We start from the raw sequence: 224,306 nt of genomic DNA, 5'->3' as shown, positions 1-224,306 counted from the left end.
GGGGGCGGCGACAATCGCGGCAGAAGGGGCGGACAGGGAACCCATGGGCAGACATCTCCAGCAACAAACTTGCGACTGGAGCCAGTCTAAGAAGGTCGAATGCTGACGAAAACTGACTTCTCGGCAGGTTTAAGTTGCGCCAGGCGCAATCCGCTCAAGGGTCGACGCTGCAGCAGGCCTTCAAGGTCTGCCGCAGCCAGCGGTGCGCCGGGTCGTTGTGAAAGCGCGGGTGCCACGCCTGCAGCACGGTCACCCGCTCCAGCGGCACCGGGATCTCGAACGAACGCAAAGGCAGCCCGAGCTTGTACACGCTGTTGAGGATATTGGCCGGCATGGGCAGGATCAGGTCCGAATCCGGTAGCGAGAACAATGCCGAATGGAAACTCGGGGTAATCAGCGCCACCCGCCGCTGCACCTTGAAGTTGGCCAGTTCGACATCGATCGGCCCGTTGGCCCGGCCACGGCGGGACACGCTGATCTGTGGATAACTGGCGAAGCTGGTCGGAGTGATCGGTTGGTCGAAGATCGGATGGTCACGTCGGGCAAGGCCTACATAGTAAGTCTGAAACAAGCTCTGCACCTTGATCTCCGGGCCCAGGTCGACGGTCGAGCTGATGATCAGGTCGGTGCGTCCATCGCGCAGCACACTGTCATCATCGCCACCGGGGCTTTCTGGCACGAAGCGCAGCACCGTGCGCGGCGCCTGCTCATGCATGCGGTGCAGCAGCTGGGCGCCATACAAGGCGATAAACAGGTCATTGGTGCGAATGTTGAAGGCGCGATCGAGCCTCGGCAGGTCGACTTCATCGGCGCTGCGAAACACCTCGCCGGCTTGCTCCACCAAAGCCGCCACCTGCTCGCGCAGGGCCAGCGCCCGCGGCGTCGGCACCAGGCCACGGCCGGCGCGCACCAGGATCGGGTCGCCCAGGGCATCGCGGATACGCCCAAGCGTGCGGCTCATCGCCGCCGGGCTCAGGTTCATGCGCTGCGCGGCGCCGACCACGCTGCCTTCATCGAGCAGGGCATCGAGGGCGACGAGCAGGTTCATGTCCGGGAGTTGCATGGCCGTTTTCCGTGACAGCTGTGGGGAAAGGCGATGGTAGCAGGTTGGTGGATTGCACCAGACGCAATGCGCTCGTGCGTGGTGGGGCATTTATTCACTGGCCGTGTTCGGCCATAAATGAAGGATAGGCAGGTTCGGCCCTTTCGCGGGGCAAGCCCGCTCCTACAGGAATCCCACAATGCTCACGTGATGTGCAGTAACTGTGGGAGCGGGCCTGCCCCGCGAAAGGGCCGAGCCTGCAAGCACATCAGCCAGCCTCAACTTAGGATTCCGCATGCCCAGCCCCGTCCTGATCGCCATCGATGCCTCACCTGCCTCCACAGCCCTGCTCACCCTCGCCCGCCGCTACTGCCGCCCCGGCGAGCACGAACTGCACGTACTGCTGGCCATCGACTCAACCTTCGCCGTGCACGACAAACTCGCGCCCTACACCGCCGAGGAACTGGAGGAATACCCTGCCGCCTGCGAGGAGCAACGCCTGGGTGATCGCGCCGTGGGTGAAGCCGTTCAGTTACTGCAACAGGCCGGCTTCAGCAGCCAAGGCTGCATGGTCGCCGGGCAGCCGGTCGAGGCGATTGTCACCAAGGCGCAGGCACTGAATTGCGAGCTGATCATCATGGGCCACCGCCACCTGTCGCGGTTGGGGCGGCTGCTGGACCCGTCGATCAGCGCGAAGGTGATTGACCGGGTTGAGGTGCCGGTGTTGGTGGGGGCCGCTTGCTAGCAGTCTGTGACGGCGCAGCTAACCCAGTTTGACCATGCTTCGGGAAATCCATCATAGCGGGTAAGCCAGGGTTTCAATTCAGGGCTTACCCAGCTGATAACCTCCAGGCAGAGCAAATGCCGTTGGCGAATATCGGGGGCCAACCAGAGCAAGGCATCATGGTGAGCGGCTCTGTTACGTAGATCCCGAATCAGATTCAGTACCTTGGAAATTTCATTTCGTTGTCGCCTTTTCTTCGGGCAACGTGGAAAGGCAAGGCGTAATTCCTTGCAGAACGCCTGCTCATGGCGAGTATTAAGCAGTGAGACCCAAAATCCGAAGCTCAAATCGGAAATGATCTTGTCAGGTGTTGCTGTATGACGCTTCACCTTGATTGATGATCTGGCTTTCTCGATTTCCGACCGATCAAGGGGCGTAAGCGAGTCCGCAACCTCCCACCAGTCGCCTCGCCCGTACTTGTGCTTCAAGGCCTGATGCATGGCATTGCGCAGACTGACTTCCAGCACATGCAGGCATGGGTAGATGGCTTGCCCCAACAACATATTGTGAGCGTAAGCTGTAGCGGCAGCGGCTTTTCGAGGGTTGATCGCGTATCGGGCAAGGCGTGGCTTGGAAAAAGACTGCTCGAGGGATTGGCTCCAGTCCTGGTTTGTCAAACTCGTCCATCCTGTATTAGCATTCGCGGTGCAGCCCTAAGTTGCCCTCTCCCAGAAGACCTGATGGTCATGCTGGTGATGACGCTAGGTACGTATCAATGGCCCCGCATTGCGGGGCCATTCCTTTTCCGGATCGCCATAGCCGGCAACGCGAAAACGGCATTGTGCAACGCGAGCTACATTCAGCTCATGCCATCCACTTCCTACCCTCTTGTAGTCCTTTTCCCAAAGATATAGATACGGCCAACATATACTTTGGCTATTCCTCGCCCGGCTTCACCACCACCGTACAAGTCGTCCCCGCCGCCAGCAGGAAACCGTCCGGCACTTCATCGATGTGAATCCGCACCGGCACCCGCTGCGCCAGGCGCACCCAGTTGAAGGTCGGGTTCACATCGGCGATCAGCTCGCGGCTCTGTGGGTTGTCGCGGTCGTAGATACCGCGGGCGATGCTCTCCACATGCCCCTTGATACGCTCACCGCTCATCATCTGCAGCTCGGCCTGGTCGCCGACCTTCACATGCGGCAACTTAGTTTCCTCGAAGAAGCCGTAGACCCAGAACGAGTTCTCGTCGACCACCGCCATCACCGCTTCGCCGGTACGCGCATAGTCGCCCTTGTGGATGTTCAGGTTGGTCACGTAGCCGTCTACCGTGGCGACGATATGGGTGCGCTTGAGGTTCAGCTCGGCCGCCGCCAGTTCAGCCTGGGCCTGTTGGTAGTCGGCCAGGGCGGAGTTGGCGATGTTGCTGGCGTCGTCGCGGTTTTCCTTGGAGATCACCAGGTTGTCCATGTCGGCACGGCGCTTGGCGTTGACCTTGCGCATTTCCCAGGTGGCCTTGCGCGAGGCGACAAGGGCCTTGGCCTGGTCGACCGCCAACTGGTAGTGCTCAGGGTCGATCTGGATCAGCAGGTCGCCCTTCTTCACCCGCTGGTTGTCCTTGACGGGGACGTCCACCACATAGCCCGGCACATCGGCGGCGACGTTGATGATGTCGGCGCGCACGCGGCCGTCGCGGGTCCATGGCGTGGTCATGTAGTGCAACCACAACTGGCGACCGATCACCACGGCAGCGGTCAGCACCAGCAGGGTGGCGATCAGGCTGAAAAACTTTTTCATCGAAGGATTCTCACCAGTAGAGCGACAGCGCCAGGGCGCCGAACAGGCAGACGAACAGGCTCAGGCGCAGCAGCGCCGGGTGCCAGAAGAAGCGGTAACCATCATGGCTGGCGATGAACCGGTCCAGGCCCCAGGCCAGGCCGAGAGCGAACAGGAACATCAGGGTCATGGTGGGCAGGTACACGCCATGGAAGGCGATCTCGCGGGGCATGATTTCACGGAGCACGGTGCAGTCCTTTCGCCGGTGCCAGCGGCGACTGTGGGTCCAGCAGGGATGAACGGATGAAGTGCAGGTAGCTCTGCGCACGGCGCAGCACCGAAGTGTCGAAGTGCCGGGCGAAGGGTTCGTCGGTGGCCTGCACGCGAGCGATGGCGTGGTCCACCGCGACCAGGGCACGTTCGTGGTTGCTGGCGCTGGGCTGCAGGAACAGGCGGGCCAGGGCGCGCCCCATCACACGAATGGCCTGGCGCCACGGCTGCGACTCGGCGTAGGCCGGGTGGATCGGCGCACGGGCCTGCTCCTTGCGCAGTTCGATGATCGCGTGGCCGATTTCCAGCACGGTGAACATCCAGCCCATCAGCTGGCTCTGCACCTGCGGCTTGCCGGCAGCCAGGCCATAGGCCTGGTGCAACAGGTCGCGGGTGCGGCTTTCGAAGGCCGAGCCAAGGCCGCGCAGGCGCCCGCTGATGGCGAACAGCACCTGCCCGCGCAGCTCCTGCTCCAGGCGGCTCCACAGCCAGCGGCTGTTCGGCGGCAGGATGATCGCCCCCGCTGCGGCGCAGACGAACATGCCGATGACCATGCCGATGTAGTCGTTGATGAAGCTGTACGGGTCGTAGACGGTCAGGTTGTTCGGCACCGAACCGATGGCGAAGAACACCAGCAGGCCGATGCCGTAACCGGCGTATGCTGGCCGCGACGACAGAAACGCACCGAGCACGAACACCGGCGCCAGGACCATGCACAGCAGCGGGAAGCCATCGATCCAGGGGAACACGAAGAAGGTTTCGAAGAAGCCGATGAAGGCACCGATCGCCGTGCCGCAGGCCATCTGGAACGACATGCGTTTGGGGTTCGGCGAAGCGGCCGAGAGGCCCACGGTGACGGTGGCGATCAGGGTCATCATGGCGCCGCTGGGCCAGTCGCTCATCAGCCAGTAGCTGCCCAGCAGCAACAGCACTGCCGAGGCACGCACACCGGCGGCCAACGACACCAGCCAGCTGGTCTGCGCCACGTAGGGCTCATCCCACTGCTCGCGCTCGTGCTTGTGCGCAGCCAGCGAGGCGTGGGTTTCGGCGTAGCTGTACATCTCGTCGACGAAGCGGTAGAGCAGCTCGAATGCGGTATGGAAGTCGAGCAGGTCGGATTCGCTGGGCTGGGTTGCCACATAGTCGGCGCGCAGGCCACGCACCTGCGCCTGCAGGCCTTCCTTGTAGGCCGCCAGCTCCAGGGTCAGGCGCAGCGCATCGGCGTCAGTCAGCGCCCGGCCGACATAAGGCTGCAGCAGCTCCACCAAGGTGTTCAGGCCCGGCTCGATGGCGCCGACAATCTGCAGCGGGCCGCGGGCGCGCAGGCGCTCCAGCAGGCGGTGCAGGGCGTTGAAGCGCGTGGTGATGGCCATGAACTCGCTGTTCATGCGCACCAGCCGGCCAGAGCGGCGGCGCATGTGCGGGTCCTCGAAGGCGGTGACGTTGCGCAGGCTCTCCAGCCCCACCGCCTCGGCGACGAAGCGCACGTTGCTGGTTTCGAAGCGGTCGCGCTGGCTATCGCCGCGCAAGGCTTCCACCACCACCCCGGCAAATACGCCAAAGCGCTGGTACAGGGCGTTGCGCATGGCGGCACTGGCCGACTGCGGCAGGATCGCGGCGCTGACGAAGGTCGACACCAGGATGCCCAGGGCGATTTCCAGTACCCGCCACACGGCCGCCATGAACGCCTGGTCCGGGTGCTGCAGCACGGGCAGGCCGATCATCGCCGCCGTGTAGCCGGCGAGCACGAAGCCATAGGCGCGGAAGGTGCGGTAGCGCATGGCGCCGGCCGAGCACAGGCCAACCCACACCGCCAGGCTGGGCAGGAACAGTTCGGTGTTCTGCGGGAAGATGGCAATAAGCGCGACCATCATCGCCGAGCCGGCCAGGGTGCCGAGCACCCGGTAGAAGCTCTTGGCGAACACATGGCCGCTCTGCGGCTGCATGACGATGAACACGGTGATCATCGCCGTGCGCGGTTGCGGCAATTCCAGGCGCATGGCCAGCCACAGCGTGATGAACGCGGCCGCCAGCACCTTGAAGATGTACACCCAGGTCACCCCGTCGGTGCGCGCCCAGGCAAAGAAGCCCCGGCGCCATTCCAGGCTCTGCAGCCAGCGCACGGGCAAACTGGAAGTGCTCATTCGGCGTTATCCGGCTTCTTGTCGAAAATGGCCAGGGTGGCCGGGGTTTTCGGCGCGGCCTGGTGTTCTTCCTTCGGCACGTCCTGGCCAGCCTGCAGGCCGCCGCCCAGGGCGGTGACCAGCTCGGCATGGGCAATCAGGCGTGCAGCCTGCACCTGCTGCTGCACCTGCTGTTGGCGGAACAGCAGGGTCTGCGCATTGAGCACGTTGAGGTAGTCGGTCAGGCCGCGCTGGAAGGCCACCGTGGCGATGTCGTAGGTCTTCTGCGCAGCGGCCACCGACTCGGCGGCGAAGTGCGACTGTTCCTTCATCGATTCACGGCGGATCAACTGGTCGGAAATGTTTTTCAGCGCACCGACCACGGTCTGGTTGTAGCGCGCCACGGCCACGTCATAACCCGCCGAGGCCACGCCCAGCTGCGAGCGCAGGCGGCCGCCGTCGAAGATCGGCAGGCTGATCGCCGGGCCGACGTTGTAGTTGAACTTGCGCCCGGTCAGGAACTCCAGCGGGCCGCCGCCAGTGGCCATGAAGCCGAGGCTGCCGACCAGGTCGACGTTGGGGAAGAAACCACCATGGGCGACATCGATGCCGCGAGCCTGGGCGGCGACCTGCCAACGGCTGGCGACCACGTCCGGGCGCTGGCCGACCAGTTCGGCAGGCAGGTTCGACGGCAGTTTCAGAGGTGCGGCGAGGGCCAGGGTCGGCCGTTGCAACTGCGCGCCCTCCCCTGGGCCTTTGCCGGCCAACGCCGCCAGCTGGTTGCGGGTCAGGGCGATTTCCTCGTCGAGGCTGTCTAGCTGGCGATGGGTTTCGGGCAGCGGCGCCTCGGCCTGGCTGACCTCGAAATGGGTGCCGATGCCGCCGTCCAGGCGGCGCTTGGCCAGGGCCAGGATCTGTTCCTGCTGTTCGAGCTCGGCCTTGACGATGTCGCGCTGGGCGAAATGCAGGCTCAGCTGGATGTAGGCACGCACCACGTTGTTCTGCAGTTCCAGCTGGGCCTGGCGGGCCTCGGCCACGCTCATGTGCGCCTGGTCCACGGCCTGCTCGCTGGCGTTGCGTTCGCGGCCCCACAGGTCCAGCGCGTAGCTGAAACCGAAGGCGGCGTTGTTGTCCCAGGTGTTGGCGCCCGACAACGCGCCTGGGCCGTAGAACTGATCCTCGGGCCAGTTGTGCCGCTTGAGCGTGGCGTCACCATTGACCTGGAGCTTTTCCGCCGACTCGACCACACCGGCCATGGCCTTGGCTTCACGCACTCGCGCCGCCGCCATGGCCAGGCTCGGGCTACCGGCCACGGCCAGGTCGATCCAGCGGTCGAGTTGTGGGTCGCCATAAGCCTGCCACCAGCGCTGGTCAGGCCAGTGCGCGTCGCTGGCCGCTTCGCGAATGGCCGCGTCGGTGGTCAAGGTATTGGCTTGCAGGGTCTTGCTTTGCGGGGCGATACCCCAGGTTCCGATACAGCCGCTCAAGGTGAGACTAAGGGCACAGGCACTGAACACTTGAAGCGTTCTGATGATGCGACGCGGCACAGCTGCGATTTCCCGAGGAAGAGGTGGAGGGGCCGGGCAATTCTAGGGGGCCGCCGCACTGGCGATAAGCGCATATTCCTGCGAATCTTTGTTACCGAAACAGCGATAATCCGGCTTTGGTCGAACGCACATTCGCGTTACTTCGTGACACAATTTCGTCCTCTACCTTGAGAGTGACCCATGGACACCCTGCAAAACATGCGTGCTTTCAGTTGCGTAGCCCAGCTAGGCAGCTTTACTGCTGCCGCGGCGCAACTGGATACGACCACCGCGAACGTGTCGCGGGCGGTCTCCAACCTGGAAGCCCATCTGCAAACCCGGCTGCTCAACCGCACCACCCGGCGCATCGCCCTGACCGAGGCAGGCAAGCGTTACCTGATGCGCTGTGAACAGATCCTCACCTACGTCGAAGAAGCCGAAGCCGAAGCCAGCGATGCCCATGCCCGGCCTGCCGGCCAGCTGAAGGTGCATTCGATGACCGGGGTCGGTCAGCACTTCGTGGTCGATGCCATCGCCCGCTACCGCGAGTCGCACCCGGACGTGACCTTCGACCTGACCATGGCCAACCGCGTGCCCGACCTGCTCGACGAGGGCTACGACGTGTCCATCGTGCTGGCCACAGAGCTGCCGGATTCCGGTTTCGTCTCGCAGCGCCTGGGCATCACCTACAGCATTGTCTGCGCCTCGCCCGAGTACGTGGCCAAGCACGGTTTTGCGCATAAGCCGGTCGACCTGCTCAAGCACTCTTGTCTGCGCATGGTCAGCCCGGTGATTCCGCTGGAAAAATGGCTGTTCGACGGCCCGGAAGGCCAGGAGCTGGTGAACATCACCAGCTCGCCGTTCCAGGTCAACTCGGCGGATGCGATGAAAACCGCAATCCGCAGTGGCATGGGCATGGGTGTGTTGCCGATCTATTCGGTCATCGATGGCTTGCGTGACGGCAGCCTGGTCCGGGTGATGCCGGAGTACCGGTTGCAGGAGCTGAACCTGTATGCCATCTACCCTTCACGCCAGTACCTGGATGCCAAGATCAAGACCTGGGTCGAGTACCTGCGCAACTCGCTGCCGGAGATTCTGGCGGCCCATGAAGCCGACCTGAAAACCCATGAAATGCTGATCGCCAACTGAAAAAGCTGCTGCACGGCGGCGGTGGACAATGGTAGGTTGCTAACCAATCAACCCCAGCCACCGCCCTGAGAAGTTGCCCGATGAAAAAGACCGTCCTGGCCTTCAGCCGTATCACCCCGGCCATGGCCGAGCGCCTGCAGCAAGACTTCAACGTGATCGTGCCGAACCCCAAGCTCGGCGACATCAGTGCCCAGTTCAACGAAGCCCTGCCCGAGGCCCACGGCCTGATCGGCGCTGGCCGCAAGCTCGGCCGCGCGCAGCTCGAAGGCGCGGGCAAGCTCGAAGTGGTGTCGAGCGTTTCGGTAGGCTTCGACAACTACGACGTCGACTATTTCAACGAGCGCGGCATTGCCCTGACCAACACCCCGGACGTGCTCACCGAAAGCACCGCCGACCTAGGTTTTTCGCTGATCATGGGCTGTGCCCGCCGCACCGCCGAGCTGGACGCGTGGACTAAGGCCGGCCACTGGCAGGCCACGGTCGCCCCATCGCACTTCGGTAGCGACGTGCATGGCAAGACGCTGGGCATTGTCGGCCTGGGCAATATCGGCGCCGCGATCGCCCGCCGTGGCCGCTTCGGCTTCAACATGTCGATCCTGTATGCCGGCAACAGCCGCAAGACTACACTGGAGCAGGAACTGGGCGCCCAGTACCGCAGCCTCGAGCAACTGCTGGCCGAGGCCGACTTCGTCTGCCTGGTGGTGCCGCTGTCCGACGCCACGCGCAAGCTGATCGGCGCCCGTGAACTGAAGCTGATGAAACCGAGCGCGTTCCTGATCAACATCGCCCGGGGCCCGGTGGTCGACGAGGCGGCGCTGATCGAAGCGCTGCACAATGGCACTATTCGCGGCGCCGGCCTGGATGTGTATGAGAAGGAGCCGCTGAGCGAGTCGCCGCTGTTCCAGCTGCCCAATGCGCTGACCTTGCCGCACATCGGCTCGGCCACCGCCGAGACCCGCGAGGCCATGGCCAACCGGGCGATGGAGAACCTGCGGGCAGCGTTGCTCGGTGAGCGGCCGCGGGACCTGGTGAATCCACAGGTGTGGAAAGGCTGATAATTCTCTAGCGCCTGTACCGGCCTGTTCGCGGCTGAAGCCGCTCCGAACCTGTAGGAGCGGCTTCAGCCGCGGAGGCCGGTACAGGCACCTTATTTCATCTAGGCTGACGCCGACGTCCCAACACCTTGCGCACCACATACCGCGGCCGATGCTTGGTCTCCTGGTAAACCCGCCCGACGTACTCCCCCAATATCCCGATGCCAATCAGCTGCACCCCACCCAGGAACAGGATCGCCGTCATCATCGAGGGATAGCCTGGCACATCATTGCCGTGCAGCATCTTGTCGATCAGCATGTACACCGCAAAGGCAAAGGCGAACAACGAAACCCCTGCGCCCACGTAGCTCCACAGCCGCAGCGGCACGGTGCTGAACGAGGTGATGCCATCCAGTGCCAGGTTCCACAAACGCCAGAAGCTGAACTTGCTGTTGCCCGCCGCGCGCTCCGGCCGGTCGTATTCGACGATCGCGGTACGAAAACCCACCCACGACAGCACCCCCTTCATGAACAGCTGCTGCTCCGGCAACTGGCGGATCGCAGCCACCACCTTGCGGTCGAGCAGGCGGAAGTCGCCAACGTTCTCTTCGATATGGGTTGAGGCAATACGATTGTGCAGGCGGTAGTAAAAGCGCGCACTCCAGCGTTTGAGGGGCGTATCGGCGGCTCGGCTACGACGCTTGGCCAGTACCACGTCGGCGCCATCGCGCCACAGCGCGATCATCTGCGCGATGACGTCGACCGGATCTTGCAGATCGACATCGATCGGCACCACGGCATCGCCTTCGGCATATTCGAGGCCGGCGAACAGCGCCGACTCCTTGCCAAAATTGCGCGAAAAGTTGACCACCGTGACCCACTCGTCCCGCGCCGCCAACTCGGCGCAGATGTCTTCGCTGGCGTCGCTGCTGCCATCGTTGACGAACAGGATCTCCACCGTCACGTCCTTTAGCGTCGGTTCGCCGCGCACCGCGTCATAGAAGCGCTCCAGGGTGTCCTGCTCGTTAAACACCGGCACGATCAGAGTAATGTTCATCAGCCCCTCCGTTTGAACACTACGGTGTGCGAAAAGCAGTAGCCCGCGACCAGGCTGGTTGCCGAGAAGGTCAGCAAGGTCAGCCAGGGCGACAGGCCCGCCAGGTCGGAAAGCGCTCCCAGCGCCAGGCTGAGGCAGCCCATGCCAAGCAGGAACAGCAGGTAGCGCTTGCCGGTTGGCCTGACCGCGAAGGTGTAGCGGGCGTTGAGCTGATAGGACACGGTCGCGGCCACGGCAAAGGCCAGCAGATTACTCGGTGCCTGCTTCAGGCCTAGGGCCAGGTGCAGGCCGAAGAACACCAGCCAGTGCACCAGCGTGTTGCCGATGCCGACCAGGCCGTAGCGGGCAAAATGGTGCCAGGTCACTGGCCATATCCTTCTGGCGGCTTGACCAGTACGTAGGCGTCGTCGCCGACCCGGTGGATGTCATAGAAGCGGTTCGACACCTGCGGCGTCGGGCTGGCCGCCAGCACCTGCTGCCGGCCCAGCGGTGGTGGCTGGTAGAACGTGTGCAGCTCGTCGATACCCACGCGGGGCAGCATCTCGGGTAGCACCAGGTAGTTGTAGGCGTGGACCTTCGCCATGGCCGGCATGGCCTGCAAAGTACCCGCCGCCGCTGGAATCCAGGGGCGCTTCAACCAGTAGCCGAGCACGTAGTAATGCTCTGCCTTGCCAAACGACAGCAGATCATGGGCCAGCATCTGCGCGATGGACTGATGCAACGCTTTCTGCAAGACCAGCACTCGGCCATAGGCAAACGAGAACGAGAGCATGAACAGCAAAGGCGTGACCTGCGCCAGCAAACGCAAGCGTGGCCAACTGGCCAGTGCTCGGTGAACCAGGGCATACAACAGCATCAGCAGGACACCCAGCCCCATCAACACCCGCACCGACTGCTCGAACTCCGCCAGCAACAGGATGAAACCAGGGACAAACAGGACAACCAGCACAATCGCCATCAGCAAGGCCGCCATCAGGCCCAGCCGCTCACCCGCAGTGGCCGGGCGTTGCCACAGGCGCTGCAACTCACGCAGCAACGCCAACGCGGTGCAGAGCAGCAGGAGCGCGAACAGCCAGGCATTACCGGGGGTGATCAGCAAGCTGACGACCTCGGCCGTGGTTCTCAGTCGTGCCATTACCTCAGCCAGCCATCGCCCATCCAGTGGCAACAACCCGCCGCGCGTCGAGGTCACCAGCCAGGCGCTGCTGGCGTAGTACAGCAAAACGCCCAGCAAAAGCTGCCCCGCACGTGCCACAGCCAGCCGGCAGACCACAGCACCCCGATCCCCCTCGATCACTCGGCGCATCACCTCCAGCGCACAGAGCCCGGCAAACACGTTGACACTAGGTTGATAGAGCGCAGCGCCGGCAGCTACCAGCAGGCCCCCGCACAACCCGCCACGCCAGCGCTGTGTGCCCAGTGTGATGGCCCAGACTGCCGCCGCCATGGACAACGCCATGCTGGCGCCGTCGTACTGGTAGGAAAGGTTCTGCAGGAAATACGGTTGGAACCACAAGGGCAACACCAACAGCACGCTGCTCAGGCTCGGTGTCTCGAACCAATAGCGCAGCAAACGCACCAGCGCATACCCGGTTACCAGCACCGCCAGCAGCAGCGGCAACGGATAGAGGTTCACGGCAGCGGGGGCGAAACTGAGTGCGGCGTACAAGGCGACCATCAACGGCCGCCCTACGTCCATCCAGTCATTACGCGCCAGATGTTCACGGGCGTAGTCGTCGAGAAACGGCATGTCGGCCATCAGCAACGGCAGGACATGCAGCAGCAACGCCGCGCAGCAGAGCAGCCACAGTTGTACAGGTATAAGTGGCTTGTCCCATGACGGCGGTGGCGGCATCTCCCTTCCCCGGATAAAGACTTCCGCAGAAGAGTCTAGCCAGCCACCAACGCCCTACCCGGCATTTTTTGGCAGCCTCAAGCCATGGCGGCAGCCGGCTTGGGCCGTAGCTTGCGAAACACAAGCACATTGCCCGCCATCACTGCCACCAAGCCTAACAGCGCCGGTGTCGTCCACTGGTAGCCTTCGGCAACCGCCGACACGTTCAGCGCTACCAGCGGAAACAGCACGGTGCAGTAGGCCGCCCGCTCCGGCCCCATGCGCCCGACCAGGGTCAGGTAGGCGGTGAAACCGATCACCGAGCCAGGGATGACCAGGTACAACAGCGAGCCGATGTAGCGGGTGTTCCATTCCATGGCGAAGGGGATGCCGCTGACCAGGCAATACACGGCCAGCATCGACGCGCCATAGACCATGCCCCAGGCATTGGTGGTCATCGGTTTGAGCCCGGCCTTCTGCTGCATGCTGGAGAGCATGTTGCCGGCCGAGAAGCACAGCGTACCGAGCAGGGCCAGGCCCAGGCCGTAGAGGGTTTCGCGGCTGGCCGTGTGGTGCGAAAGCTCGGGCCAGAACAGCAGGCCCAGGCCGAGCAAGCCCAACGCACCGCCACCGAGGACATTGCTGGCGATCTTCTGGCCGAAGAAGATCCGGGCGTTGAGCGCATTCCACAAGGTGGCAGTGGAGAACACCACGGCGATCAGACCGCTGGCGATCCACTGGCTGGCCGTGAGGAAGCACATGAAGTTGACGCAGAACAGGCAGAAACCCTGCGCCAGGCAGATCAGGTGGCCGCGCCGGTTCATCGGCTGCAGGCGGCGGGTGAGCAGGAGAATGGCAAACAGGATCAGGCCGGCCAGGGCGAAGCGGTAGACGATCGACACCGGAATGGCGACTACGCCCAGTTGCAGTTTCAGGGCGATCCAGGTGGTGCCCCAGATCAGGACGGTGAGCAGGTACAAAGAGAGGTTCATGGCGGCGGTTCCTTGGGCCTTTCAAATTCAACGCCATCAGTGTTCTCCCTGCTCACCACCCTGCGCTTGCACAAACTTGCGCTTTTTGCCCACTGGTGGCTGTCAGCGAAACGCTGGCGCAGTACGATGAGCGCCAGAGGACCCGCCCATGACGCCACTCACCCAGCTGCAAGTGTTCAACGCCATGCACGCCTCGCCCAACGCCCGGCTGGAGCTGAGCGCGCACCTGGGCGACGGGCTGGCGGCGGCGTTATGGAGCAACCGCGACGACGCTCGCGACTATCAGGCGCCAAGCCATCACACGCTGTCGTGCTACATCGCCGATGGCACCGGTACCTTCCGTCGCCAGCGCCCGGCCGACAAGGGTGCGCCAAACAAGCTGTGCATCATGCCGGCGGGGCACGAGTCGAACTGGGTGGTGAACGGTGCGATTCGCCTGGCCCACCTGTACATCAGCGAAGGGCAGTTCGCCCTGGGTTGCGTGCGCTTGCTCGACCGCGAGCCACGCGAGCTGCAATTGCAGGAGGCGACCTTCCTCGATGACCCGCAGCAATCCGTGCGCTTTCGCCAACTGATCACCCTCGACTGGGATGAACCCGCCGAGCGTTTGCTGGCCAGCAGCCTGGCCCACGAAATCGTCGACCATACCGTGCTCAGCCAGGTTGGCCTGCGTCAGGGGTTGCGCCTGAAAGGCGGGTTGGCGCCAAGCCTGCGCCGGCAACTGGTGGAATACATCGAGGCGCACCTCGACCAGCCGATTACCCTGGGTGAACTGGCATTGCGCTGCAATCTGTCCGAATACCACTTCGCGCGGATGTTCCGCACCAGTTTCGGCTTGCCGCCGCATCAGTATCTGCTGGCGCGGCGCCTGCATCGCGCCCGCCAGCTACTGCGCCTGGGCGAGCTGCCCCTGGGCCAGGTAGCGCTGCTGTGCGGCTTTGCCAGCGCTAGCCATTTCAGCAACCGCTTCCGCCAGGCAATCGGTGCAACCCCTGGCGAGTACCGCTCGGCCGTGAGCTCGTGAAACCGGGGCTGCGAAGCAGCCCCGATTGCCTCAGAACTCGAAGGTGCTGGACAGGCTCACCTGCCGCGCATCGCCAATCGCCACGAAATACTGGTTCACCGCCGAGCTGTAGTAGACCTTGTCGAACAGGTTCTTCACGTTCAATTGCAAGCGCACATTGTGCTCGTCGAGCTTGGTCTCGTAGGTGGCGAACGCATCGGCCACGGTGTAGCTCGGCAGGTCGAAGGTATTGGTCGAGTTCCCCGGCCGCTCGCCTACGTAGCGCGCCCCGGCGCCGAAACGCAGGCGATCGCCGCCGAACAGGCTGCCGAAGTCATACACCGCCGACAGCGAACCGGTGTGTCGGGCCACGTTCTGCAGGCGGTTGCCCTCAAGGTCGGGATCCTTGGTCACCTTGGCATCGGTATAGGCGTAGCTGCCGATCAGGCTCCAGCGCTCGCTGAGCTGCCCGGTCAGGTCGAGTTCGACACCCCGCGAGCTGACTTCCCCTGCGTTGCTGTAGACCGTCTCGCCAGTGCCAGTGTCGAAGTTCGCGACCAGTACGTTGCGCTTGGTGATATCGAACAGCGCCAGGGTACCGGTGAGGCTGCCCGGCATGTCGAGCTTGGCCCCCAGCTCCCAGGACTTACCCTCCTCCGGCGCCACCGACGAGTCCAGCACCACGCCACCGGTCAGCGGGGCGATGCTGGAGTTGGGCTTGAACGACTCGCTGTAGCTGCCATACAGCGACAGCTGGTCATCGACCTTGTAGACGATGCCCGCATGGGGCACCCAGGCTTGGCCGTTACTGTCGGTATTGGCCTTGAACGGGCGACCGCGGCCGGCGTATTGGTCGTATTGCTGGTAACGCGCGCCAGCGACCAGGATCCAGTGCTCATCCAGGTGCAGTGCGTCCTGTACGAACAAGGCGTCAGTGCGCAGCTTGTCGGTCTGGTCGCTGTCGCTGGCGCGCACCGTGGTGCCCTCCACTTCCTGGCCGTAGACCGGGTTCAGGTAGCTGAAGGTGGATTGCGAGGTCTGACGGATCAGATCGCCGCGAAAGATCTTGCGGTCTTCGTGGTCGATGCCGAACAGCAGGTCGTTCTGCATGCCGGCCAGTTCGACATTGCCATTGAGGCTCAAGGTGGCGAACTGGTCGCGGCTCATGGCGTTGTGGGTGCCATCGATGCTGCGCGTCAGCGTGCCCTTGGCCTCGTTCACGCCGGTCACGCGAACCTGGCTGGCATCGTAGGTCTCGCGGTTGAAGCTGTAGCCGAAGTGCAGCTTCCAGTCATCGGCCAACTGGTGGTCGACCTCCAGGCGGTACAGGTCGGAGCGCCCTTCCATGTCGTTGAACGGCTCGTCCAGGCGGCGGGTGGCCGGAATGTCCAGCGGGTGGCCGTTGCTGCCAAATGCCGTGCCGCGGGCGAACGGGTAGAGGAATTCGCGGTGCTCATAGGCCAGCACCACCTGGGTGTCCTCGCCGAGCCAGGCCAGCGACGGCGCCACCAGAGACTCGCGGTGCACGCCGAAGTCGCGCCAATAGTCCTCGTCCTCGTGGTCAACGATCAGGCGGTAGGCGAAGTTGCTGTCGCCCAGCGCGCCGGTGCTGTCGAAACCACCGCCGCTGCCATTCTTGCCGCTGCCATAGGTGGAGCCGCGCACGGTCAGGGCGTTGTACTGCTGCAGTTGCGGGCGCTTGCTGACCACGTTGATCACCCCGCCCGGGTCCTGGATGCCGTACAGCAACGAGGCCGGGCCCTTGAGTACTTCGACCCGCTCGGTGCTGGCATTGAGGCTGCGGCCCTGCACCAGCGGCATGCCGTCGCGCATGATCGAGCCGTCGCGGTTGTCACCGAAGCCACGTTTCATCACCGTGTCGGAAGTGCCACCGAAGTTGTTGCCCTGGGTGATGCCGCTGACGTTGGCCAAGGCGTCGTCGAGGTTGCGCGGGGCTTGGTCGCGGATGACCTGGGCCGGCACCACGTTGATCGCTTGGGGGATGTCCTGGGACGGGCCCTGGCCGCGCATGATCGAGGCACTGGCGGGTGGCTGATAGCTGTAGCTGTCCATTTGCGAGGTCACCGTGGTGGCCTGCAGGTTGAGGGCGCCCGAGGTATCCACAGGTTCGAGCGTCAGGGTGCGTGCGTCGAGGCGGCGCCAAGTCAGGCCACTGTTGCCCAGCAGCTGTTGCAGGGCCTCTTCGGCGCTGAACGAGCCGTTGACGGCCGGGGCCTGCACGCTGGGCAGTTCGAGGGTGTAGACCACGCTCTGGCCAGTGGCACGGCTGAACGCGTTGAGGGCTTGAGCCAGCGGCTGGCTCGCCTGGGCGAACGTGTGCAGCTGGCGTTGCTCGGCGGCCATGAGGCCAGGGGCAGCGGTGATGGCCGAGCACGCTGCAAGGCCGAGCCAGAGGGGAACGCAACGCGGGGTGAACTTCATGGACGCTGACCTGTGAGAGGGTTATTACTGCGAATGAATCGCACTTCCACTCATTACACGGATGCCAACTCCTGTTACCTCATCCGTTTTTGAAATTTTTTGTCAGCGGATTACGGTCAGCCGCCCCAACAAGGTTTGCCGCGAAAAACCCAGCACCTTGCCCAGCGAGTCCAGTGCTGCCAAAGGCTCATCTGACGGGAAGCTGCCGCTGACCTTGCGCCGCCCCAACTCGCCGTCGAGCAACACGATGCGGCCGGGGTAGTAACGGCCCAGGTCTGCCACCACCTGCGCCAGCGGCACCTGGTAATAATTCAGCCAGCCTTGGCGCCAGGCCAGGCGGCTGTCGCTGTCCACGCTCGCCAGCTCACCTGCTTGCCCATCGGCATAGGCCAGCTGCTGGTTTGCCGTCAGTACCTGGCCGCCCTGCCCTGTCGCCGGGATAACCGCCACACGCCCGCTGCGCACGGTGACCTGCGCGCCCTGCCCCTGGTCACGCACCTCGAACTGCGTACCCAGCACCCTTACTTCGCCGCCAGCGGCTTCCACCACGAATGGTTGCCCCGTATGGGTAACCTGGAAAAACGCTGCGCCATGCAACAGGCGCACGCGACGCTCGCCTTGCTGGAAATCGACGGCGATGGCGCTGCCCGCATCCAGGGTCACCTGTGACTGGTCCGCCAGGGTCACTAGGCGAATCGCATCACTGCTGCTGAAATCGGCCTGCAGATTGAGCAACCAGTCACTCGGCCGCCAGCCGCCCGCCATGCTGACAGCCAGTACCAGGCAGGCCGCGGCCAATGCCATGCCGGCGCGCCGCCAATGCCCTCTGGCAGGCGGCTTGGTGATGGCCTCCAAGTAGCGCTGCAAATCTGCCTGTTCTTCCTCGGCCAGGCGCACTGCCGGTGCTTCGCTGAGCTGCCACAGCAGCTGAGCCTCGGCGTAGGCTTCGCGATGCTTCGGGTCTTCCAGCAACCAGCGCTTGAACTCCGCGCTGCTGGCCGCTGCCGGCTGTTCGATGATGCGGATCAGCCATTGCAAGGCAGCCTCGGACTGGGCGGCGGTGATCAGGTCTGGATGGCTCATCGGCGGGTGCTCCCAAGCCTGCGAGTGAAGGTCGCGGGCTCGGCAACACTGGCCTTGCACGCTTCGAGGGCGCGCATCATATGCTTTTCCACGCTGCTCTGGGAAAGCTGCATGGCCTTGGCGATTTCGCCGTACGTGCAGCCATGAACGCGATTGAGCAGGAAGATGTGCCGCGTGCGCTCGGGCAGGGCTCGCAGGGCGGCTTCCACACGCTGCAGGTCATGATCGACCTCCACAGCCTGCTCCGGTGCCTGAGCCAGGCCGGCTTCATCCAGCGGCACGGATGCTTCAGCGACGCGTTCGCGGCTGCCTTCACTGCGCAGGTGGTCGATGGCCAGGTTACCGGCGCAGCGCAACAGGTAGGTGTCGAGCGCTTCGACCTTGACCTCGGGGCGCCGCCAAAAGCGCAGGAACAGCTCCTGTACCAGGTCGGACGCTGTGGCACGGCAGCCCACCCGGCGACTGACCAGCGCCTCCATGCGCGCACGCTGGGCCAGGAACACCTCGACGAAGCGCGTGCGGGTGCCGTCGCTGTCGGTTTCGCTCAAGGCATCACCCGGCAAACATGGCCAGCAGCGGGCCCAGCACCAGGCTGACAGCAGCCAGGCCCAGCAGCACACGTGGCAGATAGGGCAAGCCGAACACCCACAAGGTGGCACCAGCCATCAACAGCGCGACCCACTCCACCAGACCGTGAGCCCAGCCACGCCAGTGAACGCAGAGGAACAGCGACAAAGTCAGCAACAGCCAGCCCGCAACGCGCAGTGCACGCAACTGACCAGGGCCGGGCTTGCGCTTGAGCAGCTCGCTGAAGTGTTTGTCCATCGCCAGGCACAATGCGGCGAAGCCGGCGTATTCGATCAGGGCAATACTCAGCATCACAGCACCTCGACCCTTTCGGTCGCTACCTTGGTCGCCCGTAACGCACGCTTGGCGACAGGCTTCGGGGCCCGCAGCATCTTGCTCGCGGCCCAGGCCAGGAAAAGCCCGCAAACAAGGGCGGTAAGGTCGAACCCAGCCATGGCCCAGTCACCCGCAGGCACAGAGACGTTCAACCCTTGGCCAGTGCTCAGGGCATTGAGCACCGGCAGCAGGGCAAAGGCCAGTGCGCCCAGTGCCAGCTGCTCGCCCCAGGCCTTGCGCCCCGGGCGCAGCACGGCATGCAGCAACGACGCCAGCCAGACCAGGAAGAACGTGTTCACTTCCCAGTCGGCGCGCCCTGGCAATGCCACCGGCAGCAGCCGGTTGGCCCAGAAGAAGCCGGCCACGGCCAGGATCAGGCCGCTCATGCTGGCGATGTTGAGCACTTCGACCAGGCGCAGTTCGCCCGGCAGGCGTTCGCTCTTGGCATGCTTGAGCTGGCGCTTGCCCAGCCACATCACCAGGCCGGTACCGATCACCGCCGTGCCGGCAAGCCCGAAGGCAAAGTACAGCCAGCGCAGCCAAGGCCCGGCGTAGTTGCCCATGTGCAGGCCGGCAAAACTGAAAGAGGTCATCATCGTGGTGCTTTCCGGTGCACCCTGTTTCAGCAGTTCGCCGGTGGCACCATCGAAGGTCCAGCTAGCACTGCGCTTGTAGGGGACATTATCCGCCGATGATTGGGTGAAGGTGACACGGGCATTTCGATCACCTGCGTTCTGCACCTGGATGAAGCCCATGCGCGCGCCGGGCACCTGCGCCTGGACCTTGGCATGGAGGCTCGCCAGCGGCACCAGTGGCGCCGCGACATTGGCTACCTTAGGTGCCTCGTCGCGACCGAACAGGTCATTGAAGTAATCGCCGGTATTGCCATAGCTGGCCATGATGCTGGCCGGCATGACCATGTACATGAACAGCACCAGGCTGCTGTAGCTGATCATCAGGTGGAACGGCAGCACCAGCACGCCGATGGCGTTGTGGCCATCCAGCCACGAGCGCTGGCCCTTGCCAGGGCGGAAGGTGAAGAACTCCTTGAAGATCTTCTTGTGGGTGATGATCCCGGTGACCAGCCCCAACAGCATGATGAAGGCGCATAACGTCGACAGCCAGCGGCCCCATGGATACGGCATCTGCAACTCGAAATGGAAGCGATAGAAGAACTGGCCGCCACGGCTGTCTCGCACCTCGACCGGCTGCCCGCTCTGTGCGTCCAGATCCTTCCTGACAAAGCCCCGACGCCCACCCTCGGGGTCGCGCCAGCCGACGTTCAAGGCAGCCTCGCGCTCGCTGGGCAGGCGGATCATCCAACTGCCCGAATGCGCGGCGTTGCTCTCCAGATAGCGCTGGGCCAGCCCCAGGCTGGCTACCGGGTCGAGTGCATGACGGCGCACTTCCGGCTGCGCCCAGTGGCTGACTTCATCCTTGAAGTACGACAGGGTGCCAGTAAGGAAGATGGCGAACAGCAGCCAGCCAAAGATCAGGCCGGTCCAGGTATGCAGCCAGGCCATGGCCTGGCGGAAGCTTTCCTTCATGGGTTTTTCATCCAGTAGGCGAACCCGCCGAGCAGCCCCAGCACCAGGCTCGGCAGCAGCACGCCGAGCCAGGCACGCCAGGCGCTGCGGCAGGCGAAGCACCAGATGAAGGCCAGCAGATAGAACACGAACGAGAGCATCAGGCCGGTCAGCGTTGCGTCGACCTGGGGCAACGGCAGCAACAGGGCCAGACAGACACTGCCCAGCGACGCCAGCAGATAGCCGCCCAGCAATGCCGCCAGGCTGCGTGAAGCCACGGCCAAGCGATAGTTGAGAGGAAGTCCGGGGGCGGAGCGCTTCATGGCGTAAGTCCGGGAAACGGGAGTGCAATAGTAATGATTTCAATTCTCATAAGCAAAGATCGCGCGCCGTTCACCCCTTCCGATCGCAGGTGGTCAAGCCGGATTTGCAACAGGAAATTTATTTTCAGAAAGGGGTTGTAATCGCTTCGCCGTTGCCTGACCTTAGAGTCAAGAGGCGCAGAAATACCAAGGCCCTCAATGGCCTAGGCACGCCTCCATGCGAGCAAGCTGAATAAGGATTGGAATCATGCAAATCCAGGTCAACAGCAGCAACCATATCGAAGGCAACATCCGTCTCAACGAGTGGGTCCGCAGTACGCTGGAAGCCACCCTCGAACGCTATGACGACGACCTCACCCGCATCGAGGTGCATCTGCGTGACGAGAACGGCGCCAAGCCCGGCCCGCATGACAAACGCTGCCAGTTGGAGGCTCGCCCGAAAGGCCATCAGCCAATTTCCGTGACCCACACCGCCGCGTCACTGGACCAGGCAGTCGATGGCGCCGCCAGCAAGCTGAACAATGCGCTGGAACACTTCTACGGCAAGCTGCGCAGCAAGCGCGGTGCACTGGAACTGAGTGACCCCGAGGCCTGATCATCTGCAAGCACAATAACGCCCGGCCTGTGCCGGGCGTTTTCGTTTGCCCCGATCGATGGGGCTGAACCAACCTGCGGTTTACCCGGTCAACTTCTGCAGTCATTCATTGCAGACCCCGACCATGAACAACCCCTTCGAACAGATCAGCGCCGCCTTCGCCCCCGAATACCGGGTCAACCTGAGTATCGAGCGGCTGGACGGCAGCATCATGCTGACCCTTTCCGACGACGCCGGCGTGGTCGCCAAGCGCCTGATCAGCCAGGCCCAACGCAACGACCCGGTGCGCCTGCAGCGAATCATCGACAGCATCCGCCTGGGCCTGGCCATCGAACTGGGGCAGAACCCGTTGCAGGTCCTCGCCGCCCTGACCCGCGACAGCTGCCGCGAGCCACGTCACCAGGCAGCCGTCGGCGTGGCCAACTGAGGGCTATTTGCCCTCCTCCACTTCCTTGCCGCTGGCGTCCAATACCTTGGTCGAGGGGTAGCGGTACGAGGCGTAGCGCACCACCAGGATCGAGAACGCCAGCAGCAGGATGCCGCCACACACGTACAGCAGCCCCTCATCCGGCGCCTTGTGGTGCGACACATCGCCAATCAGCAGGCGCGTCAGCGCGGTGATCGCCACATACAGCAGGAAGCGGATCGGCATATGGTTGGTCTTGAAGTAGATACCGACCATCGCCCCGAGCTCCAGGTAGATGAACAGCAGCAGGATGTCATCGACGCTGATCCCACCCTTGCCGAGCATGTCCAGGAAGGTCACCACCGCCGCGTAGGCGGTAATCGCGCCGATGCCGAACAGCGCCAGGTAGTGGAACGCTTCCACGCACAGGTTGCCCAGCGCGTCGGCCGAGCCGTGCAGGCCCTTGCGCAGTTTTTCAGCCCATTTGATATCCACGATGTGCGATTCCCCGATACGACATGAAGGATGATGCGTCACGCCTGTGACGCTTGTGCCATGCAGTTAAAGGGCCAGGCCCCTGCCTTGGAAGGCGACCGATTGCCGCAAGGCACGGGCGGCATGCGAATTCAGCACAGCTACAATTTCTGGTTGCGAAACGACCGCATTGCCATTACTGTACATCGATACAGTATTCGGTAACGGCAATCTGCCCGACTGCCTGGATAGCAACTGAACCGCAAAGCAGAAGGCGCACGACCGCCCCCTGCTACCACTGACCGAGAGGCCTCGTATGGCTGTTGAGATTCTTTACCGCAGCACGCGCGATTTGGAGACCACGTTCTTGGACCGCAAACTCGCAGACGCCCATGACCAGATGCTGGAACTGGCCGAGGTGCTTACTCAGGTTCTGGTAAAGCATGTGCCTGGGCTTGATGAAAACATTGCCGAAGAGGCAAGCATCTTCATGGCCAAGAACCGGGCGGTGTTTGCAGCGGCGTTCAAGAACAATGCGGCAGCATTGGCTGATCTGGATGCGGCGGAAAATGGCAGCGAGTAAGCGGCTTGAAGGTGCTGCGGCGTCCGACTTCAACCATAAAGCAAACGCTCGGCCAGCATTTGCGCCACCCGGGCCGGCGAACGTTTTTCCGCCTGGGCATGGCCGAACACTTCGGTCAGCCGCGTAGGTATCCGCGCCAGGTGCGCGGTGATTGTACCCAGGTCGCCCCCGCGATGCTTCAGCGCCACGTAGATCAGGCCACCAGCATTGATCACATAGTCGGGGGCATACAGGATGCCGCGCGACTCCAGCTGGTCAGCCACCTGCAGCGTGGTCAGCTGATTGTTCGCTGCCCCCGCCACCGCCGCGCAACGCAACTGCATCACGGTCTGACCATTGAGCACCGGCCCTACGCCACAGGGCGCGAAAATATCGCAAGGGGTGCTGATCAGGGCGTCATTGGTCACCGGGTGAGCATTGAACTGCTCCACCGCCAAGCGCACCCGCCCGGGGTCCAGGTCGCTTACAAGCAACTCCGCGCCCGCCGCATGCAACTGCTCGGCCAAGGCATAACCGACATTGCCCAACCCTTGCACGGCGACACGCAGGCCTTCGAGGTTGCTGCTGCCCAGGCGTGCCTGCGAGGTGGCGCGGATGCCGGCGAACACGCCCATGGCGGCATGCGGTGACGGGTCACCGGAAGCTGTGGTACTGGTGACATGCAGTGTGCTCTGGGCAATGCAGTCCATGTCCAGGGTCGAGGTCCCGCTGTCCACGGCAATGATGAAACGCCCTTGCAAGGTATCGATGAAGCGGCCGAACGCCTCGAACAGCGCCGCACGGTTTTCCACATGCGGGTTGCGCATGATCACCGCCTTGCCGCCACCCAAGGGCAACCCTGCCAGCGCCGCCTTGTAGCTCATGCCTTGGGCCAGGCGAATGGCGTCGGTCATGGCACTCTCGTCATCGGCATAGGGCAGGTAGCGGCAACCGCCCACCGCCGGGCCCAGTTTCTCGCTGTGAATCGCCACGACGGCCTTGAGGCCGGTGGGCGGGTCAATGAACAGGTGCAGCGACTGGGTACGGGTGCTTTGCATCAGCGCGAACATCGACTGGCTCCCCAACGAGGTGCTCCTACCAGTATAGGCACGCGCCACAGACCGGCGCGGCGGGCGGACCACTGGACGAATCCACGTCCCCCAGCTAATACTCAAACGTGTGTGGAGAGCCCCATGAAACCACGTCAAGCCTGCCTGGCATGCCTGGAGCGCGAGCCGGTCGCCCTGCTGGAAGCTGCGTTGTGGATCGCCGTCGAGCATGATCGCAAGGTCGAGCCTGCGGCCAGCCTTGCCACACTGCAAAACCTGCAAGGGCAGATCAGTGCCTGCCTGCCCATGCTGCCGTTATCCGAACTGGCCCAGCCGCTGCTGCGTCAGCTCAATGCACTGGGCTTCCAGCAGGACGAATACCACCCGCTGCGCCCGCAAGCGGCGCTGTTGGACAAGGTACTGCAGCGCCGACGCGGCCAGCCCCTGGCACTGGCGATCGTCACCCTGGAACTGGCCCGGCGCCTGTCCATACCGCTGGAAGGCGTGGCATTCCCTGGACACTTCCTGCTGCGCGTGCCCGGTGCCGATCACCTGCTCGACCCTTGCGGGGGGCGCCGTCTGTACCCCAATGATTGCCGCGAGCTGCTGGCGCGCCAGTTCGGCCCGCATGTGCCGCTGACTGCCGAACACCTGCACAGCGCCAGCGCCACGCAGATGCTGCAGCGCCTTTCGCGCAACCTGCGCCAGTTGCATATCAGCAACGACAACCACCTGGCTGCGCTGATAGATGCCGAACGGGTCATGCAACTGGGCCCGGCGCAGGTCAGTGACTACATGACCCGCGCCACGCTGTATCAACAGCTGGACTGCCCCCAGGCCGAACGTTTCGACCTGGAGCATGCCCTGCTGCTGACCGACGACCCGGTCCAGCGCCTGAAACTCTCCGAACGTATCGGCAAGCTACCGACGGTGAACCGTTCGATTCACTGAGCCGGCGTGTCCGCCTGGCAGGACGGATGCGCCTTGGCGAACGCCGAATGCCCCTTGGCCAGTGCAGCGACCCGGGCGATGCGTGGGTAGCCGCTGAGGTCGATGTTGAAGCGCTCGGCCGCATACAACTGCGGAATCAGGTAGATATCCGCCAGCCCCGGCTCATCGCCAAAGCAATAACCGTGGTCGCCAATCAACTGCTCCACGGCGGCCAGCCCTTGACCGACCCAGTGGGCGATCCACTGATTTACCTGCGCCTCATCGTGACCCAGCTGGCGCAGTTGATTGAGCACGCTGACATTGTGCAGAGGGTGCACATCGCAACCGATGATTGCCGCCACGCCGCGCACCTTGGCCCGCAGGGCCGCGCCAGCCGGCAGCAATGCGGGCTGTGGATAAACCTCTTCCAGGTACTCGATGATCGCTGGCGACTGCACCAGCAATTCACCGCCGTCGGTGCGCAAGGCCGGCACCCGGCCTTGCGGGTTCACCGCGACGTAGGCATCACCGCGCTGGTCACCCTCGAGCAGATTGACCGGCAAGGCCTGGTAATCCAGGCCCTTCAGCGCCAGGGCAATGCGCACCCGATAGGAAGAGGTGGAACGGTAATAGGTATACAGCTCCATGGCCTGCTCCCTCAGTTGGCTGCGATGATCTTGCCGCGGCATTCGCCGAAGCCGATGCTGGCCACGCCCTCACGCTTGCAGCGGGCGCGCAGGATGATTTCGTCACCGTCTTCGAGGAACTTGCGGATCTCGCCACTGGCCAGTTCCACCGGCTGCTTGCCGCCCACGGTGGTTTCCAACAGGCTGCCGTAGGCGTCTGGCGTGGCACCGGACAGGGTACCGGAACCGAACAGGTCGCCGGGCTGCAGTTGGCAGCCATTGACGCTGTGATGGGCGATCAGCTGGGCCACGGTCCAGTACATGTTCAAGGTGTTGCTCAAGGCCAGACGTTGCGCCGGCAAGCCCTGCTCGCGCATGCGCTCGGTGAGCAGCAGCACTTCCAGTTCGATATCGAAGGCGCCATTGGCCTGGTCACGCTGATCGAGCAGGTATGGCAGCGGCTGCGGATCGCCTTCCGGGCGGGCCGGCTGGGCGCAGCGGAAGGGCTCCAGGGCTTCGGCGGTGACTACCCACGGCGAAATCGTGGTGATGAAACTCTTTGACAGGAACGGGCCCAGTGGCTGGTATTCCCAGGCCTGGATATCCCGCGCCGACCAGTCGTTGAGCAAGCACAGACCGGCAAGGTGCTGCTCGGCCTCGGCAATCGGAATGGCCTGGCCCATATCGTTGCCCTGGCCGATCCAGATGCCCAGCTCCAGTTCGTAGTCCAGCCGCGCGCAGGGGCCGAAAGTCGGCTCGGTGTGGCCGGCAGGCAAGGTCTGGCCTTGCGGGCGACGGACCTCGGTACCCGATGGACGCAAGGTTGAGGCGCGGCCGTGGTAGCCGATCGGGACGTACTTGTAGTTGGGCAGCAGCGGGTTGTCGGGGCGGAACAGCTTGCCGACGTTGGTGGCGTGCTGGATACCGACGTAGAAGTCGGTGTAGTCGCCGACCTTGGCCGGCAGGTGCAACTGGCACTCACTGGCCGGATACAGCGCAGACTTGAGCACAGCTTGGTGTTCGCTGTGCTCGCCCAACAGCTCCAGCAGACGCTCACGCAGCGCCACCCGGGCATCACGCCCCAGCGCGAAGAAGCCGTTCAGCGCACCGCCACGGGTGGCTTCCACCGCTACCTTGGCCTGGCCAGCGAACAGGCCCAAGGCCAGCGCGGCTTCCAGATCAAGGATGGCATCGCCGATGGCGACGCCACAGCGCAGTGCTTCACCCGGGCGGCTGAAGACGCCCAGCGGCAGGTTCTGCAGCGGGAAGTCGCTGTGCCCGTTGGCGTGCTCGACCCAGCTACGGGCGATGGCGGTCTGGTTCATGGGTTATCTCCGGTTCGGGTTGAAGGTGCTCGGCAAGGTGGCCCAGCAACTATCGTAGTCGGCCTGCAATTGCGGGCTGTCGAGTGCCTGCAGGCTCGGGCGCAGCACCTGGCTGGTCTCGAACATGAAGGCCATGGTGTTGTCGATCTTGTGCGGCGCCAGTTCGGCGGCGATGGCCTTCTCGCAGGTCTCGGCATCCGGCCCGTGGGCACTCATCACCCCGTGCAACGAGGCACCACCCGGCAGGAAGCCTTCGGCCTTGGCGTCGTAGGCTCCGTTGATCAGGCCCATGAATTCGTTCATCAGGTTGCGGTGGAACCAAGGTGGACGGAAGGTGTTCTCGGCCACCATCCAGCGCGGCGGGAAGATCACGAAGTCCATGTTGGCCATGCCGTGCACGCTGGTCGGCGAAGTCAGCACGGTGAAGATCGACGGGTCCGGATGGTCGAAGCTGACCGTGCCGATGGTGTTGAAACGGCGCAGGTCATACTTGTAGGGCACGTTGCTGCCATGCCAAGCGACCACGTCCAGCGGCGAGTGCTGCAGCTCGCAAGCCCAATGCTCGCCGAGGAACTTCTGCACCAGCTGCACCGGGCCATCAACTTCTTCGTAATGCGCCACCGGGGTGAGGAAATCACGAGGGTTGGCCAGGCCATTGCTGCCGATCGGCCCCAGGTCAGGCAGGCGCAGCGGCGCGCCGTGGTTTTCTGCGATATAGCCGCGGGCCTGGCCATCGGGCAACTCGACACGGAACTTCATGCCGCGCGGGATCACGGCGATTTCCTGTGGTTCGACGTCCATCACGCCCAGTTCGCTGGCGATGCGCAGGCGGCCTTGCTCCGGCACCAGCAGCAGTTCGCCGTCAGCGTTGAAGAACACCCGGTCCATGGTGCGGTTGGCGCAGTAGATGTAGATGCTGACCCCGGCCGGTTTTTCGGCTGCCGAGTTGGCCACCATCGGCACCCAGCCTTCGATGAAATCGGTTGGCTCGCTGGGCATGGGCTGTGGGTTCCAGCGCAGGCGGTTGGGCGTGACCGCACCCAACGGGCCGCTCAAGGGCTGGCGCTGCAGGCGCTCGAAACGCGGGTGCAGGGCCGATGGCCGGATGCGATACAGCCAGGTGCGACGCAGTTCGCTGCGGGCCATGGTGAACGCCGTGCCCGACAGCAGCTCGGCATACAGGCCATAGGGGGCTTTCTGTGGCGAGTTCTGCCCGACCGGCAGGGCACCGGGCAATGCTTCGCTGGCGAATTCGTTTCCGAAGCCGCTCAGGTACTGAAGGTCGGGGGACGTGTCGTGGTGCATCGAAACCTCCGGATTTTGTTTTTATCGTAATCTGATTACGAATAACGTAATTTGCTCCCCGCCAGGCGTCAAGCTATAAAGGCGCGACGCGAAAAATCCGGAAGCTTCCTACCCATGGCCAAAGCCAGCTCCCCCGCCGACAACGGCAAGCAGAAAGTCCGCTCGGCGGAAGTCGGCACCGACATCCTCAAGGCCCTTGCCGAGCTTTCCCCCTCTACCTCGCTGTCGCGCCTGGCCGAGCATGTGCAGATGCCGGCGAGCAAGGTGCACCGCTACCTGCAGGCGCTGATCGCCAGTGGTTTCGCCGAGCAGGATGCCGCCACCAACCACTATGGATTGGGGCGCGAAGCATTGCGTGTGGGGCTTGCAGCGCTGGGCAGCATCGATGTACTGAAAGTGGCGGCACTGCCACTGTCGCAACTGCGCGATGAGCTGAACGAGAGTTGCTTCCTCGCCGTATGGGGCAACCAGGGCGCCACCGTGGTCAGCATCGAGCCCGCCGTACGGGCGGTCACGGTGGTGACCCAGATCGGTTCGGTGCTGCCGCTGCTCAGCTCTTCCACCGGCCTGGTGTTTGCCGCCCATCTGCCTGAGCGAGAGACGGTGGAGCTGCGTGACCGCGAGCTGGCCGCACTGCAGCAGAACGCCAGCGACTACGAAGGCTTGCTGGCGGGGATCCGCGAACAGGGCTTGCACCATGTGCACGGTCTGTTGATGCCGGGTGTGGATGCGTTGTCTGCACCAGTGTTCAACGCCATGGGGCAGATCGCGGCGGTGATGACCGTGGTCGGCCCGACCTCGATCTTCCATGCCGATGAGCACGGCCCGGCAGCCCGGCGTCTGTTGGCTGCAGCGCGAGACACCAGCTGGCGCATGGGCTACTCGCCAGCGGCCTGAAAAATCCGCCTGGCACTGTTGCCCGAAACGTAAAGGTGAATGTCACAAGCGGCTATTTTTCCCACAGGATCAAGCGCTTATTCTTACCTCACTGGCCGGCATGAAGGGCTCTACCCCCCGCCTTTCAGGCCCGCGAGGTTCACCGACGTTGATTTTGAAGCTCCTTGATCTAACGTCTCGATTGGCCGCTGCGTTTTGCAGCGGCCTTTTTTTTGGGCATGTGCATGGCTTGATAGATGTGATGCCTGGGGGAGGCATGCCTTGAGAGGTGTAGTACCTGTAAAATCGAGCGCCGCGCGGGCGGCGCTCGAGCTCATAAGCGCTGCAAATCTGTCGACAGCCACCTGCAGCCTCGCCCCATCCCCCGACAAAAAAAACGCCAGGCGATGATCGCCGGCTCAGGAGCAGGCAACACTCTGCGGCAGGTAGCTCAACAGCTGTTCGCGAAAGGCCAGGTAATGGCGCAGCACCTGCACGGGCGCTTCGGTGTGTGGGTAATGGCCGATGCCTTGCAGTTGCACGATATCCGGGTTAGGCACCAGCTGCCGATAGCGCTCGACCATATCCGCGCCGGACAAAGGGTCGGCGATGCCGTTTATGAACCGCAGCGGTATGCCACCGCGCTGCAATGCCCCAACCCAGCGCTCACGATGCTGCCTGCGCTCACGCTGGTAACCCACCAGCTTGTGCAGGACGCGCGTACCGTAGTTGGCGGTGATCAGGCTCCAGCAATCATCCAGCGCGCTTTCACTGGGGTGGGTGCACGGGCCGTAGATTTGGGTCACGTTGCGCACCAGATCGTCGCGCCCGAACGAACGCCCCACCAGCCAGCCCAGGCGGCTAAGGAGCAGCTTCTGGACCAGCGGGATCTGACAGCTTTCCGGGAACAGCCCACTGTTGAGGAACACGCAGCTGGCGATGTCGCCACGCTGTTCGTGGTGCCGCGACAGCAGTTCCTGAGCCACGCTGCCACCGTAGTCGTGTGCCAGCAGATGCACCGGCTGCTCAACCTCCAGGTGCGCCAGCAGCGCCTGTTGCAGGTCCGCCTGCTCCATCAGGCTGTAGCGGTGGTTGAGCGGCTTGGCGGAATCGCCGAAGCCGAGCATGTCGCAGGCAATCACCCGGAAGCGTTGACTCAGCGGCGCCCACAGGTAGTGCCAGTCCCAGCTTGCCGTGGGAAACCCATGCAACAGTAACAAGGGCTCTCCTTGCCCTGCGGTCCAGTAGCGGATGCTCTGGCCCCGGAATGAAAAACACTGCCCCCGGGTACGCCAGACGCGCAATGGAATCTCGGCGATAGGCATCAGGATTGTCCCGGTGGAGTGGTGTCGACGGAATAGGGCAAGGCTGCGGTCATTGCATGTCACCTCGGCACTTACATGTGCTCTCTATGTCGAGGTCGAGTGTAAGCAGCAGCCCGTGATGTGAAAATTGCGTTACCAGCCAGCTTGATGACCGAGCGAGTCAGTGGCACGTAAGGTCACAGCAGCATCGCCAGCAACGGCGCGGCGAACAGGTTGAGCAGGCCGGTGAGGACCATGACCAGGCCGGCCACCGAGCCCTCTTCGCGGCCCACTTCCTGGGCCCGGCTGACCCCGGCGCCATGCGCGCCCACACCAAACAGCGCGCCCCGCGCCAGCGGTGTACGCAAGGGCAGCCAGCGCAGCAGCACGCCGCCGAACATGGCACCCAGCACCCCGGTGAACATCACGAACACCGCAGTCAGTTCCGGTACGCCACCCAGGTCATGGGCCAGCGGCATGGCGAATGGCGTGGTGATCGAACGCGGCACCAGCGACAGGCTGATCGCATCATCCAGCGCCAACAGGTGCGCCAGGCTCCAGGAACTGGCGATCGACGCCGCGCTGCCCGCTACCATGCCCAGCAACAGCGCCGGCCAATGCCGCGCCAGCATCGCCCGCTGTTGCCAGATCGGCACGGCGAAGGCCACGGTCACCGGGCCCAGCACGCTCATCAGCCAATGGGTGTTGCGCGAATATTCAGCGTAAGCCGTGTGCAGCGGCACGGCCACCGCCAGCAGCAATGCCGGGACCAGAATCAATGGCGACATCAGGTAGCGCCCGGTGCGTCGATATAGCCAGCGGCTGGCCAGGTAGGCCGCCAGGGTCAGTGCCAGCCAGAACAGTGGCATGGGTTCAAGGCTCATGGCGCAACCTCCAGCGGCAGACCAGTTCCACGGTCACGGCGGTCACCACCATGACCATCAGGGTACTCACGGCGATGACCAGCAGGATGCGCCAACCTTCGCTGCGCATCAGGCTGCCGTAATCGAGCAGGCTCATCAGCGCCGGGATGAAGAACAGGAGCATTTCCGCCATCAGCCAGCCAGCGCCCAGTTGCAAGGTGGCCGGCTTGAGCACACCGAAGGCGAATAGCAGCAACAGCAGGCCCAGGCCCATCACCCCGCCAGGAATCGGCCAGCCCAGCCAGGCGGCCAGTTGGCCACCGAACAGGAACAAGGCCAGCAGGACCGCCAGCTCGACGAGCAGGCGCAGGGGCTTTTTCAGTAATGCGGGTTTCATGGGCAGGGGTTCCTCGACAGGCCCTCATTTTAAGATTCGGCTGCCTAGGCCAAAAGCGAATTGTTAGACTTGCAGCCATTCCACAATGGAATCTCGACCATGGAATTCAAACAGCTGCGCAGCTTCATCGAAGTCGTCCATCGCGGTGGCTTTACCCAAGCCGCACAAACGTTGCATATCAGCCAGTCCGCCGTGAGCAAGCAGGTCGCTCAATTGGAGCAAGATGTGGGCCAGCCACTGCTTGAGCGTCAGGCCTCACAGCTGCATCTGACGGCGGCCGGACGCATCGTGCTGGCACGTGGCGAAGCGCTGCTGCGCGAGCGTCAGGCGCTGCTCAGCGAGCTCGACGACCTCAGCCAGATGGCTCGCGGCGAGCTGCGCCTGGGTTTGCCGATGCTAGGCAGCGATACCTTGTTCGCCGGGCTGTTCGCCGAATACCGCAGGCGTCATCCGAACATCGCCATTCAACTGCTTGAAGGCGGCAGCCGTAGCGTCGAACAGGCAGTGAGGAATGGCGAGCTGGAGCTGGGCGGCAGCCTCACTCCGAGCGACCCGGCATTCGATTACCAACCGTTCTGCAATGAACCGCTGGATGCCCTGCTGCCGGCCGGGCATGCGCTGGCCGCGCTGGACCAGGTGAGTCTGAAGCAGCTGGCGGATACACCGTTCCTGCTGTACCAACGCAGCTTCGTGCTCAATGATCGCTTGCTCAAGGCTTGCCAGCAGCAGGGCTTCACCCCGAAGGAAGGTGGCCGCAGTGGCCAGGCGGACTTCCTGGTGGCGCTGGTCGCGGCCGGCCAGGGCGTGGTGCTGCTGCCCCGTGTGGTGGCAAAAGCGCTGGAGCGCCCCGGAGTAGTGCGCTTGCCGCTGAAGGCCCCGACGGATCTACGCTGGGATATCGCCTTCATCTGGCGGCGTGGGGCCTACCTGTCGCGTGCGGCGCAGGCCTGGCTCGAATTGCTGCAGGAGCAAACGCCTCAGCCTTTCAGTGCTTGAGCAAGCTCTGCCAGCCAAGGCTCGGCATCAGCCTCTGGGGTCACGGTCTCGCTGGCATCGAGCTTCAGCATCGGCAGCACTTCCCGTACCCCCAGCTCGGCGAACAGTTCGCGCATCTGCTCGCCGCCGCCGCAATAGGTATCGCCATAGCTGGAGTCACCCAGGGCAATCACCGCGCCCGGCAGCCCACGCCAGGCCGCTGGCAGGGTGTCGCGAATGCTGCTGAACAGTGGCATCAGATTATCCGGCAGCTCACCCATGCCAGTGGTCGACGTCACCGCGAGCAACGCTTCAGGGGCAAAACCCTCGAGATCTTGCTGGGTAGCACGGGCAGCATGCCAGGCTTCAAAGCCTGCAGCCTTGAGCAACGAAGCGGCATGGCGGGCGACTTCTTCGGCGGTGCCGTACACCGAGCCGGAAATAATGGCGACTTTCATCAGGAAGAGGATTCCGAAACTGAGTGAAAACGTAGGATACTAGCATTCGACGCTGGCAAAAGGCCGCCTCTACCGCCACCTCTACCGCCACCTCTACGAAAGTCCCCTTCATTGCCCAATGGTCCAGACATGATCAACGCGCAGCTGCTGCAATCGATGGTCGACGCTTCAAACGACGGGATCGTGGTCGCCGAACAGGAAGGCGACGACACCATCCTGATCTACGTGAATGCGGCCTTCGAACGCCTGACCGGCTACAGCCGAGACGAAATCCTCTATCAGGATTGCCGTTTCCTGCAGGCCGATGATCGCGATCAGCTGGGCCGGGCGCGCATTCGCAAAGCCTTGGCCGAAGGCCGTCCGTGCCGGGAAATACTGCGCAACTACCGCAAGGATGGCAGCGCATTCTGGAATGAACTGTCGATCACCCCGGTGAGGCACGATGCCGATCAACGCACTTATTTCATCGGTATCCAGAAAGACGTCAGCCGCCAGGTCGAACTTGAGCGTGAACTGGCCGAAATGCACGCTCGTCGGAATTCCGACGAACGAGGCTGAACCAAGCGCCCTGAGCACGGTCAATTTCCGTTGAAGAAATCGTCATCACCGAGTTCGATCATGCAAGCAGACGCGCTCCTGACTCAGGACGAACTGGATTTCATCCAGGACATGCAGCACTCCCCGCAATTGAACCTGGCCGACCCCATGTCGAGCCTGCTGGTCAATGGCGACCGCCGTATCCAGTCCCTGCTTGCCCGCCTGGTGGCCAACGAGCAGGTGACCCTGCAGGCTCAGTTCAACAACCAGCAAATCAGCTTCCCGCTGCAGTTGGTGGAAGACGAGTTCCATGCCGTGCACCTGCAGATCGGCTCACCGGAAATCTACGAAGACGACGGCCCCATGCTGCGCCCTTGGCGCCTGTCGATGGAACAGCCCAGCGCGCTGCGGGATGCCCAAGGCAAGGCCAGTGGCCTGCTGGTCCGGGACATTTCATTCAAGGGTGCGCTGCTCGAGGTGCGTGGCCAGGCGAAAGCTCCATCACGTTTCGATCTGTTTTTCGCCCCCGAGGGCATCAGCCCGATCGGCCTGCATGGCAGGCTGCGTCGGCGCATCGGCCCAGACCTGGCCGCCTACGACCTCAGCCGCAGCCCCGCCGACGAAATCGACCGACTGCGTGAGTACATCCTCCAGGCCCATCGTCAGGCCCATCCGGAACTGCACGATCAGGTATCGAGCTGACCGGCCAGATACTGCCGCAAGCGGCGATGCATCAGCTCGCCTTCCGCACCAAGGCACGCAACCGGGCTGCCCGCAAGGCTGTCCTGGGCGCTCTCGGCCGCCTCACCGGCCAACAGCAATGGGCATTCCAGGCTTACTGCCAGACGCCTGAGGCGCTTGTTCAATTCGACTGTCGGCGAATGGTTGGCAAACAGCACCAGCGCATCCGGCCGCAGGCGCTCACACACCAGCGGCAACTCTTCCAGCGACTGGCCGGGCATGAGCAGACTCACGCCAATGTCATCGCCGCCCAGAAGCAGGCCGGTCACCAGCAGTTCCAGCTCGTGGCACAGCCCGGGAAGCGGAGCCAGCAGTACATGGCGCGCGCGCGGCTGACGCGAAAGCTGCAAACGGGAGAACACCCGGCCCCGCAAGAACTGATCAAGGAATAACCACTCGCTGGCCTGGCCGAACGCCCCCTGCCCCGCCGCCAGATCATGCCAGACGGGCAAGAACACATCGCCGAACACCTGGTCCAGGGCGATTGTCGCGAACACTTGGTCGAACAGCCGGTCCAGGCTCGGCGCGTCGAAGCGATTCACAGCCTTGCGCACCTGAGCCTGCCAGTGCGTTCTGTCATCAGCTGAAATCACGCCCTGGGCGACTGCCTGGCCGCGGGCGAGAATACCCCCGACCTTGCTGACCGCAACGCCTCGCTCAAGCCAACCCAGGATGCTGCGGACCTGTTCGATATCCGCCTGGGAGTACAACCGGTGACCGCTATCGGTGCGGGTCGGCTGGATCAGCCCGTAGCGGCGTTCCCATGCACGCAGGGTCACGGCGTTGACCCCGGTCAGGCGCGAAACCTCACGGATGGGGAACAGGTCCTGGTGTTGCAGGCCTGTCTCGATCTCCGAGCTACGTCCCTGTTTGTTCATCTGCACTGAGTAACCTGTGTGCGGAAGTTGAACGGTCATTCTACTACGACAGCTTAGGCCGCAAGCCAGCAACCGTTTGCGAACAATTGTTAACACTGCATGCGCCCGATTCTTGCATGCCTGTTGCCGTTGCCCACCACCCCGGGCCACGCAGCCAAGAGGCCGGCTACCCGCCAGCCCGTCGCCAGGAGATACACAATGTCTACCCCACCCGTCACCTTGATGGTGTCGCGCCGCGCCGCCCATGGCCGCTACCAGGACCTGCTGGCCTGGCTGCACGAAGGCGAGCAGCTGGCCACCGACTTCCCCGGCTACCTTGGTTCGGGCATCCTCGCTCCGCCCCACGACAATGACGAATTCCAGATCATTTTCCGCTTCAGCGACGAGCCTACCCTGCACGCCTGGGAGCACTCCGCCTCGCGCCGAGCCTGGCTGGCTCGCGGTAATGGCCTGTTTGAACGCCCCAAAGAGAGGCGCGTCAGCGGCATTGACGACTGGTTTGGCACCAATACGGTGCAAAAGCCGCCACGCTGGAAGCAGGCCGTGGCTATCTGGCTGGCCTTTTTCCCGGTCTCGCTGCTGTTCAACGTGCTGTTCGGGCATTGGCTCGCGATGCTCGAGCTGGTGCCGCGGGTCTTGCTCAGCACGCTGGCCCTGACACCGGTCATGGTCTATCTCTTCATCCCGCTGTCCACCCGCCTGCTGGCCAACTGGCTGCACGCCACGCCAGCCGCCAGCCCGGCGCTGCGCAGCCGCTGAGGCAAGGTCATACAAGCGGGAACAGTTCGGGTATGCTGGGTGGCAACGACAGGACAGACAAGTTGACCGCCCGCACATGAACAGCCCTATTCTCGTCACCGGCGCCAGCCAGCGCGTCGGGCTGGCCCTGGCCTTCGAACTGGCTCAGGCCGGCCATACGGTGATCAGTGCCAGCCGCAGCCTGCAGCCGCAGTCCGCGCACCCGAACATCGTGCAGTTCCAGGCCGACCTCTGCGTCAGAGCCGACCGTGAAGCGTTGATCGACCACCTGCAGCGCAACTACGACGGCCTGCGTGCAATCATTCACAACGCCTCGCTGTGGCTGGACGACGACCTAGACAACCTCGAGACCATGTTCCGCCTGCACGTCGAAGCGCCGTACCACCTCAACCTGGCGCTCGGCGAGATGCTGAACAAGGTCGACAAGGCCGACATCATCCACATCTGCGACGAAACCTCCTCGCGTGGCAGCAAAGGCCACATCGGCTACGCCGCGACCAAGGCCGCGCTGCAGAACATGGTGCTGTCGTTCGCCGAAAAATACGCGCCCAAGGTGCGCGTCAACGGTATCCTGCCGGGCCTGCTGATCCTCAAGGAAGGCGGTGACGAGGCCTATCGCCAGCAGACCCTGAAAAAGGCCCTGCTGGAATTCGAACCCGGCGCCGGGCCACTGATCGAGACAGTGAAATACCTGCTCGCCAGCCAGTACAGCACCGGCAGCCAGGTGGTCATCAACGGTGGCCGCCACCTGAAGAACCGCATGATTTGAGAGACTGCCATGACTGAGCAACAACAGCTCGAACTCGAAGCCGCCGCGTTCCGGCGCCTGGTCGAACATCTGCAGAAACGCACCGACGTGCAGAACATCGACCTGATGAACCTCTCCGGCTTTTGCCGCAACTGCCTGTCCAAGTGGTACAAGGCCGCCGCCGACGAGCGCCAGGTCGACATCAGCCTGGATGACGCCCGCGAAGCGGTGTACGGCATGCCCTACACCGAGTGGAAAGCCCAATACCAGAAAGAAGCCAGCGCCGAGCAGCAAGCGGCGTTTGAACAAGGAAAACCTCGTGACTGATCTGAACACCCTGCGCACCAGCCTGGCCAGCGGCCAACACGTTTTTGCCGACACCCTGGCCTTCATCGCCGGCAACTACAGCTACCAGCCCCAGGCCTTCAACAACGGTGGCGTGGAAAATGCCGCCGGGCAGAACGAAGGCTCGTGCAAGACCCTCGGCCTGGCCCTGCTGGAAGGCTTGAGCGACCAGGAAGCGCTGCTGGCCTTCGGCGAGCACTACCGTGACGTGCTGGCCACTCCAGAGGGCAGTGACCATGGCAATATCCGTGCGCTGATCAAGCATGGGCTGGCCGGCGTGAAGTTCGCCGAGCTGCCGCTTTCGCGCAAAGCTTGAGATGGCTAGGGCCGCTTTGCGGCCCAGCATTTCAACTGATATTCGTCCCCGGCACTCCATCTGCCAGCCCGCCCTCCTGCAACCACTGCAAAGCAATCGGCCACAGGTTTTCGCGAAACCGGTCATGGAAGAATGCGAAATGCCCAATCTCATCGACCGAGATATCCACAGGCGCAATCCGCAAATGCCGCCGCTGCGCCGCAGGCAGATATCCCAATAACCGCTCGGTCGCCGCCACGGTGCCAAACGGGTCATCCGTCAGGCTGATGGCCAGGGTCGCGGCCTTTACTTGAGCGAAGGGCAACACTGCCAGGCCGCGCCCGCTCGGGCGCTGTTCGTAGCGCGGTGTGCGAGTGGCCCAGTCATGCACCACACCGGCGGGCGTATCCTCAAGCCAGCCAAGGCGCTTGCCGGGGAAGTAGCCAAAGGCGCGGGTCAGCAACGGCATCACCACATGCCATTTGCCGAACAGCCGCCAGCGCTGGTCGGCGGCATAGTCGCGCCAGTAGGCAAACTGCGCACCGACCATCACCACCCGCCGTACCTGCCCGGCCGACGGCGCCAGGCCCACGGCGCAACCTCCGAAACTGTGGCCCACTACGTCCACTGGCTGACCGGGAAAATGCGCGGCGGCGTGCGCCAGCATGGCTTCGAAATCCAGCCGGCCCCAATCGCTCCACGAAGCCTGGAAGCCGCGCAGCGAGTGCGGGCGTGATTCGCCAATCCCGCGATAGTCATAGGTCAGCACATCGCAGCCTTGGGCGAACAGGTAATCGGCAAAACGCGAGTAGTAGCGGCAGCGTACCGAAGTGGCCGCATTGATGATCACCAGCGGACGCTGGGAATCTGCCTGGGCGTGACGCCAGCAGAAGCCACCGAGGCTATAGCCGTCGGCCGTGGCCTGGCGAAAGGCGGTGGCGGGTTGGGTGAGGCTGCTCATGGCGCACTTCCTGTTGTTGTGCGCCAAAACTAGCAAAAAAAATGGGGGCCTGTATCGGCCCCCATCTTTTATATCGATTTACAGTTCGATGCAGTCGAACTTCACATCGGTCGCCACGTCTTCGTCGTAGTTGACGTCAGCGCGCTCGAAGCCGAACAGGTTGAGGAACTGCTTCTTGTAGCCGGCGTAGTCGGTCAGCTCGAACAGGTTCTCGGTGGTTACTTGTGGCCACATGGCCTTGCACGCGTCCTGTACGTCGTCGCGCAGCTCCCAGTCGTCCAGGCGCAGGCGGGCTTTCTCGTCCACTTCGGCCGGGGCGCCATCGGCACGGTACAGGCGATCACGGAACATGCGGTCGAGCTGGTCCTGAGTGCCTTCGTGCACACCCTTTTCCTGCATGATCTTGAAGACCATCGACAGGTACAGTGGCATCACCGGGATGGCCGAGCTGGCCTGGGTGACCACCGACTTGAGCACCGCCACATTGGCGCCGCCCTTCACTTCACCGGCCAGTTTCTTGTCCAGGCGCAGTGCGGTTTCGTCCAGGTCCTGCTTGGCCTGGCCCAGGGCGCCGTGCCAGTAGATCGGCCAGGTGATCTCGGTGCCGATGTAGCTGAAGGCCACGGTACGTGCGCCTTCGGCCAACACGTCAGCGCCCGCCAGGGCGTCGATCCACAGCTGCCAGTCCTGGCCACCCATGACGGTGACGGTGTCGGCGATTTCCTGCTCGGTGGCCGGCTCGATGCTGGCCTCGATGATGGTGTCCTTGTTGGTGTCGATGGCGGTCGACTTGTATGGCTGACCGATCGGCTTCAGCGCGGAACGGATCAGCTCACCGGTCTGCGGCAGCTTGCGCACAGGCGAAGCCAGCGAGTAGATGACCAGGTCGACCTTGCCACCCATTTCGTTCTTGATCAGCTCGATGACCTTGGCGCGGGCTTCATCGGAGAAGGCGTCACCATTGATCGACTTGCTGTACAGGCCCTCGGCCTTGGCGAACTTGTCGAAGGCAGCGGCGTTGTACCAGCCGGCGGTACCGGCCTTGGTCTCGGTACCTGGCTTTTCGAAGAACACGCCCAGGGTGTCGGCCTTGAAGCCGAAGGCCGCGGTGATTCGGGCTGCCAGGCCGTAGCCGCTGGAAGCGCCGATGACCAGGACCTTCTTCGGGCCATCCTCGCGCACGCCCAGCTTGCGGGTGGCTTCGATCTGGTCACGGACGTTGAGCTCGCAGCCCTTCGGGTGAGTCGTGGTGCAGATGAAACCGCGAACCTTAGGATGAATGATGGCCAATGTCTGTACCTCGTCAGGTTTATGCCGGGGGAACCGCCGCATGGGCGATTCCGATTGATCAGAGGGTGAGACTACCCCCGCTGGTTATCCGACACATATTACGGGGTGTTTGAAGCGATTCAAACGCCGGTCATACCTGCAACTCACCGCGCAGCCAACCCAGAAACTGCCGTGCCAGCGGATCATCCTGGCTGTCCCGATGCACCAGGCAGGCCCACGCCGGACCGCGCACCCGCTGCGCAGACAGTGCCTGCAGGCGCCCCTCGCCCACCGCCCGCTGCGCCAGCAACTGGCTGACCAAGGCAACGCCCAGCCCTTCGCTCGCGGCATCCAGCAGCAGCCCAGGATCGGAGAAGTTCAGCCCCTTGCCCTGCTGCCCCACATCCTCGCCACCTTCCAGTTGCCAATGGCTCCAGTCCATTTCGCGCTCGCCATGCAAGGTGGTGCGCTGCTGCGCAGGCGTTTGCAGCAACGAGGGGTGGCAGGCGGGATACAGCTGGTCGTGATGCAGCACGGTAAAGCTGCACTCAGCCTGGGCACTTAGATCGTCGCGAATGGCCAGGTCGATGGTTTCGCTGGCCATGTCCGGCACCTCGAAGCTGGTGAACAACCACAAGTCGACCTGTGGGCAGCGCTGATGGAAATCGGCCAGACGCGGCAGCAGCCAGTGCCGGGCGAAGGCCGGGCTGGTATTGACCACAAGTTGATTCGGCTTGCGATATTGCTCCAGGCGGCGGATGCCCACGGCCAGGTGCTGCAGCATGGACTGGGTGGTGCTGAGCAGATCATGCCCGGCATCGGTCAGGCTGACGCTGCGACCGCTGCGGTAGAACAGTGGCTGCTCCAGGTAGGTTTCCAGGCTGCGGATCTGCTGGCTGATAGCCGACTGAGTGAGGTTCAGGGCTTCGGCGGCCTTGTGGAAGCTGCCAAGCCGGGCTGCGGCTTCGAAGCCCCTGAGGGCATTGAGCGGTGGCCAGTGTTTGAGCATGATCGATAAGCCCTGCTAATCAGATGTCGGCTAAATCTATCGTTTGTCGCCACCACTTGATAGCCATAGCATGGGCACCAACACCCGCGACGGCGGGCTTCGTTGATAAAAATCCTTAATAGATCGGAGTTCACTATGCACCTGTCCCTCGACAGCGGCTGGCGTATGCCCGCCGAATGGGCCCGCCACGCGGCGACCTGGATGGTCTGGCCACACAATCAGGCGCTGTGGGAAAGCGGTTGGCGCGTCAGCCTGGCCGATGTGCAGCGGGACTATGCCCGTGTAGCGCAAGCCATTGCCCGCTTCGAGCCGGTGAAGATGGTCGTCGACCCTTCTGCCCTGCAAAGCGCCCGCGCCCTGTGCGGCGCCAACATCGAACTGATCGAACTGGCCGTGGACGACAGCTGGTGCCGTGACAGCGGTCCAAGCTTCGTTTGCCACCCGCAGCATGGCCTGGCCGGGCTGAGCTGGCGCTTCAATGCCTGGGGCGGTAAATCGCAACACAGCCAGGACCGCAGCCTCGGCCGCCGTATCCTCGACCAGCTGGGCCTGGACGGCTTCAGCACCTTCCTGTGCAACGAAGGCGGCGCGATTCATGTCGACGGTGAAGGTACGCTTATCACCACCGAATCGGTGCTGCTCAACCCCAACCGCAACCCCGGTATCGACAAGGCTGATTTCGAAGCCTGTTTCGCCCGCTACCTGGGCATCAGCAAGACCATCTGGCTGCCTGGCGACCCGCAGTACGTCACCGGCGACATGACCGACGGCCATGTCGATGGCGTCTGCGCCTTCGCCCGCCCAGGCGTACTGCTGGTCGATGCCACCCACGATCACGGCTCGGTCTACGCCGAAGTGGTCCGCGAAAACCGTCGCGCCCTGGAACTCGCCAGCGATGCTCAGGGCCGTCATTTCGAACTGCTCGACCTCTATGAAGCCAGCGCCGCAGTCGATCAGGACGCTGAAGTGTTCTGCGCTTCCTACACCAACTTCTACATCGCCAACGGCGCGATCATCATGCCGGCCTACGGCATCGCCGCCGACCAGGACGCCGCCGAGCAACTCGCCCACGCCTTCCCTGGCCGCGAAATCGTGCCGGTGCGTATCGATGCCATCGCCCACGGCGGCGGCGGCATCCATTGCATCACCCAGCAGCAGCCGCAGGTGCAGCCATGAGCCTGCTGCGCATCGCCACCACCCAGATGCCTTGCAGCTGGAACCTGCCCGACAACCTGGACCGCGCCGAGCAGCTGGTACGCCAGGCCGCCGCCGATGGCGCGCAGGTGATCCTGCTGCAAGAGCTGTTTGCCACGCCCTACTTCTGCATCGAGCAGGACCACAAGCACCAGGCACTGGCCGAACCCTACCCGAGCAGCCCGATCCTGCAACGTTTCGCGGCCCTGGCCGGCGAGCTGGGCGTGGTACTGCCACTGAGCTGGTACGAGCGCGCCGGCAATGCATTCTTCAACTCGCTGACCGTAGCCGATGCCGATGGCCAGTTGCTAGGCGTCTACCGCAAGACCCACATCCCCAACGCCATCGGCTACCAGGAGAAGGAGTACTTCAGCCCCGGCGACACCGGTTTCAAAGTCTGGGACACCGCCTTTGGCTGCCTCGGCATCGGCATCTGCTGGGACCAGTGGTTCCCGGAAACTGCCCGCTGCCTGGCCCTGCTGGGCGCCGAGGTGCTGCTGTTCCCCACCGCCATCGGCTCCGAGCCCGGCTGCGCCGAGCTGGACTCGCGTGATCATTGGCAGGTCGCCATGCGCGGTCATGCCGCCGCCAACCTGGTGCCCGTGGTGGCCGCCAACCGCGTCGGCGTGGAAGTGGCCGATAGCGATGAATCACTGAGCATGCGCTTCTACGGCTCGTCGTTCATCTGCGACCACAAGGGCGCGATGCTCGCCGAAGCCGACCGCAACAGCAGCGGTATCTGGCTGCACGACCTGGACCTGGCACGCATGCGCGAAGACCGTCTGAGCTGGGGCATCTACCGCGACCGCCGCCCGGAAATGTACGCGCCGCTACTGACCCAGGACGGCAAGCACCCACACAGCCTGAGGGCCTGAGCATGAAACGCCACGTTATCGCCGCACTGGGCCTGGCCCTCTGCGCCAGCCAGGCCCAGGCCGACCAGCCCACCCTGCGCCTGTACAACTGGGCCGATTACTTCGCCGAAGACACCCTCAAGCAATTCACCGCCGAAACCGGTATCCAGGTGATCTACGACGTGATGGACGGCAGCGAGGTACTCGAAGCCAAGTTGATGTCCGGGCGCAGTGGCTACGACCTGGTGTTCCCCGGCGATACCGTGGCGGAACGCCTGATGCGTGCCGGCAGCCTGCAGCCACTGGACCACAGCCGCCTGGAAGCCCTCGACGATATCGAGCCCGGCCTGCGCAAGCTGCATGCGCAATACCCCAAGGCCAGCCAGGCGACCGTGCCCTACACCTGGGGCACCATCGGCCTGACCGCGAATGCCGAGAAAGTCCGCCAGCGCATGCCCGATGCCCCGCTGGACAACCTCGACCTGCTGTTCAAGCCGGAGCTTGCGGCCAAGTTCGCCGATTGCGGCATCTCGATCATTGACTCGCCCGATGAAGTGCTGGCCGTAGTGCTCCATTATCTGGGCCGCGAACCGCGTAGCGCCAAGCGTGAGGACCTGGCGGCCGCCAGCGAACTGCTCAAGGCGGTGCGCCCGTACATACGCAAGTTCCAGTCGCAACCGGTGACCGAGTTGGTCAACGAGAACCTGTGCCTGTCGCTGGGCTACAGCGGCGACGTGATCCAGGCCCAGCGCGCCGCCGACGCTGCCGACAAGCACCTCGACTTCCAGTACCGCGTACCGCGCCAGGGCACCACGGTGTGGATGGACACCATGGCCATCCCGGCAGATGCCCAGCACCCGGAATACGCCTATCGTTTCATCAACTTCGTCATGCGCCCGGCGAACATGGCTGCCATCAGCAACTTCACCGGCTACCCCACGGCCAGCGCCAAGGCGCGCCAGGCAGTTGACCCGCGCATGCGCGACAACCCCGACATCTACCTCGACGAAGCCACCTACGCCCGGCTGATTCCGGGCCGGGACATTCCACAGGCCGACATGCGAGCGCGCATGCGCGTGTGGACCCGTTTCAAGACTGCACAGGACTGACCCATGCACAGCCGTAGAACCATCCTGCAACTGTCACTGGTCACAGGCGTCGGTGCCGGACTTGGACTGCCGCTGGGCCTGGCCCGCGCTGAGGAACCCGGGCGCTGGTTCATGCCCGACGAAGGTGAACCACAGCAGCGCGCGTTCATCGCCTTCGGTGCCCAAAAGGCCATCTGGGAGGACTTCACCGCCGATGTGCAAGCCGCCTTGGGCCGTATCGCCCAGGCTATCGCCCGCTACCAGCCAGTGACTGTGTTCTGTCGCCCCGGTGAACGCGAACTGGCCGAGCGGCACTGCGCCAGCCACAACACCCGCTTTGTCGAATGCAACCTGGACGACATCTGGATGCGCGACATCGGCGCCAACTTCGTCGTCGACGACGATGGCGCCCTCGCTGCGGTGGATTTCAACTTCAACGGCTGGGGCAACAAGCAACGCCACCAGAACGACGCGCAGCTGGCCAAGCGTATGGCCCCGCTGGCCGGCGCGCGTTACCAGCGCAGCGAACTGGTGGGCGAAGGCGGCGCCATCGAAGTGGACGGCCACGGCACCGGCATCATGACCCAGAGCAGCTGGATCAATGCCAACCGCAACCCGGACTGGAGCCAGGCCGACGTCGAGGCCGAGCTCAAGGCACGCCTGGGTTTGAGCAAGGTCATCTGGCTGCCGGGCATCGCTGGCGAAGACATCACCGACGGGCATGTGGACTTCTATGCCCGCTTCGTCCGCCCTGGGGTAGTGATCGCCAACCTGGACAATGACCCGGACTCCTATGACCACGCGGTGACCCGCAAGCACCTGGAGATACTCAAGAAAGCCACTGATGCCGAGGGCAGGCGCCTGCAGGTGCATGTGGTATCGCCGCCCCTGCGCGGGCGGCGCAACAGGTTCAGCCAAGGCAATGACGACTTTGCGGCGGGGTACATCAACTACTTCGTGATCAACGGCGCGATCATCGCACCGCAGTTCGGTGATGCGCAGGCCGATGAAAAAGCCCGGGCACTGCTGGCCGTGTTGTACCCAGGGCGGGATATCGTGCAGCTGGATATCGATGCGATTGCGGCGGGTGGCGGGGGGATTCATTGTGTGACACATCAGTGCCCGCAGGTCTAAGCATGACGACAGATGTTTAGCGCCTTCGAGATCGAGCGCCGCGCGGGCGGCGCTCGATTTCACAGGCGCCTGAACCCTTGAGGCGAACACCCTGGCTCACAACTGATTGATTGGCTTTTCACATCAATCACAAAGAAAAACAAACTTAACAAATCAACCGAACCCGCCGATGCTGGCAGCACTACGCCCATTGCCCGGAGAACAACAACATGAACGACGTGGTCATCGTCGCCGCAACCCGCACCGCCATCGGCAGCTTCCAGGGTGCCCTGGCCAATGTGCCAGCCGTCGACCTTGGTGCAGCGGTGATCAAGCAGCTGCTGGAGCAGACCCGGCTGGACCCGGCCCAGGTCGATGAAGTGATCCTCGGCCAGGTGCTCACAGCCGGTGCCGGGCAGAACCCGGCGCGCCAGGCCGCGATCAAGGCCGGCCTGCCCTACAGTGTGCCGGCACTGACCCTGAACAAGGTCTGCGGTTCGGGCCTGAAGGCCCTGCACCTGGCGGCGCAGGCGATCCGTTGCGGTGACGCCGAGGTGGTGATCGCCGGCGGCCAGGAGAACATGAGCCTGGCCCCCTATGTGATGCCATCTGCCCGCACCGGCCAGCGCATGGGCCATGGCCAACTGATTGACAGCATGATCAGCGACGGCCTGTGGGATGCCTTCAACGACTACCACATGGGCATCACCGCCGAGAACCTGGTGGAAAAATACGGCCTGAGCCGTGAGCAGCAGGACGCCTTTGCCGCCGAGTCGCAGCGCAAGGCCGTGGCGGCGATCGAAGCGGGCCGCTTCAAGGACGAGATCACCCCGATCGTGATGCCGCAGAAAAAAGGTGAGCCGAAAGTCTTCGACCGTGATGAACAACCCCGCCCGGACACCACCGCCGAGTCGCTGGCCAAGCTGCGCCCTGCCTTCAAGAAGGACGGCAGCGTCACCGCCGGCAATGCCTCCAGCCTCAACGACGGCGCCGCCGCGGTGCTGCTGATGAGCGCCAGCAAAGCCAAGGCCCTGGGGCTGCCGGTGCTGGCGAAGATTGCCGGTTATGCCAGTGCCGGCGTGGACCCGGCGATCATGGGTATCGGCCCGGTGTCGGCGACCCAGCGTTGCCTGGACAAGGCGGGCTGGCAGCTGGCTGACCTTGACCTGATCGAAGCCAACGAGGCCTTTGCCGCGCAGGCACTGGCGGTGGGCAAGGCGCTGGAGTGGGATGCCAGCAAGGTCAACGTCAATGGCGGCGCGATTGCCCTGGGGCATCCGATCGGTGCTTCCGGGTGCCGCGTGCTGGTGACCTTGCTGCACGAAATGATCAAGCGTGATGCCAAGAAGGGGCTGGCCACCTTGTGCATTGGTGGTGGCCAGGGTGTCGCACTGGCGATCGAGCGTTGATCAGGCAGTCGCGCGCAACTCGCGGGCAGCCGCTTCGTTGACGGCCCTGGCCAGCAGCGCGGCTTCCTGGCACTTGTGCACGGCCTGCTCCACCGGGCTGTGCAGTAACGGGCAGGCTGTGGCCACCCACAGCCGATCGCCCAGACGGTCGTGGGCGTCGAGCAGCAGGTCCAGGGTATTTTCCAGGTTGCATGGCGAGGCGTTGCGGCCGTCGACCAGGCCGAGCGACAGCACCTTGTAGGCCGGTAGCCGGTCGAGGATGGTCTGGTACTGCTCGGGGGCCTGCACCAGGTCGACGTGCAAGCCATCGACCGGCAGGCTGACGGCCAGGCCGAGGTTGCCTTCCAGGCCACCCAAGTAGGTGGCGATCAGCTTCTTCAGCGGTGCACGCTGAAGGATGTTGTAGACACGTTCGAAAGCGTTTTTCCAATCCTGCGGCAGTTCCTGGGCCAGGATCGGCTCATCGATCTGCACCCATTCGGCCCCCAGGGCAGCCAGGCGGTTCAGGCCCAGGTCATACAGCGACAGCAGGTGTTCCAGCTCATCGAGGTCGGCGTTGCCATTGCTGGCCTGCCACAGATAGGTCAAAGGGCCGATCACCACCGGTTTGACTGCATGGCCCAAAGCCTTGGCTTCGGTCACTTCGTCGAACAGTTGCTCCCAGCATTGGGCAAACGGCTGGTCGGACCAGGCGAAATCGCCAACTGGCAGCAGCTCGATGCCGGCGTCTTTCTGCACTTGCCAATGGCGGGCACGCAGCTCGCGATCACTGCCAAAGCGTGGAAAGCCCAGGTTGTGTGCCAGTGCCATGTCTTGTCCCTCAGAGTTCTGAAAATGAGTACCGAAATGAATGAGGGAATTTTCCGGCCGGCGAGCCCCTGAGACAAACTCATTAAATTTGAGATGAACTCAAGAATTGCTCATGATGCCCACGAACCTGAATGTCTTGTTCAGAGCAGCAGCCTACGTATTCAGACATGAGCCCAACCGATCAACTGCCGCACAATGCAAACCTGAATACGCCAGGTGCCCTCGAGCCATGAGCCTGCTGAAAGCCGCGCTGCGCGAAAAACACTTCGTCTGCGTCATGGAATTCGTTCCCAAGCCCTCGGCGGAACGCTTCGCCGCGATGGAGGCGATCATGGCCCGCGGGCAGCTGTGCGGCTGGCCCATGACCGTCGCCATCGGCGACCGCGTGGGCAGCCCGCTGGACATGTCGCCACTGGACGCCCTCGCCTCGTTCAGCACCCCGCTCCCCGCCCTGCCGCACTTCTCCGGCAAGGACCGCGAGCGCCATCATCTCTTGGCTCAGCTGCAGCGCATGGACGCCGCCGGCCTCGATCAGTTGCTGCTGCTCACCGGCGATCGCCTGCCCGGCCACCAACCCGGAGAACGCCCGGTGCGCTACCTGGAGTCGGTCGCAGCCTTGCTGATTGCCCGCCAGGCCTGCCCGCACTGGTTGCTCGGCGCGGCACTGAACCCGTTCAAGTACCACGAAGAAGAAGGCGGAGCGCAATACTTCAAAGCCGAGAAAAAGCTCGCCGCTGGCGCAGACTTCCTTACCTTGCAACTGGGCTTCGATGCCAGCAAGCACCAGGAAGCCATCCACTGGATGCAGCGCCAGGCCGCACCGAAACCGATGCTGGCCTGCCTGATGAGCCTGACCCACGGCCGCGCGACGATGCTCGAACATGTGGCGGGCGTGACCGTCACCCCTTCGATGCACGAGCTGCTCGAAGCCGAAAGCAAGGTGTCCAAGGCCTTCGCCCAAGCGCGCAGCGTCGATCGCCTGGCCTTGCAGATCATCGGTGTGAAGCTGATGGGGTATGCAGGCGTGCACCTGTCGGGGATTCACGAACTCAAGCAGCTGCTGGCACTGGAAGAGCGCCTGGAACACTGGCAGGCGCGGATCCATTCGCTGGAGCACTGGGCGCCCGCCTGGGCCGACTGCTGGCAGATGCGTGGCCTGCCCATCGTGGCGTTCCATCCGCCACAGGGCAACTGGCGCAAAGGTGAATCGACCGTCAGCGCCTCAGGCAAGGAGAAAGTCCGTTATCACCTGCTGCACGGCGCCCATTCGCTGCTGTTCAGCCGCACCAACTGGCTCAGCAAAGCGTTCGGTTGGGCCGTGCGCCAGCCACTGTGGGCAACCAAGCGTGGGGCCCGGGTGCTCCACGGGCTGGAACGGGCGGTCAAACGCCCGTTGATTGGCTGCGACACCTGCGGCCGCTGCCGCCTGGAAGACACCCTCTACACCTGCCCGGAAACCTGCCCCAAGGGGCTGGCCAACGGCCCTTGTGGTGGCACGGCGCTGAACCGCTGCGAGTTTGGCGACCGCGAGTGCATCCACAGCGTCAAGTACCGCACCGCCAAGGCCGTGCGGCAAACCGCCGTGCTCGCTGAGCGACTGATCCCGTGCGTCGAGGTCGAGACACGCCACCGCAGCTCCTGGCCGCAGTGGTTCGAGGCTCAGCCTCCGCGCCAGCTCAGCCCGCAGCCAGCGCCTCGAACCCAGCCCGAATCTTAGCCTCGGGCAGCTCATCGGCGATGAACACCATCACGCTCTCGCGGTTCTCGTCTGCTGCCCATTCGGCATCCCAGTCGAAGCCGTAGAGCTTGAGCACACCCTGAAACACCAGGCGACGGTCTTCGCCGGCGATGTTCAACACGCCCTTGTAGCGCAGCAACTGCTTGCCGTGCTCTTCCAGCAGTTCATTCATGAAATCGCTGAGGCGGTCGATGTCCAGTGCCGTCTCGGTGCGTAGCACCAAGGTGGAAATCCGGTCCGGTGTAGCCGGCTTGAGCACCGGGCGCAGGCTTGGCTTGAGGTTGGCACCCAGGTCCGGGTTCAGGTTGAAACCGCGCACATCGAGCAGCTCTGCGAGGTCGATGCGGCCATGCTCGACCACACGGATGGCTGCGCGGCCATTGATCCGCGCCAAGCGCTCGCGCAGGGCCTCCACCGCAGCGGGTTCGACCAGGTCGGTCTTGCTCAGCAGCAGGCGATCGGCAAAACCGACCTGGGCCTGGGCGATGGTCTGGGTCAGGTGCACCTCGGCGTGGGCAGCATCGACGAGGGTGATGATGCCGTCGAGGATGTAGCGATCACGTAGTTCCTCATCGATGAAAAAGGTCTGCGCCACTGGTGCCGGGTCGGCCAGGCCGGTGCATTCGATCACCAGGCGGTCGAAGGTGATCTCGCCAGCGTCCAGGCGTTCGAGCAGCAGGTACAGGGCGCGGGTCAGGTCGCCATGGATGCTGCAGCACACGCAGCCGTTGGCCAGGGTCATGACCTGTACCGGCTCGTCGCCAAGCAGCTGGCTGTCGATGCCGGCCTCGCTGAACTCGTTCTCGATCACGGCGATCTTCAGGCCGTGTTCGGCCTTGAGCATGTGCTTGAGCAGGGTGGTCTTGCCGGCACCGAGGAAACCGGTGAGGACCGTAACGGGAATGGGCGTCTGCACGCAAAAATCTCCTGAAGCTGAAAATGATTGTGGGAGGCCGGTTGCCCGGCCTCCCACAGGTTCACGCACGTTGCAGGTTCAACAGCACTTGGGCCCGGACTTGCCACCGTAACGTGCTTCCTGACGTTCGCGGAAGAACGCCTCGTACGTCATCACCGGCTGGTCCGGGTGCTTGTTGCGCATGTGCTCGACGTAGTTGTCGTAGTCGGGCATGCCGACCATCAGGCGGGCTGCCTGCCCCAGGTATTTACCCAGTCGACCCAGGTCGTTGAACATCACTGCAGTCCTCTCAAGCGTCAGGCAGGGCCTGGAACGGGGTTTCCTTGTCGGTGCGTTCTTTGCGGCCGAGGGCGGCGTAGCCGACCTTGAGGGCGAAGAACAGCACACTGAACACCACCAGCAGGAACAGAATGGTCAGGCCGGCGTTGGTGTAGGCGTTGAAGATCACGTGCTGCATCTGGTTGATGTCCTTGGCCGGGGCCAAGACCTGACCGGCATCCAGCGCGGTGCTGTACTTCTTGGCCAGGGCCAGGAAGCCGACGGCCGGGTTCGGGTCGAACAGCTTGATCAAGCCCGCCGCAGTGGTGCAGATCAGCAGCCAGGCAGCCGGCAGCAGGGTGACCCAGATGTAGCGCTCGCGCTTCATCTTGATCAGTACCACGGTGCCGAGCATCAGGGCGATACCGGCCAGCATCTGGTTGGAGATACCGAACAGCGGCCACAGAGTGTTGATGCCACCCAGTGGGTCGATCACGCCCTGGTATAGCAGGTAGCCCCACAGCGCAACGCAACCGGCGGTGCCGATCAGGTTGGCAGTCCACGACTCGGTGCGCTTGAGCGCCGGCACGAAGCTGCCCAGCAGGTCTTGCAGCATGAAGCGGCCGGCACGGGTACCGGCGTCCACCGCGGTGAGGATGAACAGCGCCTCGAACAGGATCGCGAAGTGGTACCAGAAGGCCATGGTGTTTTCACCCGGCAGCACTTGGTGCAGGATCTGCGCGATACCCACGGCCAGGGTCGGTGCACCACCGGCACGGGCGAGAACGGTGTGCTCGCCGATGTCACGGGCCACCGCTTCGAGCTGCTCAGGGGTGATCATGAAGCCCCAGCTGCTGACCGTTTGCGCCACCGAAGCCACGTCGGCGCCAACCACGGCGGCCGGGCTGTTCATGGCGAAGTACACGCCCGGCTCGATCACCGAGGCGGCAACCATGGCCATGATGGCGACGAACGACTCCATCAGCATGCCGCCGTAGCCGATGTAACGGGCGTTGGCTTCGTTGTCCAGCAGCTTCGGCGTGGTCCCCGAGGAAATCAGCGCATGGAAGCCGGATACCGCGCCGCAGGCGATGGTGATGAACAGGAACGGGAACAGTGTGCCCTTCCACACCGGGCCGGTGCCGTCGGTGAACTGGGTCAGCGCTGGCATTTTCAGCTCGGGCATGGTCACCAGGATGCCGATGGCCAGGGCGATGATGGTACCGATCTTGAGGAAGGTCGACAGGTAGTCACGCGGCGCCAGTACCAGCCAGACCGGCAACACGGCAGCGACGAAGCCGTAGCCGACCAGCATCCAGGTGATCTGCACGCCAGTGAAGGTGAACGCCGGGCCCCAGACCGGATCGGCTGCAATCTGGCCCCCCAGCCAGATCGACGCCAGCAGCAGTACCACGCCGACCACCGAGATCTCGCCAATGCGGCCCGGGCGGATGTAGCGCATGTAGATGCCCATGAACATCGCGATCGGGATGGTCGCCATTACCGTGAACATGCCCCATGGGCTCTCGGCCAGGGCCTTGACCACGATCAGCGCCAGCACCGCGAGGATGATGATCATGATCAGGAAGCAGCCGAACAGGGCGATGGTCCCCGGGATGCGGCCCATCTCCTCGCGCACCATGTCGCCCAGCGAGCGGCCGTTGCGACGGGTGGAGAGGAACAGGACCATGAAGTCCTGCACCGCACCGGCCAGCACCACGCCGGCAATCAGCCACAGCGTGCCGGGCAGGTAGCCCATTTGCGCGGCGAGTACCGGGCCGACCAGGGGGCCGGCGCCAGCAATGGCGGCGAAGTGGTGACCGAAGAGAATGTGTTTGTTGGTCGGAACGTAGTCCAGACCGTCGTTGTTGAGCACCGCCGGGGTGGCTCGGCGAGGGTCGAGTTGCATCACCTTGGTGGCGATGAACAGGCTGTAGTAACGGTAGGCGACCAGGTAGATGGCCACCGCAGCGACCACGATCCACAAGGCATTGATCGCCTCGCCGCGACGCAGGGCGACGACACCCAGCGCGCAGGCTCCTATGACTGCCAGCGCCAGCCACGGAATGTGGCGTAGCAGGCTATTATTGTTGTTCATGGTTTGCTTCCAGCTGGTGGATTGGAAAAGACCGCCCATCGAGTCTAGGGCGTGTCATCGCGCATTGCCACACTTGCTTTGGTCTAGAGCCTCTGCGGCCAGATTGCGGTACCTGATGCACATATCCAACTAACTATAGTCAGGATGTCACCCGAGGACCTACCCCATGAGCGATCACGACGAACGCCGCCGCTTCCAGCGCATCGATTTCGATGCCCCCACCGAGCTGCGTCAGGGCGACCGCCGCTGGCCGGTAAAACTGCTGGATGTGTCGCTTAAGGGCATGCTGGTCAAATGCCCCGAACCCTGGGACGCCGACCTGACCCAGGACTTCGATGCGGTCATCCACCTGAACTCCGAGGTGCGGGTACAAATGCAGGTGGAACTGCGCCATGAGGAGCCCACCCGCCTGGGCTTCGTCTGCCTGTACATCGACGTCGACTCAATGAGCCATTTGCACCGTCTTGTGGAATTGAACCTGGCCGATGGCACCGAAATGATGCGCGAGCTGCGCGAACTCATCGAAGAATAGAATCTGTTAGTTGGCTAACAGCCTTCCCACCTTCTGTTTCTTGGCTACCCAGACAGCTTTCTGCCTGGGTAGCGCCGCTTTGTACACACCCCTCTAACACCGCATTCAATAACTTGGTACGCGTTCTGCATTGAGGTCTTGCACATATCGCAAGGCCTGCTGTACGCGTTCCGATCAAAAACTTGTATACAATTTATGTAGCAATCATTTGTAGGAAATGTCTACAGTAGTGCCACAACAATAAACAGAGAGCCTGCTCCATGACTACGTCCCCTAGCACGTCTCCCGCCCAGCGCCCCGAGGACGAAAACCTCGGGCTGGGTGCCAACCTGGCCTATGGTCTACAGCATGTGCTGACCATGTATGGCGGGATCGTCGCGGTACCCCTGATCCTGGGTCAGGCAGCCGGCCTCAACGGTGCCGAAATCGGCATGCTGATTGCCGCGTCGCTGTTTGCCGGTGGCCTGGCGACCTTGCTGCAGACGCTGGGCATCCCGTTCTTCGGTTGCCAGTTGCCGCTGGTGCAGGGCGTATCGTTCGCCGGCGTGGCGACCATGGGCGCCATCCTCAGCAGTGAGGGCGGGGGCGGCCTGCCGGGCGTGCTCGGCGCGGTCATGGCAGCGTCGGTGATCGGCTTCCTGATCACCCCGGTGTTCTCGCGCATTACCAAGTTCTTCCCGCCGCTGGTGACCGGCATCGTCATCACCACCATCGGCCTGACCCTGATGCCAGTCGCCGCGCGCTGGGTGATGGGCGGCAACAGCGCTTCGCCGGAGTTCGGCAGCGTGGCCAATATCGGCCTGGCTGCACTGACCTTCGCCATCGTCCTGGTGCTGAGCAAACTCGGTAGCGCAACCATTTCGCGGTTGTCGATCCTGCTGGCCATGGTGATCGGCACGCTGATCGCCTGGGCGCTGGGCATGACCGACTTCAGCAAGGTCAGCCAAGGCCCGATGTTCGCCTTCCCCGCCCCGTTCCACTTCGGCATGCCGGAGTTCCACATCGCCGCGATCCTGTCGATGTGCATCGTGATCATGGTGACCCTGGTGGAAACCTCGGCCGACATCCTCGCCGTGGGTGAGATCATCGACACCAAGGTCGACTCCAAACGCCTGGGCAACGGCCTGCGTGCCGACATGGCGTCGAGCATCCTGGCGCCGATCTTCGGCTCGTTCACCCAGAGCGCCTTCGCCCAGAACGTCGGCCTGGTGGCCGTGACCGGGGTCAAGAGCCGCTACGTGGTGGCCACCGGTGGCGTGATCCTGGTGGTGCTCGGCTTGCTGCCGGTGATGGGCCGGGTAATTGCCGCAGTACCGACCCCGGTACTGGGTGGCGCGGGCATCGTGCTGTTCGGCACCGTGGCCGCCAGCGGTATCCGTACCCTGTCGAAGGTCAACTACAAGAACAACGTCAACCTGATCATCGTCGCTGCTTCGCTGGGCTTCGGCATGATTCCGATCGCCGCGCCGACCTTCTACCACAACTTCCCGAACTGGTTCGAGACCATCTTCCACTCGGGCATCAGCTCGGCGGCAATCATGGCCATCCTGCTGAACCTGCTGTTCAACCACTTCAAGACGGGCAACTCGGAGAACCAGTCGGTGTTCGCCGCAGCCTACGAACGCACCATCCAGTACTCGGACATCTCGTGCCTGCGTGATGGCGACTTCTTCAAGGATGGCAAGCTGTTCGATGCCGAGGGCAACGAAGTGCCGGTGATGGAGCTGGACGAGCATGGCAACCAGGCGCCCAGGCGCAGTGCGGTGGCCGAACATTGACCGCTGACTGAGCGGTGACGTGGGGGGAGCCGATGCGCATCGTCGGCTCCCCCTTTTTCGTTTATTCGAACAAGGCATCCAGCGCCTGTTCAAGCCGGGTCACGGCAATCACCTGCAACCCCGCAGGCGGCTCCTTCGGCGCATTGCCCTTGGGCACAATGGCGCGTTTGAAGCCATGCTTGGCCGCCTCTTTCAGGCGCTCCTGGCCGCTGGGCACTGGCCGCACCTCGCCCGACAAGCCAATTTCGCCAAACACCAGCAACCCATGGGCCAACGGCCGGTTGCGCAGGCTGGACATCACCGCTGCCAGCAACGCCAGGTCCGAAGCCGTCTCCAATACCTTCACCCCGCCGACCACGTTGAGGAACACGTCCTGGTCATGGGTGGGAATGCCACCATGTCGGTGCAGTACCGCCAGCAACATGGCCAGGCGGTTCTGATCCAGGCCCAGGGTGACCCGTCGCGGGTTGGCCAGGTGGCTGTCATCGACCAGCGCCTGCACCTCGACCAGCATGGGCCGGGTGCCTTCCCAAGTGGCCATGACCACACTGCCAGGCACTTCTTCCTGGGTGCGGTTGAGGAAGATTGCCGAGGGGTTGGACACCTCTTTCAGGCCACGGTCGGTCATGCCGAACACGCCCAGTTCGTTGACCGCGCCGAACCGGTTCTTCACCGCCCGCAGCAAGCGCAGGCGGCCGTCGGACTCGCCCTCGAAGTACAGCACGGTGTCGACCATGTGCTCCAGCACCCGCGGCCCGGCCAGCGAGCCTTCCTTGGTGACGTGGCCGACCAGGAAGATCGCCGTACCACTCTGCTTGGCATAACGCACCAGCAGCGCGGTGCTCTCGCGCACCTGGGCCACGCCACCAGGGGCGGACTGCAACTGCTCGGTGAAGATGGTCTGGATCGAGTCGATCACCATGACCCGGGGTTTTTCCACCCGCGCGGTGGCAATGATGGTTTCGATGCAAGTCTCGGTCATCACCTTGAGCTGGTCCTGGGGCAGGCCCAGGCGCCGCGAGCGCATGGCCACCTGCTGCTGCGACTCTTCACCGGTGACGTACAACGCGGGCAAGCCCACCGCGATGTTGCACAGGGTCTGCAGCAGGATGGTCGACTTGCCGATCCCTGGGTCACCACCGATCAGCACCACCGAGCCATCGACCAGGCCACCGCCGAGCACGCGGTCGAGTTCGGTGCTGCTGGTGGTGAAGCGCGGAATTTCTTCGACGCTGACTTCGGCCAGGGTCTTGATCTGCGCCTGCTGCCCGGTCCAGCCGGCGCGGCCGCTTGGGGCCGCCGCCCCGCCGCTTTCGATCATGGTCTCGACCAGGGTGTTCCAGGCCCCACAGTCGGCACATTGGCCAGCCCACTTGGGGAAGGTCGCGCCGCACTCGGTGCAGCCATATAAACGCTTGGCCTTGGCCATGGGCAGGGTCTCCTGGAAAAAACCGCCATGATAGCCGAGGCCGATGTGTCTCGAACGCGTCGGGACGCGACAAAACTATTCGTTCTAACCGCAGTCACTACCCCTGAAGCCAACGCATGAAGCGTTTTAGTGGCTTACACTGCGTTAACCTCACCATTTGTTACAAGGAACCAAACATGGGCATGATCAGTGAGTTCAAGGCCTTCGCGGTCAAAGGCAATGTCGTCGACATGGCGGTCGGTATCATCATCGGCGCAGCCTTCGGCAAGATCGTCTCGTCCTTCGTCGGTGACGTGGTCATGCCACCACTGGGTCTGCTGATCGGCGGTGTCGACTTCAGCGACCTGGCAATCACCCTGAAGGCTGCCGAGGGTGATGTGCCCGCAGTGGTGCTGGCCTACGGCAAGTTCATACAGACCGTGATCGACTTCGTCATCGTCGCCTTCGCCATCTTCATGGGCGTGAAGGCAATCAACCGCCTCAAGCGCGAAGAAGCCGTGGCACCGACTGCTCCGCCAGTCCCCACTCCGCAGGAAACCCTGCTCACCGAGATCCGCGACCTGCTCAAGGCGCAGAACCAGAATCGGTTGCCCTGAAATGGCTGGGGCCGCATCGTGGCCCCTTTGCATTACCAGTAGTTTTCCACCGCCACCTGCCCCGGCCGCTTGCTAAGGCTCAGTTGCAGGTCACGCGCCTTGAGCACCTTGCGTGTCTCGTCGATCATCTCGGGGTTGCCGCAGAGCATGATCCGCGAATGCTCGGGCGACAACTCCAGCCCCGCCGCCTTTTCCAGCTCGCCATTCTCGATCAGCGTGGTGATACGCGCATTCAATGCCCCTGGGTGCTGCTCACGAGTGACGACCGGAATGAACTGCAGCTTGCCAGCGAACTCGGCCAGGTAATCCCGCTGCTCCAGCCCGGCGATGTCGTCTACATACGCCAGCTCTTTCGCCTCGCGAACCGAGTACACCAGCTTGATGTTGTCGAACCGCTCCCAGGCCTCGAAGTCCTGCAGGATCGACATGAAAGGCGCAATGCCAGTACCGGTTGCCAGCAACCACAGGTCGCGGCCGCCGATGAAGCGGTCGAGGGTCAGGTAGCCGAACGCCTGACGGTCGATCAACAGGCTATCGCCCTCGCCCAGGCGGCTGAGCTCGCTGGTGAATTCGCCCCCCGGAACCACGATTGAAAAGAAGTCGAGGTATTCATCATGGGGAGCGCTGACCATCGAATAGGCACGCCAGACCACACTGCCATCGGCCTTGGTCACGCCCAGCCGGGCAAACTGGCCGGCCCGGAAGCGAAACCCTGGATCACGCGTAACCCGCAGGCTGAACAGGTTCGGCGTCAGCGGCTGGACGTCGAGCAGGGTCTGGCGGGTAAACTTGTCGGCACTGGCGGTCATGACGGGCTCCGTGTATGGCGTGCGCCCAGTGTCGCGCAAAGCGGCCTGGATAAAAACCGCCGGAAAGTAAGGGCACAACCCGGCGGCGGTGTCGGGCTACATGAAAAATGCGGCCTCTATAACAAAAAATCCCAACATGAATGCCGGTCTTTTCCTACAATCTTTCCGGTATGCAAACGGATTGGAATCCACCACATCCCAGGGAGTGTGACCAGATGCTTCAGTGGAATCATGAGCATCTCCATCAGCTGATAAGCGAAAGCACGCCGCAAAAGGTTTTTGATCTGGCCGTGCACCTGGCGCAAGACCTCGACATGGTGTTCCTGGGGCTGAAAGTCCGCATTCAACTGGCAGCCCAATCGCCACGGCAGTTCCTATACAGCAACTATCCTGTCGCGTGGATCGAGCGCTACCAGCGCGACGACTTCTACAAACGGGACGCAGCGGCGACTCGCAGCCATACCTCGACCTTGCCGGTATTGTGGACCGATGACCTGTACCGCGAAGTACCCGACTTCCGCGAGCAGGCTTGCGCACACGGGCTTCGCCATGGCTGGACGCAGTCCTTGCATGACCTTCAGCATAATGAGAGCCAAGTCAGCATTTGCAGGCCAAGCAAAGATGTGAGCATCGCCGAGCTTTACGACAAATCCTGCAAGGTGCAATGGCTGTGCCACACCCTGCACGCGATCATCAGCGAATATCATCTGGACAAGCTCAGCACACCGTTGAAAATGAGCGAGCGCGAAATCGAAGTGCTCAAGTGGTCGGCCGCCGGCAAGACCGCCGCCGACGTTGCCTGCATCCTGACGCTGTCGCAAAGCACGGTGAACTTCCACATTCGCAGTGTGATCACCAAGACCAACGCCGCCAACAAGGCTGGTGCCATCGCCATCGCCATGATGCGCGGCCTGATCGAACAGTAGCCTGCGGCCTCGGGCAAAGCCCTGTAGAATCGCGTACCAAAGCTCGCGGCGAACCGCCACGGGCAGATTCGTACCCGAGCCAGACGCCATGCCCCTGTTGACCACCCCCTACGCCGAACTCGACCTGATCCGCCAGCCGGACCAGGCCAACGACCCGCTGCAAGCCTTCGATGCCGCCGATGAATACCTGCTCGAACAGCTGCATGGGCACGGCCTTGACGCCGGCAGCCGGGTACTGGTGCTCAACGACAGCTTCGGCGCCCTGGCAGCCAGCCTCGCCGATCATCTGCAGGTAGTCAGCAGCGGCGACTCGCACCTGGCGCACATGGCGCTGGAGAAAAACCTGGCGCGTAATGGCAAGGCGTTCGACAGCGTGCCCTTCGTGCCGGCCAGCGAGCACTGGCAGGGCCCGTTTGACCGCGTGCTGGTGCGCGTGCCGAAGACCCTGGCGCTGCTCGAAGAACAACTGATCCGCCTGCAAGGCCACCTGGCACCCGGCGCCCAGGTGATTGCAGGTGCCATGATCAAGCACCTGCCGCGCGCGGCCGGTGACCTGATGGAAAAGTACATCGGCCCGGTGCAAGCTTCGCTGGCACAGAAAAAGGCCCGTTTGCTGACCGCCACGGTTGCCGACCGCCCTGCCGCCCGATCGCCCTACCCGACCCGCTACCAGCTCGACACGCCGGTGCTGGACTTGGTCAACCATGCCAATGTGTTCTGCCGCGAGGGCCTGGATATCGGCACTCGTGCCTTCCTGCCCCACTTGCCCCGCAACCTGGGCAACGCCCGAGTAGCCGACCTGGGCTGCGGTAACGGCGTGCTGGCCATTGCCAGCGCGCTGGCCAACCCGGACGCGCACTTCACCCTGGTCGATGAATCGTACATGGCGGTGCAGTCGGCGCAGGAGAACTGGCAAGCGGCTCTGGGTGAGCGGCCGGTAACAGTCTTGCCGGGAGACGGCCTGGCCGGGGTGGAAAAGCAGTCGCTGGATGTGGTGCTGTGCAATCCACCGTTCCACCAGCAGCAGGTGGTGGGTGACTTCCTCGCCTGGCGCATGTTCCAGCAGGCGCGCGAGGCGCTGGTAGTGGGCGGAGCGCTCTACATCGTCGGCAACCGTCATCTGGGCTATCACAGCAAGCTGGCGCGGTTGTTCCGTGGCGTAGAGCAGGTAGCTGCAACCCCGAAATTTGTGATCCTCAAGGCTCGTAAATAAAGGCAGGGGGCGCCAGGCGCCCCCTTTCACTCAATGGGTGGTCAGGCCAGCGGCCCCCATGAACAGGCGCATCACCCAGGCCGCCATGCCCAGGGCCGCCACGCTCATCGCCCAGATCAGCACCAGCCAACCCAGCCGCTGCCACAGCGGTTTCTTCTCTTCCAGGCCATGTTTACCGGTCATCATGTGGCCCTCCTAGTGATAGCCGTCTTCATGGGTCACCTTGCCGCGGAACACGTAGTAGCTCCAGAAGGTGTACATGAGGATGAACGGCAGGATGAACAACGTGCCCACCAGCATGAAGCCCTGGCTCTGCGGCGGCGCTGCGGCATCCCAGATCGAGATCGACGGCGGGATGATGTTCGGCCACAGGCTGATGCCCAGCCCGCTGTAGCCCAGGAATATCAACACCAGGGTGAGCAGGAACGGCGTGTAGTGGGCATTGCGCGCCACCGCCTTGAGCAAGCCGTAGAAGGTCACCAGTACCAGCAGCGGCACCGGCATGAACCAGAACAGGTTGGGCATGCTGAACCAGCGATCGGCAATCTGCGGGTAGGCGATCGGGGTCCACAGGCTGACGATGCCGATCACCGCCAGCAGCACCAGCGCCAGCGGTCGGGCGAGGTCGTGCATCTTCAATTGCAGGTCGCCCTCGGTCTTCATGATCAGCCAGGTACAGCCCAGCAGGGTGTAGGCGACGATCAGCCCAAGGCCGCAGAACAGGCTGAACGGCGTCAACCAGTCGAGGGTGCCACCGGCGAAGTGCCGGTCGACCACCTTGAAGCCTTCAAGGAAGGCGCCCAGCGCCACGCCCTGGAAGAAGGTGGCAACCAGCGAACCGCCGATGAACGCCTTGTCCCACACATGACGCTTGTCGGCCTTGGCCTTGAAGCGGAACTCGAAGGCCACGCCACGGAAGATCAGGCCGATCAGCATCAGGATCAGCGGCAGGTACAGCGCTTCGAGCACCACCGCGTAGGCCATCGGGAACGCCCCGAACAGCCCGGCACCGCCCAGCACCAACCAGGTTTCGTTGCCGTCCCAGACGGGCGCAACGGTATTCATCATCACATCGCGGTCACGCTCGCCCTTGACGAAGGGGAAGAGCATGCCGATGCCCAAGTCGAAACCATCCATCACCACGTACATCATGACGCCGAAGATGATGATCACGGCCCAGATCAGCGGAAGGTCGATACCCATGGCTCAGTTCCCCTTGCTCAGGCTGGCAGACTCGGCCTCATGGCCATCATCGGCGGCGGACAGCGGCCGCGCCGGCGTGCGTTGGGTGCCAGGGCCACCGGGGTTGTGTTCATCACCCTCGCCGGTCTGCGGGCCTTTGCGCACCAGGCGCATCATGTAGCCAAGGCCGGTACCGAACAGGGCGAAGTACACCACCACGAATGCCACCAGGGTGAAGCCGAGCTGTGCATAACTGTGGTTGGACACGCCATCGGCGGTGCGCATCAGGCCATACACCACCCACGGCTGGCGGCCGATTTCGGTGGTGAACCACCCGGCGAGCAGCGCGATCAGCCCGGACGGGCCCATCCACAGGGCCAGGTACAGGAACGGCCGCGAGGTGTAGAGGGTGCCGCGCTTGCGCAGCCACAGGCTCCACAGGCCGACGAAGATCATCAGGAAGCCGAGCCCGACCATGATTCGGAATGACCAGAACACGATGGTCGAGTTGGGCCGATCCTCAGGCGGGAACTCCTTCATCGCCGGCACCTGCTTGTCCAGGCTGTGGGTCAGGATCAGGCTGCCGAGCGCCGGGATTTCGACCTTGAACCGGGTGGTTTCGGCCTTCATGTCGGGGATGCCGAACAGGATCAGCGGGGTCGGCTCACCGGGCACGTTCTCCCAGTGGCCTTCGATCGCGGCGATCTTCACCGGCTGATGCTTGAGCGTGTTGAGGCCATGGAAATCACCGATTACCGCCTGGATCGGGGCAACGACCAGAGCCATCCACATGGCCATCGACAGCATCTTGCGCACCGCCGGGTTGTCACGCCCACGCAGCAGGTGCCAGGCGGCCGACGCACCGACGAAGAACGCCGTGGACACGAACGCAGCAGTGGCCATGTGCATCAGGCGATAGGGGAACGACGGGTTGAACACCACCGCGAACCAGTCCACCGGCACCACCCGGCCATCGATGATCTCGTGGCCCTGAGGGGTCTGCATCCAGCTGTTGGAGGCGAGAATCCAGAAGGTCGAGACCAGGGTGCCGAGCGCGACCATCACCGTGGAAAAGAAGTGCAGGCCACGGCCAACGCGGTTCCAGCCAAACAGCATGACGCCCAGGAAACCCGCCTCAAGGAAGAAGGCGGTGAGCACTTCATAGGTCAGCAACGGGCCGGTAATGGCGCCGGCAAAGTCGGAGAAGCGGCTCCAGTTGGTGCCGAACTGGTAAGCCATGACCAGGCCGGAGACCACGCCCATGCCGAAGTTGACGGCGAAGATCTTCGACCAGAAGTGGTAGAGGTCACGGTAAACCTGGTTGTGGGTCCGCAGCCAGAGGCCTTCGAGGACTGCCAGGTAGCTCGCCAGGCCAATGGTGATGGCCGGGAACAGGATGTGGAACGACACGGTAAAGGCAAACTGCATTCGGGCGAGTTCTAAGGCCTCTATTCCGAACATGGTGCTTCCTCTTCAGATAATCCGGCGTCCGGGCTTGTGGCCCCGTCGCCCACTGCCCCCACGGTAGTCGAGTGCGGCACATTGGAATTGTTCTGTTCGATCGCAGGGATTCCGGCCCAAGGGCCAATTCGTTAGATCTGGAACAATTGATCCAGATCAACGACTGTTAGGAAGCATAGTCCCGAATGGCCCGCCGGGCCGTGTGGTTGATTGCCGCGTGACCCGTTGCCCCACCCTCTTTCACGCCACGTGAAAAAGTGCCGACCATGGCAAACAGTAACTGTTTGTTACAAACAGATGATACGCTGCGGGCCCCTCTACTGCGCCGAGGCCAACAGGTTTCCGATGTCCGAATCCGCACCGCAGTTGTTGCGTCATCACCGCCCTTTCATCGCCTTCTGGCTGGCCCGGGTGTTCACCGCCAGCGGCTTCCAGATGCTCACCGTGGCCATTGGCTGGCACCTCTACCAGCTGACCGGCAATGTGCTCGACCTGGGCCTGGTGGGCCTGGTCGAATTCGCCCCCCGGGTACTGTTCATGTTGCACACCGGGCACGTCGCCGACCGCTATGACCGGCGCAAGGTCGCGGCGCTGTGCCAGAGCTTGCAGGGGCTGATCGCCCTGGCGCTGGCCGTGGGCAGCGCCACCGACAACGTCAGCCGCGAGCTGATCTTCGTCCTGGCTTTCCTGCTCGGCGCCACCCGCTCGTTCGAAATGCCAGCGACTCAGGCACTGCTGCCCAATGTGGTGCCGCCGGGGCTGTTCCCGCGGGCGGTGGCGGCCTCGGCTTCGGCGACCCAGGCGGCCACCATCGTCGCCCCGGCCGTGGGCGGCTTCCTGTACGCCTTCGGCAGCACCTGGGTGTACGGCCCGACCGTCGCCCTGTACGCCATCGCCTGCCTGTTGATGCTCAGCCTCGACTCGCGCCAGCAGGTGCCTCAGCGTGGCCGCGCCAGTCTCGAATCGCTGATGGCCGGAATCCGCTTCATCCGCAGCCGGCCCGACATCCTCGGGGCCATCTCGCTGGACTTGTTTGCCGTGCTGCTGGGTGGCGCCACCGCCCTGCTGCCGGTGTTCGCCAAGGACATCCTGCTTACCGGCCCATGGGGCCTGGGCCTGCTGCGCTCGGCGCCGGCGGTCGGGGCATTGCTGATGTCGCTGTGGCTGGCGCGTTTCCCGGTCGAGCGCAAGGTCGGCCGCACCATGTTCACCGCCGTCGGCCTGTTTGGCGTGGCAACCATCGCCTTCGGCCTGTCGACCTCGTTCTGGTTCTCGATGGCGGTGCTGGTGGTGCTCGGCGCGGCGGACATGATCAGCATGGTGATCCGCGGTGCCTTCGTGCAGTTGGAGACGCCGGACGAGATGCGTGGGCGGGTAAGCGCGGTGAACGGGTTGTTCATCGGTGCCTCGAACCAGTTGGGCGAGTTCGAGTCCGGGGTAACGGCGCACTGGTTTGGCACGGTGCCGGCGGTGGTGCTGGGCGGCGTGGGCACGCTGGTGGTGACCGGGGTGTGGATAAAGTTGTTCCCTACACTGGCCAAGCGGGACCGCTTGCACAACGGCTGATTGCTCGCCTGCCTCGCGAAAAGGCCGGCACAGACTACCCATTCCCCAACGGCGATAGGCCCCCGCCGAGCATGCTGGTATGATGCGCGGCTTTTTTCCGCCCCACACAAAAGCACGGCATCCGCTACGGTCTGTGCTTTGCTGATGGGGTCGATACATTCACGGCGCGAGGGCGCCCTGGGGAGCGGGCATGCTGGAAAGGCTGTTTCAACTAAAAGCACACAACACCAACGTGCGCACCGAGATTCTTGCGGGCGTCACCACCTTCCTGGCCATGGCCTACATCCTGTTCGTCAACCCGAGCATCCTCGGCGAGACCGGCATGGACAAAGGTGCGATTTTCGTCGCCACCTGCCTGGCCGCCGCCATCGGCTCGACCACCATGGGCCTGATTGCCAACTACCCGATCGCTCTGGCGCCGGGCATGGGCCTGAACGCGTTCTTCACCTACACGGTAGTCCTGCACATGGGCCACACCTGGCAGGTGGCCCTGGGCGCGGTGTTCCTCTCCGCAGTGATGTTCTTCCTGCTGTCGATCTTCCGCATCCGCGAATGGATCGTGAACAGCATCCCGCTGCCGCTGCGTTCGGCGATTGCTGCAGGTATCGGCCTGTTCCTGGCACTCATCGCTCTGCATAACGCCGGCATCGTCGTCGATAACCCGGCGACCCTGGTGGGCCTTGGTGACCTCAAGCAGCCGGCGCCGATCCTCGCCACCCTAGGCTTCTTCCTGATCGTTGGCCTTGAGTCGCTCAAAGTTCGTGGCGCAGTGCTGATCGGCATTCTGGCCGTGACCATCGCCTCGATCCTGATGGGCGTGACACCGTTCGGCGGTGTGGTCTCGATGCCGCCGTCGCTGGCGCCGACCTTCCTCCAGCTGGACATCAAGAGCGCCCTCGACGTCGGCCTGGTCAGCGTGATCTTCGCCTTCCTGTTCGTCGACCTGTTCGACAACTCCGGCACCCTGATCGGCGTGGCCAAGCGCGCCGGCCTGATGGGCAAGGACGGCCACATGCCGAAGATGGGCCGTGCCCTGATCGCCGACAGCACCGCCGCCATGGCCGGTTCGCTGCTGGGCACCTCGACCACCACCAGCTACATCGAATCCGCTGCTGGCGTAAGCGCCGGTGGCCGTACTGGTTTGACCGCCATCGTGGTCGCCATCCTGTTCCTGCTGGCGCTGTTCTTCGCCCCACTGGCCGGTAGCGTGCCGGCCTTTGCCACCGCCCCGGCACTGCTGTTCGTCGCCGTGCTGATGGCCTCGGGCCTGGCGGAAATCAACTGGGACGACGTCACCGAGGCCGCACCGGTGGTGGTGACCGCCCTGGCCATGCCGCTGACTTACTCGATCGCCAATGGCATCGCCTTCGGCTTCATCTCCTGGACCGCCGTCAAGCTGATCTCTGGCCGCCACCGCGACCTGAACCCGGCTCTGGTGATCCTTTCCATCCTGTTCGTCATCAAGCTGGGCTGGTTCAACGCATGAGTGCTGTCTTCGATCCTTCCGCCTACGACACCCAGCTCGAGGGCAAAGTCGCCCGCTTGCGCGAGCTGCTGGCGCCCTTCGGCGCGCCCGAACCGGCCGTTTTCGACTCGCCGCGCGAGCACTACCGCCTGCGCGCCGAGTTCCGCCTGTGGCGCGAGGATGGCCAGCGCCACTACGCGATGTTCGCCCCGGGCGACAAGCACAAAGCGATACTGATCGACGACTTCCCCATCGCCAGCCAGCGCATCAATGAGCTGATGCCGCGCTTGAGGGCCGCTTGGCAGGCCAGCGAGGAACTGGGCAATCGCCTGTTCCAGGTGGAGTTCCTCACCACCCTCGCCGGCGATGCCATGGTCACGATGTGCTACCACCGCCCGCTGGACGAGGCCTGGGAAGTGGCTGCGCGCCAGCTCGCCACCGATCTTGGCGTGAGCGTGATCGGCCGCTCGAAGGGCAAGCGCCTGGTGATCGGCCGCGACTATGCGGTGGAAAAGCTCGATGTCGCCGGTCGGGTCTTCAGCTACCGCCAGCCGGAAGGCGCGTTCACCCAGCCCAACGGCGCGGTGAACCAGAAGATGCTGAGCTGGGCGTTCGAGGCCATTGGCGAACGTGAGGACGACCTGCTGGAGCTGTATTGCGGCAACGGCAACTTCACCCTGCCGCTGGCCACCCGCGTGCGCCAGGTGCTGGCCACCGAAATCAGCAAGACCTCGGTCAATGCCGCGCTGAGCAACCTCGACGAGAACGCTGTGGATAACGTGCGGCTGGTGCGCCTGTCGGCGGAAGAGCTGACCCAGGCGCTGAACGAGGTGCGGCCGTTCCGCCGGCTGGAAGGGATCGACCTGAAGAGCTATGACTTCGGCACCGTGTTTGTCGACCCTCCGCGTGCGGGGATGGACCCGGATACTTGCGAGCTGACCCGGCGCTTCGAGCGGATCCTGTACATCTCGTGCAACCCGGAGACGCTGGCGGCGAACATTGCCCAGTTGCAGGACACGCACCGCATCGAGCGTTGTGCGTTGTTCGACCAGTTCCCCTATACCCACCACATGGAAAGCGGCGTGCTGCTGGTTCGCCGTTGAAGCATTCGCGGGACAAGCCCTCTCCTACAGGTATTGCACGGTCTCTGTAGGAGCGGGCTTGCCCCGCGAATGGGCCGCAAAGCGGCCCCAGGCTTCACTCAGAAGTCGAAGAAGACCGTCTCCCCTTCCCCCTGAATACGGATATCGAAACGATATGCCGTCTTCCCATCTACCTCGCAACGCTTGGCAATCAAGGTCTCGCGACGCTGCGGCTGCTCGATCAGGTTGAGCACCGGGCACTTGGCATTGGCCTGGGCCTCGTCATCGAAGTACAGGCGCGTATGCAGGTGGATGTTGATCCCCCTGGCAAACAGGCTGATGTTGATATGCGGCGCCATCGGCACGCCTGCGGCATTGTTCACCACACCCGGCTTGACCGTGTGCGCGGTCCACTCGCCGGCATCGAAGGTGGTGGCGGTGCGGCCGAAGCTGTTGAAGGCGTTTTCCAGGTTGTAGGCGTCCTGGTACTGGCCATTGGCGTCGGCCTGCCACAGCTCAAGGAACGAGTCACGCACCAGGTGGCCGTTGCCGTCATATACGTGGCCGATCAGCAGGATGTGCTCACCCGCAGCCTCGGGCTTGGCCAGGCGGTTCCAGATTTCCTGGTCGCGGGTCGGGTTGCCGGCCGCTTCCAGGGCCAGGCCGATGTGCACGTAGGGGCCGGCGGTCTGCGAGGGGGTTTCCGGCAGCAGTTCGATTGGCATGGCGGGGTCCTCAGCAGTTTTCGAAGTGGGTCTTGCGCTGGCCGCGCAGCACGATGTCGAAGCGGTACGCCAGGCAGTCCATCGGGTTGGCGTTGCTCATGTCGAGCTTGGCGATCAACTGTTGTACGGCTTCGGGGTTGGCGATCGACTTGACGATCGGGCACATCGGAATCAGTGGGTCACCTTCGAAATACAGCTGGGTGATCAACTTGGTGGCGATCGACGGGCCGCTGATGCCGAAGTGGATGTGCGCCGGGCGCCAGTCATTCGGGCCGTTGCGCCATGGGTACGGGCCCGGCTTGATGGTGCGGAAGCTGTAGTAGCCGTCGCGGTCGGTCAGACAGCGGCCGACGCCACCGAAATTCGGGTCCAGCGGCGCCAGGTAACGGTCGTTCTTGTGGCGATAGCGGCCGCCGGCGTTGGCTTGCCACATTTCCACCAGGGTGTTCGGCACAGGCTTGCCGTACTGGTCGACGATGCGGCCGGCAACGATGATGCGCTCGCCGATCGGCAGGCCACCGTTGTTGAAGTTCAGCAGCAGGTCATGGTCGTGGGCACCAAAGCCCAGGTGGGAAAAGTCCGGGCCGGTGGTTTCGCTGATCGACTGTGGGATGCTGACCAGTGCCTGGCGCGGCGAGCGGGCAATGGAAGTCTTGTAGTCGGGCGTCAGGGCCTTGGGGTGCCAGTTGCGATCACGGATCACGAAGCGGCTGTTGTCCTGGGCGGGCATGCCGGATTCCTCTCTTGGAATTATGAAAACGCCTGTACACGGCAGGCGGACTTGCAGTTTCAGATAGGTCGCGCGGGATGAATATTGAAATCAGCCGTCCATTGCATAACCAAACGGTTATGTATTAGTCGCTTTGGCTGGGGTGATCTAATCTTTATCCCCATGTTTCACGCTCTGGAGAGCACTTCATGGAATGGCGAAAAGGCCGGCGCAGCGACAACGTGGTCGATGCGCGCGGCGAAGGTGGTGGCGGCGGCATGCGCTTTGGCGGCGGCAAGGGGCTGGGGCTTGGCGCGGTGCTGCTGATTGTCGGCATCGGCTGGCTGACCGGCCAGGACCCATTGCAGATCCTTGGCCAGCTCGCCGGGCAGATGGACCAACAGCAACAGCAGGCAGCGCCAAATGGTGCCGGCGGCAAGGCACCGCCGGCCAATGACGAACAGGCGCAGTTCGTCGCCTCGATCCTGGGTGACACGGAAGACACCTGGAAAGCCTTGTTCGCCCAGGCTGGCAAGCAATACCGCGACCCCAAGCTGGTGCTGTTCAGCGGCCAGGTGAATTCGGCCTGCGGTTTCGCTTCCGCAGCGGTCGGGCCGTTCTACTGCCCGGCGGATCAGCGGGTCTACCTGGACATGTCGTTCTTTCGCGAAATGGAAACCCGCTTCGCTGCGGCCGGCGATTTCGCCCAGGCCTACGTGATCGCCCACGAGATCGGCCACCACGTGCAGACCTTGCTGGGGGTGTCGGCCAAGGTCGATGCCGCGCGGCGCAGCGGCCAGCGCATGGAAGGCGACAATGGACTGCTGGTACGCCAGGAACTGCAGGCTGACTGCCTGGCCGGGGTGTGGGCGTATCAGGCGCAGAAGCGGCTGAACTGGCTGGAGCCCGGCGATGTCGAGGAGGCCCTGAACGCGGCCAATGCCATTGGTGATGACCGGCTGCAACAGCGGGGCCAGGGGCGCGTAGTGCCCGACTCGTTCACCCATGGCACCTCGGCGCAGCGGGTGCGCTGGTTCAAGGCTGGATTTGCCCAGGGTAATGTGAACAGCTGCGATACCTTCAGCGCGCGTAGCCTTTGAAATTGCACGGGGCCGCAGAGCGGCCCCTTCGATCTACAAAAAGCAAACGTTTTCACATAGTTACAAATCAGCTGAAAAAGCGATTCAGCTTTCCAATCGTCGTGCCGATAACACCTGCACGAATCAGCGGGCCCCCAGAACAACAACACCCTGCGATCGATGATCAAGTGAGCGAATGAATTTTCTGGAGAGCGTGCATGAACAGCTGGTTCGCCAATATCAGCGTCAACCTCAAACTCGGCCTGGGCTTCGGCCTGGTGCTGTTTCTAACCGGCCTGCTGGCCCTGACTGGCTGGACCAGCCTGGGCAGCCTGATCGACCGCAGCAACTGGATGGGCGACATCGGCCAGCTCAACAAAGACCTGACCGACCTGCGCATCTCGCGCCTGCAGTACATGATCGCCAACGGCGATGACACCGCCGCTGCCAATACCCAGGCCAAGCTCGACGCTTTCAGCAAGCAGCAGCAATACCTGGTCACCACCTTCACCAGCCCGGCCAACGTCGCGCTGCTCAAGGAGCTGGGACAGACCATCAGCGAGTACAAGGTGTCGCTGAACAAGATGCGCGCCGGCTACAAGAGCTCGCTGGCCGCCCGTGATGCGATGAACGTGTCGGCGGCCAAGGCCGATGAGGCCATGGAGTCGCTCAGCCAGGACGTCATGTCCCGCCCCGAGGCCGACAGCGTGCGCCTGGCCCAGTACCAGCTGATCAGCAAGGCGCGCCAGCAGCTGCTGCAGGTGCGCATCGATGTGCGCGGCTACATTGCCGACAACACCGCCGCCAACGAACAGGCCGCCCTGCGCCATCTGGACGGTACGTTGGCCGACATCGGCAACCTCAAACGCCAGCTGCCCGCTGAAGCCACCCGCGTGCAGCAGTTCGAACAGTCGGTGCAAGCCTATCGCGATGCCGTGCGCCAATTCCGCGATGCGGTCGCCGACATCACCGTTGCCCGCGCGGAAATGACCGTGCAGGGTGCCGACATCGTCAAGCGCAGCGACGCGCTGTACAAGATCCAGCTGGAACGCCGTGACGCCGAAAGTGCTCAGGCGCGCAGCCTGCAGACCATCGCCACGCTGCTGGCGCTGCTGGCTGGCGTCATCGCCGCCGTAGTCATCACCCGCCAGATCACCCGCCCGCTGCGCGATACCTTGCAAGCCGTGGAACGCATCGCCGGTGGCGACCTGACCCACGACCTGCGCGTCACCCGCCGCGACGAAATCGGCGTGCTGCAGCAAGGCATCGCGCGCATGGGCACCACCCTGCGCGAGCTGATCAGCGGTATCCGTGACGGCGTTACCCAGATCGCCAGCGCCGCTGAAGAGCTGTCGGCGGTGACCGAGCAGACCAGCGCCGGCGCCAACAGCCAGAAGGTCGAGACTGACCAAGTGGCCACCGCCATGCACGAAATGGCCGCCACCGTTCAGGAAGTGGCGCGCAACGCCGAACAGGCCTCGCACGCGGCCACAGGTGCCGACGACGAGGCCCGTGCCGGAGATCGCGTGGTGGGCGAGGCAATCAGCCAGATCGAACGCCTGGCCGAAGAAGTGCACCGCTCCACCGAGGCCATGAACCTGCTGCAGCAGGAAAGCCAGAAGATCGGCAGCGTGATGGACGTGATCAAGTCGGTGGCCGAGCAGACCAATCTGTTGGCGCTCAACGCTGCGATCGAAGCGGCCCGTGCCGGTGAAGCCGGCCGTGGTTTCGCCGTGGTCGCCGATGAAGTGCGTGGCCTGGCACAGCGCACGCAGAAGTCCACCGAAGAGATCGAAGAGCTGGTGGCCAGCCTGCAGCACGGTACCCAGCAGGTGGCCAATGCCATGCAGGGCAGCCGCACATTGACCGACAGCAGTGTCGAGCTGGCGCGCAAGGCCGGTGCCTCGCTGGAGAACATCACCGGCACGGTTTCGAGTATTCAGTCGATGAACCAGCAGATCGCGGCGGCGGCCGAGCAGCAGAGCGCGGTGGCTGAAGAGATCAGCCGCAGCATCCTGAATGTGCGGGATGTGTCCGAGCAGACTGCAGCGGCCAGTGATGAAACGGCAGCGTCCAGCGTCGAGCTGGCGCGCCTGGGTGGTCACTTGCAGATGCTGGTCAGCCAGTTCCGCGTCTGACCTCAATATTACTTTCGCGGGACAAGCCCACTCCTACAGGTACACGCCAGACCTGTAGGAGCGGGCTTGCCCCGCGAATGCGTCAGCACTGCCTATGCAGAGCTACTTGACGATCATCCCCACCCCACGCCCACGCGGATCCGAAGCGGTCTCAAGCTGCGCCCCGTTCACGCGGATCGCCTGGATATCGCCCATCTCCCAGCCCTGATCCTCCAGCACATAACCCATCTTCTTCAGCTCTTCAGCCACCGGCCCGGTCAGCGGCGCGTAGCTGTCGAAATAGATGGTGTCCTTGGGCAGCAACTGATGGTGCACTCGCTGCGCCGCCACGGCCTTCTCCAGCGGCATGCCATAGTCGTACAGGTTGTTCATCACCTGGAAGATCGAGGTAAAGATCCGCGAGCCACCCGGGGTACCGATCACTAGTTCGACCTTGCCATCACGGGTCATCAGGCTCGGGCTCATCGACGACAGCATGCGCTTGCCCGGCTCGATGGCGTTAGCGTCACCGCCGACCACACCAAAGGCATTGGCGGCGCCAGGCTTGGCGCTGAAGTCGTCCATCTCGTCGTTGAGCAGGAAGCCCGCGCCCTTGACCACTACGCCGCTGCCGTAATCGAGGTTGAGGGTGTAGGTGTTGCTGACGGCGTTGCCCTGCTTGTCGACGATCGAGAAGTGCGTGGTCTGGTGCGGTTCCAGGCCCGGCTTGACCTTGTCGGTCTCGGAGATGGCTTTCGGGTTGACCTGCGCGGCACGCTTGGCCAGGTAGTCCTTGGCCACCAGCTGGTCGACCGGCACCTTGGTGAACGCCGGGTCGCCAAGGTAATCGGCACGGTCGGCGAACACGCGTTTTTCAATCTCCGAAAGCAGGTGGATGTACTGCGCCGAGTTGTGCGCCACACCCTTGAAGTCGGCCGCGCGGTCTTCCTTGATGCCCAGCAACTGGGCCAGGGCCACGCCACCGGAGCTTGGGGGTGGCGCGGTGTAGACCACATTGCCGCGCCAGCTGATGGCGATCGGTTCGCGCCACACGGCCTTGTAGTCCTTCAGGTCTTCCTTGGTGACCAAGCCCTTGTCGGCCTGCATCTGCGCCACCAGCAGGTCGGCGGTCTTGCCTTGGTAGAACTCGCTCACCCCCTTGTCGGCAATGCGTTCGAGTGTCTGGGCCATTTCCGGCTGTTTGAACAGCTCACCGACTTTCATGTTGCCGAAGTAATCGTTGAAGTTGGTCGCGGTCTTGAACATGCCCTGGGCATCATTGCGGTACTGGTACTGCTTCTCGGCGACCTTGAAGCCGTTTTTCGCATAACCGATGGCCGGGGTCAGCAACTCGCTCCAGGGCAGCTTGCCGAACTTCTGGTGGGCTTCCCACAGCCCCATCACCGTGCCAGGCACGCCTGCGGCGCGCACGCCGACCAGGCTCAGGTTCTCGATAACCTCGCCCTTGTCATCCAGGTACATGTTGCGCGTGGCGGCCTTGGGCGCCACTTCGCGGTAGTCGAGGAAGTACGGCTTGCCGTCGACGAACAGGGTCATGAAGCCACCGCCGCCGATGTTGCCCGCCTCGGGGTAGGTCACCGCCAGGGTGAAGGCAGTGGCCACCGCCGCATCCACCGCGTTGCCGCCCTTCTTGAGAATGTCGGCGGCTACCTGTGCACCATATTGATCGGGCGCGGCGACAGCGCCGCCTTCCAACGTGGCGGCGAAAGTCGAGGAACAGCTCAGGAGCGCGGCTGTCAGAGCCAGGCACTGGAACGGGACAATACGCATGACACTTCCTTGGTGTTGTTTTTGTTGAGCAGTCAGTAAGGCCGAAGCGCTCTGACTGTGCAATCAACCGTAGGAAGTTTCGCCGCCTGTGGACAGGATCTGTCGCGTTCAGGCAACTCAGCAGGCGTACATCGCCAGTTTGCGCTGGATGAAATCGAGGAAGCACTGGATACGCAGGGCCAGCTGCGTGTTGCGGTAGTACACCGCGTGGATCGGCTGGCGGTAGCCGTTATTGGCGTCGCTCAGCAGCACTTTGAGGCGACCGGCGCGGATGTCTTCGTGGGTCATGAAGTGCGACAGGGCGACGATGCCCTCCCCGGCCAGCGCCAGCTGGCGCAGGGTCTCGCCGCTGGAGGCGATCAGCGCCGGGCGAATGCTCCAACGGTCACCCTGGGCGTGGCGCAACGGCCACTGGTTGAGCGACTCGGGCTGGCTGAAGCCGAGCAGAGCGTGGCTGTTCAGGTCTTCGACCTTTTCCGGCGTGCCGTGTTGTTCCAGGTACTCCGGGCTCGCCAGTACCTGAACCGGGCTGCAGCCGAGCGAACGGGCATGCAGGCTGGAGTCGGCGAGGTCACCGATGCGGATGGCCACATCGGTGCTCTGTTCCAGCAGATCGATGATCAGGTCGTCGGTGTTCAGTTCCAGCTCGATGGCCGGGTATTGGCGACGGAATTCGCCGATCCACGGCAGGATGGCATGCAGCATGAACGGTGCGGCGGCATTGATGCGCAGGCGCCCGGAGGGCGTCTGGCGGTTCATCGACAGATGCTCCTCCATCTCGTCCATCTGTTCCAGCACCCGGCGCGCGCGTTCAAGAAAGAAGCGGCCCTCTTCGGTCAGGTCCATGCGCCGGGTAGTGCGATTGACCAGGGTGGTGCCGAGCTTGGTCTCCAGGCGTGACAGCGTGCGGCTGACGGCCGACGGGGTCTGGCCCATCTGCTCGGCGGCGGCGGAGATCGAGCCGCAGTCGATGACGGCGACGAATACCTGGAGTTCTTCGGATCGGGTTTTCACTTGAGCGCCTGTGCTGGGTCCGTGCGGGAATTAGATAGCCTTGCCGAACACCTTGTCCAGATGAGCCTCATAGGCCGCCAGGGCTGTCGGCACATCCGGGCGCTTCATCACATCCACCGCGAGGAAGGTCGGCAGACCGGTCATGCCAAGGAACTGGTTGGCCTTGTGGAACGGGAAGTACACCGCATCCACGCCCTTGCCCTCGAAGAAATCGCTCGGGTCATCGAACGCTTGCTGTGGCGCATTCCAGGTCAATGACAGCATGTACTGCTTGCCGTGCACCAGGCCACCGCTGCCGTACTTCTGCGAATGGTCGGAACGGGTGCGGCCATCGTTGGCATAGAGGCTGCCGTGGCCGGCGGTGAAGACATCGTCGATGTATTTCTTCACGGTCCACGGTGCGCCCATCCACCAGCCTGGCATCTGGTAGATGATCACATCGGCCCAGAGGAATTTCTCGACCTCGGCCTGGGCGTCGTAACCACCGTCGATGAAAGTCTGCTGTACATCGAAACCGGCACGGTCCAGATGGACCAGGGCGGCGTCGTGCAGGGTCTGGTTGAGACGGCCGTCGGAGTGAGCGAACTGTTTGCCGCCATTGAGCAGAAGGATCTTTTTCATGCTGGGCCTCGGGGTCATAAATGGATGACCGGCACAGTAATGGCTCGTGGGCGTGGGATACAGCAGGTACAGGGCAAAATACAATTGACCTGAAGTCACGAATACAGACTTAATTATTGCCGTAAAATCGATTCACCCTTCTTCAGTGAGTACGATCAATGAGCCAGCAGCACGCATTCATCCTCAAGGCCAAGACCCGTCCGGAAATGGCCGAAGCCTTCGAAACCCTGTTCCGCGCCTACGTCGAACCCAGCCGCCAGGAACCGGGCTGCATCGAATACCACATGCTGCGCGACCAGCAGGACCCGAGCCTGTTCGTGTTCTATGAGGTGTGGGCCGACAAGGCTGCGCTGGACGTGCACTCGGCACTGCCGCACATGGTCGAGTTCTTCGAAAAACGCATGGACTACCTGGAGCGCGATTTCGACATCCAGCCGATCGTCATGCTCAGCGCCTCGTCCGCTAACCGTTGATCAGCAGATGGCCGCCCAACGCGGCCAGGCCTATGAAGAAGCAGCGCTTGAACAGCGCTGCGCTGATGCGCTGGCGCAGCCACTGCCCCGCGAGCATGCCCAGCAACGCCGGCGCCAGCATCAGCAACGAAGCACCCAGCGCTTGCCCACCCAGGGCATCCTGCCCCGCCAGGCCAAAGGCCAGCGCCAGGGTCGAGACCGTGAACGACAGGCCCAGTGCCTGGATCATCTCGTCGCGGCTCAGGCCCAGGCTCTGCAGGTAAGGCACCGCAGGCATTACGAACACTCCAGTGGCCGAAGTGACCACACCGGTCACCAGCCCACAGACCGGCCCCAGCCAGCCTTCCTGCTTCGGCGCTACCCGCAACGCCGGGCCTGCCAACCCGTACAGCGCGTAGATCACCAGCGCCGCCCCCAACGCATGCACCGCCCAGGGCCCGCTGTTGATACCCAACCAGGCACTGCCCAGCAAGGTACCGACGAAGATCATCGCCAGCATCGGCCCAAGCCTGCGCAGCAGCGCCGGCAGATGCCCTCCGGCTGCGAGTTGCCAGAGGTTGGTCAGCGTCGACGGAACGATCAGAAGCGCCGCAGCCTGCGCCGGTGGCATAGCCAGCCCCAGCAAGCCCATGGCGATGGTCGGCAGGCCGAGGCCGATCACACCTTTGACAGCACCGGCCAGCAGGAAGGTGATGACCACCAGCAGCGTCAATGCCGGGCCTATGTTCTGGTAGAAAGCGATCAAGGTATCCATGGCCGCCATGATGGCGCGCAGCGATTGGACTGAAAATCTGCCATATACTCAGCCAGACTCTCGCCAGGACAGAGGCAGATGCATTTCGACCTGATCGACCTCCGGCTTTTCCAGCACACCGCCGAATGCGGCAACATCACCGCCGGCGCCCGCCGCAGCCATCTTTCGCTGCCAGCGGCCAGTGCACGTATCCGCGCCATGGAGGCCTCGCTGGGAACGCCGTTGCTTGAGCGCAACCGCCGTGGCGTGCAGCCGACGCCCGCCGGGCAAGCACTGCTGCAACATGCACGGCTGATCGGCCAGCAGGTCGAGCGCCTGCAGTTCGACCTGGCCCACTATGCACGCGGCCAGCAAGGCCAGGTGCGGCTGCTGTGCAACACGGCGGCGCTGACCGAGTACCTGCCGGAGCTGCTGGCCAGCTACCTTGCCGACAACCCTGGGATCAGCATCGATGTGCAGGAGCTGCCGAGCCTGCGTATTGTGCAGTCGATCACTCAGGGCATGGCTGACCTGGGCATCATTTCCACCGCCGCGCCCAGCGCGCATCTGCAGACCCTGCCCTTTCGCGATGACCCGCTGGTGCTGGTAACACCACTGGATCATCCCCTCGCCGCAGAGCCCGCCCCGAGCTTTTGCGACTGCCTTGCCCATGGCCATGTCGGGCTGGGGGTGAACAGTGCCTTGGCGTTGTATCTGGAGGAACAGGCCCTGCGCGAAGGCCATCGCATGCAGGTCCGGGTGCGGGCCGAAGGGTTTGACGGGGTGATACGCATGGTTGCCCGTGGCGCTGGTATCGGCGTGGTGCCGCTGGCATCGTTGCAGCGCTGGAAGGGCGTGTTGCCGATGCATTGGGTGGCACTGCGGGAAGACTGGGCCAACCGGCGGTTGCTGTTGTGTGCGCGGGATTTTGCCGGGTTACCGGGCTATGCGGCGGGGTTGGTCGAGCGATTGATGCAAGCGTGAATGTCCAACGCCACCTGAGCTGACGTATTTGCGGCGGTTCGGCGCCCCGATTCACGCACTTCCACAATTGATGGATTCCAAAATCGACTCGTTGTTCAGTGCGCGAGCGCCAGCTCTCGCAGTGCAGCCGAGGCGAGAAATCCGGAACGGGAGGCATACCGATGATCACGCTTCACTTTTTCGTCGATCCGCTGCAGCAGGTTTTCCGGCAGTGTTGCATTGAACCGCACGGCCTTGCCCAGATACGGCGTGACATCAAAATCAACGACAGCCCAGACCCCACCTGCATAATCGGGATTCGCCACATGGACGTCGACTTCCTGCGCTTGCGGAAGCGCTTCGTTATCAGCAACCAAGCCTTCGAAATGAAGCGCCAGCGCCTCCTGAACGTTTTCCAGCGCTTGAGCGACATTCGCACCGGCAGAGAAGCAACCTGGCACATCGGGAACGGTCACTCCGTAGTCCGAATCGGCGTCCTTGTGCAATACCACCGGAAATTTCATTGCGCGTCTCCACTGATGTTCGAGCTGCCGAAGCCACTGGACTGCTTCAAGCCAGCTTGTTTCAAGATGCTGTGTACGGTGCCTTTAGGCAGATCGCTCTTGGGATGAGGAACTGTCACCCTTCCCTTCTTGAACGGATGCCTGAACTGGTGATGGCTGCCCTTCACCTCGACTTCATACCACCCATCCGCCTCAATGAGCAGGATCACTTCACGACTGCGCATTCACTCTTCCTTCGGCAGTCGATGTGTATGATACACACCGAATTGACCAAAACGAAGCGCAGTACACACTATGCACACTTCCGGCGACCAGCGGATGGTTCATATCACCCTGTAGGCTTCAACTTATAGCTCTGTAGGAAACCTACATTCCTACCGTATACCCCCAGGGGGTATCACTTCAGATAAGACCGCAACAACGCCGCCACCTTGTCCGCCTCTTCCTGCCGTTCCTCTGTACTCAGCCCTTCCGCCACCAGGTGTTCGCGGATGTGCCCTTCCATCACCTCGGTCATCAGCCCGTTCACCGCGCCGCGCACGGCGGCGATCTGCTGGAGGATCGCCAGGCAGTCCTTGTCTTGCTCCAGCGCGGTCTCCAGAGCAGCGGCCTGGCCTTTGATCTTGCGCACGCGGGTCAGCAGCTGCTTCTTGCTCTTGATCGTATGTGCCATTCGCTTTCACACCATGCTAGGTATACTGGGGTATAGTATATTTCTCGACATTCCGGGAGCATGATAAACCATGGCGACACAAACCTCAGGCCGCTGGCAGCACAGCCACCAGTTCCATACCAGCAACCTTGGCGCCGAGCGCAAGACACGCCTGGCCGTGTGGCTGACGGCGATCATGATGGTGGCGGAAATCGCCGGGGGTTGGTTCTTCAACTCCATGGCCCTGCTCGCCGACGGCTGGCACATGAGCTCGCACGCCCTGGCCCTCGGACTGTCGCTGCTGGCCTACGCTGCCGCGCGTCGTTATGCCAAGGACCAACGCTTCGCTTTTGGCACCTGGAAGATCGAGATCCTCGGCGGCTACTCCAGCGCCCTGCTGCTGCTCGGTGTGGCCGGGCTGATGGCCTTCCAGTCGGCCGAGCGCCTGCTGACGCCAGGGCCGATCCACTATGACGAGGCGATCTTCATCGCGGTGATCGGCCTGGCCGTGAACCTGATCTGCGCCTGGCTGCTGCGCGACGACCACGATCATCACCACCATGACCATGGCCATGACCATCACCACCACGGCCATCATCACCACGACCTGAACCTGCGCTCGGCCTACCTGCACGTGATCGCCGACGCCGCCACGTCGGTGCTGGCGATCGTCGCCCTGCTGGCCGGCAAGTTCTGGGGCGCCAGTTGGCTCGACCCGGTGATGGGCCTGGTCGGTGCCGTGCTGGTGGCGCTCTGGGCCCGTGGCCTGCTGCGCGATACCGGCCGCGTCTTGCTGGATGCCGAGATGGATGCGCCGGTGGTCGAGGAGATTCGCGAGGTGGTCGCCGAACTGCCGGTGCCCGCCACCATCACCGACCTGCACGTGTGGCGCGTGGGTAAGGACCAGTACGCCTGCATCCTCAGCTTGGCCACCCAGGCCGCACTGAGCGCCGACAGCGTGCGACAGGCACTGGGCGTGCACCAGGAACTGGCCCATATCACCGTCGAGGTCAACGCCCTGGCATAGCGCGGGCAGGCAGCTGGACGTCGAGCCCAGGCAACTGCGGCTCGGCGGATGGCCCTATGGTGACGAGTCATTCAGCCAGTCACCAGGAGTTGTGCCATGTCCGATTTCATCACCGTCCTGCGCGAAACCTGCCCGACGCCGGTCGTGGACGCCACCAAGTGGAAGCGCATCGGCGGCGATCCGCACACCGTCAACCTCAACGCCTACCTGTCGGCCGACGGCAGCAAGATCATGGGCACCTGGATCTGCACCCCGGGCAAGTTCGAGGTCAACTACGAGAAGTGGGAGTTCTGTCACTTCCTCGATGGCTACTGCATCATCACCCCGGAAGGCGAAGAGCCGAAGCACCTGAAAGCGGGTGATGTGTTCGTGATCGAACCGGGGATGAAAGGTACCTGGGAAGTGGTCGAGACCGTGCGCAAGTATTTCGTCTTCGCCTGATAAAAAACATCGCAGGAAGGGTGCCCTTCCCTCTGGTGCGCAGTTACAGAGGGAAGGCCGCCCGGCCCGCGATAAAGTCCTCGCTCGTCAATCCTTCTTGCGGTAACCCTCGACGATCGCCGAGAAATCCTTGCCGCCTTCACCGCGCAGGCTCATCGCCTGATACAGCTGCTGGGCCACGGCACCCAAAATGACCGGCTGGTGCGCCTGACGCGCAGCCTCGGTGGCCAGCCCCAGGTCCTTGAGCATCAGTTCGGCACCAAAGCCACCGGTATACCCACGCGACGCGGGGGCGGTCTCGATGATGCCCGGCCACGGGTTGTAGGTATCGGAGCTCCAGCAACGCCCGGTCGAACTGTTGATGATCCCCGCCAGCACCTTGGTGTCGATACCCAGCGCATTGCCCAAGGCCATGGCCTCGGACACGCCGATCATCGAGATACCCAACAGCAGGTTGTTGCAGATCTTGGCGATCTGCCCGGTACCCACTTCACCGCAGTGCACGATGTTGCGGCCCATCTGCTCCAGCACCGGCTTGAACGTGGCGAACAGCTCATTGCTGGCGCCGACCATGAAGGTCAGCGTACCTGCTGCCGCCCCGCCGGTCCCCCCGGACACCGGCGCATCGCCCATGTCCACACCTTTGGCCGCAGCGGCCTTGGACACATCACGCGCGGTCTGCGGGTCGATGGTGCTGCAGTCCAGCGTCGGCGTGCCCGAGCGAATGCCCGCCAGCACACCGTCGTCTTCGTTGAGGTATACGGCGCGCACATGGGCTGCCGCCGGCAGCATGGTGATCACCAGCTCGCTGCTGGCCGCCGCGTCCTTCGGCGAGGCGCTGACCTGCCCGCCCAGCTCAGCGAGCTCGGCCAGCACGGTCTTGTTCAGGTCAAACAGGTTCAGCTGGTGCCCGGCCTTGATCAGGTTGCGGGCCATGGGCGCGCCCATGTTGCCCAGGCCGATGAATGCGATACGCATGACAAGCTCCTTAGCGCAGGCTGATGGTGGTGTTCACACCGTCGTTGACGCTGTCGTCATCGAACCAACGGGCGGTGACGGTCTTGGTCTGAGTGTAGAACTGCACCACTTGCTTGCCGTACGGGCCCAGGTCGCCGAGCTTGGAACCCCGCGAGCCGGTGAAGCTGAAGAACGGTACCGGTACCGGAATCGGGATGTTGATACCGACCTGGCCGATGTCGATCTCGCTTTGGAACTTGCGCGCCGCCGCGCCGCTCTGGGTAAACAGGCCAGTGCCGTTGCCGAACGGGTTGGCGTTGACCAGGGCAATGGCTTCGTCAAGGGTGTCGACTTCCAGGGTCACCAGCACTGGGCCGAAGATTTCCTGGGTGTACACCTGCATGTCGGTTTTCACCCCCGAGAACAGGGTCGGGCCGACGAAGTTGCCTTGCTCGTAGCCTGGCACCTTCACGCCACGGCCATCGAGTTCGAGCTTGGCGCCTTCCTGAATGCCGCTTTCGATCAGGCCCAGCACCCGCTCCTTGGCGCGCTTGGAAACCACCGGGCCGACATCGGTGCCAGGCTCGCAACCGGCGTTGACCTTGAGCTTGCTCGCCGCGTCCTTGATGTCCGGCAACCATTCACGCGCCTTGCCCACCAGCACCGCCACCGAGGTGGCCATGCAGCGCTGGCCTGCTGCGCCGAAGGCGGCACCGACCAGGGCGTTGACGGTTTGCGTGCGGTTGGCGTCGGGCAGCACCACGGCGTGGTTCTTCGCGCCCATCATCGACTGCACGCGTTTGCCGTGCTGGCTGGCCAGGTTGTACACGTGGGTGCCGACTTCGGTGGAGCCGACGAAGGAAATCGCCTTGATGTCCTGGTGAGTGCAGATCGCATCCACCACTTGCTTGCCGCCGTGCACCACGTTCAGCACACCGGCAGGCACACCGGCTTCCAGCGCCAGCTCGACCAGCAGCATGGTCGACAGTGGATCCTGCTCGGAGGGTTTGAGGACGAAGGTGTTGCCGCAGACGATGGCCATCGGGAACATCCACAGCGGGATCATCGCCGGGAAGTTGAACGGGGTGATGCCAGCGCACACACCGATCGGCTGGCGCAGGGTGTAGGTGTCCACGCCACCGGCAACGTTCTCGGCGAACTCGCCCATCTGCAGGGTGCCGATGGAGGCCGCATGCTCGACCACTTCCAGGCCGCGGAAGATGTCGCCTTCGGCGTCGGCAAGGGTCTTGCCTTGCTCGGCGCTGAGGACCTGGGCAATGCGCTTGGTGTGTTCACGAATCAGCGCCTGCAGCTTGAGCATGATGCGCATGCGTGCCCCGATCGGGGTGTCGCGCCAGGTCTTGAAGGCGCGCTGGCCAGCAGCCACGGCGGCATCCACTTCTTCGACGGTGGCGAACGGTACCCGCGCCAGCACCTCTTGGGTGGCCGGGTTGACGATATCGCGCCATTCGCTGGTTTTCGACTCGACCCACTGGCCGTCGATCAGCAACTTGACCTGCTCGACCTTGGTCTTGTCAGGGGATTGTGGTGCGTTCATCTGCGTTCTCCTTGGAATTATTGTCAGGACGAGATCGCCAGCGCCGGGCAAACACGAGGTGGCGCCTTGGGGCTTTTTTCGAGTATAGATGTGCAAACATCCAACAAGAACGCACAAAAAAACCGGATCAACATGCAAAAAGACCTGACCTCCCTCAGTGCGCTGAACTGGGACGACCTGAAGTTCTTCCTCGAAGTGGCGCGCACGCGCAAGGCCAGCAGCGCCGCCAAACGTCTGGCCGTCGACTACACCACGGTGTCGCGGCGCATCAGCTCGCTGGAGGGGGCGTTGGGCACGCTGCTGTTCGAAAAGTCACGCACCAATGGCTTCGTCCTCACCGCAGAGGGGCAGCGCCTGCTGGGCTACGCGGAGTCGATCGAGAGCACCTTGCACATGGCCTGCGAGCAGGTCTCCGGCTCCGGCGTGGCGCTGTCGGGGCATGTGCGCATGGGCTGCACCGAGGGCTTTGGCAGCTTTTTCGTCACCCCGCAATTAAGCCATTTCGTCGATGCCTACCCGGCGATCTCGGTGGATATCCTGCCGCTGCCGCACTTCATCAGCCTGTCCAAACGAGAGGCAGACATCGTCATTGCCCTGGAACGGCCGGAGCATGGGCCTTATGTGTGCTGCAAGCTGTGTGACTATCGGTTGCGGCTTTATGCGACCCAGGACTACCTCGACAGCCATGCACCGATCCGCCAGGTCAGCGACCTGGTCAGCCACCCGTTCATCAGTTATGTGGACGACCTGGCGTTCAGTTCGGAGTTGCTGTACCTGGCCAACATGATTCCCAATGCCAATGCGCATTTGCGCAGCACCAGTGTCATAGCCCAGTACACGGCAGCGCTGCAGGGGCGTGGGTTGGCGATTTTGCCGTGCTTCCTCGCGGCGCAGGATGCGCGGCTGGTGACGGTGTTGCCGGAGGAGATCGAAGTGACGCGGCAATTCTGGATGTATTGCCGGGAAGATTTGCGCAAGCTGAAGCGGATTACCCTGCTGTGGGATTACATCCGCGGGGTGACCGAGGCGAATGCGCCATTGTTGATGGGCGAGACGCGCGAGATGCGCTTTGCTCAGGATTGATGGGGCCGGCGCTCGATCTCATAAACGCTGAAAATCTGAAGGCGATCCCCTCTGATTCAAAACCTCAGATTTTTCCCGTTGTTTGTAGTCCATTTCTGAATTAGCTTCCTACCGCCCTTGGGCCATTGCGGTGGTGTTCTCGGCGGAATAGTGTGGCCCGGTCGTTGCCAAAGCAGCGACCGGGCCTGCAAGCCCGTCCAGAGCAAAAATGTCGATCACCGATAGCCAATGGCATGCCATTGCGCGCGCTTGATGGTGGCTGCGTACGGGAGGTTTTCGAACCTGCCGGATTTTTGCTCTCTGCCGGTCTTGCAGACCCGTACGTGGCCGCCACCCATCACACTGCAAGTCATGAGTGGCGGCTCTAGCCAACCCATAGAGAGTGCCACCATGCTAAAGATTGTTCCCGATCCACCCCACGATTTTCATTCCCTTGAAGACACCCTGATCCAGGCCACCGACTAAGCGCTGTGCGCGACGACAGTGGTGCATCAGGCGTTGCTGCTGCAGCCCAAGTCACCGGCGTAGATCCTGATGATGGTGGAAATTTCAAGGAGATGAACAATGCCCACAGACGACACCCAATGCACCGTCGGCAAGACCACCTTCTTCCAAGGTGAAAACCAGACCCACCCGCTGTTCCGCATCGAACCCGGTATCCCTTGCCGCGACGCCCGCGAGCAGGCCTCGGAATTGATGGGCTATGTGCGCGAGCTGACCATCCTCGGCTTGATGGAAGAGAAACCGATGATGATCTGGGCTTCGCACTACCTGAGCGCGATGGCCAAGGCGCTGATGGATGATGCGGAGATGGGTATGAGGCGTTGATGGGCCTGGCCTGATAGCGCATCACGGCCACCAGGTGTTCGCCGACAGATGTGCAGCGCCTATCAGATCGAGCGCCGCCCGCGCGGCGCATCGCGATCTGCGCTCGCTCCTACGTTTGTTTCGGGCCAAATACTCCTGCGGGATTTGCGCGCGAACGCCTTAGTGCATGGCGCGACACCGCGTCGTACCTACAAGGCGGTCGCGCGCGCCTGTCCCAGGTGTTACTGGCCCGAAACAAACGTAGGAGCGAGCGCAGCTCGCGATGCGCCGCGCGGGCGGCGCTCGGTCTCATAGGCGCCGAAAGCCACAAGGCAGGCACCTGTCAGCTACACCTCGCTGCATTCTTTGCAGCTATGTCAATAAGACGCCACCACAATCGACACCCGGCGGTTCTCGGTCCGCCCGGCGCTGGTGCGGTTGTCCGCCACCGGCTGCGTGCTGCCCAGCCCACGGGTACGGATGTTCTGCGCCAGCATGCCAACGTCGATCAACGCGTTGGCCACACTCTGCGCCCGTCGCTCGGACAGCTGCTGGTTGTACGCCGCTTTGCCCGAGGCATCGGCATGGCCATCAACCCGCAAACGCTGAATACCCACGCCCAGCAAGGCCTTGCCGATCCGCTCGACGATCGCCTGGCTCGGGCCATTGAGCCTGTCCAGGTCGCTGCCGAACAGCACCTTGCCCGACAGGTCGAACGCCCAGCCCTCGTCGGTGGGGGCAAAGCCTTCACGCTTGAGCACGGCAATCTGCTCGGCGGTCAGCCCTTTTGGGGGCGTGCTCTGGCACCCAGTCAACGCCAGCATAGCCAGCAACATCAGGACGAACGAAAAACGCAAACGCTGTATCACGGTTCAACTCCTGTTCCTGAAATCGGCGGCGGACCGTTCCGTCTGCGCCGCTTGCCACTGGCCACGACGCTTGCGCTTGGCCTGGTACATCGCCGCATCGGCGGCATTGAGGAGGCTGGCAGGGTCGCTGCCATCATCCGGGTAATAGGCGATGCCGACACTGAGCGACGTGGTGAGGCTTTCGCCGCCCTCGAGCAGCATCGGCAACTGCATGCTGGCGATGATCTTCTCGGCGATGCGTTCGGCGTCCTCGCGAGCGTGCAGCGGGGTCAACAATACAGCGAACTCGTCACCGCCCAGGCGGGCCACCAGGTCGTGCTCGCGCAGCTGCGCACGCACGCGGTCGGCGATGTTGATCAGCACTTCGTCGCCCACGGCATGGCCGAGGCTGTCGTTGATCTGCTTGAAGTGGTCACTGTCGAGGAACAGCAACGCCAAATGGTCTTGCTGCCGTGCGGCGTTGCGTAGGCTGCGGCTGAGACGGCCCTCGAAGAAGGCGCGGTTGGGCAGGCCGGTGAGGCTGTCGTGGCTGGCCTGGTGAGCCAGGGTCGCGTTCTCGTTCTGCAGGTGGCTGTGCCAGACCTCCAGCTCATCGAGCAACGCGTTGAAGTCGTTGCCCAACTCGTTGAGCTCGGCAATGGGCGCCTCTGGCACCCGGCGGTCGAAACTGCGTTCGCGACGGGCGGCATGGGCCACGCTGGCCAGGCCGCGCAGGGGCCGAACGATGTCACCGAGCAAGCGCCGCGACAGGTACAAGGCGACGAAGGCACTGAGGATCGTGCAGAACAGGATGCCGCCCAGTCCGCTGAGCAGGAACAGCAGCAGGCTGCGGCCCTGGCCGATCAGCTCGATATGCCCGACCTTTTGTTGCTGGTGCAGGATTGGCAGGTTGATCGGCTCATCCAGCAAGGTCGTCGCCACTTGCGCCTCAAGGCGCCCGAGCACCCCTTCATCGCCGCGCTGCCAATGTGCCAACTGCTCCCCGTCGTTGTTGAAGACCTTGGCGTCCGCCACTTCTTCGGTCTTGGCGATCAGTTCCAGTGCCTCATTGGCCGCAGCGCTGTCGTCGAACACCACGGCAGCTTCGACGGTGTAGTTGATCGAACGGGCAATCAGGTGGAGGTTGTGGTTGGCGTATACACGCAGAGCCAACACGCCGAGCAGCGTCAGCGAGATACCGGCCAGGCCCACCGCCATCACGGCCACGCTGAGGTGGCCACGGCCGAGCACCGAGCGCAAGGTCGGGCGCACGCCGCGCTTCTTGTCGGCCTTGCTGGCTGAGCTGTTCATGGCCGGGCTTTTCATGGCATAGCTCCGCGACGCCGTGACAGCTGCAGCACACTGGGGTGGATACGCACGCCGGAACGCGCCACGGAATCGAGGTTTACCTCGAAAGCCACCTGCTGATCGCCGACGCGCAGGCAGAACAGGCTACCGACCGTGCACGGGTCGTCGGCTTCGCTGATGCTCAGTACCGGCTGGCCAGTGATGGCCTGAAACAGACGATCACGCTGGGCATCGTCGAGCTTGCCGATGTACACGGCGTCGCAGGCTTGGGCGACCTGTCGGTCGTCGGCCAGCAGGCGGCGTACCTGCAAGGGTTGGCCGGAGTTCTGCAGACTGCCCTTGATCAGGTCGTCGGCGTATTCGGTAGGGCCGACCAGGCACAGGCGCAAGGGTACTGGCTCGGTCGGCCAGCGCGCATAGCTGAGGATACCCAGGACCACCTGGGTCACCGCCCTGGCACGCTGCTGGGCCTGTGCGGAGGTGACCGAACCATCCGCCTGGGCAGGGCTGGCCAATAGCGACAGGGCAACTAGCAGCAGCGAAAGCGCACAGCCTGTCAACCGCTCCCTGGCGCCTGTCATGTGAGAATTCTCTCAAAAAAAACCTGTCTGAAGTCGGCGCAACGATAGCACAACGCTGGCTATCTGTAGGAACGGGATTGCCCGCTCCCATAGGGTCAGTCACAAGCCCCCGGTCAGACTTGCTCAAGCATCAGGCCGGAAATACGCCGTACCTTGCGCAGCACCGCTTCCTCGAAAATGCCCTGGCGCGGCTCGATCAGACTGAAGCAATGCTTGGCCCGGGTGATGCCGGTGTACACCAGTTCCTTGGTCAGCACCGGGTTGAGTGCATCCGGCAGCACCAGCGCGGTGTGGCTGAACTCTGAGCCCTGGGACTTGTGAACGGTCATGGCGTAAACGGTTTCCACCTCGTTGAGGCGGCTGGGCAGGACGAAGCGCACCCCACCACTGCCGTCGTTGCGCGGGAAGGCCACCCGCAGCAACGCTTCACCTTGCTCGTCTGGCAGGCGCAGGGCGATGCCGATGTCACCGTTCATCAAGCCCAAGCCATAGTCGTTGCGCGTGACCAGCACCGGGCGGCCCTCATACCACGGCTGCTGGCTGTCGATCAGCCCGGCATTGTGCAGCACGCGCGCCACCCGCTCGTTGAGGCCTTCGACCCCCCAGGCCCCTTTGCGCACAGCGCACAGCAGCTGGAAGTCTTCGAAACTGTGCAGCACCCTGCCGGCCCACTGCTCCCAGCGCGGATCGTCGAATGCAGTACCCGGTGCCGGGCGATAGCGGCCAATGGCACGCAGATAGCTGCGATAGCCCTGAGGCCCTTCATTACCGCGGTTGAGGCCGTCGAGAATCAGGCGATCAAAGGCCCGATCCTGCTCGCCGCGCAGCGCCAGGCCGAACACGTCTGCTGGCGGCATGCTCAGCAGGTCCCGCGCCGCCTGGGCCTCCTGGCGATTGACCAGGCGCGCCAGCTGGCCGATGCCACTGCCTTCACCAAAGCGCCTCGAGAAGCGCAGCATCACCACCTGCTGGGCCAACGGATTGCGTTGGGCATCGCCAACTTTCAGGCCACTGGCGGCCAGCGATTGGCCACCGAGCTGTTCCAGCCAGGCCTGGGTCGCGGGCGAATAGCACCCCTCCTCGGCATCCCGGCACAGGTCACCGAGCACAGCGCCAGCCTCTACCGAGGCCAGCTGGTCCTTGTCCCCCAGCAGAATCAGCCGCGCCTTGGGCGGCATAGCCTGAAGCAGGTTGGCCATCATCTCCAGGTCGATCATTGACGCTTCGTCGACCACCAACACATCCAGCGGCAGCGGGTTGCCGGCATGGTGACGGAAGTGCCGCGAGCCGGGGCGGCTGCCGAGCAGGCGGTGAACGGTGCTGACGTCGGTGGGAATCTGCCCGCGCACATCGGCACTCACTTGCAACCGTTCAACCTGCTGGCCGATGGATTCGGTCAGGCGTGCTGCAGCCTTGCCGGTCGGCGCGGCCAGGCGAATGCGCAGCGGCCTGCCCTGCTCTACCGCAGGCGCCTGCAGCAGCGCCAGCAAGCGCACCACCGTGGTGGTCTTGCCGGTACCGGGGCCGCCAGTGATGATGCTGAAGCCTGCGCGGGTGGCCAAGGCGCAGGCGAGTTTCTGCCAGTCCACCTGACCTGCCAGGGCACTTTCGTCGAACAGCTGCGCCAGGCGCGCGGGCAGGTCGGCCGAGGCCGCTTCGTCCTGATTCAGGCGTTGGCGCAGGGTCTGGTCGATCTGCCGCTCGTAGCTCCAGTAGCGACGCAAGTACAGGCGCTGGCCGCTGAGTACCAGCGGGCGCGCGTGCTGGCCCGGCGTATCGCCGGCAGCCACCAGCGGGCTGGCAGCTATACGCTGCAGCCAGGTGGGCAAGCCTAGGTTGGCCAGCAGCTGCGAGGGCAACAGCAACGGGCCGGTCAAGGCATCGCCTTCCGGCGGCAGTGACAGCGCGAAATCAGGCTCGGCGAGGGTCTGCTGCAGGTCGAGGCAGACATGCCCGTGGCCCAGCTGATGGCTGGCCAGGGCTGCCGCCAGCAACAGCAACGGGTCACTGCCTGGGGCTCGCTCTTCAAGAAAACTGACGAACGCCCGGTCGAGCGCACGCAGCCAGCCCCGCTCGACCCAGCGATCGAGCAACTGCACGAGGTCCGCACTGTTGTGCTGGGGGGCCAGGGCCAGCAGGTGCTCAGCGTGCAGTGGCGTAGGCAAGAGATCGTCGAGGGTTCGGCTCATGTCACGGCTCCGGCAAACAGGTCCTGCTGCTCGGGCGCGTGCACGCCACGGAACAGCGCATCGAGGGCCTCGATCAGCGCGCGTGGCGGCTTGGCGAAGTACACACCGTGGCCACTGCTGCTGGCGCCGCGCAGGAAGATGAACAGGGCACCGCCGATATGGTGGTCGTAATCGTAATCCGGCAGCCGTGCGCGCAACTGGCGATGCAAGGCCAGCAAGTAGAGCACGTACTGCAGGTCGTAGCGGTGTTCGAGGATGGCTTTTTCCATGGCCTGGGTGTCGTAGGCCTGGATATCCGGGCCGAGCCAGTTGGACTTGTAGTCCGCCACGTAATAGCGCCCGTCGAGCTCGTAGGCCAGGTCGATGAAACCTTTGAACATGCCGTTGAGCAGGGTCGGCTGCGCAGCCGGGCGTACTGTACCGGGGTGGGTATGCCGGGCCACCAGGCGGTCGAGCTGCTCGGCGTCGACGTTGTGGCTGGCGAACCAGAACTCCATCTCGATCTGGTAATGCTGCAATTGCCCAAGCGTCAGCTGCGAAGCACCGGCCGGCATGGGCTCGTTGAGCAGGCGCTGCAGCCATTGGCTGAGTGTCGGTATCCAGCCGGCCCAGTCGCGGCGGTTGCAACGCTGGCCAACGGTACGCTCGATGAGCTTGGGGTTGCCGGCGACTTCGGCAAAGCCTTCACGGCCGGCCCACTCCAGCAGCCCGTGGAGGAAGGTGCCCGGGTTGGGGCCGCGGGGGAAGCGATGGATGTCGCCCCCGTCGGCAGGCACTTCGCGGATCAGCTGGGTATCGGCCACTTCATCATCGAGCAGTTGCTGGGCCTGAGAGCTGTCGGCCCCGAGGGTCTGTTCGCCAACGCGCAAGGCACTGTAAGACGCGATCCACCAGTGCTCGGCGGCAGCCCGGCGTGGCTTGCGAGCGGGTAACAGCTCATGCTCGGCCTGGGATGCGCGGTAGTGCTCATCGCAGGCTTGCGGCAGGGCCGGGCAGGCAATATTCGCGCAGCCTGCCCGCAAGCTCTGCAGCCACGCCTTGAGGTGCTCCGAGCCAGGCAGGGCCAGGCCGCCACCGAGCAGGTAGCCAAGCGCCGAGCGGTGCAGCTGCGAGCTCTTCTGGTTGCCACGCTTGAGGTCGGCAACACCCAGCCAGCAGGCGTGCTGGGCACGCGTCAGGGCCACATAGAGCAGGCGCAGGTCTTCAGCCAGGCGCTCCTCGTCGGCCAGGGCGATCTGCGCGGCATCGGGGCTCAGCGTCAGTTGTGCATTGCCTTGGCTGTCGTGCCAGGTCAATGGCAGGCGGCTGCCGTCCACCGGCTTGCTGGTGCAGATGAACGGCAGGTAGACCAAGGGGTATTCCAGGCCCTTGGACTTGTGGATAGTCACCACCTTGACCAGCTGCTCGTCACTTTCAAGGCGCAGGATCTGCTCTTCGCCCACTTGGCCGGCGTTGGCCAGGTGCTCGGCCAGGTGACGGATCAACGCCTGCTCACCGTCCAGCTCGCCGGCTGCCTGCTGCAGCAATTCTGCGAGGTGCAGCAGGTTGGTCAGCACGCGTTCGCCATCCGTGCGGCCGATCAGCATGCGCGGCAGCTCGAAGTCGTGCAGCAAGTGCCGCAGCATGGGCAGCACACCCTGGCGCTGCCAGATTTCGCGGTAGCGACGGAAGCGCATGACCCAGCCCTCCCACACCCGCTCGTCCTGGTTCAGCTGGTCCAGTTCAGCCAGCGATAGCTCCAGGGTCAGGCTGGCCAGTGCGGCCTTGAGCAGGCGCTCGGAATCCGGTTCGGCGCAGGCCTTGAGCCAGGCCAGCAAGTCATGGGCCTCTTGGGCGGCAAACACCGAATCCTTGTCGGAAAGATACACGCTGCGCACATCACGGGCGGCAAGCTCGCTACGCACCAGTTGCGCTTCATGGCCATCACGCACCAGGATGGCGATGTCCGAAGGCTGGCACGGGCGCAGCTCGCCTTGGTCATCGCTGAAGCCGGTCACCCCACGCTGGCCGCCATTCAACACGGCAACGATGTGGCTCGCGCAGCTGGCGGCCAGCTGCTGCCGGTAGAGCGTGCTGGATACCGGCTCTTCGCTTTCCAGCTGCCAGCATTGCAACGCTGCACACGCCTCGCCATCGATCAGCAGGCGCTCGCTGCGGCCCTTGGCACGGACCTCGACGAAGGGCAACGGGTTGTCGTCGGCTTCGCGGAACAGGAAGGCCCCCTTGCCCTGCGCGCGGGCTTCGGCCTGCAGGAACACCTGGTTGACCGCCGCGACCATTGCCTGGCTGGAGCGGTAGTTGGTGTCCAGGCTGTGCAGGCGGCCGGCAGTGGCACGCCGGGCCGACAGGTAGGTGTAGATATCGGCGCCACGGAAGGCGTAGATCGCCTGTTTGGGGTCGCCGATCATGAACAGGCCAGTTTCCGGGTGATTCTCGCTGATGCGATAGATGCTTTCGAAGATGCCGTACTGGACTGGGTCGGTGTCCTGGAACTCATCGATCAACGCCACAGGGAATTGCTCACGAATCAGCGCCGCCAGGCGCTCACCCGATTCCGTGCCCAAGGCATGTTGCAGACGCAGCAACATATCGTCGAAGCCCATTTCGGCACGCCGGCGTTTTTCCACCTCGAAGCGCGCCGCAACCCAGGCCGCTGCGTGTTCGAGCATGCGCGCTTCCGGGCTGACCAGGGCCTGCAGCTGTTGCTGCAGGTTCTGCATGGCATGAAAGGCCGGATGGTCGGGCGGATCACCGGCTTTCCAGGCTTCAGCCATCCCCGCTGGGGTCAGCCGGGTAAAGCCGGTGCCCAGGTCGAGCTCCACCTCTTGTTCATCACCGGCCCAGGTTCGCAGTTTCTCGAACCAGGGCTCAAAGTAGCGCGCCTGCAGTTTGCGGCCATCGGCCTGTTTCGCGGCCACGGCGTCGCGGCAGATCTGCTGCAGCTCGTCCGCCCATCGCACCCACGGTGCCTTGAGTTGGCGCAACTGCTCGACCCGCTGTTGCAGCGCGGTATCGATCAGCGCTTGCGGCTCCGCTTCGTCCTGCTGTGCACGCACACAACCGAACAACGTGCGGATGCGCGGCAGCAGGGCATCGGGGCTGACCCAATGGCTGCGCACCCAGTTCAGCGCTTCGCCGTGCATGCCATAGCAGAAGCGCCGCCAGTAATCGCGCATGACCTGGCCGAGCAGGTCGCTGTGGTCGGTTTCCAGGCTCTGGGTAAACAGGCTTCCACTGTCGAAGGCATGCTCACGAAGCATGCGCTGGCACCAGCCATGGATGGTCGACACTGCCGCTTCATCCATCCACTGCACAGCGACTTCCAGGCGATTGGCGCAACGTAGCCAGTGCTCTTCGGCATAGTCGTCACGCAGCTGATGCAGTAGCGGGTCGGCACCTTCCAGCTCGCCGCGGAAGAAGCGCGCTGCCTCGGCAAGGCGGGCGCGAATACGCTCGCGCAGCTCCTTGGTGGCGGCATCGGTGAAGGTCACCACCAGAATCTGCGGTGGCAGCAGTTCGCGGCCAAAGCCTTGCTCACCGCCGTGGCCGAGGATCAGGCGCAGGTACAGCGCGGAAATGGTGAACGTCTTGCCCGTGCCGGCACTGGCTTCAATCAGCTGGCTGCCATGCAGGGGAAAACTCAGTGCCAGGGGGCGGGCCTGGGTCATGCTTCACTCTCCGGATTGCCCTGGGCTTGCCAGGCAGCGCTGAACAGGGGGCGATACAAGGCTTCACACCAGCCTTCGAAGGTTTCGTCGGCGCTGAGCGCGGCGTAATCGCGGAACTGCCGGGCCAGGGCAACACTTTCGCTGCGCTCGCCGAAACTGGTACGGCCATCTCCCTCATAGGCACGGGTGGCGGCTGCCAGGGCCTTGTCCGGATCCTCCTGAGCCAGCCAGGCAAAGGCGGTCTTGGCAGCGACAGGCAGCGGCGCATTCATTGCGGCCTGGCGCGCTACCAGCAGGTGCCCCAGTTGTTCGGCAGCCTGAGCCTGTGGCAACGGGCCGAGCAGCAGGGTGATGTCACTGGCCAGCAATGCGCTGTGCAGGGGATAACCGGCGGCGCAGGCGGCCAGGTGCATCACCCAGCTGGCGATCAGGCGGTGCCACTTGAGGTTGTTGCGCCCGGCGCTGATGGTGTTGGGCACCGTAGTGATGCTCAACAGGCTTTGATCGTCGGCTTGGTAGACCCGGCCCAGCCAGCCTTCAAGACGGTGGTTGGCATGCTCGAAATGGATCGGCAGCGCGCCGTCGACCACTGTTGGCCAGCGCTGCAACAGTTGGCGATGACGTTGCAGTAGATCGGGCAGAGGCTGAATCAGCTCGGCTTGCAGCAGTTCGCCGAAACCCGCCAGGGGTAGCATGCCGCAGGCTTGCAGGCGGCGGGCCTGGGCTTGCAGCGCCCGTTCGGCATTGTCAGGGTCGCTCAGGGCTGCGCTCAACAGGCTTTCGCTGGCGCTATAGCGCTGCAAGGCATCGAGGACGAATGGCTCTTCGTCTGGCGTGGGCGCTTCCAGGGCTTCGAAGAACACTTTCAGGCGCTGGCTGAAGAAGTGCCGGACGGGGTGACGCAAGAAGTCCTGCAGCTGGGTCAGCGTCAGCGCTTCATCGCTGACGTAAGGTGGCAGGCCGAGATCGGGTTGCTCGTCATCGGTGGTTTGCTGGTGCAACAATTGCCACTCATGGGCATAGCTGAACAGCGCACTGCCTTTCTGGAAATAACGCGCGCTGAAAGGCTGTAGCGGGTGCTCCTGGGTCAAGGCGGGCAGCAGTTGCTCGCCGCCAGCATGGCCCTTCAGGCGCCAACCAGCAGCCAGGTGGTCGCGCAATTGACCGATCAGCACCGAGGCCGGCCGCTCACTGTTATCACGGATGCTGCGGCCCACCCAGCTGATGTAGAGCTGGTCACGTGCCGACAGCAGCGCTTCGAGCAGCAGGTAACGGTCGTCCTCGCGGCGCGAACGATCACCGGGGCGGTAGTCGCTGGCCATCAGGTCGAAGTCCAGCGGCGGCTGGGCACGCGGGTAATCGCCATCGTTCATGCCCAGCAGGCAGACGACGCGGAAAGGAATTGCCCGCATCGGCATCAAGGTGCAGAAATTCACCGAACCGGCGAGAAAACGCTGGGACAGCTTGCCTTCGTCGAGGCCCGACAGCCAGGCCTCACGGATCACCGTGAGTGGCAGCTGGTCTTGCAGGCCTACGGTTTCACAGACTTCAAGCCAGCTATCGCGCAATTCCTGCAGTTGCATCAAAAGGTATTCGTCGTGCTGCTCCTCGGCGAGGAAGAACACCTGTAACAGAGCGTTGAGGCGTTCGCCCCACTCGCTGGCCGTGGCGGGCTGGGACAATGCCTCGTTGGCCACTTCCAGGGCATCGAGCAGCGCGACCAAGGGGCCGATCAAAGCGGCGTCCAGGCCGCCGATTTCATCGTAGGGTTCGATACCGTCGCAGCCCTCTCCCATGCCCACGGCGTAACCCAGAAGCATACGCCGCAGACCGAAGCGCCAACTGTTCTGCTCCAGCCCCTGGGGCAACCCAAGGGTGGCACGCTGGTCGGCGTTCAACCCCCAGCGAATGCCTGCGCCTTCGATCCAGCGGTGCAGGGTAGGCAGGTCGCTTTCGCGGATGCCGAAACGCGCACGGACCGCCGGAACGTCGAGCAGGTCGAGCACTTCACTGACCGCGAAGCGGCTGTCCGGGAGCTTGAGCAGGTGCTCAAGGGCAATCAGCAGGGGGTCGCGCCCACGCTGGCCCTGGTCGGTCAGGGTGAACGGAATGTAGCGCGGGTCGTTGCGCAGCAGTTGGCCAAACACCGCACGGATATGCGGCGCGTAGGTGTCGATTGCCGGGAGCATGACGATGACGTCTCGCGGGCGCAACGTGGGGTCGGCGCTGAAGCGGGCCAGTAACTGGTCGTGCAGGATTTCCACTTCGCGCTGTGGGCTATGTGCCACGTGAAAGCGCACGGAACGGTCCTTGGTCAGGTCGACCTCAGGCCAACGTTCGCGGGTTTCTGCGAGCGGACGCAGTTCGAGAATATCGTCCTGCAGCTGATTCAGCAGCGTGGTGGGCTGGCCTTCACTGAACAGATCGATGCGCCCGTCGCTGAACACGCCTTGATAGCTGCCGGGGTCGTCGTAGCTGTCCAGCAGGTTGATGTAATCGCGGCCTTGCTTGCCCCAGGCGGCCAGCAGTGGGTGGGCGTGTTGATGCAGCGACTCGTCGTCCATTTGCAGGGGCATACCTTGCTTGCGCTGCTGCCGCTTGTACTGGTGGCGTAGCAGGTCCTTGTCGGCAACGATGTCGGCCCAATGGTGACGGCAAGGGTTATGAACGCAGAGCAATACCTGGCTGAAACGGGACAGGCCGGCAAGTGCCTCCAATGCCTGGGCAGGCAACGAAGAAATACCAAACACGATGACCCGCGAAGGGAGCCCGTGGGGTGCGGTTTCCAGGCTGTTGATGCGTTCGATGAAGCGCTGATGCACCCCTGCCCGGCTCTGCGCCATGCCCTGTTCACCGACATCCTCGAGCAACGCTCGCCACAGTTCGGCCTGCCAGCGGTTACCTGGAGCGAGTGGTTTGCGCTCACCGCGAGCGGTATTGATGATGTGCTCGCCGGATGCCCAGTCCTTAAGCCAGTCGGCGCGGTAGACCTGGTATTGGTCGAACAGGTCGGCCAGGCGCTCGGCCAGCTGATAGCGCTTGCGCAGGTCATTGTCATCGGTGAGGAAGCGGCGGAGTGGTTCGAAATGTGGGCGCTCGATCAATGCGGGCAGCAGGCGCATCAGGCGCCAGGTCAGCGGTGCCTTGTCGAGCAGCGACACTTCAGGGATTTCGTCGCGCCCGAGCACCTTGCGATACAACTGCCACATGAAGCTACCGGGCAGTTGCACATCGATGGCAGCTGCAATACCGCAGCCACCCATGTCATCTTCCTGAGGGTCTTCGGCAAGGGCCAGCTTGAGCCATTGGGCAATGCCATTGCTCTGTACCAGGGCGATTTCGTTTTCCAACGGTGCCAGCGGATAACGGCGCATCCAACTCACTACCAGGCTGCGCAGGTCGTCCAGGCGGTTGCCGTGGACGATCATGAAACCGGGCTGCAGCGAGGTGGTGTTGGGCATGGAGAAATCCCTGGGAAGAGAATGGGGAACGATATCACGGCTGGCTGCCGATGCTGCCCCGAGTAAAAGCCAGAAAAGACAAAACCCCTACCTGCGTGCGCAGATAGGGGTTTTGCGAAATGAATCTTGACGATGACCTACTCTCACATGGGGAAACCCCACACTACCATCTTAAAGAGCGTTTGGTTAAGAGCTTTTCGTCTCAACCGAGGCGCGCATTCTACGCTTTCCTCATTTCGTGTCAAGCGTTTATTTTGAAGTTTTTTCCGAGAAATTCGTTTAGCTTCAAACACTTGACTCACTGCGATCACTCGCTAGCGGGAGGCGAATAATACAGCGTTTAAAACCGCTGTCAACCTTCATCTCAACCGCTATCGACCTTTCGATCGAAGCCCCTCTAGCACCATCTTAACCACCTAACTCATTGAATCTCAAGGAGTTTGTCGTTCCGATGTCGCTGGAAGTGGGGCGCATTATAAGTGGATTCGAAAGCGCGTCAACTCTTTTTTCAAAAGCATTTCAAATCGCCCTCCCCTGCCTACCGGCAATCCTCGGCAGCACCCGTGAAACCACTGGGACCCGCATCAACATGAGCACAGCACCAATGGATGCATAAATAGCCCACTCTCTGAGATCCGAGCGAACGATCCACAGGAAGTGAAGCAACCCCAGGCCAAGCACCCCGTACACCAACTTGTGCAGCTTCTTCCACCGCGCCCCCAGTCGCCGCTGGCTATAGCGATTCGAGGTAACCGCCAGCACCAGCAGCCCGAGAAAGCCGAGCGCACCGACAATAATGTAAGGCCGCTTGCGCAGCTCGACCGCCAACTGCCCCCAATCCAACCCAAGGATAAAGAACAGATAAGACAGGATGTGCAGCACGATGTAGGCAAACACCCACAGTCCTAGCTGCCGCCGCACGATGATCCAACCTGACCACCCCGTGAGTTTCTGCAGCGGCGTCATGCTCAATGTAACCAGCAGGAAGGTCAGCGCGCCAAGCCCAAGGCGATCCATCATGATCTTTCCAGGGTCTGGCCCCAGCAGGCTCATCGCAGCCTCATACAACCACCACACGGGGAACAGGCAGCCCACGACAAAGATGCCCAGTCGCAACCAGGGATAGCGCATCAATAGTTCTTCCGCAGATCGAGCCCGGAATACAGCGACGCCACTTCATCGGCGTAGCCATTGAACATCTGTGTCTGTCGTACATTGGGGCTGAACAGCCCGCTGGGCAAGCGCCGCTCGCGTGCCTGAGTCCAACGCGGATGGTCAACGGTCGGATTCACGTTGGCATAGAAACCATACTCATCCGGTGCCAGCCCCTGCCAGGTTGTCCCCGGTTGCTCGGCCACCAGACTGATTCGCACGATCGACTTGATGCTTTTGAAGCCGTACTTCCAGGGCACCACCAGACGTAACGGTGCACCATTCTGGTTGGGCAGCTCCCGGCCATACATCCCTACGGCCAGAATCGCCAGTGGATGCATCGCCTCATCCAGGCGCAAGCCTTCTCTATATGGCCAGTCGATCAGGGCAAAGCCCGAGCGCTGCCCAGGCATATGCTGCGGATCTTTTAGCGTCTCGAACCGTACATACCTCGCTTTCGAAGTCGGCTCGACCTGCTTGAGCACCTGCGCCAACGGAAAACCCAGCCAGGGAATGACCATCGACCACGCCTCGACACAACGCAGCCGGTAGATGCGCTCTTCAAGCTGATAAGGTTTGATGAAGTCTTCCAGCGCATAGCGCCCCGGCTTGCCCACCTCGCCGTCCACCACCACCGACCAGGGCTCGGTCTTCAGGCTATCGCCATTGGCGGCCGGGTCGCCCTTGTCGGGCCCGAACTCATAGAAGTTGTTGTAGTGAGTGGCATCCTTGAACGGCGTGATCGTCTCATCCTTGACCGTCACCGCCTGCCAGCGTGCGGCAGCGAGCTTGTCGGTGAACCAGCCTGGCGCTGCGCCGGGCGCCACATCGGCATAGCGCGACACATCAGCCGCACTCGCCCCACCCGGCAGCGCGCCCAGGGCCAGGCCGGCCAGAGAGCTACCGAGCAGAGTACGACGGGAAAGGTAGATGCCTTCGGGGGTGATCTCCGCTGTTTTGCAGTCGGAAGACCTGGGAAGCTTGATGAGCATGTTCGGCTCCACAGCACTGGATAACGGATGTACCAGTAAGACTATGGAGCCGGAGGGTTATTCCAGCATTAAATAATTATCACGCCTTGCGCCGACGCCCGCGCAGCAGGAACTGGATCGGCCCCGAAGCCGCATAGGCGAGGAAGATCAGCAGCAGGATGCGCGGCGGGTCGCTGAACACCACGGCAAACACCAGCACCACCGCGAGGATTGCCACGAACGGCACGCGCCCCTTGAGGTCCAGCTCCTTGAAGCTGTTGTACTTGATGTTGCTGACCATCAGCATGCCGGCAGCGGCAACCAGCAGCGCCACCAGGAACGACAGCTTGGAGCCCTGGATGCCGTAGTCGCTGAAGGCCCAGACGGTACCGGCGACCACCCCGGCGGCGGCCGGGCTGGCCAGGCCGATGAAGTAGCGTTTGTCGGCAGTGCCGACCTGGGTATTGAACCGCGCCAGACGCAACGCAGCACCGGCAACATAGATGAAGGCGACCATCCAGCCGACCTTGCCCATGTCACCCAGCGCCCAGCCAAAGGCCAGCAAGGCCGGGGCCACGCCGAAAGCGACCATATCCGACAGCGAGTCGTACTCGGCACCGAAGGCGCTCTGGGTATTGGTCATGCGCGCCACACGGCCATCCAGGCCGTCGAGCACCATGGCCACGAAGATCGCAATGGCAGCAAAGGCGAAATACTTGCTCGCCTCGCGTGGGTCACCAGCGCTCTGCGCACTCATCGAGCTGATGATGGAATAGAAGCCGGCAAACAGGTTGGCGGTAGTGAACAGGTTGGGCAGCAGATAGATGCCGCGATGGCGCACCTTGCGCCCTTCGGCGTCATGCCCTTCTTCAACGTGCTCATCGACAGGTAGCAGGCTTTCGGCGTCGGAGGGCTTGTTCGGCTCTTCGGGACGTTCGCTCATGGAGGGTACCTTGCAACAGGATGGAAAATGTTCGACACGGGCCCGCGAAACAGGTTCTGACGGCGAGCCACTGGTCTGCTTTATACCAGAAGCTGACTGCCAGAACGAAAAAACGCGGCCGAAGCCGCGTTTTTCATCTTTCGATAAGACTTAGTTCTTGGTCTTGTCGACGATTTTGTTAGCCGAGATCCACGGCATCATCGAACGCAGTTGCTCGCCGATGATTTCGATGCCGTGAGCGGCGTTGTTACGGCGCTTGGCGGTCATCGATGGGTAGTTGGTAGCACCTTCGGAGATGAACATCTTCGCGTACTCGCCGTCCTGGATGCGCTTCAGAGCGTTGCGCATAGCCTTGCGGGATTCTTCGTTGATGACTTCCGGACCGGTGACGTACTCACCGTACTCGGCGTTGTTGGAGATCGAGTAGTTCATGTTGGCGATGCCGCCTTCGTACATGAGGTCAACGATCAGCTTCAGCTCGTGGAGGCACTCGAAGTAGGCCATTTCTGGCGCGTAGCCAGCTTCAACCAGGGTTTCGAAACCGGCCTTGACCAGCTCGACGGTACCACCGCACAGAACAGCCTGCTCACCGAACAGGTCGGTTTCAGTCTCGTCCTTGAAGGTGGTTTCGATGATGCCGGTACGGCCACCACCGACGCCAGCGGCGTAGGACAGGGCGACGTTCTTGGCGTTGCCCGAAGCGTCCTGGTAGATAGCGATCAGGTCAGGGATGCCGCCGCCTTTGACGAACTCGGAGCGAACGGTGTGGCCCGGGGCTTTCGGCGCGATCATGATCACGTCGAGGTCGGCACGCGGAACAACCTGGTTGTAGTGAATCGAGAAACCGTGCGAGAAGGCCAGGGTAGCGCCCTTCTTGATGTTCGGCTCGATCTCGTTCTTGTACAGCTGGCCCTGGAACTCGTCCGGGGTCAGGATCATGACCAGGTCGGCAGCAGCGACGGCGGTAGCCACGTCGGCAACTTTCAGGCCGTGGGCTTCGGCCTTGGCAACGGTAGCCGAACCTTTACGCAGACCGACGGTAACGTCTACACCGGAGTCCTTCAGGTTGCACGCCTGAGCGTGGCCTTGCGAACCGTAACCGATGATGGCGACTTTCTTACCCTGGATGATGGAAAGGTCGCAGTCTTTATCGTAGAAAACTTTCATGAAAATACCCCTGGTTATATCTCGGCCCCTGCGGAGCCATCGCTAATTTTTGAATTTAGATGCTGAGCACTTTGTCGCCACGGGCAATGCCGGTAACGCCGCTGCGCACGGTTTCGAGAATCGATGCGGTGCCGATCGCCTGGATGAAGCTGTCCAGTTTGTCGCTGGTGCCGCTGAGCTGCACGGTGTACACGCTGGCGGTCACATCGACGATCTGGCCACGGAAGATATCCGTGGTGCGCTTGATCTCGGCGCGCTGGGCACCGGTGGCCTTGACCTTGACCAACATCAGTTCACGCTCGATGTGAGCGCTTTCCGACAGGTCGACGAGTTTCACCACTTCGACCAGCTTGTTCAGGTTCTTGGTGATCTGTTCGATCACTTCGTCATGGCCAACGGTGGTCAGCGTCAGACGCGACAGGGTCGGGTCTTCGGTCGGCGCCACGGTCAGGCTTTCAATGTTGTAGTTGCGCTGGGAGAACAGGCCGACCACACGGGACAGAGCACCGGGTTCGTTTTCCAGCAGCAGGGAAATGATGTGCCGCATATCAGGTACGCTCCGTCTTGCTCAGCCACATGTCACGCATCGAGCCATCCTTGATCTGCATCGGATAGACGTGCTCGCTGCGGTCAATCGCGATGTCGATGAACACCAGGCGGTCTTTCATCGCAAACGCTTCTTCCAGCTTCGGCTTGAGGTCCTTCAGGCTGGTGATGCGGATACCTACATGGCCATAGGCCTCGGCCAGCTTGATGAAGTCAGGCAGCGACTCGACGTAAGAGTGCGAGTGACGACCGTTGTAGGCCATGTCCTGCCATTGGCGGACCATGCCCAGCACACCGTTGTTCAGGTTGACGATCTTCACCGGCAGGCCGTACTGCATGCAGGTGGACAGCTCCTGGATGTTCATCTGGATGCTGCCTTCGCCAGTCACGCAGGCCACGTCCTGGTCCGGGAAGTTGAGCTTGACGCCCATTGCCGCCGGGAAGCCGAAGCCCATGGTGCCCAGGCCACCGGAGTTGATCCAGCGGTTCGGCTTGTTGAAGCGGTAGTACTGCGCCGCGAACATCTGGTGCTGGCCAACGTCGGAGGTGACGAAGGCATCGCCATGGGTCACTTCGCACAGCGTCTCGATGACCTTCTGCGGCTTGATGACGTTGCCGTCGCCCTTGTCGTAAGGGAACAGTTCGCCATTGCCACGCCATTCGTCAATCTGCTTCCACCAGGCATCCAGCGCCACCTTGTCAGGCTGCTCGCCGATTTCCTTGAGGATGCCGAGCATCTCGCTGAGCACGCTGTCGACCGGGCCGACGATCGGCACGTCGGCCTTGATCATCTTGGAGATCGACGCAGGGTCGATGTCGACATGGATGATCTTGGCGTTCGGGCAGAACTTGGCCGGGCCGTTGACCACGCGATCATCGAAACGCGCACCGACAGCGAAGATCACGTCGGCATTGTGCATGGCCATGTTGGCGGTGAAGCTGCCGTGCATGCCGAGCATGCCGAGGAACTGGCGGTCAGTGCCCGGGAAGCCACCCAGCCCCATCAGGGTGTTGGTGACGGGCAGGTTCAGTGACTTGGCGATTTCGGTCAGCGCTTCGGAGCCACCGCCGAGAATCACACCACCACCGGCGTAGACGATCGGACGCTTGGCAGCCAGGAGCATCTCGGCAGCCTTGCGGATCTGGCCGGAGTGACCACGTACAGCCGGGCTGTACGAGCGCAGCTTGACCTTCTTCGGATAGACGTACTCGAACTTCTCGGCCGGGTTGGTCATATCTTTTGGAATGTCGACCACGACCGGGCCTGGACGACCGGATTGCGCCAGGTAGAAGGCTTTCTTGAGTACTTCAGGGATCTCGGTCGGGCTCTTGATCATGAAGCTGTGCTTCACGATCGGCCGCGAGATACCGATCATGTCGGTTTCCTGGAAGGCATCGGTGCCAACCATGGTGCTAGGCACCTGGCCGGACAGAATGACCATCGGAATCGAATCCATGTAGGCGGTGGCAATACCGGTAATGGCATTGGTCGCGCCCGGGCCGGAGGTTACCAGCACCACACCGGCCTTGCCGGTGGCGCGGGCGTAGCCGTCCGCCATATGGGTTGCCGCTTGCTCGTGACGAACCAGGATGTGTTCCACTTCCGGCTCTTTGAACAGCGCGTCGTAAACATGCAGGAGAGCACCACCAGGGTACCCGTAGATGTGCTTAACGCCTTCGTCACGCAAGAAGCGGACGACCATTTCAGCGCCAGATAAAAGCTCCACGTTGTTCACCTCTAAAACGCCAGAATACCGTCCCTAGTGGACGGGTCTTAATAGGTTTACTGCCAAGCAGAGCATGAGCGAACGTCAGCACTGACTGAGCAAGTATTGGGAGCTCCCCAGAGTGTTGCGGGGGGTTCCCACCCAGCGCGAGGTAACGCGTTGCGGGGTGTAACAGGCGGCGCGGGTATGCGCCTCATGATCTGCTTAGCGGGTCTGCTTCTGGCAGTCCCTCTACAGCGGAATCTGGATTCTTGTGATTTGGCGCCTACAAGTCAAGAAAAATTATTGCTAATTTTTCCCCAAGATGAATTCCTGCCACCACTAAAAACCGAGTCAGAAGCAGAAAAAATAAGATTTCCATAAAAAAGGGCCACAATCTGCGGCCCTTGAAGGAAAAACTGAAGAAATCAGGCGGAAGGAGCAATCAATTGATCGAATGCTGCCAACAGCCGGCGTAGCTCGCGACTTTCTTCCGGACGACTGGTGAACACGGTCTCCGCCATCACCAGGATGCTTGAGGCATTGGGCAGCGGGTGGCCGAGCTCGATGATGATCTTCATGCGCGGCAGGAAGATCCACTGCAACCACTGCTCGAAACTGAGCGTGTCGACCGCGAACGGTACGGTACTGGCCAGCGCTTCGTCGCTGGGCGGCTCGTCATCCCACCAGCCCTGGACCTGCAACTCACGCTCGATGAGCAGCAGGTGGTCGGCGATATCGAGAATGCGTTGCTCGACCATCACGAATTGACCCGCGCTTTCTGCCGTGCCAGCGCGGCACCGGCGCTGTCACCCTGCTTCTCGCGGGCCAGGGCGATGGTGTTCCACAGCTCGGCCTGCAGGTCGGGGCGACCGTTGGCGTAGGTCAGCGCACGGCGGGCCAGTTGCTCGGCCTGGGGCGCGTCGCCTTGCGACAGGCGCACCTGGGCCAGGCGGAACAGCACCTGCGGCTCGCGCGGGGCGATACGCTGGGCACGCTCCAGGCTCGAGGCGGCACCATTGTAGTCACCGCTACCCTGCTGCGACTGGGCGGTGGTCAGCAGCGCCAGCACCGGGCCGTCGAGCTGTTCATCGGCCGACAGCCCACCGGAAGCCGCGTTGCTGCGCGGAATGCCGGTCGGTGCATTGGAAGCTGCCGGCGCGCTGCTCATCGAAGCGATATCGAACGGTTCGTCGGCGATCGGGTTGGGGTTGGTGGTCATCGGTGCCGAAGTGACAGGGCCGGGCGTGATCGGGCCGGTACTGATCGGCGCCGCGCCATTGCCTGCCGGGAAGGTCTGGATGCCAGCGGCACCGGCGCCTTGCGGAATCATCACGGTCACGCCCGAGTCCTCGGGCAGCGACTGTGCCTGCGCGGTGCCGTTGCTCATGCCCGCAGCCGAACGGTGGGCCTGGACACGCTCACTATTGGACACCCGGGTGCTCGAGTCCACCACCGGAATGTTGCCACGCTGCACGCTGGAGCAACCTTGGAGCACTACCAGCGCCGTCACGGCAGGAAACAGCCACTTGTTCAATTCACACCTCATCAATGCTGCTAAGGGCTCAGTTCATCCAGCCCTTGACCCAGTCCATGACCGACTCTACGGGATTCTGCTCGCCGCCGCAGGTCGCACCGGCGGGCGGTTCACTGCCGCGAATATACGGCATCTGCACGGCTCCCGGACAGCTTCTGTCAGAGCCGTGGCCGCTGTACGGATCGATCCACGCCTGCACCACGTTATCTGGCTGCGGCATGTCCAACGGCAACGGATCGGCCTTCTTCATGAAGCTGGTCCAGACCTGCAAGGCGCCGGTGGCACCGGTAAATGGCGTTTTGCCGTTATCGTCACGGCCCATCCACACCACAGCCAGCAGGTCCTGGCTGAAGCCGGAGAACCAGCTATCGCGCGAGTCGTTACTGGTACCGGTCTTGCCCGCAAGGGTCAGCGAGCTTGGCAGCACGTTGTAGACCGAGCGGCCGGTACCCTCACGCATCACCCGCTGCATGGCGTTCTGCACCAGGTAGATGGCACCTGGGTCGAAGGTCTGCTGGATCTGGAACGGGTAGCGCTTGAGCGGCTCGCCTTCGGCGGTGAGCACGCTGCGAATGCCACGCATCGGCGTGTTGAAGCCACCGTTGGCGATGGTCTGATACATGGTCGCGACCTGCATTGGCGACATGCCGCCAGCGCCCAGCAGCATCGCAGGGAAGGCTGGCCAGTCGACGTTGACGCCGAGGCGGCCGATGGTCTTGATCACGTTCGGCACACCCACTTCCAGGCCGAGTTTCGCGGTCGACAGGTTCAGCGAGTTGGCCAGCCCCTGGTACAGGTAGATCGTACCGTGCGAGCGGCGGTCATAGTTTTGCGGGCGCCACACCTGGCCGTCCGCCCCTTTGACCGAGAACGCCTCATCCTGCACCCAGGTGGTCAGGGTGTACTTGCTAGGCTGTTCCAGTGCGGTCAGGTAGACCGCCGGCTTGACCAGCGAGCCGATCGGTCGCACGGCATCTATGGCACGGTTGAAACCGGCAAAGCCGGACTGGCGGCTGCCGATCAGTGCCTGCACTTCGCCGGTTTCCGGGTTGGTCACCACCATCGCCGATTCCACTTCGTCGGCACCTTTGCGCCCGGACAAGCGCTTGAAGGTTTCGGCCATGGAGGTTTCGGCCTTCATCTGCAGGATCGGGTCGAAGCTGGTGAAGATGCGCAGGCCTTCTTCGGTCAAGTCTTCGTCGCGGTAGTCCTGGCGCAGCTGACGTTTGACCAAATCCAGGAAGGCCGGGAACGAGCTGTCGGCGAGGCTGCCGCGCTTGGTCACGCCCAGCGGCATCTTCTTCGCCGCATCGACTTCCGCCTGGCTGGCCACGCCCTGCTCGGCCACCAGGTCGAGCACCAGGTTGCGCCGCGCCAGCGCGCGATCAGGGTAGCGCCGCGGGTTGTAATAGGACGGCCCTTTGACCATGCCTACCAGCAAGGCGATCTGGTGCAGCTTCAGCTCCGACAGCGGCTGGCTGAAGAAGAACTGGCTGGCCAGGCCGAAGCCGTGCACGGCGCGCTGGCCATCCTGGCCGACGAACACTTCGTTCAGGTAGGCCTCGAGGATCTCGCGCTTGTCGTAGTGCATCTCCAGGAGCACGGCCATCATCGCTTCGGTCAGCTTGCGGCTGAGGCTGCGCTCGCTGGTCAGGTAGAAGTTCTTCACCAGCTGCTGGGTCAGGGTACTGCCGCCCTGGCGCATGGAACCTGCCGAGGTGTTGACCCACATGGCACGGGCGATGGACTTGGGTGACACACCGAAGTGACTGTAGAAGTCCCGGTCTTCGGTGGCGACCAGGGTCTCGAGCAGGTACGGCGGCACCTGGTCGATCTTGATCAGGATGCGGTCTTCGAGGTTCTTCGGGTAGATACCGCCGATCATCAGCGGTTCGAGGCGTACCACATCGAGTTTCTTGCCGTTGGCGCCGGCGAGATCTGCCACGTAGTCGCCAGAGAAGCGTACACGCACGAACTGCGCAGGCTCCATGCCCTCGTAGAACTGGAAACCACGGGTGTTGAGGTCGACGGTATTGCCGTTGACCGCTGCCGCACCCGGGCCGTTGGCCGCGCTTTCACGCCGGTAACCCAGGGCATCGAGTTCGGTGAGGAAGTCGCTCTTGCTCAGTTTCTGGCCACTGAACAGCTCCAGCGGCCGGGCATACACCTTGGCCGGGATGGTCCAACGCTTGCCGGAGAACTTCTCCTGAACGACAGCATCGAGGTAAACCGCGAAGCCAGCGACGATCACCAGGCCGACCAGGCTGAGCTTCAAGGCCCAGCCCAGCCAGGCGCGCGAGCGGCCGGTCGGGCGTTTCTGAGGGGTACGAGGATTTCGGGTTCGAGTCATGGCGGCGGATTATACGCACTTTACAAAGGGGAGGCAGGCGCCCTCTGGCGGTAGGCAGGGACGGCACCATTGACCATAATGGCGCTTTCGAATTCCCTGCCCCCGGAAGGATTTCTAGTGAGCCAAGCCTTGATCAACGCGTTGCAGAACCCAGCCCTGTACTCTCACCCCGTGGACGGGTTCCAGCTCATCGAGACGCACATCTCCTGGGTCCTGCTCACCGGCGTGTACGCCTACAAGATCAAGAAACCGATGAACTTCGGTTTCCTCGACTTCACCAGCCTGGACCAGCGCCAGCATTTCTGTAACGAAGAGTTGCGCCTGAACCAGCGCCTGACCAAGGGCCTGTACCTTGAAGTCCTGCCGATCACCGGCAGTGCCGAAGCGCCACAGATCGGTGGTGAAGGCGAAGCGATCGAATATGCACTTAAGATGTGCCAGTTCCCCCAGGGCCAGATGCTCAGCACCCTGCAGGCCAACGGCGAACTGAATACTAGCCACATCGACCAGATGGCCCGACAGATTGCCGAATTCCACCTGCTGGCACCGAAAGTGTCGCCGGAGCATCCGCTGGGTACCCCGGAAAGCGTGATGGCGCCGGTCGAGCAGAACTTCGAGCAGATCCGCCCGTTCCTCAGCGAAAAAGCCGACCTGCTGCAGCTGGACAACCTCCAGGCCTGGTCACGCAGCAGCTTCGAGCGCCTGCATGGCCTGCTGCAGGCGCGCAAGGCCAATGGCTTCATCCGTGAATGCCACGGTGACATTCACCTGGGCAACGCCACCCTGATCGACGGCAAGGTGGTGATCTTCGACTGCATCGAGTTCAACGAGCCGTTCCGCCTGACCGACGTCTATGCCGACGTCGGCTTCCTGGCCATGGACCTGGAAGACCGTGGCCTCAAGTGCCTGGCCCGTCGCTTCATCAGCCAGTACCTGGAGCTGACCGGCGACTACGCCGGCCTGGAGCTGCTGAACTTCTACAAGGCCTACCGTGCACTGGTGCGAGCCAAGGTTGCCCTGTTCAGCCTGTCGGCCGATGCCGACGCCGTGCAGCGCGCCACCACCCTGCGCACCTACCGCAACTACGCCAACCTGGCAGAAAGCTACAGCGCCATCCCTTCCCGCCTGCTGGCAATCACCCATGGCGTATCGGCAGTAGGCAAGAGCCACGTGGCCATGCGCCTGGTCGAAGCGCTGGGCGCGGTTCGCGTGCGTTCGGATGTGGAACGCAAGCGCCTGTTCGGTGAACAGCAGGCACCAAACGCCGGTCAACTGGCGGCCGGCATCTATGACCAGGACGCCAGCGTGGCAACCTACGAGCGCCTGCACGAGCTGGCGGCGACGATCTTGCGTGCCGGTTTCCCGGTGGTGCTCGATGCCACTTACCTCAAGGCTGAACAGCGCCAGGCCGCCGCAGCCGTGGCCAACGCCACTGGCGTGCCATTCCTGATCCTCGACTGCCATGCCCCGGAAGCGGTGATCGCCAGCTGGCTGGAGCAGCGCCAGGCCGAGAACAGCGACCCGTCGGATGCCACGCTGGAGGTGGTCAAGGCCCAGCAGGCCAGCCGTGAGCCACTGGATGCCCAGGAACTGGCACTCAGCACCCGCATCGATACCCAGGAAGCCAGCGGCATGGACCAGGTGATCGACCAGATTCGCCAGCGTCTGCCAGGCCTGTAAGTTCGCTTTACACCTGTTCCGGCCTGTTGCCGGAACAGGTTCCGCCCCGGCCAGGACAGCTCGTCGTACCCGATGGCAAAAGGCCGCGCATTTCCCAAGCCCCGCTACACTCCTCTCAGACCTGCTCGCGATTTATCCCCCTAGACCCGTTCAGCCATCGCAAGGAGGCTCGATGAACGATGAATTGCAGCACCTGAAGAATCTTGGCAAGACCTCTGCGCAGTGGTTGCATGCAGCCGGTATCCACAGTGCATCGGACTTGCGCAGGTTGGGCGCGGTGGGTGCCTACCAGGCCGTGAAAACCCGAGGTTTCCGGGCGTCGAAGGTGCTGTTGTACGCCATTGAAGGTGCATTGCTGGACATGCACTGGAACGATTTGCCAGCCGAACGCAAGGAAGCGCTCAACCAACAACTCGATGCGAAATGCCCAATCCCAAAAAAAATCTGAAATAAACACACGAAGGGGATTGACGCTGAAATGAGAATCGTTATGATTACCACAACTGGTCGCGAGACTGGTTGGATAAGCTAAGAGCCCCTGGTTCGGACTCTCAGATTATCTCCTCATCAGGCTAATCACGGTTATTGACCCGGCATTTTGCCGGGTCTTTTTTTACCCGCAGTTTTTCCCCGCCCAGGCGAGTAACCGTTATTGGCGCAATTGGGCGCAGTAGTCCTGATCAGGCATCGCCGCCGTATACCAGACATAGTCGGCCATCCCAGGCTCTACCTGTTCGCCCACCTCGGCCAGCAGCACAACCTTGCTCTCGCCTGCCGCACCCAGGTCGGCGAGGTGCAAAGGCACCCCCAGGTCCTTGCGCGCATGGTAAGCACCTGCCAACAGCAATGCCGGCTGCGGCGCTGCCATCAGCCGCTCGGCAATACGCCGATCCCGCTGCTGTTGCACGGCCAGCATCGCTGGCAGCTGGTTTTCCGGCAGCAGGCCACAATGCCCCTGCTTCACCTGTTCGAGCAGTGCTGCCCTCACCGCTGGCGCATTTGACCGGGTTCCCGACAGCGCCGCCGGGTGCCGATAGGCCTGGCGCATTTCGCTGGGTGACAGGTTGGCCGCCAGTAGCGGCACGTGATGTTGCAAAGCCTCACGTACGATAGGGCCGTAAAGCTGCCAGTCCCAACCGTCTTCCCAGGCCAGGGCCTTGGGCAGGTCCTGCGGCAACTGCGCCTGCCCCGCGAGCGCATCGACACGGGCCTGCTGCTCGGGTTGCAGCATTTCCAGCAGCAGGCTGCCCTGCGCCCGGCGTTGCTGCAGCCCACGCATCAACCACAGCTGCAAGGCGTGATGATCCGGGTTGTCATGCTTCTCGCCGACTAACACCCGCGGCGCACCGGCCAGGCCCTCGATCAACTGTTCAGGGCTGATCACCCGCCCGCTGGCCAGATCGTGGATCTGTCCCAGTTCGACGTTGTCCCGCCCTTCGCTGCTCTGCCAGGCAGGCAACGGCGGCAGGCTGGCCTGACAGCCACCCAACGCCAGCGCCAGACCGAGTAATGAACCACACAGCAAAGGATGCCCCATGGGCAGTACCTCCTAGCGGGTAATGATCAGCGGGTGCCCCCGTTCCGGGTGCGCCTGCACCAGCACGTCGATACCGAACACGGCCTTCAGGGATGCAGGCGTCAGTACCTCCGGTGGCGTGGCCAAGGCATGGCAGCGCCCGCTTTCGAGGAGCAGGATGCGATCACAGTAGCGCGCGGCCAGGTTCAGGTCATGCAGGATCACCAGCACAGCGGCACCGCAGTCGGCAAAACGACGCACAGCTTCCAGGGTCGTATGCTGATGCAGTGGGTCGAGCATCGAGGTCGGTTCATCGAGCAGCAGCGTGGTGCCCTTCTCTCCCGGCCAGAGCTGAGCCAGCACGCGGGCCAGATGCACCCTTTGCCGCTCGCCACCCGACAAGGCCAGGTAACTGCGCCCTACCAGGTGCGACGCATCCGCCGCCTTCAGCGCCTCTTCGACGATCTCGGCATCACGCCGTTGCCCGGTGTCGTGGGGCATACGCCCCATGGCCACCACCTCCTCGACCTTGAACGAGAACCCCAGGCTGGACACCTGTGGCAGCACCGCCAGGCGCCTGGCGCGCTCCTGCCCTGCCCAGTCCGCCAGCGGCTGGCCTTGCAGCGTTACCTGCCCGCGATCCGGCGCCAACTCGCCACACAAGACTCCAAGCAGGCTGCTCTTGCCCGCGCCATTAGGGCCAAGTACCCCCACGACCTGACCAGGGCTCAGATGAAGATCAATACCGTGCAATACGTCATTGCTGCCCCGCCTCAGGTGCAGCCCCTCGACTTGCAACATCAACTGCGCCCTCGTATTAACAGCACCAGAAAGAACGGAGCGCCTATAAAGGCTGTGACGATACCGATCGGCAACTCGGCAGGCGCCAGCAGCAGCCGTGCCGCAAGATCGGCAAACAGCATCAGCACGCCCCCGGCCAGCAGCGAGGCGGGCAGTACCACGCGGTGATCTGGCCCTGCCAGCAGACGCACCAGATGGGGTACCACCAGGCCAATGAAGCCGATCAGCCCGGCAGCCGCCACCGCTGCGCCTACGCCCAGTGCCGTGCAGAACACCAGTTCGCGCTTGAGCCGCTCCACGTCGACACCCAGGTGCCGTGCTTCCGACTCCCCCAGCAACAAGGCGTTCAACGCCTTTGCCCGGCGTGGCAACCACATCGCCACACCGCCCGCGATCAGCAGCAAAGGCCAAAGGCGCTCGTAACTGGCTCCATTGAGGCTCCCCAGGTTCCAGAAGGTCAGCGTACGCAGGGTGGCATCATCGGCCAGGTAGGAGAACAAGCCTACGGCAGCACCGCCCAGCGCCGTCATGGCCACACCGGCCAACAACATCGTGGCGACGTTGGTCTGACCGTCGCGACGCCCCAGGCGATACACCAGGGCTGTCACGCCCAGCCCGCCGATGAAGGCACACAGCGACAAGAGATAGGGGGCAAGCGCATCCGGCATGCCACCCAGCCAGCTACCGCCAACGATGGCCACCGCCGCGCCCATCGCTGCTCCTGCGGCAACGCCCACCAGACCAGGGTCGGCCAACGGGTTGCGGAACAACCCCTGCATGGCCACTCCCGACAATGCCAGTACCGCGCCCACGGCCAACCCCAGCAGGGTACGCGGCAGGCGGATCTGCCCCAGGATCATCTCGGCCTGCTGCAGACCGTCTGCAGCAATCGGCAGGCCCAACAGACGCAGGCCTGCGCGCAGGGTATCGATCAGCGGCAGGCTGACCGGCCCCAACGCCAGCGACAGCCACACCGCCAGCAGGCACAGCAATGTCAGGCAAACAAAAAGCGTTCGCGGCTCGATTCGTTGCTTCATTTGGCAGTGCTTGCCGGGTAGAACGCAGTCGCCAGTGCCTGCAAGGCGCTGGGCAGGCGCGGGCCAAGGCCACCCACCAACAATGTCGGGTCGAGCGGCACCAGGCGCTTGTCGCGCACGGCACGGGAAGCAGCCAGCGCCGGGTTTTCCTTGAGCAACGCCTGCAAGGCCTGCTCGCCGCTCAGCGCACGATCAGAGAACACCACAACATCCGGGTCGAGCGCCGCCAGCGCCTCGTTGGAGAAGTTCTTGTAGCCTTGGTGCTCGGCCAGGTTGCGAGCCCCCGCCTGGCGCAGCACCCAGTCACCGGCGGTGCCCTGCCCGGCAATCAGCGGCTTGGCGCCGGCATGCCCGACCAGCAGCAACACACCCGGGGCCTTATGGTTTTGCTGAGCCTGCTTGACCTTCAACTGCAGCGCTTCGAGTTGCTGGCGATAGCCCGCCGCCAACTGTGCGGCTTTTTCCTCAGCCCCCAGCAAGGTACCCAAGTGCTTGAGGTTCTGGTCCACGGCAGCCAGCTCGGCCTGGCTGGAGAACAATTCCACCCGCACACCCGCCTTGCGCACCTGCGCCAATACGGGCGGCGGCCCCATCTCTTCGGTGCCCACCAGCACATCCGGGCGCAGGCTGAGAATGCCTTCGGCCGACAACTGCCGCTGGTAACCGATACTCGGCAAGGCCTTCAGCGAGTCAGGGTGCTGGCTGGTGGTATCGACGCCCACCAGGCGTGGCTCGCCGCCCAGCTCAGTGATCCACTCGCTCAACGCCCCGCCAGCGCTGACCCAGCGCTGCGGCAATTCGGCGGCCAGGGCCTGGGTGGAAGCAACGAAAGCTGCGCACAGGGCGAGCAAGGCAGCGGGACGGCGCATCATCGGATTCCTTCTGAAGGCGGGCCGCACGCCTTGTGGCGAGCGGCGGAACTGCGCACCATAGGCGGCCGGCGCGGCAAATGCGGACAATTTGATAATTATTCGCATTGACGCGTCAAGCCATCACTTTGTTTCACGAGCCTTCCCTGCAATGCATTTTCTCTGTCCTTCCGCGGCCCTGGACGAGGGCCATAGCCGCGCCTTCAGCGTAGACGGCATCGATCTGTTCGGTGTGCGCCGACAGGGCCGGGTGTACCTGTACCGTAACCGCTGCCCTCACCGCGGCATCCCGCTGAACTGGGCGCAGGACGCCTTTCTCGACGACAGCGCCAGCCTGATCCACTGCGCCCATCATGGAGCGCTGTTTCTCATAGACAGTGGTGAATGCGTGGCCGGCCCCTGCGAAGGCGAAATGCTGCAGGCCCTGGACTGCCATGAGGACAGCCAGGGCATCTGGATCAAGGAGTGAGCAATACCGGCAGCGGGCGATCGATGACGATTTGCTGGTCATCCAGGCGCACGCCGTAGGCCAGCACCTCGACCCCGTCCGCCACCGCCGCGCGCAGGGCGTTGGCATAGGCGAGGTCGATCTCGTCGGCAGGGCGTACCGCCTCGATGCCGGTAAGGTTCACGCAGTACAGCTGCACCGCACGGATGCCTTGGCGGGCCAAGGCCGCCAGCTCGCGCAGGTGCTTGGCGCCACGCTGGGTCACTGCGTCCGGGAACGCCGCCACGGCAGTCTCCGGATAACCCAGGGTCACGCTCTTGACCTCGACATAAGCCGGCCCGTCAGCGTACTCCAGGCGAAAATCCACCCGGCTGCGCTCTTCGCCGTAAGCCACTTCACGCTTCAGTGCGGTAAAACCGGCCAGTTCGTGGATCACCCCGGCGTGAAGCGCCTCTTCAACCAGTGCATTGGCGCGCCCGGTATTGATGCAGGCCAGGCGGCCCTGGGGCGTTTCGCTGATTTCCCAGGTACCTGGCAGCTTGCGCTTGGGGTCGTTGGAGCGGCTGAACCACACCTGCTCACCCTCGCGCATGCAATTGAGCATGGAGCCGGTATTCGGGCAGTGGATGGTCAGTTGCTCGCCATTGGCCAGTTCGATGTCGGCCAGGAAGCGCTTGTAGCGGCGCAGCAGGCGCCCTTGCTCTAATGGAGGAAAAAACACCCTTTACCCCTGCCAGCTTTTCAGGCCACGAGCGATGCGCTCGACCGCCTGTTCCAGGCGCGGCAGGCTCTGGGTATAGGCAAAACGCACGTGGTGACCCGCCAAATGGCGGCCGAAGTCCAGGCCCGGAGTAAAGGCCAGGTGCTCGGTTTCGAGGAAATGCCGGCAGAAGGCAAAGGCATCGCCACCGAACGCGCTGATGTCGGCATACAGGTAGAACGCCCCCTGCGGCTCGACGGCGATGCGGAAGCCCAGTTCACGCAGGGCCGGCAGCAGATAATCGCGGCGACGGGCGAATTCGGCACGGCGCTCTTCGAAAATCGCCAGGGTTTCCGGCTGGAAACAGGCCAGCGCCGCATGCTGGGCCATGCTCGGCGCACTGATGTAGAGGTTCTGCGCCAACTTCTCCAGGTCGGCCACGGCATTGGGCGGCGCCACCAGCCAGCCGAGCCGCCACCCGGTCATGCCGAAATACTTGGAAAAACTATTCAGAACGAACGCCGAGTCGTCCACTTCCAGCACACTCGGTGCGTCCATGCCGTAGGTCAGGCCGTGGTAGATCTCGTCCACGACCAGGTGGCCATGGCGCTCACGGGTGGCCTTGGACAGGCTGGCCAGCTCGTCGCGGTCCAGCACGGTGCCCGTCGGGTTGGCTGGCGAAGCGACCAGGGCGCCGACGCTGTCCTTGTCCCAGTAACGCTCGACCAGGTCGGCAGTCAGCTGGTAGTTGACCTCCGGCCCCACCGGCACCAGCTGCGCGCCACCCTCGACCAAGCGCAGGAAGTGGCGGTTGCACGGGTAACCCGGGTCGGCCAGCAGCCAGTGCTTGCCAGGGTCGACCAACAAGCTGCTGGCCAACAGCAACGCCCCGGAGCCGCCCGGAGTGACGAGAATCCGCTCAGGGTCGATCTGCAGGCCATAACGCTGGCCATAGAAACCGGCGATCGCCTCGCGCAGCGCTGGCAGTCCGCGGGCGGCTGTGTAGCGGGTATGACCGGCGGCCAGTGCGGCCTGGCCGGCAGCGACGATCGGTGCGGCGGTGGTGAAGTCTGGCTCGCCGATTTCCAGGTGGATCACGTCATGGCCGGCCGCTTGCAGCTCGTTGGCCCGCGCCAGCAACGCCATGACGTGGAAGGGTTCGATGGCGCGGCTGCGCGCACTGTAGGGGTGGGCCATGACCTTCTCTCAATTGGGTCTAAACTGTTGATTCTACCCTTGCACAGCACCGAACATACGCCGCGCGCTGCGGTCAACACCTAGGATCGGGCGGGGTAGCGCACCCCCGATCTATCTGGTAAGTTCGGCGGCTCGCAGTCGCAGGGCCGGCGGGTGCCGGAGATGGAGCATCCTGCGCATTGGATCAGATGAGTGAGAGGCGGTCTATTCATGTCCACCGTAGAAAAGCAAAAAACCGGTCAGACCATGTACGGTGTCGAGCCCTATAAAGAGACCAAGGGCGAAGAGTACATGGGCGAGCCCATGCGCAAGCACTTCACCAAACTCCTCAATGCCTGGAAAGGTGAGCTGATGGTCAGTGTGGACCGTACCGTGGACCACATGAAGGACGAAGCAGCCAACTTCCCCGACCCGGCCGACCGTGCCAGCCAGGAAGAAGAATTTGCATTGGAGCTGCGCAACCGCGACCGCGAGCGCAAGCTGATCAAGAAGATCGACAAGACCCTGCAGAAGATCCAGGACCAGGATTACGGCTGGTGCGATTCCTGCGGTATCGAGATCGGTCTGCGCCGTCTGGAAGCCCGCCCGACCGCCGACCTGTGCTTCGACTGCAAGGAAATCTCGGAGAAAAAGGAAAAGACCGTCGGCAAAGGCTGACACTTCTTCCATCCGAACGGGGCGCATCATGCGCCCCGTTTCATTTATATGCCCGGCAATGCCATGAAAGACTCCCGCTACATCGGACGCTTCGCCCCCACACCGAGCGGTTTCCTGCACTTCGGCTCGCTGGTTGCCGCTCTCGCCTCCTGGCTCGACGCCCGCGCGGTAGACGGCCGCTGGCTGTTGCGCATGGAAGACACCGACCCGCCCCGGGAGATGCCAGGGGCCCGCGACGCGATCCTGCAGACCCTTGAGCGTTACGGCCTGGAATGGGATGGCGAGGTGGTTTTTCAGAGCCAGCGCCACGAAGCCTATGCCGCCGTGGTCGACCGCCTGTTCAACATGGGCCTGGCCTACGCCTGTACTTGCTCGCGCAAGCAGCTGGAGGCGCACAACGGCATCTACCCAGGCTTTTGCCGTAATGCGGGTCATGCCCGTGAGGGCGCGGCGATCCGGTTGCGGGTGCCAGAACTGATCTACCGCTTTACCGACCGGGTGCAGGGCGAGTTCCAGCAGCACCTGGGGTGTGAGGTGGGCGATTTCGTCATCCAGCGCCGGGATGGGCTGTATGCCTATCAACTGGCGGTGGTGCTGGACGATGCCTGGCAGGGCGTCACCGACATCGTGCGTGGCGCCGACCTGCTCGACAACACCCCACGCCAGCTCTACCTGCAGGAGTTGCTGGGTTTTTCGCAGCCGCGTTACCTGCATATTCCGCTGATCGTGCAGCCGGATGGGCACAAGTTGGGCAAGTCGTACCGCTCGCCGCCATTGCAAGCGGAGCATGCGACGCCGCTGTTGTTGCGGGCGTTGCGGGCGCTTGGCCAGGAAGCAGACCCAGAATTGCTGCTGGCGCCCCCGGCTGAAGTGCTGGCGATTGCCCGCAAGCAATGGCGGCCGGAGGCGATTGCCCGGCAGGCTACTGTCCCAGAGGCTGATTTGCACTAAAGCAGGCCAGTACAGGCGAAATACCTGTCGAAATCAAAAGCCCAGCAAATTCAAAACCTTGGCGAACCCTATGGATTCCCGCTAGCATCCCCTCGGCCATTTGCGCCAATAATAAGTCCAAGCCCGCAGCGCCCAACCATCGAGGCCAGCATGTACATCTATCGTTTGGTCCTGCTTCTGGTCGTGGGGATCTACCTGTTCTCCCCGGCCATCATGGACTGGTGGATCGAACCGACCGGTGCCTGGTACCGCCCCTACCTGCTCTGGCTGATCCTGATCGTCGTCACCTTCATCCTGCAGAGCCAACGAGATGCCGATGAGCTTTAGCCTGACCCAGATGATCCTGATCAGCGCCGCGTACCTTATGGTGCTGTTCGGCGTGGCCTGGATCAGCGAGCGTGGGCTGATCCCGCGCTCCATCATTCGCCACCCGCTGACCTACACCCTGTCGCTGGGCGTCTACGCCAGCGCCTGGGCCTTCTATGGCTCGGTGGGCCTGGCCTACCAGTACGGCTACGGTTTCCTCGCCTGTTACCTGGGGGTGTCCGGTGCATTCCTGCTGGCACCGGTGCTGCTGTATCCGATCCTCAAGATCACCCGCACCTACCAGTTGTCGTCGCTGGCCGACCTGCTGGCGTTCCGCTTTCGCAGCACCTGGGCCGGCGCGCTGACCACGATCATCATGCTGATCGGCGTGCTGCCCTTGCTGGCACTGCAGATCCAGGCGGTGGCCGACTCGATCAGCATCCTCACCGGCGAGCCGGTCAAGGCCCGGGTGGCCTTTGCCTTCTGTACGCTGATCATCCTGTTCACCATCTTCTTCGGCTCGCGCCACATCGCCACGCGTGAGAAACACGAGGGCCTGGTGTTCGCCATCGCCTTCGAATCGGTGATCAAGCTGGTGGCCCTGGGCGGCATCGGCCTGTATGCGCTGTATGGCGTGTTCGGTGGCCCGCATGAGCTGGAAGTATGGCTGCTGCAGAACCAGACCGCCCTGGCGGCGCTGCATACGCCGCTGCAGGAAGGCCCTTGGCGCACCCTGTTGCTGGTGTTCTTCGCCTCGGCCATCGTCATGCCGCACATGTACCACATGGCCTTCACCGAAAACCTCAACCCGCGCGCGCTGGTAAGCGCCAGCTGGGGCCTGCCGCTGTTCCTGCTGCTGATGAGCCTGGCGGTGCCGCTGGTACTGTGGGCCGGCCTGCGCCTGGGCGCGAGTACCAACCCTGAGTACTTCACCCTGGGCTTGGGGCTCGCCGCCAACAACCAGGCATTGACGTTGCTCGCCTACGTTGGCGGTCTGGCATCCGCCAGCGGGCTGATCATCGTCACTACGCTTGCCTTGTCGGGCATGGCCCTCAACCACTTGGTGCTGCCACTGTACCAGCCACCGGCCGAGGGCAATATCTACCGCTGGCTGAAATGGACACGCCGCGCGCTGATCGTCGCCATCATCACTGCCGGGTTTGTCTTCTACCTGACCCAGAACAACCACCAGAGCCTGGCCAACCTGGGTATCGTCGCCTTCGTCGCCACTCTGCAGTTCTTGCCTGGCGTGCTGTCGGTGCTGTACTGGCCGACCGCCAACCGCCGCGGCTTCATAGCCGGGCTGCTGGCCGGGACCCTGGTGTGGATGGTGACCATGCTGCTGCCGCTGCTGGGCAACCTGCAGGGCTTCTATATCCCGTTGCTGGACATGATCTATGTGCTCGACGACACCAGTTGGCACATGGCGGCCATTGCCTCGCTGGCGGCCAACGTACTGCTGTTCACGCTGATTTCGCTGTTCACCAACGCCAGCAGCGAAGAAGTCAGCGCCGCCGAAGCCTGCGCCGTGGACAACGTGCGCCGGCCGCAGCGCCGTGAACTGCATGCCGCCTCGCCGCAGGAATTCGCTACCCAGCTGGCCAAACCGCTGGGCGCCAAGGCGGCGCAGAAGGAGGTCGAGCAGGCCCTGCGCGACCTCTACCTGCCGTTCGACGAGCGCCGCCCCTATGCCCTGCGCCGCCTGCGTGACCGTATCGAGGCCAACCTCTCCGGGCTGATGGGGCCGAGTGTGGCCCAGGACATGGTCGAGACCTTCCTGCCGTACAAGTCCGGTAACGAGAACTACGTCACCGAGGACATCCACTTCATCGAAAGCCGCCTGGAAGACTACCACTCGCGCCTTACCGGCCTTGCCGCCGAACTCGACGCGCTGCGCCGCTACCACCGCCAGACCCTGCAAGAGCTGCCCATGGGCGTCTGCTCGCTGGCCAAGGACCAGGAAATCCTGATGTGGAACAAGGCCATGGAAGAGCTGACCGGCATTGCCGCCAAGCACGTGGTCGGCTCGCGCCTGGTGACCATCAGCGAACCCTGGCGCGGCCTGCTGCAGGGTTTCATCAACGTGCCCGACGAACACCTGCACAAACAGCGCCTGGCGCTGGACGGCCAGCCGCGCTGGCTGAACCTGCACAAGGCGGCCATCGACGAGCCCCTGGCGCCGGGTAACAGCGGCCTTGTGCTGCTGGTGGAGGACCTTACCGAAACCCAGGCACTGGAAGACAAGCTGGTGCACTCCGAGCGCCTGGCCAGCATCGGCCGCCTGGCTGCCGGTGTGGCCCACGAAATCGGCAACCCGATCACCGGCATCGCCTGCCTGGCGCAAAACCTGCGCGAGGAGCGCGAAGACGATGGCGAAATCATCGAGCTGTCCAGCCAGATCCTCGAACAGACCAAGCGCGTGTCGCGCATCGTCCAGTCACTGATGAGCTTCGCCCACGCCGGTGGTAGCCATCAGAACAGCGAAGAGCCGGTGTGCCTGGCCGAAGTGGCGCAAGACGCCATCGGTCTGCTGGCATTGAACCGGCGCAACTTCGAAGTACAGTTCTTCAACCTCTGCGACCCGGACCATTGGGCCGAGGGGGATCCGCAGCGCCTCGCCCAGGTGCTGATCAACCTGCTCTCCAACGCCCGCGATGCCTCCCCGCCCGGCAGTGCCGTGCGGGTGCGCAGTGAAGTCAGCGAGCACACCGTCGACCTGATCGTCGAGGACGAAGGCAGCGGGATACCGAAGAACATCATGGACCGCCTGTTCGAGCCATTCTTCACCACCAAAGACCCGGGCGAAGGAACCGGACTGGGGCTCGCTCTGGTCTATTCCATCGTGGAAGAGCATTATGGGCAAATCACCATCGACAGCCCGGCCGACATCGAACGGCAACGTGGCACCCGGATCCGCGTGACCCTGCCCCGGCATGTCGTAGCGACGTCCCCTGAAATTCGAGACCGTCGAGAGAATTGAATCAATGCCGCACATTCTGATCGTCGAAGACGAAACCATCATCCGCTCGGCCCTGCGTCGGCTGCTCGAACGGAACCAGTACCAGGTCAGCGAAGCCGGCTCGGTGCAGGAAGCCCAGGAACGCTTCAGCATTGCCACCTTCGACCTGATCGTCAGCGACCTGCGCCTGCCGGGCGCCCCGGGTACCGAGCTGATCAAGCTTGGCCAGGGCACACCCGTGCTGATCATGACCAGCTACGCCAGCCTGCGCTCGGCGGTGGACTCGATGAAGATGGGCGCGGTGGACTACATCGCCAAGCCCTTCGACCACGATGAAATGCTCCAGGCCGTAGCGCGCATCCTGCGTGATCGCCAGAATGCCCCTGCTGCCGCGCCAGCCCCGGCCGCCGAGCCGCGGGCCAACGGCAAGGCCGCGCCTGCCGAGAAGGCTGCCAGTGCCGCCAATGGCGAGATCGGCATCATCGGTTCGTGCCCGCCGATGCAGGACATGTACAGCAAGATCCGCAAAGTCGCGCCCACCGACTCCAACGTGCTGATCCAGGGTGAGTCGGGCACTGGTAAAGAGCTGGTTGCCCGCGCGCTGCACAACCTGTCGCGACGTGCCAAGGCGCCGATGATTTCGGTGAACTGCGCGGCGATTCCGGAAACCCTGATCGAATCGGAACTGTTCGGCCACGAAAAGGGCGCATTCACCGGCGCCAGCGCCGGCCGTGCCGGCCTGGTGGAAGCCGCCGACGGTGGCACCCTGTTCCTCGACGAGATCGGTGAACTGCCGCTCGAAGCCCAGGCGCGCCTTCTGCGCGTGCTGCAGGAAGGCGAGATTCGCCGGGTCGGCTCGGTACAGTCGCAGAAAGTCGACGTGCGTCTGATCGCCGCGACCCACCGCGACCTGAAGAACCTGGCCAAGGCCGGGCAGTTCCGCGAAGACCTTTATTACCGCCTGCACGTGATCGCCCTGAAGTTGCCGGCCCTGCGCGAGCGCGGCAGTGACGTCAATGAGATCGCCAATGCCTTCCTCGCCCGCCAGAGCGCGCGCATCGGCCGTGACGACCTGCACTTCTCGGCCGAGGCCGAGCAAGCCATTCGTCATTACAGCTGGCCGGGTAACGTGCGCGAACTGGAAAACGCCGTAGAGCGCGCGGTGATCCTCAGCGAGAGCGCGGAAATTTCCGCCGACATGCTGGGCATCGACATCGAGCTGAGCGACCTTGAAGAGGATGACATCCTCGACAATGCCTTGGTCGTGGCCAGCGCGAGCAGTGCCAGCCATGAGCCGACCGAGGATCTGTCGCTGGAGGACTACTTCCAGCACTTCGTGCTCGAGCACCAGGACCACATGACCGAGACCGAGCTCGCACGCAAGCTCGGTGTCAGCCGCAAGTGCCTGTGGGAACGGCGCCAGCGCCTGGGCATCCCGCGGCGCAAGAGCAACGCGACCAGCGACAACTGATTCGGATCTCCGTTGGCCCTACTGGCCTCTTCGCGGGCAACCCCGCGAAGAGGGTGGCAAAGCCACACCCTCTGCCCCAGGTAACACCTCAGTTCCCGCACAAATCTGTTACCCAACCTTTCCGGCGTAACAGTTCCCGAGGCGTACGGTAACGAAAAATCTACATTTTCGACCTGCAGAAATCTGCCAAACCGCCTCAACCCCTTGATTTTACTGGATTTCGAAAAGTTGGCACGGCACCTGCTATATGTCTGGTACAAGAACAATAACAAGCACAGCAACTCAGAATAAGAACAAGACGAAACGGCTCACGCACAATAAAAACAAGACGGCGGAGGCGCAGCTAACTGATTCTTTTGGAGAGGATGCGTGTTTGGGGCTTGCCCCACGACCAGGCAGAGAACAACAAAAACTGCACTTAAAAGCAGCGCCTGAACTGGTTGGATCGAAGGATCAACGTGACATCAGCGGCCAAAGCAATCCGTTTGCTCTTTACCCCTGGATTGGGGGTCGTCCACAAGCTTCGAGATTTGTGGACAGGGCACTCAACAAAAACAAGAAGCCCAGTAAAAAAACAATAAGAGCACGCAACGACTTCTTGGGGAGCTTAGGCTCCCCTTGTCGTTTCTCCCCTTCGGCAGGCTCTCCTGCTACCGCCTACACCATTCCCCGAGTAAATGCTAGAATCCCCGCCCATCATGCGGCCATTCTCCTATTCTTGGCCGAACATTCCTTCAAACAGTGCATCCCATGCTGAAGAAGCTGTTCCAGTCGTTCCGCCCTCCCGTACCGGGCCAGCACCACAGGCGCACCACGCCTGAGGTGATCAACAAGAGCCAACACTCGCTGCAGCGCCACCAGTTCAGCCGCCACGCGGTGAACATCGTCGAGCGCCTGCAGAGTGCGGGCTACCAGGCATATCTGGTCGGTGGCTGCGTCCGCGACCTGATGCTGGGCATCACGCCCAAGGACTTCGACGTCGCCACCAGCGCCACGCCCGAACAGGTCCGTGCCGAATTCCGCAACGCGCGCATCATCGGTCGGCGCTTCAAGCTGGTCCACGTGCATTTCGGCCGTGAGATCATCGAAGTCGCCACTTTCCGCGCGCCCCACTCGGAAGACGACCAGGGCGACAGCCACCGTTCGTCGCACAACGCCAGTGGTCGTATCCTGCGTGACAACGTGTACGGCACCTTGGAAGAAGACGCGCAACGCCGCGACTTCACCATCAACGCCCTGTACTACGATCCGGTCAGCGAGCGCATCCTCGACTACGCCAACGGCGTGCACGACATCCGCAACCGTCTGTTGCGCCTGATCGGCGACCCGACCCACCGCTACCAGGAAGACCCGGTGCGCATGCTGCGTGCCGTGCGTTTCGCTGCCAAGCTCGACTTCGGCATCGAAAAGCACACCTTCCAGCCGATTCGCAAACTGGCCCCGCTGCTGCGCGAGATCCCGCCAGCACGCCTTTTCGAGGAATGCCTCAAGCTGTTCCTCTCCGGCCAGGGTGCCATCGCCTTCGAAATGCTGGTCGACCTGGAGCTGTTCGAGCCGCTGTTCCCGGCCAGTGCCCATGCCCTGGACGAGCGCCCGACCTATACCCATACCCTGATCAGCCAAGCGCTGAACAATACCGACCTGCGCGTCAAGCAAGGCAAGCCGGTCACCCCGGCCTTCCTGTTCGCCGCCCTGCTCTGGCCTGCCCTGCCAGGCCGCGTGCTGCACCTGCAGAACCAAGGCGTGCCGCCAATCCCTGCCATGAACGGTGCGGCCCACGACCTGATCGCCGAACAGTGCGCGCGCATCGCTATCCCGAAGCGCTTCACCCTGCCGATCCGCGAGATCTGGGACATGCAGGAACGCCTGCCGCGTCGCAGTGGCAAGCGTGCCGACCTGCTGCTCGACAACCCACGCTTCCGTGCCGGTTACGACTTCCTGCTGCTGCGCGAAAGCGCCGGCGAGGAAACCGACGACCTCGGCCAGTGGTGGACCGACTACCAGGATGCCAACGACAGCGAGCGCCGCGAGATGATCCGCGAGCTTGGCAGCCGTGACGAAGGCACCGGTGCCGGCCCGCGCAAACGCAAGCGCAGTGGCAGCAAGCGCAAGCGCAGCGGCGGCGACGAGGCGTTCGAGTGACCACGCGCGCCTTCATCGGCCTCGGCAGCAATCTGGACGCGCCCGCAGAACAACTGCGCAGCGCCCTGCAGGCGCTCGACCAGATTGCCGACAGCCGCCTGGCGGGCGCATCAGCGCTGTACACCAGCGACTCGCTGCTGCCTGGCCAGCCGCGTTACACCAACGCGGTAGCAGCCCTCGATACCACCCTGGCGCCGCTGGACCTGCTCGACGCGCTGCAGGCCATCGAGAACGACCAGGGCCGTGTACGCCAGGAACGCTGGGGCCCGCGCACCCTCGACCTGGATATCCTGCTGTTCGGTGACCAGGTGATCGACGTCCCACGCCTGCAGGTGCCGCACTACCACATGCATGCGCGCCCCTTCGTGCTGTACCCGTTGGCCGAACTGGTGGCGGATGACTTCTGCCTGGCCGATGGCCGTGCCCTCACCCAGTTGCTCGAAGCGTGCCCGTTCGTCGGTCTGGAACGCCTGTAAACCGGGCGTTTGAGACATTATTCAGAACACGGTAACGCCAGTAACACCCTGTTAGTAACATTGCGGTAACAGGGTGATTGACTTCCCCCACCTCGCTCACGACTATAGGCGTCCCGTGTGGCAGCAAAGTGCCGCACACCCGTATTTAGGCCCGGACGGACCTGTGCCCGAACATCACGCGCGATGATGTGCCGCTCCGGAAGATGACTACACGCGTTGAATGCAGTCGTTTTTCACAGCGCCTGAACGAGGATTTTCCTACATGCCTGAAGTAACCCTGACCACCCTGCATGGCCTCAAGGCCAAGGGTGAAAAGATCACCATGCTGACCTGCTACGATGCGACCTTCGCCAAGGCCTGCAGCCAGGCCGGCGTCGACGTGTTGCTGGTGGGCGACTCCCTGGGCATGGTCCTGCAGGGCCATGACAGCACGCTGCCCGTCACCACTGCCGAGATGGCCTACCACACCGCCTGCGTCAAACGCGGCAACGACGGTGCGCTGATCCTCGCTGACCTGCCGTTCATGGCCCACGCCACACCCGAGCAGGCTTTTGCCAACTGCGCCACGCTGATGCAGGCCGGCGCCCACATGATCAAGCTCGAAGGCGCTGCCTGGCTGGCCGAAACCATCCGCCTGCTGGCCGAACGCGGTGTGCCGGTGTGTGCGCACATGGGCCTGACCCCGCAGACCGTCAACGTGCTGGGCGGTTACAAGGTCCAGGGCCGCCAGGAAGCGCAAGCGCGGCAGATGCGCGCCGACGCCATTGCCCTGGAGCAAGCCGGCGCGGCGATGCTGCTGCTCGAATGCGTACCAAGCGAACTGGCTGCGGAAATCACCCAGGCGGTGAGCATTCCAGTGATCGGCATCGGTGCCGGTAGTGCCACCGATGGCCAGGTACTGGTCCTGCACGACATGCTCGGCCTGTCACTGAGCGGCCGGGTACCGAAGTTCGTGAAGAACTTCATGGCAGGCCAATCCGACATCCAGAGCGCCCTCACCGCCTACGTCAAGGCCGTCAAGGACGTTACCTTCCCCGCTGCCGAACACGGATTCAGCGCATGAACACAGTCAAGACCGTCCGCGAACTGCGTGCAGCCGTCGCCCGTGCACGCGGCGAAGGCAAGCGCATCGGCTTCGTGCCGACCATGGGCAACCTGCACAGCGGCCACGCCGCGCTGGTGACCAAGGCCGCCCAACGTGCCGACTTCGTGGTCGCCAGCATCTTCGTCAACCCACTGCAGTTCGGTGCCAACGAAGACCTGGACAAATACCCGCGTACCCTCGCCGCCGATCAGGAGCGCCTGCTTCAGGCAGGTTGCAACCTGCTGTTCGCGCCCACCGTGGAAGAGATGTACCCCGACGGCATGAGCGTGCAAACCCGCGTCAGCGTGCCCAACCTGTCCGAAGGCCTGTGCGGTGCCAGCCGCCCTGGGCATTTCGAGGGCGTTGCGACCGTGGTCAGCAAGCTGTTCAACATGGTTCAGCCGGATCTGGCCGTGTTTGGCGAAAAGGATTACCAGCAGCTGGCGGTGATCCGCGCCATGGTGCACGACCTGAACATGCCCATCCAGATCATCGGTGAGCCGACCGTGCGGGCCGAAGATGGCTTGGCGCTGTCGTCGCGCAATGGTTACCTGACAACTGAGCAACGGGCCACGGCGCCGGTGGTATATCGCACCTTGCAGCAGATCGGCGAGGCGCTGGGTCGCGGCCAGGTGGATTTCGCGGCACTGATCGAGCAAGGCAAGGCGCAGCTGAGCGCTGCCGGCCTGCGTCCGGATTATCTGGAAGTGCGCCATGCACTGAATCTGCGCCCGGCGACCTTTGGCGACCGGGACCTGGTGATCCTGGTTGCGGCGTATCTGGGTAACACCCGTTTGATCGACAACCTGTATCTGCACCTGGACGAAAAGACCGCATAACTCGCCTGGGGCCGCTTGGCGGCCCCAAAATCCTCCCTTCATACCCATTCCCTGCGCGCGGCCTTTGCCTATAATGATGGCCAGCCTGAACCCGGCAATGACTGCCCTGTCCAAGGCACACCTCGCATCAAGGAATTCCGCGCAATGGCGTATTACCGCACCCCCCACGATGTTACGGCCCTGCCTGCCTGGCAGGCCCTGCAACAACACCGCGACGCCATGCAAGGCTTCAGCATGCGCGAAGCCTTTGCCGCCGACGCCAAGCGCTTCGACCAGTTCTCCCTGAGTAGCTGCGGGCTGTTCCTCGACTATTCGAAAAACCTGATCACCGATGAAACCCGAGATCTTCTGGTGAACCTGGCCGAACAAGTCGGCCTGCAGGACGCGATCAAGTCGATGTTCAGCGGCGAGATCATCAATGCCTCGGAAGGTCGCCCGGTGCTGCACACCGCGCTGCGCCGCCCGGTAGGCGACAAGCTCAGCGTCAACGGCGTCAACGTGATGCCGGAAGTACACAAGGTACTCAACCAGATCACCGAGCTGGTCGGCCGTATTCATGACGGCCTGTGGCGTGGCTACAGCGAAAAGCCGATCACCGATGTGGTCAACATCGGCATTGGTGGTTCGTTCCTCGGCCCCGAGCTGGTCTCCGAAGCCCTCCTGCCTTATGCCCAGCGCGGGGTGCGGTGCCACTACCTGGCCAATATCGACGGTAGCGAGTTCCATGAACTGTCGGCGAACCTGCGCGCCGAAACCACGCTGTTCATCGTCTCGTCGAAGTCGTTCAACACCCTCGAGACCCTGAAGAACGCCATGGCCGCGCGCACCTGGTACCTGGCCCAGGGCGGCTCGGAAGCCGAGCTGTACCGCCACTTCATCGCGGTTTCCAGCAACAAGGCCGCCGCCGTGGCCTTCGGTATTCGCGAAGAGAACATCTTCCCGATGTGGGACTGGGTAGGCGGGCGCTATTCGCTGTGGTCGGCCATCGGCCTGCCGATCGCCCTGGCCATCGGCACCGCCAACTTCAAAGAGCTGCTGTCGGGTGCCTACACCATGGACCAGCACTTCCAGACCGCACCGTTCGACAAGAACATGCCGGTGTTGCTGGCGCTGCTGGGTGTCTGGTATGGCAACTTCTGGGGCGCCAGCAGCCACGCGATCCTGCCGTACGACCATTACCTGCGCAACATCACCAAGCACCTGCAACAGCTGGACATGGAGTCCAATGGCAAGAGTGTGCTGCAGGATGGCACCCCGGTGAAGACCGATACCGGCCCGGTGATCTGGGGCGGCGTCGGCTGCAACGGTCAACATGCCTACCACCAGTTGCTGCACCAGGGCACCCAGCTGATCCCGGCCGACTTCATCGTGCCAGTGGTCAGCTTCAACCCGGTGGCCGACCACCATCAGTGGCTGTACGCCAACTGCCTGTCGCAGAGCCAGGCGCTGATGCTCGGCAAGACCCGTGAAGAAGCCGAGGCCGAACTGCGCCAGAAGGGCCTGAACGAAGCGGACATCGAAAAGCTCGCGCCGCACAAGGTGATCCCGGGCAACCGCCCGAGCAACACCCTGGTGGTCGAGCGCATCAGCCCGCGTCGCCTGGGCGCTCTGGTGGCGATGTACGAACACAAGGTGTTCGTGCAGAGCGTGATCTGGGGCATCAACGCCTTCGACCAGTGGGGCGTGGAGCTGGGCAAGGAGCTGGGCAAGGGTGTTTACCAGCGCCTGGTCGGCAGCCTGGAAGACAGTGCCGAAGATGGTTCCACTCAAGGTCTGATCAACTACTTCCGCGGCCGTCACCGCGGTTGACCGCCAACCTGTGCCGACCTTGGGGTCGGCACAGGTTGAACGCTCCCTCCAGCTACACTGTCCATCGAATAGCCGCTGCTGTCCCTCGCCCCTCACAAGAGCAGGACCACCCGCCATGTTCGATATCAAGCAGTATCCCCAGGCCCTGGCCGTCAGCCAGTCCGCCAGACTCTCCCCCGACGACTACCAGCGCCTCTACCGCCAGTCGGTCGATGACCCCGACACCTTCTGGGCCGAACAGGCCAAACGCCTGGACTGGATCAAGCCTTGGTCGAGCGTGCAGCAATGCGACCTGAAGACTGGCAAGGCCCGCTGGTTCGACGGCGCCCAACTGAACGTCAGCTACAACTGCATCGATCGTCACCTGGCCCAGCGCGGCGAGCAGACCGCCCTACTGTGGGAAGGAGACGACCCCAAGGACTCCAAGGCCATCAGCTACCGCGAGCTGCACCGCCAGGTCTGCCGGCTGGCCAATGCCCTGAAGGCACGCGGCGTGCACAAAGGTGACCGGGTATGCATCTACATGCCGATGATTCCCGAAGCCGCCTACGCCATGCTCGCCTGCACGCGCATCGGTGCCATCCACTCAGTGGTGTTCGGCGGTTTCTCCCCGGATGCCCTGCGGGACCGCATTCTCGATGCCGACTGCCGCACCGTGATCACCGCCGATGAAAGCGTGCGCGGCGGCAAGCGCATCCCGCTCAAGCACAACGTCGACAAAGCCCTGAGCAGCTGCCCCGCGGTCAGCAACGTGTTCGTGGTGCGCCGAACCGGCGGCGATGTCGCGTGGAACGAGGGCCGCGACCTCTGGTATCACGAAGTGACCGAAAAGGCCGGCGACGAATGCCCGCCCGAACCGATGGACGCCGAAGCCCCACTGTTCATCCTGTATACCTCCGGCAGTACCGGTAAGCCCAAGGGTGTACTGCACACCACCGCGGGCTACTTGCTGCAGGCGACAATGACCTTCAAGGTGGTGTTCGACTACCGCGACGGCGAGGTGTTCTGGTGCACCGCCGACGTCGGCTGGGTCACGGGCCACAGTTACATCGTCTACGGGCCCTTGGCCAACGGCGCGATTTCACTGATGTTCGAAGGCGTACCTAATTACCCGGACACCTCGCGCTTCTGGCAGGTGGTGGACAAACACCAAGTGAACATCTTCTACACCGCGCCCACTGCGCTGCGTGCGTTGATGCGTGAAGGTTCGGCACCGCTGCAGGGCTCCTCGCGCAAGAGCCTGCGCCTGCTCGGTAGCGTGGGCGAGCCGATCAACCCGGAAGCCTGGGAATGGTATTTCGAAGCCGTCGGCCAGCAGCGTTGCCCCATCGTCGATACCTGGTGGCAGACCGAAACCGGCGGCATCATGCTCACGCCACTGCCAGGGGCGCAAAAGCTCAAGCCCGGTTGCGCTACCCAGCCGATGTTCGGCGTGCAACCGGCGCTGCTGGACGAAAAGGGCCAGCTGATCGAAGGCCCCGGCGCCGGCCTGCTGGTGATCAAGGCCAGCTGGCCCGGGCAGATCCGTAGCGTCTACGGCGACCACCAGCGTATGGTCGATACCTACTTCAAACCCATGCCCGGTTACTACTTCACCGGTGATGGCGCCCGCCGCGATGCCGACGGCGACTACTGGATCACCGGGCGCATCGATGACGTGATCAACGTCTCCGGCCACCGCATCGGCACCGCCGAGGTGGAAAGCGCGCTGGTGCTGCACGACAGCGTCGCCGAGGCTGCCGTGGTCGGCTACCCGCACGACCTCAAGGGCCAGGGCGTGTATGCCTTCATTACCCCCATGAATGGCATCACCCCGGACGACACGCTCAAGGCCGAGTTGCTGGCGCTGGTCAGCAAAGAGATCGGCAGCTTCGCCAAGCCAGAGTTGATTCAGTGGGCACCGGCCTTGCCCAAGACCCGCTCGGGCAAGATCATGCGGCGTATACTGCGCAAGATCGCCTGCAACGAACTGGATAACCTCGGCGACACTTCGACCCTGGCCGACCCGAGCGTGGTTCAGGGCCTGATCGACAAACGCCTCAATCAATAGTGGGCGGCCACGCTCCATGGCCGCCCTGAAGCACAGGACGCCATGGAAGCCCTACGCCGACGCATCGAAACCCAGGTCATGAGCCTCACCGGGCTGGCCCTCGGCCAGCTCGACCTCGAATCCCCCAAGGGCGACCCCGGCCTGTTCGGCCCGCACAGCATCAGCTGGCGGGTGCATGGCGACTTCCCGAGCATGTTGGTCGGCGGCATCAGTGCCCTGATGCTGCAGCTGCTGCACCCGCTGGCCCTGGCCGGGGTGTGGGACCACTCCAATTTCCGCGAGGACTTGCTCGGGCGCCTGCGTCGCACCAGTCAGTTCATCTCCGGCACCACGTTCGGCTCCACCCGTGATGCCGAATGGTTAATCGACAAGGTGCGCACCATCCACTTGCAGGTAACCGGTACAGCTCCGGACGGCCGCCCCTATGCCGCCAGCGACCCGGACCTGCTGACCTGGGTGCATGTGGCCGAAGTCAGCAGTTTTCTCGCTGCCCATTTGCGCTACCGCGACCCTCAACTGTCACGTGCCGATCAGGACACCTATTACGCCGAGATCGCCCTGGTTGCCGAACGCCTCGGTGCCCGTGGTGTGCCACGCTCCTGCCAGCAGGTCGAGGATTATCTGCAGCAGATGCGTCCACAACTGCAATGCAGCGCGCATAGCCTGGAAGTGGTCAGGATCCTGCTCGAAGCCCCAGCCCCGAGCCGCCTTGCCGAGCCGGTCGGCAAGCTGATGCTGCATGCCGGCATCGATCTGCTTCCAGACTGGGCCCAGACCATGCTCGGCCTGCAGCAAGGGCCGCTGCAACAGCGCATGATCCGCCTTGGCCTGCGCCGCACAGCACCGATCCTGCGCTGGGCCATGCGTGACGGCTCGGCGCACCGGGCCAGGCGACGCATGGGTATCGATTGACGGGAAATGGTCGCCTCAGCGGAACCGATTTAACGTGCCATACTCCAAGCACTCCTGCTTAGACAGATGAAGCGACACATGTACAAAGGATTGACTCGCGCCCTCGGCGCCCTGTTGGCTCTCGTGGCCCTCTACAGCCTGCTCGGCTTCCTCATTCTCCCTGGTGTCGCCTTGCGTATCGCCAACCAGCAGCTGGCGCAATACGCCACCGTGCCGGCGCACCTGCAACGCATCGAACTCAACCCCTTCAGCCTCGAGCTGACAGTGTGGGGCCTGCAGCTCGGCGAGCCCGGCAAGGAGCAGATCGGTTTCGAACGGCTGTACGCCAACCTGGCGCTCGACAGCCTGTGGAAACGTGCCCTCCACCTGCAGGCGATCGAGCTCGACAAGCCACGCAACGAAGTGCTGTTCGCCAAGGACGGCACGCTCAACCTGACCCAACTGTTCAAGTTGCCTGCCAGCGAACCCAAGCCGGACGAGCCGCCCAGCGACCCGTTCCCAATGCGTATCGACAGTATCAAACTCAGCGGCGGCTACCTGCATTTTCAGGATCAGCGCCCGAGCGAGCCGATCGAGTTCGTCTACGACGACATGAACCTGGAGCTGAAGAACCTCAGCACCCTGCCGGATGACAACGCCGACATGACCCTGGTGGCGATTGGCCCCAACGGTGGACGTGTCGACTGGAGCGGTACCCTCAGCCTGGCGCCGATTGCCTCGGAAGGCACGCTGAAGGTCACCGACGGCAACATGAAGCTGTTCTGGCCCTATGTGCGTGATGCCGTGCCCCTTGTGCTCGAGGACGGCGTATTCAGCATGGACACCCACTACAAGCTGAACCTGTCCAAGCAAACCGAGCTGTTGCTGGACAACACCGCGCTCAAGATCGCGCCGTTCGCCATCAAGGCCCCGGATGGCCGGTCGTTGGCACGCCTGGCCAGCCTGGAAGTGAACGAGACATCCATCGACCTGGCCAAGCAGCTGGTCACCGTCGGCAAGGTGCGCAGCGAAAAACTGGAAACCTGGGCAGCCCTGGAAAAGGACGGCCAACTCGACTGGCAGAAGCTGTTCGCCAGCCAGCCGGTCAAGGCCACACCGAAGGAAAAGGCCGAGCCAGCTGCTGCCGAACCGAGCGCAGAAGAAAAAGCCGCGAAAGCGCCGAGCAAGCCCTGGCAGGTACTGCTCAAGGACGTGCAACTGCGCAACTATCAGGTCCACCTTGCCGACCGCAGCCAGAACGAACCGGTGGCACTGGATGTTGGCCCGCTGAATCTCGACATGCAGGGTTTCGACAGCCTCAACCAGTCGCCTTTCACGCTCAAGCTCGACACCGGCATTGGCAAGCAAGGCAAGCTGCAGGCGGCCGGTGAAGTGAACCTGGCGCCGATCACGGCCAAGCTCGATGTCAGCACCCGAGACATCGACCTGCGTGTTGCGCAGGCCTACATCAGCCCGTTCATTCGCCTCGAACTGCGCAGCGGCATGCTCGCCAGCGACCTCAAGGTCGACCTCAAGAGCACCGAGCCACTGGCCTTCAACGTCGCTGGCAAGGCACAGGTCAACCAGCTGCACACCCTGGACACCATCAAGGGCCGAGATTTCGTCAAATGGCAGCAAGTCAACGTCGATGGCCTGTCGTATGTGCACGGTGATGCCCTGTCGATCGACAAGGTGACCCTGCTGCAGCCCTACGCGCGCTTCATCATCAACGAAGACCGCACCACCAGTGTCGACGACCTGCTCATCCCGCAACCGGCCGGCGCATCGGCCCGCAGTCCGGCCAAACCAGCCAGCACCGCGGCCAGCAAACCGCTGGGCATCCACATCGGCCAGATCGACATCAACGATGGCTCGGCCAACTTCGCCGACCTGACCTTGACACCGAACTTCGCCACCGCCATCCAGCAGCTCAATGGCCAGATCGGCACCATCGACAACCGCAAGCCGGCACCGGCCAAAGTCGACGTCAAAGGCAAGGTCGACCGTTATGCCCCGGTCACCATCAAGGGCGCACTCAACCCGTTCAACCCGCTGGCCAGCCTGGATATCGCCACCAGCTTCAAGCGCGTCGAACTGACCACCCTGACGCCCTACTCCGGCAAGTTCGCCGGCTTCCGCATCCGCAAGGGGCGGTTGAACCTCGACCTGCATTACCTGATCACCAACGGCCAGCTCAAGGCCGAAAACAAGGTGGTGGTCGAGCAGCTGCAGCTGGGTGAAAAGGTCGACAGCCCCGATGCGGTGGACCTGCCGATCCGCCTGGCGATTGCCCTGCTCAAGGACACCGAAGGGCGGATCTCAATCGAACTGCCGGTTTCAGGCGACCTGAACAACCCGCAATTCAGCGTCATGCCAATCGTCTGGCAGACCCTGCGCAACCTGGTGCTGCGTGCGGCCCAGGCACCGTTCAAGTTCATTGGTGGGCTGATTTCCGGTGGTGGCTCGGAAGACCTCGGTACCGTGTCGTTTGCCCCAGGCTCCAGTGAACTCAGTGGCGATGCGCAGTCGACGCTGGACAAGCTCGCGTCCGCCCTCAAGGAGCGCCCGGAGCTGCGCCTGGAAATCGAAGGCACCAGCGCCCAGAGCAGCGACGGCCCATTGATCGCCCAGCAGCGCCTGGAGCGCGAGTATCAGGCGACCTGGTACAAGATCCTGCAACGCCGTGGCGACAAGGTACCGGCGAACGCCTCGATGCTGCTGGTCGATGACAGCGACAAACCGGCAATGCTCGAAGGTATCTACCGTACCCGCCTGAAGCAGCAGCCGCCGGCAGAATGGGAGCAGTTGAGCCGTGACGAGCGCACCGCCAAGTTGCGGGAGGCGGTGATCAAGTCCTGGGCTGAAAGCACTGCATTGCTGCGTACCCTTGGCCAGGAGCGGGCGAGCAGCATCAAGGACTACCTGGTCGACAAGGGCAAGCTCGAGGATGATCGGGTGTACTTCATCGATACCAACCTGGGGCAGGCCGAGAGTGATGGGCGGGTGATTACGCCGATGCACCTTGATGCCGAGTGATCCGGGTGAGCAGGTCCGGCCTTTTCGCGGGGCAAGCCCGCTCCTACAGGGACCGCATGCTCCTGTAGAAGGGGGCTTGCCCCGCGAAAAGGCCGGTAAAGGCCTATACCAGCCGCTGCCCTGACACCGATGGGTGATACAGCGGCTGCACCTTGTTCCCCGCCGGGTCCAGCAGGTGGAAGCTGCGCGCACCGTCACCATGGTTGAACGGCCGGTCGAGCAAGGTCACCCCACGCGCCTTGAAATACTGGTACCAGGCCTCCAGCTCATCTACGCTGTCCACGATGAACCCGTAATGGTCCAGGGTCTGCAGCCCATTGGCCGCCCCTGCCCCACGCCCCAGCGACAAGTTGTCGTTACCGCAGGTCAGGTAAACCAGGTCTTCGTTGGCCCGGTTCAGCACCTCCATGCCCATGACATCGACATAGAAACGCTCGCACTCCTCCAGGTTGGGCACCAGCAGGGCGATGTGGCGCAGACCATTCAGGCGACCGGGACGAACAGGTAATTCGGACATTGGCACGACTCCATTTTTGTATACAATTCTGAATAGAATTTAAAACAAAAGGACCGCCCTGTGTATAGCCTGTTCATCAAGACCCGCGTCAAACCCGGCTGCGCCGAAGCCTTTCTCACCGCCATCAAGGTCAATGCCGCTGCCTCGGTCGCCACTGAGCCAGGTTGCCTGGTGTTCGACGTCTCTCAGGACCGGATCGACCCGGACGTCATCTACCTGTACGAGATCTACCGTGACGATGATGCGTACGAAGCACACACCCAGACTGCCCATTTCCGCGACAGCCGCCCGCTGGTCGAGCCGCTGATCGTCGAACAGGAATGCTTCGAGAGCGATGTGATCGCCCGCAATCCGGTGTATTGAGCGCCCATGAAAAAGCCCCGGCGCAGGCAGGGGCTTTTCAGTGAAGGTGGCCAAGTCCGTTTGGCCGACGGGACATTCCTTATTCGGCTTTCAGGCCATCCGCAGAGACGGCCTTCACGCCTTTGATTTTCTTGGTGATATCAACCGCCATTTTTTTCTGCGATTCGGTGATGGCAGTGGTCGACGACAGGGAGACAACCCCTTTGTTGGTCTCGACCTTGATATCGGAGCCTGGAATGCCCTTCTCGGTCATGAGGTCCGATTTCACCTTGGTAGTGATCCAGGTATCCGAGGTCGCTTCCTTGGCTTTGGTCACCTCACCGGCCGCGATCGTCATGGGGGCCTGGGTGGACTGTTGGGCGAACGCCGCGTTAGCCATGGTCAGGGTCAGAGCGGTAGCAGTAGCGGCAGCAATGGCGAACTTCTTCATGTGGGTCACTCCTGTTTTTCGAAAGGTCTGCGCCGTAAGTCCTGGCGACAGGTAAGAGTGTAGTTGCATGCGCTGTGCCAGCTTTACCGTCTCGCTTGTTTTCATATAAATCAACTACTTAGCTAATTTTCAAGCAAACGTATGTCGTGCATTTTGCAATCAGGGTGAAAAACCTGCATGCAAGATGCAAGCACGCAAAAGGTTCCCGAGACCCATAAAAAAAAGGGCCCCGAGGGGCCCTTTTTCCTTTTGCGAGTCAGTCGCTTAGACGCCCGAAGCCTTGGCAGCGGCAACGTCTTTGATCGACAGCTTGATACGGCCGCGGTTGTCCACGTCCAGTACCAGCACTTCGACTTCCTGACCTTCTTTCAGCACGTCGGTCACTTTCTCAACGCGAGCGTCGCTCAGCATCGAGATGTGCACCAGGCCGTCCTTGCCAGGCAGGATGTTGACGAAGGCGCCGAAGTCGACGATGCGCTCGACCTTACCGACGTAGATCTTGCCGATCTCGGCTTCAGCGGTGATGCCCAGGATGCGCTGCTTGGCAGCGTCTGCAGCTTCCTTGGTCTCGCCGAAGATCTTGATCGAGCCGTCGTCTTCGATATCGATCGAAGCTTTGGTCTCTTCGCAGATGGCGCGAATGGTGGCGCCGCCTTTGCCGATGACGTCACGGATCTTGTCGGTGTCGATCTTCATCGCGATCATGGTCGGGGCGTTGGCCGACAGCTCGGTACGCGACTCGCCAATGATCTGGTTCATCTGGCCGAGGATGTTCAGGCGCGCTTCCAGGGCCTGGCCCAGGGCGATTTCCATGATCTCTTCGGTGATGCCGTTGATCTTGATGTCCATCTGCAGTGCGGTAACGCCTTTGGCGGTACCCGCAACCTTGAAGTCCATGTCGCCGAGGTGGTCTTCGTCACCGAGGATATCGGTCAGGACTGCGAACTTCTCGCCTTCCTTGACCAGGCCCATGGCGATACCGGCAACTGGCGCCTTCATCGGTACACCAGCGTCCATCAGTGCCAGGGAAGCACCGCAGACCGAAGCCATGGAGCTGGAACCGTTGGATTCGGTGATTTCCGAAACCACGCGGATGGTGTACGGGAACACGTCAGCGGCTGGCAGCATGGCCTGAACCGAACGACGGGCCAGACGGCCGTGGCCGATTTCGCGACGGCCGGCACCACCCATGCGACCACACTCGCCCACCGAGAACGGCGGGAAGTTGTAGTGCAGCATGAACGGGTCTTTCTTCTCGCCTTCGAGGGTGTCCAGCAGCTGGGCGTCGCGCGCAGTACCCAGGGTCGCAACGACCAGGGCCTGGGTTTCGCCACGGGTGAACAGCGCCGAACCGTGGGTTTTCGGCAGCACACCGACTTCGATGTTCAGCGGACGTACGGTCTTGGTGTCGCGGCCGTCGATACGTGGCTTGCCGTTGACGATGTTTTCGCGAACGGTGCGGTATTCGATTTCGCCGAAGATGTCTTTGACTTCGCCAGCCGAAGGTTGGCCTTCTTCACCGGAGAACTTAGCAACCGCCTGGTCGCGCAGCTCGCCCAGGCGCGCGTAGCGGTCGGCCTTGACGGTGATGGTATAGCCCTGCGAAACAGCTTCGCCGAACTCAGCGCGGATGGCGTTGAACAGTTCGGTGTTGGCAACGGCCGGTTTCCAGTCCCAGGTCGGCTTGGCAGCTTCTGCAGCCAGCTCTTTGACAGCCTGGATAACCACCTGGAACTCGTCGTGGGCGAACAGTACGGCGCCCAGCATCTGGTCTTCGGTCAGCTCTTGAGCTTCCGATTCAACCATCAGCACGGCATCGGAAGTACCGGCAACGACCATGTCCAGGCTCGAGGCAGCCAGTTGCTCGTAGGTCGGGTTCAGCAGGTAGCCGGTGCTTTCGTGGAAGGCAACGCGGGCAGCACCGATCGGGCCTTCGAACGGAATGCCGGAGATTGCCAGTGCAGCCGAAGTACCGATCATCGCGGCGATGTCCGGATCGGTCTTCTTGCTGGTGGAAACCACGGTGCAGACAACCTGCACTTCGTTCATGAAGCCTTCTGGGAACAGCGGACGGATCGGACGGTCGATCAGGCGCGAGGTCAGCGTCTCTTTCTCGGAAGGACGGCCTTCACGCTTGAAGAAGCCACCCGGGATCTTGCCGGCGGCGTAGGTCTTTTCCTGGTAGTGGACCGACAGCGGGAAGAAACCCTTGCCTGGATCGGCCTGCTTGGCACCGACCACGGTTACCAGCACGGTGACGTCGTTGTCGACGGTCACCAGCACGGCGCCGGTTGCCTGACGGGCGATACGGCCCGTTTCGAGAGTAACGGTCGATTGACCGAACTGGAATTTCTTGATTACCGGGTTCACGGTTTCCTACCTTTTTCAGTGGCTCTGGGGGAACTGGTTTCTTGCGAATTCTTGGGCAGAACGGGGAATCGGCCCCATTGACCGTCCAGATACAACACGAGGTTGGGAGCCTGGCTGCTGCGCGGTGAACCGCTCAGCAAAACCAGGCTGCCAACCTCGGAGATACGCGTGGCGTGTCCGACAGCGATGCTGCAAAGCAGCATAGCCGAAGCCTGCGACACGCCATGCACACCACTGACCAGGCCGCTATTAGCGACGCAGGCCCAGGCGACCGATCAGGGCGCTGTAACGAGTGGTGTCTTTGCCCTTCAGGTAGTCCAGCAGCTTACGACGCTGGTTAACCATACGGATCAGACCACGACGGGAGTGGTGGTCTTTACCGTTGGCCTTGAAGTGGCCTTGCAGCTTGTTGATGTTGGCGGTCAGCAGAGCAACCTGCACTTCCGGGCTACCGGTATCGCCGGCGGCTTGCTGGTATTCGGCAACGATCTGAGCTTTTTCTTCAACGCTGAGGGCCATGAGGCTTCTCCAAACTTAAACGGATCCCGCAAACGGGGCCCAATAGGCCAGGGACAACACCCTGTATTAATAAAATGAGCTGTGACCGTGCCTATTGACAGCCACCCTCGGTCCACCGGTTTCAGCCAAAGCCTCGGCCGATGGTTTCGGTCATTCCGACCGAATCAGTCGACGCGGCGCAATGCGCCCGTCTTCGCTCACTTCACCGATACCGATGAAGCGGCCATTGTGATCCTGTACGCGGACCATGCCAAACTGTGGTGCATCCGGCGCACGCACTGCCTGGCCATGCAGCCAGTAGAAAGCGCTGTGCTCGGAGAGGCACACCAGTGGCCAGTCCTGCAGCCCGCTGTCGGACGGCATCAGGAAGCGATCGAGCGCTTCGTTGCCACCTTCGGCATGGGCCTGCTCGAGTTCCTCGAGGGTTACCGTCTGGGCCAGAGCGAAAGGCCCGGCCTGGGTCCGGCGCAACTCGGCGACATAGGCGCCACAGCCCAGGGCCTCGCCGATATCCTCCACCAGGGTACGGATATAGGTGCCTTTGCTGCAGCCAACCGACAACCGCGCACGGGTGCCTTCGCACTCGAGCAACTCCAAGCGGCCAATAGTAACAGAACGCGCCTCGCGCTCCACTACCTCTCCTGCACGCGCCAGTTTGTATAGCGGCTGGCCGTCGCGCTTGAGCGCCGAGTACATCGGCGGTACTTGAAGGATTTCACCGCGAAAACGCGGGATCACCGCTTCGATATCGGCGCGACCAACGGTTACCTCACGGTTCTGCAGGACTTCGCCTTCAGCGTCCGCGGTACTGGTAGTCTGCCCCATCTGCATGACCGTTTCGTAGCCCTTGTCGGAATCGAGCAAGTACTGCGAAAACTTGGTCGCCTCACCGAAGCACAGCGGCAGCACGCCGGTCGCCAACGGGTCGAGGCTGCCGGTATGGCCAGCCTTCTCGGCATTGAGCAGCCAGCGCACCTTCTGCAGCGCAGCGTTGGAGGTAAAGCCCAGCGGCTTGTCGAGCAGGATGATGCCGCTGACGTTGCGGCGGATACGTTTGACCTGGGCCACCGCTTACTCCTTGGCGTCCGGCTCGTCGGCATCCTTGTGCAGGCGGTCTTCGGCCACTGCACGTTCGATCAGCGCCGACAGGTGGACACCGCGGCTGACACTTTCATCGAAGTGGAAGTGCAACTGCGGCACGCTGCGCAGCTGCATCGAGCGGCCCAGATGCAGGCGCAGGAAGCTTGCGGCGCTGTTCAGGGCCTTGAGCGACTGCTGCACGGCGTCTGGCGTTTCTTCGCCCATGACGGTGATGAAGACCTTGGCGTGGCCCAGGTCGCGGCTGACATCCACAGCGGTGATGGTCACCAGACCGACGCGTGGGTCCTTGACTTCACGGCGGATCAGCTCGGCCAGCTCGCGCTGCATCTGATCACCGATACGTTGGGTACGGCTGTATTCTTTGGCCATTCTTGCTACCTGTAACTTAAAGCGGCAAACGCCCGGTGAGGCTGAAGCCTGACCGGGCGCTACCTACTGAGGCGCTGCCCACCGCCCTGCGGCGGGGGCTGGCGCCCTGCTCACCCTTAAAGGGTACGAGCAACCTGGACTTTCTCGAAGACTTCGATCTTGTCGCCGACCTTGACGTCGTTGTAGCTCTTGACGCCAATACCGCACTCCATGCCCGAACGCACTTCGGAAGCGTCGTCCTTGAAGCGACGCAGCGATTCCAGCTCGCCTTCGAAGATCACAACGTCATCGCGCAGTACGCGGATCGGACGGTTGCGGTAAACGGTACCTTCGATGACCATACAGCCAGCGATGGCGCCGAACTTCGGCGAACGGAACACGTCACGCACTTCTGCAACGCCCAGGATGTTCTCGCGAACATCGCTGCCGAGCATGCCGGTCAGGGCTTTCTTGACGTCTTCGATGATGTCGTAGATCACGTTGTAGTAACGCATATCCAGACCTTCCTGCTCGACGATCTTGCGCGCGCCGGCATCGGCACGCACGTTGAAGCCGAACAGTACTGCATTCGAAGCCAGCGCCAGGTTGGCGTCGCTTTCGGTGATACCACCGACGCCGCCACCGATCACGCGAACCTGAACTTCGTCGTTGCCCAGACCGCCCAGCGAGCCCTGCAGTGCTTCCAGGGAACCACGCACGTCGGTCTTGAGGACGATGTTGAGGGTCTTCTTCTCTTCCTGACCCATGGTCTCGAAGATGTTTTCCAGCTTGCCAGCGTGAGCACGGGCCAGCTTGACCTCGCGGTACTTGCCTTGACGGAACAGGGCAACTTCGCGGGCCTTCTTCTCGTCGGCAACCACGGACAGCTCGTCACCGGCTTCCGGGGTACCGTCCAGGCCAAGGATCTCGACCGGGATCGACGGGCCGGCTTCCTTCACAGGCTTGCCATTCTCGTCGAGCATGGCACGCACGCGGCCATAGTTGGAACCGCACAGGACCATGTCGCCCTGACGCAGGGTACCGTCCTGAACCAGGATGGTCGCCACCGGGCCACGGCCCTTGTCCAGGCGCGATTCGACCACGACGCCACGACCTGGAGCGGTCGGGGTGGCGGTCAGCTCGAGGATCTCGGCCTGCAGCAGGACGGCTTCAAGCAGTTCGTCGACGCCGGTACCCATCTTCGCCGAAACCTTGACGAATGGAGTATCACCACCCCAGTCCTCGGAGGTCACGCCTTCGACGGCCAGTTCGTTGCGGATGCGATCGAGGTCGGCACCCGGCTTGTCGATCTTGTTCACTGCAACCACCAGCGGAACGCCAGCTGCCTTGGCATGCTGAACGGCTTCGCGGGTCTGCGGCATCACGCCGTCGTCCGCCGCCACCACCAGGATGACGATGTCGGTCGCCTTGGCACCACGAGCACGCATCTGAGTGAACGCAGCGTGGCCTGGGGTATCGAGGAAGGTGACCATGCCGCGGTCGGTTTCCACGTGGTAGGCACCGATGTGCTGGGTAATACCGCCAGCTTCGCCAGCAGCAACCTTGGCACGACGGATGTAGTCGAGCAGCGAAGTCTTACCATGGTCAACGTGACCCATGACGGTAACGACCGGCGCACGCGACTCGGTCTGACCTTCGAACTTCAGCGATTCGGCCAGGGAATCTTCCAGGGCGGTATCGCTGACCAGCGTGACCTTGTGGCCCAACTCTTCTGCGATCAGCTGAGCGGTTTCCTGGTCGAGCACCTGGTTGATGGTAACCGGGGTACCCATCTTGAACATGAACTTGACCACTTCGGCGCCCTTGACGGACATCTGGTTGGCAAGTTCCGAGACGGTGATGGTCTCGCCGATGGTCACGTCACGAATGACAGGGCCAGTCGGGTTCTGGAAGCCGTGCTGGTTACGCTTCTTCAGCTTGCTCTTGCCACCACGGCCACGACGAGCGCCATCGCTCTCTTCGTCAGTGGTACGCGGAGCGGCACGAGGCGTCGGGGCCTTTTCCTTCTCCTTGACCTTGACCTTGATCGACACGCGCGGCGCTTCGCCACGACGCTCGCCACCACGACGGTCTTCGTCACGGGTGCGGCCTTCGTTGCGACGGGCTTCGTCCTTCTTGCGCTCGGCAGCACGGGCTGCGGCGTCTTCGGACGCTGGTACGTCGGCGACTACCGGGGCCGGAGCGGCGGCAGGCGCTGGCTCGGCCTTGGCAGCAGGTGCCGGGGCTGGCGCAGCGGCAACGGCGTCGGCCGCCTGACGGCGAGCCTGCTCTTCGTTGCGCTGGCGAACTTCGGCCTCGACCTTGTTGCGGGCGGCATTTTCAGCCGCGCGGCGCTCATCCAGCTCACGCTTCTGCTCAGCCTGGACTTCTTCCGGGCTGCGCTGAACGAAAACTTTCTTCTTGCGTACTTCTACGCTGATGCTCTTGCTACCGGCGACACGCAGGGTGCTGGTGGTCTTGCGCTGCAAGGTAATCTTGCGCGGCTCTTCCGCCTTGCTCTTGTGGCTGCTCTTCAAATGGGTCAGCAGAGTCTGCTTCTCATTGTCGGTCACTACCTGACCGGCGTCGGTGTGCGGCAGACCTGCCTCACGCATCTGCTGCAGCAGGCGCTCTACCGGTGCCTCGACCTCTTGGGCCAGTTCTTTCACCGTGACTTGCGTCATGCACTTCTCTCCTCAGGCCGCGCCTAATTACTCGAACCAGTGGGCTCGGGCGGCCATGATCAACTTGCCGGCACGCTCTTCGTCGATGCCGTCGATGTCGAGCAGGTCGTCAATCGACTGCTCGGCCAGGTCTTCGCGGTTAACCACGCCGCGCACCGCCAGTTCAGCCGCCAGGTCCTTGTCCATGCCCTCAAGGGAGAGCAGGTCTTCGGCCGGGTGGGCGTCTGCCAGTTTTTCTTCGGTAGCGATGGCCTTGGTCAACAAACGGTCCTTGGCTCGAGCGCGGAGCTCATTGACGATATCTTCGTCAAAGCCATCGATGTTGAGCATTTCTTCCAACGGTACGTAGGCAATTTCTTCGAGGCTGGTGAAGCCTTCGTCGACCAGCACTTGGGCCAGCTCCTCGTCGACTTCCAGCTCTTCGATGAAATTGCGCAGGATGTCGCCGGTTTCAGCCTGTTGCTTGGCCTGGATGTCCTTCTCGGTCATCACGTTCAGGGTCCAGCCGGTCAACTGACTGGCCAGGCGAACGTTCTGACCACCACGGCCAATGGCTTGCGCCAGGTTGTCTTCGGCAACGGCGATGTCCATTGCATGGGCATCTTCATCAACGATGATCGCCGCGACTTCAGCCGGCGACATGGCGTTGATGACAAATTGCGCCGGGTTCTCGTCCCACAGGACGATATCCACACGCTCACCACCCAGCTCGCCGGATACGGCCTGGACGCGCGAACCGCGCATGCCGATGCAGGCACCTTGCGGGTCGATGCGCTTGTCCTTGGAGCGGACGGCGATCTTGGCACGCGATCCCGGATCACGGGAAGCAGCCATGACTTCGATGAGGCCTTCGGCGATTTCCGGCACTTCGATGCGGAACAGCTCGATCAGCATCTGCGGCGCGGTGCGCGACAGGATCAGCTGAGGACCGCGGTTCTCGGTGCGGATTTCCTTGAGCAGCGCACGCAGGCGCACGCCAACACGGAAAGTCTCACGTGGAATGATGTCTTCGCGGGCCAGCAGGGCCTCGGCGTTGTTACCCAGGTCAACGATGACGTTGTCGCGGGTGACCTTCTTGACGGTGCCGGAGATGATCTCGTTGACCCGCTCGCGGTAGGCGTCGACCACCTGGGCGCGCTCGGCTTCACGGACCTTCTGCACGATGACCTGCTTGGCGGTCTGCGCGGCGATACGGCCGAATTCGATGGACTCGATCTTTTCTTCGATCACGTCACCGACTTTAGCTTCCGGGTGAGTGTCCTTGATCTTGTCCAGCCAGGTTTCGATCGCCGGGTCGTCCAGGTCGTTCTCGTCGACCACGGTCCAGCGACGGAAAGTCTCGTAGCTACCGGTGTGGCGGTTGATTTCCACACGCAGGTCGACTTCGTCCTCAAAACGTTTTTTGGTTGCAGTAGCCAGGGCCACTTCCAGCGCTTCGAAAATGACGCCGGGCGGTACACCTTTTTCGTTGGATACCGATTCAACAACCAGCAGTACTTCTTTGCTCATCGTACGCCTCGCCTTGCGCAAGCCATTGGGCCCGGATAGTCCGCCGGGCCCGGCACGTCTCAGTCAAAACTGGGAATAATATTGGCCTTGTCGATCGAGTCGATCGGCAGCAGGAACTCTTGGTTGTCCACTTGGACCACCACGTCCTGATCCTCCACACCGCGGAGAAGGCCCTGGAAGTTACGACGACCCTCAAAGGGTGAACGCAGCTTGATCTTCACTTGTTCGCCGGCATGCGAGGCAAACTGTTCCAGAGTGAACAGTGGGCGATCCATGCCTGGAGAGGAGACCTCAAGGGTATATTCGCTGCTGATCGGATCTTCCACATCGAGGATCGCGCTGGCCTGACGGCTGACCGCTTCGCAGTCGTCCACCAGGATGCCGTCTTCCTTGTCGATATAGATGCGCAGTACCGAATGCTTACCCTGGGATACGAATTCGATCCCCCAGCACTGATAGCCCAGACCCTCGACCACCGGGGCCAACAAGGCCTGCAACTGTTCTAGCTTGCTCGACACCTGAACCCCCTCGTGCATGCTGTGCAAATAAAAAATGGGCGAAGCGCCCATCCCTGAAAGCGCCGTAGGACAACGACGCCGTAAATTTTGTTCGGCTAGCAAAAAGCCCCTGAAAAGGGGCTCCGCTGAAGCTGGTTGCGGGGGCTGGATTTGAACCAACGACCTTCGGGTTATGAGCCCGACGAGCTACCAAGCTGCTCCACCCCGCGACAAAGCTGGGGCGAAAGTATAAGACTTAACCTGCTTATGGGTCAAACCCAAACCTTCACCTGCAAGAAAGCCCGCTAAAGCGGGCTCTCAAGCTTCAATTGGTACCGAGAAGGGGACTCGAACCCCTACACCCTATGGGCACAACCACCTCAAGGTTGCGTGTCTACCAATTCCACCACCTCGGCAATACTACATTTGAAACCCGTTACTTCTGCTCTTCGGCTGGAGGAGGAACATCACCTTTAGGGGCGTTGTCGCTCTTCTGCTCCTGGAGCACCGGTACATCATCATTAACTGCCGGTTTCTGCGGCTCTTTCACTTCTAGCACCGCTGGATCTGGAAGACCTGCTTGGCTAAGCTGGTGAGCTTGTTGCTTCGCGAAGTATCCTAACCCAAGTGCTGTCAAAAAGAAAGTGGCAGCGAGTATTGCAGTCAATTTACTCAGGAACGTAGCGGAACCTTGGCTTCCGAACACAGTATTTGAGGCACCTGCGCCGAAAGATGCACCTGCTTCCGCACCTTTACCCTGTTGCAACAGAACCAGCACTACAAGCGACAGCGCTGCCAACAGATGAAAAACAACGATAACTGTTTCCAGCATTTGTTCAGTTTCCTGCGGCGCGACAAATTGCACCGAATTCGTCTGCGTTCAGGGACGCTCCACCAATGAGCCCCCCATCGATATCCGGCATGCCGAACAGTTCGGCCGCATTGGCCGCCTTCACGCTGCCGCCGTAGAGAAGCTGCACGTTTGCGGCAACTTCGGCGTCTTCGGCCGCCAACTGAGCACGGATGGCTGCATGCACATCCTGAGCTTGCTGAGGCGAAGCCGTCAAACCTGTGCCAATGGCCCAAACCGGCTCATAGGCGATTACTGCATTGGCGAAAGCCTTAACACCGAACGCGTCGATGATACTGCTTAATTGACCCCCGACAACTTCAAGGGTCTTGCCTGCCTCACGCTCTTCAAGAGTTTCCCCTACGCAGAGCACCGGCATTAAACCACTAAGTTGAGCGGCTGCAAACTTCTCTTTCAGCACTTCTTCACTTTCGCCGATGATCTGGCGACGCTCGGAGTGGCCAATCAAGACCAACTTGCAACCCGCTTCAACCAACTGACTCGGTGCAACTTCACCGGTCAGCGCGCCCTGTTCGGGCTTTACTGCAGAATTCTGTGCTCCGACAGTGATTCCCTTGCCCTGCAGCCCATCAATCACTTGATTGATGAACAGCGCCGGCGGGAACACCGCGACTTCGACACCAGGTGGCACCGGCATATTGCCCAGGCCCAGGATCAGCTCAGCGACGCTGGCGCGGGTACCGTGCATCTTCCAGTTACCAGCTACCATAGGGCGACGCATGCTTTACCTCGTCGGTCAAAGTGGGCGCAGATCTTACCCAACCCGATCTGCGCTGGCAAGCCTCTTTCAGGCACAAACTTCTGCGACCAGCTTGGCCAGGGCTTCGGCGTGGCCACGTACCTGGTTTTCGTCGTCACCTTCGACCATTACTCGCACCAAAGGCTCGGTTCCGGACTTGCGCAGCAGCACACGCCCACGCCCGGCCATGGCCTCGGTGGCCTTGGCACTGGCTTCCTTGACGGCAGGATGTTCCAGCGGGTCGACCTTGCTCGCGCCAAAACGCACGTTGATCAGGACCTGCGGGCATTTGCGCAGGGCCTGACGCGCATGCGCCAGGGTTTCGTCACGGCGCTTGAGCGCCATCAGCACCTGCAGGGCAGCGATAATCGCATCACCGGTAGTGGTGTGGTTACAGCACACTACGTGCCCGGAATTCTCGCCCCCGAGCAGCCAATCGCGCTCAAGCAGTTCTGCCATCACGTAGCGATCGCCGACCTTGGCCCGCACGAACGGAATGTCCAGCTCCTTGAGCGCAAGTTCCAGGCCCAGGTTGCTCATCAGCGTGCCGACAACGCCCCCTTGCAGCTTGCCACGCTCCTGAAGGTCTCGCGCGATGATGAACAGCAGCTCATCGCCATCGACGATGGCCCCGGTGTGGTCGACCATCAATACCCGGTCACCATCGCCATCGAAGGCGATACCCAGATCGGCATGCCCCACCAGTACAGCGGCCTGCAGCGACTCGATGTGAGTGGAACCGCACCCTTCGTTGATGTTCAGGCCATCAGGCTGCGCATGCAGTACGGTGACATCGGCACCCAGCTCACGGAACACGCTCGGGGCGACCTTGTAGGTAGCACCGTGGGCGCAATCGATCACCAGCTTGAGGCCTTCGAAGCTGGTGCTGGTCGGTACGCTGCTCTTGCAGAACTCGATATAGCGACCAGCTGCATCGTTGATACGGGAAACCTTGCCCAGCTTGCTCGACTCGACCACGGTCATCGGCTGATCGAGCAACTCTTCGATCATCAGTTCGACTTCGTCGGGCAGCTTGGTGCCCTGCCCGGAGAAGAACTTAATGCCGTTGTCGTCATGCGGGTTGTGCGAGGCACTGATGACGATGCCCGCTTCAGCATGGAAGGTGCGGGTCAGGTAGGCGATGGCCGGTGTCGGCATCGGCCCGAGCAGCATCACGTCGGCACCCGCTGCAGACAAACCGGCTTCGAGCGCAGACTCGAACATATAACCGGAAATACGCGTGTCCTTGCCCACCAGCACACGGCAATTGCCTTGCTTGCGGAAGGCCATGCCAGCCGCCCAGCCAAGCTTCAGCATGAAGTCCGGCGTGATCGGGTATTCGCCGACGCGGCCACGGATGCCGTCGGTACCAAAGTATTTTCTGCTCATAGGGACTCCAATGTTCTTATTCGGCGTTCTGCACCGCGGCAATCATGCGCACCACATCGACGGTCTCGGCCACATCATGGACACGCAGGATGCTGGCCCCCTTGGTCATGGCCAAAGCCGCCAGCGCGAGGCTGCCGTACAGTCGCTCACCGACCGGACGATCCAGCGTCAGACCGATCATGCTCTTGCGCGAAACGCCCACCAGCAGCGGGCGCCCAAGGCGATAGAGCGCTTCCATATGCTTGAACAGGCTGAGGTTGTGCGCCAGTGTCTTGGCGAAGCCGAAGCCCGGATCAAGAATGATTCGTTCGGCGGGGATGCCTGCCGCTGAGCAGGCGGCCATCCGTTGTTCAAGATAGCGCGTAACGTCGACGGTCACATCTTCGTAATGCGGGTCGTCCTGCATGTTCCCGGGCTCGCCGCGCATATGCATCAGGCAGACCGGCAAGCCGGTGTCGGCTGCCGCATCCAGGGCACCGTCGCGTTCCAGGGCACGCACGTCGTTGATCAGGCCAGCGCCCAGCCGAGCCGACTCGCGAATGACCGCAGGCGTTGAGGTATCGACCGAAATGACCACGTCGAAGCGACTGTTGATGGCCTCGACCATCGGCGCCACGCGCTCTATCTCTTCGGTGACCGAAACCGCACGCGCGCCGGGGCGGGTCGACTCGCCACCGATGTCGATCAGCGTGGCGCCTGCCGCGATCATCGCCTCGGCATGGCGCAACGCCTCGTCGCGCTGACTGAAACGCCCACCATCAGAGAAGGAATCGGGAGTGATATTGAGAATACCCATGACATGGGTACGGGAAAGATCAAGAACCCGGTTGCCGCAAGGCAACCGGGTCGGGTACTGCACTGAGCTCATAGATGCCCTTAGTGTTGAGCTGCCGGGCCGCCAATCGGCGATTCCGGGCGATCATTCTGGGCAGTCGGCGTGCCCGAATCCTTGTCGTCATCCCAATCACGGGGCTCACGCGGAGTACGACCAGCCATGATGTCGTCGATCTGATCGGCATCGATGGTCTCGTACTTCATCAAAGCTTCGGTCATTGCCTCAAGCTTGTCGCGGTTGTCGATCAGCAGCTGCTTGGCAGTGGCATAGCACTGGTCGATGATGCTGCGCACCTCGGAGTCGATCAACTTGGCAGTCTCGCCGGATACGCTGGCGTGCTGGCTACCAGCGCTACGACCGAGGAACACCTCACCCTCCTCTTCCGCGTACATCAGCGGACCGAGCTTCTCGGAGAGGCCCCACTTGGTCACCATGTTGCGAGCGATCTGGCTTGCTCGCATGATGTCGTTGGAAGCACCGGTGGTGACGCCATCGAAGCCCAAGGTCATTTCCTCGGCGATACGGCCGCCATAGAGCGAGCAGATCTGGCTGATCAGCGCACGCTTGGACAGGCTGTAACGGTCTTCTTCCGGCAGGAACATGGTGACACCCAAGGCGCGACCACGCGGAATGATCGAAACCTTGTAGACCGGATCGTGCTCCGGCACCAGGCGGCCAACAATCGCGTGCCCAGCCTCGTGATAAGCGGTGTTCTTCTTTTCCTTCTCGGACATGACCATGGTCTTGCGCTCGGCGCCCATCATGATCTTGTCCTTGGCCAGTTCGAACTCTTTCATTTCGACCAGGCGCTTGTTGGAGCGGGCAGCGAACAGCGAAGCCTCGTTGACCAGGTTGGCCAGGTCGGCACCGGAGAAGCCTGGAGTACCACGAGCAATGACCGCCGGGTTGACGTTTTCGCCGATAGGCACCTTGCGCATGTGCACTTTGAGGATCTGCTCACGGCCCCGGATATCCGGCAGCCCAACCACGACCTGACGGTCGAAACGACCTGGGCGCAGCAGCGCCGGGTCGAGCACGTCCGGACGGTTGGTGGCGGCAATGACGATGATGCCATCGTTCATTTCGAAGCCGTCCATTTCCACCAGCAACTGGTTGAGAGTCTGCTCGCGCTCGTCGTGGCCACCGCCCATGCCGGCGCCACGGTGGCGACCAACGGCGTCGATCTCGTCGATGAAGATGATGCAAGGCGCGTGCTTCTTGGCCTGTTCGAACATGTCACGAACACGGCTGGCACCAACACCGACAAACATCTCGACAAAGTCGGAACCGGAAATGGTGAAGAACGGCACCTTGGCTTCACCGGCAATGGCCTTGGCCAGCAAGGTCTTACCGGTACCGGGTGGGCCGACCATCAGCACACCGCGCGGAATGCGGCCACCCAGGCGCTGGAACTTGCCCGGATCGCGCAGGAATTCGACCAGCTCGCCAACCTCTTCCTTGGCCTCGTCGCAACCCGCGACGTCAGCCAGGGTAGTCTTGACCTGATCTTCGGACAGCAGGCGCGCCTTGCTCTTGCCGAAGCTCATCGGCCCGCCCTTGCCACCCGCGCCACCTTGCATCTGGCGCATGAAGAACATGAACACGGCAATGATCACCAGGATCGGGAAGCTCGCCACCAGCAGTTGAGTCCAGATGCTCTGCTGCTCAGGTTGCTTGCCTTCTACGACCACGTGGTTGTCGACCAAGTCGCCGATCAGGCCATTGTCGGTGATGGCCGGGCGCACAGTCTTGAAGTTGTCACCGTCGGCGCGCTTGCCGGTAATGATGTAGCCGTCGACGGTCACACGCTCGACCTTGCCATCCTTGACCTGCTGGATGAAGTCGGAATAGTTGAGGGTCTGCGGCTCGTTAGGGCTGGAGAAGTTGTTCATCACTGTCACCAGGACAGCTGCGATGATCAACCACAGGATCAGATTCTTTGCCATGTCGTTCAATTCGCTACCCTCTGAGGCCGGCGCACGACGCAGCCGTGCCTCGCATGATATTCATCGCCCTAACTTACTACATTACCTACGCATCCGCAGGCACCGTCTGTAACCCTTTGTGAAAGCTAGACTACACGAAGTTCGGACGATCCAGACGCTGCGGCCGATTGGAAATAACTATCGGCCGCAGCGCTTCACGCCTTTCATACGCCTTTGAAACCTTTGCCCAACAGGTACTGCTCACGAGAGCGGTCCCTCGAAGAGGACGGCTTGCGCATTTGCACCTTGTCGAACTTGGTGCGCACGTCCTTCAGGTACATGTCGAAGCCTTCGCCCTGGAAAATCTTGATCAGGAAATCACCGCCGGGCTTCAGTACGCGGGTTGCCAGATCCAGCGCCAGCTCGCAGAGGAACATGGCGCGCGGCATGTCCACTTCGGGCGTACCACTCATATTGGGGGCCATGTCGGAAATCACAAGGTCTACATGCGAATCGCCGACCGCCTCCAGAATCTGCTGGAGCACTGCGTCATCGGTGAAGTCACCCTGAATGAAGGTCACATCCGGGATCGAGTCCATCTCCAGGATATCGGAAGCGATCAGACGACCCTGGCCACCAATCAGACGACTGGTCACCTGCGACCAGCCTCCAGGGGCCGCGCCGAGGTCGATCACGCTCATGCCGGGGCGGATCAGGCGGTCCTTTTCCTGGATCTCAAGGAGTTTGTAGCTCGCACGCGAGCGGTAGCCATCCTTCTGTGCCTGTTTCACAAAAGGATCGTTGAAATGCTCTCGCAGCCAGTTTGCGCTGCTTTTGGAACGTTGTACCACGGGGCACCTCGATGATATGCGTCGTGATTGACTGGGCGGAGCCGGTGGCCCTCGGGTAAAATGCCGGTCAATTTTACAGAATCAGACGGAAAGGGTCAGATTATGCCGCTCAATAACGAGCAGAAGAAGCAATACAAGTCCATTGGTCATGACCTGAAGCCGGTCCTGATCGTCGCTGGCAACGGTTTGAACGAAGGCGTGATCGCCGAATTGGAGCGTGCGCTGGTCGATCACGAACTGATCAAGGTCGAAATTCGCTCGGAAGATCGCGAAGAGCGCGCCGCTGTCATTAGCGAACTGTGCAAGGCCGGCCGTGCCGAACTGGTACAGACCATCGGCAAGAAGGCGCTCATCTATCGCAAGAATCCGCAGCCGAACAAGCAGCTGTCCAATATCCACCGTTACAAGTGACGGTGGCTCCGCTCAGTGGCGCGCCTGGCGCGCCCTGACCGGGACCGGTTGGGCTACCAGCACGATGCCGGAGAAGCCCAACACGAGAAAACAGAACATCTGCCAGCGCTCGCCGACCGAGATGCCGTAGCGCAAGGTGTAGTACCCCACACAGGCCGCAAAGCCCAACAACAGCATCTGGCCGCGAAACTGCCGCCACCAGGCCGCCAGGCCGTCTACCCTTGCCAGCACCGCCAGCTGGGTCAACAAGCCAAGCAACGCCACGCCGATCAACCAGCGGTCGATCTGCCCGGCGATGTCCTGCACCAGCAAGGGTGCCAGGCCACTGACTTTCAGCGCCGGCACCAGCCCCACATGGAACACCCACAGGCCACCGACCCAAAAAACCTGGGCCAGCTGCCAGAGGATCCCCTCGAGGGATGGCGCCCGCAGGCGCCGGTCAGATGTGTTTGACTTCGACAATCTCGTACTCGACCGTACCGCTTGGTGTCTTGACCACCACGGTGTCACCTTCTTCCTTGCCAATGATGGCACGGGCGATCGGTGCGCTGCTCGAAAGCTTGCCTTGTTTCACGTCAGCTTCATCTTCACCGACGATCTGGTAGGTCACCTCGTCATCGGTCTCGGTGTTTGCCAGCACCACGGTGGTGCCGAAAATCACCTTGCCAGTATGGGCGATGGTGGTGACGTCGATCACCACCGAGTTCTGCAGACGGCCTTCGATGTCACGGATACGCGCTTCGACCATGCCCTGCTCTTCACGGGCCGCATGGTATTCGGCGTTTTCCTTGAGGTCGCCGAGCTCACGCGCTTCGCCAATGGCTTGGCTCAGGCGCGGGCGCTCGGTCTTGCTCAGGAAGGTCAGCTCCTCTTCCAGGGCGCGAGCGCCCTGGACGGTCATCGGGTACTTGGTCATGCTCATGCTTTGAGTCCTGCATGCAGATCCTGCAGGCGACGAACAGTCTTCTCGGGACCGAATTTCAGCGCCTCGCAGATGGCTTCACCAGCCGCAATGGTAGTGGTGCAGTAGATCTTGTGCTGCAGCGCATTGCGACGAATCGAGTAGGAATCGGCGATCGACTGGCGGCCTTCGGTGGTGTTGATGATCAGCGACACTTCGTCGTTCTTGATCATGTCGACCACGTGCGGACGACCTTCGGTCACCTTGTTCACACGGCGCACTTTCAGGCCAGCCGCTTCGATGACCTTGGCAGTGCCTGCCGTTGCAACCACTTCGAAGCCAAGGGCGATCAGGTCGCGGGCAACGCCAGCCACTTGCGGCTTGTCGTCGTCACGCACGCTGATGAACGCAGTACCGCCGGTCGGCAGCACTTCGCTGGCACCCATCTGGGCCTTGGCGAACGCTTCACCGAAGCTGTCACCGACACCCATGACTTCACCGGTCGATTTCATCTCAGGGCCGAGGATCGGGTCAACCCCTGGGAACTTGGCGAACGGGAAGACGGCTTCCTTGACGCTGTAGAAGTTCGGGATGATTTCCTGGGTGAAGCCCAGTTCTTTCAGGGTTTTGCCGGCCATGACGCGGGCAGCGATCATGGCCAGGGAGGTACCGATGCACTTGGACACGAACGGTACGGTACGCGAAGCACGCGGGTTGACTTCGATCACGTAGATCTTGTCACCCTGCAGAGCCAGCTGCACGTTCATCAGGCCGACAACGCCCAGTTCCAGGGCCATTTTCTTGACCTGTACGCGGACTTCGTCCTGCACTTCCTTGCTCAGCGAGTACGGCGGCAGCGAGCATGCGGAGTCACCGGAGTGAACGCCGGCCTGTTCGATGTGCTGCATGATCGCGCCGATCACCACGTCGGTGCCGTCGCATACCGCATCCACGTCCATCTCGATGGCGCAGTTGAGGAAGTGGTCGAGCAGTACCGGGCTGTCGTTGGAAACCTGTACGGCTTCACGCAGGTAGCGCTTGAGCTCGTCCAGTTCGTAGACAATCTCCATGGCGCGGCCACCCAGTACGTAGGATGGGCGCACAACCAGCGGGTAACCGATGCCACCAGCAGCGCGGATGGCTTCTTCTTCGCTGCGCACGGTAGCGTTTGGCGGCTGCAGCAGGTTCAGGCGCTGAACCATCTGCTGGAAGCGCTCACGGTCTTCGGCACGGTCGATAGCGTCCGGGCTGGTACCGATGATCGGCACGCCGGCTTCTTCCAGGGCGCGAGCCAGTTTCAGCGGGGTCTGGCCGCCGTAGTGAACGATGACGCCCTTCGGCTTCTCGACGCGGCAGACTTCCAGCACGTCTTCCAGGGTCAGCGGCTCGAAGTACAGGCGGTCGGAGGTGTCGTAGTCGGTGGAGACGGTTTCCGGGTTGCAGTTGACCATGATGGTCTCGTAACCGTCTTCACGCAGCGCCAGTGCGGCGTGTACGCAGCAGTAGTCGAACTCGATACCTTGGCCGATACGGTTCGGGCCGCCACCCAGGATCATGATCTTGTCGCGGGTCGACGGGTTGGCCTCGCACTCTTCCTCATAGGTCGAGTACAGGTAGGCGGTGTCGGTGGCGAACTCGGCGGCGCAGGTGTCGACGCGCTTGTACACCGGGAACACTTCCAGCTTGTGGCGGTGACGGCGCAGGTTCTTGTCGGTAATACCGAGCAGCTTGGCCAGGCGCTGGTCCGAGAAGCCCTTGCGCTTGAGGCGCAGCATGTAGTCTTTGTCGATCGACGACAGGGCCAGGGTCTTGACCTTCTCTTCTTCCTTGATCAGATCTTCCATCTGCACCAGGAACCACATGTCGATGCCGGTCAGCGCGAAGATTTCTTCACAGGTCATGCCCGAACGCATGGCGTCGGCAACGTACCAGATACGCTCGGCACCCGGCACGGTCAGTTCGCGCTTGAGGATGCTGGCAGCTTCTGGGCTGGCCAGGTCGACTTTCGGGTCGAGGCCGCAGGCACCGACTTCCAGGCCGCGCAGGGCTTTCTGCAGGGACTCCTGGAAGGTACGGCCGATGGCCATGACTTCACCCACGGACTTCATCTGGGTGGTCAGGCGGGCGTCGGCTTTCGGGAATTTCTCGAAGGCGAAGCGTGGCAGCTTGGTCACGACGTAGTCGATCGACGGCTCGAAGGACGCCGGAGTACGACCGCCGGTGATGTCGTTCTGCAGTTCGTCGAGGGTGTAACCAATGGCCAGCTTGGCGGCGATCTTGGCGATCGGGAAGCCGGTGGCCTTGGACGCCAGGGCGGACGAACGCGAAACGCGCGGGTTCATCTCGATCACGACCATGCGGCCGGTGTTCGGGCAGATACCGAACTGCACGTTGGAACCACCGGTTTCGACACCGATTTCACGCAGCACCGCCAGCGAGGCGTTGCGCATGATCTGGTATTCCTTGTCGGTCAGGGTCTGTGCCGGAGCCACGGTGATCGAGTCACCGGTGTGCACGCCCATCGGGTCAAAGTTCTCGATGGAGCAGACGATGATGCAGTTGTCCTTCTTGTCACGGACCACCTCCATCTCGTATTCCTTCCAGCCGATCAGCGATTCGTCGATCAGCAGTTCCTTGGTCGGCGACAGGTCCAGACCACGGGTGCAGATTTCTTCGAATTCTTCACGGTTGTAGGCGATACCGCCGCCAGTGCCGCCCATGGTGAACGAAGGACGGATGATGCACGGGAAGCCAAGCTTCTCGAGGACCGCATTGGCCTCTTCCATGCTGTGGGCGATACCAGAGCGCGGGCACTCCAGACCGATGTCCTTCATCGCCTTGTCGAAGCGCGAACGGTCTTCGGCCTTGTCGATGGTGTCGGCGTTGGCACCGATCATCTCTACGCCGAACTTCTCCAGAACGCCGTGGCGCTCCAGGTCCAGGGCGCAGTTCAGAGCAGTCTGGCCACCCATGGTTGGCAGTACTGCGTCCGGGCGCTCTTTCTCGATGATCTTGGCCACCGACTGCCACTTGATCGGCTCGATGTAGGTGGCATCGGCCATGGCCGGGTCGGTCATGATGGTGGCTGGGTTGGAGTTCACCAGGATGACGCGGAAACCTTCCTCGCGCAGGGCTTTACAGGCCTGGGCGCCGGAATAGTCGAATTCGCAGGCCTGGCCGATCACGATCGGGCCAGCGCCGAGAATCAGGATGCTTTTGATGTCTGTACGTTTTGGCATGGTTGTCACTCAAATCCGCGGGTCAGTCGGCAAGCCGTCTTGAACAATCTGGGTCAGGCGCTTCCGGGCGCGGCGCGAGCCGGCCCGGGGCCTTGATGCAGGATGCTCAGCGGCGCTTGGCCATGGCATCGGTGAAACGATCGAACAGTGGCGCGACGTCGGTCGGGCCTGGGCTCGCTTCAGGGTGGCCCTGGAAGCTGAACGCGCTCTTGTCGGTGCGCTCGATACCCTGCAGGGTGCCGTCGAACAGCGACTTGTGAATGGCGCGGACGTTGCCCGGCAAGGTGGCTTCGTCAACGGCGAAACCGTGGTTCTGACTGGTGATCATGACCACGCCGGTGTCCAGGTCCTGGACCGGGTGGTTGGCACCGTGGTGACCGTGGCCCATCTTCACGGTCTTGGCGCCGGAGGCCAGGGCCAGCAGCTGGTGGCCGAGGCAGATGCCGAATACCGGAATCTCGGTTTCGAGGATTTCCTTGATCGCCTGGATCGCGTAGTCGCATGGCTCCGGATCACCAGGGCCGTTGGACAGGAACACGCCGTCCGGATTCAGTGCCAGCACTTCGCTGGCCGGGGTCTGGGCAGGCACCACGGTCACGCGGCAGCCGCGGGCAACCAGCATGCGCAGGATGTTCAGCTTGACGCCGTAGTCGAAAGCGACCACGTGGTACGGCAGGTCGGCAGCGTCGATGGTCGGGTGGCTGTCGGTTTTCAGTTCCCACACGCTGGAGCGCCACTCGTAGCGTTCCTTGGTGGAAACGACCTTGGCCAAGTCCATGCCCTTCAGGCCAGGGAAGCCGCGGGCAGCAGCGATGGCGGCTTCTTCGCTGATGTTGTCACCAGCCAGGATGCAGCCGTTTTGAGCGCCTTTTTCGCGCAGAATACGGGTCAGGCGACGGGTGTCGATGCCGGCGATGGCGACGACGTTGTTGGCCTTGAGGTACTCAGGCAGCGACTGGGTGTTACGCCAGTTGCTGGCCAGCAGCGGCAGGTCACGGATGACCAGGCCAGCGGACCAGACGCGGTTCGACTCGGCGTCTTCCGGTGTGGTGCCGGTGTTGCCAATGTGCGGATAGGTCAGGGTAACGATTTGCTGCGCGTAGGAAGGGTCTGTAAGGATTTCCTGGTAGCCGGTCATAGCGGTGTTGAATACCACCTCACCAACGGTCTGACCGTCGGCTCCGATAGCTTCACCGCGGAAAATACTGCCGTCGGCAAGGGCGAGTATGGCTGGCTTTGTCAAGAAGACCTCCCGTAAATCAAGCATGAAAGGGCGATCGCAGGTTGCAAAAAAGCGGAGTGACGTATGGACACGTCACCCCGCTTTTATGTGCTGAATTCAATTCGCTGCGCGCTTTTAGTGGACACACTAAAGCTGTAGCTTACAGAAAAGTGCGTTTTCGGTCTACCGCATATGTGTCTCTAAAACACATGATTGCGACAGAGGGCGCAGCGACCCGAGCTGCTCAGCGCAGCTCGAGCACGTCCTGCATGTCGTACAGGCCCGGTTCGCGCCCATCCAGCCACAGTGCAGCACGCACCGCGCCCTTGGCGAAGGTCATGCGGCTGGAAGCCTTGTGGGTGATTTCCAGGCGCTCACCTTCAGCAGCGAACAGCACGGTGTGATCACCGACCACATCGCCGGCACGCACGGTGGCAAAGCCAATGGTCTTGCGATCACGCGCGCCGGTCTGGCCTTCACGGCCATACACCGCCACTTCCCGCAGATCCCGCCCCAGCGCATTGGCAACCACTTCACCCATGCGCAGCGCGGTACCCGACGGCGCATCGACCTTGTGACGGTGGTGCGCCTCGATGATCTCGATGTCGACATCATCACCCAATACCCGCGCAGCCATGTCCAGCAGCTTGAGGCTGAGATTGACACCGACACTGAAGTTGGCGGCGAACACGATCGGGATGTCCTTGCCCGCCTCGGCGAGCAATTGCTTCTCCTCGGCGGTGAAACCAGTGGTACCAATGATCATCGCCTTGCCGTGCTTGCGGCAGAACGCCAGGTTCTTCAGCGTCACCGAAGGGTGAGTGAAGTCGATCAGCACGTCGAATTCATCGGCAACCTTGGCCAGGTCATCGGACAGCAGTACGCCGATCCGACCCAGCGCTGCCAGCTCACCCGCATCGGCCCCGACCAGCGAGCTGTCCGGACGATCGATCGCCGCTGTCAGCCCCGCACCAGGGGTTTGCTGAACGGCTTCGATGAGGGTCTTGCCCATCCGCCCCGCCGCGCCCATCACTGCAATACGTCGCATAGCCATTTTCCTTCTCAGAGATCGCCGAAGAAGCGCTTCACGCCATCGAACCAGCCGTTGGCCTTGGGCGAGTTGTCGCCTTCCAGCGAGCTGCGCAGCTCTTCGAGCAGTTCACGCTGGCGACGGGTCAGGTTGACCGGGGTCTCGACCGCCACGCGGCACAACAGGTCACCGGCACCACCACCGCGCACCGGGGCAACACCCTTGCCACGCAAGCGGAACTGCTTGCCGGTCTGGGTGCCTTCCGGAATTTTCAGCTTCACGCGACCATCGAGGGTCGGCACTTCCAGCTCGCCACCCAGGGCAGCATCGGTGTAGCTGATCGGCACTTCGCAATACAGGTGCTTGCCGTCACGCTGGAAGATCTCGTGCTCGCGCACGTTGATCACAACATACAGATCGCCGGTCGGACCACCATGGGTGCCCGCCTCGCCCTCGCCGGAAAGGCGAATGCGATCGCCGGTATCGACACCAGCCGGCACCTTGACCGACAGGGTCTTGTATTCCTCGACACGGCCTTCGCCATGGCAGGAGGTGCACGGGTCGGTGATGATCTTGCCCTGGCCGTGGCAGCGTGGGCAGGTCTGCTGCACCGAGAAGAAGCCCTGCTGCATGCGTACCTGACCGATACCGCCGCAGGTCGGGCAGGTCGACGGGGTCGAACCCTTCTTGGCGCCAGAACCGTCACATGGCTTGCAGTTGACCAGCGTGGGCACGCGGATGCTGACCGTGGTGCCACGCACCGCCTCTTCGAGATTCAGCTCCAGGGTGTAGCGCAGGTCGCTGCCACGCTGGGCACCGCCACGTCCGCCACCGCGACTGCCACCGAAGAAGTCACTGAAAACATCGCCGAAGATGTCGGAGAAGTTGGCACCGCCGAAGCCGGCACCGCCGCCACCCATGCTCGGGTCGACGCCGGCATGGCCGTACTGGTCGAACGCCGCGCGCTTGCTGGCATCGGACAGTACTTCGTAGGCCTCGTTGGCCTCCTTGAACTTGTCTTCCGACTCTTTATCGCCCGGGTTGCGGTCCGGGTGGTATTTCATCGCCAGGCGGCGGTAGGCCTTCTTGAGGTCAGCTTCGCTGGCGCCGCGCTCGACACCCAGGACCTCATAATAATCACGCTTGGACATAGGTCATTTGCACCTTGTGGGGCGTCCGGCATCTGCGCCGCGCCATCAGCACTTGCCTGCACACCACGAATGGCCCAGACAAATGCTGTAAAAAATCTCGAATTCCAGATACGCCAACGCGGGAGCAAGCCCCCGCGCGGCGACACCTTACCAGTTCACCGGCACAAGCCGGTGAACGGGTCGACAGCAGGCAACGATTACTTCTTGTCGTCGCCTTTCACTTCTTCGAACTCGGCGTCAACCACGTCATCGTGCTTGGCTTCCGGCTCGGCGTGCTGCTGAGCGCCACCCTGAGGCTGTTCGGCCTGCTGCTCGGCGTACATCTTCTGGGCAACCGGAGCCGATACCTTGGACAGCTCTTCGACCTTGGCGTCGATGGCAGCCTTGTCGTCGCCTTTGACAGCGGCTTCCAGGGCAACCACGGCGGCTTCGATCGCGGTCTTCTCTTCAGCAGTGACTTTGTCACCGGCGTCAACGACCATCTTGCGAGTCGAGTGCACCAGCGCGTCACCCTGGTTACGGGCAGCGGCCAGCTCTTCGAACTTGCGGTCTTCCTCGGCGTTGGCCTCGGCGTCACGCACCATGCGCTCGATTTCTTCGTCGGACAGGCCAGAGTTGGCCTTGATCACGATCGACTGAGCCTTGCCGGTGGCCTTGTCTTTGGCGCCGACATGCAGGATGCCGTTGGCGTCGATGTCGAAGGTCACTTCGATCTGAGGCACGCCACGTGGCGCTGGCGGAATGTCAGCCAGGTCGAACTTGCCCAGCGACTTGTTCTGCGCAGCCTGCTTACGCTCGCCCTGCAGCACGTGAATGGTCACGGCGCCCTGGTTGTCGTCGGCAGTCGAGAACACCTGCGACTTCTTGGTCGGGATGGTGGTGTTCTTCTCGATCAGCGCGGTCATCACGCCACCCATGGTTTCGATACCCAGGGTCAGCGGGCTTACGTCCAGCAGCAGTACGTCTTTCACGTCACCGGCCAGTACGGCGCCCTGGATGGCAGCACCCATGGCCACGGCTTCGTCCGGGTTGACGTCCTTGCGCGCTTCTTTACCGAAGAAGTCAGCAACGGCCTTCTGCACCATCGGCATACGGGTCTGACCACCGACCAGGATCACGTCGTCGATCTTGCTGGCGTCGATGCCGGCGTCTTTCAGGGCGATGCGGCAAGGCTCGATGGTACGGTTGACCAGGTCTTCGACCAGCGACTCCAGCTTGGCGCGGGAGATCTTCACGTTCAGGTGCTTCGGACCGGTAGCGTCTGCAGTGATGTACGGCAGGTTGACGTCGGTCGACTGGGCCGAGGACAGCTCGATCTTGGCCTTTTCAGCAGCTTCTTTCAGACGCTGCAGGGCCAGTGGATCGTTCTTCAGGTCCATGCCGGACTCTTTCTTGAACTCGTCTACAAGGTAGTCGATCAGGCGCATGTCGAAGTCTTCGCCACCCAGGAAGGTGTCGCCGTTGGTGGCCAGTACTTCGAACTGGTGCTCACCGTCGACTTCGGCGATTTCGATGACCGAAACGTCGAAGGTACCACCACCCAGGTCATAAACGATGACGGTGTGGTCGCCCTTGGCCTTGTCCATGCCGTACGCCAGTGCAGCAGCGGTCGGCTCGTTGATGATGCGCTTGACGTCCAGACCGGCGATGCGGCCGGCGTCCTTGGTAGCCTGGCGCTGGCTATCGTTGAAGTAGGCCGGAACGGTGATGACCGCTTCGGTCACGGACTCGCCGAGGTAGTCTTCGGCGGTCTTCTTCATTTTCTTCAGCACTTCGGCGCTGATCTGTGGCGGCGCCATGTCCTTGCCGTTGGCCTGTACCCAAGCGTCGCCGTTACCACCTTTGACAATCTTGTATGGCACCAGCTTGATGTCTTTCTGCACGACGTCTTCTTCGAAGCGGCGGCCGATCAGGCGCTTCACTGCGAACAGAGTGTTGTGCGGGTTGGTGACAGCCTGGCGCTTGGCCGACTGCCCTACCAGGATTTCGCCGTCGTTGGCGTAGGCCACGATCGAAGGGGTAGTACGCGCGCCTTCGGCGTTTTCGATGACCTTGACGTTACCGTTTTCCAGAATGGAGACGCACGAGTTGGTGGTCCCCAGGTCGATACCGATGATTTTGCCCATGTTAACTCTCCCGAAACTTGAATTTGGTGGCAGCGGCTACTTCTGGCCAACTGCGGTAATACTTGAACGCTTGACACCTAGATGGGGATGACCCGAAAGATTTCAAGCCTTCTCATCGATAGAAGGTTGCGGGGCAACCGGAGCCTTGCTCACCACCACCATGGCGGGGCGCAGCAGGCGGCCGTTGAGCAGGTAACCTTTCTGGAAGACGTTCAGCACGCTGTTCGGCTCGACGTCGGCGTTTTCCTGCATGGCCATGGCCTGGTGGTGATCAGGGTTGAACGGCTGGCCGTGCGGCTCGATGGCTTCGAGGTTGTAGCGCTTGAGGGTGTCCTGGAACATTTTCAGGGTCAGCTCGACGCCTTCACGGGTGTTCTTGACCTGGTCATCCTCAGGGCTGAGGTGGGTCAGAGCCATCTCCAGGCTGTCGATCACCGGCAGCAGGTCGCCAGCAAACTTCTCGAGGGCGAACTTGCGGGCCTTGTCGACTTCCTGTTCGGCGCGGCGAATGCTGTTCTGCGCTTCTGCAGCAACACGCAGGGACTGATCCTTGGCGGCGGCCAGCTGCTCCTCGAGCTCCTGAACGCGGGCGCCGTTATCCACTGCACCAGCCTCTTCGGCGTTAAGGTCTTTTTCATTCAGCTGTTCGTCAGCCATGGGTTCTCTCCTCCGCAATTTCTGTTGTACGAGCAAAGCTCGCCGTGTCTGCCGGCTATATGGGGCCGGAAAAACCAGCTTCAAGGGGCAAGTGGGTTTTGCAGGCCGCAACAGAATCCGCCAGAGGGCATTGGCAGGGCTGAAAAAAGTACTGTATAAATAACCAGACCTGAACTTCGGGAGCCGCCCCCATGCTGGTGCACCTGTCCATCCACAACTACGCCATCGTCGAACACCTCGACCTCGAAATCGCCCGCGGCATGTCGGTCATCACCGGCGAGACCGGTGCAGGCAAGTCGATCATGCTCGACGCCCTCGGCCTTGCCTTGGGCGACCGTGCCGACAGCGGCGTGGTGCGCCCCGGCACCGACAAGGCGGACATCCTGGCCACGTTCGACCTGGTGGACATCCCCGAAGCCCATGCCTGGCTGGCCGAACGCGACCTGGACAACGACGGCCTGTGCATCCTGCGCCGGGTCATCACCGCCGAAGGCCGCAGCCGTGGCTATATCAACGGTACGCCCTGCCCGCTTGGCGACCTCAAGGCGCTCGGCGAGCTACTGATCGACATCCACAGCCAGCATGAACACCAGTCACTGCTGAAGACCGACACCCACCGCCGCCTGGTGGACGAATACGCCGGCGCCATCGACCTGGCCCGCCAGGTACAGCTTGCCGCCAAGCGTTGGAGCCAGACCCGCCTGGAGCTTGAGCGGCTGAGCAACTCCGGCGACGAGCAACGCGCCCGCCATCAACTGCTGAGCTACCAGCTTGAAGAACTCGACAACCTCGGCCTGGGCGAAAACGAACTGGAACAACTGGAGCAGGAACACAAGAACCTGACCAACGCCGAAGCCCTCTTCGGCATCTGCCGCCAGGTCATCGACCAGTGCAGCGAAAGCGATTCGGGCAACGTGCTCAGCGCCCTCACCTCCAGCCTCAATCGCCTCGGCGCTGCAGCAAACGCCCCGCGTGCATTGGGCGAAGCCGCGAACATGATCGCCAGCGCACAGATTCAGGTAGAAGAAGCGATGGGCGAGCTCAACCGCTTCCTCGACAACTTCGATGCAGACCCCATGCGTCTGCAAGCCCTGGAAGAGCGCCTCGACACGATCTACACCCTGGCGCGCAAGCACCGCGTTCATCCCACCGAACTGCCGCACCTGCAGCAGCAGCTGATGGACGAACTCGAAGGCCTGAACGCCAGTGACGAGTCGATCGAACGCCTGGGCGAGGAGCTTGGTGCCTTTGCCCAGCACTATAAAGTGAAGGCACTGGAACTGAGCGCCCTGCGCCAGCAGGCAGCCAAACAGCTGGCTGTCGCCGTGGAGCAGGAAATTCAGCGCCTGGGCATGCCGGGCGGTCGGTTCTGCATCGAACTCACCCCCAATGAAGGCAACGACCTATCACCCCATGGCCTGGAGCAGATCGAACTGCTGGTCAGCGCCAACCCCGGGCAGCCACTCAAGGGCCTGGCCAAGGTAGCGTCCGGGGGCGAGCTGTCACGCATCAGCCTGGCGATCCAGGTGATCACCGCGCAGACCTCGCGCATTCCGACCCTGGTGTTCGACGAAGTAGACGTCGGCATCGGCGGCCCTACGGCCGAAATCGTCGGCCAGTTGCTGCGTCGCCTGGGCGAGCGCGGCCAGGTCCTGACCGTGACCCACCTGCCTCAGGTGGCGGCGCAAGGGCACCATCACCTGTTCGTGCACAAGGTGCGCAACAGCGATACCACCCACACCGCAGTAGCCAGCCTGGGCAAGCGCGAGCGGGTCGAGGAAGTGGCGCGCATGCTGGGCGGCATCGACCTGACCAAGGAATCCCTGGCCCATGCGCGCAAGATGGTGGTTTCCGGCAAGGCCTGAGAGCACCTTCAGGCTCCCAGAAAGCACAAAGGCGACCCGAAGGTCGCCTTTGTCATTCATAACGAGCTAAATCGTTACTTTTTCTTACGCACATAAAGGACCAGATTGTGGTCCACGAGCTCGTAGCCATGCTCGGCCACGATCTCTTTCTGGCGGCGCTCGATTTCAGCGTCCATGAACTCGATGACTTCACTGGTCTCCACGTTGACCATATGGTCGTGGTGACCGCCGTCAGCCAGCTCGAACACCGCATGGCCACCGTCGAAGTTATGGCGCACCACCAGGCCAGCTGCTTCGAACTGGGTCAGTACACGATAGACGGTTGCCAGACCGACGTCCTCGCCAGCCTCCATCAGCGCCTTGTAAACATCCTCGGCGCTCATGTGACGTTGCTCGGTGGAGTCGAGCATCTGAAGGATCTTGACTCGAGGCAGGGTCACCTTGAGGCCGGCTTTGCGCAATTCGCTATTTTCAACCATGGTCAGCTTTCTCGCCGATGCTGCTTCGCAGCTTCTCTTAATACGGGTATGATCGGGGTTTACGTTGTCCAGCCAAGATAGTGGAAGTCGCCCACCGATGCAAAACACCAAGCTCTTGCTAAACAGCCTCGCCCTCGCGGGACTGCTCGCACTCGCCGGTTGCTCGTTTCCCGGGGTTTACAAGATCGACATCCAGCAGGGCAATGTCGTCACGCAAGACATGATAGACCAATTACGCCCCGGAATGACCCGTCGGCAAGTAAGGTTTATCATGGGTAACCCGTTGCTGCAGGACACTTTCAACACCAACCGTTGGGACTACCTGTACAGCCTGCAACCTGGTGGCGGCAAACGCCAGCAGGAACGCATGAGTATCTTCTTCAACGACAGCGACCAACTGGTCAGCCTGTCTGGCGACTTCATGCCAGGTGTGAGCCGCGACCAGGAAATCCTCGGTGGCAGCAGCAACACCACGGTCAGCCCGGCCACCCAGCCAGAGCAGGCCAAGCCGCAGCCGGAAGAGAAGCCAGCCAAGCCAGGCTCGACGGAAGAATCCATCCAGCGCGAGATCGATACCATCGAGACCACCCCAGTGCCGACGCCAGCACCGCTGGAAACCTCGCCGCAGTAATTGCCGGCCAGACGAAAAAGCCCGGACCATGGTCCGGGCTTTTTATTGCCTGCCAGAGCAGCTAGCGCTTGGCCTTGGCCTGTGCGGCACGCTGCCTGCGCGCCTCGACCGGGTCGATCAGCAGAGGCCGGTAGATCTCCAGGCGATCCCCCTCCTCGACCACACGCTCGTGCGCATCCGCAACCACCTTGCCAAAAATGCCCACCGGGCATTCCTCGACATTCAGCCCGCCGACTTGCGCGGCAATCCCGGACAGGCGCAATGCTTCACGCACAGTCGTCCCATCCGCTACGTCACAGACCAACAGCCACTGGCGCTCGGCCGTGGCGTAGGCCACTTCAACCTTGACCATTGAGCTGCTTGGCACGCTGGCAGAACGCATCCACCAGGGTATTGGCTGCCTGATTGAACAGCGGCCCAAGCGTGGCACGCACAATTGCGCCGGCGTAGTCGAAGGTCAGGTCCAGGCTGATCTTGCAGGCCTTTTCACCGAGCGGTTTGAACACCCACAGGCCATGCAGCTGAGTGAACGGCCCCTCTTCCAGATTCATCTCGATGGACTGCCCTGGCACCAGCACATTGCGGGTGACGAACTGCTGGCTCATGCCGCCCTTGGCCACTTCCAGCTTCGCCCGCATGTGCGTGTCACTGGCCTCGATCACGGTCGACGCCGAGCACCAGGGCAGGAATTCAGGGTAGCTGGCCACATCATTGACCAGATCGTAGAGCGCCTGGGCAGGGTACGGCAGCAGGGCGGAACGTTGAATATGGGTAGTCATCCAGGCGTCACTTCCAAGGCTGGGTGGCGGCGCTTCGCAGCGTGCCGAAAACAGGTTCTGTGCATAGAACAGGCCTTGTATTGTCCGGTATTCATTGCAGTGGCTCAAGCACACCGAAATCCCATAGCCGACCGGGTAATGACTTGCCTATAATGCCGCCCCTATGGCTAAACAAAAGAAACATCCGACCGGGACCATCGCGCAAAACAAAAAGGCGCGACACGATTACTTCATCGAACACAAGTTCGAGGCCGGGCTGGTCCTGTCCGGCTGGGAAGTAAAAAGCCTGCGGGCCGGCAAGGCGCACCTGACCGACAGCTACGTGCTGCTCAAGGATGGCGAAGCCTGGCTGTTCGGCAGCCACATCACCCCGCTGAACACCGCCAGCACCCACGTCATCGCCGACCCCATGCGCACCCGCAAGCTGCTGCTGAACAAGCGCGAGCTCGAGCGTGTGGAGGCCGCCGTGGCGCAAAAAGGCTACACCTGCGTGGCGTTGGCGCTGTACTGGAGCAAGCACCTGATCAAGTGCGAGATCGCGCTTGGCAAGGGCAAGAAGGAGTTCGACAAGCGCGACACCATGCGCGAACGCGACTCCAACCGCGAGCTGCAGCGTGCGGTGCGGAACAAGGGCAAGGAAGAGTAATCACTCTTTAGCCTGTGACTGCCTCATCGCGGGTTTACCCGCGAAGAGGCAGTCCCCCATCTCAACGCCCGCTGCGCCGCTCCGCCCGCGCTACACGCTGCGCCTCGTCCTGCGCCTCTTCCAGCACCTCCTGCACATACAGAATGTGCCGGCTGGATACCTCCCGCGCATCCTCCGCCCTACCCTCGACAATCGCCTGGTACAACTCGCGGTGCTGATTGATCAGCATGTCGCGTGTTTCCGTGCGCTGCTGATACATGCCACCGATGTTGGTCACCACGTTGCGCTTGAGCAGATCGAACAGGCCACGAATGGTATGCAGCAACACCGCGTTATGGCTGGCCTCGGCAATTGCCAGGTGGAAACGTGCATCGGCCGCGCCCTCCTCCGCCCGCGTTACCTCGTCTGCGCGCGCATAGCAATCCTGCAAGGTATCGAACGCCGCCTTCAGCCGCGCGCGATCGGGCTCGGTAGCGCGCTGGGCCGCGTAGTAGGCGCATGACGCCTCCAAGGTATGGCGAAACTCGAGCAGGTCGCGCTGCGCCTCTGCACTGTGCTCGAGCAATTGCAGCAGCGGGTCACTGAACGTCGAGCCGAGCGATTCGGCCACGTAATTGCCGCCACCCTGGCGGCTCACCAGCAGCCCCTTGGCCACCAGCTTCTGGATCGCCTCACGCAGTGACGGGCGCGACACACCGAACTGCTCGGCCAGGACGCGTTCGGCCGGCAGCCGCTGCCCAGAGGTCAGCGTGCCTTCCAGAATCATCCCTTCCAACCGATCGACGATGTCGTCGGACAGGCGCCGTTGGCGGACCTGATCAAAAACCATCACATGCTCTCCACAAACCCCGGCCAATTTCACGGGGGTGCCTATTCTCGCCGATCCACGCCACGCCAGCACGCATCAGGCGACGGTTTTCGCCTGCAAGCAGCTGCCCGTTCATCGACCCGCGACCAAAGTTTTGCACGAGACAAATTGACACACCCACAACAGCGCTTTTAACCTAGCGGCCAGCCATTGTAAATTGGTCTTACCAATTATCCAATGCCAGTGCCTGACCAACAACAATTAGGGGCCACCCCATATGCAAACCTGGCAACAACTCTATACCCCGCTTGGTAGTCTCGGCCTGTCCGCACTGGCGGCGGTCATCCCTATCGTGTTCTTCTTCCTGGCCCTGGCCGTGTTCCGCCTCAAAGGGCACGTGGCTGGCAGCATCACCCTTGGCCTGTCGATCCTGGTGGCGATCTTCGCCTTCCAGATGCCTGTCGACATGGCCCTTGCTGCCGCAGGTTATGGCTTCCTCTACGGCCTCTGGCCGATTGCCTGGATCATCGTTGCCGCGGTGTTCCTGTACAAACTCACGGTCAAGAGCGGCCAGTTCGAAGTGATCCGCAGCTCGGTGCTGTCGATCACCGACGACCAGCGCCTGCAGGTACTGCTGATCGGTTTCTGCTTCGGTGCCTTCCTCGAAGGTGCGGCCGGCTTCGGCGCCCCGGTGGCCATCACTGCCGCGCTACTGGTGGGCCTGGGCTTCAACCCGTTGTATGCCGCCGGCCTGTGCCTGATCGCCAACACCGCACCGGTGGCCTTCGGCGCCCTGGGCATCCCGATCATCGTGGCCGGCCAGGTCACCGGCATCGACGCCTTCCACATCGGCGCCATGACCGGCCGCCAGCTGCCACTGCTGTCGCTGTTCGTACCGTTCTGGCTGGTGTTCATGATGGACGGCCTGCGCGGCGTGAAGGAAACCTGGCCCGCAGCCTTGGTTGCCGGCCTGAGCTTCGCCGTGACCCAGTACTTCACCTCGAACTTCATCGGCCCTGAGCTGCCAGACATCACCTCGGCCCTGGCCAGCCTGATCTGCCTGACGCTGTTCCTGAAAGTCTGGCAACCCAAGCGCTCGTTCAGCGAAGCCAAAGGCAGCGTCGGCGCCGCCGTGGTGCAGCCGAGCGGCAGCCAGCCGACCCCGTACAGCTTCGGCGAAATCTTCAAGGCGTGGTCGCCGTTCCTGATCCTCACCGTGCTGGTCACCATCTGGACCCTGAAGCCGTTCAAGGCGGCCTTCGCTCCGGGCGGCGCGATGTACAACTTCGTGTTCAACTTCGCCATCCCGCACCTCGACCAACTGGTGATCAAGACCGCGCCGATCGTCACCGCGCCGACGGCCATGCCAGCGGTGTTCAAGCTCGACCCGATCTCCGCCACCGGCACGGCCATCTTCCTCTCGGCCCTGATCTCCATGGCCGTGCTGAAGATCAACTTCAAAACTGGTCTGACCACTTTCAAAGAGACCTTCTGGGAACTGCGCTGGCCGATCCTGTCGATTGGAATGGTGCTGGCCTTCGCCTTCGTCACCAACTACTCGGGCATGTCTTCGACCATGGCCCTGGTGCTGGCCGGCACAGGCGCCGCGTTCCCGTTCTTCTCGCCGTTCCTCGGCTGGCTGGGCGTGTTCCTGACCGGTTCCGACACCTCGTCCAATGCCCTGTTCAGTTCGCTGCAGGCCACCACTGCGCACCAGATCGGGGTCAACGACACCTTGCTGGTAGCGGCCAACACCAGCGGCGGCGTGACCGGCAAGATGATCTCGCCACAGTCGATCGCCGTGGCTTGCGCCGCCACCGGCCTGGTCGGCAAGGAATCCGACCTGTTCCGCTTCACCGTCAAGCACAGCCTGTTCTTCGCCACCATCGTCGGCCTGATCACCCTGATCCAGGCCTACTGGCTGACCGGCATGCTGGTTCATCACTAAAGTGAAAGGGGCCGGGCGCCATCACGCGCCCGGCATCTCCTTCAACCCACGCTGCGAGAATCCATGATCATTTCCGCCTCCACCGACTATCGCGCCGCGGCCCAACGCAAGCTGCCTCCCTTCCTCTTCCACTACGCCGACGGCGGTGCCTACGCCGAGCACACCCTACGCCACAACGTCTCGGACCTGGCCAGCATTGCCCTGCGCCAGCGCGTGCTGAAGAACATGTCCGAGCTCAGCCTGGAAACCAAGCTGTTCGACGAGACCCTGAGCATGCCCGTGGCCCTGGCCCCGGTCGGCCTTACCGGCATGTACGCCCGCCGTGGCGAAGTGCAGGCGGCGCGCGCGGCGGCAGCCCATGGCATTCCTTTCACCATGTCGACGGTGTCGGTGTGCCCGATCGAAGAAGTGGCGCCCGCCATCGACCGGCCGATGTGGTTCCAGCTGTACGTGCTCAAGGACCGCGGCTTCATGCGCAACGCCCTGGAGCGGGCCAAGGCCGCCGGCGTGAAAACCCTGGTGTTCACCGTCGACATGCCGGTGCCCGGCGCCCGCTACCGCGACGCCCACTCCGGCATGAGCGGCGCGAACGGCCCGATCCGCCGCGTGCTGCAGGCCATGACGCACCCTGAGTGGGCGTGGGACGTCGGCGTGATGGGCCGCCCGCACGACCTGGGCAACATCTCCAAGTACCGCGGCAACCCCACCGGCCTTGCCGACTACATCGGCTGGCTGGGCAACAACTTCGACCCGTCGATCTCGTGGAAGGACCTGGAGTGGATTCGTGAATTCTGGGACGGCCCAATGATCATCAAGGGCATCCTTGACGCCGATGATGCCCGTGACGCGGTCAAGTTCGGCGCCGACGGCATCGTCGTGTCGAACCACGGCGGCCGCCAGCTCGACGGCGTGCTGTCCAGCGCCCGCGCCCTGCCGGCGATTGCCGACGCGGTAAAAGGTGACCTGAAGATCCTCGCCGACTCCGGCATCCGCAGCGGCCTCGACGTGGTGCGCATGATCGCCCTCGGCGCCGACACCGTGCTGATCGGCCGCGCCTTCCTCTGGGCCCTGGCGGTGCATGGCCAGGCCGGGGTGAAAAACCTGCTCGAACTGTTCGAGAAGGAAATGCGCGTGGCCATGGTGCTGACCGGCGCCAAGTCGATCAGCGAGATCACCCGCGACTCGCTGGTCCGCGAACTGGGCGCCTGAGCGCCTGCCAACCGTACCGCCTGAATGACCGGGGCACGCCGCGCGCCAGACGCTGCGGCCCCGCGAGGAGATTGCATGAGCCTGCCCGCTGCGTTCCTGCGTGATGCCGAGCGCCTGATCCCCGCCGAACGACGTTTCGACGACCCGACATCCACCCTGGCCTTCGGCACCGATGCCAGCTTCTACCGGCTGATTCCCAAGCTGGTGGTGCGCGTCGAGTCCGAGGACGAAGTGGTCGGGCTGATTCAACTGGCCCAACGCGATCGCGTACCAGTGACCTTCCGCGCCGCCGGCACCAGCCTGTCCGGCCAAGCCATCAGCGACTCGGTGCTGATCGTGCTCGGCGATAACTGGAACGGCCGTGAAATCCGCGGCCAGGGCGAGCAGATCCGCCTGCAACCCGGCGTCATCGGCGCCCAGGCCAACGCGTGGCTGGCCCCGTACGGGCGCAAGATCGGCCCCGACCCGGCTTCGATCAATGCCTGCAAGATCGGCGGCATCGTCGCCAACAACGCCAGCGGCATGTGCTGCGGCACCGCCCAGAACACCTACCACACCCTCGCCGGCCTACGCCTGGTGCTGGCCGACGGCACCCGCCTGGACAGCGAAGATCCGGCCAGTGTCGCAGCCTTCAAAAGCAGCCACGCCGACCTGCTCGAATCGCTGGCCCGCCTGGGCCGCGAAACTCGCGCCAACACCGAACTGGCCGACCGCATCCGGCACAAATACCGACTGAAGAACACCACTGGCCTGTCACTCAATGCGCTGGTGGACTACGACCAGCCGCTGGATATCCTGCAGCACTTGCTGGTCGGTTCCGAAGGTACCCTGGGCTTCATCAGCGCCGTCACCTACGACACCGTGCCCGATCACCCGCACAAGGCCAGCGCCCTGCTGGTGTTCCCTAGCGTGGAAAGCTGCTGCCGCGCCGTCACCGTACTCAAGCGCCAGCCGGTGTCCGCCGTGGAACTGCTCGACCGCCGCAGCCTGCGTTCGGTGCAGAACATGCCGGGCATGCCGCTGTGGGTCAAAGGCCTGTCGGACAACGCCTGCGCCCTGCTGATCGAGTCCCGCGCCGCCAGCCAGAGCCTGCTGCACGAACAACTGCAATTGGTAATGGCCTCGATCGCCGACTACCCGCTGGAGCAGAAGGTCGACTTCAGTGAAGACCCGGCCGTGTACAACCAGCTGTGGAAAATCCGCAAGGATACCTTCCCCGCCGTCGGCGCCGTGCGCCAGACCGGCACCACGGTGATCATCGAAGACGTCACCTTCCCCGTCGAGCAGCTGGCCGAAGGCGTCAACCGCCTGATCCAGCTGTTCGACAAGCACCACTACGACGAGGCGATCATCTTCGGCCACGCGCTGGAGGGTAACCTGCACTTCGTCTTCACCCAGGGTTTCAACAGCGCCGAGGAAGTCACGCGCTACCAGGCGTTCATGGACGACGTCGCGCAGTTGGTTGCCGTCGAGTTTGGCGGCTCGCTCAAGGCCGAACACGGCACCGGCCGCAACATGGCACCGTTCGTGGAGCTGGAATGGGGCCATGACGCCTACCAGCTGATGTGGAAGCTCAAGCGCCTGCTCGACCCCAACGGCATCTTCAACCCCGACGTCGTGCTGAGCGAAGACCCGGATATCCACCTGAAGAACCTCAAGCCACTGCCCGCCGCCGACGAAATCGTCGACAAGTGCATCGAGTGCGGCTTCTGCGAGCCGGTGTGCCCCTCCAAGGGCCTGACCCTCAGCCCACGCCAGCGCATCGTCATGTGGCGCGACATCCAGGCGAAGCAACGCGCCGGCGTCGACACCCGCGAGCTGCTGCAGACCTACCAGTACCAAGGCATCGACACCTGCGCCGCCACTGGCCTGTGCGCCCAGCGCTGCCCGGTCGGCATCAACACCGGCGAACTGGTGAAAAAGCTGCGCAGCCAGGCTGCCAACCACGCCAAGGCCGCCGACTGGCTGGCCGAGCATTTCCACACCGCCCTGGGCGGCGCCCGCTTCACCCTCACCGCCGCCAACACCGCCCGCAAACTGCTCGGCGCCCCACGCCTCGGGCGCCTCAGCGCATCACTGAGCAAGGCCAGCAAAGGCCGCCTGCCGCAGTGGACCCCGGCCATGCCACAGCCGCTGCGCACCATGGACTTCGGCCCGACGAGCAACGACGCCCGCCCCCGCGTGGTGTACCTCGCCGCCTGCGTATCGCGCGTGATGGGCCCGGCCTACGCCGACCGCGAGCAAAGCTCGCTGCTCGACAAGACCCGCGCCCTGCTGGAAAAATCCGGTTACCAAGTGGTGTTCCCGGATAACGCCGACAGCCTCTGCTGCGGCCAGCCGTTCGCCTCCAAGGGCTACCCCGAGCAGGCCGAACACAAGCGCCAGGAGCTGATCAACGCCCTGCTCCACGCCAGCCGCGGCGGCCTCGACCCGATCTACTGCGACACCAGCCCGTGCACACTGCGCCTGGTGCAAGACCTGGGCGAAACCCGGCTGGACCTGTACGACCCGGTGCGCTTCATCCGCACCCACCTGCTCGACAAGCTGGAGTTCACCCCCCAGGACGAGCCGGTGGCCGTGCACGTGACCTGCAGCACCCAGCACCTGGGCGAAAGCCAGGCACTGATCGACCTGGCGCGCCGTTGCAGCAAGCAGGTGGTGATTCCGGAAGGCATTCACTGCTGTGGCTTTGCCGGCGACAAGGGCTTCACCACCCCCGAACTCAACGCCCACTCGCTGCGTAGCTTGAAGGATGCGGTGCAGTATTGCAGTGAAGGCATCTCTACCAGCCGCACCTGTGAAATCGGCCTGTCCAGCCACAGCGGTATCGACTATCACGGCCTGGTCTACCTGGTAGACCGCGTCACCCGCCCGCGCAGCGTCTGACCTGCCCCGGGGCCGCGCTGCGGCCCCTCAAGCTGCCACACACCATCACCCCGATTGAACCCTCGGCAAATCCCGGCAGTCCACCCTTACAGGCCCACCTCCAAGCGGCCATAAAAGGAGACACCCATGAAAGGTACCGCGCTTTCGGCCCTCTTCGCGGCCGCTACCCTCCTGGCATCCCCGGCCTTCGCCGCAGATGACCTGTGCACCGCCAACCTGCAGAAGATCGACGACAGCATGGCCACCGCCGGTGCTACCTCCGAAGGCTTGGACAAAGCCCTCACCGAGCAGGTAGACAAAGCCAAGGCCGCCCAGGCGTCAGGTGACACCAAGGGCTGCATCGCCATCACCAGCAAAGTACTGGAGCGCCTGGAAAAGACCGAGAAAGGCGGCGGCGCGGCAGGCAGCGGTGCTTGAACCCCTGCAGTGCGGGCGACAGGACCGGCTGTCGACGTCGCCCGCGCAATGGCGTATACTCCGTCTCACGTGCCGTAAGGTGCGTTAGCCAAGAGCTAGTGTGGGGCCGATCAGGATTCGACGCCGGTAGCGAAACTCTAGGTGCATGCCGAGTTGGTAACAGAACTCGTAAATCCACTGTTGCAACTTTCTATAGTTGCCAATGACGAAAACTACGAGGGCTACGCTCTCGCTGCGTAAGCAGCTGAGCCCGCTCTCCTGGTAGCTTCGGCTCCAGCAATCATCAGGGGATGCCTGTAAACCCGAAATGATTGTCATACAGAACAGGATCGTCGTGTAGCACGTTGGGGGCAAAGCGACTAAAACTTACCCAACTCATCCAAAGCACCCTGCCCGTCGGGCGGCTGCGGATTAAATCAGTAGACACGGCTAAGCATGTAGTACCGACAGCGGAGTACTGGCGGACGGGGGTTCAAATCCCCCCGGCTCCACCAAATCCAAAAAAGAAGACGCCCTAGGGCGTCTTTTTTTGTGTCTGGACCTTTAGCGCGCAGATTGCAGCATCAGTGCCGGCAGCGGACGGCTGAGCAGCAATCCAACCAGCACGGAGAACACCAATGCCGCACCGCCGGCACATAGCAACATCGTCTGGAAAGCCCCCACGAACGCTTGCAACGCCAAGGGGGCCACAGTTTCGCGCAAGCTCGGTTCGACTATCGCAAGCGCCGCAGGCACGTCACCCGCTGCTACCCGAGTCGCCATGGCGCCAACATTGCTCAATTGCTCAGGCGCCACCTGCTGTATCGCCTGACGCAGTAACTGTTCACCGCGTGTGACCAACACGCCACCGAAGATGCCGATGGCAAGCACGATCGCTCCAAACCGCGTAGTCGTACTCAACCCAGAAGCCATCCCCGTCCGCTCCCGCGGCACACACGCCATGATGTTCTTCTGCGTATCCCCATTAAGCAGCCCAGCTCCCGCACCCAGAACCAGGCTGGCCAACTGCGCCGGGCTCAACCGCACCGTCAGTCGCATCCCCCACTGCGGGGTCAGCAACATCGCCAAGGCAAACGGCAACATCCCCGCCCCCGCCGCCAGCGCCGACAACTGCAACCCGTTCTGCAGGTACAACGGCAGCAACGTCATCATCACCTGCGCACAAGCTGCATAGGCGAACATCCCCAGTAAGGCCCCGATGAAGCGCCCGCTGCGCATCAGTTGCAGGTCGATCATCGGCCGTTCCTGGCTCCGCTCGACCATGATGAACAGCCCAAACAGGAACGCGCTGATCAGTAGCCGGCCAAGCGTATCGACACTGGTCCAACCCACCTGGTTGGCATCGATCATCGCCCAGATCAGGCAACCCAGACTGCTGGCGAAGGTCAGGCTGCCCATCGGGTCGAGCCGTGCGGCGTCACTGTCGCGGGACTCTTCGATACTGCGCAGCACCATCAGCGCCAACACCGCGACCAATGGCAGGTTGATGTAGAAGATCCAGCGCCAGCCAAGAGTGCTGGCGATCACGCCGCCGAGCAGTGGCGCGAAGGTGATGGTCGCGCCCATGCAGGCACCCCAGAACGCCCAGGCGCGCATGCGCGCTTGCGGCTCGTGGAAGCGGTGGCCGATGGCGGCCAGGGCCGAGGTCAGCAGCATGGCTGCACCTATGCCTTTGGCTGCCCGGGCCAGGTCGAGGAACAGCAGGCTGGGGGCTGCGCCACAGGCCAGCGAGGCAATGCCGAACACGGCCAGGCCGATCAGCAGCATGCGCTGGCGGCCGAAGCGGTCGGCCAGGCTGCCGGCGGGCAGCAGGCAGGCGGCGAAGGCCAGGAGGTAGGCGCTGACTACCCATTCGATATCGGCGAACGAGCCGGACAGGTCGCGGGCGATGCTGGGCAGGCTAACGGCGACGATGTTGGTGTCGAGGATGATCAGGGCGCAGACCAGGGAGGCGGTGAGCAGGGTGAAGCGTGCTGAGGGCATGGATGGGCTCCAGGAGGCGAGAGGGTTGCACTTACCTTAATGCCACCATCCCCGAAGCTTGTTAGCCTCAAGGGACCGCGTCATTAGCCTGCAGGTAACACCGCATGGAAATCCGTCACTTCCGCTACTTCCTCTGCGTCGCCCGCCACGGTCACTTCACCCGTGCCGCCGAGCAGCTGGGCATCGCCCCGCCCACTCTCAGCCGGCAGATTCAGGACATGGAACGCGAACTGGGCGTACGGCTGTTCGAGCGCAATCAGCGCGAAGTGAACCTCACCGCTGCCGGCCAGGCGCTGCTGATCGAGGCCGAGCAGGCGGTGCGCCAGTTCGATGCCGCGCAACTGGGTGCGCAGCGTGCCGGGCGGGGTGACAGCGGGCGTATCGAGCTGGGCTACGTGGCGTCGGCGGCGTATTCGGGCATGTTGCAGCGGCAGGTGATCAGCTTCAGTGATGCCCACCCCGGAGTGCGCCTGAACATTCGTGAACTGCCCATGGCCGAGCTGCCGGACATGGTGCGTGATGGCTTGCTCGACCTGGCTTATGTGCGTTCACCGATGGAGCTGCCGGAAGAACTCGAAGCCATCGCCCTGCATCAGGAAGGTTTCGTGCTCGCCCTGCCCGCCAGCTTGCGGATCAACGAACTGCCGCAGATTCCGGCAGCGCGCCTGGCCAACGAGACCTTCATTCTGCCCGAACAGATTTCCGGCACGCTGGAAGTGGCGGCGCAGGGTGGCTTCGTCCCACGGCTGGGGCCGCAGCCGGGCAGCCTGGTGGCGGTGATTACCTTGGTATCGCTGGGGCAAGGGATCGCCGTGGTGCCGGAGTCGGTGGTGCAGCGCATCAGCCTGCCGCAGGTGAACTACCGGCGGATTGCCGATTGCCAGGCCAGCTCGTGGTTGAGCCTGGTGCATCGGCGCTTCGAGAAAGCGCCGGCTGTGAACAGGTACATCGAGATGGTAAGCGACTAGACCTCGAATAAATTGTCTCACCACTGGTGAGACTTTTATCGCTGGCAGGCGTGCACCACAACATTTTCAGCGCCTAGCAGATCGAGCGCCGCCCGCGCGGCGCATCGCGAGCTTTGCTCGCTCCCACGTTTGTTTCGGGCCAGTTAGTCCTGTGGGATTTGTGCGCGGACGCCTTGGCGCATGGCGCAATATCGCGTGGAACAAACAAGGCGGTCGCGCGCGTCTGCCACAGGCGTCACTGGCCTGAAACAAACGTAGGAGCGAGCAAAGCTCGCGATGCGCCGCGCGGGCGGCGCTCGATCTCATAGGCGCTGAATCAATATCGCCGAACACAAAAAAACAAGGGCACCCATCCACTGGTGCCCTCGCCCTTGTTGCAAGGTGAACTCAATCACCCCATCGACCGCGCCCCCACCGTTCGCGCATGGCCCCGGGAGGTGACGATCCCCAGGAAGGAAATCACGATCGCCAGGCCCAAGGTCGAACTCACTTCCGCCCGGTGCTCAGGCGTGTACATCATCACCGCCAGCGCGCCGGCGATGAAGATGATCACCGCCCAGGTCAGGTACGGGAACAGCCACATGCGGAACTTGAGCTCGGTGTTCTCGCGCTCCAGGCGGCGGCGCATGCGCAGCTGGGAGATGGCGATGACCATGTACACCAGCAACGCGATGGCGCCGGAGCTGGCCAGCAGGAACTCGAACACGCCCTTGGGTGCGAAGTAGTTCAGCACGGCAATGCCGGCGCCGATCAGGGTGCTGCCGAACACTGCGGAACGTGGCACGCCGACCTTGGAGGTCTTGTTGAGGAACGCCGGGGCGTCGCCGCGCTTGGCCAGCGAGTACATCATCCGCGAGGCGATGTAGATCGACGAGTTCATGCAACTGGTCACGGCCACCAACACCACCAGGTCGACCATGAAGGCAGCGTTGGGGATGTTCATGATTTCCAGCGCGCGCTGGTACGACCCCACCACTGCCAGCTGCGGGTCGTTCCACGGCACCACAGAGATGATCACGAAGATCGACAGGATGTAGAAGGTGCTGATCCGCCAGATCACCGAGCGGGTGGCCTTGGCGATATTGCGCGACGGGTCGCTGGATTCGGAAGCGGCGATGGTCACGGCCTCGGTGCCGATGAAGCTGAACATCACGGTGATGAACGCTCCGACCACCGCCGACCAGCCTTTCGGCGCGAAACCGCCATGTTCGGCCATCAGCCCGCTCAGGCCGCTGACTTCACGGTTGGGCAGCCACCCCATCAGCGCGGCAAAACCGAGGCCGATGAAACCGAGAATCGCCGTAACCTTGAGGATGGCGAACCAGAACTCGAACTCGCCGTACTTGGCCACGCTGAACAGGTTGGTGCCGGCCAGCAACAGCACTGAGGCGAGGGCGAAGATCCAGCTTGGGATGTCGGGGAACCAGGCGTTGAGCACATGCCCTGCCGCCAGTGCCTCGATCGGGATCACCAGCACCCAGAACCACCAGTACAACCAGCCGATGGTATAGCCGGCCCAGCGGCCGATGGCCTGGTCAGCGTAGGTGGAGAACGATCCCGTGTCTGGGTGTGCCACAGCCATTTCGCCGAGCATGCGCATGACCAGCACCACCAGGGTCCCGGCCACGAAGTACGAAAGTATGGTGGCTGGCCCGGCCGCCGCGATGGCGTGCCCGGAGCCTACGAAAAGTCCTGCACCGATAATGCCCGCAATCGACAGCATCGTTACATGACGTGGCTTGAAACCTTGTGCAAGGTTGCCATCAGATCCCACGGTGTTCATTGATCTTGTTCTCTTTTTGCTGACACAAGGAAGGACGGGCAGGCGTAGGCGAAAATATCTCCTTTCAATTCAAGAAGTCGACACGTTGCTGGTGCTCTGTTGTTGATCTTTGGCACACGTCACAGAGCAAGATGCCGGTGTGGTTCGGGCTTCATTTAAGCCCCGCGAGGCTGTGGGAAATTACACGAGAACGCCTCGGAACTGTTCGATCACGACAGCGCATTTCCATAAACGCCAGATGTCGCGAATGGCTTATCCGATCACGCCAGCGGGCCGTCTGACGCTTTTGTTTTTCATTTGGATGTGTTTCGGCCGGGCACCAGCCCACCGCCGCCAGGCCCTTGCCGAAGAAGGCCAGGGTCATCAGGGCAATCACTGCCGCGTTACCGTCCACATAGTTGGCCAGCACCAGGCTGGTGGACAGCGCCATGCCGATCACGAACGGAGTCTTGCGCGCCCTGGACGGGTGCACGCCGCGGCGGATCAGGCAGTCTGAAACGAAGCCGCCGAGAATGCCGCCGGTGAAACCGCAGATGGCTGGCAGCGCAGCGACCCAGCCGGCTTCCATGATGGTCATGCCACGGCCCTTGATCAGGTAGATCGGGAACCAGGTGATGAAGAAGTAGGTGAGTGCGGTGATGCAGTACTGGCCCAGGTACACCGCCCACAGGTTGCGGCTGGTGAACAGCTGCGCAAGTTCGGCGCGGGTCGGTTTGCTCTTGGCCTTCTTGCGTTCCTTTTCCTGGTCGACCAGGGCACCGCCTTCACGCATGTAGTCCAGCTCTTCAAGCCCGCTCCTACAGGTTCAGTGCACATCCCGGATGTGACGCAAATCCTGTAGGAGCGGGCTCGTCCCGCGAAGAGGCCGGATGCCTTAACGCACCAGGCAAGGCCGTTTGTTGTCGAAACTCCAACCCGGAATCAGGAACTGCATCGCGACGCTATCATCCCGCGCCCCCAACCCCATGTTGCGGTAGCACTCATGGGCCTTGGCCAACTGGTCCTCATCCAACTCCACCCCCAACCCCGGACGCTCCGGCACACGCACATGGCCGTCGACGATGCGCAGCGGCTCACGGGTCAGGCGCTGGCCGTCCTGCCAGATCCAGTGGGTATCGATGGCCGTGATTTCCCCCGGCGCTGCCGCCGCCACTTGGGTGAACATCGCCAACGAAATATCGAAGTGGTTGTTCGAGTGCGAGCCCCAGGTCAGGCCCCAATCGTTGCACATCTGCGCCACCCGCACCGAACCCTGCAAAGTCCAGAAATGCGGGTCGGCCAAGGGGATGTCCACCGACTGCAACTGGATCGCATGGCCCATCTGCCGCCAGTCGGTGGCGATCATGTTGGTGGCGGTCGGCAGGCCGGTGGCACGGCGAAACTCAGCCATCACCTCACGGCCCGAATAGCCGTTCTCGGCACCGCACGGGTCTTCGGCGTAGGCCAGCACATCGTGCTTGTCGCGGCACAGGGCGATGGCTTCCTTCAGTGACCAGGCGCCGTTCGGGTCGAGGGTGATGCGCGCTTCGGGGAAGCGTTCGGCCAGGGCCGTCACCGCTTCCATTTCCTCTTCACCCCGTAGCACCCCACCCTTGAGCTTGAAGTCGCTGAAGCCATAGCGCTGCTTGGCCGCTTCAGCAAGGCGCACCACCGCTTCCGGGGTCAGGGCCTTTTCGTGACGCAGGCGGAACCAGTCGTCATCGGCGTCGGCTTCGTTGCGATAGGCCAGGTCGGTCTGCTGGCGGTCACCAATGTAGAACAGGTAGCCGAGCATTTTTACTGCTTCGCGCTGCTGGCCTTCACCCAGCAGTGCCGCCATTGGCACGTTGAGGTGCTGGCCGAGCAGGTCGAGCAGCGCCGACTCGATGGCCGTCACCGCGTGCACGGTGATGCGCAGGTCGAAGGTCTGCAGGCCGCGGCCGGCGGAATCGCGGTTGGCGAAGGTCTGGCGCATGGCGTTGAGCACGCGCTGGTAGTGGCCGATCGGCTGGCCGACCACCAGATTGCGGGCGTCTTCCAGGGTCTGGCGGATCTTCTCGCCACCGGGTACTTCGCCCAGCCCGGTGTTGCCGGCACTGTCGCGCAGCACTACGACGTTGCGGGTGAAGTACGGGCCATGGGCGCCACTGAGGTTGAGCAGCATGCTGTCGTGGCCAGCCACGGGGATCACCCGCAGGTCGGTGACAACGGGGGTGCTGGTGTGAACGGCGGGATTGGTCTGCATGTTCATGGTTGTTGTCTCGCAGTCATCAGTGGGTCTGGCCCAAGGCCGAAGGCGCCTTGAGGTCGTCAACGGGAGCGCCTTTGGGGCGAATGCGTACGAAGAAGATGGCGATGGCCGCCAGCACCGAGGTCACGGCCAGGCCATACAGCCCGCCCTGGATCGACCCAGTCTGCTGCTCGAGCAGGCCGAAAGTGGTAGGGGCGACGAAGCCGCCGAGGTTGCCGACCGAGTTGATCAGGGCGATCACGGCCGCGGCGATACGGGCGTCCAGGTAGCCTTGAGGAATCGGCCAGAACAGCGACGAGGCCGACTTGAAGCCGATGGCGGCGAAGCACACGGCGACGAAGGCGAACACCGGGCCGCCGGTGGTGGACATGAACATGCCGATGGCGGCGACTATCAAGGCACCGGCAACCCAGGCCTGCTGGAACTTCCAACGCGTTGAGCCAGCAGCGAAGGCGTACATGGCGATGATCGAGATCAGCCACGGGATCGAGTTGAAGAAGCCGACCTGCAGGTCGCTGAGGTCGCCCATGCGCTTGATGATGCTTGGCAGCCAAAAGGTGGCGGCGTAGATGGTCAGCTGGATGCAGAAGTAGATCAGGCAGAACAGCACGATCTGGCGGTCCTTGAGCAGGCTCCAGGCCGAAGGTTTCACCGCACCGATGGCTTCACGCTCACGCTGCTCGCGGTCGATGGTCGCTACCAGCGCGTCCTGTTCGGCCTGGCTCAGCCACTTGGCATCCTGCGGCTTGGAGTCGAGCCAGAAGAACACGAAGAAGCACAGGGTCACCGAGGCCATGCCTTCGATGAACAGCATCCACTGCCAGCCATGCAGGCCCAGGCCCTGGATCTGCATCAGCGCGCCGGCCAGCGGCCCGGAAATCAACGACGCCAAGGCAGAGCCACTGAGGAAGATGGCTATCGCCTTGCCGCGCTCGGCGGCCGGCAGCCAGCGGGTGAAGTAGTAGATCACGCCAGGGAAGAAGCCCGCCTCGGCCACGCCCAACAGGAAGCGCAGCACGTAGAACTGGGTTTCGTTCTGGACGAAGGCCATGGCGGTGGCCACCAGGCCCCAGGTGAACATGATGCGGGTCAACCACAGCCGCGCACCGACCTTTTGCAGCAGCATGTTCGAGGGCACTTCGAACAGCGCGTAGCCGATGAAGAACAGCCCGGCGCCGAAACCAAAGGCGGCGGCACTGATACCCAGGTCGCTTTCCAGGTGCGGGCGGACGAAGCCGATGTTGACGCGGTCGAGGTAGTTGACGATGAACATGATGACGAACAGCGGCAGGACGTGGCGTTTGACCTTGGCCACGGCACTGGCCAAAGCGTCGCCTTCATTCCGGGCAGACGGAGCGAGGGTGTCGTTCACGGGTGGATCTCCCACTAATTGTTTTTGTGCGGGTCGAGGTTGTCTGACATGACAGTGGGATGGAGCATATGCGCAGCGAGGTTGTACGACAAGGAGCCAAATATCGCTTAAATAGCAAAATACAAGCTTATAAATCGCAACATGGCGCCGAATATGCCGACAACGTAATTAACAGCCTTGTACCGTGCAGAGAAAAACCAGGCAGAAATTATTTTTATTGGTTAACTTATCGTACAAGCAACCCTATCCGGAATTTCCATGGACACTTCCCCCGCCAAACGCAGCCACAGCCGTGCCCATGACCTGGTGTCGAGCCTGACCCAGCAGATCCTGCTGGGTACCTTCAAACCCGGGGACAAGCTGCCATCGGAGAACACCCTGGTGCGCGAGCATGGCGTCAGCCGCACCGTGGTCCGCGAAGCACTGTCGAAATTGCAGGCCTCAGGCCTGGTGGAACCGCGCCACGGCATCGGTACCTTCGTGATGGAGCGCCAGGGCCAGGCGGGTTTGCGCGTGGGAGCGGAAAATGCCGCCAGCGTGCGCGACCTGCTGGAGCTGCGCATCGGTCTGGAGGGCCAGGCGGCCGCCCTCGCCGCCGTGCGCCGCAGTGACGAGCACCTGGCACGCATGCGCAAGGCGCTGGATGACTATCAGGACTTGGCGGCTGCCGGGGACAGCTGTATCGAGGCGGACCGGCGCTTTCACCTGTTGATCGCCGAGGCCACCGGCAACCTGTATTTCAGCGAGATGATGGCGCAGCTGGGCAACGGCTTGATCCCGCGTAACCGCATGGCCCTGGCCGAGCGCACCGGGGCCAAGCTGGCGCGGCATGCTTACCTGGCCAACCTTGAGCATGAGGCGATCCTCAACGCCATCCGCCGGCAGGACCCGGACGCGGCGCGGGCGGCGATCTGCCTGCACCTGTCCAACAGCCGGGATCGCCTGCTGCCAGACTGACAAGCTGCCCCTTGCCCTTGTGGGAGCGCATCAGGCGGGTTACCAGGTCAGACAGATCTTGCCGAAATGCCGGTTGCTCTCCTGATAGCGGAACGCTTCGACGATCTGCTCCAGTTCGAAATGCTTGTCCACCACCGGCCGCAAGCCATTGGCGTCGATCGCCCGCACCATCGCCTGCTGCTGCGCACGGCTGCCCACCAGCACACCTTGCAGGCGGATCTGCCGCACCAGTGCCTGCACCAGCGGCAGCTGCCCGGCCACGCCGGTGAGAATGCCGATCAGCGACACGTGCCCACCGATGCGCGCAGCGATCATCGACTGCTCCAGGGTCGCCGGCCCACCCACTTCGATCACATGATCGACGCCGCGATTGCCCGTCAGTTCACGCGCCTTCTCGCCCCAGGCCGGGGTGCTCTTGTAGTTGATCAGGTGGTCGGCGCCGAGGGCCTTCAGGCGCTCGAGCTTGGCGTCGCTGGACGACGTGGCGATAACCGTGGCCCCCGCCAGCTTGGCGAACTGCAGGGCGAAGATCGACACACCGCCAGTGCCCTGCACCAACACCGTGTCACCCGGCTTGAGGTGGTCATCGCTCATCAATGTGCGCCAGGCGGTGAGACCGGCCGTGGTCAGGGTCGCAGCCTCGGCGTGGCTGAAGCCTTGGGGGGCCAGCGTGAAGGCGGTAGCAAGAGCGGTCACCTGTTCGCGCGCGTAGCCGTCGATGCCATCGCCGGGCACCCGGCCAAAGCCTTCGACGTTCGCCTGGCCGTCCAGCCAGTCGGGGAAGAAGGTACTGACCACGTTGTCGCCGACCTTGAATTCACTCACGCCCGCGCCGACCGCCACCACTTCGCCGGCGCCGTCGGCCATGGGAATGCGCCGCTCGCTCGGCCCCCACATGCCGCTGACCACGGCGAAGTCGTGATAGTTGAGGGAGCTGGCATGCAGCTGCACAGTGATCTCGCCGGCCTTGGGCGCTGGGGCCTCGCAGGTGCCGACTTCGACCTTGTCGTAGCCGCCGCCGGGTTGCACATAGATGGCCTTGCTGGTCATGACTGAGGCTCCATTCAGAGAAAGACTGGGGTTCAGCATAGCCAGTTCCGGCCCTTTCGCGGGACAAGCCCGCTCCTACAGGTATCGCACAGAGTCCGAGCCTGCGGTAATCCTGTAGGAGCGGGCTTGCTCCGCGAAGAGGCCTCACAGGTCACACAAAACTCAGCCCAGCATCACCCGCAAAGCCCGGCAATCCGCCGCATGCCAGTCCACCAGCTCCGGCCATGGATTATCCGGCAGATTCACTAGCACCGTGCGCGCACCAGCGGCCCGCCCACAGTCCAGGTCAAAGCGGTAATCCCCGACCATCACCAGCTCGCCGGGCGCCACGCCCCAGGCGTTGGCAATCTTCAACAGCCCATCCGGGCTCGGCTTCGGCTCAGCCTCATCGCGCCCGAGAATGTGCTCTACCGCAAAGCAGTCCGCCAGGCCGATCGCTTCCAGCGTCACATGCGCCAGCTCCCGCGCATTGCGGGTCAGGATGCCCAGGCGGCAGCCACGCTCGGCCAGCTCACGCACCAGCTCCACCGCCCCGGTGGCCGCTGTCGAAGCAATCGCCAGGTCGCGTTCATGTTCCAGCAACCAGGCATGCTTGGCCGCTGCTTCGGCCGCCGGCAGCGCCGCCAGGTGGGTGAGAATGTCGTGCTCGGCCGGGATATCCAGGGCGACGCGGATAGCCGCGAAATCGTGCACCGCCACGGTCAGGGTGCCGTCCATGTCGAACACCCAGTTGCGGATTTCGGCCAGGCTCATGCCCAGTCCTTGCGGTGGCGAATCAGGCCTTCCTGGGTCGACGAGGCCACCAGCTGGCCGGCGCGGTTGAAGATGCTGCCGCGGCAGAAGCCACGGGCATTGCCTGCCCATGGGCTGTCGGTGGCATACAGCAGCCACTCATCGGCGCGCAGGTTGCGGTGGAACCACAGCGAATGGTCGAGGCTGGCGATCTGCATGTCGCGCTGCCACACCGACTTGCCATGGGGCAGCAGCGAGGTGGTCAGCAGGCCGAAATCGGAGGCGTAGGCCAGCAGGTATTTGTGCAGTGCAGGTACGTCCGGGAGTGTGCCGTCGGCGCGGAACCAGGCGTACTTCACCGGGTCGCCGGGCTGGGGGTTGAACGGGTCGCGCTCGGTCACCGGGCGGATCTCGATCGGCTTGGCACACAGCACCTTGTCGCGGATGCGCTCGGGCAGCTTGTCGGCATGGGCACTGGCCAGCTCGACTTCGGTCGGCAGGTTTTCCGGGCCTACCACGTCAGGCATCTGCACTTGGTGCTCGAAGCCTTCCTCGTCGTACTGGAACGACGCACTGCAGGTGAAGATTGGCTGGCCCTTCTGGATCGCCGTCACCCGCCGGGTGCTGAAGCTGCCGCCGTCACGCACGCGGTCGACAGAGTAGACTACCGGCAGGCTGGCATCGCCCGGGCGCAGGAAGTAACCGTGCAACGAATGCACATGGCGCGCGTCCTCGACCGTCTGGCTGGCGGCCGACAGCGACTGGCCTAGCACCTGGCCACCGTACAGCTGGCGGAAGCCCAGGTCCTGGCTGCGGCCACGGAACAGGTTCTCCTCGATCGACTCGAGGCTCAACAGGTCGACCAGGTCGTCCAACACATGACTCATCGGGGGTTCTCCTAGCAAGGCATCACAGCTCTACGGCGCTCTCAGGTGGGAAATGATACAGGGTTTGCCATTGACACCGTGCATGGCGGCTCATTCAGTGCGCAGGGTCTGCTCCCAATGTGCGCGGTCAATGCGGTACAGCACGTGAGGGCGCAGTGGGTGGCCGATGGGCAGGCGGGGGTGATCGAAGCTGCCATTGGCGTCCTGGACCATGCCGATGGCCTGCATGACCTTCTGCGACGGCAAGTTGCTCTCGCTAGTGAACGACACCACCTCTTCCACGCGCAATTGGGCGAAAGCACAACGCAGGCAGGCCCACGCCGCCTCACTGGCAAACCCCAGGCCCCAGTGGCGCCGGGCCAGGCGCCAGCCAATCTCCACCGCCGGGGCGAACGGCGCGTCGAAATTGACATTGAGCAACCCCGTCATGCCGATGAAAGCGCCGCTATCTTTTCGCTCCAGAGCCCACAGGCCAAAGCCGTATTCGTTGAAGTGCCCACGGATCCTGCCGATCAGCGCCGCCGCTTCCAGCCGCGTCATCGGCGCAGGGAAATAGCGCATCACCTGCGGGTCGGCGCACAGTGCGGCGAACTCGCGCAGGTCGTCGTCGCGCCATTGGCGCAGCACCAGGCGTGGGCTTTCCAGGTGGAGAATGGGGGTCATGGGACGAGCTCCGGTTTTGCGCTTTGGCACTTAACAGCGTAGGCGCGGCCGGGTTTTTCACGCAACTGGCGGCGCCCGGAATGCAATTTTCACAACCCCTTCACCAGCCCCCGACAGACGGCTGAGCACAATACCGCCAAACCACCGCCGCGCCATTGGAGTGACGCATGCAGCCGAGCAACACCTTGGGCCATCCCGCCATCCACGCCCGTCGCAAGCGACGCATGTCACGCAAAGCCCTCGGTGCCGCTCTTGGCCTGTGCATGGTCATCGCGGCAGTGACCACCTGGCTGGCGACGAGGACCCATATCGTGGACCTTGGCAACGAGCAGCAGTTGAGTGAAAGCGGCCTCCTGCAAGACTGGGCCGAAGGCGCAGTGATCGTGATGATCCGCCACGCCGAACGTTGTGACAGCGCACCCGGCCCGTGCCTGAACGACCCTACCGGCATCACCGTGGCCGGCGGCGAGGCTGCCACGCGGGTCGGCCAAGGCTTGAAGCAACTGGGCCTGACCAATGCCGATGTGCTCGCCAGCCCCAAAGTGCGCACCCTGCAAACCGCGCACTTCATCCTCGGCCAGGCCGTACCGAGCGAAGCCTGGCTGGAAAGCTGCGACAACCAGTTCGCCATTGAAGCGCTGGCACGCAAGCGTGCGGGGCACAACCTGGTGCTGGTGACCCACAATGGCTGCATCGACCATTTCGCCCGCCAGCAGCGGGTGGCCGGTGGTGAGCGCGAGAGCAACTACGCCAGCGCGCTGTTCGTATCGGTGGATGCCAACGGCAAGGCGCGAATCCTTGGACGCTTGAACGAGCCAGACTGGCAACGCGTATTGGCCAGCGTGGGGAAATAACTGGCAAGATCAGCGCTGGCCCTGATTGCGAAGTCCCCATGCCGTTGCCGCTGATCTACCACGAAGACTACAGCCCGGAATTCCCCGCCGAGCACCGCTTTCCCATGGACAAGTTCCGCCTGCTGCGCGACCACCTGGTCGACAGTGGGCTGACCACCGACCAGGCCCTGCTGCGCCCGGACATCTGCCCCAACGATATCCTCGCCCTGGCCCATGACCGCAGCTACATCGAGCGCTACATGAACGGCGAGTTGTCCCGCGAGGACCAGCGCCGCCTCGGCCTGCCCTGGAGCGAAGCCCTGGCCCGGCGTACCGTGCGCGCAGTGGGCGGCTCGCTGCTGACCGCCGAGATGGCGCTGCAGCACGGCATCGCCTGCCACCTGGCCGGCGGCACCCACCACGCCCACTACGACCACCCGGCGGGCTTCTGCATCTTCAATGACCTGGCAGTGATCAGCCGCTACCTGCTCGAGGCCGGCCGCGTGCACCGGGTGCTGATTTTCGACTGCGATGTGCACCAGGGCGACGGCACGGCACGCATCCTCCACGACACCCCGGACGCCATCACCGTGTCACTGCACTGCGAGCAGAACTTCCCGGCACGCAAGGCCCACAGTGACTGGGACATTCCCCTGCCACGCGGCATGGGCGACACGGCTTACCTGAAGGTGGTGGAAGATGCGCTGAACTATCTGCTGCCGCTGTATCAACCCGACCTGGTGCTGTACGACGCCGGCGTCGATGTACACAAGGACGATGCCCTGGGCTACCTGCAACTCACCGACCAAGGGCTGGCGGCGCGTGACGAGTTGGTGATGCGCCACTGCCTGGGCCGGGATATACCGGTGGTCGGGGTGATCGGCGGCGGCTACAGCAAGGACCGTGAAGCCTTGGCCAGGCGCCACGGCATTCTTCACCACAGTGCGGCGCGCGTCATGGGTTGTTCACAATGACTGTGGAACCGCTTGTGGATAACCTGCGGGAAAGGCGCTACAGCCCTTTGCCTGCGTGCCCTGCAGAACACTGATCATTTTTTGTTCAGTGCTTACGTTGGCCCGGCTGCGCTAGAATGTGCAGTCTTTTCCACAGCCTGCTGCCTATCATGTCTGAAAAATCCCCCGCTTCCCCTCCCCTGGCCGTCGTTATCGGCGGCGGCCCTGCCGGCCTGATGGCTGCAGAAGCCATGGCCCAGGCGGGCCTGGCGGTGGAAGTGTTCGACGCGATGCCATCGGTGGGCCGCAAATTCCTGCTGGCCGGCGTCGGCGGCATGAACATCACCCACTCGGAAGCTTATCCACAGTTCGTTTCGCGCTATGCCGAGCGGCAGAACGAGGTCGACGGGTTGTTGCGCGACTTCGATGCCGATGCGCTGCGCCAGTGGATTCACGGGCTGGGTATCGAAACCTTTGTCGGTACGTCGGGCCGGGTTTTCCCGAGCGACATGAAAGCGGCCCCGCTGCTGCGCGCGTGGCTGAAGCGCCTGCGTGACAACGGGGTAGTTATCCACACCCGCCATCGTTGGCTGGGCTGGAATGCCGACGGCAGCTTGCGAATCGCTTATCCACAGGGTGAATTGCAGGTCAGGGCCGACGCCGTGGTGCTGGCCCTCGGTGGCGCCAGCTGGGCCAGGCTAGGCTCCGATGGTGCCTGGCAGCCTTTGCTAGCCGAACGCACTGTGGATATCTCGCCGCTGCGGCCGAGCAACTGCGGTTTCGAGGTCGAAGGCTGGAGTCCAGTGCTTGTGGACAAGTTCGCAGGGGCACCGCTGAAGAACATTGCCCTGAGCGTGCCGGGCATGGCGCCGCGCAAGGGCGAGTTCATCCTCACCGCCCAGGGTGTCGAGGGCAGCCTGGTGTATGCATGGTCGGCGCAACTGCGCCAGGCCATCGAGCATCAGGGGCAGGCCAGGCTGTTGCTCGACCTGCTGCCGGACAAGCCTGTGGACAAGATTGCCCAGGCGCTGGCCAAACCACGCGGGTCGCGGTCGATGGCCAAGCATCTGCACAGCCAGTTGGGGATCGATGGGGTCAAGGCGGGGTTGCTGCGGGAGCTGACGGATCAGGCGACCTTTGCCGATCCTCAGGCGCTGGCACGGGCGATCAAGGCCTTACCAGTCACGCTGGTACGCACGCGACCGCTGGACGAAGCAATCAGCAGTGCCGGTGGCGTGCGTTTCGAAGGGCTGGATGAAGGGTTGATGATTCGCCGGATGCCGGGAGTGTTCTGTGCGGGCGAGATGCTGGACTGGGAGGCGCCGACAGGGGGGTATCTGCTGACGGCGTGCTTTGCCAGTGGATTGCGAGCGGGGCGAGCTGCAGCAGACTGGCTGCATTCCTGACGCAGGCATCGTCCGCTCCCACAGGCTTTTAGAGATCCCGAAACTAGGGTTTGCGCTTGCGCGGCCCGCCGTTGAAGCTCGGCACCTTGCGCACAGCCTTCACCGAAGGCTCTGCCGCTCCCGCCTCGGCACTGTCCATCCAGCGCCCCAGGCCACGCTTGGCGCTGTTCTCTTTCGGTTTCTTGGGCTTCTTCGGCTTCTTGATCACCTGGCCACTGGCATCGGTCATCGGCACCCGGTGCTCGGGGATGAAGTCCGGCTCCTCATGACGCGGCAAGGTTTGCCGGGTCAGCACTTCAATCGCCGACAGCATCTGCACTTCATCGGCACACACCAGCGAGATCGCCTCGCCCTTGTTGCCGGCCCGGCCGGTACGGCCAATACGGTGCACATAATCCTCGGCCACGATCGGCAGGTCGAGATTGACCACCAGCGGCAGGTCGTCGATATCCAGGCCACGGGCCGCGACATCGGTCGCTACCAGCACCTGGATTTCCCGCGCCTTGAAACTGTCCAGCGCGCGCTGGCGGGTGGCCTGCGGGCGGTCGCCGTGGATGCCGTCGGCATTGACGCCTTCAGCCAGCAAGCGCTCGACCAGCTGATCGACGCCATTGCGGGTCTTGGCGAATACCAGCACCTGCTTCCAGCGCTGCTTGCGCAGCAGGTGCATGAACAAGTCGGTCTTGCGCTTCTTGTCCACAGGCACCAGCCACTGCTTGACCGTGGTCGCCGCAGCGTTGCGCGGGCTGACTTCAATGCTCAGCGGGTCGTTCAGGGCCAGGCCGGCAAGCATGCGGATCTGCTCGGAGAACGTGGCGGAGAACAGCAGCGTCTGACGCTTGCGCGGCAAGGCGGCGTAGACCGACTGCAGCTCCTCGGCAAAACCCAGGTCAAGCATGCGGTCGGCTTCGTCGAGGACCAGCGTCTGTACCTGGTTGAACTTCACCGCGTTCTGACGGAACAGGTCGAGCAAGCGACCGGGCGTCGCCACCAGCAGGTCGACGCCACGGCGCAGGCGCATCATCTGCGGGTTGATACTGACCCCGCCATACACCGCATAGGTGCTCAACGGCAGGTTCTCGGCATACTCGCGCACGTTATTGTGCACCTGCTCGGCCAGCTCGCGGGTCGGCACCAGTACCAGCGCACGGATCGAATTGCTGGCGACCTTCTCACCTTCCAAGGCCAGGCGTTGCAGCACTGGCAAGGCGAAACCGGCGGTCTTGCCGGTGCCGGTCTGGGCTGCGGCCATCAGGTCGCGGCCGGCCAGCACGGCAGGGATGGCCTTGGCCTGGACCGGGGTCGGGGTGGTGTAGTCCAGCTGCTGCAAGGTGCGCAGCAGCGGTTCGATCAGGCCGAGTTGGGCGAAATTCATGGCAATACCGTCAGGGGGTTCAGCGAAGGCGGCAAGTTTACCGCATCGCCCCTGGCTACTTGCAGATTTCGCCCTTAAGCGGTTGTTCGGGAGCCTTGCGCCACTGCGGCAAGCCGATCAGCACCACGGCGCCGATGATCACCGCCATGGCCAGGCATTCTTCCGCGCCGATTTCTTCGCCGGCGAAGAGGATGCCCAGCAGCACCGCCACCGCCGGGTTGACGTAGGCATAACTGGTGGCAGCGGCCGGGCGCACGTTCTTGAGCAGGTACATGTAGGCACTGAAGGCGAGTATCGAACCGAACAGCACCAGGTAAGCCAGCGCGCCCCAGCCAGCAGCAGTCGGCATCTGCGTCATGCGCTCACCAGACAGCACACTGCCCAGCAGCAATACCGCACCGCCAACCAGCATCTCGGCAGCACTGGCCATCGGCCCCTGTGGCAGCGGCAGGCTTTTGCTCCACACCGAACCGAATGCCCACGAAGCCGCCGCGAACAGGATCAGCGCCGCGCCGATGGGGCTGGCCTGCAGGTTCGAGCCGAGGTTGAGCAAACCGATGCCGAGCAGGCCGAGGAAGATCCCGGCCCATTCCAGGCGCGAGTTGCGGTGGCCGAACAGCAAGCCAAAGACCAGGGTGAACAGTGGCACGGTGGCCACTGCCAACGCCGCCACGCCCGATGCCACGCCAGCATGTTCGGCCACGGTCACACCGCCGTTGCCGCAGCTGAGCAGCAGAAAGCCGATGGCACCTGCCGCACGCCATTGCGGCCAGGTCGGTGCCGGCACCCCGCGCCAGCGCAGGAAGCCGTATAGCAGTCCGCCCGCAATCAGGAAGCGCACCCCCGCCATCAGCATCGGCGGCCATGACTCGACGCCGATGCGAATGAACAGGTAAGTGGAACCCCAGACCAGGTACAAGGCCAGGAAGGCGCCGACGAGCAACAGCGGAAAGCGACGGGAGGCAGGCATGGCAGGCAACTCAGAAATCCGTTTTCGGGTGACTGAGTTTAGGGCTGTGTGCAAGCAAAGATAAGTTACAAAACAGCGCGAAATGAGCGGCACACTTTTGGTGCGCTCATCAGGCGTACTTAGCCAAGGTTTCGCGGACTTTCGCGGCAGGCGTTTTCTGCAGGCGGCAAAGCAGCTCGTGGGAGAGTTGCTGGATGCCGTGGGTCTGGCATAGCACACCGGCCAAATGTTGCAGGAGGTTGGCGGCCATCTCCGCATCGGCCATCGCCCGGTGCGCGGTACCGGTATCCGGCAGCCCGGCCCAACGGGTCAGGGTGCCCAGCTTGTGGTTCGGCGCCGCCGGCAGCAGGCGCCGGGACAGCAGCAGGGAACAGGCGAAGGACTGGCGACGACTGCGGCCGATGCGGCCCAGTTCGTAATCCCAGAACTTCTGGTCGAAGGCGGCGTTGTGCGCCAGCAACGGGGTATCACCGACGAACTCGGCCACTTCGTTCATCACCTTGTCCACCGGCGGCGCTGAGCGCAGCATGGCAGTGGTGATGCCGGTCAGTCCGGCGACGAAGGCAGGCACCGGCACACCGGCATTCATCAGGCTCTGATAGCGCTCGACGATGCGCCCGCGTTCCAGCATCACCACCGCCACCTCGGTGGCGCGGCAGCCGGCACCGGGGGAAATACCGGTGGTTTCAAAGTCGATGACAGCAATACGTTCCATGAAAAAACCTTAGTGCTTGAGCAACAGCGCGCCCTCGATGGGCACATAACGGGTGGCGGCGCGAATCAGCGACAACGCCGTCAGGCCTGGGACGCCATAGACCACCGCCTCGGCGCCATGGCGCTGGATGACCCGCTCCAGCAGCAGGTCGAAGTCACCATCACCGGAGGCCAGCACCACCTGGTCGACCCGGCTGGCCGCATCGATCACATCGAGTGTAATGCCAACGTCCCAGTCGCCCTTGGCAGAACCGTCGCTGCGCTGGATGAACGGTTTCAGGCGCACGTCGAAACCGAGGTTGCGCAGGATCTGCTGGAATTGCTGCTGCTTGCTGTCACCGCGGTCGATGGCATAGGCCACGGCCTCGACGATCTCGCCTTCGCGGCTGACTTCCTTCCACAGTGCGGTGTAGTTGAAGTGGCAGCCGTGGGCCTGGCGCACGGTGTAGTAGAGGTTCTGCACATCGGCGAACAGCGCGATCTTTTTCACCACATACCCTCGACATGAAAAGGGGCGCAAAGCGCCCCTTCGGAAATGCCAGCAGTATGCCAGACCGATCAGACGAACGTATCGTCATCCGAGAAGAAGCCACCGTCATCGCTGCCATAGTCAGTGTCGGCAAAACCACCCTGATCATTGCCCCAGCCGTCATTGTCAGCCACTTGCTGCTGCCCGCCCTGGTCATTCCAGCCGCCGCTGTCACTGGCCGGTGCCGGCTCTTCCTTGATCACCTCGACCACCTCCTCAGGCTGCGAGTGGTGGTTGAACAGGCTGCTGATGCCTTGCGCCAGCAACACACCACCGGCGACGCCCGCAGCAGTCTGCATCGCGCCGCCGAGGAAGCTGCTGGCACCGCTGCGCGCCGGCGCGGCGCCAAAGCCGGCCTGTTGCGGTTGTGCCTGTGCTTGCATTTGCGGCTGCGGCTGGGAGAAGCCCGGCGCACTCGGCTCACGCCAACCGCCACCCGACGCTACCGGCGCACTTGGGCGCTGCGGTTGAACCGGCTCCGGATTGCGCGCACCGGCACCGAAGATGCTCGACAGGAACCCGCCCCCGCCATTGCCACTGCTGGCACGGGTCGCGTCGAGCTGGGCGCGGGCTTGCTTCAGCTCGGCCTCCAGCTGCTTGTTCTGCTCGTCCAATTGCTTGATTGCGGCTTCCTGAACCAGGATCGCCTGGGTCATGTAATAGGGCGCTGCCGGCTGCTGGCGCACATGCTCCTCGATCCGTGCCTGCGCCTGCACATCACGCGGCTGGCTCGGGTCTTCGGCTTGCTTGATGCGGCCGAACAGGCCGTCGATCAGGGTTTGTTCATCTGTGTTCATTGGGCTACCTCATGGGCTAGCAGGACATCGGACATGGCAAAGATGGGGCGCATGGGCTGCGGATTCAATCACCGCACGGGTGAAACTTTTTTCAGCAAGTGACAGCTCTGGGCTAAAGTTATGCCCCTGCTTTTACTGCCTTGCGATGTTGACTGATGAATCCGCTGAGCGTTCTGCGCGACTCCCTGTACTTCTTCCGCCGCCACCTGGCCAGCATCATCCCGCTGTGCCTGCCGCTGGTGGTGCTCGAAGCCCTCATTACCCAACTGTTGTATCGCCAGCTGGGCGACCAGGCCTCGCCGGCCTACGGCATGCTGATCAGCCTGTTGTTCTATCCGCTGTACAGCGCGGCGCTGATCCTCTACCTGGATACCCGCAGCAACGGCCAGGAGATCCGCAAACGCGACCTGTTCGCCCGCGCCCTGCAGCTGTGGCCGCAGCTGGCCCTGCTGATCATGATCAGCTCGCTGCTGATCATGGCCGGGCTGGCGCTGTTCATCTTCCCGGGCGTGTGGATCATGATCAACCTGGTGTTCGCCGAATACCTGCTGGTGCTGCGTGGCCTGCCAGTGGTGCAGTCGATGCGCGAGAGTGCGCGTATGACCACCGGGCACTTCATGCGCATCATGATCTGCGTGGTGGGTGTGCTGGCGCCGATCTGGCTGATCGACGGGCTGCTGCTGATGGCCATCCCCGAGCCCTCGCCAGCAGCCGAACTGGCCATGGACAGCTTGAGTGGCTTCCTGCAGCTGTTCAGCACCGTGGTGCTGTATCGACTATTCATGCTGCTGGAAAGTGAGGCAGCCGCCTGACTGCGCCATGGCGGCAGATGCGAGGTGCTCAGGTACCGCGCGGCTTGGCCCGCGCGGTCGCTTCAGCCACCAACGGGTCATCCGGCCAGTAGTTACCACCATCGCAACTGCGATGCATAGATTGACACGCTCAAACCAGCAGAAAACCTGGGTTTCTCCCGCATACCCATTGACGGTGATTGACTGTCAATGGATTCGCCCTGGATTGACGCTTCTGCAGGTATTTTGAGGACATATTGACAGCCAAAATGTGCGCAGACTGCATCCAGCTCCACAACGATTGACACCCCGCGCCCCTCACCCTAAAACGGTAATCCACGCTAAGTTTGGGAGCGGGAAAATCTCGGGGTGTGAAAGACACCTCTCGCTATACTTCCTACTAAATGGCACAGTGCCTCCATGGCATTGATTGCCGTGAATTGCCTCTCTGATCGCGAGCGCAGACGCTCACCGGGGAGCTGATTCTTCTGCCAGATCCTCGAGTCCTGTCGCCTACGGCGATGGGGAAAGCAAAGGCTGCGGCCCCTTTGGAAAGATCGTGTTATGGATGGCGTAATTTTCAAGCAAACCGGTCAGTACGCAGTGTGCTGTGTTGAAAACTTTTCTGATGAGCTAAAGACCACGATACGAGACAACCTAACGCGTATCTGCCATGGCGCCGATCTCGCCAGCCGCAGCTCAATCATGTTCAAGTATGCAGCCACCCTCAAATCATTCTGGGATCGCTATTCGACTAAAGAAGATAAGACGCGAATTGGTATGCTTGGAGAACTCCTGGCACACGTGATCATTCTTAAAAAGCTCGATAGCTTCGATGTCATTTCCCCGTTCTTCAACATGGAAGAAAAACACATCAGGAAAGGCTTTGACCTCGTCCTGTACGAATCCGCTTCGAATGAAGTGTGGATCACCGAGGTAAAGTCGGGCGGAGCAGGCACAAGAACCTCTTGCGCAGCTACTAGCGCATTGCTGGCCAAGGCTCGAGATGACTTAAAGGGCCGACTTGCCGAGGCCGAGACGAACCATTGGCACAACGCGATCAATGCCGCCCAGAAATCAATCAATGAAAGTAAAGGCTACAAAGAATCAGTTCTTGAGATTCTAGGTCTAGAGGGTGACAACGCCTACCTGAACACTGCTGTTGCCTCAGACAACAATGTCGTTCTGGTATCTGCGCTATTCAACGATGCGACGCGAAAAGTAGAAGAGAAGACAGTCGAACATTTCACAAACAAGCTGATAGCCAACCCGATATTCAAAACCGTTCTAGTGCTATCGCTTCAGAAAGGAACGCTTCAGAAGCTAGAAGACTTCCTTCGCACAGAGGCAGGATGCTAAATGCAAGAGCTCACCATCAAGGAGTTAGCAAAAACCCGTTTCAAAGACATTTACATGAACCTTCTGCGCGGTCATGAAATGTCCGATGGGGAAACTGTAAAACTTCTCGCTATCGCTGTATTACTACTTAATCACAGCGCGGCAGAAATTAAGCGCCTAGGTTATCGAATCACCCTGCTTTATGGAAACCTTACTGGCCGATACGAGCCTCTTTACGACGTAGCCGTGAACAGCGGGCTTCTCCCAGTTTCTGCCGTTATCGGAAAGTCGTTTGAGCAAGATGAACGGCTGAGCAACTCTTTTATCCAGAACATCGTAAGTAGCTACGTAGATACCTTCCGCGATCAAGAGATGGTGCTTACAGAGCAGCAGGACACCTTGAGAACTTTCGTACAAGCTGAGTATGAAAATTCATCAGTTGTAGTAGCTCCGACCTCTTACGGCAAATCAGATCTGATCATTAAGTCCGTTAGAGACAACCCTGAAAAACGTGTACTCATTCTTGTACCCTCAAAAGCCTTACTGGCTCAGACAAAAAAGCGGTTGATTTATGCTGACATCAACGACATGGGCAAAGTCATCACGCACCCCGAGATGTATTCTCCTGAGCGAAACTGCCGCGTTTTTGTACTGACTCAAGAACGACTGAATCGCATGCTTAACGAGCATAGTTATTTAAAATTCGACATGGTGTTCGTGGACGAGGCGCACAACCTCCTCCAGGGCGATAGCCGCAACGAACTATTGGCCACGATGCTATGTATTTTGGGAGCTCGCAACCCCGACACTTCCTTCAAGTTTCTAACTCCATTCCTTTGCAATGAGCTTAATGTTCGTGTTCGCTACTTGGACATGACACCGAAGGGATTCAGGATTGATGAGTATATAAAATCCGAGCGTTTCCTTGTTAGGGACTTCAGAACCGGAAAGGATGATGGAAAGCTTAAGCTCTATGATCATTTCCTTAACCACTGGATTGACTTAGATCGCAAGCACAAGAACTGCTTTGACCTTATTAAAAATGAATCCCTTGCCAAGAACATTATCTACGGAAACACGAAAAAACGGATCGAGCAATTTGCGCTCGAACTAGCCGAGAGCTTGCCAAACATTGAATGCCCACTGGTTCAAACAGCTTGCGACGAACTCGAGGAAACGTTCGACAAGCGCTATCGGCTCATCGCTTGCCTACGAAAGGGTGTGATGTACCATCACGGTTCAATCCCAGATACCATCCGTCTTTATCTTGAAAATCTGTTCAATAAGTCCAAGGCGATTAAATACCTGGTATGCAACTCAACGTTGCTTGAAGGAGTAAATTTACCAATCGAGCGACTGTTTATATTTGACTACTCCAAAGGAATAGGAAACCTGACGTCATCACAGTTCAAAAATTTGATTGGTCGGGTAAACAGATTTAGTGAGGTATTTGACCCCAAGGCGGGTTCTGCGCTGCAAAAGCTTGAATCCAGCATTTACCTTTTGGGTGTTGATGAATACACCCACAAGAGAGCGAACCTCAAGACGTTCTACGAAAATTCCGTAAACGTCTCGAAAGAAGACGAAGACACGGTCAACAATGTTCTCCTCGAAGCAGCTGACATAAGTGATGACAAGGCCGCCCTACGCCACAAGGACGCGGTATCAAGGCTTGAAAACCTTCAGCCAGGCGTTGTCACTGGCGAAGAATGCAAATATGTAAAGACAGAGGTTGGCCGCTTAATGATCGCCAACAGCGTCAGCGAAATCGACGTATTTGCCTCAGAAGAAGACGTGGACGAAGCCATTAGCCTATCACTCGAGGCGAATGGGCCAATCAATACCGCCGACCGGCTCTTAACCGACATCAAGACTTGCTTCATCGAAAAGTTTCATGCAGGAACAAAAAATAGCGACATGCTGCGCCTAAAAAATCAGGCAGCGTTGGACTTTTACGCAATGTTCCTGGATTGGAAACTAAAAAAACGCACTACAAAACAAATCATCAGACACACGTTAAAATACTGGGAAGATCTCCCCCAAACGAAAGGCACTGACTATGTATACGTGTCCAGCTGGGGCGACACCAAGTACAAAAATAGCCATAGTGCTCACTATGTAAGAATTTCACGAAAGAACGACGTAGAACGAGTCAATCTCGCAATCGTAAGGCTCAAAGACGAAGACGACTTTTTTGACAACAAAATCTTCAGATTCCTTGAGATCCTCAATGGAGTGGGCGCCGTAGAGCCTAGCTTCTACAAGCGAGTGAAGTACGGTACCGACGATGAATCAAAAATCAAATTGATTCGCGAGGGGTATAGTCGCGGATTATCCGAACTGTTGCTTGATCGATACCCTCGGTATGTGCGCATGAATGCGAATGGTGAGATCGAGGTCAGCTCCCATGTAATCGGGCTGATGAGACGGAACGAAGAAAGTGACCTGCTGATCTTTGAAGCCCAGCTGAACTTGAAACCTGTGCCAGAGCAGTCGGCGTAGCTCCACAGAGAGCTGAAGGATGATGCCCGCTGGCCTGGTTGATACCGGGAGGGCGGGCAGGACTCGGAGGCGGCCAGCAGAACACCTATCAGTCAGCCTGAAGGGTATAGACCGCCTTCCGCTTTCCATATAACGCGATTTTCATAACCTCATTTCCAGCGCTTGCAGCCTCTGCAACCTTGATGAGCTTGACCATGCTGTTGACCGTGCTCGTCTTGGACTGGTACTTGAACCGTTCGATTTCGGCCACGGAGCAGGCACGGTAGGCCGTTCGGATCACCCCGGATCTCTCTAGAAGGTCGATCTTTTCGGGCGAAATCCATGAGATCAGCTCAGTGATTTTGCTGATTTTCTCGTGCAGGTGGGCCACTGCTTGGTGTTCATCATTGACGTTGAAGCGCTTCCAAGCGGGTTCGTGGTGGAACACTCGATTTCGGAACTTCCGTACCAGCGCAACCTGATCCTTGCACCCGGCCAGCATGGCGCTCGCCTGACTCGTTGGCCACTGGCCCTTGAAAACCCGCCCAAGATTCTTCGGCCAGATAAGGTTGTTACCCATATATTCGTTGTCCAGAACGAATTCCCACGTGGAAAATTCCGTTTTGGATACGACCTCTTGGTGGTCTGGCTGCCCACTGACCTGCCGGCTTTTGCGCTCGTACCAGGCGGTGTTGAAGGCTGACCCGAAATTTTTAGTCAGTTTCGCGACCGCATCGGGCACCTGGCCTCCGGGAGTAAAGCTCTTGTACTTAAGCGTCTTTGCCTTCCACCAAAATTTCCCAAGATCAGCCGTCAGGGCGGTGTCAATCGAGTTCCGTAACGTGACCTCCGCCGCGCTGAGCAGGGGGTAGAGAACCCCACAAACGTGCGAGTTCCACAGGTAGGCCCCCACTAGCTCAGCGTCATTGCTGGTCGAAAATACCTTGCTGTAACTGGCGATTCGGTGAGAGCTGATGAGGTGGTCGATCAGCTGGGGTCTATACTGGATGGTGTGAGGCATGCTCGGCTTCCTACTGGCCAGGTGCCTGTATAAAGGGGGTTGACATCAGTGTCAACCGCTCGTAGGATTGAGAAACGGTTGGCATTGAGCTCCAATGAGCGAAAGCTTACGACTCCTTGCAAAGACCACGAAACACCCGCCCCGGCCTCGAGCCGGGGTTTTCGTTTCTGGAATATAAGTACTCATTTCACCCCCTCGTACACGTCGCCTCCCCCGTTATCATCCCGCTTCCAAACCGCCATTCCTGCACCTAAAAAGCGCCCTAAATCGTTCACGTATTCCTTGCTAGTCAGCCGTTAGGCTACCATCGACCTGCCACCATATAGCCATCACTTCGTAACGCTCGTTTAGGCCTTCAGGCTCAGAACTGGTTGATCAGAGGGAACTCATGCCGAACATTTGGCTCAAGCTGTCGGGCGTTCTCGGAGCCTGGTTCGTCTCCGCGGTTGTCCTGCTCATTGCTCCGATCCTGTTCTTTCCCTTCACTCTTATTGGCTGGCTGGCATTCGGATTTGCTTCGCCGGCAGCCGTCTACTTCTTCATCTACGACAAAGATCACATGGCCGTCGTAGGCGTGCTCCTGATGCTGCTCCTGGCTTGGAAGGAGGGCTTCAAGGCATCGCTGAGCGACGCTGCTGCCTTGGCAAAATACGAATACGAGACGGATAACCCAGGATGGCTCGAGCGCTACTACCTTCGTCGAAACCGAGACCTGGTCGAGGCCTACTGGCGGGTCTACAACTTCGAGGTGGCAGAGGACTCGCTGGAGGAGTACCTGAAGAAATACATGCCTGAGGTTTACAGGCACCACACACAGGGGCTGTCATTCCTGCCCGATTGGCCGATCTTTCAGCATGTCAGTGGACACGTTCGAAGCGGTCACATCCGAAACACCCGCAATGGCCCCGTGGCGGTGAGATCGCACCATGTCTCCGGCCATACCAGGACTAGGCGCCGATGAGCCGCAGGCGGCAGAAATGCCAATCGTGGCCTTCGTCACTACCCCTCAATTAAAATCATATTTGAGAACTAGAAGAAGGACTTTCGATGTCTTCCAATAAATTCATCCTAGAGCGTTCACTGCTCCGCCGTGCCGATATCCTTCTGACCGGTGATAAGAGCCTCACCAGTCTGGGGATCCGAGCCGCCACCGCAAGCAGATACTCTCATGCTGCCCTTTACATCGGAGGAACCACAATCGAAGCTACTCTCGATGGTGTGTTTTCCAAAAGTCCACAGCGCCTGATCTTTGACAAAGCAACTGATATTCTTGTACTACGCGCCAAACGGCCACTTTCCGAAGAAGAGGTAAACGCTATATGCGACTATGCACAATCGAAGGTTGGAAGTCTTTACTCGGTCAATGAGGCAATCACGGTAAGAGCGAGATCGCTACTGCGGCACAAGGAAAGTGAACGACAGTTCTGTTCTCGCTTGGTAGCTAAGTCCTTTGAACACGCAAACTTCAATCTCATCAATTTGAGAAATCCCGCGTTCTGCACTCCGAGACAACTCTCGCTGTGTCAAGCCTTTGAGCCCGTTCCAGGGGTGGTTAGGCCTGCTAGCGAAGCAGAGGTTACCTTCGCGATGACGGAGGATCCAAACCAGACGCATCAGCGGCAAACCTATGACTGGCTAGGCAAGGTCAGACATCTAGTAGGTGAGAATGAGGAACTGGCTAAAAAATGGGATATCCAAGCGCTTGATGATGTCAACAGCTTCCTGCTTGCTCACCCAGAGTACGACCAACAAATATCTGAATTCATGCAGAGCAGCGGTTATCTTGAATTCTACAAAATAGAATCAATAAACAACCCGCATCGATACAGCAGCAAACTCCTCATACATCAACTTAGGCAAATTGAAGATCCTGGCGACTATATCGACGACGAGCTTGAAAAGGAGCCTGGCCTTTTCCGAAGGTTTGGAACAATGCAATATCAGCTTTCGCAGCTATATAAAGAAAAAAATCTTAATTTTTTCTGGCTACAGATAAGACTCTACAACAATATGCTTAAGGAAATCCTTATCCGAGTATCGGTAATTCGGGACACTTACCTTAGTCTTAGAATGCCGGAAGAGGCCCAAAATCTGAATTCAACCATTGAGACCGTTGCATCTGTGGTTCGCCAAGGGCAAGAGTTGTTGGATGGACATCGCCCAATCTGAATAAGATCACAGGGGTTGCGCTGATAGGGATGCTACGAAAGCAGACACTTGGATGCGCCACCTATCAGCATGTAGCCTCTACACGAATGCCGATGGGGTGACGCCGCCCTTCCGAGAACCTGGAATCGCCAAAAGGAATGGCAGCCTATTTATCCTCAGCGCTTAACTTTAGCAAGCGTATCTACGACTTTTTCCAAGAGCTCAAGTTCACCCTTCTCCAGCTTTCTGGCTTCAAGGATCTCTGTAGACTGATCTTTCTCAAGTGCGGAAATCTTTGAGAAATAGCAGTCGCTTTTCAGAAGCTCCATCAAATTGATCTTCGGCTCGGATTCAGCTGAGAGTATGAGCAGCGCGCTGACTTCCTCCCGCCTTCTTGCGATCGACTCGTAATACCTAAACTCATCCATAGCCGATCGATACTGCCTCAAGAAAAAGAAAGCAACAAACTCAATAAAGAACAGTATCCCGAACTTTGGCGCCAAAAGCAGCAGCTTATCGATCAGCTGACCCGGCTCATTTAAAACGGGCGTCTGGATATAGAAAAAAGCAAGGCCGGAAAATGCCACCAATATACCGAGAAGTAGATATACGCCAGCACGCCCATAAATGCTTCTGGCCAAATTGCGGGAATTTTCAGCCTGATCAAACAGGAGATCCGCTCCGCTTGCAACGCGAGAACGCTTTGCATGGCTACCGTCTAAACCATCCCCAACCCTTGGTGGGACATTATGTTCTAGACTGGCAGATGCCTGATGGAAAGCCTTACCTTTCAGCAAAAACTCCAAAGGAAAGCTTGAGAATATTTGCCTAAAGAATATTGGAAAAAGGATAAATAGCGTAGAAACAATAATTAATCCAAAATTTTCCTGAAGAGAATAATCAATAGCTCTGTACCCGTAAACATATGTCTGACGGAAGAACAAAAGTAATGGCACAACCATCCAGATAAGCATCTCGACAGACTGCGGAGGCGACCAAAGAAATTTTAGAAATTTAACCGGCTTATTCATTCACACTGGCTCAGACAATGAAAGCACTAAATATCCTCAAAGGGATCAATATCCTCAAAGGGATCCTCTAGCGTATTTGATAAGTAATTTCACGAACATAGCTTAATGACATCATCGCAGACAATCTATTCTGAATAGCCCCGGGTTTCGTGGAGGCCTCAACTCTTGAGAAGATGAGGCCATGAGAAAGACTACGACCTACTCCCCTGAAGTCCGTGAACGTGCCGTGCGCATGGTTCTGGAACACCTGAATGACTACCCCTCCGAGTGGGCGGCCATTGAGGCCATTGCCCCGAAGATTGGCTGTGCCGCGCAAACCCTGCATGGCTGGATTCGTCGCCAGCAGACAGATGTGGGGCAGCGCCCCGGTCAGACTAGTGAAGAGCGTGAGCGCATCAAGGCCCTGGAGCGAGAGAATCGCGAGCTGCGCAAAGCCAACGAGATCCTGCGCCTGGCCAGTGCGTATTTTGCCCAGGCGGAGCTCGACCGCCGCACCAAGTCCTGAGGGCATTCGTCGATCAGCATCGTGACCGTCTCGGGGTCGAGTCGATTTACCGTGTCTTGCAAATCGCCCCGTCCGGTTACCGCAGGCACGCGGCACAGCAACGCAACCCGGCACTACGCTGCTGCCGTGCTAAGCGTGATGACGCGTTGACCCTGGAAGTCCAGCGGGTGTGGGACACCAACATGCAGTGCTATGGCGCAGTGAAAGTCTGGAAGCAACTCAGGCGAGAAGGTATCGAGGCGGCCAGATGTACGGTAGAGCGGTTGATGCGTCGGGCTGGATTGCAGGGCATCAGGCGCGGCCAGATCCTGCGCACAACGGTGGCCGGCGACAAGTCGCTCTGCCTGCTGGATCGCGTGCAGCGCCAATTCCATGCCGACCGCCCAAATCAGCTGTGGGTATCGGACTTCACGTATGTGTCGACCTGGCAGGGCTGGCTGTATGTGGCGTTCGTGATCGACGTCTTTGCACGCCGTATCGTCGGCTGGCGAGTCAGTACCAGCATGAAGACCGACTTCGTGCTGGATGCCCTGGAGCAAGCCCTGTATGCCCGCCAGCCACATCGTACGGGTGGCCTGATCCATCACAGCGACCGTGGCAGCCAGTACGTCTCGATCCGCTATACCGAGCGACTGGCAGAGGCCGGCATTGAACCTTCAGTTGGCAGCAAGGGCGACAGCTATGACAACGCCCTGGCTGAGACTATCAACGGGCTGTACAAGGCCGAGCTGATCTACCGCCAGTCGTGGAAGAGCCGCGAGGCTGTTGAGATGGCGACCTTGAAATGGGTGCACTGGTACAACCACCAGCGGTTGCTGAGCTCAATCGGCTATATCCCGCCTGCGGAGGCTGAGGCAAACTTCCACCAGCAACAAGCAGGTCAGGCCATTGCGGCCTGACTTAAACGAAACGGCCTCCACGAAACCCGGGGCGATTCAGGTTGTATTTTTCAAGGCTGGAGGCACCGGGATTGGTGGCCGTATCGGGCTCGATGACGACCTTGCCCAAAATCACCTCAACGAGCGTGGCCAGGGTTTTGCGCTGAGCCTTGGCTTCAGCAGTGAGGATCTGAACGGCCATGGTTTCACGCAGATCCGGGAGTGCTTCGCCAGCCTCCAATGCCTCCGCTTCTGTAAGCGCTTGTACCTGCTCAAGCACTTCAGGTCGTGAGGCAGCGAACACCATGAATGCCAACATCGTGTCGTCCATCGCCCCGCCCCTCGTTTAATCGGCCTGGCTCTTGTGGCACGGGCTCAGATCGTTCGATACCGGTGTGATCAGGAATGTTCAGCTTGAAATGGTGGCGTCGAGAATGAGTTTTAAGTACCACCGGACTTGTTGGGCTGAACTTTGCCATCTGTCCTGGCTTCCCCTGCATACCTACCACGGAAAAACGCCTGCAGGAGCTTACCCTCATGAGAGCGCTCACCTACCACGGAGCACACGACGTCAGGGTCGATAACGTCCCCGATCCCATCATCGAGCACGAAGACGACATCATCCTCAGGGTCACCGCCACGGCCATTTGTGGCTCTGACCTGCACCTCTACCGAGGCAAAATTCCAGAAACCGAAGCGGGTGATATCTTCGGCCATGAGTTCATGGGCATCGTCGAAGATACTGGCAGTGCCGTCACCAATCTGCAGATCGGCGACCGCGTAGTGATTCCCTTTGTGATCGCTTGCGGCAGTTGCTTCTTCTGTCAGCACGATCTGTTTGCTGCCTGTGAAACCACCAACACAGGTCGTGGTGCGATCATCAACAAGAAGGGGATTCCCCCAGGCGCCGCGCTGTTTGGATATAGCCATCTCTATGGCGGTATCCCTGGCGGCCAGGCGGATTACGTGAGGGTGCCCAAGGGCAACGTCGGCCCGTTCAAAGTGCCCACCGAGCTGGCCGATGACAAGGTACTGTTTCTCTCGGACATCCTGCCGACCGCGTGGCAGGCGGTCATCAATGCCGAAATAGGCCAAGGGTCATCGGTGGCGATCTACGGCGCCGGGCCGGTGGGCTTGCTGAGCGCCGCCTGTGCGCGAATGCTCGGTGCCCAGACCATCTTCATGGTCGATGACAACGGCTACCGCCTGGCTTACGCCCGCGAGGCTTACGGCGTCATACCCATCAACTTCGAGCAGGACGACGATCCAGCCGACAGCATCATCCGTCAGACTCCAGGCATGCGCGGGGTCGATGCGGTGATCGATGCGGTCGGATTCGAGGCCAAAGGCAGCACTGCCGAAACGGTAATGACGGCGCTGAAGATCGAAGGCAGCAGCGGCAAGGCGCTGCGCCAGAGCATTGCTGCAGTGCGTCGTGGTGGCGTTGTCAGCGTCCCCGGTGTGTACGCCGGCTTCATCCACGCGTTCATGTTCGGCGATGCCTTCGACAAAGGCCTTACCTTCAAGATGGGCCAGACCCATGTGCAGAAATATTTGCCTGAACTTCTTGAACACATCGAGGCAGGACGCCTGCAACCAGAGCTGATCGTCACCCACCGCCTGGCCCTCGAAGAAGCGGCCATGGGCTACAAAATGTTCGATCAGAAGCAGGACAACTGTCGCAAGGTCATCCTCGTGCCAGGCGCGGCAGCGGGCGCCTTGGGCCCTGACTTCGTGTAGAGGAGTCAAGCACATGAACGGTATCGCCAGCTACTTCTGGATTGCCGTCGCGGCAATCCTTTTACTGATCGATCTGTGGGCCATCGTCAGCGTCTTCAGAAGCGACAAGTCAGATGCAGTCAAAGCGGCCTGGGCTCTGCTGATACTCGCGCTACCGCTGGTTGGCCTGGGTATCTGGGGCGTTGCCGGCCCGCGAGGCATCAAGCGAGGCACCGGGCCCACTTCCGATGAGCACAGCAAAGGCTGACATTTCCGAGCTCCACTTACAGGGGTTTCAACATGATCAATCAAGCGACAGGCATGAAATCAGGCAAACGCTATCGCGTGGAAAACGTGGAGCGCGCTCATCAGTTCCCCGGCTTCTTTCAAGACGGGAAGTATTATCTCGGCCCTGAGCTTCTCACCGCCGTGGGCTGGCTCGAAGGTACGCGCTTCATCTACGACAGCCTGGATGCCGAAGGTGAGCCCGTATTTCCAAACCGGGAGGCAGGCACGGTGGAAGGGCTGACGTTGACCCTGATCGATGGCACCTCTCTTGAGCTCTCGCGGATCGAGGCCAGCGAAACCGTTGCCCCCCTTGACCCCAGCGCCTCGGGTGCGCAACGAGAAGCGCCTGTCCGTGGCGCTCCGCTCAAAGGGCCTCTGCGCGGCAAGGTCGTGGTCATCACCGGCGCATCCAGCGGCATAGGCCGAGCAGCCGCGCATGCCTTTGCGTGCAAAGGTGCTCGCCTGGTACTCGCCGCACGCGACGAAGAGGCGTTGTTCGACGTACTGGATGAATGCACCGATTGCGGTACGGACGCCATAGCGATCACGACCGACGTTACCCACAGCGACCAGGTTCAAGCGCTTGCCGTTCAGGCCGCAGACTTTGGACATGGACGGATCGATATCTGGGTCAACAATGCCGGGGTCGGCGCGGTCGGCAATTTCGAAGAAACGCCGTTGGAGGCGCACGAGCAGGTCATCCAGACTGACCTGATCGGTTACCTGCGAGGTGCCTACGTCGCCCTTCCCTACTTCAAGGCTCAGGGTAACGGCACGCTCATCAACACGCTGTCGCTGGGCAGCTGGGTGGCCCAGCCCTACGCCGCCGCTTATTCGGCGAGCAAATTCGGCTTACGTGGACTGACCGAGGCATTGCGAGGCGAGCTGACTGAATATCCCAACATCCATGTCTGCGATATCTATCCAGCAGTCATGGACACACCTGGCTTCCGAGACGGTGGCAACTACACCGGACATACGCTGACACCGCCAGGCCCCGTATACGATCCCGAGATGGTGGCAAAGGCTATGGTGGCCTGCGCAATCTCGCCTCGGGCTCACACCACCGTTGGCGCTGCAGCGCGCATCGCGCATTTGGCCAGCTACCTGATACCAGGGCTGCCTCTGTTGTCAGGGAAGCTGACGCGCTGGGGGATAAATCGCAGCCCCGTAGCCGGAGCATCATCAGGCAACCTCTTCGAGCCTCCAAGTGGCAGGAGAGGTATCGACGGAGGTTGGAGGAAGTCAAAAGATAAAACGCCCCTACTGATCGGCGCAGCGGCGCTGGGAATCCTTGTGGGTTTTACACTCTCACATTCACGACGCAGGGATAGATAGAGAAGGCCTGCTTACAGAGGAATGAGCGTGGTTTCATTGCGAGATCACGTTCGATCCCTACTCTGCTGACGAGCTCGTGGGTTTAACCGGGTGATAGTCCTCCCCTGCTACCGCTCTCAGGTAAGCAACGTCAGCCTCCAGACGAAGATCGCGCCATTCCTGCCAGCAGATAATCCCTCGACGATCCATCTCATCGGCCTGGCGAAGCAGTTCCTCGTGATAGTCGTCAGGCGAGTCCATGCGCAATGCCCTGTCTTCAAGCATCCGATACCAAACCGCCAAACAATTGAGCTTCAGCAATTGGGCGGCAGACAGGTTTTTCTCGAGCGTTCGCATCAGGAGGCCTCATACGCTGATGGAGGGTTGAGTCACGCAGATTGCAGAGGTTCAGTAGGGCGGTGTCAGCGGCATGGATGCGTCCAGATGGTCGCCCCCGTTATAGATCCGCTCACGGATGGGAATGTATGGCACTGACTCAAGCTGGAGTGAATTTCTTGAACGCTAGCGATGTCGTAGTGATGGCGCGCTGCTACGTCTTGCTGGAAGAAAGCAAGCAGACCTGGATGTCCCTCCCTTCCTGCAGCCGCATGTCCGAGTACACATATGAAAGAGCTGCTTTCCGCTGCGAAGATAATTCGCCCAACTGTTCTCATCGTTGAGGACGAACCCATGATTCGAGAGCTTTTGACCCTGTACCTGGAAGAATGGGGGGCCATGGTGACAGCGGTGGCGACTGCCGATGACGGTAATGAGGCGTTGAGGAAGCAAGATTGGACGCTGCTGATAACGGATGTACAAACGCCTGGTTTACTCAATGGGGTTGATCTTGCCTGGATGGCAAGCCAGCAAAAACCTCAGACGCGCATCATTGTCATGAGCGGATACTACGAATTTGCAGGGAGAGTGTTGCCGCCAGGTGCGGAGTTCCTTCCTAAGCCGTGGCCAATAACCCAGCTCCAGGAACTGCTCTGCGCTCAGCTAAACCACGCCGACGGGGGTGGGAGGTCGGCGTCTGCCAAGCTTGATCTTTCCCAAACGTTCGCGAACAAAGCTTAAGGACGCCACACACGCCTGCACCGGTTCTTTCGCGCAACCCGTCGGCCTTGGCCAAAACCCACTGAGTAAACACCCCGCCCCAGGACGTCCGAGTTGAACACAGACTTTCCTGTGTGACGACATGAGGTGAAAGATCATGGCTAACAACCAAACCAATCGTGGCCATCAAGGTGGTACTGCTCAGAACAATCCTGGCAATTTTGCCAATGATCGCGAGAAAGCGTCGGAGGCAGGTCGCAAAGGCGGGCAGAGCTCAGGCGGCAACTTTGCCAACGACCGTGAGCGTGCCTCGGAGGCTGGCCGTAAAGGCGGGCAGAGCTCAGGCGGCAACTTTGCCAACGACCGTGAGCGTGCCTCGGAGGCTGGCCGTAAAGGCGGGCAAAACAGCCACGGCGGCGGTCGCGGTAGCGAGAACCGTTAACTTGAAATGAGCCAGGCCGGGGTGCATGGCACTCTGGCCACTTTTAGAGAAAATGAAAGCGGTGTTAAGAAGACAGCGAAATGGGCAACAAGGGTTTGCCTCTCGCTCGAAGACGACCACCAACGAACACCAGCGCCAATGACGCTGCCGCTAGCAACAGGCTCACCCCTAGCATCTCGCTAGTGAGGTTGTGAAACCCTGAAACCGCAACGCCGATTATGGCTAACATTCCTGAAAGCCCAGCGTAACCTACCGCAGTCATCAGCCATCCCCAGTTACGCATACCCTACTCCTCCAATGATGATCCCAGGTCTCGAATCAGCCTCATTACGACCATACGCATTTGGCTAAGTGCCATCGGTGTGTGCAGGCGCGCCTAAAGTTTGAAGCGTACATGGATACAGCTTTTACTATCCTGCCGATCAACCTCCACTGCCGCGCTACCGTAACCGGAATAGCTTTTGACCAATCGCATGCCAAGCCCCGTACCTGTCGGCTTTGGATAATTATCAGGGAAGCCGTCGCCCTCATCCCTGACGGTGAGTAGCGCATGGTCGCCGGCATGCTTGACGGCCACCTCAATGTTGCCCTTACCATACTTGAGGGCATTGGTGATCAGTTCAGAAATTACCAGTCCCAGGGGCGCCATTCTTTCTGAAGGCAATACGAACTCGTCAGCGTCCAGCACAATTTTGCGCTCGGCTAAGGCTCTGCCCAGATCCCCCAACAGAGCAGTGAGGTAATCACGCGCACGAAGTTCTTGATCTTCGGCAGCCTGGTACAGCCGCTCGTGAACCGTGGCAATGGTCACTACTCGGCCTGCAGCGGTTTCAAGCTGCAATTTAACCGCTGCATCGGGCGTGAGATTGGCCTGTAGCAACAGCAGTGTGTTTACCAGGTGAAGGCTGTTCTTGACGCGATGGTGGATCTCTTCGAGATAGAGGTCGCTTCGGTTCTGCTTGCTATTCTGAGCCTCGATGAGCGACAGCAATTGAGCCTCATATTGATGACGCTCGGTGATATCTCGCGATACGGCAATCATTCGCTCGACCTTGCCGTCCGCTCCGAGGATCGGCGCCACCGTCACGTCCCACCATTTGGGTTCATCGGGAGCGATTGGGCAGTACGATTCGAACCTCATGGTTTCGCCAGCGCTGACTTTAGCTACCGCCTCCCAAACAAATGATCGCGACTCCTCAGGCCACAAGTCATACCATCGCTGACCTTTAACAGTGGTCAGTTGGGTATCCAGGAATGTCAGCCCGGCTTCATTCATGAACTCGATCTCGCCGTTCGGGGCCAAGATATCCACCCAGTCAGGGCTTGCGTTCAGAATGGTCTCGGAATAAGGGTCGGGAACTGGAACATCCACGCCTGCAGATATTCTTTCGACAGCCATGGAAATGACGTTCGAGATGCCTTCCAGAAATACCAGATCGCTCTCTACAAAATCGTCCCCGTTGCTGCTGTCGGCTTCCAGTACACCAAACGGGCTGAGCAAACCCCGGATCGGGACATTGATGGCCCGCTCGATTCCATATTTTTTCAGCAGTTCCGGCGTTCGAAAGCGGTTTTCCATACCCAAATGATTCGAGAGTACGGGCCTGTAGGTGGCCAATGCATAGCCTGCGGGACTAGCCACATCGCCGCCCACGGTTGCCCGCCCGATGTCAGAAGCATCCCAGCCAACGCCGTGGGTCAGAACAAACCCTTCCCCTTCCCCGTCCTCTGCTGGCTGGAGCACCTTGGAAAAACGAGTGCTCATCCCTTCAGCGACTACTTCACATGCACGGGTCAGCAACAGATCCAAGTCCGCAGCCTTCAGGGACATTACGCCAAACTCGACCACGAGCTCATGTTGGCGGTGCAAGCGCGCATGAGTCTTCTTCAATGCCGCTCGGATGGTTTCGTCCACTGGTAGCTGCTGCATAGTCTTCCCTTCCGCAATAACGGGAAACGCCCAGAATCCTTTCAGAGCGTACAGTCGTTTCGCTTACCGCTTTCCTACCATAGCCGCTAATTCATGACGGCGCCTAGGGCACCACTCATCGCCCAGGAGCAACGGCGTAGAGGCCCAGAGCCCTAATGCATATGACCCGCGAGCAAACCTTACATGCCGAAAACCATCCTCATTGTGGAAGACGACGACCTCCTGAGAGACCTAACTGCCGAGAGCCTCTCGTCACTCTACGCCGTTGCTATGACGTGCTGCGCAAATGCTGACGAGGCGTTGCATTACCTTTGCAATAAGGATGTCCCTAGCTTGGTGATGACCGATATTCATATGCCTGGAAGCATGGACGGTTTAGGCCTTGCACACGAGATTTGGCGTCGATGGCCTACCCTGCCAGTGATTCTGACTTCGGGCGACGCAGTAATCGACACCGGTTTGCTGCCTGCTCGGACAGCATTTCTCCCCAAACCTTGGGAGATTTCTGATCTCGCCTCGCTGATCAACAAATTAGTAACGCTCCCGCCGCAAGTAGAAGCTTGATCCAAAGAACGCTGCCTACCCCTTCCATGCTTCGTATTTGGCTAGCAGCGGTTGAACGCTCAATCCATGTAGCAGAATGCTCAACGCCACCACCGACAAAACCAAGCTAATGCTCTGTGCGGCCAAGGTGGGAAGCAGCCCATGATTGAGGGCATAGAACAGGTAGTAGAAGCTGCCGATACCTCGGATGCCAAACCACCCCAGAAGCCCGCGCTGACGGATATCCAGCATTCCCCGAGCCGGGAAAAGCAGAATGCTGACGGGGCGAATGACAAAGAACAAGGCGCCGGCTACCAGCACTGCCCGCCAGTCCCAATGTTCAATGAGCACTACCCCGAGCATGGTGACGAGAAACACTTCCAGTGCCCGCTCGATCAAGCTACCGAATGCCAGCATGTCCCCCAACATTATCCCCGCTGCCACCTGTGAGTCATCGAGCCCTTCCACATCACCTTTGACGGCCAGCTCCGGCGCGACATGCTGGTGTCCTACCACAGGCTGTACTAGATGCTCGGCAGCTGGATCCTCGGGGCTATTTGAGGTGTGAACCTCCGCCTGGCGCAAACCGAGGCCCGCAGCGAACACCGCGAGAAACCCATAGGCCTGAATAGTCTCGGCGCTCACATAAGCCAGCGCGATCAGGGCAAGGGCGAGATAGTCGTTGGGCGACACGGTGCTGTCGTCGTTGCGCAAACGCAAGAAAAGCGTGAGTTTGCCCAAGCCACGCCCCATCCAATAGCCCAGCAGCAGACCTGCAGTGACTGCCCACAGCATGTCCTTGAGGAGCCAGCTAGAGAACCAGGCTTGCCCGGTATCCTGTTGCAGGAACAGGCCGAGGATGACGAAGGGAAAAGCCACTCCATCGTTGAGCCCTGCCTCACCGGACAGGCTGAAACGGACAGGATCATCGTCCTGGGCATCAACCACCTGTACCAGGGTTGCCAGCACCGGGTCTGTGGGTGCCAGGATAGCTCCAATCAGAACGGACACTCCCCACCCCAGGTGGAGGCCGTAATGCAGCACCAGCGTTACCCCACCGATGCAGAGCAACATCACCGGCCCCGCCAGATAGAAAGCGCTCAACCAGCTGCGGTTGTGCAAGGGCAAGCGCAACTTCAGGCCACTGAAGAACAGCGAAAACAACACCGCGACTTCGGTGAGGTGCTCCATCCAGCCACTCGACTTGCTCAAGTCGAACTGTAGGAAACCCAGGCCCGATGTTCCCAGAGCCATACCTAAGCCAAGGCACACAACGGACGTTGTAACTGGAATCCAGCGCAGGTACGAGGATGAAAGCGAGAGTAGCAGGAGCACTGCACCCAGCATGGCGAACCAGACGATGAAGGTCATCTGCGCAGAAGCCTTGGGAGAATTTTCGATTACTTTTTGACTTTCTGGCTAAACACGTCGTTCCGCTGCACTTACTACGTTCGTCCATCATCACGGCGAAATGTAAAAAAAGATTTCAGCGCTCCTCTGCTGTCAAAACCGATAGGTCGCATTGGAGTTATCGTCATGAAATTCGCCCAGTTCTGCCAATCGCTCGCTAACCACGCCGGTAAACCGAGTACCTTCTTGATCGCCGTGGTACTAATTGCCACATGGGCTGCATCCGGGCCCTGGTTTCACTACAACGACACCTGGCAACTCATCGTTAATACGTCGACCACCATCATCACATTCCTGATGGTTTTCCTGATTCAGAATACCCAGAACCGGGACAACGACATCATCCACGTGAAGCTCGACGAGCTTATCCGTGCTACAAAATCCGCAGAGCAGTCGGTGCTCGATCTTGAAGCACTCGACAATCGAGAAATCCATAAACTTCGCAAGGAATATCAGGCGATGGGCAGCCACTGCGAGACGCCCCACCAAATGTCTAGCGAGCAGCGGGCGGACGATGCAGATCGAGACAACCTGCAGCGCTAAAGAGCGTTATGGTCGGACGATGCGGGCAGAGCTGGCGGAACACTTGCAGAGCTGAGCGCCTGGTTAATAGCTTCAGCGAGCTCGTCAATTGACCATGGTTTGAACAGGTAAGTGACAGGTGGGGTGACCTGCGATGGATCAAGCTGATAGCCCGAGGTGAGAATGGCTGGTAATCTTGGCCACCTTTCGTGGGCCATGGAGATGAATTCCATGCCTTTGATGCTTCCAGGAACACCGTGATCGACGACGATCAACGAACAGTCGCTCCCAAGTCCCATCAAGTGAATCAAAGCGTCTTCGGCGTTATCGAAGGCATCGCAGGCGGCGCCCAATTCGATTAGGATCTCCACAAGCAGGGCTTGAAGCGTTGGATCATCTTCCACAACAACTACTGTCTTCCCTGACAGCGACAAACCCTCGATGTCGAGCTTCATCACCCTCTCCAGTCCATAGTTGAATCATCGAGTGTTTCACTCATCTGTCCATTCGTCGATGGAGGCTAAAAGCCATCCTCTGCTCAATGGCCTTTCAAAACAGTGAAGTGGGCTAGGCCTTCACGCATGAATATCTCCAACGTCTTGGGGCCTATACCCTCGAAGCTCAGTAGCCAGCGCTTGAAGCTTTCGTCACCTGGGTCTTCCCGCAGCGTCTTCAGTTGACCACCCAGTTCCGCATCTACCTTCTTGCCAAGGGTATGCAATCGTCGGGCAGTAGATTCATCGTAGCGCGCATATCCAGCCTGGCCGAGGAACCTCACAAGCGTCGCATGAGTAGCCTGCGAAAGCTTAAACGGCGTATCTAGTCCCTGCTCATTGGCAAGTATCCGGTACGCCCTCAGGGCGACTGTAGATCGGATGCGCTTGCCCATGAGAAAGCTGGCCAGCAACCACCTAAACACTCCCCCGACATCCGTCACTTCGATGCCGAGGTCAGAGGCAGTTACGGTCTTCAACCTTCACTACGGCGCGGGTCAGCAGATCGGGGGTAGGTGCGCTCCTCTTCGATAGTGCCATCCGCCTTATGGATCTTCACCGATGCCGTCTTGCCATCAAAGAAATCTGCGAGGGCGCTGACCAATTCATGCTTAGTCGCCGCTCGCTTGGAGGCGCGTTCAGCACCGGCTTTCTTCAATTCCCATCCATTTGCTGTAGGGCTGAGGTGGTAGTTGTCCATCGTGTGCTCCTCCTAGCTTAAAGGGATTGGCCGTCATCCTCGATGTCTTCCTCTGCCTCGGCTGCCTCAGTGGCATCAGCGTCATTCAAAGGAGGCGACGTGGGCTTTTCCGGATCATTAATGAAAGGTAAGTCGCTTGGGCCTTTCTCTTCAGAGCCTTCGGTTTTAGGCTGCATGGCAACACCTCCAGGCACGTTGACGGAATGCAGGTCTCAGGCCCCTTAGGTAGCACCTGAGAATTTGCCGACATCGATAGGTTGCGGAACGAATTCGGGGCCCTCGCCAGCCAGCCTCCACTTCACCTTGGCAACGCCATAACGCTCAGCCATCGGGCGACTGACCAGCTTGATGTTCTGCTGACTGAATCGCGGGATGATGCCAACACCGGCATCGCAACTGGCCCAGTGCCACGCGACGCCGTTGTCCATCTTCTCCAGACGGATGATGAATGTCCGAGGCTCACCGTGAAGCTCGTACTCAATGACATAGAGTTGCTGTCCGACCACCAGAATTCCCTCCCTAGCTCATGCGATATTGAGCAAGCACAGGAGAAAAAAATTCCATCGAAATCGCTGGTGGGTAAGGCATGCTTGCGATTCGGGCTATGTGTCTTGTGTACCTGTAAGGAATTCGAACAAGGTCTCAGCGCAGGCCGTAATCCCCTCCCGAAGCACCATCTCGAAGCCATGGGTATTTTCGGTCGGTATCGCAATGCAACCGGCCCGGGCATCGATCCCCGCACTCAATACCGCACTTGCATCCGACGCAAAATCGACGAGCAATGCCGCTTGGGGCTCATAACCGGCCTTTCGGCCAGCGGCGATCAGGCCCTGCACCACGGTGCGGCTGTAGTATCCCTTCTGGTCGCCGGTATTGATGATCGGGTTGGCCGAAAGCTCCGTGCCATATTCCTCAAGTACAGGGCCGACCTCGACCGCGATTGTGGTGTCGCCGGGCAGCCGGGAAGCTGCGTACATAGCGCCGGCATTCGACTCTTCCTCCAGCGTCGTAAGCACGAACCAGACGTCCTGCTTCAGTTTTTCTCGCCGTTCGTTCAGCAGCTTCGCGCAGAGAATGACAGCGCTCAGCGGAGCTCGGTCGTCGAGGAAGTGAGCCGCGATACAGTCATGTACCTTGAAAGGCTTACGCCAGTGCTGGCTGAGCACGACTCGAGTACCAGGCCGAACGCCCAGCTCCTGAAGTTCCGACTTGCTCTTGCGCGTGACGATGTAGACATCTTTCCACTGAACATTACCTGCCAGCACGTCTCTTCCATTCGAAGTCCGACCGCTGTTGTGCATTGAGCCGTAGGATAAAACACCCGGCAGGATGTGTTCATCGCCCAGGATATCGACAGGGCAGACGCCGAAGCTTATCGGTTGTGAACCCCCTAGAGCGAGCACCTCCAGGGTGCCGTTCTCCAGCACATTCTTGACGATCATCGCGATCTCATCGAGGTGGGCCATAACGCGTATCGCTGCCTCTGGGCTACCAGCGCGGCCACCACGAATGACCCCCACCACGTTGCCAGCAGGGTCGATGTGCGTGTCATCACAGAATAGGCGCAGCTCGCGCAGACAAATGGCCCGTACTTCATCTTCTTGTCCGCCCGGCCCTCGGGCATTAAGGAGCTCGGTCAGTAATGCCTCAATCTTCAAAACGTTACCTCCATGTTTGCACGCAAACGCGTTCAGGCCAGCTGGATGTACACCGAGTAGCTACCCAATAGCACCCAGAACACCAGAAAGATCCACGGCGTCCGTAGCGAGAACAGCAGTGATTTTCGATGCCCTGCACGCGAGGTTTCCGCCTCACAGAACAGCGGCGACTCGTCGTAAGCCAACCCCATTAACGGCTCGCTGCGCAGCAGGTGGCTCTGCTTGAGCTGCCAGTGATCGATGATGTTGTAGGCCGCCCGGATTCCAGGCCAGGCGTTGAGCGAGCTCAGCACCCCGAGCAAGGCGAGGAACGCGGGCACGATCAGGGTGAACATTTCGCCCCATCCTTGATTGAGGTTTCCCATGGAGGAGACGAAGGCGATGACCAGGAATGACTGCGCCGCCAGGTAGGCGTCCGTGCGGTTGGCGAGGATGCTGGTTTCGTACTGGATCTCACGCCGGTAAAAGTCCAGACGCTCCTTGGGAGAGCCAAACATCCTGGCATTGTGCTCGCTGATCTCGTGCTCAGGGGTCGCTGGGGTAATGATTCGAGGCACTCGCTACTCCGGGAATTGGGCTCCGAGCGAAGAGATGAGACTGGAGCTGAGTCCGGTAGAACAGGCGATGGGGCATGGAATTCAATTGGATTGATATCCCGCACCGCTCGTCGTACCAACCGCAGATTGAAACCAACACGCGGAGGCCAGGCTTTTCGAACCGGTATGAACGTTCTCAACTGCAGGAGCTTCTACCATGCGAGACTTCCCCACCCCACCCTTCCCTTCGCAGCCTCAGAATGTCCCCGGCTCACAGCGCAAGATGGAGCCCTACCCGGATTGTGGTGAGCAATCGTATACCGGCCACAATCGACTCGAAGGCAAGATTGCACTCATCACCGGAGCAGACAGCGGCATCGGGCGGGCAGTAGCGATTGCCTATGCCCGTGAAGGAGCCGACGTCGCCATCGCTTATCTGAATGAGCATGAAGACGCCCAAGAAACCGCGCGCTGGGTTGAGTCCGCAGGCCGTCAATGCCTGCTGTTGCCCGGAGACCTGGCGCAGAAACAGCACTGCTACGACATCGTCGAAAAGACCGTTAGCCAGTTCGGGCGCATCGACATCCTGGTCAACAACGCGGCGTTCCAGATGTCCCACGAGACCTTGGAAGAAATCGACGATGACGAATGGGTGAAGACCTTCGATACCAACATCACCGCGATCTTCAGGATTTGCCAGGCGGCTCTGCCTTCCATGCCCAAGGGAAGCTCGATCATCAATACGAGCTCGGTCAATTCCGACGATCCATCTCCCAGCCTGCTCGCCTATGCCACGACCAAGGGAGCCATTGCCAACTTCACTGCTGGCTTGGCTCAGTTGCTAGCCAAGAAAGGCATCAGGGTCAACAGCGTCGCGCCAGGCCCTATTTGGACGCCTTTGATTCCGGCAACCATGCCGGACGAGGCCGTCAAGAACTTTGGTTCCAGCTACCCGATGGGGCGCCCGGGGCAGCCGGTCGAAGTCGCGCCGATCTACGTGCTGCTGGGCTCCGACGAGGCCAGCTACATCAGTAGCTCACGTTACGCAGTGACTGGCGGTAAACCGATCCTTTAGCGAAAAGAGGCTCGCCGAGTTGGCGAGCCTCAAACCCTTTTCGTGGGCAGTTTCAGCGTTTTTGCTGATCGTGATCACGGGCCGTTTTTTGCGCCGTGGAGTCGTGGGCTGTCCCCGTTGATCCGTCCGGACGATGAGCATCGTTGTCTCGCTCCTCTTCCCCATGCGGCCTCGTCTGCGCACCTGCATTTTGCCTATCGCTCTCATTCTTCATCTTGCTCTCCTACCCTTGTCTTTGAATAAAAGAAGCCAATGTACGAGGCAAAGTTCAGGTCAGGTTCACTCCCCGAGATAGCCGGGCATTAGATGCGATGAACCAAATACCCCAGCATCGCGTCCACCGCAAAACAAGCGAGTCGATTCTGAAATGGAAAACGACCCTGTACTGGCCGCTCTCGGCTATCTCAAAAACAACAAACTGATTTTGAGCACAGCAGAATCGTGCACTGCGGGCTGCCTTGTGGCTTTGTTGGCGGCGGTACCGAGTACCGGCGAGGTGCTGGAAAGCGGCTATGTCGTCTACTCGCCCAGCGCCAAGAAGCGCTTGCTGGGCGTCAGCGCCGAAACCATCGAACGATATGGCCTGACCAGCGAAGCAGTCGCCTGGGAAATGGCCTTGGGCGCCTTGAGAGACAGCGATGCGAACGTGGTGATCGCCACCACCGGGGTAGCCGGGCCGGCACCCGAATCCGGGATACCACCGGGGACGATGTGCTTTGCGTGGGCTTTCGCCGGCGAGCCAATTGCCGTTTTCACGCGCACTCAGCGTTTCTTCGGCGAGCGGCCTGAAGTGATGCGCCAAGGCGCCGTTTTCGGGTTGACCCGGCTTTCCCACTATCACCAGCGCTGGTTACGCGGCGAGCGCGCCTGAGGGCTGTGATCATGTCGGAAGATGATCTGCTATCCAGGCGTCACCCTGTTCATGAAGATATACCGATGCAGCAGCGCGTCTGGCGCTTCGAGCGCGTGGGCTGGTACGTGCTCGTGGCCATCGTATTGCTTGCCTTGGCAGGCCTGTTCGGTAATGGCCCGTTGAGCGATGCCGAGGTGGTGAGCCAGGATGGCCGGGTACGGGTTGAGTACCAGCGCCTCAGCCGAAGCGGCACGACAGACAGTCTATTCATCACCGTTCAGGGTATCCCTGGTCAGCCGGTGGAAGTGCAACTCGAGGGATCATTGCTCCGTGACGCCAGTATCGAGACGTTGCAACCGGAGCCACAACAGTCGATGTCGCATGGCCAGGCCCTGCTGTTCCAATTGGGTACTAAAGAAGATGGGGTCGCCACCTTGTACTTGACCCTTCGAAGTGAGCACGTAGGCACTCTGGAGGGCAGCGTCAGGGCTGGCCCTGAAAGCGCCGTTCACTTCTCCACATTTCTTTACCCCTAGGAGTGCGTCATGGATTCGATCCTCCGCGCAGCCGGAATGTATGTCGCCCTCATGCTGCTGTTTCGCGTTGCCGGGCGGCGCTCGCTGGCCGATTTGACGACCTTCGACTTCGTGTTGTTGCTGATCATCGGGGAAGCCACCCAGCAGGCGCTTCTGGGTGACGATTTTTCATTCACCAATGCCATGCTGGTGATCGCAACGCTGATCGTACTGGACGTCGGCCTTTCACTCGCAAAGCTGAACTCCAAGCCCTTGGCCCGACTTCTGGACGGGCACGCTACCCTGGTTGTTGAGAATGGGCGCTTTCTGCATCACCGCATGCGTCGGGCACGACTCACGGAGGATGATATCCTCGAGTCAGCACGAGACAGCCAAGGCATCGAAAAAATTGAGCAAGTGAAGTTCGCTATCGTCGAACGCAATGGAAAGATTTCAATCATTCCTGCTGAGTAAGACACCAGGCTGCAAGTGGTAGAACCCACGTCCGTTTAGAGTGCCAATATCGCCTGGCCATGGTCGATGGTAGGGATGGGCATCAGTTCGCGCCGAGATACCAGCCAGGCCCGCATCCGCTCGGTATCAAAAATCTGACCCTCTTCCCAGCCACCGGTGCATTCAACGGACTCAGCTTGCCCCGCGCAAATCAGACAACTCATGTAAGCCCCCTTTTGTTCTTGTTCCCTGCAGGGTAAATGCGAGGGAACGAAGCTCCCTTGTGTCTCGCTTTACATGAGATATCCATGCCAATGTAAGCGAACGGGCATTACAGGTTGCGTAACGGCAGCCAGTTATGCGGCAACAACTCGGCGATCTCACTGGCGCGCTGCGTCGGCAGCCGCATCAGCACATCATGAAAGACCCTCTTAAAAGGCTAGAAGTGGTGTCCACTTAAATAGGTGGACACCATCGCCTTTGGCGGTGGGGTCAGAAAGGTGTGTTTGCTGGCCGGTTACATGCCAATTCTAAATTCCCTCTATTTACGCAGCGCTCACATAAGACGAACCAGACGCCAGATAGCCCTGTCGGAATGAGAACACGTGATCTCGAAGGCATGCTGATGGAAAGAGAACCGGTAGAAGCTCAACAGGGTGCACCTCAACGAGATGAGGGTGGATGGTTGCCCTTGGAGCAGTATGGTGCGCTCGGCGATGGGCGTTCCGTGGCACTGATTGGCCTGGACGGTTGCATCGACTGGTGGTGTGTGCCGCACATGGATTCACCACCCCTATTCGACAAGCTGCTGGCCCCTGAAACAGGAGGCTTCTTTTCCATTACCCCTAGCGAGCCGTTCGTTGCTGAGCGCCGCTACTTAGCAGACAGCAACGTCCTTGAGACAATTTTCATCACCACTCAGGGTCGTGCCCGGCTGACGGAATCCTTGAACAGCGGGCCAGCCGGACGCCTGCCTTGGGCCGAACTCGCCAGGCGCATTGAGTGTGTCGAGGGTGCGGTCGATTTCGAGTTAGCCATCGACTTCGGAACCCAAGCCGACACGGTAAGCCCCTACGTGGCGCCGAATGACAATGCCTGCGTTTTTCATGCGGGGCGAATACTCGGCATGTTCCTGCACGACCATCATGTGCACATCGAACGCAAAGACGACATGGGCGTCCGTGCTGTCCTTAGCCTTGCAGCTGGACAACGCTCAGTGGTTGCAATTATCGCAGGGCGTGATGAGCCCCTGGTGGCACCGCCATTGGCCCTGATCGATGAACGCATCGACGGCTCGCACCGGGAGTGGTGCCAATGGTCGAAGGGACTGGTCTACGACGGCCCGTACCAGACTCAGGTCATCCGAAATGCGCTGGCCCTCAAGCTTCTGCTGTCCTCTCCAAGTGGCTCAATCATGGCGGCAGCGACTTCATCCCTTCCCGAACGGATTGGCGGCTGCAAGAACTACGACTACCGGTTCGCCTGGATACGCGATGCCGGCTACACCATCGAGGCGTTTCTGGGCATCGGCGCACAGCCAGAGGCTAAGGCTGCATTTACCTGGCTACTGCGCCGGTTGGATGAACATGGGCCACGGGTGTTCTATACCCTGGACGGTGCAATCGGTGATTGCGTGCACCCGGTCGATCTGCCTGGCTACCAGGACTCCCCTCCAGTCGTCGGCAATGATGCCCGCGACCAGCTCCAACACGGTGTGTTCGGCGATATCTTCGAAACAGCGCGCTGCTTCATCGACAGCGGCAACATTCTTGATTCCCCGAGCGCCATGCTCCTCTCAGGCCTAGCCGACCAGTGCGCCGACTCTTGGCGTCAGCAGGATGCCGGTATCTGGGAGTTGCCGGAAAAGCAGCACTACACGATGTCCAAGATCAGTTGCTGGCAAGCCTTGAGCCGGGCCATCGAACTGGCAGATGGTGGGCACCTTCCCACCACCTGCCGTGAACGCTGGGATCGTGAACGGCAGCGCATCCAGGAATGGATCGAGGCGCACTGCTGGAGCGAGGAACGCCAAGCCTATGTGTTCTATCCAGACAGCGAGCGACTGGACGCCTCACTGGCACTGGCCGTCAGGTTTGGCTACCCCAGCAAGGAACGTCTGCGGAGCACGCTGCAAGCCATTGATCATGATCTGGGGGCCGGCGCTTTCCATTATCGCTACACCGATGCACAGGAAGAGGAAGGTTGCTTCCTGGCCTGCACGTTCTGGCTTATCGAAGCCTGGGCCATTCTGGGTAACCAGGATCGCGCCGACGCCGCCTATGCAGATGCTTTGAAAGGGCTATCACACGGTGTAGGCATCTACTCGGAGATGATCGATCCGCAGACTGGACAGTATCTGGGCAACCTTCCGCAGGGCCTGACTCACCTGGCAGCCCTCAAGGCCGCAATGGCAATTGGTGGTTGCCATCCTGAACGATGACGCCAAACATCATCTGCGTTGAACCGTCTCGCTTGGCGGCTACTCAACCACAGGCAAGTTCTCCATTCTTTCAATCCGTGATGAGGTAACGCCATGAACGCTATCGACTTACTGATTCAAGACCACAAGCTGGTGAAGAGGCTGCTCGAAGAGCTGTCGACCACCACCGAGCGAGCGGTGAAAAAGCGGGCCGATCTACTCCACAGGATCGAGCAGGAGCTGCAGATTCACACCGCGCTCGAAGAAGAAATTCTCTATCCGGCCATCAAGGAAGCGGGTGGCAAGGAAGAAGCGAAAATGTACTACGAGGCCAAGGAGGAACACCGGACTGTCGACTCCCTCGTCCTACCCGACCTCCTGCATACCGAAACCGGCACCGTCGAATTCGCCGGGAGAGTCAAGGTCATGAAAGAGTTGCTGGAGCATCACATCGAGGAAGAAGAAGGCGAGCTCTTCCCCACGGCGAAGAAGCTGCTCAGCAAGGACACCCTCGAGGAGCTTGGGCAAACAATGGAAATGCAGAAAAAGATGCTCAAAGGCGAGCGCCGAGCCGCTTAGTGGAGCCATCACCTGCCAGCTCTTTAGAAGCTGGCAGGTGATCAGCTTCAGATACCCATTATCAGTTGGAAGGTTTCATGGAATATTGGATTGGGTTACTCGAATGGCCCGCCATGGTGATGACCGTGCTGGCAGCTTGGTGCATCGGTTCGCGCCGTCCTGGTAGAAGGAAGGTAGGATTCTGCTGTTTCATCGCAAGCAACGTGCTGTGGACTGTGTGGGGCTGGCAAGCACATGCCTGGGCTCTGATTATCCTACAGTTCTGCCTCTGCGCCATGAACCTGCGAGGGTGGCGCAAGAACACGCAACTGGAAATTGCCGGGTGATAACGCCCTGACAAGCCGGTGAAGGCTAGTTTAAAGCATGCAGGTCTCCCTTCTCGCCAAGCTTCCTTCCCTGGAAGCAGAGAGAGCGGATCACGCAGCAGGCTTGAGCACCACTTTCGTCCAGCCATCATCCCGCGCATCGAAGTGCTTGTATGCATCCGGGCCTTCGGCCAATCTCAAGCGATGAGAGATGATCTGCGAGGGCTTGGCGCGCCCATGATGGATGAGTTCTGCCAGGCGGCGATTGTAGGCCTTCACATTCGCCTGGCCTGTCCGGATCTGTTGGCCCTTGAACCAGAACGCACCGAAGTCGAAGGCCATTTTGCCCTCCTTCGCCAGTTCGTTTTTCGCTCCAGGATCTTCTGGCACGAACACACCCACCACGCCGATGCCGCCTGTGGCCTTGGTTGAAGCGACCAGGTTGTTCATGGTGAGGTAATTCGCTTCATGCCCATGCTTGTCGCAGCACTGGTAGCCCACGCACTCACAGCCCCGGTCGGTGCCTTTGCCATGGGTCAGGTTCATGATCTCTTCAACGGCCTTCTGCTCGACTGCGTTGATTGGGGTTGCCCCCAGCTGCGCGGCAAGTTGCAGACGATCCGGTTGGTTGTCAATGACGAACACCTGAGATGCACCTTTGATGATTGCCGAATGGGCGGCCATCAGGCCGACAGGCCCTGCGCCGTAAATCGCAATGCTCTCGCCAGGAAGCAGGCCAGCCAGTTCAGTTGCATGCCAACCTGTAGGGAAGATGTCCGAGAGCATGACGTAGTCGTCTTCACGCTCCTGGGCATCCTCCGGCAGTACCAAGCAGTTGAAGTCCGCATAAGGCACACGCAGCAGCTCAGCCTGCCCGCCCTGATAAGGGCCCATCTCGGCAAAACCGTAAGCGGCGCCCGCCGCACCAGGATTCGCTGTAAGGCAGAACCCAGTGAGGCCTTTTTCACAGTTCTCACAGAATCCGCAGCCGATATTGAAAGGTAGACAGACCCGGTCACCGACTTTGACCCGGTCGACCCCTGCCCCTACCTTGATCACCTCACCAAGATTTTCGTGACCAAAGACTCTCCCCGCTTCAAACGAGGTACGGCCCTCATACATATGCAGGTCAGAACCGCAGATATTGGTCGTGGTAATGCGTACCAGCACGTCCGTAGGCTTTTCGATTTTCGCGTCCGGTACATCCTTGACCGAGACGTCACGTGGGCCGTTGTACACGATTGCTTTCATGCTGAACTCCCGATCGTCAGGGGCTACAGAAATGCGCCCTACTCTGTTCAGGTGAGTGCAGCGTCAGTACGTTCAGCATGTTGATGGTAGAGGCAGACCGGTGGCGCTAAATGCTGTCGCTCCCCCCGGAGCAGGGATCGCGTGGACTATGAGGTTGGAAGCGAGAATCGGAACACACTGCCATACTGCACACTGGATTCGACATCGATGGCACCACCATGTCGGGCAACAATTTCACCGACGATGAACAGGCCAAGGCCCAATCCCCCTGACGCTGCATGGTGCTCCGAAGTCAAACGCGAATAGAGGGTCTGGCCACGCCAGTCATCCCCAACGATAAACCGCGCTAGGTATGAGGGTCGCATTTTCGCGAAGCGGCTTAGCAAGCAGAGTGCGCAGAGTGCTCAAGCTAAGACTCCATTGACTGCATTTTTAGAGGAGCTCCGCATCCCCTTGAGATGTGAGGCTCACCGCGCATTTTCCGTAAAACCACTGCTGGAGCAGTGCAGTACGCAGCCGTGTGGAGCCAAAAGGCGGAGCGCAAGCATGACAACGGGTTCAGAATTACGGAAAATTATTCTAGGGCAATAATTATTGGTATTCCATAATTTGCCCTAAAACGAGATCGAGCAAACGGTCATGTATCTTCGCAACCACCATCTGAGATAGGTGTTCTGATCCGACCGTAGGTGTCATCACCTAAAATCGCGTCGCCTTCCTGATCAAACATCACAGCGAGCCACCGCGCCCTCTTCATCTCAGCTATTTGAGAGAAAAAGCAGCCTTCGCAGAGGTGAAGCTCGTACTCTTGGCCGCAATGCGCTGAGCCTTTGCCCCATGCCGCATGCATCGTTCCGTACTGGGGCTCACCTTCGCCATCTCGCGTAGACATACCGCAGACATCGCATACCACGTCGACAACTACATCGGACTCACCTGCTTGTGTGACCTTCATTCTGAGCCTCCGTCACCATCTGCCATCATGAGTCGCACCTTCCCGATCTCAACCCATCCAGACTCCCCAACCTAATGCTCCACAGCTTTAAGCCAGGCACGGGTCGCCAGGCCCTGGCGGAGCAGTAACAGGCGATTGAGTGTACGCATGATAAAATCGCTCCAGATTTAATCTGTGGAGCTTCCCGCTTGAGCACGCAACCTGCTACCGGCTACTACGATTCACTGCTTCACGCTCCTACTTTCTCCAGCGACCCTGCCGGCAAACGCCAAGCCGAGCGTTGGAAACGCCTGGTGGATGACATTCACAAATCCACGACAGAGCAAGACCTGCGTGAGGCCCGAGGGAAGGCGGAGGGTTACATCATCGGCCTAATGGAAAGTGGTCATCTACCACCAGATGGCGAACGCGACTACGTGATTCTTAGCTCGATTCATCGCCGTCAGGATTTTTTGCGTACACTCCTCGCGACGCTCACCTGATCCGCATAATCGACCTTTCAGGCGCCCGCAAAGGCGCCTGGCTCGCTCGTTGGCGAAGCGTCAGGTTGGTCTGCGCTTGTAATGAATGCTCGAAGACTCTTCCGGCCCGCTCCGCGCTTGAATGAAGTCAGAACAAAATTTCCTGCCTTTGTATCAACCACCCAGAAGCGCCCTACCCTTTTCAACGAGAAGATCGGCGTGGTCGTAAGCAAATATGCCCCTGTGCGCTTCTCAATAAGCCCTGGAACGATCTGACCAACCACGACCCCCACTGCGCAATCGTTCAAAATTTCGACGTCGCTCAGATAGGCAGTGATCGGCACAGAATACTGCTGACCCATCGCTTGTATGATGCGCGTGAGCTGAAAAATCGATGGTTCTTCACCTGGGTACCTGACGATCTCATCTGTCATGTGTTCATGCGC

Annotated in this window: 218 protein-coding genes, 2 tRNA genes, 1 other RNA gene and 1 other annotated feature (1 of these 222 running past the window's edge); of the genes, 90 read left to right on the top strand and 131 right to left on the bottom strand. The window is 61.8% G+C overall.

Going from position 1 to position 224,306, the window contains the following annotated elements:
- Together BGP85_RS17590 and BGP85_RS17585 are read right to left on the bottom strand one after the other, a co-directional pair.
- Positions 1-45 carry the 5' portion of an MFS transporter gene (locus BGP85_RS17590; protein ID WP_103449123.1) on the bottom strand. The gene continues 1,497 nt to the left of window position 1, outside the view, so 45 of the gene's 1,542 nt are visible here — the first part of the coding sequence; the start codon lies at positions 43-45; the stop codon falls past the left edge of the window.
- 109 nt (positions 46-154) lie between these two features.
- Complete coding sequence (locus tag BGP85_RS17585; RefSeq protein ID WP_103449121.1) at positions 155-1,063, bottom strand: LysR family transcriptional regulator; 909 nt, start codon at positions 1,061-1,063, stop codon at positions 155-157.
- A gap of 274 nt (positions 1,064-1,337) precedes the next feature.
- On the opposite strand from BGP85_RS17585, the gene BGP85_RS17580 reads away from it, so the two are divergent.
- Positions 1,338-1,787, top strand: a complete 450-nt coding sequence (locus BGP85_RS17580; RefSeq protein ID WP_103449119.1) for a universal stress protein — start codon at positions 1,338-1,340, stop codon at positions 1,785-1,787.
- Here the strand turns inward: BGP85_RS17580 and BGP85_RS17575 are convergent.
- The 5 genes from BGP85_RS17575 to BGP85_RS17555 form a co-directional block, all read right to left on the bottom strand.
- Complete coding sequence (locus tag BGP85_RS17575; RefSeq protein ID WP_103449117.1) at positions 1,784-2,443, bottom strand: Abi family protein; 660 nt, start codon at positions 2,441-2,443, stop codon at positions 1,784-1,786. The two genes, BGP85_RS17580 and BGP85_RS17575, sit on opposite strands and share 4 nt — an antisense overlap.
- A 259-nt stretch (positions 2,444-2,702) precedes the next feature.
- The gene (locus BGP85_RS17570) at positions 2,703-3,563 is read right to left on the bottom strand and encodes an efflux RND transporter periplasmic adaptor subunit (RefSeq protein WP_103449115.1); all 861 of its coding nucleotides are present in this window, start codon (positions 3,561-3,563) and stop codon (positions 2,703-2,705) included.
- A gap of 10 nt (positions 3,564-3,573) precedes the next feature.
- Positions 3,574-3,774: a DUF1656 domain-containing protein gene (locus BGP85_RS17565; protein WP_103449874.1), complete on the bottom strand. Its 201-nt coding sequence runs from the start codon at positions 3,772-3,774 to the stop codon at positions 3,574-3,576.
- Positions 3,775-3,778: 4 nt separating this feature from the next.
- Complete coding sequence (locus tag BGP85_RS17560) at positions 3,779-5,956, bottom strand: FUSC family protein (RefSeq protein ID WP_103449114.1); 2,178 nt, start codon at positions 5,954-5,956, stop codon at positions 3,779-3,781.
- A complete protein-coding gene (locus tag BGP85_RS17555; RefSeq protein WP_103449112.1) occupies positions 5,953-7,482 on the bottom strand; it encodes an efflux transporter outer membrane subunit in 1,530 nt (509 codons plus the stop codon). Before BGP85_RS17555 ends, BGP85_RS17560 begins: the two co-directional genes overlap by 4 nt.
- Positions 7,483-7,662: 180 nt before the next feature.
- On the opposite strand from BGP85_RS17555, the gene BGP85_RS17550 reads away from it, so the two are divergent.
- Positions 7,663-8,610, top strand: a complete 948-nt coding sequence (locus tag BGP85_RS17550; protein ID WP_103449111.1) for a LysR family transcriptional regulator — start codon at positions 7,663-7,665, stop codon at positions 8,608-8,610.
- Between the two features lie 80 nt (positions 8,611-8,690).
- A complete protein-coding gene (locus tag BGP85_RS17545) occupies positions 8,691-9,665 on the top strand; it encodes a 2-hydroxyacid dehydrogenase (RefSeq protein WP_103449109.1) in 975 nt (324 codons plus the stop codon).
- A 97-nt stretch (positions 9,666-9,762) separates the two neighbouring features.
- On the opposite strand, the gene BGP85_RS17540 is transcribed toward BGP85_RS17545, so the two are convergent.
- From BGP85_RS17540 to BGP85_RS17525, 4 genes are all read right to left on the bottom strand, one after another.
- Positions 9,763-10,701 carry a glycosyltransferase family 2 protein gene (locus BGP85_RS17540; protein ID WP_103449108.1) on the bottom strand — a complete coding sequence of 313 codons (939 nt, stop codon included), beginning with the start codon at positions 10,699-10,701 and terminating at the stop codon, positions 9,763-9,765.
- On the bottom strand, positions 10,701-11,066 hold the full coding sequence (locus BGP85_RS17535) for a GtrA family protein (RefSeq protein ID WP_103449106.1): 366 nt from the start codon (positions 11,064-11,066) through the stop codon (positions 10,701-10,703). The genes BGP85_RS17540 and BGP85_RS17535 overlap by 1 nt, the downstream gene beginning before the upstream one ends.
- Positions 11,063-12,556, bottom strand: a complete 1,494-nt coding sequence (locus BGP85_RS17530) for a glucosyltransferase domain-containing protein (RefSeq protein WP_103449104.1) — start codon at positions 12,554-12,556, stop codon at positions 11,063-11,065. The genes BGP85_RS17535 and BGP85_RS17530 overlap by 4 nt, the downstream gene beginning before the upstream one ends.
- Before the next feature lie 77 nt (positions 12,557-12,633).
- Positions 12,634-13,527, bottom strand: a complete 894-nt coding sequence (locus tag BGP85_RS17525; RefSeq protein WP_103449102.1) for a DMT family transporter — start codon at positions 13,525-13,527, stop codon at positions 12,634-12,636.
- A gap of 148 nt (positions 13,528-13,675) precedes the next feature.
- Here BGP85_RS17525 and BGP85_RS17520 point away from each other — a divergent pair, with 148 nt between their 5' ends.
- A complete protein-coding gene (locus BGP85_RS17520; RefSeq protein ID WP_103449101.1) occupies positions 13,676-14,551 on the top strand; it encodes a helix-turn-helix domain-containing protein in 876 nt (291 codons plus the stop codon).
- A gap of 30 nt (positions 14,552-14,581) precedes the next feature.
- Here BGP85_RS17520 and BGP85_RS17515 read toward each other — a convergent pair whose 3' ends face one another.
- The 6 genes from BGP85_RS17515 to BGP85_RS17490 form a co-directional block, all read right to left on the bottom strand.
- Entirely contained in the window at positions 14,582-16,972 is a 2,391-nt protein-coding gene (locus tag BGP85_RS17515; RefSeq protein WP_103449099.1) for a TonB-dependent siderophore receptor, read from the bottom strand.
- A gap of 102 nt (positions 16,973-17,074) precedes the next feature.
- The gene (locus BGP85_RS17510) at positions 17,075-18,055 is read right to left on the bottom strand and encodes a FecR family protein (protein WP_103449097.1); all 981 of its coding nucleotides are present in this window, start codon (positions 18,053-18,055) and stop codon (positions 17,075-17,077) included.
- The gene (locus BGP85_RS17505) at positions 18,052-18,603 is read right to left on the bottom strand and encodes an RNA polymerase sigma factor (RefSeq protein WP_258035897.1); all 552 of its coding nucleotides are present in this window, start codon (positions 18,601-18,603) and stop codon (positions 18,052-18,054) included. Before BGP85_RS17505 ends, BGP85_RS17510 begins: the two co-directional genes overlap by 4 nt.
- A gap of 4 nt (positions 18,604-18,607) precedes the next feature.
- Complete coding sequence (locus tag BGP85_RS17500) at positions 18,608-18,934, bottom strand: DUF3325 domain-containing protein (RefSeq protein ID WP_103449093.1); 327 nt, start codon at positions 18,932-18,934, stop codon at positions 18,608-18,610.
- Positions 18,934-20,505, bottom strand: a complete 1,572-nt coding sequence (locus BGP85_RS17495; protein WP_103449092.1) for a PepSY-associated TM helix domain-containing protein — start codon at positions 20,503-20,505, stop codon at positions 18,934-18,936. Before BGP85_RS17495 ends, BGP85_RS17500 begins: the two co-directional genes overlap by 1 nt.
- Complete coding sequence (locus BGP85_RS17490; protein ID WP_103449090.1) at positions 20,502-20,807, bottom strand: DUF3649 domain-containing protein; 306 nt, start codon at positions 20,805-20,807, stop codon at positions 20,502-20,504. The genes BGP85_RS17495 and BGP85_RS17490 overlap by 4 nt, the downstream gene beginning before the upstream one ends.
- A gap of 247 nt (positions 20,808-21,054) precedes the next feature.
- Here BGP85_RS17490 and BGP85_RS17485 point away from each other — a divergent pair, with 247 nt between their 5' ends.
- Entirely contained in the window at positions 21,055-21,402 is a 348-nt protein-coding gene (locus tag BGP85_RS17485) for an HPF/RaiA family ribosome-associated protein (RefSeq protein WP_103449089.1), read from the top strand.
- Between the two features lie 124 nt (positions 21,403-21,526).
- Complete coding sequence (locus tag BGP85_RS17480) at positions 21,527-21,829, top strand: DUF3509 domain-containing protein (RefSeq protein WP_103449873.1); 303 nt, start codon at positions 21,527-21,529, stop codon at positions 21,827-21,829.
- Between the two features lie 3 nt (positions 21,830-21,832).
- Here BGP85_RS17480 and BGP85_RS17475 read toward each other — a convergent pair whose 3' ends face one another.
- Positions 21,833-22,303, bottom strand: a complete 471-nt coding sequence (locus tag BGP85_RS17475) for a phosphate-starvation-inducible protein PsiE (protein WP_103449087.1) — start codon at positions 22,301-22,303, stop codon at positions 21,833-21,835.
- A 295-nt stretch (positions 22,304-22,598) separates the two neighbouring features.
- Here BGP85_RS17475 and BGP85_RS17470 point away from each other — a divergent pair, with 295 nt between their 5' ends.
- Positions 22,599-22,865, top strand: coding sequence for a YebG family protein (locus BGP85_RS17470; RefSeq protein ID WP_103449085.1), 267 nt, complete (start codon positions 22,599-22,601; stop codon positions 22,863-22,865).
- A gap of 29 nt (positions 22,866-22,894) precedes the next feature.
- On the opposite strand, the gene BGP85_RS17465 is transcribed toward BGP85_RS17470, so the two are convergent.
- Positions 22,895-23,914 (bottom strand): Leu/Phe/Val dehydrogenase, encoded by a 1,020-nt coding sequence (locus BGP85_RS17465; RefSeq protein WP_103449084.1) that lies wholly within the window; start codon positions 23,912-23,914, stop codon positions 22,895-22,897.
- A gap of 123 nt (positions 23,915-24,037) precedes the next feature.
- Between BGP85_RS17465 and BGP85_RS17460 the strand changes: the two genes are divergently transcribed.
- Positions 24,038-24,844 carry a SirB1 family protein gene (locus tag BGP85_RS17460; protein ID WP_103449082.1) on the top strand — a complete coding sequence of 269 codons (807 nt, stop codon included), beginning with the start codon at positions 24,038-24,040 and terminating at the stop codon, positions 24,842-24,844.
- On the opposite strand, the gene maiA is transcribed toward BGP85_RS17460, so the two are convergent.
- The 3 genes from maiA to hmgA are packed head-to-tail and all read right to left on the bottom strand — an operon-like array spanning position 24,838 to position 28,079.
- Positions 24,838-25,470 (bottom strand): maleylacetoacetate isomerase, encoded by a 633-nt coding sequence (maiA, locus tag BGP85_RS17455; protein WP_103449080.1) that lies wholly within the window; start codon positions 25,468-25,470, stop codon positions 24,838-24,840. The genes BGP85_RS17460 and maiA overlap by 7 nt on opposite strands.
- Positions 25,471-25,481: 11 nt before the next feature.
- Complete coding sequence (gene fahA, locus BGP85_RS17450; protein ID WP_103449078.1) at positions 25,482-26,774, bottom strand: fumarylacetoacetase; 1,293 nt, start codon at positions 26,772-26,774, stop codon at positions 25,482-25,484.
- Positions 26,775-26,777: 3 nt separating this feature from the next.
- Positions 26,778-28,079: a homogentisate 1,2-dioxygenase gene (gene hmgA / locus BGP85_RS17445; RefSeq protein ID WP_103449076.1), complete on the bottom strand. Its 1,302-nt coding sequence runs from the start codon at positions 28,077-28,079 to the stop codon at positions 26,778-26,780.
- Positions 28,080-28,193: 114 nt separating this feature from the next.
- Here hmgA and BGP85_RS17440 point away from each other — a divergent pair, with 114 nt between their 5' ends.
- On the top strand, positions 28,194-28,976 hold the full coding sequence (locus tag BGP85_RS17440) for an IclR family transcriptional regulator (RefSeq protein ID WP_103449075.1): 783 nt from the start codon (positions 28,194-28,196) through the stop codon (positions 28,974-28,976).
- A gap of 398 nt (positions 28,977-29,374) precedes the next feature.
- Here BGP85_RS17440 and BGP85_RS17435 read toward each other — a convergent pair whose 3' ends face one another.
- From BGP85_RS17435 to BGP85_RS17425, 3 genes are all read right to left on the bottom strand, one after another.
- Positions 29,375-30,280, bottom strand: a complete 906-nt coding sequence (locus tag BGP85_RS17435) for an alpha/beta fold hydrolase (protein WP_103449072.1) — start codon at positions 30,278-30,280, stop codon at positions 29,375-29,377.
- Positions 30,281-30,456: 176 nt separating this feature from the next.
- Positions 30,457-31,143 carry an LrgB family protein gene (locus BGP85_RS17430; RefSeq protein ID WP_103449071.1) on the bottom strand — a complete coding sequence of 229 codons (687 nt, stop codon included), beginning with the start codon at positions 31,141-31,143 and terminating at the stop codon, positions 30,457-30,459.
- Positions 31,133-31,519 carry a CidA/LrgA family protein gene (locus tag BGP85_RS17425; protein WP_103449069.1) on the bottom strand — a complete coding sequence of 129 codons (387 nt, stop codon included), beginning with the start codon at positions 31,517-31,519 and terminating at the stop codon, positions 31,133-31,135. Before BGP85_RS17425 ends, BGP85_RS17430 begins: the two co-directional genes overlap by 11 nt.
- A 99-nt stretch (positions 31,520-31,618) precedes the next feature.
- Between BGP85_RS17425 and BGP85_RS17420 the strand changes: the two genes are divergently transcribed.
- Entirely contained in the window at positions 31,619-32,515 is an 897-nt protein-coding gene (locus BGP85_RS17420) for a LysR family transcriptional regulator (RefSeq protein ID WP_103449067.1), read from the top strand.
- On the opposite strand, the gene BGP85_RS17415 is transcribed toward BGP85_RS17420, so the two are convergent.
- Positions 32,497-32,952 (bottom strand): flavodoxin, encoded by a 456-nt coding sequence (locus BGP85_RS17415; RefSeq protein WP_103449065.1) that lies wholly within the window; start codon positions 32,950-32,952, stop codon positions 32,497-32,499. The genes BGP85_RS17420 and BGP85_RS17415 overlap by 19 nt on opposite strands.
- A gap of 129 nt (positions 32,953-33,081) precedes the next feature.
- Between BGP85_RS17415 and BGP85_RS17410 the strand changes: the two genes are divergently transcribed.
- Positions 33,082-33,510 (top strand): PAS domain S-box protein, encoded by a 429-nt coding sequence (locus BGP85_RS17410; RefSeq protein WP_103449064.1) that lies wholly within the window; start codon positions 33,082-33,084, stop codon positions 33,508-33,510.
- A 60-nt stretch (positions 33,511-33,570) separates the two neighbouring features.
- The gene (locus tag BGP85_RS17405) at positions 33,571-34,191 is read left to right on the top strand and encodes a hypothetical protein (RefSeq protein WP_103449062.1); all 621 of its coding nucleotides are present in this window, start codon (positions 33,571-33,573) and stop codon (positions 34,189-34,191) included.
- Here BGP85_RS17405 and BGP85_RS17400 read toward each other — a convergent pair.
- A complete protein-coding gene (locus tag BGP85_RS17400) occupies positions 34,176-35,108 on the bottom strand; it encodes a MerR family transcriptional regulator (RefSeq protein ID WP_103449061.1) in 933 nt (310 codons plus the stop codon). The two genes, BGP85_RS17405 and BGP85_RS17400, sit on opposite strands and share 16 nt — an antisense overlap.
- 198 nt (positions 35,109-35,306) lie before the next feature.
- Here BGP85_RS17400 and BGP85_RS17395 point away from each other — a divergent pair, with 198 nt between their 5' ends.
- The 4 genes from BGP85_RS17395 (at position 35,307) to BGP85_RS17380 (ending at position 37,276) form a co-directional block, all read left to right on the top strand.
- Positions 35,307-35,867, top strand: coding sequence for an antibiotic biosynthesis monooxygenase (locus BGP85_RS17395; RefSeq protein WP_103449059.1), 561 nt, complete (start codon positions 35,307-35,309; stop codon positions 35,865-35,867).
- A gap of 76 nt (positions 35,868-35,943) precedes the next feature.
- Entirely contained in the window at positions 35,944-36,636 is a 693-nt protein-coding gene (gene folM / locus BGP85_RS17390; RefSeq protein ID WP_103449057.1) for a dihydromonapterin reductase, read from the top strand.
- A 9-nt stretch (positions 36,637-36,645) separates the two neighbouring features.
- Positions 36,646-36,942 carry a DUF1244 domain-containing protein gene (locus BGP85_RS17385; protein ID WP_103449056.1) on the top strand — a complete coding sequence of 99 codons (297 nt, stop codon included), beginning with the start codon at positions 36,646-36,648 and terminating at the stop codon, positions 36,940-36,942.
- Complete coding sequence (locus BGP85_RS17380; protein ID WP_103449054.1) at positions 36,935-37,276, top strand: HopJ type III effector protein; 342 nt, start codon at positions 36,935-36,937, stop codon at positions 37,274-37,276. Before BGP85_RS17385 ends, BGP85_RS17380 begins: the two co-directional genes overlap by 8 nt.
- A 31-nt stretch (positions 37,277-37,307) precedes the next feature.
- On the opposite strand, the gene BGP85_RS17375 is transcribed toward BGP85_RS17380, so the two are convergent.
- The 3 genes from BGP85_RS17375 to BGP85_RS17365 all read right to left on the bottom strand — a co-directional run bounded on the left by BGP85_RS17375 (position 37,308) and on the right by BGP85_RS17365 (position 40,494).
- Complete coding sequence (locus BGP85_RS17375; RefSeq protein WP_103449052.1) at positions 37,308-38,216, bottom strand: alpha/beta hydrolase family protein; 909 nt, start codon at positions 38,214-38,216, stop codon at positions 37,308-37,310.
- Positions 38,217-38,294: 78 nt separating this feature from the next.
- Entirely contained in the window at positions 38,295-39,506 is a 1,212-nt protein-coding gene (fabV, locus tag BGP85_RS17370; RefSeq protein ID WP_219811536.1) for an enoyl-ACP reductase FabV, read from the bottom strand.
- Positions 39,507-39,636: 130 nt separating this feature from the next.
- Positions 39,637-40,494: a LysR substrate-binding domain-containing protein gene (locus BGP85_RS17365; protein WP_103449048.1), complete on the bottom strand. Its 858-nt coding sequence runs from the start codon at positions 40,492-40,494 to the stop codon at positions 39,637-39,639.
- A gap of 135 nt (positions 40,495-40,629) precedes the next feature.
- Here BGP85_RS17365 and BGP85_RS17360 point away from each other — a divergent pair, with 135 nt between their 5' ends.
- From BGP85_RS17360 to BGP85_RS17340, 5 genes are all read left to right on the top strand, one after another.
- Entirely contained in the window at positions 40,630-41,670 is a 1,041-nt protein-coding gene (locus BGP85_RS17360) for an agmatine deiminase family protein (protein ID WP_103449047.1), read from the top strand.
- Positions 41,667-42,563 carry an N-carbamoylputrescine amidase gene (gene aguB, locus BGP85_RS17355; RefSeq protein WP_103449045.1) on the top strand — a complete coding sequence of 299 codons (897 nt, stop codon included), beginning with the start codon at positions 41,667-41,669 and terminating at the stop codon, positions 42,561-42,563. Before BGP85_RS17360 ends, aguB begins: the two co-directional genes overlap by 4 nt.
- A 2-nt stretch (positions 42,564-42,565) precedes the next feature.
- Positions 42,566-43,651 carry an extracellular solute-binding protein gene (locus BGP85_RS17350; protein ID WP_103449043.1) on the top strand — a complete coding sequence of 362 codons (1,086 nt, stop codon included), beginning with the start codon at positions 42,566-42,568 and terminating at the stop codon, positions 43,649-43,651.
- A gap of 3 nt (positions 43,652-43,654) precedes the next feature.
- Positions 43,655-44,764: an agmatine deiminase family protein gene (locus tag BGP85_RS17345; protein ID WP_103449041.1), complete on the top strand. Its 1,110-nt coding sequence runs from the start codon at positions 43,655-43,657 to the stop codon at positions 44,762-44,764.
- A gap of 209 nt (positions 44,765-44,973) precedes the next feature.
- Positions 44,974-46,152 (top strand): acetyl-CoA C-acetyltransferase, encoded by a 1,179-nt coding sequence (locus BGP85_RS17340; RefSeq protein ID WP_103449039.1) that lies wholly within the window; start codon positions 44,974-44,976, stop codon positions 46,150-46,152.
- Here the strand turns inward: BGP85_RS17340 and BGP85_RS17335 are convergent, their stop codons facing one another.
- On the bottom strand, positions 46,153-46,962 hold the full coding sequence (locus BGP85_RS17335) for a 5-methyltetrahydropteroyltriglutamate--homocysteine methyltransferase (protein WP_103449038.1): 810 nt from the start codon (positions 46,960-46,962) through the stop codon (positions 46,153-46,155).
- 229 nt (positions 46,963-47,191) lie between these two features.
- On the opposite strand from BGP85_RS17335, the gene BGP85_RS17330 reads away from it, so the two are divergent.
- The gene (locus BGP85_RS17330) at positions 47,192-48,679 is read left to right on the top strand and encodes a methylenetetrahydrofolate reductase C-terminal domain-containing protein (RefSeq protein WP_103449036.1); all 1,488 of its coding nucleotides are present in this window, start codon (positions 47,192-47,194) and stop codon (positions 48,677-48,679) included.
- On the opposite strand, the gene yjiA is transcribed toward BGP85_RS17330, so the two are convergent.
- The 3 genes from yjiA to BGP85_RS17315 form a co-directional block, all read right to left on the bottom strand.
- Positions 48,639-49,616, bottom strand: coding sequence for a GTPase (gene yjiA, locus BGP85_RS17325; RefSeq protein WP_103449035.1), 978 nt, complete (start codon positions 49,614-49,616; stop codon positions 48,639-48,641). The genes BGP85_RS17330 and yjiA overlap by 41 nt on opposite strands.
- Positions 49,617-49,694: 78 nt before the next feature.
- The gene (locus BGP85_RS17320) at positions 49,695-49,892 is read right to left on the bottom strand and encodes a YbdD/YjiX family protein (RefSeq protein ID WP_103449033.1); all 198 of its coding nucleotides are present in this window, start codon (positions 49,890-49,892) and stop codon (positions 49,695-49,697) included.
- 13 nt (positions 49,893-49,905) lie between these two features.
- Positions 49,906-51,972, bottom strand: a complete 2,067-nt coding sequence (locus BGP85_RS17315) for a carbon starvation CstA family protein (protein WP_027918411.1) — start codon at positions 51,970-51,972, stop codon at positions 49,906-49,908.
- Positions 51,973-52,138: 166 nt separating this feature from the next.
- Here BGP85_RS17315 and BGP85_RS17310 point away from each other — a divergent pair, with 166 nt between their 5' ends.
- Positions 52,139-52,504 carry a PilZ domain-containing protein gene (locus BGP85_RS17310; RefSeq protein ID WP_103449031.1) on the top strand — a complete coding sequence of 122 codons (366 nt, stop codon included), beginning with the start codon at positions 52,139-52,141 and terminating at the stop codon, positions 52,502-52,504.
- A gap of 260 nt (positions 52,505-52,764) precedes the next feature.
- The gene (locus BGP85_RS17305; RefSeq protein WP_103449029.1) at positions 52,765-54,282 is read left to right on the top strand and encodes a nucleobase:cation symporter-2 family protein; all 1,518 of its coding nucleotides are present in this window, start codon (positions 52,765-52,767) and stop codon (positions 54,280-54,282) included.
- Positions 54,283-54,343: 61 nt separating this feature from the next.
- Here BGP85_RS17305 and radA read toward each other — a convergent pair whose 3' ends face one another.
- Positions 54,344-55,711, bottom strand: coding sequence for a DNA repair protein RadA (gene radA / locus BGP85_RS17300; RefSeq protein ID WP_060485566.1), 1,368 nt, complete (start codon positions 55,709-55,711; stop codon positions 54,344-54,346).
- Between the two features lie 176 nt (positions 55,712-55,887).
- Between radA and mscL the strand changes: the two genes are divergently transcribed.
- Complete coding sequence (gene mscL, locus BGP85_RS17295) at positions 55,888-56,307, top strand: large-conductance mechanosensitive channel protein MscL (RefSeq protein WP_103449028.1); 420 nt, start codon at positions 55,888-55,890, stop codon at positions 56,305-56,307.
- A gap of 32 nt (positions 56,308-56,339) precedes the next feature.
- Here the strand turns inward: mscL and BGP85_RS17290 are convergent, their stop codons facing one another.
- Complete coding sequence (locus BGP85_RS17290; RefSeq protein ID WP_103449026.1) at positions 56,340-57,116, bottom strand: ferredoxin--NADP reductase; 777 nt, start codon at positions 57,114-57,116, stop codon at positions 56,340-56,342.
- Between the two features lie 215 nt (positions 57,117-57,331).
- Here BGP85_RS17290 and BGP85_RS17285 point away from each other — a divergent pair, with 215 nt between their 5' ends.
- Both BGP85_RS17285 and BGP85_RS17280 read left to right on the top strand, forming a co-directional pair.
- Positions 57,332-58,042: an autoinducer binding domain-containing protein gene (locus tag BGP85_RS17285; protein ID WP_103449024.1), complete on the top strand. Its 711-nt coding sequence runs from the start codon at positions 57,332-57,334 to the stop codon at positions 58,040-58,042.
- 88 nt (positions 58,043-58,130) lie between these two features.
- Positions 58,131-59,255 carry a methyltransferase gene (locus BGP85_RS17280; protein WP_103449022.1) on the top strand — a complete coding sequence of 375 codons (1,125 nt, stop codon included), beginning with the start codon at positions 58,131-58,133 and terminating at the stop codon, positions 59,253-59,255.
- Between the two features lie 30 nt (positions 59,256-59,285).
- On the opposite strand, the gene BGP85_RS17275 is transcribed toward BGP85_RS17280, so the two are convergent.
- The 3 genes from BGP85_RS17275 to BGP85_RS17265 are packed head-to-tail and all read right to left on the bottom strand — an operon-like array spanning position 59,286 to position 61,898.
- On the bottom strand, positions 59,286-59,441 hold the full coding sequence (locus BGP85_RS17275) for a DUF2474 domain-containing protein (protein ID WP_103449019.1): 156 nt from the start codon (positions 59,439-59,441) through the stop codon (positions 59,286-59,288).
- A 9-nt stretch (positions 59,442-59,450) separates the two neighbouring features.
- Positions 59,451-60,458: a cytochrome d ubiquinol oxidase subunit II gene (gene cydB, locus BGP85_RS17270; RefSeq protein WP_079226526.1), complete on the bottom strand. Its 1,008-nt coding sequence runs from the start codon at positions 60,456-60,458 to the stop codon at positions 59,451-59,453.
- Between the two features lie 3 nt (positions 60,459-60,461).
- On the bottom strand, positions 60,462-61,898 hold the full coding sequence (locus BGP85_RS17265) for a cytochrome ubiquinol oxidase subunit I (protein ID WP_103449017.1): 1,437 nt from the start codon (positions 61,896-61,898) through the stop codon (positions 60,462-60,464).
- A gap of 345 nt (positions 61,899-62,243) precedes the next feature.
- Between BGP85_RS17265 and BGP85_RS17260 the strand changes: the two genes are divergently transcribed.
- The 3 genes from BGP85_RS17260 (at position 62,244) to trmA (ending at position 66,032) form a co-directional block, all read left to right on the top strand.
- Complete coding sequence (locus BGP85_RS17260) at positions 62,244-63,464, top strand: MFS transporter (protein WP_103449016.1); 1,221 nt, start codon at positions 62,244-62,246, stop codon at positions 63,462-63,464.
- A 190-nt stretch (positions 63,465-63,654) separates the two neighbouring features.
- Entirely contained in the window at positions 63,655-64,950 is a 1,296-nt protein-coding gene (locus BGP85_RS17255; RefSeq protein ID WP_103449014.1) for an NCS2 family permease, read from the top strand.
- Complete coding sequence (gene trmA, locus BGP85_RS17250) at positions 64,947-66,032, top strand: tRNA (uridine(54)-C5)-methyltransferase TrmA (protein ID WP_103449012.1); 1,086 nt, start codon at positions 64,947-64,949, stop codon at positions 66,030-66,032. Before BGP85_RS17255 ends, trmA begins: the two co-directional genes overlap by 4 nt.
- A 98-nt stretch (positions 66,033-66,130) precedes the next feature.
- On the opposite strand, the gene pcaG is transcribed toward trmA, so the two are convergent.
- Entirely contained in the window at positions 66,131-66,736 is a 606-nt protein-coding gene (gene pcaG, locus BGP85_RS17245) for a protocatechuate 3,4-dioxygenase subunit alpha (RefSeq protein WP_103449010.1), read from the bottom strand.
- 10 nt (positions 66,737-66,746) lie between these two features.
- Complete coding sequence (gene pcaH, locus BGP85_RS17240; protein WP_103449008.1) at positions 66,747-67,466, bottom strand: protocatechuate 3,4-dioxygenase subunit beta; 720 nt, start codon at positions 67,464-67,466, stop codon at positions 66,747-66,749.
- 188 nt (positions 67,467-67,654) lie between these two features.
- On the opposite strand from pcaH, the gene ypfJ reads away from it, so the two are divergent.
- On the top strand, positions 67,655-68,545 hold the full coding sequence (gene ypfJ / locus BGP85_RS17235) for a KPN_02809 family neutral zinc metallopeptidase (RefSeq protein ID WP_103448997.1): 891 nt from the start codon (positions 67,655-67,657) through the stop codon (positions 68,543-68,545).
- A 197-nt stretch (positions 68,546-68,742) separates the two neighbouring features.
- The gene (locus tag BGP85_RS17230) at positions 68,743-70,662 is read left to right on the top strand and encodes a HAMP domain-containing methyl-accepting chemotaxis protein (RefSeq protein WP_103448996.1); all 1,920 of its coding nucleotides are present in this window, start codon (positions 68,743-68,745) and stop codon (positions 70,660-70,662) included.
- A gap of 102 nt (positions 70,663-70,764) precedes the next feature.
- Here the strand turns inward: BGP85_RS17230 and ggt are convergent, their stop codons facing one another.
- The 3 genes from ggt to BGP85_RS17215 all read right to left on the bottom strand — a co-directional run bounded on the left by ggt (position 70,765) and on the right by BGP85_RS17215 (position 74,067).
- Positions 70,765-72,432 (bottom strand): gamma-glutamyltransferase, encoded by a 1,668-nt coding sequence (ggt, locus tag BGP85_RS17225; RefSeq protein ID WP_103448994.1) that lies wholly within the window; start codon positions 72,430-72,432, stop codon positions 70,765-70,767.
- Between the two features lie 117 nt (positions 72,433-72,549).
- Positions 72,550-73,446 carry a LysR family transcriptional regulator gene (locus tag BGP85_RS17220; RefSeq protein ID WP_103448992.1) on the bottom strand — a complete coding sequence of 299 codons (897 nt, stop codon included), beginning with the start codon at positions 73,444-73,446 and terminating at the stop codon, positions 72,550-72,552.
- A gap of 30 nt (positions 73,447-73,476) precedes the next feature.
- Positions 73,477-74,067, bottom strand: coding sequence for an NAD(P)H-dependent oxidoreductase (locus BGP85_RS17215; RefSeq protein WP_103448990.1), 591 nt, complete (start codon positions 74,065-74,067; stop codon positions 73,477-73,479).
- Positions 74,068-74,225: 158 nt separating this feature from the next.
- On the opposite strand from BGP85_RS17215, the gene BGP85_RS17210 reads away from it, so the two are divergent.
- Positions 74,226-74,540, top strand: coding sequence for a putative quinol monooxygenase (locus tag BGP85_RS17210; RefSeq protein WP_103448989.1), 315 nt, complete (start codon positions 74,226-74,228; stop codon positions 74,538-74,540).
- Here BGP85_RS17210 and BGP85_RS17205 read toward each other — a convergent pair.
- Positions 74,530-75,294: a sulfite exporter TauE/SafE family protein gene (locus tag BGP85_RS17205; protein ID WP_103449872.1), complete on the bottom strand. Its 765-nt coding sequence runs from the start codon at positions 75,292-75,294 to the stop codon at positions 74,530-74,532. The two genes, BGP85_RS17210 and BGP85_RS17205, sit on opposite strands and share 11 nt — an antisense overlap.
- Positions 75,295-75,372: 78 nt before the next feature.
- On the opposite strand from BGP85_RS17205, the gene BGP85_RS17200 reads away from it, so the two are divergent.
- Positions 75,373-76,257, top strand: coding sequence for a LysR substrate-binding domain-containing protein (locus BGP85_RS17200; protein WP_103448988.1), 885 nt, complete (start codon positions 75,373-75,375; stop codon positions 76,255-76,257).
- A gap of 95 nt (positions 76,258-76,352) precedes the next feature.
- On the opposite strand, the gene BGP85_RS17195 is transcribed toward BGP85_RS17200, so the two are convergent.
- The 3 genes from BGP85_RS17195 to BGP85_RS17185 form a co-directional block, all read right to left on the bottom strand.
- Complete coding sequence (locus BGP85_RS17195) at positions 76,353-76,760, bottom strand: type II toxin-antitoxin system HicB family antitoxin (protein ID WP_103448987.1); 408 nt, start codon at positions 76,758-76,760, stop codon at positions 76,353-76,355.
- Positions 76,757-76,984 carry a type II toxin-antitoxin system HicA family toxin gene (locus BGP85_RS17190; RefSeq protein ID WP_103448985.1) on the bottom strand — a complete coding sequence of 76 codons (228 nt, stop codon included), beginning with the start codon at positions 76,982-76,984 and terminating at the stop codon, positions 76,757-76,759. The genes BGP85_RS17195 and BGP85_RS17190 overlap by 4 nt, the downstream gene beginning before the upstream one ends.
- Before the next feature lie 173 nt (positions 76,985-77,157).
- Positions 77,158-77,433, bottom strand: a complete 276-nt coding sequence (locus BGP85_RS17185) for a metal/formaldehyde-sensitive transcriptional repressor (protein WP_060485576.1) — start codon at positions 77,431-77,433, stop codon at positions 77,158-77,160.
- A 70-nt stretch (positions 77,434-77,503) separates the two neighbouring features.
- Here BGP85_RS17185 and dmeF point away from each other — a divergent pair, with 70 nt between their 5' ends.
- Both dmeF and BGP85_RS17175 read left to right on the top strand, forming a co-directional pair.
- Positions 77,504-78,439, top strand: a complete 936-nt coding sequence (gene dmeF / locus BGP85_RS17180) for a CDF family Co(II)/Ni(II) efflux transporter DmeF (protein WP_103448983.1) — start codon at positions 77,504-77,506, stop codon at positions 78,437-78,439.
- A 96-nt stretch (positions 78,440-78,535) separates the two neighbouring features.
- Positions 78,536-78,880: a cupin domain-containing protein gene (locus BGP85_RS17175; RefSeq protein WP_003258412.1), complete on the top strand. Its 345-nt coding sequence runs from the start codon at positions 78,536-78,538 to the stop codon at positions 78,878-78,880.
- 87 nt (positions 78,881-78,967) lie between these two features.
- On the opposite strand, the gene mmsB is transcribed toward BGP85_RS17175, so the two are convergent.
- Together mmsB and BGP85_RS17165 are read right to left on the bottom strand one after the other, a co-directional pair.
- A complete protein-coding gene (gene mmsB / locus BGP85_RS17170) occupies positions 78,968-79,858 on the bottom strand; it encodes a 3-hydroxyisobutyrate dehydrogenase (protein WP_103448981.1) in 891 nt (296 codons plus the stop codon).
- Between the two features lie 10 nt (positions 79,859-79,868).
- Complete coding sequence (locus tag BGP85_RS17165; protein ID WP_103448979.1) at positions 79,869-81,395, bottom strand: CoA-acylating methylmalonate-semialdehyde dehydrogenase; 1,527 nt, start codon at positions 81,393-81,395, stop codon at positions 79,869-79,871.
- A gap of 132 nt (positions 81,396-81,527) precedes the next feature.
- Between BGP85_RS17165 and BGP85_RS17160 the strand changes: the two genes are divergently transcribed.
- Positions 81,528-82,478: a LysR family transcriptional regulator gene (locus tag BGP85_RS17160; RefSeq protein ID WP_103448977.1), complete on the top strand. Its 951-nt coding sequence runs from the start codon at positions 81,528-81,530 to the stop codon at positions 82,476-82,478.
- A gap of 564 nt (positions 82,479-83,042) precedes the next feature.
- Positions 83,043-83,306, top strand: coding sequence for a DUF3077 domain-containing protein (locus tag BGP85_RS17155; protein WP_103448976.1), 264 nt, complete (start codon positions 83,043-83,045; stop codon positions 83,304-83,306).
- 356 nt (positions 83,307-83,662) lie between these two features.
- Here the strand turns inward: BGP85_RS17155 and BGP85_RS17150 are convergent, their stop codons facing one another.
- From BGP85_RS17150 to mrcB, 15 genes are all read right to left on the bottom strand, one after another.
- Positions 83,663-84,154: an OmpA family protein gene (locus BGP85_RS17150; protein WP_103448974.1), complete on the bottom strand. Its 492-nt coding sequence runs from the start codon at positions 84,152-84,154 to the stop codon at positions 83,663-83,665.
- A gap of 3 nt (positions 84,155-84,157) precedes the next feature.
- Positions 84,158-85,459, bottom strand: a complete 1,302-nt coding sequence (locus BGP85_RS17145) for a diguanylate cyclase domain-containing protein (protein ID WP_374755322.1) — start codon at positions 85,457-85,459, stop codon at positions 84,158-84,160.
- Complete coding sequence (locus BGP85_RS17140; RefSeq protein WP_103448972.1) at positions 85,456-86,022, bottom strand: YfiR family protein; 567 nt, start codon at positions 86,020-86,022, stop codon at positions 85,456-85,458. The genes BGP85_RS17145 and BGP85_RS17140 overlap by 4 nt, the downstream gene beginning before the upstream one ends.
- A 113-nt stretch (positions 86,023-86,135) precedes the next feature.
- Entirely contained in the window at positions 86,136-88,211 is a 2,076-nt protein-coding gene (recD, locus tag BGP85_RS17135) for an exodeoxyribonuclease V subunit alpha (protein ID WP_103448971.1), read from the bottom strand.
- Positions 88,208-91,879 carry an exodeoxyribonuclease V subunit beta gene (gene recB, locus BGP85_RS17130; protein WP_103448969.1) on the bottom strand — a complete coding sequence of 1,224 codons (3,672 nt, stop codon included), beginning with the start codon at positions 91,877-91,879 and terminating at the stop codon, positions 88,208-88,210. Before recB ends, recD begins: the two co-directional genes overlap by 4 nt.
- Complete coding sequence (gene recC, locus BGP85_RS17125) at positions 91,876-95,340, bottom strand: exodeoxyribonuclease V subunit gamma (RefSeq protein ID WP_103448967.1); 3,465 nt, start codon at positions 95,338-95,340, stop codon at positions 91,876-91,878. Before recC ends, recB begins: the two co-directional genes overlap by 4 nt.
- 519 nt (positions 95,341-95,859) lie before the next feature.
- The gene (msrQ, locus tag BGP85_RS17120) at positions 95,860-96,471 is read right to left on the bottom strand and encodes a protein-methionine-sulfoxide reductase heme-binding subunit MsrQ (protein ID WP_103448965.1); all 612 of its coding nucleotides are present in this window, start codon (positions 96,469-96,471) and stop codon (positions 95,860-95,862) included.
- Positions 96,471-97,484, bottom strand: coding sequence for a protein-methionine-sulfoxide reductase catalytic subunit MsrP (gene msrP / locus BGP85_RS17115; protein WP_103448963.1), 1,014 nt, complete (start codon positions 97,482-97,484; stop codon positions 96,471-96,473). Before msrP ends, msrQ begins: the two co-directional genes overlap by 1 nt.
- 79 nt (positions 97,485-97,563) lie before the next feature.
- Complete coding sequence (gene pssA / locus BGP85_RS17110) at positions 97,564-98,406, bottom strand: CDP-diacylglycerol--serine O-phosphatidyltransferase (protein WP_027917652.1); 843 nt, start codon at positions 98,404-98,406, stop codon at positions 97,564-97,566.
- A 150-nt stretch (positions 98,407-98,556) separates the two neighbouring features.
- Entirely contained in the window at positions 98,557-99,573 is a 1,017-nt protein-coding gene (gene ilvC, locus BGP85_RS17105) for a ketol-acid reductoisomerase (RefSeq protein ID WP_027917653.1), read from the bottom strand.
- Between the two features lie 55 nt (positions 99,574-99,628).
- Entirely contained in the window at positions 99,629-100,120 is a 492-nt protein-coding gene (ilvN, locus tag BGP85_RS17100; RefSeq protein ID WP_003250040.1) for an acetolactate synthase small subunit, read from the bottom strand.
- A gap of 1 nt (position 100,121) precedes the next feature.
- Positions 100,122-101,846 carry an acetolactate synthase 3 large subunit gene (locus BGP85_RS17095; protein ID WP_103449870.1) on the bottom strand — a complete coding sequence of 575 codons (1,725 nt, stop codon included), beginning with the start codon at positions 101,844-101,846 and terminating at the stop codon, positions 100,122-100,124.
- 407 nt (positions 101,847-102,253) lie between these two features.
- Positions 102,254-102,586: a YqcC family protein gene (locus BGP85_RS17090; RefSeq protein WP_103448961.1), complete on the bottom strand. Its 333-nt coding sequence runs from the start codon at positions 102,584-102,586 to the stop codon at positions 102,254-102,256.
- Positions 102,586-103,374: a tetratricopeptide repeat protein gene (locus tag BGP85_RS17085; RefSeq protein ID WP_103448959.1), complete on the bottom strand. Its 789-nt coding sequence runs from the start codon at positions 103,372-103,374 to the stop codon at positions 102,586-102,588. Before BGP85_RS17085 ends, BGP85_RS17090 begins: the two co-directional genes overlap by 1 nt.
- Positions 103,375-103,390: 16 nt before the next feature.
- A complete protein-coding gene (mrcB, locus tag BGP85_RS17080; protein ID WP_103448957.1) occupies positions 103,391-105,712 on the bottom strand; it encodes a penicillin-binding protein 1B in 2,322 nt (773 codons plus the stop codon).
- 117 nt (positions 105,713-105,829) lie between these two features.
- Between mrcB and BGP85_RS17075 the strand changes: the two genes are divergently transcribed.
- On the top strand, positions 105,830-107,392 hold the full coding sequence (locus BGP85_RS17075; protein ID WP_103448955.1) for a bifunctional aminoglycoside phosphotransferase/ATP-binding protein: 1,563 nt from the start codon (positions 105,830-105,832) through the stop codon (positions 107,390-107,392).
- Between the two features lie 172 nt (positions 107,393-107,564).
- A complete protein-coding gene (locus BGP85_RS17070; RefSeq protein WP_103448953.1) occupies positions 107,565-107,840 on the top strand; it encodes a TfoX/Sxy family protein in 276 nt (91 codons plus the stop codon).
- Between the two features lie 201 nt (positions 107,841-108,041).
- Here the strand turns inward: BGP85_RS17070 and BGP85_RS17065 are convergent, their stop codons facing one another.
- The 4 genes from BGP85_RS17065 to BGP85_RS17050 are packed head-to-tail and all read right to left on the bottom strand — an operon-like array spanning position 108,042 to position 111,618.
- Positions 108,042-108,929 carry a ChaN family lipoprotein gene (locus BGP85_RS17065; protein WP_103448951.1) on the bottom strand — a complete coding sequence of 296 codons (888 nt, stop codon included), beginning with the start codon at positions 108,927-108,929 and terminating at the stop codon, positions 108,042-108,044.
- A 12-nt stretch (positions 108,930-108,941) separates the two neighbouring features.
- The gene (locus BGP85_RS17060) at positions 108,942-109,709 is read right to left on the bottom strand and encodes a heme ABC transporter ATP-binding protein (protein WP_103448948.1); all 768 of its coding nucleotides are present in this window, start codon (positions 109,707-109,709) and stop codon (positions 108,942-108,944) included.
- Positions 109,709-110,692 (bottom strand): FecCD family ABC transporter permease, encoded by a 984-nt coding sequence (locus tag BGP85_RS17055; protein ID WP_181004560.1) that lies wholly within the window; start codon positions 110,690-110,692, stop codon positions 109,709-109,711. Before BGP85_RS17055 ends, BGP85_RS17060 begins: the two co-directional genes overlap by 1 nt.
- Before the next feature lie 50 nt (positions 110,693-110,742).
- Positions 110,743-111,618 carry a heme/hemin ABC transporter substrate-binding protein gene (locus BGP85_RS17050; RefSeq protein WP_103448944.1) on the bottom strand — a complete coding sequence of 292 codons (876 nt, stop codon included), beginning with the start codon at positions 111,616-111,618 and terminating at the stop codon, positions 110,743-110,745.
- A 148-nt stretch (positions 111,619-111,766) separates the two neighbouring features.
- On the opposite strand from BGP85_RS17050, the gene BGP85_RS17045 reads away from it, so the two are divergent.
- The gene (locus BGP85_RS17045) at positions 111,767-112,084 is read left to right on the top strand and encodes a Rieske (2Fe-2S) protein (protein ID WP_103448941.1); all 318 of its coding nucleotides are present in this window, start codon (positions 111,767-111,769) and stop codon (positions 112,082-112,084) included.
- On the opposite strand, the gene sfsA is transcribed toward BGP85_RS17045, so the two are convergent.
- Together sfsA and BGP85_RS17035 are read right to left on the bottom strand one after the other, a co-directional pair.
- Entirely contained in the window at positions 112,074-112,784 is a 711-nt protein-coding gene (gene sfsA, locus BGP85_RS17040) for a DNA/RNA nuclease SfsA (RefSeq protein WP_103448939.1), read from the bottom strand. The two genes, BGP85_RS17045 and sfsA, sit on opposite strands and share 11 nt — an antisense overlap.
- A 3-nt stretch (positions 112,785-112,787) precedes the next feature.
- Complete coding sequence (locus BGP85_RS17035; RefSeq protein ID WP_103448937.1) at positions 112,788-113,960, bottom strand: pyridoxal phosphate-dependent aminotransferase; 1,173 nt, start codon at positions 113,958-113,960, stop codon at positions 112,788-112,790.
- 210 nt (positions 113,961-114,170) lie between these two features.
- Here BGP85_RS17035 and dksA point away from each other — a divergent pair, with 210 nt between their 5' ends.
- From dksA to BGP85_RS16965, 13 genes are all read left to right on the top strand, one after another.
- Positions 114,171-114,617 (top strand): RNA polymerase-binding protein DksA, encoded by a 447-nt coding sequence (dksA, locus tag BGP85_RS17030; protein WP_103448934.1) that lies wholly within the window; start codon positions 114,171-114,173, stop codon positions 114,615-114,617.
- Positions 114,618-114,680: 63 nt separating this feature from the next.
- Positions 114,681-115,568 (top strand): tRNA glutamyl-Q(34) synthetase GluQRS, encoded by an 888-nt coding sequence (gluQRS, locus tag BGP85_RS17025; protein ID WP_103449869.1) that lies wholly within the window; start codon positions 114,681-114,683, stop codon positions 115,566-115,568.
- 150 nt (positions 115,569-115,718) lie between these two features.
- Positions 115,719-115,895 (top strand): hypothetical protein, encoded by a 177-nt coding sequence (locus tag BGP85_RS17020; RefSeq protein ID WP_003250005.1) that lies wholly within the window; start codon positions 115,719-115,721, stop codon positions 115,893-115,895.
- On the top strand, positions 115,879-118,854 hold the full coding sequence (locus BGP85_RS17015; RefSeq protein ID WP_181004533.1) for a sensor histidine kinase: 2,976 nt from the start codon (positions 115,879-115,881) through the stop codon (positions 118,852-118,854). Before BGP85_RS17020 ends, BGP85_RS17015 begins: the two co-directional genes overlap by 17 nt.
- A 4-nt stretch (positions 118,855-118,858) precedes the next feature.
- Entirely contained in the window at positions 118,859-120,304 is a 1,446-nt protein-coding gene (locus BGP85_RS17010; RefSeq protein WP_103448930.1) for a sigma-54-dependent transcriptional regulator, read from the top strand.
- Between the two features lie 750 nt (positions 120,305-121,054).
- Positions 121,055-122,446, top strand: a complete 1,392-nt coding sequence (locus BGP85_RS17000) for a polynucleotide adenylyltransferase PcnB (RefSeq protein ID WP_103448927.1) — start codon at positions 121,055-121,057, stop codon at positions 122,444-122,446.
- Entirely contained in the window at positions 122,443-122,922 is a 480-nt protein-coding gene (folK, locus tag BGP85_RS16995) for a 2-amino-4-hydroxy-6-hydroxymethyldihydropteridine diphosphokinase (protein WP_103448925.1), read from the top strand. Before BGP85_RS17000 ends, folK begins: the two co-directional genes overlap by 4 nt.
- A 262-nt stretch (positions 122,923-123,184) precedes the next feature.
- On the top strand, positions 123,185-123,985 hold the full coding sequence (panB, locus tag BGP85_RS16990) for a 3-methyl-2-oxobutanoate hydroxymethyltransferase (RefSeq protein WP_103448924.1): 801 nt from the start codon (positions 123,185-123,187) through the stop codon (positions 123,983-123,985).
- The gene (panC, locus tag BGP85_RS16985; protein WP_103448922.1) at positions 123,982-124,845 is read left to right on the top strand and encodes a pantoate--beta-alanine ligase; all 864 of its coding nucleotides are present in this window, start codon (positions 123,982-123,984) and stop codon (positions 124,843-124,845) included. Before panB ends, panC begins: the two co-directional genes overlap by 4 nt.
- A gap of 144 nt (positions 124,846-124,989) precedes the next feature.
- Positions 124,990-126,654 carry a glucose-6-phosphate isomerase gene (gene pgi, locus BGP85_RS16980; RefSeq protein WP_103448921.1) on the top strand — a complete coding sequence of 555 codons (1,665 nt, stop codon included), beginning with the start codon at positions 124,990-124,992 and terminating at the stop codon, positions 126,652-126,654.
- Positions 126,655-126,769: 115 nt separating this feature from the next.
- The gene (gene acs / locus BGP85_RS16975) at positions 126,770-128,704 is read left to right on the top strand and encodes an acetate--CoA ligase (RefSeq protein ID WP_103448920.1); all 1,935 of its coding nucleotides are present in this window, start codon (positions 126,770-126,772) and stop codon (positions 128,702-128,704) included.
- Between the two features lie 42 nt (positions 128,705-128,746).
- Complete coding sequence (locus BGP85_RS16970) at positions 128,747-129,616, top strand: oxygenase MpaB family protein (protein WP_103448919.1); 870 nt, start codon at positions 128,747-128,749, stop codon at positions 129,614-129,616.
- 78 nt (positions 129,617-129,694) lie between these two features.
- Positions 129,695-132,631 (top strand): DUF748 domain-containing protein, encoded by a 2,937-nt coding sequence (locus BGP85_RS16965; protein WP_103448918.1) that lies wholly within the window; start codon positions 129,695-129,697, stop codon positions 132,629-132,631.
- Between the two features lie 103 nt (positions 132,632-132,734).
- Here the strand turns inward: BGP85_RS16965 and BGP85_RS16960 are convergent, their stop codons facing one another.
- On the bottom strand, positions 132,735-133,148 hold the full coding sequence (locus tag BGP85_RS16960; protein ID WP_103448917.1) for a VOC family protein: 414 nt from the start codon (positions 133,146-133,148) through the stop codon (positions 132,735-132,737).
- Between the two features lie 60 nt (positions 133,149-133,208).
- On the opposite strand from BGP85_RS16960, the gene BGP85_RS16955 reads away from it, so the two are divergent.
- The gene (locus BGP85_RS16955) at positions 133,209-133,511 is read left to right on the top strand and encodes a putative quinol monooxygenase (RefSeq protein WP_103448916.1); all 303 of its coding nucleotides are present in this window, start codon (positions 133,209-133,211) and stop codon (positions 133,509-133,511) included.
- A 79-nt stretch (positions 133,512-133,590) separates the two neighbouring features.
- Here BGP85_RS16955 and BGP85_RS16950 read toward each other — a convergent pair whose 3' ends face one another.
- From BGP85_RS16950 to rlmE, 16 genes are all read right to left on the bottom strand, one after another.
- The gene (locus BGP85_RS16950; RefSeq protein ID WP_079226478.1) at positions 133,591-133,941 is read right to left on the bottom strand and encodes a BON domain-containing protein; all 351 of its coding nucleotides are present in this window, start codon (positions 133,939-133,941) and stop codon (positions 133,591-133,593) included.
- A 264-nt stretch (positions 133,942-134,205) separates the two neighbouring features.
- Positions 134,206-136,311, bottom strand: coding sequence for a polyribonucleotide nucleotidyltransferase (gene pnp / locus BGP85_RS16945; RefSeq protein WP_103448915.1), 2,106 nt, complete (start codon positions 136,309-136,311; stop codon positions 134,206-134,208).
- A gap of 249 nt (positions 136,312-136,560) precedes the next feature.
- The gene (gene rpsO / locus BGP85_RS16935; RefSeq protein WP_103448913.1) at positions 136,561-136,830 is read right to left on the bottom strand and encodes a 30S ribosomal protein S15; all 270 of its coding nucleotides are present in this window, start codon (positions 136,828-136,830) and stop codon (positions 136,561-136,563) included.
- A 150-nt stretch (positions 136,831-136,980) separates the two neighbouring features.
- Entirely contained in the window at positions 136,981-137,898 is a 918-nt protein-coding gene (gene truB, locus BGP85_RS16930) for a tRNA pseudouridine(55) synthase TruB (RefSeq protein WP_103448912.1), read from the bottom strand.
- Between the two features lie 3 nt (positions 137,899-137,901).
- On the bottom strand, positions 137,902-138,300 hold the full coding sequence (gene rbfA, locus BGP85_RS16925; RefSeq protein WP_085677211.1) for a 30S ribosome-binding factor RbfA: 399 nt from the start codon (positions 138,298-138,300) through the stop codon (positions 137,902-137,904).
- 116 nt (positions 138,301-138,416) lie between these two features.
- On the bottom strand, positions 138,417-140,963 hold the full coding sequence (gene infB / locus BGP85_RS16920; protein WP_103448911.1) for a translation initiation factor IF-2: 2,547 nt from the start codon (positions 140,961-140,963) through the stop codon (positions 138,417-138,419).
- Positions 140,964-140,990: 27 nt separating this feature from the next.
- Positions 140,991-142,472 (bottom strand): transcription termination factor NusA, encoded by a 1,482-nt coding sequence (gene nusA, locus BGP85_RS16915; RefSeq protein WP_103448910.1) that lies wholly within the window; start codon positions 142,470-142,472, stop codon positions 140,991-140,993.
- A 59-nt stretch (positions 142,473-142,531) separates the two neighbouring features.
- Complete coding sequence (gene rimP, locus BGP85_RS16910; protein ID WP_054885662.1) at positions 142,532-142,990, bottom strand: ribosome maturation factor RimP; 459 nt, start codon at positions 142,988-142,990, stop codon at positions 142,532-142,534.
- A 132-nt stretch (positions 142,991-143,122) separates the two neighbouring features.
- Positions 143,123-143,199 (bottom strand) — tRNA-Met (locus BGP85_RS16905).
- A 100-nt stretch (positions 143,200-143,299) separates the two neighbouring features.
- Positions 143,300-143,385: transfer RNA gene (locus tag BGP85_RS16900), tRNA-Leu, on the bottom strand.
- A gap of 20 nt (positions 143,386-143,405) precedes the next feature.
- Complete coding sequence (gene secG, locus BGP85_RS16895) at positions 143,406-143,801, bottom strand: preprotein translocase subunit SecG (RefSeq protein WP_103448909.1); 396 nt, start codon at positions 143,799-143,801, stop codon at positions 143,406-143,408.
- Positions 143,802-143,805: 4 nt separating this feature from the next.
- A complete protein-coding gene (gene tpiA, locus BGP85_RS16890; RefSeq protein WP_103448908.1) occupies positions 143,806-144,561 on the bottom strand; it encodes a triose-phosphate isomerase in 756 nt (251 codons plus the stop codon).
- A 66-nt stretch (positions 144,562-144,627) separates the two neighbouring features.
- On the bottom strand, positions 144,628-145,968 hold the full coding sequence (gene glmM, locus BGP85_RS16885; RefSeq protein ID WP_103448907.1) for a phosphoglucosamine mutase: 1,341 nt from the start codon (positions 145,966-145,968) through the stop codon (positions 144,628-144,630).
- 16 nt (positions 145,969-145,984) lie between these two features.
- Positions 145,985-146,836 (bottom strand): dihydropteroate synthase, encoded by an 852-nt coding sequence (gene folP, locus BGP85_RS16880; protein ID WP_103448906.1) that lies wholly within the window; start codon positions 146,834-146,836, stop codon positions 145,985-145,987.
- An 8-nt stretch (positions 146,837-146,844) separates the two neighbouring features.
- Entirely contained in the window at positions 146,845-148,749 is a 1,905-nt protein-coding gene (ftsH, locus tag BGP85_RS16875; protein ID WP_103448905.1) for an ATP-dependent zinc metalloprotease FtsH, read from the bottom strand.
- A gap of 203 nt (positions 148,750-148,952) precedes the next feature.
- The gene (rlmE, locus tag BGP85_RS16870; RefSeq protein ID WP_008098904.1) at positions 148,953-149,579 is read right to left on the bottom strand and encodes a 23S rRNA (uridine(2552)-2'-O)-methyltransferase RlmE; all 627 of its coding nucleotides are present in this window, start codon (positions 149,577-149,579) and stop codon (positions 148,953-148,955) included.
- Between the two features lie 102 nt (positions 149,580-149,681).
- Here rlmE and yhbY point away from each other — a divergent pair, with 102 nt between their 5' ends.
- The gene (gene yhbY, locus BGP85_RS16865) at positions 149,682-149,990 is read left to right on the top strand and encodes a ribosome assembly RNA-binding protein YhbY (RefSeq protein ID WP_103448904.1); all 309 of its coding nucleotides are present in this window, start codon (positions 149,682-149,684) and stop codon (positions 149,988-149,990) included.
- A gap of 12 nt (positions 149,991-150,002) precedes the next feature.
- Here yhbY and BGP85_RS16860 read toward each other — a convergent pair whose 3' ends face one another.
- From BGP85_RS16860 to grpE, 8 genes are all read right to left on the bottom strand, one after another.
- Positions 150,003-150,452, bottom strand: coding sequence for an MFS transporter (locus BGP85_RS16860; RefSeq protein ID WP_103448903.1), 450 nt, complete (start codon positions 150,450-150,452; stop codon positions 150,003-150,005).
- Entirely contained in the window at positions 150,430-150,912 is a 483-nt protein-coding gene (gene greA, locus BGP85_RS16855) for a transcription elongation factor GreA (RefSeq protein WP_177326679.1), read from the bottom strand. The genes BGP85_RS16860 and greA overlap by 23 nt, the downstream gene beginning before the upstream one ends.
- A complete protein-coding gene (carB, locus tag BGP85_RS16850) occupies positions 150,909-154,130 on the bottom strand; it encodes a carbamoyl-phosphate synthase large subunit (protein ID WP_103448902.1) in 3,222 nt (1,073 codons plus the stop codon). Before carB ends, greA begins: the two co-directional genes overlap by 4 nt.
- Before the next feature lie 106 nt (positions 154,131-154,236).
- Positions 154,237-155,373, bottom strand: a complete 1,137-nt coding sequence (gene carA, locus BGP85_RS16845) for a glutamine-hydrolyzing carbamoyl-phosphate synthase small subunit (protein ID WP_003249935.1) — start codon at positions 155,371-155,373, stop codon at positions 154,237-154,239.
- A 223-nt stretch (positions 155,374-155,596) separates the two neighbouring features.
- Positions 155,597-156,400 carry a 4-hydroxy-tetrahydrodipicolinate reductase gene (dapB, locus tag BGP85_RS16840; RefSeq protein ID WP_103448901.1) on the bottom strand — a complete coding sequence of 268 codons (804 nt, stop codon included), beginning with the start codon at positions 156,398-156,400 and terminating at the stop codon, positions 155,597-155,599.
- 14 nt (positions 156,401-156,414) lie between these two features.
- Positions 156,415-157,533 carry a molecular chaperone DnaJ gene (dnaJ, locus tag BGP85_RS16835; protein ID WP_103448900.1) on the bottom strand — a complete coding sequence of 373 codons (1,119 nt, stop codon included), beginning with the start codon at positions 157,531-157,533 and terminating at the stop codon, positions 156,415-156,417.
- A 197-nt stretch (positions 157,534-157,730) separates the two neighbouring features.
- Positions 157,731-159,659: a molecular chaperone DnaK gene (gene dnaK, locus BGP85_RS16830; protein WP_103448899.1), complete on the bottom strand. Its 1,929-nt coding sequence runs from the start codon at positions 159,657-159,659 to the stop codon at positions 157,731-157,733.
- Positions 159,660-159,761: 102 nt separating this feature from the next.
- On the bottom strand, positions 159,762-160,316 hold the full coding sequence (gene grpE, locus BGP85_RS16825; protein WP_103448898.1) for a nucleotide exchange factor GrpE: 555 nt from the start codon (positions 160,314-160,316) through the stop codon (positions 159,762-159,764).
- Between the two features lie 191 nt (positions 160,317-160,507).
- On the opposite strand from grpE, the gene recN reads away from it, so the two are divergent.
- Positions 160,508-162,181, top strand: coding sequence for a DNA repair protein RecN (recN, locus tag BGP85_RS16820; protein WP_103448897.1), 1,674 nt, complete (start codon positions 160,508-160,510; stop codon positions 162,179-162,181).
- Positions 162,182-162,255: 74 nt separating this feature from the next.
- Here the strand turns inward: recN and fur are convergent, their stop codons facing one another.
- Entirely contained in the window at positions 162,256-162,660 is a 405-nt protein-coding gene (fur, locus tag BGP85_RS16815; protein WP_008096237.1) for a ferric iron uptake transcriptional regulator, read from the bottom strand.
- Positions 162,661-162,757: 97 nt separating this feature from the next.
- Between fur and BGP85_RS16810 the strand changes: the two genes are divergently transcribed.
- On the top strand, positions 162,758-163,291 hold the full coding sequence (locus tag BGP85_RS16810) for an outer membrane protein assembly factor BamE (RefSeq protein WP_103448896.1): 534 nt from the start codon (positions 162,758-162,760) through the stop codon (positions 163,289-163,291).
- Between the two features lie 61 nt (positions 163,292-163,352).
- Here the strand turns inward: BGP85_RS16810 and BGP85_RS16805 are convergent, their stop codons facing one another.
- Both BGP85_RS16805 and BGP85_RS16800 read right to left on the bottom strand, forming a co-directional pair.
- Complete coding sequence (locus tag BGP85_RS16805; RefSeq protein WP_181004532.1) at positions 163,353-163,643, bottom strand: RnfH family protein; 291 nt, start codon at positions 163,641-163,643, stop codon at positions 163,353-163,355.
- Positions 163,630-164,070, bottom strand: a complete 441-nt coding sequence (locus BGP85_RS16800) for a type II toxin-antitoxin system RatA family toxin (RefSeq protein ID WP_103448894.1) — start codon at positions 164,068-164,070, stop codon at positions 163,630-163,632. Before BGP85_RS16800 ends, BGP85_RS16805 begins: the two co-directional genes overlap by 14 nt.
- Before the next feature lie 163 nt (positions 164,071-164,233).
- On the opposite strand from BGP85_RS16800, the gene smpB reads away from it, so the two are divergent.
- A complete protein-coding gene (gene smpB, locus BGP85_RS16795; protein ID WP_027917703.1) occupies positions 164,234-164,716 on the top strand; it encodes an SsrA-binding protein SmpB in 483 nt (160 codons plus the stop codon).
- 61 nt (positions 164,717-164,777) lie between these two features.
- Here smpB and BGP85_RS16790 read toward each other — a convergent pair whose 3' ends face one another.
- A complete protein-coding gene (locus tag BGP85_RS16790; protein ID WP_103448893.1) occupies positions 164,778-165,545 on the bottom strand; it encodes an FCD domain-containing protein in 768 nt (255 codons plus the stop codon).
- A gap of 256 nt (positions 165,546-165,801) precedes the next feature.
- Here BGP85_RS16790 and BGP85_RS16785 point away from each other — a divergent pair, with 256 nt between their 5' ends.
- The 5 genes from BGP85_RS16785 (at position 165,802) to ssrA (ending at position 172,478) form a co-directional block, all read left to right on the top strand.
- Entirely contained in the window at positions 165,802-167,472 is a 1,671-nt protein-coding gene (locus tag BGP85_RS16785; RefSeq protein ID WP_103448892.1) for a lactate permease LctP family transporter, read from the top strand.
- A 63-nt stretch (positions 167,473-167,535) separates the two neighbouring features.
- Complete coding sequence (lldD, locus tag BGP85_RS16780; RefSeq protein ID WP_103448891.1) at positions 167,536-168,681, top strand: FMN-dependent L-lactate dehydrogenase LldD; 1,146 nt, start codon at positions 167,536-167,538, stop codon at positions 168,679-168,681.
- Between the two features lie 75 nt (positions 168,682-168,756).
- Positions 168,757-171,567 (top strand): FAD-binding and (Fe-S)-binding domain-containing protein, encoded by a 2,811-nt coding sequence (locus tag BGP85_RS16775; RefSeq protein WP_103448890.1) that lies wholly within the window; start codon positions 168,757-168,759, stop codon positions 171,565-171,567.
- A gap of 126 nt (positions 171,568-171,693) precedes the next feature.
- A complete protein-coding gene (locus BGP85_RS16770) occupies positions 171,694-171,984 on the top strand; it encodes a hypothetical protein (RefSeq protein WP_103448889.1) in 291 nt (96 codons plus the stop codon).
- A 102-nt stretch (positions 171,985-172,086) separates the two neighbouring features.
- Positions 172,087-172,478: a transfer-messenger RNA gene (gene ssrA, locus BGP85_RS16765) on the top strand.
- Between the two features lie 49 nt (positions 172,479-172,527).
- Here ssrA and BGP85_RS16760 read toward each other — a convergent pair.
- The gene (locus BGP85_RS16760; protein WP_103466500.1) at positions 172,528-173,967 is read right to left on the bottom strand and encodes an MFS transporter; all 1,440 of its coding nucleotides are present in this window, start codon (positions 173,965-173,967) and stop codon (positions 172,528-172,530) included.
- Between the two features lie 104 nt (positions 173,968-174,071).
- On the opposite strand from BGP85_RS16760, the gene BGP85_RS16755 reads away from it, so the two are divergent.
- Positions 174,072-174,935, top strand: coding sequence for a LysR family transcriptional regulator (locus tag BGP85_RS16755; protein ID WP_103448887.1), 864 nt, complete (start codon positions 174,072-174,074; stop codon positions 174,933-174,935).
- Positions 174,936-175,326: 391 nt separating this feature from the next.
- Here the strand turns inward: BGP85_RS16755 and gabP are convergent, their stop codons facing one another.
- From gabP to BGP85_RS16735, 4 genes are all read right to left on the bottom strand, one after another.
- Positions 175,327-176,718 carry a GABA permease gene (gene gabP / locus BGP85_RS16750; RefSeq protein WP_103448886.1) on the bottom strand — a complete coding sequence of 464 codons (1,392 nt, stop codon included), beginning with the start codon at positions 176,716-176,718 and terminating at the stop codon, positions 175,327-175,329.
- Between the two features lie 151 nt (positions 176,719-176,869).
- A complete protein-coding gene (locus tag BGP85_RS16745) occupies positions 176,870-177,490 on the bottom strand; it encodes an MFS transporter (RefSeq protein WP_258035896.1) in 621 nt (206 codons plus the stop codon).
- A 102-nt stretch (positions 177,491-177,592) separates the two neighbouring features.
- The gene (gudD, locus tag BGP85_RS16740) at positions 177,593-178,948 is read right to left on the bottom strand and encodes a glucarate dehydratase (protein WP_103448885.1); all 1,356 of its coding nucleotides are present in this window, start codon (positions 178,946-178,948) and stop codon (positions 177,593-177,595) included.
- 19 nt (positions 178,949-178,967) lie between these two features.
- The gene (locus BGP85_RS16735) at positions 178,968-180,320 is read right to left on the bottom strand and encodes an MFS transporter (protein ID WP_103448884.1); all 1,353 of its coding nucleotides are present in this window, start codon (positions 180,318-180,320) and stop codon (positions 178,968-178,970) included.
- Between the two features lie 258 nt (positions 180,321-180,578).
- Between BGP85_RS16735 and BGP85_RS16730 the strand changes: the two genes are divergently transcribed.
- Positions 180,579-181,277, top strand: coding sequence for a FadR/GntR family transcriptional regulator (locus tag BGP85_RS16730; protein ID WP_103448883.1), 699 nt, complete (start codon positions 180,579-180,581; stop codon positions 181,275-181,277).
- A gap of 39 nt (positions 181,278-181,316) precedes the next feature.
- Here BGP85_RS16730 and BGP85_RS16725 read toward each other — a convergent pair whose 3' ends face one another.
- From BGP85_RS16725 to BGP85_RS16710, 4 genes are all read right to left on the bottom strand, one after another.
- Complete coding sequence (locus BGP85_RS16725; RefSeq protein ID WP_103448882.1) at positions 181,317-182,327, bottom strand: zinc-dependent alcohol dehydrogenase family protein; 1,011 nt, start codon at positions 182,325-182,327, stop codon at positions 181,317-181,319.
- Between the two features lie 162 nt (positions 182,328-182,489).
- Positions 182,490-183,080, bottom strand: coding sequence for an HAD family hydrolase (locus BGP85_RS16720; protein WP_103448881.1), 591 nt, complete (start codon positions 183,078-183,080; stop codon positions 182,490-182,492).
- Positions 183,077-183,946 carry an acyl-CoA thioesterase II gene (gene tesB, locus BGP85_RS16715; protein ID WP_027917732.1) on the bottom strand — a complete coding sequence of 290 codons (870 nt, stop codon included), beginning with the start codon at positions 183,944-183,946 and terminating at the stop codon, positions 183,077-183,079. Before tesB ends, BGP85_RS16720 begins: the two co-directional genes overlap by 4 nt.
- Before the next feature lie 90 nt (positions 183,947-184,036).
- Complete coding sequence (locus BGP85_RS16710) at positions 184,037-184,609, bottom strand: GNAT family N-acetyltransferase (protein ID WP_103448880.1); 573 nt, start codon at positions 184,607-184,609, stop codon at positions 184,037-184,039.
- A gap of 167 nt (positions 184,610-184,776) precedes the next feature.
- Between BGP85_RS16710 and BGP85_RS16705 the strand changes: the two genes are divergently transcribed.
- From BGP85_RS16705 to BGP85_RS16695, 3 genes are all read left to right on the top strand, one after another.
- Positions 184,777-185,463: a lipopolysaccharide core heptose(II)-phosphate phosphatase PmrG gene (locus BGP85_RS16705; RefSeq protein ID WP_103448879.1), complete on the top strand. Its 687-nt coding sequence runs from the start codon at positions 184,777-184,779 to the stop codon at positions 185,461-185,463.
- A gap of 38 nt (positions 185,464-185,501) precedes the next feature.
- Complete coding sequence (locus BGP85_RS16700; RefSeq protein WP_103448878.1) at positions 185,502-186,416, top strand: histone deacetylase family protein; 915 nt, start codon at positions 185,502-185,504, stop codon at positions 186,414-186,416.
- Between the two features lie 149 nt (positions 186,417-186,565).
- Positions 186,566-187,801, top strand: coding sequence for a TIGR03862 family flavoprotein (locus tag BGP85_RS16695; RefSeq protein ID WP_103448877.1), 1,236 nt, complete (start codon positions 186,566-186,568; stop codon positions 187,799-187,801).
- Between the two features lie 43 nt (positions 187,802-187,844).
- Here BGP85_RS16695 and BGP85_RS16690 read toward each other — a convergent pair whose 3' ends face one another.
- The 5 genes from BGP85_RS16690 to BGP85_RS16670 all read right to left on the bottom strand — a co-directional run bounded on the left by BGP85_RS16690 (position 187,845) and on the right by BGP85_RS16670 (position 192,186).
- Entirely contained in the window at positions 187,845-189,176 is a 1,332-nt protein-coding gene (locus BGP85_RS16690; protein WP_103448876.1) for a DEAD/DEAH box helicase, read from the bottom strand.
- A gap of 55 nt (positions 189,177-189,231) precedes the next feature.
- The gene (gene yedA, locus BGP85_RS16685; RefSeq protein ID WP_103449868.1) at positions 189,232-190,146 is read right to left on the bottom strand and encodes a drug/metabolite exporter YedA; all 915 of its coding nucleotides are present in this window, start codon (positions 190,144-190,146) and stop codon (positions 189,232-189,234) included.
- A 109-nt stretch (positions 190,147-190,255) separates the two neighbouring features.
- Positions 190,256-190,861 (bottom strand): 3'-5' exonuclease, encoded by a 606-nt coding sequence (locus tag BGP85_RS16680; RefSeq protein ID WP_103448875.1) that lies wholly within the window; start codon positions 190,859-190,861, stop codon positions 190,256-190,258.
- Between the two features lie 9 nt (positions 190,862-190,870).
- Complete coding sequence (locus BGP85_RS16675; RefSeq protein WP_103448874.1) at positions 190,871-191,350, bottom strand: NYN domain-containing protein; 480 nt, start codon at positions 191,348-191,350, stop codon at positions 190,871-190,873.
- A gap of 68 nt (positions 191,351-191,418) precedes the next feature.
- Positions 191,419-192,186 carry a DUF2076 domain-containing protein gene (locus tag BGP85_RS16670; RefSeq protein ID WP_103448873.1) on the bottom strand — a complete coding sequence of 256 codons (768 nt, stop codon included), beginning with the start codon at positions 192,184-192,186 and terminating at the stop codon, positions 191,419-191,421.
- 155 nt (positions 192,187-192,341) lie between these two features.
- Here BGP85_RS16670 and BGP85_RS16665 point away from each other — a divergent pair, with 155 nt between their 5' ends.
- From BGP85_RS16665 to BGP85_RS16655, 3 genes are all read left to right on the top strand, one after another.
- Positions 192,342-192,998: a YciC family protein gene (locus BGP85_RS16665; RefSeq protein WP_103448872.1), complete on the top strand. Its 657-nt coding sequence runs from the start codon at positions 192,342-192,344 to the stop codon at positions 192,996-192,998.
- Positions 192,999-193,541: 543 nt separating this feature from the next.
- Positions 193,542-194,336: a Hachiman antiphage defense system protein HamA gene (locus BGP85_RS16660; protein WP_049275212.1), complete on the top strand. Its 795-nt coding sequence runs from the start codon at positions 193,542-193,544 to the stop codon at positions 194,334-194,336.
- Positions 194,337-196,817 (top strand): DEAD/DEAH box helicase, encoded by a 2,481-nt coding sequence (locus tag BGP85_RS16655; RefSeq protein WP_102689286.1) that lies wholly within the window; start codon positions 194,337-194,339, stop codon positions 196,815-196,817.
- A gap of 88 nt (positions 196,818-196,905) precedes the next feature.
- On the opposite strand, the gene BGP85_RS16650 is transcribed toward BGP85_RS16655, so the two are convergent.
- A complete protein-coding gene (locus BGP85_RS16650) occupies positions 196,906-197,817 on the bottom strand; it encodes a CAAX protease (RefSeq protein WP_049275213.1) in 912 nt (303 codons plus the stop codon).
- Positions 197,818-198,205: 388 nt separating this feature from the next.
- On the opposite strand from BGP85_RS16650, the gene BGP85_RS16645 reads away from it, so the two are divergent.
- Together BGP85_RS16645 and BGP85_RS16640 are read left to right on the top strand one after the other, a co-directional pair.
- Positions 198,206-198,778: a hypothetical protein gene (locus BGP85_RS16645; RefSeq protein ID WP_028699935.1), complete on the top strand. Its 573-nt coding sequence runs from the start codon at positions 198,206-198,208 to the stop codon at positions 198,776-198,778.
- 86 nt (positions 198,779-198,864) lie between these two features.
- Complete coding sequence (locus tag BGP85_RS16640) at positions 198,865-199,986, top strand: YiiX/YebB-like N1pC/P60 family cysteine hydrolase (protein ID WP_028699936.1); 1,122 nt, start codon at positions 198,865-198,867, stop codon at positions 199,984-199,986.
- Between the two features lie 155 nt (positions 199,987-200,141).
- Here the strand turns inward: BGP85_RS16640 and BGP85_RS16635 are convergent, their stop codons facing one another.
- Positions 200,142-200,996: a hypothetical protein gene (locus BGP85_RS16635; protein ID WP_049275214.1), complete on the bottom strand. Its 855-nt coding sequence runs from the start codon at positions 200,994-200,996 to the stop codon at positions 200,142-200,144.
- Between the two features lie 181 nt (positions 200,997-201,177).
- Here BGP85_RS16635 and BGP85_RS16630 point away from each other — a divergent pair.
- Positions 201,178-202,400 (top strand): IS3 family transposase gene (locus tag BGP85_RS16630; protein ID WP_102689287.1). Its coding sequence is split into 2 segments (ribosomal slippage): positions 201,178-201,463 and positions 201,463-202,400, totalling 1,224 coding nucleotides; the frame shifts between segments, so codons are not numbered across the junction.
- Positions 201,456-201,572, top strand: a sequence feature (AL1L pseudoknot). (Overlaps the previous gene by 117 nt.)
- Before the next feature lies 1 nt (position 202,401).
- Here BGP85_RS16630 and BGP85_RS16625 read toward each other — a convergent pair.
- Entirely contained in the window at positions 202,402-202,710 is a 309-nt protein-coding gene (locus BGP85_RS16625; protein WP_028699939.1) for a hypothetical protein, read from the bottom strand.
- A gap of 206 nt (positions 202,711-202,916) precedes the next feature.
- On the opposite strand from BGP85_RS16625, the gene BGP85_RS16620 reads away from it, so the two are divergent.
- Genes BGP85_RS16620 through BGP85_RS16610 form a run of 3 tightly spaced genes read left to right on the top strand, consistent with a single transcriptional unit; the run spans position 202,917 to position 205,724 of the window.
- Entirely contained in the window at positions 202,917-204,119 is a 1,203-nt protein-coding gene (locus BGP85_RS16620; RefSeq protein ID WP_028697810.1) for a zinc-dependent alcohol dehydrogenase, read from the top strand.
- Positions 204,120-204,132: 13 nt separating this feature from the next.
- A complete protein-coding gene (locus tag BGP85_RS16615) occupies positions 204,133-204,366 on the top strand; it encodes a PLDc N-terminal domain-containing protein (protein WP_028697811.1) in 234 nt (77 codons plus the stop codon).
- Between the two features lie 32 nt (positions 204,367-204,398).
- Positions 204,399-205,724: an SDR family oxidoreductase gene (locus tag BGP85_RS16610; RefSeq protein ID WP_102689288.1), complete on the top strand. Its 1,326-nt coding sequence runs from the start codon at positions 204,399-204,401 to the stop codon at positions 205,722-205,724.
- A gap of 57 nt (positions 205,725-205,781) precedes the next feature.
- Here BGP85_RS16610 and BGP85_RS16605 read toward each other — a convergent pair whose 3' ends face one another.
- A complete protein-coding gene (locus BGP85_RS16605; RefSeq protein ID WP_028697813.1) occupies positions 205,782-206,060 on the bottom strand; it encodes a hypothetical protein in 279 nt (92 codons plus the stop codon).
- Positions 206,061-206,327: 267 nt separating this feature from the next.
- On the opposite strand from BGP85_RS16605, the gene BGP85_RS16600 reads away from it, so the two are divergent.
- Together BGP85_RS16600 and BGP85_RS16595 are read left to right on the top strand one after the other, a co-directional pair.
- Positions 206,328-206,780, top strand: coding sequence for a response regulator (locus BGP85_RS16600; protein WP_009681427.1), 453 nt, complete (start codon positions 206,328-206,330; stop codon positions 206,778-206,780).
- A 136-nt stretch (positions 206,781-206,916) separates the two neighbouring features.
- Complete coding sequence (locus BGP85_RS16595; protein WP_028699941.1) at positions 206,917-207,201, top strand: con-10 family general stress protein; 285 nt, start codon at positions 206,917-206,919, stop codon at positions 207,199-207,201.
- A gap of 376 nt (positions 207,202-207,577) precedes the next feature.
- Here the strand turns inward: BGP85_RS16595 and BGP85_RS16590 are convergent, their stop codons facing one another.
- On the bottom strand, positions 207,578-209,131 hold the full coding sequence (locus tag BGP85_RS16590; protein ID WP_028697816.1) for a sensor histidine kinase: 1,554 nt from the start codon (positions 209,129-209,131) through the stop codon (positions 207,578-207,580).
- Between the two features lie 183 nt (positions 209,132-209,314).
- On the opposite strand from BGP85_RS16590, the gene BGP85_RS16585 reads away from it, so the two are divergent.
- A complete protein-coding gene (locus BGP85_RS16585) occupies positions 209,315-209,695 on the top strand; it encodes a response regulator (protein WP_028697817.1) in 381 nt (126 codons plus the stop codon).
- Positions 209,696-209,710: 15 nt separating this feature from the next.
- Here BGP85_RS16585 and BGP85_RS16580 read toward each other — a convergent pair whose 3' ends face one another.
- Complete coding sequence (locus BGP85_RS16580) at positions 209,711-211,045, bottom strand: cation:proton antiporter (protein WP_103448871.1); 1,335 nt, start codon at positions 211,043-211,045, stop codon at positions 209,711-209,713.
- A gap of 165 nt (positions 211,046-211,210) precedes the next feature.
- Here BGP85_RS16580 and BGP85_RS16575 point away from each other — a divergent pair, with 165 nt between their 5' ends.
- On the top strand, positions 211,211-211,627 hold the full coding sequence (locus BGP85_RS16575; protein ID WP_028697819.1) for a low affinity iron permease family protein: 417 nt from the start codon (positions 211,211-211,213) through the stop codon (positions 211,625-211,627).
- Here BGP85_RS16575 and BGP85_RS16570 read toward each other — a convergent pair.
- The 7 genes from BGP85_RS16570 to BGP85_RS16545 form a co-directional block, all read right to left on the bottom strand.
- Positions 211,624-212,061, bottom strand: coding sequence for a response regulator (locus tag BGP85_RS16570; protein WP_103448870.1), 438 nt, complete (start codon positions 212,059-212,061; stop codon positions 211,624-211,626). The genes BGP85_RS16575 and BGP85_RS16570 overlap by 4 nt on opposite strands.
- Positions 212,062-212,144: 83 nt before the next feature.
- The gene (locus tag BGP85_RS16565) at positions 212,145-212,579 is read right to left on the bottom strand and encodes a DNA methylase (RefSeq protein ID WP_103448869.1); all 435 of its coding nucleotides are present in this window, start codon (positions 212,577-212,579) and stop codon (positions 212,145-212,147) included.
- Positions 212,576-212,800: a DUF2188 domain-containing protein gene (locus BGP85_RS16560; protein WP_031325469.1), complete on the bottom strand. Its 225-nt coding sequence runs from the start codon at positions 212,798-212,800 to the stop codon at positions 212,576-212,578. Before BGP85_RS16560 ends, BGP85_RS16565 begins: the two co-directional genes overlap by 4 nt.
- 17 nt (positions 212,801-212,817) lie before the next feature.
- A complete protein-coding gene (locus tag BGP85_RS28930; RefSeq protein WP_014859190.1) occupies positions 212,818-212,976 on the bottom strand; it encodes a hypothetical protein in 159 nt (52 codons plus the stop codon).
- A 45-nt stretch (positions 212,977-213,021) separates the two neighbouring features.
- Positions 213,022-213,306: a DUF6555 family protein gene (locus BGP85_RS16555; protein ID WP_014859191.1), complete on the bottom strand. Its 285-nt coding sequence runs from the start codon at positions 213,304-213,306 to the stop codon at positions 213,022-213,024.
- A gap of 96 nt (positions 213,307-213,402) precedes the next feature.
- Positions 213,403-214,458: a peptidase M42 gene (locus tag BGP85_RS16550; protein ID WP_103448868.1), complete on the bottom strand. Its 1,056-nt coding sequence runs from the start codon at positions 214,456-214,458 to the stop codon at positions 213,403-213,405.
- 32 nt (positions 214,459-214,490) lie between these two features.
- Positions 214,491-215,015 (bottom strand): hypothetical protein, encoded by a 525-nt coding sequence (locus BGP85_RS16545; RefSeq protein WP_004573937.1) that lies wholly within the window; start codon positions 215,013-215,015, stop codon positions 214,491-214,493.
- Between the two features lie 196 nt (positions 215,016-215,211).
- Between BGP85_RS16545 and BGP85_RS16540 the strand changes: the two genes are divergently transcribed.
- The 7 genes from BGP85_RS16540 to BGP85_RS16510 all read left to right on the top strand — a co-directional run bounded on the left by BGP85_RS16540 (position 215,212) and on the right by BGP85_RS16510 (position 221,214).
- Positions 215,212-216,069, top strand: a complete 858-nt coding sequence (locus BGP85_RS16540; RefSeq protein ID WP_103448867.1) for an SDR family oxidoreductase — start codon at positions 215,212-215,214, stop codon at positions 216,067-216,069.
- A gap of 367 nt (positions 216,070-216,436) precedes the next feature.
- Complete coding sequence (locus BGP85_RS16535) at positions 216,437-216,940, top strand: CinA family protein (protein ID WP_103448866.1); 504 nt, start codon at positions 216,437-216,439, stop codon at positions 216,938-216,940.
- A 65-nt stretch (positions 216,941-217,005) separates the two neighbouring features.
- Positions 217,006-217,458 (top strand): hypothetical protein, encoded by a 453-nt coding sequence (locus tag BGP85_RS16530; RefSeq protein WP_103448865.1) that lies wholly within the window; start codon positions 217,006-217,008, stop codon positions 217,456-217,458.
- Positions 217,459-217,467: 9 nt separating this feature from the next.
- Complete coding sequence (locus BGP85_RS16525; RefSeq protein WP_023662641.1) at positions 217,468-217,911, top strand: DUF421 domain-containing protein; 444 nt, start codon at positions 217,468-217,470, stop codon at positions 217,909-217,911.
- 664 nt (positions 217,912-218,575) lie between these two features.
- Complete coding sequence (locus BGP85_RS16520) at positions 218,576-220,330, top strand: glycoside hydrolase family 15 protein (RefSeq protein ID WP_103448864.1); 1,755 nt, start codon at positions 218,576-218,578, stop codon at positions 220,328-220,330.
- Between the two features lie 93 nt (positions 220,331-220,423).
- Complete coding sequence (locus BGP85_RS16515) at positions 220,424-220,888, top strand: hemerythrin domain-containing protein (RefSeq protein ID WP_103448863.1); 465 nt, start codon at positions 220,424-220,426, stop codon at positions 220,886-220,888.
- A 77-nt stretch (positions 220,889-220,965) separates the two neighbouring features.
- Positions 220,966-221,214 carry a hypothetical protein gene (locus BGP85_RS16510; protein WP_103448862.1) on the top strand — a complete coding sequence of 83 codons (249 nt, stop codon included), beginning with the start codon at positions 220,966-220,968 and terminating at the stop codon, positions 221,212-221,214.
- Between the two features lie 90 nt (positions 221,215-221,304).
- Here the strand turns inward: BGP85_RS16510 and BGP85_RS16505 are convergent, their stop codons facing one another.
- From BGP85_RS16505 to BGP85_RS16495, 3 genes are all read right to left on the bottom strand, one after another.
- Entirely contained in the window at positions 221,305-222,444 is a 1,140-nt protein-coding gene (locus tag BGP85_RS16505; RefSeq protein ID WP_103448861.1) for a glutathione-independent formaldehyde dehydrogenase, read from the bottom strand.
- 146 nt (positions 222,445-222,590) lie between these two features.
- Complete coding sequence (locus tag BGP85_RS16500; protein WP_080693989.1) at positions 222,591-222,809, bottom strand: ATP-binding protein; 219 nt, start codon at positions 222,807-222,809, stop codon at positions 222,591-222,593.
- Positions 222,810-223,081: 272 nt separating this feature from the next.
- A complete protein-coding gene (locus tag BGP85_RS16495) occupies positions 223,082-223,399 on the bottom strand; it encodes a hypothetical protein (protein ID WP_028697834.1) in 318 nt (105 codons plus the stop codon).
- Between the two features lie 188 nt (positions 223,400-223,587).
- Here BGP85_RS16495 and BGP85_RS16490 point away from each other — a divergent pair, with 188 nt between their 5' ends.
- Positions 223,588-223,881: a hypothetical protein gene (locus BGP85_RS16490; RefSeq protein WP_042131946.1), complete on the top strand. Its 294-nt coding sequence runs from the start codon at positions 223,588-223,590 to the stop codon at positions 223,879-223,881.
- Between the two features lie 17 nt (positions 223,882-223,898).
- Here BGP85_RS16490 and BGP85_RS16485 read toward each other — a convergent pair whose 3' ends face one another.
- Complete coding sequence (locus BGP85_RS16485) at positions 223,899-224,294, bottom strand: hypothetical protein (protein ID WP_042131944.1); 396 nt, start codon at positions 224,292-224,294, stop codon at positions 223,899-223,901.
- Between the last annotated feature and the right edge of the window lie 12 nt (positions 224,295-224,306).

The sequence above is a fragment of the Pseudomonas putida genome (assembly GCF_002906855.1).
Taxonomy (GTDB): domain Bacteria; phylum Pseudomonadota; class Gammaproteobacteria; order Pseudomonadales; family Pseudomonadaceae; genus Aquipseudomonas; species Aquipseudomonas putida_N.
This window is presented reverse-complemented; position numbering and strand designations above follow the sequence as displayed.

What these genes read in the sequence shown, in the direction of transcription:
- BGP85_RS17585 (WP_103449121.1), bottom strand. Translation starts at nt 1,063, where the DNA reads ATGCAACTCCCGGACATGAACCTGCTCGTCGCCCTCGATGCCCTGCTC.
- BGP85_RS17580 (WP_103449119.1), top strand. Translation starts at nt 1,338, where the DNA reads ATGCCCAGCCCCGTCCTGATCGCCATCGATGCCTCACCTGCCTCCACA.
- BGP85_RS17570 (WP_103449115.1), bottom strand. Translation starts at nt 3,563, where the DNA reads ATGAAAAAGTTTTTCAGCCTGATCGCCACCCTGCTGGTGCTGACCGCT.
- BGP85_RS17565 (WP_103449874.1), bottom strand. Translation starts at nt 3,774, where the DNA reads ATGCCCCGCGAGATCGCCTTCCATGGCGTGTACCTGCCCACCATGACC.
- BGP85_RS17560 (WP_103449114.1), bottom strand. Translation starts at nt 5,956, where the DNA reads ATGAGCACTTCCAGTTTGCCCGTGCGCTGGCTGCAGAGCCTGGAATGG.
- BGP85_RS17550 (WP_103449111.1), top strand. Translation starts at nt 7,663, where the DNA reads ATGGACACCCTGCAAAACATGCGTGCTTTCAGTTGCGTAGCCCAGCTA.
- BGP85_RS17545 (WP_103449109.1), top strand. Translation starts at nt 8,691, where the DNA reads ATGAAAAAGACCGTCCTGGCCTTCAGCCGTATCACCCCGGCCATGGCC.
- BGP85_RS17540 (WP_103449108.1), bottom strand. Translation starts at nt 10,701, where the DNA reads ATGAACATTACTCTGATCGTGCCGGTGTTTAACGAGCAGGACACCCTG.
- BGP85_RS17530 (WP_103449104.1), bottom strand. Translation starts at nt 12,556, where the DNA reads ATGCCGCCACCGCCGTCATGGGACAAGCCACTTATACCTGTACAACTG.
- BGP85_RS17525 (WP_103449102.1), bottom strand. Translation starts at nt 13,527, where the DNA reads ATGAACCTCTCTTTGTACCTGCTCACCGTCCTGATCTGGGGCACCACC.
- BGP85_RS17520 (WP_103449101.1), top strand. Translation starts at nt 13,676, where the DNA reads ATGACGCCACTCACCCAGCTGCAAGTGTTCAACGCCATGCACGCCTCG.
- BGP85_RS17515 (WP_103449099.1), bottom strand. Translation starts at nt 16,972, where the DNA reads ATGAAGTTCACCCCGCGTTGCGTTCCCCTCTGGCTCGGCCTTGCAGCG.
- BGP85_RS17510 (WP_103449097.1), bottom strand. Translation starts at nt 18,055, where the DNA reads ATGAGCCATCCAGACCTGATCACCGCCGCCCAGTCCGAGGCTGCCTTG.
- BGP85_RS17500 (WP_103449093.1), bottom strand. Translation starts at nt 18,934, where the DNA reads ATGCTGAGTATTGCCCTGATCGAATACGCCGGCTTCGCCGCATTGTGC.
- BGP85_RS17495 (WP_103449092.1), bottom strand. Translation starts at nt 20,505, where the DNA reads ATGAAGGAAAGCTTCCGCCAGGCCATGGCCTGGCTGCATACCTGGACC.
- BGP85_RS17490 (WP_103449090.1), bottom strand. Translation starts at nt 20,807, where the DNA reads ATGAAGCGCTCCGCCCCCGGACTTCCTCTCAACTATCGCTTGGCCGTG.
- BGP85_RS17485 (WP_103449089.1), top strand. Translation starts at nt 21,055, where the DNA reads ATGCAAATCCAGGTCAACAGCAGCAACCATATCGAAGGCAACATCCGT.
- BGP85_RS17480 (WP_103449873.1), top strand. Translation starts at nt 21,527, where the DNA reads ATGAACAACCCCTTCGAACAGATCAGCGCCGCCTTCGCCCCCGAATAC.
- BGP85_RS17470 (WP_103449085.1), top strand. Translation starts at nt 22,599, where the DNA reads ATGGCTGTTGAGATTCTTTACCGCAGCACGCGCGATTTGGAGACCACG.
- BGP85_RS17465 (WP_103449084.1), bottom strand. Translation starts at nt 23,914, where the DNA reads ATGTTCGCGCTGATGCAAAGCACCCGTACCCAGTCGCTGCACCTGTTC.
- BGP85_RS17460 (WP_103449082.1), top strand. Translation starts at nt 24,038, where the DNA reads ATGAAACCACGTCAAGCCTGCCTGGCATGCCTGGAGCGCGAGCCGGTC.
- maiA (WP_103449080.1), bottom strand. Translation starts at nt 25,470, where the DNA reads ATGGAGCTGTATACCTATTACCGTTCCACCTCTTCCTATCGGGTGCGC.
- fahA (WP_103449078.1), bottom strand. Translation starts at nt 26,774, where the DNA reads ATGAACCAGACCGCCATCGCCCGTAGCTGGGTCGAGCACGCCAACGGG.
- hmgA (WP_103449076.1), bottom strand. Translation starts at nt 28,079, where the DNA reads ATGCACCACGACACGTCCCCCGACCTTCAGTACCTGAGCGGCTTCGGA.
- BGP85_RS17440 (WP_103449075.1), top strand. Translation starts at nt 28,194, where the DNA reads ATGGCCAAAGCCAGCTCCCCCGCCGACAACGGCAAGCAGAAAGTCCGC.
- BGP85_RS17435 (WP_103449072.1), bottom strand. Translation starts at nt 30,280, where the DNA reads ATGCCTATCGCCGAGATTCCATTGCGCGTCTGGCGTACCCGGGGGCAG.
- BGP85_RS17430 (WP_103449071.1), bottom strand. Translation starts at nt 31,143, where the DNA reads ATGAGCCTTGAACCCATGCCACTGTTCTGGCTGGCACTGACCCTGGCG.
- BGP85_RS17425 (WP_103449069.1), bottom strand. Translation starts at nt 31,519, where the DNA reads ATGAAACCCGCATTACTGAAAAAGCCCCTGCGCCTGCTCGTCGAGCTG.
- BGP85_RS17420 (WP_103449067.1), top strand. Translation starts at nt 31,619, where the DNA reads ATGGAATTCAAACAGCTGCGCAGCTTCATCGAAGTCGTCCATCGCGGT.
- BGP85_RS17415 (WP_103449065.1), bottom strand. Translation starts at nt 32,952, where the DNA reads ATGAAAGTCGCCATTATTTCCGGCTCGGTGTACGGCACCGCCGAAGAA.
- BGP85_RS17410 (WP_103449064.1), top strand. Translation starts at nt 33,082, where the DNA reads ATGATCAACGCGCAGCTGCTGCAATCGATGGTCGACGCTTCAAACGAC.
- BGP85_RS17405 (WP_103449062.1), top strand. Translation starts at nt 33,571, where the DNA reads ATGCAAGCAGACGCGCTCCTGACTCAGGACGAACTGGATTTCATCCAG.
- BGP85_RS17400 (WP_103449061.1), bottom strand. Translation starts at nt 35,108, where the DNA reads ATGAACAAACAGGGACGTAGCTCGGAGATCGAGACAGGCCTGCAACAC.
- BGP85_RS17395 (WP_103449059.1), top strand. Translation starts at nt 35,307, where the DNA reads ATGTCTACCCCACCCGTCACCTTGATGGTGTCGCGCCGCGCCGCCCAT.
- folM (WP_103449057.1), top strand. Translation starts at nt 35,944, where the DNA reads ATGAACAGCCCTATTCTCGTCACCGGCGCCAGCCAGCGCGTCGGGCTG.
- BGP85_RS17385 (WP_103449056.1), top strand. Translation starts at nt 36,646, where the DNA reads ATGACTGAGCAACAACAGCTCGAACTCGAAGCCGCCGCGTTCCGGCGC.
- BGP85_RS17375 (WP_103449052.1), bottom strand. Translation starts at nt 38,216, where the DNA reads ATGAGCAGCCTCACCCAACCCGCCACCGCCTTTCGCCAGGCCACGGCC.
- BGP85_RS17365 (WP_103449048.1), bottom strand. Translation starts at nt 40,494, where the DNA reads ATGCTCAAACACTGGCCACCGCTCAATGCCCTCAGGGGCTTCGAAGCC.
- BGP85_RS17360 (WP_103449047.1), top strand. Translation starts at nt 40,630, where the DNA reads ATGCACCTGTCCCTCGACAGCGGCTGGCGTATGCCCGCCGAATGGGCC.
- aguB (WP_103449045.1), top strand. Translation starts at nt 41,667, where the DNA reads ATGAGCCTGCTGCGCATCGCCACCACCCAGATGCCTTGCAGCTGGAAC.
- BGP85_RS17350 (WP_103449043.1), top strand. Translation starts at nt 42,566, where the DNA reads ATGAAACGCCACGTTATCGCCGCACTGGGCCTGGCCCTCTGCGCCAGC.
- BGP85_RS17345 (WP_103449041.1), top strand. Translation starts at nt 43,655, where the DNA reads ATGCACAGCCGTAGAACCATCCTGCAACTGTCACTGGTCACAGGCGTC.
- BGP85_RS17340 (WP_103449039.1), top strand. Translation starts at nt 44,974, where the DNA reads ATGAACGACGTGGTCATCGTCGCCGCAACCCGCACCGCCATCGGCAGC.
- BGP85_RS17335 (WP_103449038.1), bottom strand. Translation starts at nt 46,962, where the DNA reads ATGGCACTGGCACACAACCTGGGCTTTCCACGCTTTGGCAGTGATCGC.
- BGP85_RS17330 (WP_103449036.1), top strand. Translation starts at nt 47,192, where the DNA reads ATGAGCCTGCTGAAAGCCGCGCTGCGCGAAAAACACTTCGTCTGCGTC.
- BGP85_RS17320 (WP_103449033.1), bottom strand. Translation starts at nt 49,892, where the DNA reads ATGTTCAACGACCTGGGTCGACTGGGTAAATACCTGGGGCAGGCAGCC.
- BGP85_RS17315 (WP_027918411.1), bottom strand. Translation starts at nt 51,972, where the DNA reads ATGAACAACAATAATAGCCTGCTACGCCACATTCCGTGGCTGGCGCTG.
- BGP85_RS17310 (WP_103449031.1), top strand. Translation starts at nt 52,139, where the DNA reads ATGAGCGATCACGACGAACGCCGCCGCTTCCAGCGCATCGATTTCGAT.
- BGP85_RS17305 (WP_103449029.1), top strand. Translation starts at nt 52,765, where the DNA reads ATGACTACGTCCCCTAGCACGTCTCCCGCCCAGCGCCCCGAGGACGAA.
- radA (WP_060485566.1), bottom strand. Translation starts at nt 55,711, where the DNA reads ATGGCCAAGGCCAAGCGTTTATATGGCTGCACCGAGTGCGGCGCGACC.
- mscL (WP_103449028.1), top strand. Translation starts at nt 55,888, where the DNA reads ATGGGCATGATCAGTGAGTTCAAGGCCTTCGCGGTCAAAGGCAATGTC.
- BGP85_RS17290 (WP_103449026.1), bottom strand. Translation starts at nt 57,116, where the DNA reads ATGACCGCCAGTGCCGACAAGTTTACCCGCCAGACCCTGCTCGACGTC.
- BGP85_RS17285 (WP_103449024.1), top strand. Translation starts at nt 57,332, where the DNA reads ATGCTTCAGTGGAATCATGAGCATCTCCATCAGCTGATAAGCGAAAGC.
- BGP85_RS17280 (WP_103449022.1), top strand. Translation starts at nt 58,131, where the DNA reads ATGCCCCTGTTGACCACCCCCTACGCCGAACTCGACCTGATCCGCCAG.
- BGP85_RS17275 (WP_103449019.1), bottom strand. Translation starts at nt 59,441, where the DNA reads ATGATGACCGGTAAACATGGCCTGGAAGAGAAGAAACCGCTGTGGCAG.
- cydB (WP_079226526.1), bottom strand. Translation starts at nt 60,458, where the DNA reads ATGGGTATCGACCTTCCGCTGATCTGGGCCGTGATCATCATCTTCGGC.
- BGP85_RS17265 (WP_103449017.1), bottom strand. Translation starts at nt 61,898, where the DNA reads ATGTTCGGAATAGAGGCCTTAGAACTCGCCCGAATGCAGTTTGCCTTT.
- BGP85_RS17260 (WP_103449016.1), top strand. Translation starts at nt 62,244, where the DNA reads ATGTCCGAATCCGCACCGCAGTTGTTGCGTCATCACCGCCCTTTCATC.
- BGP85_RS17255 (WP_103449014.1), top strand. Translation starts at nt 63,655, where the DNA reads ATGCTGGAAAGGCTGTTTCAACTAAAAGCACACAACACCAACGTGCGC.
- trmA (WP_103449012.1), top strand. Translation starts at nt 64,947, where the DNA reads ATGAGTGCTGTCTTCGATCCTTCCGCCTACGACACCCAGCTCGAGGGC.
- pcaG (WP_103449010.1), bottom strand. Translation starts at nt 66,736, where the DNA reads ATGCCAATCGAACTGCTGCCGGAAACCCCCTCGCAGACCGCCGGCCCC.
- pcaH (WP_103449008.1), bottom strand. Translation starts at nt 67,466, where the DNA reads ATGCCCGCCCAGGACAACAGCCGCTTCGTGATCCGTGATCGCAACTGG.
- ypfJ (WP_103448997.1), top strand. Translation starts at nt 67,655, where the DNA reads ATGGAATGGCGAAAAGGCCGGCGCAGCGACAACGTGGTCGATGCGCGC.
- BGP85_RS17230 (WP_103448996.1), top strand. Translation starts at nt 68,743, where the DNA reads ATGAACAGCTGGTTCGCCAATATCAGCGTCAACCTCAAACTCGGCCTG.
- ggt (WP_103448994.1), bottom strand. Translation starts at nt 72,432, where the DNA reads ATGCGTATTGTCCCGTTCCAGTGCCTGGCTCTGACAGCCGCGCTCCTG.
- BGP85_RS17215 (WP_103448990.1), bottom strand. Translation starts at nt 74,067, where the DNA reads ATGAAAAAGATCCTTCTGCTCAATGGCGGCAAACAGTTCGCTCACTCC.
- BGP85_RS17210 (WP_103448989.1), top strand. Translation starts at nt 74,226, where the DNA reads ATGAGCCAGCAGCACGCATTCATCCTCAAGGCCAAGACCCGTCCGGAA.
- BGP85_RS17205 (WP_103449872.1), bottom strand. Translation starts at nt 75,294, where the DNA reads ATGGATACCTTGATCGCTTTCTACCAGAACATAGGCCCGGCATTGACG.
- BGP85_RS17200 (WP_103448988.1), top strand. Translation starts at nt 75,373, where the DNA reads ATGCATTTCGACCTGATCGACCTCCGGCTTTTCCAGCACACCGCCGAA.
- BGP85_RS17195 (WP_103448987.1), bottom strand. Translation starts at nt 76,760, where the DNA reads ATGAAATTTCCGGTGGTATTGCACAAGGACGCCGATTCGGACTACGGA.
- BGP85_RS17190 (WP_103448985.1), bottom strand. Translation starts at nt 76,984, where the DNA reads ATGCGCAGTCGTGAAGTGATCCTGCTCATTGAGGCGGATGGGTGGTAT.
- BGP85_RS17185 (WP_060485576.1), bottom strand. Translation starts at nt 77,433, where the DNA reads ATGGCACATACGATCAAGAGCAAGAAGCAGCTGCTGACCCGCGTGCGC.
- dmeF (WP_103448983.1), top strand. Translation starts at nt 77,504, where the DNA reads ATGGCGACACAAACCTCAGGCCGCTGGCAGCACAGCCACCAGTTCCAT.
- BGP85_RS17175 (WP_003258412.1), top strand. Translation starts at nt 78,536, where the DNA reads ATGTCCGATTTCATCACCGTCCTGCGCGAAACCTGCCCGACGCCGGTC.
- mmsB (WP_103448981.1), bottom strand. Translation starts at nt 79,858, where the DNA reads ATGCGTATCGCATTCATCGGCCTGGGCAACATGGGCGCGCCCATGGCC.
- BGP85_RS17165 (WP_103448979.1), bottom strand. Translation starts at nt 81,395, where the DNA reads ATGAACGCACCACAATCCCCTGACAAGACCAAGGTCGAGCAGGTCAAG.
- BGP85_RS17160 (WP_103448977.1), top strand. Translation starts at nt 81,528, where the DNA reads ATGCAAAAAGACCTGACCTCCCTCAGTGCGCTGAACTGGGACGACCTG.
- BGP85_RS17155 (WP_103448976.1), top strand. Translation starts at nt 83,043, where the DNA reads ATGCCCACAGACGACACCCAATGCACCGTCGGCAAGACCACCTTCTTC.
- BGP85_RS17145 (WP_374755322.1), bottom strand. Translation starts at nt 85,459, where the DNA reads ATGAAAAGCCCGGCCATGAACAGCTCAGCCAGCAAGGCCGACAAGAAG.
- BGP85_RS17140 (WP_103448972.1), bottom strand. Translation starts at nt 86,022, where the DNA reads ATGACAGGCGCCAGGGAGCGGTTGACAGGCTGTGCGCTTTCGCTGCTG.
- recD (WP_103448971.1), bottom strand. Translation starts at nt 88,211, where the DNA reads ATGAGCCGAACCCTCGACGATCTCTTGCCTACGCCACTGCACGCTGAG.
- recB (WP_103448969.1), bottom strand. Translation starts at nt 91,879, where the DNA reads ATGACCCAGGCCCGCCCCCTGGCACTGAGTTTTCCCCTGCATGGCAGC.
- recC (WP_103448967.1), bottom strand. Translation starts at nt 95,340, where the DNA reads ATGCCCAACACCACCTCGCTGCAGCCCGGTTTCATGATCGTCCACGGC.
- msrQ (WP_103448965.1), bottom strand. Translation starts at nt 96,471, where the DNA reads ATGCGCTATCCCTGGTTGCGACTGGGCATCTTTGTCGTGGGCTGCCTG.
- msrP (WP_103448963.1), bottom strand. Translation starts at nt 97,484, where the DNA reads ATGCTCATCAAGCTTCCCAGGTCTTCCGACTGCAAAACAGCGGAGATC.
- pssA (WP_027917652.1), bottom strand. Translation starts at nt 98,406, where the DNA reads ATGAGCGAACGTCCCGAAGAGCCGAACAAGCCCTCCGACGCCGAAAGC.
- ilvC (WP_027917653.1), bottom strand. Translation starts at nt 99,573, where the DNA reads ATGAAAGTTTTCTACGATAAAGACTGCGACCTTTCCATCATCCAGGGT.
- ilvN (WP_003250040.1), bottom strand. Translation starts at nt 100,120, where the DNA reads ATGCGGCACATCATTTCCCTGCTGCTGGAAAACGAACCCGGTGCTCTG.
- BGP85_RS17090 (WP_103448961.1), bottom strand. Translation starts at nt 102,586, where the DNA reads ATGGTCGAGCAACGCATTCTCGATATCGCCGACCACCTGCTGCTCATC.
- BGP85_RS17085 (WP_103448959.1), bottom strand. Translation starts at nt 103,374, where the DNA reads ATGAGGTGTGAATTGAACAAGTGGCTGTTTCCTGCCGTGACGGCGCTG.
- mrcB (WP_103448957.1), bottom strand. Translation starts at nt 105,712, where the DNA reads ATGACTCGAACCCGAAATCCTCGTACCCCTCAGAAACGCCCGACCGGC.
- BGP85_RS17070 (WP_103448953.1), top strand. Translation starts at nt 107,565, where the DNA reads ATGAACGATGAATTGCAGCACCTGAAGAATCTTGGCAAGACCTCTGCG.
- BGP85_RS17065 (WP_103448951.1), bottom strand. Translation starts at nt 108,929, where the DNA reads ATGGGGCATCCTTTGCTGTGTGGTTCATTACTCGGTCTGGCGCTGGCG.
- BGP85_RS17060 (WP_103448948.1), bottom strand. Translation starts at nt 109,709, where the DNA reads ATGTTGCAAGTCGAGGGGCTGCACCTGAGGCGGGGCAGCAATGACGTA.
- BGP85_RS17050 (WP_103448944.1), bottom strand. Translation starts at nt 111,618, where the DNA reads ATGATGCGCCGTCCCGCTGCCTTGCTCGCCCTGTGCGCAGCTTTCGTT.
- BGP85_RS17045 (WP_103448941.1), top strand. Translation starts at nt 111,767, where the DNA reads ATGCATTTTCTCTGTCCTTCCGCGGCCCTGGACGAGGGCCATAGCCGC.
- BGP85_RS17035 (WP_103448937.1), bottom strand. Translation starts at nt 113,960, where the DNA reads ATGGCCCACCCCTACAGTGCGCGCAGCCGCGCCATCGAACCCTTCCAC.
- dksA (WP_103448934.1), top strand. Translation starts at nt 114,171, where the DNA reads ATGTCCACCGTAGAAAAGCAAAAAACCGGTCAGACCATGTACGGTGTC.
- gluQRS (WP_103449869.1), top strand. Translation starts at nt 114,681, where the DNA reads ATGAAAGACTCCCGCTACATCGGACGCTTCGCCCCCACACCGAGCGGT.
- BGP85_RS17020 (WP_003250005.1), top strand. Translation starts at nt 115,719, where the DNA reads ATGTACATCTATCGTTTGGTCCTGCTTCTGGTCGTGGGGATCTACCTG.
- BGP85_RS17015 (WP_181004533.1), top strand. Translation starts at nt 115,879, where the DNA reads ATGCCGATGAGCTTTAGCCTGACCCAGATGATCCTGATCAGCGCCGCG.
- BGP85_RS17010 (WP_103448930.1), top strand. Translation starts at nt 118,859, where the DNA reads ATGCCGCACATTCTGATCGTCGAAGACGAAACCATCATCCGCTCGGCC.
- BGP85_RS17000 (WP_103448927.1), top strand. Translation starts at nt 121,055, where the DNA reads ATGCTGAAGAAGCTGTTCCAGTCGTTCCGCCCTCCCGTACCGGGCCAG.
- panB (WP_103448924.1), top strand. Translation starts at nt 123,185, where the DNA reads ATGCCTGAAGTAACCCTGACCACCCTGCATGGCCTCAAGGCCAAGGGT.
- panC (WP_103448922.1), top strand. Translation starts at nt 123,982, where the DNA reads ATGAACACAGTCAAGACCGTCCGCGAACTGCGTGCAGCCGTCGCCCGT.
- pgi (WP_103448921.1), top strand. Translation starts at nt 124,990, where the DNA reads ATGGCGTATTACCGCACCCCCCACGATGTTACGGCCCTGCCTGCCTGG.
- acs (WP_103448920.1), top strand. Translation starts at nt 126,770, where the DNA reads ATGTTCGATATCAAGCAGTATCCCCAGGCCCTGGCCGTCAGCCAGTCC.
- BGP85_RS16970 (WP_103448919.1), top strand. Translation starts at nt 128,747, where the DNA reads ATGGAAGCCCTACGCCGACGCATCGAAACCCAGGTCATGAGCCTCACC.
- BGP85_RS16965 (WP_103448918.1), top strand. Translation starts at nt 129,695, where the DNA reads ATGTACAAAGGATTGACTCGCGCCCTCGGCGCCCTGTTGGCTCTCGTG.
- BGP85_RS16960 (WP_103448917.1), bottom strand. Translation starts at nt 133,148, where the DNA reads ATGTCCGAATTACCTGTTCGTCCCGGTCGCCTGAATGGTCTGCGCCAC.
- BGP85_RS16950 (WP_079226478.1), bottom strand. Translation starts at nt 133,941, where the DNA reads ATGAAGAAGTTCGCCATTGCTGCCGCTACTGCTACCGCTCTGACCCTG.
- rpsO (WP_103448913.1), bottom strand. Translation starts at nt 136,830, where the DNA reads ATGGCCCTCAGCGTTGAAGAAAAAGCTCAGATCGTTGCCGAATACCAG.
- rbfA (WP_085677211.1), bottom strand. Translation starts at nt 138,300, where the DNA reads ATGGCCAAAGAATACAGCCGTACCCAACGTATCGGTGATCAGATGCAG.
- infB (WP_103448911.1), bottom strand. Translation starts at nt 140,963, where the DNA reads ATGACGCAAGTCACGGTGAAAGAACTGGCCCAAGAGGTCGAGGCACCG.
- nusA (WP_103448910.1), bottom strand. Translation starts at nt 142,472, where the DNA reads ATGAGCAAAGAAGTACTGCTGGTTGTTGAATCGGTATCCAACGAAAAA.
- secG (WP_103448909.1), bottom strand. Translation starts at nt 143,801, where the DNA reads ATGCTGGAAACAGTTATCGTTGTTTTTCATCTGTTGGCAGCGCTGTCG.
- tpiA (WP_103448908.1), bottom strand. Translation starts at nt 144,561, where the DNA reads ATGCGTCGCCCTATGGTAGCTGGTAACTGGAAGATGCACGGTACCCGC.
- glmM (WP_103448907.1), bottom strand. Translation starts at nt 145,968, where the DNA reads ATGAGCAGAAAATACTTTGGTACCGACGGCATCCGTGGCCGCGTCGGC.
- folP (WP_103448906.1), bottom strand. Translation starts at nt 146,836, where the DNA reads ATGAGCTCAGTGCAGTACCCGACCCGGTTGCCTTGCGGCAACCGGGTT.
- ftsH (WP_103448905.1), bottom strand. Translation starts at nt 148,749, where the DNA reads ATGGCAAAGAATCTGATCCTGTGGTTGATCATCGCAGCTGTCCTGGTG.
- yhbY (WP_103448904.1), top strand. Translation starts at nt 149,682, where the DNA reads ATGCCGCTCAATAACGAGCAGAAGAAGCAATACAAGTCCATTGGTCAT.
- greA (WP_177326679.1), bottom strand. Translation starts at nt 150,912, where the DNA reads ATGAGCATGACCAAGTACCCGATGACCGTCCAGGGCGCTCGCGCCCTG.
- carB (WP_103448902.1), bottom strand. Translation starts at nt 154,130, where the DNA reads ATGCCAAAACGTACAGACATCAAAAGCATCCTGATTCTCGGCGCTGGC.
- dapB (WP_103448901.1), bottom strand. Translation starts at nt 156,400, where the DNA reads ATGCGACGTATTGCAGTGATGGGCGCGGCGGGGCGGATGGGCAAGACC.
- dnaJ (WP_103448900.1), bottom strand. Translation starts at nt 157,533, where the DNA reads ATGTCCAAGCGTGATTATTATGAGGTCCTGGGTGTCGAGCGCGGCGCC.
- dnaK (WP_103448899.1), bottom strand. Translation starts at nt 159,659, where the DNA reads ATGGGCAAAATCATCGGTATCGACCTGGGGACCACCAACTCGTGCGTC.
- grpE (WP_103448898.1), bottom strand. Translation starts at nt 160,316, where the DNA reads ATGGCTGACGAACAGCTGAATGAAAAAGACCTTAACGCCGAAGAGGCT.
- recN (WP_103448897.1), top strand. Translation starts at nt 160,508, where the DNA reads ATGCTGGTGCACCTGTCCATCCACAACTACGCCATCGTCGAACACCTC.
- fur (WP_008096237.1), bottom strand. Translation starts at nt 162,660, where the DNA reads ATGGTTGAAAATAGCGAATTGCGCAAAGCCGGCCTCAAGGTGACCCTG.
- BGP85_RS16810 (WP_103448896.1), top strand. Translation starts at nt 162,758, where the DNA reads ATGCAAAACACCAAGCTCTTGCTAAACAGCCTCGCCCTCGCGGGACTG.
- BGP85_RS16805 (WP_181004532.1), bottom strand. Translation starts at nt 163,643, where the DNA reads ATGGTCAAGGTTGAAGTGGCCTACGCCACGGCCGAGCGCCAGTGGCTG.
- BGP85_RS16800 (WP_103448894.1), bottom strand. Translation starts at nt 164,070, where the DNA reads ATGACTACCCATATTCAACGTTCCGCCCTGCTGCCGTACCCTGCCCAG.
- smpB (WP_027917703.1), top strand. Translation starts at nt 164,234, where the DNA reads ATGGCTAAACAAAAGAAACATCCGACCGGGACCATCGCGCAAAACAAA.
- BGP85_RS16790 (WP_103448893.1), bottom strand. Translation starts at nt 165,545, where the DNA reads ATGGTTTTTGATCAGGTCCGCCAACGGCGCCTGTCCGACGACATCGTC.
- BGP85_RS16785 (WP_103448892.1), top strand. Translation starts at nt 165,802, where the DNA reads ATGCAAACCTGGCAACAACTCTATACCCCGCTTGGTAGTCTCGGCCTG.
- lldD (WP_103448891.1), top strand. Translation starts at nt 167,536, where the DNA reads ATGATCATTTCCGCCTCCACCGACTATCGCGCCGCGGCCCAACGCAAG.
- BGP85_RS16775 (WP_103448890.1), top strand. Translation starts at nt 168,757, where the DNA reads ATGAGCCTGCCCGCTGCGTTCCTGCGTGATGCCGAGCGCCTGATCCCC.
- BGP85_RS16770 (WP_103448889.1), top strand. Translation starts at nt 171,694, where the DNA reads ATGAAAGGTACCGCGCTTTCGGCCCTCTTCGCGGCCGCTACCCTCCTG.
- BGP85_RS16760 (WP_103466500.1), bottom strand. Translation starts at nt 173,967, where the DNA reads ATGCCCTCAGCACGCTTCACCCTGCTCACCGCCTCCCTGGTCTGCGCC.
- BGP85_RS16755 (WP_103448887.1), top strand. Translation starts at nt 174,072, where the DNA reads ATGGAAATCCGTCACTTCCGCTACTTCCTCTGCGTCGCCCGCCACGGT.
- gabP (WP_103448886.1), bottom strand. Translation starts at nt 176,718, where the DNA reads ATGAACACCGTGGGATCTGATGGCAACCTTGCACAAGGTTTCAAGCCA.
- BGP85_RS16745 (WP_258035896.1), bottom strand. Translation starts at nt 177,490, where the DNA reads ATGCGTGAAGGCGGTGCCCTGGTCGACCAGGAAAAGGAACGCAAGAAG.
- gudD (WP_103448885.1), bottom strand. Translation starts at nt 178,948, where the DNA reads ATGAACATGCAGACCAATCCCGCCGTTCACACCAGCACCCCCGTTGTC.
- BGP85_RS16730 (WP_103448883.1), top strand. Translation starts at nt 180,579, where the DNA reads ATGGACACTTCCCCCGCCAAACGCAGCCACAGCCGTGCCCATGACCTG.
- BGP85_RS16725 (WP_103448882.1), bottom strand. Translation starts at nt 182,327, where the DNA reads ATGACCAGCAAGGCCATCTATGTGCAACCCGGCGGCGGCTACGACAAG.
- BGP85_RS16720 (WP_103448881.1), bottom strand. Translation starts at nt 183,080, where the DNA reads ATGAGCCTGGCCGAAATCCGCAACTGGGTGTTCGACATGGACGGCACC.
- tesB (WP_027917732.1), bottom strand. Translation starts at nt 183,946, where the DNA reads ATGAGTCATGTGTTGGACGACCTGGTCGACCTGTTGAGCCTCGAGTCG.
- BGP85_RS16710 (WP_103448880.1), bottom strand. Translation starts at nt 184,609, where the DNA reads ATGACCCCCATTCTCCACCTGGAAAGCCCACGCCTGGTGCTGCGCCAA.
- BGP85_RS16705 (WP_103448879.1), top strand. Translation starts at nt 184,777, where the DNA reads ATGCAGCCGAGCAACACCTTGGGCCATCCCGCCATCCACGCCCGTCGC.
- BGP85_RS16700 (WP_103448878.1), top strand. Translation starts at nt 185,502, where the DNA reads ATGCCGTTGCCGCTGATCTACCACGAAGACTACAGCCCGGAATTCCCC.
- BGP85_RS16695 (WP_103448877.1), top strand. Translation starts at nt 186,566, where the DNA reads ATGTCTGAAAAATCCCCCGCTTCCCCTCCCCTGGCCGTCGTTATCGGC.
- BGP85_RS16690 (WP_103448876.1), bottom strand. Translation starts at nt 189,176, where the DNA reads ATGAATTTCGCCCAACTCGGCCTGATCGAACCGCTGCTGCGCACCTTG.
- yedA (WP_103449868.1), bottom strand. Translation starts at nt 190,146, where the DNA reads ATGCCTGCCTCCCGTCGCTTTCCGCTGTTGCTCGTCGGCGCCTTCCTG.
- BGP85_RS16680 (WP_103448875.1), bottom strand. Translation starts at nt 190,861, where the DNA reads ATGGAACGTATTGCTGTCATCGACTTTGAAACCACCGGTATTTCCCCC.
- BGP85_RS16670 (WP_103448873.1), bottom strand. Translation starts at nt 192,186, where the DNA reads ATGAACACAGATGAACAAACCCTGATCGACGGCCTGTTCGGCCGCATC.
- BGP85_RS16665 (WP_103448872.1), top strand. Translation starts at nt 192,342, where the DNA reads ATGAATCCGCTGAGCGTTCTGCGCGACTCCCTGTACTTCTTCCGCCGC.
- BGP85_RS16660 (WP_049275212.1), top strand. Translation starts at nt 193,542, where the DNA reads ATGGATGGCGTAATTTTCAAGCAAACCGGTCAGTACGCAGTGTGCTGT.
- BGP85_RS16655 (WP_102689286.1), top strand. Translation starts at nt 194,337, where the DNA reads ATGCAAGAGCTCACCATCAAGGAGTTAGCAAAAACCCGTTTCAAAGAC.
- BGP85_RS16650 (WP_049275213.1), bottom strand. Translation starts at nt 197,817, where the DNA reads ATGCCTCACACCATCCAGTATAGACCCCAGCTGATCGACCACCTCATC.
- BGP85_RS16645 (WP_028699935.1), top strand. Translation starts at nt 198,206, where the DNA reads ATGCCGAACATTTGGCTCAAGCTGTCGGGCGTTCTCGGAGCCTGGTTC.
- BGP85_RS16640 (WP_028699936.1), top strand. Translation starts at nt 198,865, where the DNA reads ATGTCTTCCAATAAATTCATCCTAGAGCGTTCACTGCTCCGCCGTGCC.
- BGP85_RS16635 (WP_049275214.1), bottom strand. Translation starts at nt 200,996, where the DNA reads ATGAATAAGCCGGTTAAATTTCTAAAATTTCTTTGGTCGCCTCCGCAG.
- BGP85_RS16625 (WP_028699939.1), bottom strand. Translation starts at nt 202,710, where the DNA reads ATGGACGACACGATGTTGGCATTCATGGTGTTCGCTGCCTCACGACCT.
- BGP85_RS16620 (WP_028697810.1), top strand. Translation starts at nt 202,917, where the DNA reads ATGAGAGCGCTCACCTACCACGGAGCACACGACGTCAGGGTCGATAAC.
- BGP85_RS16615 (WP_028697811.1), top strand. Translation starts at nt 204,133, where the DNA reads ATGAACGGTATCGCCAGCTACTTCTGGATTGCCGTCGCGGCAATCCTT.
- BGP85_RS16610 (WP_102689288.1), top strand. Translation starts at nt 204,399, where the DNA reads ATGATCAATCAAGCGACAGGCATGAAATCAGGCAAACGCTATCGCGTG.
- BGP85_RS16605 (WP_028697813.1), bottom strand. Translation starts at nt 206,060, where the DNA reads ATGCGAACGCTCGAGAAAAACCTGTCTGCCGCCCAATTGCTGAAGCTC.
- BGP85_RS16600 (WP_009681427.1), top strand. Translation starts at nt 206,328, where the DNA reads ATGAAAGAGCTGCTTTCCGCTGCGAAGATAATTCGCCCAACTGTTCTC.
- BGP85_RS16595 (WP_028699941.1), top strand. Translation starts at nt 206,917, where the DNA reads ATGGCTAACAACCAAACCAATCGTGGCCATCAAGGTGGTACTGCTCAG.
- BGP85_RS16590 (WP_028697816.1), bottom strand. Translation starts at nt 209,131, where the DNA reads ATGCAGCAGCTACCAGTGGACGAAACCATCCGAGCGGCATTGAAGAAG.
- BGP85_RS16585 (WP_028697817.1), top strand. Translation starts at nt 209,315, where the DNA reads ATGCCGAAAACCATCCTCATTGTGGAAGACGACGACCTCCTGAGAGAC.
- BGP85_RS16580 (WP_103448871.1), bottom strand. Translation starts at nt 211,045, where the DNA reads ATGACCTTCATCGTCTGGTTCGCCATGCTGGGTGCAGTGCTCCTGCTA.
- BGP85_RS16575 (WP_028697819.1), top strand. Translation starts at nt 211,211, where the DNA reads ATGAAATTCGCCCAGTTCTGCCAATCGCTCGCTAACCACGCCGGTAAA.
- BGP85_RS16570 (WP_103448870.1), bottom strand. Translation starts at nt 212,061, where the DNA reads ATGAAGCTCGACATCGAGGGTTTGTCGCTGTCAGGGAAGACAGTAGTT.
- BGP85_RS16560 (WP_031325469.1), bottom strand. Translation starts at nt 212,800, where the DNA reads ATGGACAACTACCACCTCAGCCCTACAGCAAATGGATGGGAATTGAAG.
- BGP85_RS28930 (WP_014859190.1), bottom strand. Translation starts at nt 212,976, where the DNA reads ATGCAGCCTAAAACCGAAGGCTCTGAAGAGAAAGGCCCAAGCGACTTA.
- BGP85_RS16540 (WP_103448867.1), top strand. Translation starts at nt 215,212, where the DNA reads ATGCGAGACTTCCCCACCCCACCCTTCCCTTCGCAGCCTCAGAATGTC.
- BGP85_RS16535 (WP_103448866.1), top strand. Translation starts at nt 216,437, where the DNA reads ATGGAAAACGACCCTGTACTGGCCGCTCTCGGCTATCTCAAAAACAAC.
- BGP85_RS16530 (WP_103448865.1), top strand. Translation starts at nt 217,006, where the DNA reads ATGCAGCAGCGCGTCTGGCGCTTCGAGCGCGTGGGCTGGTACGTGCTC.
- BGP85_RS16525 (WP_023662641.1), top strand. Translation starts at nt 217,468, where the DNA reads ATGGATTCGATCCTCCGCGCAGCCGGAATGTATGTCGCCCTCATGCTG.
- BGP85_RS16515 (WP_103448863.1), top strand. Translation starts at nt 220,424, where the DNA reads ATGAACGCTATCGACTTACTGATTCAAGACCACAAGCTGGTGAAGAGG.
- BGP85_RS16510 (WP_103448862.1), top strand. Translation starts at nt 220,966, where the DNA reads ATGGAATATTGGATTGGGTTACTCGAATGGCCCGCCATGGTGATGACC.
- BGP85_RS16505 (WP_103448861.1), bottom strand. Translation starts at nt 222,444, where the DNA reads ATGAAAGCAATCGTGTACAACGGCCCACGTGACGTCTCGGTCAAGGAT.
- BGP85_RS16500 (WP_080693989.1), bottom strand. Translation starts at nt 222,809, where the DNA reads ATGCGACCCTCATACCTAGCGCGGTTTATCGTTGGGGATGACTGGCGT.
- BGP85_RS16495 (WP_028697834.1), bottom strand. Translation starts at nt 223,399, where the DNA reads ATGAAGGTCACACAAGCAGGTGAGTCCGATGTAGTTGTCGACGTGGTA.
- BGP85_RS16485 (WP_042131944.1), bottom strand. Translation starts at nt 224,294, where the DNA reads ATGACAGATGAGATCGTCAGGTACCCAGGTGAAGAACCATCGATTTTT.